At 47.2% G+C, this 230,686-nt stretch carries 227 protein-coding genes, 2 riboswitches and 2 other annotated features (1 of these 231 running past the window's edge); of the genes, 79 read left to right on the top strand and 148 right to left on the bottom strand.

The genetic code is table 11. From position 1 onward, the window contains the following. The 3 genes from AC3WTJ_RS26790 to pheS form a co-directional block, all read right to left on the bottom strand. A partial coding sequence (locus tag AC3WTJ_RS26790; protein WP_492524416.1) for a cell division protein ZapA occupies nucleotides 1-488 on the bottom strand: 488 nt, incomplete at its 3' end. A gap of 91 nt (nucleotides 489-579) precedes the next feature. Next, complete coding sequence (pheT, locus tag AC3WTJ_RS26795) at nucleotides 580-3,033, bottom strand: phenylalanine--tRNA ligase subunit beta (RefSeq protein ID WP_492524417.1); 2,454 nt, start codon at nucleotides 3,031-3,033, stop codon at nucleotides 580-582. Nucleotides 3,034-3,058: 25 nt separating this feature from the next. Further along, nucleotides 3,059-4,093: a phenylalanine--tRNA ligase subunit alpha gene (gene pheS / locus AC3WTJ_RS26800; RefSeq protein ID WP_127457323.1), complete on the bottom strand. Its 1,035-nt coding sequence runs from the start codon at nucleotides 4,091-4,093 to the stop codon at nucleotides 3,059-3,061. 70 nt (nucleotides 4,094-4,163) lie between these two features. Continuing rightward, nucleotides 4,164-4,428: a binding site (T-box leader), on the bottom strand. Between the two features lie 192 nt (nucleotides 4,429-4,620). Here pheS and AC3WTJ_RS26805 point away from each other — a divergent pair. From AC3WTJ_RS26805 to glsA, 4 genes are all read left to right on the top strand, one after another. Beyond that, entirely contained in the window at nucleotides 4,621-5,049 is a 429-nt protein-coding gene (locus AC3WTJ_RS26805; RefSeq protein WP_492524418.1) for a MarR family winged helix-turn-helix transcriptional regulator, read from the top strand. Nucleotides 5,050-5,138: 89 nt separating this feature from the next. Further along, nucleotides 5,139-6,734 (top strand): MDR family MFS transporter, encoded by a 1,596-nt coding sequence (locus AC3WTJ_RS26810; RefSeq protein WP_492524578.1) that lies wholly within the window; start codon nucleotides 5,139-5,141, stop codon nucleotides 6,732-6,734. A 113-nt stretch (nucleotides 6,735-6,847) separates the two neighbouring features. After that, the gene (locus AC3WTJ_RS26815) at nucleotides 6,848-7,768 is read left to right on the top strand and encodes an aldo/keto reductase (RefSeq protein WP_492524419.1); all 921 of its coding nucleotides are present in this window, start codon (nucleotides 6,848-6,850) and stop codon (nucleotides 7,766-7,768) included. A gap of 24 nt (nucleotides 7,769-7,792) precedes the next feature. Further along, nucleotides 7,793-8,746 carry a glutaminase A gene (gene glsA, locus AC3WTJ_RS26820; RefSeq protein ID WP_492524420.1) on the top strand — a complete coding sequence of 318 codons (954 nt, stop codon included), beginning with the start codon at nucleotides 7,793-7,795 and terminating at the stop codon, nucleotides 8,744-8,746. 57 nt (nucleotides 8,747-8,803) lie between these two features. Here the strand turns inward: glsA and AC3WTJ_RS26825 are convergent, their stop codons facing one another. From AC3WTJ_RS26825 to AC3WTJ_RS26885, 13 genes are all read right to left on the bottom strand, one after another. After that, nucleotides 8,804-8,989: a hypothetical protein gene (locus tag AC3WTJ_RS26825; protein WP_127457327.1), complete on the bottom strand. Its 186-nt coding sequence runs from the start codon at nucleotides 8,987-8,989 to the stop codon at nucleotides 8,804-8,806. 26 nt (nucleotides 8,990-9,015) lie between these two features. Further along, a complete protein-coding gene (locus AC3WTJ_RS26830; protein WP_492524421.1) occupies nucleotides 9,016-10,668 on the bottom strand; it encodes a copper resistance CopC/CopD family protein in 1,653 nt (550 codons plus the stop codon). A gap of 12 nt (nucleotides 10,669-10,680) precedes the next feature. Further along, nucleotides 10,681-11,085, bottom strand: coding sequence for a DUF2203 domain-containing protein (locus tag AC3WTJ_RS26835; protein WP_492524422.1), 405 nt, complete (start codon nucleotides 11,083-11,085; stop codon nucleotides 10,681-10,683). Between the two features lie 50 nt (nucleotides 11,086-11,135). After that, entirely contained in the window at nucleotides 11,136-11,591 is a 456-nt protein-coding gene (gene nikR / locus AC3WTJ_RS26840) for a nickel-responsive transcriptional regulator NikR (protein WP_492524423.1), read from the bottom strand. A 136-nt stretch (nucleotides 11,592-11,727) separates the two neighbouring features. After that, nucleotides 11,728-13,479 (bottom strand): response regulator, encoded by a 1,752-nt coding sequence (locus tag AC3WTJ_RS26845; protein WP_492524424.1) that lies wholly within the window; start codon nucleotides 13,477-13,479, stop codon nucleotides 11,728-11,730. Nucleotides 13,480-13,529: 50 nt separating this feature from the next. Beyond that, nucleotides 13,530-13,904, bottom strand: a complete 375-nt coding sequence (locus tag AC3WTJ_RS26850) for a response regulator (RefSeq protein WP_492524425.1) — start codon at nucleotides 13,902-13,904, stop codon at nucleotides 13,530-13,532. An 87-nt stretch (nucleotides 13,905-13,991) separates the two neighbouring features. Next, the gene (locus AC3WTJ_RS26855; RefSeq protein ID WP_492524426.1) at nucleotides 13,992-14,381 is read right to left on the bottom strand and encodes a gamma-glutamylcyclotransferase family protein; all 390 of its coding nucleotides are present in this window, start codon (nucleotides 14,379-14,381) and stop codon (nucleotides 13,992-13,994) included. Between the two features lie 151 nt (nucleotides 14,382-14,532). Next, complete coding sequence (locus tag AC3WTJ_RS26860) at nucleotides 14,533-14,820, bottom strand: CD3324 family protein (RefSeq protein WP_127457334.1); 288 nt, start codon at nucleotides 14,818-14,820, stop codon at nucleotides 14,533-14,535. A gap of 1,032 nt (nucleotides 14,821-15,852) precedes the next feature. After that, entirely contained in the window at nucleotides 15,853-16,620 is a 768-nt protein-coding gene (locus tag AC3WTJ_RS26865; protein ID WP_492524427.1) for a LamB/YcsF family protein, read from the bottom strand. Between the two features lie 70 nt (nucleotides 16,621-16,690). Continuing rightward, nucleotides 16,691-17,677 (bottom strand): 5-oxoprolinase subunit C family protein, encoded by a 987-nt coding sequence (locus AC3WTJ_RS26870; protein ID WP_492524428.1) that lies wholly within the window; start codon nucleotides 17,675-17,677, stop codon nucleotides 16,691-16,693. Then, the gene (gene pxpB, locus AC3WTJ_RS26875) at nucleotides 17,667-18,455 is read right to left on the bottom strand and encodes a 5-oxoprolinase subunit PxpB (protein WP_492524429.1); all 789 of its coding nucleotides are present in this window, start codon (nucleotides 18,453-18,455) and stop codon (nucleotides 17,667-17,669) included. The genes AC3WTJ_RS26870 and pxpB overlap by 11 nt, the downstream gene beginning before the upstream one ends. Continuing rightward, nucleotides 18,452-19,255, bottom strand: coding sequence for an alpha/beta hydrolase (locus tag AC3WTJ_RS26880; RefSeq protein ID WP_492524430.1), 804 nt, complete (start codon nucleotides 19,253-19,255; stop codon nucleotides 18,452-18,454). Before AC3WTJ_RS26880 ends, pxpB begins: the two co-directional genes overlap by 4 nt. Nucleotides 19,256-19,608: 353 nt before the next feature. Beyond that, complete coding sequence (locus AC3WTJ_RS26885; protein WP_492524579.1) at nucleotides 19,609-21,192, bottom strand: bifunctional metallophosphatase/5'-nucleotidase; 1,584 nt, start codon at nucleotides 21,190-21,192, stop codon at nucleotides 19,609-19,611. A 171-nt stretch (nucleotides 21,193-21,363) separates the two neighbouring features. On the opposite strand from AC3WTJ_RS26885, the gene AC3WTJ_RS26890 reads away from it, so the two are divergent. Then, on the top strand, nucleotides 21,364-22,356 hold the full coding sequence (locus AC3WTJ_RS26890; RefSeq protein ID WP_407871014.1) for a phosphate/phosphite/phosphonate ABC transporter substrate-binding protein: 993 nt from the start codon (nucleotides 21,364-21,366) through the stop codon (nucleotides 22,354-22,356). 186 nt (nucleotides 22,357-22,542) lie between these two features. Further along, nucleotides 22,543-22,791, top strand: coding sequence for a hypothetical protein (locus AC3WTJ_RS26895; protein WP_492524431.1), 249 nt, complete (start codon nucleotides 22,543-22,545; stop codon nucleotides 22,789-22,791). A 62-nt stretch (nucleotides 22,792-22,853) separates the two neighbouring features. On the opposite strand, the gene phnE is transcribed toward AC3WTJ_RS26895, so the two are convergent. The 3 genes from phnE to AC3WTJ_RS26910 form a co-directional block, all read right to left on the bottom strand. Continuing rightward, a complete protein-coding gene (phnE, locus tag AC3WTJ_RS26900; protein WP_407871012.1) occupies nucleotides 22,854-24,428 on the bottom strand; it encodes a phosphonate ABC transporter, permease protein PhnE in 1,575 nt (524 codons plus the stop codon). Continuing rightward, the gene (gene phnC / locus AC3WTJ_RS26905) at nucleotides 24,425-25,198 is read right to left on the bottom strand and encodes a phosphonate ABC transporter ATP-binding protein (protein WP_492524432.1); all 774 of its coding nucleotides are present in this window, start codon (nucleotides 25,196-25,198) and stop codon (nucleotides 24,425-24,427) included. The genes phnE and phnC overlap by 4 nt, the downstream gene beginning before the upstream one ends. Nucleotides 25,199-25,385: 187 nt before the next feature. Continuing rightward, nucleotides 25,386-26,411, bottom strand: a complete 1,026-nt coding sequence (locus AC3WTJ_RS26910; RefSeq protein ID WP_407871010.1) for a HoxN/HupN/NixA family nickel/cobalt transporter — start codon at nucleotides 26,409-26,411, stop codon at nucleotides 25,386-25,388. 171 nt (nucleotides 26,412-26,582) lie between these two features. On the opposite strand from AC3WTJ_RS26910, the gene AC3WTJ_RS26915 reads away from it, so the two are divergent. The 3 genes from AC3WTJ_RS26915 (at nucleotide 26,583) to AC3WTJ_RS26925 (ending at nucleotide 28,819) form a co-directional block, all read left to right on the top strand. Next, nucleotides 26,583-27,419, top strand: coding sequence for a sensor histidine kinase (locus AC3WTJ_RS26915; protein WP_492524433.1), 837 nt, complete (start codon nucleotides 26,583-26,585; stop codon nucleotides 27,417-27,419). A 2-nt stretch (nucleotides 27,420-27,421) separates the two neighbouring features. Next, nucleotides 27,422-28,093: a response regulator gene (locus AC3WTJ_RS26920; RefSeq protein WP_492524434.1), complete on the top strand. Its 672-nt coding sequence runs from the start codon at nucleotides 27,422-27,424 to the stop codon at nucleotides 28,091-28,093. A 96-nt stretch (nucleotides 28,094-28,189) separates the two neighbouring features. Then, nucleotides 28,190-28,819 carry a YcnI family copper-binding membrane protein gene (locus AC3WTJ_RS26925; protein ID WP_492524435.1) on the top strand — a complete coding sequence of 210 codons (630 nt, stop codon included), beginning with the start codon at nucleotides 28,190-28,192 and terminating at the stop codon, nucleotides 28,817-28,819. 62 nt (nucleotides 28,820-28,881) lie between these two features. Here the strand turns inward: AC3WTJ_RS26925 and AC3WTJ_RS26930 are convergent, their stop codons facing one another. Next, a complete protein-coding gene (locus AC3WTJ_RS26930) occupies nucleotides 28,882-29,364 on the bottom strand; it encodes a dihydrofolate reductase (RefSeq protein ID WP_492524436.1) in 483 nt (160 codons plus the stop codon). Nucleotides 29,365-29,394: 30 nt separating this feature from the next. After that, complete coding sequence (locus tag AC3WTJ_RS26935) at nucleotides 29,395-30,339, bottom strand: thymidylate synthase (RefSeq protein WP_492524437.1); 945 nt, start codon at nucleotides 30,337-30,339, stop codon at nucleotides 29,395-29,397. Between the two features lie 325 nt (nucleotides 30,340-30,664). Here AC3WTJ_RS26935 and queF point away from each other — a divergent pair, with 325 nt between their 5' ends. Beyond that, nucleotides 30,665-31,165 (top strand): preQ(1) synthase, encoded by a 501-nt coding sequence (gene queF, locus AC3WTJ_RS26940; RefSeq protein ID WP_492524438.1) that lies wholly within the window; start codon nucleotides 30,665-30,667, stop codon nucleotides 31,163-31,165. Here queF and AC3WTJ_RS26945 read toward each other — a convergent pair. From AC3WTJ_RS26945 to AC3WTJ_RS26985, 9 genes are all read right to left on the bottom strand, one after another. Next, entirely contained in the window at nucleotides 31,162-32,409 is a 1,248-nt protein-coding gene (locus AC3WTJ_RS26945) for an ATP-binding protein (protein ID WP_492524439.1), read from the bottom strand. The two genes, queF and AC3WTJ_RS26945, sit on opposite strands and share 4 nt — an antisense overlap. A 173-nt stretch (nucleotides 32,410-32,582) precedes the next feature. Continuing rightward, nucleotides 32,583-36,605: an S-layer homology domain-containing protein gene (locus tag AC3WTJ_RS26950; RefSeq protein ID WP_492524440.1), complete on the bottom strand. Its 4,023-nt coding sequence runs from the start codon at nucleotides 36,603-36,605 to the stop codon at nucleotides 32,583-32,585. Between the two features lie 176 nt (nucleotides 36,606-36,781). Beyond that, nucleotides 36,782-37,024 (bottom strand): hypothetical protein, encoded by a 243-nt coding sequence (locus AC3WTJ_RS26955; protein WP_157319590.1) that lies wholly within the window; start codon nucleotides 37,022-37,024, stop codon nucleotides 36,782-36,784. A 56-nt stretch (nucleotides 37,025-37,080) separates the two neighbouring features. Continuing rightward, on the bottom strand, nucleotides 37,081-39,135 hold the full coding sequence (locus AC3WTJ_RS26960; protein ID WP_492524441.1) for a molybdopterin oxidoreductase family protein: 2,055 nt from the start codon (nucleotides 39,133-39,135) through the stop codon (nucleotides 37,081-37,083). 114 nt (nucleotides 39,136-39,249) lie between these two features. Further along, nucleotides 39,250-40,026 (bottom strand): C40 family peptidase, encoded by a 777-nt coding sequence (locus AC3WTJ_RS26965; protein ID WP_492524442.1) that lies wholly within the window; start codon nucleotides 40,024-40,026, stop codon nucleotides 39,250-39,252. A gap of 363 nt (nucleotides 40,027-40,389) precedes the next feature. Continuing rightward, nucleotides 40,390-41,274, bottom strand: a complete 885-nt coding sequence (gene sdaAA / locus AC3WTJ_RS26970; protein WP_492524443.1) for an L-serine ammonia-lyase, iron-sulfur-dependent, subunit alpha — start codon at nucleotides 41,272-41,274, stop codon at nucleotides 40,390-40,392. A gap of 1 nt (nucleotide 41,275) precedes the next feature. After that, entirely contained in the window at nucleotides 41,276-41,953 is a 678-nt protein-coding gene (gene sdaAB, locus AC3WTJ_RS26975) for an L-serine ammonia-lyase, iron-sulfur-dependent subunit beta (RefSeq protein WP_407872982.1), read from the bottom strand. A gap of 213 nt (nucleotides 41,954-42,166) precedes the next feature. Next, nucleotides 42,167-43,009 carry an ABC transporter ATP-binding protein gene (locus AC3WTJ_RS26980; RefSeq protein WP_157319593.1) on the bottom strand — a complete coding sequence of 281 codons (843 nt, stop codon included), beginning with the start codon at nucleotides 43,007-43,009 and terminating at the stop codon, nucleotides 42,167-42,169. 360 nt (nucleotides 43,010-43,369) lie between these two features. Continuing rightward, a complete protein-coding gene (locus AC3WTJ_RS26985) occupies nucleotides 43,370-45,385 on the bottom strand; it encodes a helix-turn-helix domain-containing protein (protein WP_492524444.1) in 2,016 nt (671 codons plus the stop codon). Nucleotides 45,386-45,527: 142 nt separating this feature from the next. Here AC3WTJ_RS26985 and AC3WTJ_RS26990 point away from each other — a divergent pair, with 142 nt between their 5' ends. Together AC3WTJ_RS26990 and AC3WTJ_RS26995 are read left to right on the top strand one after the other, a co-directional pair. Continuing rightward, a complete protein-coding gene (locus AC3WTJ_RS26990) occupies nucleotides 45,528-45,941 on the top strand; it encodes a hypothetical protein (protein ID WP_492524445.1) in 414 nt (137 codons plus the stop codon). A gap of 24 nt (nucleotides 45,942-45,965) precedes the next feature. Further along, on the top strand, nucleotides 45,966-47,423 hold the full coding sequence (locus tag AC3WTJ_RS26995) for an S-layer homology domain-containing protein (RefSeq protein ID WP_492524446.1): 1,458 nt from the start codon (nucleotides 45,966-45,968) through the stop codon (nucleotides 47,421-47,423). A gap of 243 nt (nucleotides 47,424-47,666) precedes the next feature. On the opposite strand, the gene AC3WTJ_RS27000 is transcribed toward AC3WTJ_RS26995, so the two are convergent. From AC3WTJ_RS27000 to AC3WTJ_RS27030, 7 genes are all read right to left on the bottom strand, one after another. Next, entirely contained in the window at nucleotides 47,667-48,290 is a 624-nt protein-coding gene (locus AC3WTJ_RS27000) for an SGNH/GDSL hydrolase family protein (RefSeq protein WP_492524447.1), read from the bottom strand. A 77-nt stretch (nucleotides 48,291-48,367) separates the two neighbouring features. Continuing rightward, nucleotides 48,368-49,921 (bottom strand): extracellular solute-binding protein, encoded by a 1,554-nt coding sequence (locus tag AC3WTJ_RS27005; RefSeq protein ID WP_492524448.1) that lies wholly within the window; start codon nucleotides 49,919-49,921, stop codon nucleotides 48,368-48,370. Between the two features lie 76 nt (nucleotides 49,922-49,997). Then, complete coding sequence (locus AC3WTJ_RS27010) at nucleotides 49,998-50,873, bottom strand: carbohydrate ABC transporter permease (protein WP_157319598.1); 876 nt, start codon at nucleotides 50,871-50,873, stop codon at nucleotides 49,998-50,000. A 15-nt stretch (nucleotides 50,874-50,888) separates the two neighbouring features. After that, on the bottom strand, nucleotides 50,889-51,803 hold the full coding sequence (locus AC3WTJ_RS27015) for an ABC transporter permease (RefSeq protein WP_492524580.1): 915 nt from the start codon (nucleotides 51,801-51,803) through the stop codon (nucleotides 50,889-50,891). A 169-nt stretch (nucleotides 51,804-51,972) separates the two neighbouring features. Continuing rightward, on the bottom strand, nucleotides 51,973-53,799 hold the full coding sequence (locus AC3WTJ_RS27020) for a cache domain-containing sensor histidine kinase (RefSeq protein WP_492524449.1): 1,827 nt from the start codon (nucleotides 53,797-53,799) through the stop codon (nucleotides 51,973-51,975). 14 nt (nucleotides 53,800-53,813) lie between these two features. Next, nucleotides 53,814-55,430 carry a response regulator gene (locus AC3WTJ_RS27025; RefSeq protein ID WP_492524450.1) on the bottom strand — a complete coding sequence of 539 codons (1,617 nt, stop codon included), beginning with the start codon at nucleotides 55,428-55,430 and terminating at the stop codon, nucleotides 53,814-53,816. A gap of 126 nt (nucleotides 55,431-55,556) precedes the next feature. Continuing rightward, the gene (locus AC3WTJ_RS27030; protein ID WP_492524451.1) at nucleotides 55,557-56,960 is read right to left on the bottom strand and encodes an FAD-dependent oxidoreductase; all 1,404 of its coding nucleotides are present in this window, start codon (nucleotides 56,958-56,960) and stop codon (nucleotides 55,557-55,559) included. Nucleotides 56,961-57,077: 117 nt separating this feature from the next. On the opposite strand from AC3WTJ_RS27030, the gene AC3WTJ_RS27035 reads away from it, so the two are divergent. Beyond that, nucleotides 57,078-58,154, top strand: a complete 1,077-nt coding sequence (locus AC3WTJ_RS27035) for a LacI family DNA-binding transcriptional regulator (RefSeq protein ID WP_492524452.1) — start codon at nucleotides 57,078-57,080, stop codon at nucleotides 58,152-58,154. Between the two features lie 57 nt (nucleotides 58,155-58,211). Here the strand turns inward: AC3WTJ_RS27035 and AC3WTJ_RS27040 are convergent, their stop codons facing one another. From AC3WTJ_RS27040 to AC3WTJ_RS27055, 4 genes are all read right to left on the bottom strand, one after another. After that, nucleotides 58,212-63,911, bottom strand: a complete 5,700-nt coding sequence (locus AC3WTJ_RS27040; protein WP_492524453.1) for a cadherin-like beta sandwich domain-containing protein — start codon at nucleotides 63,909-63,911, stop codon at nucleotides 58,212-58,214. A gap of 190 nt (nucleotides 63,912-64,101) precedes the next feature. Next, on the bottom strand, nucleotides 64,102-64,578 hold the full coding sequence (locus AC3WTJ_RS27045; RefSeq protein WP_492524454.1) for an NUDIX domain-containing protein: 477 nt from the start codon (nucleotides 64,576-64,578) through the stop codon (nucleotides 64,102-64,104). Between the two features lie 35 nt (nucleotides 64,579-64,613). After that, nucleotides 64,614-65,030, bottom strand: coding sequence for a hypothetical protein (locus AC3WTJ_RS27050; protein WP_492524455.1), 417 nt, complete (start codon nucleotides 65,028-65,030; stop codon nucleotides 64,614-64,616). A gap of 170 nt (nucleotides 65,031-65,200) precedes the next feature. Continuing rightward, on the bottom strand, nucleotides 65,201-65,578 hold the full coding sequence (locus tag AC3WTJ_RS27055) for a hypothetical protein (RefSeq protein WP_492524456.1): 378 nt from the start codon (nucleotides 65,576-65,578) through the stop codon (nucleotides 65,201-65,203). Between the two features lie 364 nt (nucleotides 65,579-65,942). Here AC3WTJ_RS27055 and AC3WTJ_RS27060 point away from each other — a divergent pair, with 364 nt between their 5' ends. The 3 genes from AC3WTJ_RS27060 (at nucleotide 65,943) to AC3WTJ_RS27070 (ending at nucleotide 68,651) form a co-directional block, all read left to right on the top strand. Next, nucleotides 65,943-66,452, top strand: a complete 510-nt coding sequence (locus AC3WTJ_RS27060; protein ID WP_492524457.1) for a hypothetical protein — start codon at nucleotides 65,943-65,945, stop codon at nucleotides 66,450-66,452. Nucleotides 66,453-66,465: 13 nt separating this feature from the next. Then, nucleotides 66,466-67,119 carry a hypothetical protein gene (locus AC3WTJ_RS27065; RefSeq protein ID WP_492524458.1) on the top strand — a complete coding sequence of 218 codons (654 nt, stop codon included), beginning with the start codon at nucleotides 66,466-66,468 and terminating at the stop codon, nucleotides 67,117-67,119. A 554-nt stretch (nucleotides 67,120-67,673) separates the two neighbouring features. Then, complete coding sequence (locus AC3WTJ_RS27070) at nucleotides 67,674-68,651, top strand: cation diffusion facilitator family transporter (protein ID WP_492524459.1); 978 nt, start codon at nucleotides 67,674-67,676, stop codon at nucleotides 68,649-68,651. A 53-nt stretch (nucleotides 68,652-68,704) separates the two neighbouring features. Here AC3WTJ_RS27070 and AC3WTJ_RS27075 read toward each other — a convergent pair whose 3' ends face one another. The 7 genes from AC3WTJ_RS27075 to AC3WTJ_RS27105 form a co-directional block, all read right to left on the bottom strand. Further along, on the bottom strand, nucleotides 68,705-69,763 hold the full coding sequence (locus tag AC3WTJ_RS27075; protein ID WP_492524460.1) for a LacI family DNA-binding transcriptional regulator: 1,059 nt from the start codon (nucleotides 69,761-69,763) through the stop codon (nucleotides 68,705-68,707). A gap of 151 nt (nucleotides 69,764-69,914) precedes the next feature. Next, on the bottom strand, nucleotides 69,915-70,730 hold the full coding sequence (locus AC3WTJ_RS27080; protein WP_492524461.1) for an ABC transporter ATP-binding protein: 816 nt from the start codon (nucleotides 70,728-70,730) through the stop codon (nucleotides 69,915-69,917). Between the two features lie 3 nt (nucleotides 70,731-70,733). Next, a complete protein-coding gene (locus AC3WTJ_RS27085) occupies nucleotides 70,734-71,552 on the bottom strand; it encodes an ABC transporter permease (protein ID WP_492524462.1) in 819 nt (272 codons plus the stop codon). A 21-nt stretch (nucleotides 71,553-71,573) separates the two neighbouring features. Further along, nucleotides 71,574-72,596 (bottom strand): ABC transporter substrate-binding protein, encoded by a 1,023-nt coding sequence (locus tag AC3WTJ_RS27090; protein WP_492524463.1) that lies wholly within the window; start codon nucleotides 72,594-72,596, stop codon nucleotides 71,574-71,576. A gap of 65 nt (nucleotides 72,597-72,661) precedes the next feature. After that, nucleotides 72,662-72,769: riboswitch (guanidine-I (ykkC/yxkD leader) on the bottom strand. Between the two features lie 401 nt (nucleotides 72,770-73,170). Next, the gene (gene sdhB / locus AC3WTJ_RS27095) at nucleotides 73,171-73,935 is read right to left on the bottom strand and encodes a succinate dehydrogenase iron-sulfur subunit (RefSeq protein WP_127452857.1); all 765 of its coding nucleotides are present in this window, start codon (nucleotides 73,933-73,935) and stop codon (nucleotides 73,171-73,173) included. A gap of 2 nt (nucleotides 73,936-73,937) precedes the next feature. After that, a complete protein-coding gene (gene sdhA / locus AC3WTJ_RS27100) occupies nucleotides 73,938-75,701 on the bottom strand; it encodes a succinate dehydrogenase flavoprotein subunit (protein ID WP_127452859.1) in 1,764 nt (587 codons plus the stop codon). Nucleotides 75,702-75,717: 16 nt separating this feature from the next. Then, a complete protein-coding gene (locus tag AC3WTJ_RS27105; protein ID WP_315953269.1) occupies nucleotides 75,718-76,371 on the bottom strand; it encodes a succinate dehydrogenase cytochrome b558 subunit in 654 nt (217 codons plus the stop codon). Between the two features lie 288 nt (nucleotides 76,372-76,659). On the opposite strand from AC3WTJ_RS27105, the gene AC3WTJ_RS27110 reads away from it, so the two are divergent. After that, nucleotides 76,660-77,556, top strand: coding sequence for a LysR family transcriptional regulator (locus AC3WTJ_RS27110; RefSeq protein WP_492524464.1), 897 nt, complete (start codon nucleotides 76,660-76,662; stop codon nucleotides 77,554-77,556). Nucleotides 77,557-77,600: 44 nt separating this feature from the next. Here AC3WTJ_RS27110 and AC3WTJ_RS27115 read toward each other — a convergent pair whose 3' ends face one another. The 4 genes from AC3WTJ_RS27115 to AC3WTJ_RS27130 are packed head-to-tail and all read right to left on the bottom strand — an operon-like array spanning nucleotide 77,601 to nucleotide 81,668. Beyond that, nucleotides 77,601-78,338, bottom strand: a complete 738-nt coding sequence (locus tag AC3WTJ_RS27115) for a response regulator transcription factor (RefSeq protein WP_157319610.1) — start codon at nucleotides 78,336-78,338, stop codon at nucleotides 77,601-77,603. Between the two features lie 39 nt (nucleotides 78,339-78,377). Continuing rightward, nucleotides 78,378-79,637, bottom strand: coding sequence for a cation:proton antiporter (locus tag AC3WTJ_RS27120; protein ID WP_492524465.1), 1,260 nt, complete (start codon nucleotides 79,635-79,637; stop codon nucleotides 78,378-78,380). A 1-nt stretch (nucleotide 79,638) separates the two neighbouring features. After that, nucleotides 79,639-80,301, bottom strand: a complete 663-nt coding sequence (locus AC3WTJ_RS27125) for a potassium channel family protein (protein ID WP_315953265.1) — start codon at nucleotides 80,299-80,301, stop codon at nucleotides 79,639-79,641. 14 nt (nucleotides 80,302-80,315) lie between these two features. Further along, nucleotides 80,316-81,668 (bottom strand): TrkH family potassium uptake protein, encoded by a 1,353-nt coding sequence (locus AC3WTJ_RS27130; protein WP_407870981.1) that lies wholly within the window; start codon nucleotides 81,666-81,668, stop codon nucleotides 80,316-80,318. 163 nt (nucleotides 81,669-81,831) lie between these two features. On the opposite strand from AC3WTJ_RS27130, the gene AC3WTJ_RS27135 reads away from it, so the two are divergent. Further along, a complete protein-coding gene (locus AC3WTJ_RS27135) occupies nucleotides 81,832-83,475 on the top strand; it encodes a CPBP family intramembrane glutamic endopeptidase (RefSeq protein ID WP_492524466.1) in 1,644 nt (547 codons plus the stop codon). On the opposite strand, the gene uvrC is transcribed toward AC3WTJ_RS27135, so the two are convergent. The 3 genes from uvrC to AC3WTJ_RS27150 form a co-directional block, all read right to left on the bottom strand. Beyond that, complete coding sequence (uvrC, locus tag AC3WTJ_RS27140) at nucleotides 83,435-85,366, bottom strand: excinuclease ABC subunit UvrC (protein ID WP_492524467.1); 1,932 nt, start codon at nucleotides 85,364-85,366, stop codon at nucleotides 83,435-83,437. The two genes, AC3WTJ_RS27135 and uvrC, sit on opposite strands and share 41 nt — an antisense overlap. Nucleotides 85,367-85,469: 103 nt before the next feature. Then, the gene (gene trxA, locus AC3WTJ_RS27145; RefSeq protein WP_127452876.1) at nucleotides 85,470-85,784 is read right to left on the bottom strand and encodes a thioredoxin; all 315 of its coding nucleotides are present in this window, start codon (nucleotides 85,782-85,784) and stop codon (nucleotides 85,470-85,472) included. Between the two features lie 138 nt (nucleotides 85,785-85,922). Continuing rightward, nucleotides 85,923-86,306, bottom strand: a complete 384-nt coding sequence (locus tag AC3WTJ_RS27150) for a MerR family transcriptional regulator (RefSeq protein WP_127453203.1) — start codon at nucleotides 86,304-86,306, stop codon at nucleotides 85,923-85,925. A 210-nt stretch (nucleotides 86,307-86,516) separates the two neighbouring features. On the opposite strand from AC3WTJ_RS27150, the gene AC3WTJ_RS27155 reads away from it, so the two are divergent. Further along, entirely contained in the window at nucleotides 86,517-86,660 is a 144-nt protein-coding gene (locus AC3WTJ_RS27155; protein WP_157319615.1) for a YqzM family protein, read from the top strand. Nucleotides 86,661-86,753: 93 nt separating this feature from the next. Beyond that, nucleotides 86,754-87,758: a protoglobin domain-containing protein gene (locus tag AC3WTJ_RS27160; protein WP_492524468.1), complete on the top strand. Its 1,005-nt coding sequence runs from the start codon at nucleotides 86,754-86,756 to the stop codon at nucleotides 87,756-87,758. Between the two features lie 73 nt (nucleotides 87,759-87,831). Here the strand turns inward: AC3WTJ_RS27160 and dnaI are convergent, their stop codons facing one another. The 3 genes from dnaI to AC3WTJ_RS27175 form a co-directional block, all read right to left on the bottom strand. Next, nucleotides 87,832-88,782 (bottom strand): primosomal protein DnaI, encoded by a 951-nt coding sequence (dnaI, locus tag AC3WTJ_RS27165; protein WP_407870977.1) that lies wholly within the window; start codon nucleotides 88,780-88,782, stop codon nucleotides 87,832-87,834. Nucleotides 88,783-88,833: 51 nt separating this feature from the next. Next, nucleotides 88,834-90,342 carry a replication initiation and membrane attachment family protein gene (locus AC3WTJ_RS27170; protein WP_492524469.1) on the bottom strand — a complete coding sequence of 503 codons (1,509 nt, stop codon included), beginning with the start codon at nucleotides 90,340-90,342 and terminating at the stop codon, nucleotides 88,834-88,836. A 184-nt stretch (nucleotides 90,343-90,526) separates the two neighbouring features. Continuing rightward, nucleotides 90,527-90,889, bottom strand: a complete 363-nt coding sequence (locus AC3WTJ_RS27175; protein ID WP_157319619.1) for a winged helix-turn-helix transcriptional regulator — start codon at nucleotides 90,887-90,889, stop codon at nucleotides 90,527-90,529. A 116-nt stretch (nucleotides 90,890-91,005) separates the two neighbouring features. Between AC3WTJ_RS27175 and AC3WTJ_RS27180 the strand changes: the two genes are divergently transcribed. After that, nucleotides 91,006-92,052, top strand: coding sequence for a zinc-binding alcohol dehydrogenase family protein (locus AC3WTJ_RS27180; RefSeq protein WP_492524470.1), 1,047 nt, complete (start codon nucleotides 91,006-91,008; stop codon nucleotides 92,050-92,052). Nucleotides 92,053-92,131: 79 nt separating this feature from the next. On the opposite strand, the gene AC3WTJ_RS27185 is transcribed toward AC3WTJ_RS27180, so the two are convergent. After that, nucleotides 92,132-93,016 (bottom strand): alpha/beta fold hydrolase, encoded by an 885-nt coding sequence (locus AC3WTJ_RS27185; protein WP_492524471.1) that lies wholly within the window; start codon nucleotides 93,014-93,016, stop codon nucleotides 92,132-92,134. A 72-nt stretch (nucleotides 93,017-93,088) separates the two neighbouring features. Continuing rightward, entirely contained in the window at nucleotides 93,089-93,373 is a 285-nt protein-coding gene (locus AC3WTJ_RS27190) for a YuiB family protein (RefSeq protein ID WP_315953257.1), read from the bottom strand. A gap of 179 nt (nucleotides 93,374-93,552) precedes the next feature. Between AC3WTJ_RS27190 and hemQ the strand changes: the two genes are divergently transcribed. After that, nucleotides 93,553-94,299, top strand: a complete 747-nt coding sequence (gene hemQ / locus AC3WTJ_RS27195) for a hydrogen peroxide-dependent heme synthase (RefSeq protein ID WP_127452892.1) — start codon at nucleotides 93,553-93,555, stop codon at nucleotides 94,297-94,299. Nucleotides 94,300-94,390: 91 nt separating this feature from the next. Here the strand turns inward: hemQ and AC3WTJ_RS27200 are convergent, their stop codons facing one another. Continuing rightward, nucleotides 94,391-94,672 carry a hypothetical protein gene (locus tag AC3WTJ_RS27200; RefSeq protein ID WP_127452894.1) on the bottom strand — a complete coding sequence of 94 codons (282 nt, stop codon included), beginning with the start codon at nucleotides 94,670-94,672 and terminating at the stop codon, nucleotides 94,391-94,393. A 27-nt stretch (nucleotides 94,673-94,699) separates the two neighbouring features. Then, nucleotides 94,700-95,890: an NAD(P)/FAD-dependent oxidoreductase gene (locus AC3WTJ_RS27205; protein WP_157319622.1), complete on the bottom strand. Its 1,191-nt coding sequence runs from the start codon at nucleotides 95,888-95,890 to the stop codon at nucleotides 94,700-94,702. A 434-nt stretch (nucleotides 95,891-96,324) separates the two neighbouring features. On the opposite strand from AC3WTJ_RS27205, the gene AC3WTJ_RS27210 reads away from it, so the two are divergent. Beyond that, nucleotides 96,325-97,326 carry an NAD(P)/FAD-dependent oxidoreductase gene (locus AC3WTJ_RS27210; protein ID WP_127452898.1) on the top strand — a complete coding sequence of 334 codons (1,002 nt, stop codon included), beginning with the start codon at nucleotides 96,325-96,327 and terminating at the stop codon, nucleotides 97,324-97,326. A gap of 66 nt (nucleotides 97,327-97,392) precedes the next feature. After that, on the top strand, nucleotides 97,393-97,644 hold the full coding sequence (locus AC3WTJ_RS27215) for a hypothetical protein (protein ID WP_407870973.1): 252 nt from the start codon (nucleotides 97,393-97,395) through the stop codon (nucleotides 97,642-97,644). 35 nt (nucleotides 97,645-97,679) lie between these two features. Here AC3WTJ_RS27215 and AC3WTJ_RS27220 read toward each other — a convergent pair whose 3' ends face one another. Beyond that, the gene (locus AC3WTJ_RS27220) at nucleotides 97,680-97,835 is read right to left on the bottom strand and encodes a sporulation histidine kinase inhibitor Sda (RefSeq protein WP_127452902.1); all 156 of its coding nucleotides are present in this window, start codon (nucleotides 97,833-97,835) and stop codon (nucleotides 97,680-97,682) included. Nucleotides 97,836-98,174: 339 nt separating this feature from the next. Here AC3WTJ_RS27220 and AC3WTJ_RS27225 point away from each other — a divergent pair, with 339 nt between their 5' ends. Continuing rightward, nucleotides 98,175-98,336 carry a mechanosensitive ion channel protein MscL gene (locus AC3WTJ_RS27225; protein WP_145666792.1) on the top strand — a complete coding sequence of 54 codons (162 nt, stop codon included), beginning with the start codon at nucleotides 98,175-98,177 and terminating at the stop codon, nucleotides 98,334-98,336. Between the two features lie 41 nt (nucleotides 98,337-98,377). Here AC3WTJ_RS27225 and AC3WTJ_RS27230 read toward each other — a convergent pair whose 3' ends face one another. After that, nucleotides 98,378-99,058: a glycoside hydrolase family 73 protein gene (locus AC3WTJ_RS27230; protein ID WP_492524472.1), complete on the bottom strand. Its 681-nt coding sequence runs from the start codon at nucleotides 99,056-99,058 to the stop codon at nucleotides 98,378-98,380. A 154-nt stretch (nucleotides 99,059-99,212) separates the two neighbouring features. Between AC3WTJ_RS27230 and AC3WTJ_RS27235 the strand changes: the two genes are divergently transcribed. Further along, the gene (locus AC3WTJ_RS27235) at nucleotides 99,213-100,259 is read left to right on the top strand and encodes a MerR family transcriptional regulator (protein WP_492524473.1); all 1,047 of its coding nucleotides are present in this window, start codon (nucleotides 99,213-99,215) and stop codon (nucleotides 100,257-100,259) included. Nucleotides 100,260-100,333: 74 nt separating this feature from the next. After that, entirely contained in the window at nucleotides 100,334-101,017 is a 684-nt protein-coding gene (locus AC3WTJ_RS27240) for a class I SAM-dependent methyltransferase (RefSeq protein ID WP_492524474.1), read from the top strand. A gap of 387 nt (nucleotides 101,018-101,404) precedes the next feature. Here AC3WTJ_RS27240 and AC3WTJ_RS27245 read toward each other — a convergent pair whose 3' ends face one another. Together AC3WTJ_RS27245 and AC3WTJ_RS27250 are read right to left on the bottom strand one after the other, a co-directional pair. Continuing rightward, complete coding sequence (locus AC3WTJ_RS27245; protein WP_127452912.1) at nucleotides 101,405-101,776, bottom strand: HesB/IscA family protein; 372 nt, start codon at nucleotides 101,774-101,776, stop codon at nucleotides 101,405-101,407. Nucleotides 101,777-101,920: 144 nt separating this feature from the next. Beyond that, nucleotides 101,921-102,100, bottom strand: a complete 180-nt coding sequence (locus AC3WTJ_RS27250) for a Spo0E family sporulation regulatory protein-aspartic acid phosphatase (RefSeq protein ID WP_492524475.1) — start codon at nucleotides 102,098-102,100, stop codon at nucleotides 101,921-101,923. Between the two features lie 370 nt (nucleotides 102,101-102,470). Between AC3WTJ_RS27250 and mqnE the strand changes: the two genes are divergently transcribed. Then, nucleotides 102,471-103,571, top strand: coding sequence for an aminofutalosine synthase MqnE (gene mqnE / locus AC3WTJ_RS27255; protein WP_492524476.1), 1,101 nt, complete (start codon nucleotides 102,471-102,473; stop codon nucleotides 103,569-103,571). 45 nt (nucleotides 103,572-103,616) lie between these two features. Continuing rightward, entirely contained in the window at nucleotides 103,617-104,681 is a 1,065-nt protein-coding gene (locus tag AC3WTJ_RS27260) for an NAD(P)/FAD-dependent oxidoreductase (protein WP_492524477.1), read from the top strand. Nucleotides 104,682-104,689: 8 nt separating this feature from the next. Here AC3WTJ_RS27260 and AC3WTJ_RS27265 read toward each other — a convergent pair whose 3' ends face one another. Then, nucleotides 104,690-104,944: a YuzB family protein gene (locus AC3WTJ_RS27265; RefSeq protein ID WP_127452918.1), complete on the bottom strand. Its 255-nt coding sequence runs from the start codon at nucleotides 104,942-104,944 to the stop codon at nucleotides 104,690-104,692. A gap of 97 nt (nucleotides 104,945-105,041) precedes the next feature. On the opposite strand from AC3WTJ_RS27265, the gene AC3WTJ_RS27270 reads away from it, so the two are divergent. Then, nucleotides 105,042-105,287, top strand: a complete 246-nt coding sequence (locus AC3WTJ_RS27270; protein ID WP_127452920.1) for a NifU family protein — start codon at nucleotides 105,042-105,044, stop codon at nucleotides 105,285-105,287. Between the two features lie 55 nt (nucleotides 105,288-105,342). Here AC3WTJ_RS27270 and AC3WTJ_RS27275 read toward each other — a convergent pair whose 3' ends face one another. The 4 genes from AC3WTJ_RS27275 to AC3WTJ_RS27290 all read right to left on the bottom strand — a co-directional run bounded on the left by AC3WTJ_RS27275 (nucleotide 105,343) and on the right by AC3WTJ_RS27290 (nucleotide 108,464). After that, nucleotides 105,343-106,131 (bottom strand): SDR family oxidoreductase, encoded by a 789-nt coding sequence (locus tag AC3WTJ_RS27275; protein ID WP_492524478.1) that lies wholly within the window; start codon nucleotides 106,129-106,131, stop codon nucleotides 105,343-105,345. A gap of 7 nt (nucleotides 106,132-106,138) precedes the next feature. Further along, nucleotides 106,139-106,849 carry a Cthe_2314 family HEPN domain-containing protein gene (locus AC3WTJ_RS27280; RefSeq protein WP_127452925.1) on the bottom strand — a complete coding sequence of 237 codons (711 nt, stop codon included), beginning with the start codon at nucleotides 106,847-106,849 and terminating at the stop codon, nucleotides 106,139-106,141. A 155-nt stretch (nucleotides 106,850-107,004) separates the two neighbouring features. Continuing rightward, nucleotides 107,005-107,904, bottom strand: coding sequence for a COX15/CtaA family protein (locus AC3WTJ_RS27285; RefSeq protein WP_157319632.1), 900 nt, complete (start codon nucleotides 107,902-107,904; stop codon nucleotides 107,005-107,007). Between the two features lie 215 nt (nucleotides 107,905-108,119). Continuing rightward, nucleotides 108,120-108,464 (bottom strand): thioredoxin family protein, encoded by a 345-nt coding sequence (locus AC3WTJ_RS27290; protein WP_127452929.1) that lies wholly within the window; start codon nucleotides 108,462-108,464, stop codon nucleotides 108,120-108,122. Between the two features lie 187 nt (nucleotides 108,465-108,651). On the opposite strand from AC3WTJ_RS27290, the gene AC3WTJ_RS27295 reads away from it, so the two are divergent. After that, nucleotides 108,652-109,491 (top strand): SPFH domain-containing protein, encoded by an 840-nt coding sequence (locus tag AC3WTJ_RS27295; RefSeq protein ID WP_157319633.1) that lies wholly within the window; start codon nucleotides 108,652-108,654, stop codon nucleotides 109,489-109,491. Nucleotides 109,492-109,503: 12 nt separating this feature from the next. Next, nucleotides 109,504-109,704, top strand: a complete 201-nt coding sequence (locus tag AC3WTJ_RS27300; protein WP_492524479.1) for a type II toxin-antitoxin system antitoxin — start codon at nucleotides 109,504-109,506, stop codon at nucleotides 109,702-109,704. A gap of 67 nt (nucleotides 109,705-109,771) precedes the next feature. Here AC3WTJ_RS27300 and AC3WTJ_RS27305 read toward each other — a convergent pair whose 3' ends face one another. The 6 genes from AC3WTJ_RS27305 to AC3WTJ_RS27330 all read right to left on the bottom strand — a co-directional run bounded on the left by AC3WTJ_RS27305 (nucleotide 109,772) and on the right by AC3WTJ_RS27330 (nucleotide 113,837). Then, nucleotides 109,772-110,968, bottom strand: coding sequence for a hypothetical protein (locus AC3WTJ_RS27305; RefSeq protein ID WP_492524480.1), 1,197 nt, complete (start codon nucleotides 110,966-110,968; stop codon nucleotides 109,772-109,774). 16 nt (nucleotides 110,969-110,984) lie between these two features. Next, nucleotides 110,985-111,815 carry a hypothetical protein gene (locus AC3WTJ_RS27310; protein ID WP_492524481.1) on the bottom strand — a complete coding sequence of 277 codons (831 nt, stop codon included), beginning with the start codon at nucleotides 111,813-111,815 and terminating at the stop codon, nucleotides 110,985-110,987. Next, nucleotides 111,812-112,501 carry an ATP-binding cassette domain-containing protein gene (locus AC3WTJ_RS27315; protein ID WP_492524482.1) on the bottom strand — a complete coding sequence of 230 codons (690 nt, stop codon included), beginning with the start codon at nucleotides 112,499-112,501 and terminating at the stop codon, nucleotides 111,812-111,814. The genes AC3WTJ_RS27310 and AC3WTJ_RS27315 overlap by 4 nt, the downstream gene beginning before the upstream one ends. After that, a complete protein-coding gene (locus tag AC3WTJ_RS27320; RefSeq protein WP_127452941.1) occupies nucleotides 112,498-112,884 on the bottom strand; it encodes a GntR family transcriptional regulator in 387 nt (128 codons plus the stop codon). Before AC3WTJ_RS27320 ends, AC3WTJ_RS27315 begins: the two co-directional genes overlap by 4 nt. A gap of 248 nt (nucleotides 112,885-113,132) precedes the next feature. Then, a complete protein-coding gene (locus AC3WTJ_RS27325) occupies nucleotides 113,133-113,549 on the bottom strand; it encodes a DUF4183 domain-containing protein (protein ID WP_492524483.1) in 417 nt (138 codons plus the stop codon). Nucleotides 113,550-113,579: 30 nt separating this feature from the next. Next, the gene (locus AC3WTJ_RS27330; RefSeq protein WP_407870961.1) at nucleotides 113,580-113,837 is read right to left on the bottom strand and encodes a DUF4183 domain-containing protein; all 258 of its coding nucleotides are present in this window, start codon (nucleotides 113,835-113,837) and stop codon (nucleotides 113,580-113,582) included. A 302-nt stretch (nucleotides 113,838-114,139) separates the two neighbouring features. Here AC3WTJ_RS27330 and AC3WTJ_RS27335 point away from each other — a divergent pair, with 302 nt between their 5' ends. Continuing rightward, nucleotides 114,140-115,312: a DUF2515 family protein gene (locus AC3WTJ_RS27335; RefSeq protein WP_492524484.1), complete on the top strand. Its 1,173-nt coding sequence runs from the start codon at nucleotides 114,140-114,142 to the stop codon at nucleotides 115,310-115,312. On the opposite strand, the gene AC3WTJ_RS27340 is transcribed toward AC3WTJ_RS27335, so the two are convergent. From AC3WTJ_RS27340 to AC3WTJ_RS27360, 5 genes are all read right to left on the bottom strand, one after another. Further along, nucleotides 115,293-116,984: a putative polysaccharide biosynthesis protein gene (locus AC3WTJ_RS27340; protein WP_492524485.1), complete on the bottom strand. Its 1,692-nt coding sequence runs from the start codon at nucleotides 116,982-116,984 to the stop codon at nucleotides 115,293-115,295. The two genes, AC3WTJ_RS27335 and AC3WTJ_RS27340, sit on opposite strands and share 20 nt — an antisense overlap. 47 nt (nucleotides 116,985-117,031) lie before the next feature. Continuing rightward, nucleotides 117,032-117,511 carry a DUF456 domain-containing protein gene (locus AC3WTJ_RS27345; RefSeq protein ID WP_127452951.1) on the bottom strand — a complete coding sequence of 160 codons (480 nt, stop codon included), beginning with the start codon at nucleotides 117,509-117,511 and terminating at the stop codon, nucleotides 117,032-117,034. A gap of 42 nt (nucleotides 117,512-117,553) precedes the next feature. After that, a complete protein-coding gene (locus AC3WTJ_RS27350; RefSeq protein WP_492524486.1) occupies nucleotides 117,554-118,288 on the bottom strand; it encodes a Cof-type HAD-IIB family hydrolase in 735 nt (244 codons plus the stop codon). A gap of 42 nt (nucleotides 118,289-118,330) precedes the next feature. Next, nucleotides 118,331-120,205: an asparagine synthase (glutamine-hydrolyzing) gene (asnB, locus tag AC3WTJ_RS27355; RefSeq protein ID WP_492524487.1), complete on the bottom strand. Its 1,875-nt coding sequence runs from the start codon at nucleotides 120,203-120,205 to the stop codon at nucleotides 118,331-118,333. A gap of 276 nt (nucleotides 120,206-120,481) precedes the next feature. After that, the gene (locus tag AC3WTJ_RS27360; RefSeq protein ID WP_492524488.1) at nucleotides 120,482-121,348 is read right to left on the bottom strand and encodes an AraC family transcriptional regulator; all 867 of its coding nucleotides are present in this window, start codon (nucleotides 121,346-121,348) and stop codon (nucleotides 120,482-120,484) included. A 134-nt stretch (nucleotides 121,349-121,482) separates the two neighbouring features. Between AC3WTJ_RS27360 and AC3WTJ_RS27365 the strand changes: the two genes are divergently transcribed. Beyond that, nucleotides 121,483-123,465 carry a glycoside hydrolase family 127 protein gene (locus tag AC3WTJ_RS27365; protein WP_492524489.1) on the top strand — a complete coding sequence of 661 codons (1,983 nt, stop codon included), beginning with the start codon at nucleotides 121,483-121,485 and terminating at the stop codon, nucleotides 123,463-123,465. Nucleotides 123,466-124,051: 586 nt separating this feature from the next. Here AC3WTJ_RS27365 and AC3WTJ_RS27370 read toward each other — a convergent pair. From AC3WTJ_RS27370 to AC3WTJ_RS27395, 6 genes are all read right to left on the bottom strand, one after another. Further along, nucleotides 124,052-126,118, bottom strand: coding sequence for a peptidoglycan D,D-transpeptidase FtsI family protein (locus AC3WTJ_RS27370; RefSeq protein WP_492524581.1), 2,067 nt, complete (start codon nucleotides 126,116-126,118; stop codon nucleotides 124,052-124,054). A 170-nt stretch (nucleotides 126,119-126,288) separates the two neighbouring features. Continuing rightward, complete coding sequence (locus AC3WTJ_RS27375; RefSeq protein WP_492524490.1) at nucleotides 126,289-128,367, bottom strand: peptidoglycan D,D-transpeptidase FtsI family protein; 2,079 nt, start codon at nucleotides 128,365-128,367, stop codon at nucleotides 126,289-126,291. Between the two features lie 17 nt (nucleotides 128,368-128,384). Beyond that, nucleotides 128,385-129,110 (bottom strand): HAD-IA family hydrolase, encoded by a 726-nt coding sequence (locus AC3WTJ_RS27380; protein WP_492524491.1) that lies wholly within the window; start codon nucleotides 129,108-129,110, stop codon nucleotides 128,385-128,387. A gap of 140 nt (nucleotides 129,111-129,250) precedes the next feature. Beyond that, nucleotides 129,251-130,399, bottom strand: coding sequence for a transglutaminase domain-containing protein (locus tag AC3WTJ_RS27385; RefSeq protein WP_492524492.1), 1,149 nt, complete (start codon nucleotides 130,397-130,399; stop codon nucleotides 129,251-129,253). Between the two features lie 30 nt (nucleotides 130,400-130,429). Continuing rightward, nucleotides 130,430-130,861 carry a hypothetical protein gene (locus AC3WTJ_RS27390; protein WP_492524493.1) on the bottom strand — a complete coding sequence of 144 codons (432 nt, stop codon included), beginning with the start codon at nucleotides 130,859-130,861 and terminating at the stop codon, nucleotides 130,430-130,432. A gap of 54 nt (nucleotides 130,862-130,915) precedes the next feature. Next, nucleotides 130,916-131,071, bottom strand: a complete 156-nt coding sequence (locus AC3WTJ_RS27395; protein ID WP_181646396.1) for a hypothetical protein — start codon at nucleotides 131,069-131,071, stop codon at nucleotides 130,916-130,918. A 104-nt stretch (nucleotides 131,072-131,175) separates the two neighbouring features. On the opposite strand from AC3WTJ_RS27395, the gene AC3WTJ_RS27400 reads away from it, so the two are divergent. Both AC3WTJ_RS27400 and AC3WTJ_RS27405 read left to right on the top strand, forming a co-directional pair. After that, nucleotides 131,176-132,342, top strand: coding sequence for an MFS transporter (locus AC3WTJ_RS27400; protein ID WP_492524494.1), 1,167 nt, complete (start codon nucleotides 131,176-131,178; stop codon nucleotides 132,340-132,342). Nucleotides 132,343-132,510: 168 nt separating this feature from the next. Beyond that, nucleotides 132,511-132,864, top strand: coding sequence for a toprim domain-containing protein (locus tag AC3WTJ_RS27405; RefSeq protein WP_127452971.1), 354 nt, complete (start codon nucleotides 132,511-132,513; stop codon nucleotides 132,862-132,864). Nucleotides 132,865-132,878: 14 nt separating this feature from the next. Here AC3WTJ_RS27405 and AC3WTJ_RS27410 read toward each other — a convergent pair whose 3' ends face one another. The 8 genes from AC3WTJ_RS27410 to AC3WTJ_RS27445 all read right to left on the bottom strand — a co-directional run bounded on the left by AC3WTJ_RS27410 (nucleotide 132,879) and on the right by AC3WTJ_RS27445 (nucleotide 139,864). Further along, nucleotides 132,879-133,511: an SCO family protein gene (locus AC3WTJ_RS27410; RefSeq protein WP_127452973.1), complete on the bottom strand. Its 633-nt coding sequence runs from the start codon at nucleotides 133,509-133,511 to the stop codon at nucleotides 132,879-132,881. A 19-nt stretch (nucleotides 133,512-133,530) separates the two neighbouring features. Next, on the bottom strand, nucleotides 133,531-134,508 hold the full coding sequence (gene cyoE, locus AC3WTJ_RS27415; protein WP_492524495.1) for a heme o synthase: 978 nt from the start codon (nucleotides 134,506-134,508) through the stop codon (nucleotides 133,531-133,533). A 652-nt stretch (nucleotides 134,509-135,160) separates the two neighbouring features. Then, nucleotides 135,161-136,015, bottom strand: coding sequence for an urease accessory protein UreD (locus AC3WTJ_RS27420; RefSeq protein ID WP_492524496.1), 855 nt, complete (start codon nucleotides 136,013-136,015; stop codon nucleotides 135,161-135,163). Further along, a complete protein-coding gene (ureG, locus tag AC3WTJ_RS27425) occupies nucleotides 136,008-136,670 on the bottom strand; it encodes an urease accessory protein UreG (RefSeq protein WP_492524497.1) in 663 nt (220 codons plus the stop codon). The genes AC3WTJ_RS27420 and ureG overlap by 8 nt, the downstream gene beginning before the upstream one ends. A 23-nt stretch (nucleotides 136,671-136,693) precedes the next feature. Then, nucleotides 136,694-137,428, bottom strand: coding sequence for an urease accessory protein UreF (locus tag AC3WTJ_RS27430; RefSeq protein ID WP_492524498.1), 735 nt, complete (start codon nucleotides 137,426-137,428; stop codon nucleotides 136,694-136,696). Nucleotides 137,429-137,446: 18 nt separating this feature from the next. Beyond that, entirely contained in the window at nucleotides 137,447-139,162 is a 1,716-nt protein-coding gene (ureC, locus tag AC3WTJ_RS27435; protein WP_492524499.1) for an urease subunit alpha, read from the bottom strand. Then, complete coding sequence (ureB, locus tag AC3WTJ_RS27440) at nucleotides 139,159-139,527, bottom strand: urease subunit beta (RefSeq protein WP_492524500.1); 369 nt, start codon at nucleotides 139,525-139,527, stop codon at nucleotides 139,159-139,161. The genes ureC and ureB overlap by 4 nt, the downstream gene beginning before the upstream one ends. A gap of 34 nt (nucleotides 139,528-139,561) precedes the next feature. After that, a complete protein-coding gene (locus tag AC3WTJ_RS27445) occupies nucleotides 139,562-139,864 on the bottom strand; it encodes an urease subunit gamma (protein ID WP_326060405.1) in 303 nt (100 codons plus the stop codon). Nucleotides 139,865-140,148: 284 nt separating this feature from the next. Between AC3WTJ_RS27445 and urtA the strand changes: the two genes are divergently transcribed. The 7 genes from urtA to gerQ all read left to right on the top strand — a co-directional run bounded on the left by urtA (nucleotide 140,149) and on the right by gerQ (nucleotide 146,545). Beyond that, on the top strand, nucleotides 140,149-141,411 hold the full coding sequence (gene urtA / locus AC3WTJ_RS27450; RefSeq protein ID WP_492524501.1) for an urea ABC transporter substrate-binding protein: 1,263 nt from the start codon (nucleotides 140,149-140,151) through the stop codon (nucleotides 141,409-141,411). Nucleotides 141,412-141,508: 97 nt separating this feature from the next. Then, nucleotides 141,509-142,414 carry an urea ABC transporter permease subunit UrtB gene (urtB, locus tag AC3WTJ_RS27455; protein ID WP_157319655.1) on the top strand — a complete coding sequence of 302 codons (906 nt, stop codon included), beginning with the start codon at nucleotides 141,509-141,511 and terminating at the stop codon, nucleotides 142,412-142,414. A gap of 21 nt (nucleotides 142,415-142,435) precedes the next feature. After that, the gene (gene urtC, locus AC3WTJ_RS27460; protein ID WP_492524502.1) at nucleotides 142,436-143,512 is read left to right on the top strand and encodes an urea ABC transporter permease subunit UrtC; all 1,077 of its coding nucleotides are present in this window, start codon (nucleotides 142,436-142,438) and stop codon (nucleotides 143,510-143,512) included. A 46-nt stretch (nucleotides 143,513-143,558) separates the two neighbouring features. Then, nucleotides 143,559-144,356, top strand: coding sequence for an urea ABC transporter ATP-binding protein UrtD (gene urtD, locus AC3WTJ_RS27465; RefSeq protein WP_492524503.1), 798 nt, complete (start codon nucleotides 143,559-143,561; stop codon nucleotides 144,354-144,356). Then, nucleotides 144,349-145,044, top strand: a complete 696-nt coding sequence (urtE, locus tag AC3WTJ_RS27470; RefSeq protein WP_492524504.1) for an urea ABC transporter ATP-binding subunit UrtE — start codon at nucleotides 144,349-144,351, stop codon at nucleotides 145,042-145,044. The genes urtD and urtE overlap by 8 nt, the downstream gene beginning before the upstream one ends. Before the next feature lie 229 nt (nucleotides 145,045-145,273). Next, a complete protein-coding gene (locus AC3WTJ_RS27475) occupies nucleotides 145,274-145,966 on the top strand; it encodes a response regulator transcription factor (RefSeq protein ID WP_492524505.1) in 693 nt (230 codons plus the stop codon). Nucleotides 145,967-146,104: 138 nt separating this feature from the next. After that, nucleotides 146,105-146,545 carry a spore coat protein GerQ gene (gene gerQ / locus AC3WTJ_RS27480; RefSeq protein WP_246239099.1) on the top strand — a complete coding sequence of 147 codons (441 nt, stop codon included), beginning with the start codon at nucleotides 146,105-146,107 and terminating at the stop codon, nucleotides 146,543-146,545. A 58-nt stretch (nucleotides 146,546-146,603) separates the two neighbouring features. Here gerQ and AC3WTJ_RS27485 read toward each other — a convergent pair whose 3' ends face one another. After that, entirely contained in the window at nucleotides 146,604-146,894 is a 291-nt protein-coding gene (locus AC3WTJ_RS27485; protein WP_492524506.1) for a hypothetical protein, read from the bottom strand. 86 nt (nucleotides 146,895-146,980) lie between these two features. On the opposite strand from AC3WTJ_RS27485, the gene AC3WTJ_RS27490 reads away from it, so the two are divergent. Then, complete coding sequence (locus tag AC3WTJ_RS27490; RefSeq protein ID WP_157319661.1) at nucleotides 146,981-147,964, top strand: metal-dependent hydrolase; 984 nt, start codon at nucleotides 146,981-146,983, stop codon at nucleotides 147,962-147,964. 122 nt (nucleotides 147,965-148,086) lie between these two features. On the opposite strand, the gene AC3WTJ_RS27495 is transcribed toward AC3WTJ_RS27490, so the two are convergent. Further along, on the bottom strand, nucleotides 148,087-148,314 hold the full coding sequence (locus tag AC3WTJ_RS27495) for an alpha/beta-type small acid-soluble spore protein (RefSeq protein ID WP_127453002.1): 228 nt from the start codon (nucleotides 148,312-148,314) through the stop codon (nucleotides 148,087-148,089). Between the two features lie 153 nt (nucleotides 148,315-148,467). Here AC3WTJ_RS27495 and AC3WTJ_RS27500 point away from each other — a divergent pair, with 153 nt between their 5' ends. Next, nucleotides 148,468-148,650, top strand: coding sequence for a DUF5325 family protein (locus tag AC3WTJ_RS27500; RefSeq protein ID WP_127453004.1), 183 nt, complete (start codon nucleotides 148,468-148,470; stop codon nucleotides 148,648-148,650). Between the two features lie 67 nt (nucleotides 148,651-148,717). Here the strand turns inward: AC3WTJ_RS27500 and trpS are convergent, their stop codons facing one another. After that, nucleotides 148,718-149,701, bottom strand: coding sequence for a tryptophan--tRNA ligase (gene trpS, locus AC3WTJ_RS27505; protein WP_127453005.1), 984 nt, complete (start codon nucleotides 149,699-149,701; stop codon nucleotides 148,718-148,720). A gap of 83 nt (nucleotides 149,702-149,784) precedes the next feature. Beyond that, nucleotides 149,785-150,055, bottom strand: a binding site (T-box leader). Between the two features lie 126 nt (nucleotides 150,056-150,181). Between trpS and AC3WTJ_RS27510 the strand changes: the two genes are divergently transcribed. Continuing rightward, on the top strand, nucleotides 150,182-151,279 hold the full coding sequence (locus tag AC3WTJ_RS27510; RefSeq protein ID WP_492524507.1) for a permease: 1,098 nt from the start codon (nucleotides 150,182-150,184) through the stop codon (nucleotides 151,277-151,279). A gap of 49 nt (nucleotides 151,280-151,328) precedes the next feature. Here AC3WTJ_RS27510 and ilvD read toward each other — a convergent pair whose 3' ends face one another. The 3 genes from ilvD to AC3WTJ_RS27525 form a co-directional block, all read right to left on the bottom strand. Continuing rightward, complete coding sequence (gene ilvD, locus AC3WTJ_RS27515; protein ID WP_127453007.1) at nucleotides 151,329-153,014, bottom strand: dihydroxy-acid dehydratase; 1,686 nt, start codon at nucleotides 153,012-153,014, stop codon at nucleotides 151,329-151,331. A gap of 114 nt (nucleotides 153,015-153,128) precedes the next feature. After that, nucleotides 153,129-153,770 (bottom strand): ribonuclease H, encoded by a 642-nt coding sequence (gene rnhA / locus AC3WTJ_RS27520; protein WP_492524508.1) that lies wholly within the window; start codon nucleotides 153,768-153,770, stop codon nucleotides 153,129-153,131. A gap of 1 nt (nucleotide 153,771) precedes the next feature. After that, nucleotides 153,772-154,269, bottom strand: coding sequence for a hypothetical protein (locus AC3WTJ_RS27525; RefSeq protein ID WP_492524509.1), 498 nt, complete (start codon nucleotides 154,267-154,269; stop codon nucleotides 153,772-153,774). Between the two features lie 157 nt (nucleotides 154,270-154,426). Here AC3WTJ_RS27525 and AC3WTJ_RS27530 point away from each other — a divergent pair, with 157 nt between their 5' ends. Next, entirely contained in the window at nucleotides 154,427-154,663 is a 237-nt protein-coding gene (locus AC3WTJ_RS27530; protein ID WP_127453012.1) for an alpha/beta-type small acid-soluble spore protein, read from the top strand. 124 nt (nucleotides 154,664-154,787) lie between these two features. Here the strand turns inward: AC3WTJ_RS27530 and AC3WTJ_RS27535 are convergent, their stop codons facing one another. After that, nucleotides 154,788-155,795, bottom strand: a complete 1,008-nt coding sequence (locus tag AC3WTJ_RS27535) for an ABC transporter substrate-binding protein (RefSeq protein WP_492524510.1) — start codon at nucleotides 155,793-155,795, stop codon at nucleotides 154,788-154,790. A 187-nt stretch (nucleotides 155,796-155,982) separates the two neighbouring features. On the opposite strand from AC3WTJ_RS27535, the gene AC3WTJ_RS27540 reads away from it, so the two are divergent. Both AC3WTJ_RS27540 and AC3WTJ_RS27545 read left to right on the top strand, forming a co-directional pair. Further along, nucleotides 155,983-157,005 carry a FecCD family ABC transporter permease gene (locus AC3WTJ_RS27540; RefSeq protein WP_492524511.1) on the top strand — a complete coding sequence of 341 codons (1,023 nt, stop codon included), beginning with the start codon at nucleotides 155,983-155,985 and terminating at the stop codon, nucleotides 157,003-157,005. Then, complete coding sequence (locus AC3WTJ_RS27545) at nucleotides 157,002-158,051, top strand: FecCD family ABC transporter permease (protein WP_492524512.1); 1,050 nt, start codon at nucleotides 157,002-157,004, stop codon at nucleotides 158,049-158,051. Before AC3WTJ_RS27540 ends, AC3WTJ_RS27545 begins: the two co-directional genes overlap by 4 nt. 67 nt (nucleotides 158,052-158,118) lie before the next feature. On the opposite strand, the gene AC3WTJ_RS27550 is transcribed toward AC3WTJ_RS27545, so the two are convergent. Next, nucleotides 158,119-158,487 carry an O-methyltransferase gene (locus AC3WTJ_RS27550; protein WP_492524513.1) on the bottom strand — a complete coding sequence of 123 codons (369 nt, stop codon included), beginning with the start codon at nucleotides 158,485-158,487 and terminating at the stop codon, nucleotides 158,119-158,121. 286 nt (nucleotides 158,488-158,773) lie between these two features. Here AC3WTJ_RS27550 and AC3WTJ_RS27555 point away from each other — a divergent pair, with 286 nt between their 5' ends. Beyond that, nucleotides 158,774-160,024, top strand: coding sequence for a methyl-accepting chemotaxis protein (locus tag AC3WTJ_RS27555; RefSeq protein WP_492524582.1), 1,251 nt, complete (start codon nucleotides 158,774-158,776; stop codon nucleotides 160,022-160,024). Nucleotides 160,025-160,098: 74 nt separating this feature from the next. Here the strand turns inward: AC3WTJ_RS27555 and AC3WTJ_RS27560 are convergent, their stop codons facing one another. Further along, a complete protein-coding gene (locus AC3WTJ_RS27560; RefSeq protein WP_492524583.1) occupies nucleotides 160,099-161,913 on the bottom strand; it encodes a M3 family oligoendopeptidase in 1,815 nt (604 codons plus the stop codon). A 148-nt stretch (nucleotides 161,914-162,061) separates the two neighbouring features. Here AC3WTJ_RS27560 and AC3WTJ_RS27565 point away from each other — a divergent pair, with 148 nt between their 5' ends. From AC3WTJ_RS27565 to AC3WTJ_RS27575, 3 genes are read left to right on the top strand one after another with little or no spacing between them, the layout of a single operon-like run. Further along, a complete protein-coding gene (locus AC3WTJ_RS27565) occupies nucleotides 162,062-162,226 on the top strand; it encodes a YycC family protein (protein ID WP_407870931.1) in 165 nt (54 codons plus the stop codon). 6 nt (nucleotides 162,227-162,232) lie between these two features. Continuing rightward, on the top strand, nucleotides 162,233-162,475 hold the full coding sequence (locus AC3WTJ_RS27570; protein ID WP_127453219.1) for a hypothetical protein: 243 nt from the start codon (nucleotides 162,233-162,235) through the stop codon (nucleotides 162,473-162,475). 31 nt (nucleotides 162,476-162,506) lie between these two features. Further along, nucleotides 162,507-163,613: a GGDEF domain-containing protein gene (locus AC3WTJ_RS27575; protein WP_492524514.1), complete on the top strand. Its 1,107-nt coding sequence runs from the start codon at nucleotides 162,507-162,509 to the stop codon at nucleotides 163,611-163,613. A 74-nt stretch (nucleotides 163,614-163,687) separates the two neighbouring features. On the opposite strand, the gene AC3WTJ_RS27580 is transcribed toward AC3WTJ_RS27575, so the two are convergent. Continuing rightward, the gene (locus AC3WTJ_RS27580; RefSeq protein WP_492524515.1) at nucleotides 163,688-164,389 is read right to left on the bottom strand and encodes a DUF2225 domain-containing protein; all 702 of its coding nucleotides are present in this window, start codon (nucleotides 164,387-164,389) and stop codon (nucleotides 163,688-163,690) included. A gap of 43 nt (nucleotides 164,390-164,432) precedes the next feature. After that, nucleotides 164,433-164,825: a globin domain-containing protein gene (locus AC3WTJ_RS27585; protein WP_492524516.1), complete on the bottom strand. Its 393-nt coding sequence runs from the start codon at nucleotides 164,823-164,825 to the stop codon at nucleotides 164,433-164,435. Between the two features lie 277 nt (nucleotides 164,826-165,102). Here AC3WTJ_RS27585 and ylbJ point away from each other — a divergent pair, with 277 nt between their 5' ends. From ylbJ to AC3WTJ_RS27605, 4 genes are all read left to right on the top strand, one after another. After that, nucleotides 165,103-166,341, top strand: coding sequence for a sporulation integral membrane protein YlbJ (ylbJ, locus tag AC3WTJ_RS27590; RefSeq protein ID WP_492524517.1), 1,239 nt, complete (start codon nucleotides 165,103-165,105; stop codon nucleotides 166,339-166,341). 64 nt (nucleotides 166,342-166,405) lie between these two features. After that, nucleotides 166,406-168,961, top strand: coding sequence for an alpha-glucan family phosphorylase (glgP, locus tag AC3WTJ_RS27595; protein WP_492524518.1), 2,556 nt, complete (start codon nucleotides 166,406-166,408; stop codon nucleotides 168,959-168,961). A 127-nt stretch (nucleotides 168,962-169,088) separates the two neighbouring features. Further along, nucleotides 169,089-169,760 (top strand): PilZ domain-containing protein, encoded by a 672-nt coding sequence (locus AC3WTJ_RS27600; protein WP_407870926.1) that lies wholly within the window; start codon nucleotides 169,089-169,091, stop codon nucleotides 169,758-169,760. An 11-nt stretch (nucleotides 169,761-169,771) separates the two neighbouring features. Next, nucleotides 169,772-170,584 (top strand): NAD kinase, encoded by an 813-nt coding sequence (locus tag AC3WTJ_RS27605; protein ID WP_492524519.1) that lies wholly within the window; start codon nucleotides 169,772-169,774, stop codon nucleotides 170,582-170,584. A gap of 73 nt (nucleotides 170,585-170,657) precedes the next feature. Here the strand turns inward: AC3WTJ_RS27605 and AC3WTJ_RS27610 are convergent, their stop codons facing one another. Next, nucleotides 170,658-170,981, bottom strand: coding sequence for a YutD family protein (locus AC3WTJ_RS27610; RefSeq protein ID WP_127453036.1), 324 nt, complete (start codon nucleotides 170,979-170,981; stop codon nucleotides 170,658-170,660). Between the two features lie 39 nt (nucleotides 170,982-171,020). Beyond that, nucleotides 171,021-171,896 (bottom strand): lipoyl synthase, encoded by an 876-nt coding sequence (lipA, locus tag AC3WTJ_RS27615; RefSeq protein ID WP_492524520.1) that lies wholly within the window; start codon nucleotides 171,894-171,896, stop codon nucleotides 171,021-171,023. 156 nt (nucleotides 171,897-172,052) lie between these two features. Here lipA and larE point away from each other — a divergent pair, with 156 nt between their 5' ends. The 3 genes from larE to larC are packed head-to-tail and all read left to right on the top strand — an operon-like array spanning nucleotide 172,053 to nucleotide 174,551. Further along, nucleotides 172,053-172,901 (top strand): ATP-dependent sacrificial sulfur transferase LarE, encoded by an 849-nt coding sequence (gene larE, locus AC3WTJ_RS27620; RefSeq protein ID WP_127453040.1) that lies wholly within the window; start codon nucleotides 172,053-172,055, stop codon nucleotides 172,899-172,901. Next, nucleotides 172,898-173,674 carry a nickel pincer cofactor biosynthesis protein LarB gene (gene larB / locus AC3WTJ_RS27625; protein ID WP_127453042.1) on the top strand — a complete coding sequence of 259 codons (777 nt, stop codon included), beginning with the start codon at nucleotides 172,898-172,900 and terminating at the stop codon, nucleotides 173,672-173,674. The genes larE and larB overlap by 4 nt, the downstream gene beginning before the upstream one ends. Before the next feature lie 10 nt (nucleotides 173,675-173,684). Beyond that, the gene (gene larC / locus AC3WTJ_RS27630; protein WP_492524521.1) at nucleotides 173,685-174,551 is read left to right on the top strand and encodes a nickel pincer cofactor biosynthesis protein LarC; all 867 of its coding nucleotides are present in this window, start codon (nucleotides 173,685-173,687) and stop codon (nucleotides 174,549-174,551) included. 24 nt (nucleotides 174,552-174,575) lie between these two features. On the opposite strand, the gene larC2 is transcribed toward larC, so the two are convergent. Then, a complete protein-coding gene (larC2, locus tag AC3WTJ_RS27635) occupies nucleotides 174,576-175,061 on the bottom strand; it encodes a nickel pincer cofactor biosynthesis protein LarC2 (protein ID WP_127453044.1) in 486 nt (161 codons plus the stop codon). A 197-nt stretch (nucleotides 175,062-175,258) separates the two neighbouring features. Between larC2 and AC3WTJ_RS27640 the strand changes: the two genes are divergently transcribed. Beyond that, a complete protein-coding gene (locus tag AC3WTJ_RS27640; protein ID WP_492524522.1) occupies nucleotides 175,259-176,227 on the top strand; it encodes a M23 family metallopeptidase in 969 nt (322 codons plus the stop codon). A gap of 9 nt (nucleotides 176,228-176,236) precedes the next feature. Here the strand turns inward: AC3WTJ_RS27640 and yunB are convergent, their stop codons facing one another. Then, complete coding sequence (gene yunB, locus AC3WTJ_RS27645) at nucleotides 176,237-177,028, bottom strand: sporulation protein YunB (RefSeq protein WP_492524523.1); 792 nt, start codon at nucleotides 177,026-177,028, stop codon at nucleotides 176,237-176,239. A gap of 273 nt (nucleotides 177,029-177,301) precedes the next feature. Here yunB and AC3WTJ_RS27650 point away from each other — a divergent pair, with 273 nt between their 5' ends. Then, entirely contained in the window at nucleotides 177,302-178,159 is an 858-nt protein-coding gene (locus tag AC3WTJ_RS27650; protein ID WP_492524524.1) for a transposase, read from the top strand. A 99-nt stretch (nucleotides 178,160-178,258) separates the two neighbouring features. Here the strand turns inward: AC3WTJ_RS27650 and AC3WTJ_RS27655 are convergent, their stop codons facing one another. Further along, nucleotides 178,259-179,122 (bottom strand): hypothetical protein, encoded by an 864-nt coding sequence (locus AC3WTJ_RS27655; RefSeq protein ID WP_407870919.1) that lies wholly within the window; start codon nucleotides 179,120-179,122, stop codon nucleotides 178,259-178,261. A 106-nt stretch (nucleotides 179,123-179,228) separates the two neighbouring features. Next, on the bottom strand, nucleotides 179,229-180,128 hold the full coding sequence (locus tag AC3WTJ_RS27660; RefSeq protein ID WP_492524525.1) for a LysR substrate-binding domain-containing protein: 900 nt from the start codon (nucleotides 180,126-180,128) through the stop codon (nucleotides 179,229-179,231). Nucleotides 180,129-180,297: 169 nt separating this feature from the next. Here AC3WTJ_RS27660 and AC3WTJ_RS27665 point away from each other — a divergent pair, with 169 nt between their 5' ends. Genes AC3WTJ_RS27665 through AC3WTJ_RS27680 form a run of 4 tightly spaced genes read left to right on the top strand, consistent with a single transcriptional unit; the run spans nucleotide 180,298 to nucleotide 185,378 of the window. Continuing rightward, nucleotides 180,298-181,260, top strand: coding sequence for an ABC transporter ATP-binding protein (locus tag AC3WTJ_RS27665; RefSeq protein ID WP_492524526.1), 963 nt, complete (start codon nucleotides 180,298-180,300; stop codon nucleotides 181,258-181,260). 39 nt (nucleotides 181,261-181,299) lie between these two features. Then, entirely contained in the window at nucleotides 181,300-182,397 is a 1,098-nt protein-coding gene (locus AC3WTJ_RS27670; protein ID WP_492524527.1) for an ABC transporter substrate-binding protein, read from the top strand. Between the two features lie 24 nt (nucleotides 182,398-182,421). Then, nucleotides 182,422-184,080 (top strand): ABC transporter permease, encoded by a 1,659-nt coding sequence (locus AC3WTJ_RS27675; protein ID WP_492524528.1) that lies wholly within the window; start codon nucleotides 182,422-182,424, stop codon nucleotides 184,078-184,080. Then, on the top strand, nucleotides 184,077-185,378 hold the full coding sequence (locus AC3WTJ_RS27680) for an MBL fold metallo-hydrolase (RefSeq protein WP_492524529.1): 1,302 nt from the start codon (nucleotides 184,077-184,079) through the stop codon (nucleotides 185,376-185,378). Before AC3WTJ_RS27675 ends, AC3WTJ_RS27680 begins: the two co-directional genes overlap by 4 nt. A gap of 12 nt (nucleotides 185,379-185,390) precedes the next feature. Here AC3WTJ_RS27680 and AC3WTJ_RS27685 read toward each other — a convergent pair whose 3' ends face one another. The 8 genes from AC3WTJ_RS27685 to AC3WTJ_RS27720 all read right to left on the bottom strand — a co-directional run bounded on the left by AC3WTJ_RS27685 (nucleotide 185,391) and on the right by AC3WTJ_RS27720 (nucleotide 190,381). Further along, nucleotides 185,391-185,954: a 5' nucleotidase, NT5C type gene (locus AC3WTJ_RS27685; protein ID WP_492524530.1), complete on the bottom strand. Its 564-nt coding sequence runs from the start codon at nucleotides 185,952-185,954 to the stop codon at nucleotides 185,391-185,393. A 26-nt stretch (nucleotides 185,955-185,980) separates the two neighbouring features. Next, nucleotides 185,981-186,625 carry a pentapeptide repeat-containing protein gene (locus AC3WTJ_RS27690; protein WP_492524531.1) on the bottom strand — a complete coding sequence of 215 codons (645 nt, stop codon included), beginning with the start codon at nucleotides 186,623-186,625 and terminating at the stop codon, nucleotides 185,981-185,983. A 34-nt stretch (nucleotides 186,626-186,659) separates the two neighbouring features. Next, nucleotides 186,660-187,268 (bottom strand): sigma-70 family RNA polymerase sigma factor, encoded by a 609-nt coding sequence (locus AC3WTJ_RS27695; protein ID WP_492524532.1) that lies wholly within the window; start codon nucleotides 187,266-187,268, stop codon nucleotides 186,660-186,662. 277 nt (nucleotides 187,269-187,545) lie between these two features. Beyond that, nucleotides 187,546-188,289 (bottom strand): TerC family protein, encoded by a 744-nt coding sequence (locus AC3WTJ_RS27700; RefSeq protein WP_492524533.1) that lies wholly within the window; start codon nucleotides 188,287-188,289, stop codon nucleotides 187,546-187,548. Nucleotides 188,290-188,322: 33 nt separating this feature from the next. Beyond that, on the bottom strand, nucleotides 188,323-188,499 hold the full coding sequence (locus tag AC3WTJ_RS27705) for a TerD family protein (protein WP_492524584.1): 177 nt from the start codon (nucleotides 188,497-188,499) through the stop codon (nucleotides 188,323-188,325). A gap of 52 nt (nucleotides 188,500-188,551) precedes the next feature. After that, on the bottom strand, nucleotides 188,552-189,139 hold the full coding sequence (locus tag AC3WTJ_RS27710; RefSeq protein ID WP_492524534.1) for a TerD family protein: 588 nt from the start codon (nucleotides 189,137-189,139) through the stop codon (nucleotides 188,552-188,554). 32 nt (nucleotides 189,140-189,171) lie between these two features. Then, nucleotides 189,172-189,753 carry a TerD family protein gene (locus AC3WTJ_RS27715; RefSeq protein WP_127453072.1) on the bottom strand — a complete coding sequence of 194 codons (582 nt, stop codon included), beginning with the start codon at nucleotides 189,751-189,753 and terminating at the stop codon, nucleotides 189,172-189,174. A gap of 28 nt (nucleotides 189,754-189,781) precedes the next feature. Then, nucleotides 189,782-190,381: a TerD family protein gene (locus tag AC3WTJ_RS27720; protein WP_492524535.1), complete on the bottom strand. Its 600-nt coding sequence runs from the start codon at nucleotides 190,379-190,381 to the stop codon at nucleotides 189,782-189,784. Nucleotides 190,382-190,618: 237 nt separating this feature from the next. Here AC3WTJ_RS27720 and AC3WTJ_RS27725 point away from each other — a divergent pair, with 237 nt between their 5' ends. The 5 genes from AC3WTJ_RS27725 to AC3WTJ_RS27745 are packed head-to-tail and all read left to right on the top strand — an operon-like array spanning nucleotide 190,619 to nucleotide 195,748. Beyond that, entirely contained in the window at nucleotides 190,619-192,139 is a 1,521-nt protein-coding gene (locus tag AC3WTJ_RS27725) for a spore germination protein (RefSeq protein ID WP_492524536.1), read from the top strand. Next, nucleotides 192,132-193,220 carry a GerAB/ArcD/ProY family transporter gene (locus AC3WTJ_RS27730; RefSeq protein WP_492524537.1) on the top strand — a complete coding sequence of 363 codons (1,089 nt, stop codon included), beginning with the start codon at nucleotides 192,132-192,134 and terminating at the stop codon, nucleotides 193,218-193,220. The genes AC3WTJ_RS27725 and AC3WTJ_RS27730 overlap by 8 nt, the downstream gene beginning before the upstream one ends. Continuing rightward, a complete protein-coding gene (locus tag AC3WTJ_RS27735) occupies nucleotides 193,217-194,431 on the top strand; it encodes a Ger(x)C family spore germination protein (RefSeq protein ID WP_492524538.1) in 1,215 nt (404 codons plus the stop codon). The genes AC3WTJ_RS27730 and AC3WTJ_RS27735 overlap by 4 nt, the downstream gene beginning before the upstream one ends. Next, nucleotides 194,428-194,655, top strand: coding sequence for a hypothetical protein (locus tag AC3WTJ_RS27740; RefSeq protein ID WP_492524539.1), 228 nt, complete (start codon nucleotides 194,428-194,430; stop codon nucleotides 194,653-194,655). The genes AC3WTJ_RS27735 and AC3WTJ_RS27740 overlap by 4 nt, the downstream gene beginning before the upstream one ends. 16 nt (nucleotides 194,656-194,671) lie before the next feature. Then, complete coding sequence (locus AC3WTJ_RS27745) at nucleotides 194,672-195,748, top strand: GerAB/ArcD/ProY family transporter (RefSeq protein WP_492524540.1); 1,077 nt, start codon at nucleotides 194,672-194,674, stop codon at nucleotides 195,746-195,748. A 63-nt stretch (nucleotides 195,749-195,811) separates the two neighbouring features. On the opposite strand, the gene AC3WTJ_RS27750 is transcribed toward AC3WTJ_RS27745, so the two are convergent. After that, nucleotides 195,812-196,516, bottom strand: a complete 705-nt coding sequence (locus AC3WTJ_RS27750; RefSeq protein ID WP_492524541.1) for a CAP domain-containing protein — start codon at nucleotides 196,514-196,516, stop codon at nucleotides 195,812-195,814. Between the two features lie 4 nt (nucleotides 196,517-196,520). Further along, nucleotides 196,521-196,656, bottom strand: a riboswitch (cyclic di-AMP (ydaO/yuaA leader). A 179-nt stretch (nucleotides 196,657-196,835) separates the two neighbouring features. Here AC3WTJ_RS27750 and AC3WTJ_RS27755 point away from each other — a divergent pair. Then, nucleotides 196,836-197,069 carry an alpha/beta-type small acid-soluble spore protein gene (locus AC3WTJ_RS27755; RefSeq protein ID WP_127453088.1) on the top strand — a complete coding sequence of 78 codons (234 nt, stop codon included), beginning with the start codon at nucleotides 196,836-196,838 and terminating at the stop codon, nucleotides 197,067-197,069. A 53-nt stretch (nucleotides 197,070-197,122) separates the two neighbouring features. Here AC3WTJ_RS27755 and AC3WTJ_RS27760 read toward each other — a convergent pair whose 3' ends face one another. Beyond that, nucleotides 197,123-197,968: an ATP-dependent DNA ligase gene (locus AC3WTJ_RS27760; protein WP_492524542.1), complete on the bottom strand. Its 846-nt coding sequence runs from the start codon at nucleotides 197,966-197,968 to the stop codon at nucleotides 197,123-197,125. Nucleotides 197,969-198,150: 182 nt separating this feature from the next. Here AC3WTJ_RS27760 and AC3WTJ_RS27765 point away from each other — a divergent pair, with 182 nt between their 5' ends. Next, complete coding sequence (locus tag AC3WTJ_RS27765) at nucleotides 198,151-198,327, top strand: hypothetical protein (RefSeq protein WP_164819526.1); 177 nt, start codon at nucleotides 198,151-198,153, stop codon at nucleotides 198,325-198,327. Between the two features lie 76 nt (nucleotides 198,328-198,403). Here the strand turns inward: AC3WTJ_RS27765 and AC3WTJ_RS27770 are convergent, their stop codons facing one another. The 9 genes from AC3WTJ_RS27770 to AC3WTJ_RS27810 form a co-directional block, all read right to left on the bottom strand. Continuing rightward, nucleotides 198,404-199,933 carry an extracellular solute-binding protein gene (locus tag AC3WTJ_RS27770; RefSeq protein ID WP_492524543.1) on the bottom strand — a complete coding sequence of 510 codons (1,530 nt, stop codon included), beginning with the start codon at nucleotides 199,931-199,933 and terminating at the stop codon, nucleotides 198,404-198,406. A 71-nt stretch (nucleotides 199,934-200,004) separates the two neighbouring features. Then, nucleotides 200,005-200,883 carry a carbohydrate ABC transporter permease gene (locus AC3WTJ_RS27775; protein WP_127453092.1) on the bottom strand — a complete coding sequence of 293 codons (879 nt, stop codon included), beginning with the start codon at nucleotides 200,881-200,883 and terminating at the stop codon, nucleotides 200,005-200,007. Between the two features lie 17 nt (nucleotides 200,884-200,900). Then, on the bottom strand, nucleotides 200,901-201,758 hold the full coding sequence (locus AC3WTJ_RS27780; RefSeq protein ID WP_492524585.1) for an ABC transporter permease: 858 nt from the start codon (nucleotides 201,756-201,758) through the stop codon (nucleotides 200,901-200,903). Between the two features lie 353 nt (nucleotides 201,759-202,111). After that, a complete protein-coding gene (locus AC3WTJ_RS27785; protein WP_492524544.1) occupies nucleotides 202,112-204,376 on the bottom strand; it encodes a helix-turn-helix domain-containing protein in 2,265 nt (754 codons plus the stop codon). 96 nt (nucleotides 204,377-204,472) lie between these two features. Further along, entirely contained in the window at nucleotides 204,473-204,649 is a 177-nt protein-coding gene (gene rpmF / locus AC3WTJ_RS27790) for a 50S ribosomal protein L32 (protein WP_028553571.1), read from the bottom strand. 189 nt (nucleotides 204,650-204,838) lie between these two features. Then, on the bottom strand, nucleotides 204,839-205,498 hold the full coding sequence (locus tag AC3WTJ_RS27795; RefSeq protein ID WP_492524545.1) for a TVP38/TMEM64 family protein: 660 nt from the start codon (nucleotides 205,496-205,498) through the stop codon (nucleotides 204,839-204,841). Beyond that, nucleotides 205,479-206,834 carry a polysaccharide deacetylase family protein gene (locus AC3WTJ_RS27800; RefSeq protein WP_492524546.1) on the bottom strand — a complete coding sequence of 452 codons (1,356 nt, stop codon included), beginning with the start codon at nucleotides 206,832-206,834 and terminating at the stop codon, nucleotides 205,479-205,481. The genes AC3WTJ_RS27795 and AC3WTJ_RS27800 overlap by 20 nt, the downstream gene beginning before the upstream one ends. Before the next feature lie 30 nt (nucleotides 206,835-206,864). Further along, nucleotides 206,865-208,004: an MGDG synthase family glycosyltransferase gene (locus tag AC3WTJ_RS27805; RefSeq protein WP_492524547.1), complete on the bottom strand. Its 1,140-nt coding sequence runs from the start codon at nucleotides 208,002-208,004 to the stop codon at nucleotides 206,865-206,867. Nucleotides 208,005-208,353: 349 nt separating this feature from the next. Continuing rightward, a complete protein-coding gene (locus AC3WTJ_RS27810) occupies nucleotides 208,354-209,208 on the bottom strand; it encodes a helix-turn-helix domain-containing protein (RefSeq protein ID WP_492524548.1) in 855 nt (284 codons plus the stop codon). Between the two features lie 110 nt (nucleotides 209,209-209,318). On the opposite strand from AC3WTJ_RS27810, the gene AC3WTJ_RS27815 reads away from it, so the two are divergent. Next, the gene (locus tag AC3WTJ_RS27815; protein WP_492524549.1) at nucleotides 209,319-210,479 is read left to right on the top strand and encodes an epoxide hydrolase family protein; all 1,161 of its coding nucleotides are present in this window, start codon (nucleotides 209,319-209,321) and stop codon (nucleotides 210,477-210,479) included. A 47-nt stretch (nucleotides 210,480-210,526) separates the two neighbouring features. On the opposite strand, the gene AC3WTJ_RS27820 is transcribed toward AC3WTJ_RS27815, so the two are convergent. Then, nucleotides 210,527-211,564: a YeiH family protein gene (locus AC3WTJ_RS27820; protein WP_492524550.1), complete on the bottom strand. Its 1,038-nt coding sequence runs from the start codon at nucleotides 211,562-211,564 to the stop codon at nucleotides 210,527-210,529. Nucleotides 211,565-211,739: 175 nt separating this feature from the next. Between AC3WTJ_RS27820 and AC3WTJ_RS27825 the strand changes: the two genes are divergently transcribed. Continuing rightward, nucleotides 211,740-212,636, top strand: coding sequence for a LysR family transcriptional regulator (locus AC3WTJ_RS27825; RefSeq protein ID WP_492524551.1), 897 nt, complete (start codon nucleotides 211,740-211,742; stop codon nucleotides 212,634-212,636). A gap of 234 nt (nucleotides 212,637-212,870) precedes the next feature. On the opposite strand, the gene AC3WTJ_RS27830 is transcribed toward AC3WTJ_RS27825, so the two are convergent. Both AC3WTJ_RS27830 and AC3WTJ_RS27835 read right to left on the bottom strand, forming a co-directional pair. Next, the gene (locus AC3WTJ_RS27830) at nucleotides 212,871-213,665 is read right to left on the bottom strand and encodes a TrmH family RNA methyltransferase (RefSeq protein ID WP_492524552.1); all 795 of its coding nucleotides are present in this window, start codon (nucleotides 213,663-213,665) and stop codon (nucleotides 212,871-212,873) included. Nucleotides 213,666-213,674: 9 nt separating this feature from the next. Beyond that, nucleotides 213,675-214,334: a potassium channel family protein gene (locus AC3WTJ_RS27835; protein ID WP_407870890.1), complete on the bottom strand. Its 660-nt coding sequence runs from the start codon at nucleotides 214,332-214,334 to the stop codon at nucleotides 213,675-213,677. Nucleotides 214,335-214,496: 162 nt separating this feature from the next. Here AC3WTJ_RS27835 and sspI point away from each other — a divergent pair, with 162 nt between their 5' ends. Continuing rightward, complete coding sequence (sspI, locus tag AC3WTJ_RS27840) at nucleotides 214,497-214,700, top strand: small acid-soluble spore protein SspI (RefSeq protein WP_127453137.1); 204 nt, start codon at nucleotides 214,497-214,499, stop codon at nucleotides 214,698-214,700. A gap of 274 nt (nucleotides 214,701-214,974) precedes the next feature. Here the strand turns inward: sspI and AC3WTJ_RS27845 are convergent, their stop codons facing one another. From AC3WTJ_RS27845 to AC3WTJ_RS27860, 4 genes are read right to left on the bottom strand one after another with little or no spacing between them, the layout of a single operon-like run. Continuing rightward, nucleotides 214,975-216,069: a Gfo/Idh/MocA family protein gene (locus tag AC3WTJ_RS27845; RefSeq protein ID WP_492524553.1), complete on the bottom strand. Its 1,095-nt coding sequence runs from the start codon at nucleotides 216,067-216,069 to the stop codon at nucleotides 214,975-214,977. Nucleotides 216,070-216,090: 21 nt separating this feature from the next. After that, nucleotides 216,091-216,720 carry a ThuA domain-containing protein gene (locus AC3WTJ_RS27850; protein WP_492524554.1) on the bottom strand — a complete coding sequence of 210 codons (630 nt, stop codon included), beginning with the start codon at nucleotides 216,718-216,720 and terminating at the stop codon, nucleotides 216,091-216,093. 37 nt (nucleotides 216,721-216,757) lie between these two features. Further along, complete coding sequence (locus AC3WTJ_RS27855; RefSeq protein WP_407870887.1) at nucleotides 216,758-217,918, bottom strand: Gfo/Idh/MocA family protein; 1,161 nt, start codon at nucleotides 217,916-217,918, stop codon at nucleotides 216,758-216,760. Between the two features lie 39 nt (nucleotides 217,919-217,957). Further along, nucleotides 217,958-218,989: a LacI family DNA-binding transcriptional regulator gene (locus AC3WTJ_RS27860; RefSeq protein WP_407870886.1), complete on the bottom strand. Its 1,032-nt coding sequence runs from the start codon at nucleotides 218,987-218,989 to the stop codon at nucleotides 217,958-217,960. A 322-nt stretch (nucleotides 218,990-219,311) separates the two neighbouring features. Between AC3WTJ_RS27860 and AC3WTJ_RS27865 the strand changes: the two genes are divergently transcribed. Beyond that, nucleotides 219,312-220,592, top strand: coding sequence for a putative bifunctional diguanylate cyclase/phosphodiesterase (locus tag AC3WTJ_RS27865; RefSeq protein ID WP_492524555.1), 1,281 nt, complete (start codon nucleotides 219,312-219,314; stop codon nucleotides 220,590-220,592). Here AC3WTJ_RS27865 and AC3WTJ_RS27870 read toward each other — a convergent pair. The 4 genes from AC3WTJ_RS27870 to zwf form a co-directional block, all read right to left on the bottom strand. Beyond that, entirely contained in the window at nucleotides 220,587-221,378 is a 792-nt protein-coding gene (locus AC3WTJ_RS27870; RefSeq protein ID WP_492524556.1) for a YheC/YheD family protein, read from the bottom strand. The two genes, AC3WTJ_RS27865 and AC3WTJ_RS27870, sit on opposite strands and share 6 nt — an antisense overlap. Before the next feature lie 207 nt (nucleotides 221,379-221,585). Next, nucleotides 221,586-223,169: a peptide chain release factor 3 gene (locus AC3WTJ_RS27875; protein WP_157319721.1), complete on the bottom strand. Its 1,584-nt coding sequence runs from the start codon at nucleotides 223,167-223,169 to the stop codon at nucleotides 221,586-221,588. A 67-nt stretch (nucleotides 223,170-223,236) separates the two neighbouring features. After that, complete coding sequence (locus AC3WTJ_RS27880) at nucleotides 223,237-224,307, bottom strand: metallophosphoesterase family protein (protein WP_492524557.1); 1,071 nt, start codon at nucleotides 224,305-224,307, stop codon at nucleotides 223,237-223,239. Between the two features lie 104 nt (nucleotides 224,308-224,411). Next, complete coding sequence (gene zwf, locus AC3WTJ_RS27885) at nucleotides 224,412-225,947, bottom strand: glucose-6-phosphate dehydrogenase (protein WP_492524558.1); 1,536 nt, start codon at nucleotides 225,945-225,947, stop codon at nucleotides 224,412-224,414. Between the two features lie 190 nt (nucleotides 225,948-226,137). Here zwf and AC3WTJ_RS27890 point away from each other — a divergent pair, with 190 nt between their 5' ends. After that, a complete protein-coding gene (locus tag AC3WTJ_RS27890; RefSeq protein ID WP_492524559.1) occupies nucleotides 226,138-226,509 on the top strand; it encodes a hypothetical protein in 372 nt (123 codons plus the stop codon). A gap of 41 nt (nucleotides 226,510-226,550) precedes the next feature. On the opposite strand, the gene AC3WTJ_RS27895 is transcribed toward AC3WTJ_RS27890, so the two are convergent. Further along, nucleotides 226,551-226,997: a GNAT family N-acetyltransferase gene (locus tag AC3WTJ_RS27895; RefSeq protein ID WP_492524560.1), complete on the bottom strand. Its 447-nt coding sequence runs from the start codon at nucleotides 226,995-226,997 to the stop codon at nucleotides 226,551-226,553. Between the two features lie 153 nt (nucleotides 226,998-227,150). On the opposite strand from AC3WTJ_RS27895, the gene AC3WTJ_RS27900 reads away from it, so the two are divergent. Then, nucleotides 227,151-227,837 (top strand): hypothetical protein, encoded by a 687-nt coding sequence (locus AC3WTJ_RS27900; protein ID WP_492524561.1) that lies wholly within the window; start codon nucleotides 227,151-227,153, stop codon nucleotides 227,835-227,837. Nucleotides 227,838-227,904: 67 nt separating this feature from the next. Here AC3WTJ_RS27900 and lepB read toward each other — a convergent pair whose 3' ends face one another. The 4 genes in view from lepB to liaF are tightly spaced (at most 60 nt apart) and all read right to left on the bottom strand, a layout consistent with a single transcriptional unit that may run on beyond the window. Continuing rightward, complete coding sequence (gene lepB / locus AC3WTJ_RS27905; protein ID WP_127453163.1) at nucleotides 227,905-228,453, bottom strand: signal peptidase I; 549 nt, start codon at nucleotides 228,451-228,453, stop codon at nucleotides 227,905-227,907. A 26-nt stretch (nucleotides 228,454-228,479) separates the two neighbouring features. Further along, nucleotides 228,480-229,127: a response regulator gene (locus tag AC3WTJ_RS27910; RefSeq protein ID WP_127453164.1), complete on the bottom strand. Its 648-nt coding sequence runs from the start codon at nucleotides 229,125-229,127 to the stop codon at nucleotides 228,480-228,482. 60 nt (nucleotides 229,128-229,187) lie between these two features. Next, complete coding sequence (locus tag AC3WTJ_RS27915; RefSeq protein ID WP_127453165.1) at nucleotides 229,188-230,249, bottom strand: sensor histidine kinase; 1,062 nt, start codon at nucleotides 230,247-230,249, stop codon at nucleotides 229,188-229,190. Nucleotides 230,250-230,273: 24 nt separating this feature from the next. Then, nucleotides 230,274-230,686 carry the 3' portion of a cell wall-active antibiotics response protein LiaF gene (gene liaF / locus AC3WTJ_RS27920; RefSeq protein ID WP_315953140.1) on the bottom strand. It continues 250 nt past the right edge of the window, so only the last 413 of its 663 coding nucleotides appear in the window; its start codon lies beyond the right edge, outside the window; the stop codon is at nucleotides 230,274-230,276.

The raw sequence follows: 230,686 nt of genomic DNA on the forward strand, positions 1-230,686 counted from the left end.
TGTTCAAGCTGTTGTTTGATTTGCTCATGAACCTGCTTAGCCTGATCTTGCTGCTGTTTGACTAGCTCCTGCTCTTGTTTGCCCTTCTGCACTTCCTGCTGGAGCTGCTCCTTTTGTGCTTGAGCTTGGTCTAACTTCCCTTTTTGTTCATTCAAAAAAGTTTGTTGTTTATCATAATCATGCTTCAATTGATTGTATGTAACGTTCACTTTCTCATAGGCAGCTTTGGTCGCCTCTTGTTCTTTCTGCGCCGCGCTCAGCTCTTCCATAATTTCATTCATTCGGAAGCATTCATCGGCCATGTTCACAGCGGCGAGCACGGCAATTCTTTGTGAATCTAACCGCGGATAACCCTTGGCGATGCGAAACATTTGGTCATTTACATACTCCGCCACACGCTTCATGTAATTCGTGCTTGTATCTGCTTTTAACTTGTATTGATTTCCATATATGTCAACGGTTATTTTCGTTTTATCTTCAGCAGTCATATTATTTCCCCCTTAGATGAAAAGGCTGGCCTTATCGACGTTAATTTCGATAAGACCAGCCTGTTTTCCTGCAACTTATGAGAAACTTGCTCTATTTTCTTAACTCTGCCTCATATTGCTGTTCAAGAGTTTGAACCACTTTGGCATGGAGCTCCGTTACCTCTTCATCCAACAGGGTTCTTTCCGCATGACGGTACACCAGAGCGATCGCTACGCTCTTACGATTTGCCCCAAGGCGCTCTCCTGTGTAGATATCAAAAACCTGGATAGACTCAAGCAAATCGCCGGCAACTTCAGCAATCGACAGCTCCATGAGACCGACCGGTACGCTAGCATTCACAACGACTGCAATATCACGTCCAACGGACGGATAACGCGGCAATAGTTTATACACAATCGCATCGCCAGCAGCTTCCAGAATAGGAGCCAGTTCAACCTCAAGCACATATGTGTCATCCAGATCACGCTGCTGTTGAACGGTTGGGTGCAGTTGCCCCATTCGGCCAATTACTTTCGAACCTTCGGAAGTAGCAAGCAAAAGCTCTGCCGTACGCCCTGGATGGAAACCTTCCGGGGAAGCCGATGTGTAAGTAAGACCTTTGACACCGAGGTAACTGATCAGGCGGTCAAAGATTCCTTTGATATCATAGAAATCAACGGCCTCGGATTTCTGCGCCCAATGCGCCCCGCGGCGTTTGCCCGTCATGGCAATAGAAAGAAGAAGTTTCTCTTGCGGCAGCGCAGTGAGTGCCGACTCATCCGTAATGAATGCTTTGCCGACTTCGAAAATAGCTACGTCATCCATCGTCCGGTTACGGTTGTAACTCACGACTTCCAGTAAATGCGGCAGCAAGCTGGTACGCAGTTGGCTGCGATCCTCGCTCATTGGCATTGCGAGGGAGATCGGCTTAGCCGCTGGGTATAGACCCGGCAGCGAAGCCGTTTGGTCAGGGTGCGTGAAGGAATACGTAATGACTTCATGCAGCCCGCTTTGTGTCAGCAGATTCCGCGCGATGCGGCGAATCGACTGCTCTTTGGACAAAGATCCTGGCGTCGTCACGCCGGTCATCAAGGTCGTCGGGATGTTATCGTAGCCGAAGAGGCGTGCTACTTCTTCGATCAAATCAACATCCCGTGTGATGTCTCCGCGGCGGCTCGGCACGTGCACGAGCAGCTTGCCTTCTCCCGCCGGCTCGAACGTGAAGTGCAGGCGCTCGATGATTTGGCCCATCTCGTCCAGCGAAAGCGCCGTGCCGAGATAGTTGTTCACGCGGTCAGCAGCAAGCTCGATGCTGACGGGCTTGTGTGAGCCGGCGACAGCTTCGACGATGCCGTCTGCGACTTTGCCACCTGCATACTCAGCAATCAAGGCAGCCGCGCGGTTCAATGCCGGAAGCACCGCTTCCGGGTTCACTTCTTTCTCGAAGCGAAGGCTCGCTTCAGAGCGAAGGCCTAGTTGGCGCGATGTGCGGCGCACAGAGGAGCCTGCAAATTTTGCGGATTCCAGCAAAATGCGAGTCGTATCATTCGTCACTTCGGAATTCGCGCCGCCCATAACACCAGCGATCGCTACAGGCTTCGTGCCGTCTGTGACAAGCAGCATGTGCGGCTCCAGGGTACGCTCTACATCGTCGAGCGTAACGAGCTTCTCGCCAGCCTCAGCAAGGCGTACGTCGATGTGGCCGTTATTCAGCTGTTCAGCATCAAAAGCATGCAGCGGCTGACCATACTCCAACATCACGAAGTTCGTGATGTCAACGATGTTATTGATAGGACGGATACCGGCCGCCATCAAACGGTTTTGCATCCACAGCGGAGAAGTGCCTACGCGCACGCCTTCGATCAGGCGCGCTGCGTAGTGAGAGCACTGCTCTGTCGCTGTGATTTTCACGCTGATGCGGTCAGCGGCTTTCACACCGGCTGATCCAGCTTGCTGCAGCGCCGCTTCCGCATCCGGCAGCTTAACGCTGCGCCCAAGGATTGCTGCGATCTCATAAGCGGCTCCGAGCATGCTCAAGCAGTCGGATCGGTTTGGTGTCAGGTCAAGCTCCAGTACTTTATCATTGATCGCCAGAACATCAAGAACAGAGCTTCCGACTTCCGTTTCCTGCGGAAGCACTAGAATACCTTCCTGAATTTCTTTCGGCAGCAATTTATCATTCAGGCCAAGCTCTTTGGCTGAGCAAATCATCCCTTGGGATTCAACACCGCGCAATTTGGCGCGTTTGATTTGCAGGCCTCCCGGTAGAACAGCTCCAATCATAGCGACAGGCACTTTTTGGCCTGCATCGATATTTTTGGCTCCGCAGACGATTTGCAAATCTTCGCCTTGACCGGCATCAATGACACACACGCTTAATTTATCCGCATCCGGATGCTTCTCACGGGATTTCACATACCCGACAACTACGTTCGTTACCCCTTTATTTCGATCCTCCACGATATCCACTTCGATACCGCTTCGGGTTAATTTTTCCGCTAATTCCTCAGCTGTGAAACCTGATACATCTACATATTCCGATAACCATTGGTATGAAACATTCATGCTTAACCCCTCCTTTTCCTGGTGCTTACAGATGTAAGAATTGTTTTAAGAAACGCAAATCATTCGTATAGAAATGACGGATATCTTCGATTCCGTATTTCAACATGGCAATACGCTCAACGCCCATACCGAAGGCGAACCCTGTATACTCCTTAGGATCGTAACCGCCCATCTCAAGAACGCGCGGATGCACCATTCCCGCTCCGAGAATTTCCAACCAACCTGTTTGTTTACAAGTCCGGCAGCCAACGCCTCCGCACATTGCACAGCTCACATCAACCTCGACACTCGGCTCTGTGAAAGGGAAGAAGCTGGGACGCAAACGAATTCTCGTTTCTTTGCCGTACATTTCTTGCACGAATTGCAGCAAGGTCCCTTTCAAATCGCTCATCCGAACGTTGCGGTCGATAACCAGACCTTCGATTTGCGTAAACATATGCGAATGTGTCGCATCGTCGTCGTCGCGGCGGTATACTTTACCCGGGCAAATGATTTTGATCGGAACTTCGCCTTTACGTTTCTCCATCGTTCTCACTTGAACCGGGGAAGTTTGGGTACGCATCAAGATTTCTTCTGTAATGTAGAAGGAGTCCTGCATGTCGCGGGCCGGGTGGTCTTTGGGCAGATTCAGCGCTTCGAAATTGTAATAGTCCTGCTCAACCTCCGGTCCTTCCGCAACCGTATAGCCCATTCCGATGAAAATATCTTCAATTTCTTGAATTACTTTGCTTAATGGGTGTACGGCGCCTTGCTCTGATGGACGACCCGGCAGCGTAACGTCGATCATTTCAGCACGTAGCCTGTTTTCCGTTTCCTGCTGCTGATATGCCGCTTGCTTCTCTTCGATCACCGATTCAATCGCAGCGCGAACATCGTTCGCCACTTGCCCAATGATCGGTCTCTCTTCTGCGCTTAGCGCTCCCATTCCGCGAAGAACCTCGGTTAATGGACCTTTTTTACCTAAATATTTAATACGTAAATCGTTCAACTCCTGCTGGCTTTGTACGCCGCTTAGCTCTTGCAGTGCTTCCTGCTTCAAAGCTTCTAACCGCTCTTTCATTGCAATCCCTCCTGAATTAGGCCCCTGAATCAACCAAAATGAAAACACAAAAAAGACTTTCCGCTCCCTCGCAAGGGACGAAAAGCCGTGGTACCACCCTAATTTAGATCCATTTCCCGGCCAATAGGCCAAAAAATGATCTCACTTCATTCCAGATAACGGACGATGCGTCCGGTTCCCTCTACTTTAGAAGAAAGCCCATTTAAGCTTAATTCGGTTCAAAGGACTGCTCGGGAGCGAACTTCTGCAGCCTGATTCTCGGGGCCAGCTCTCAATCAACGGCTTACCCTCCCTGTCAAGAAGCACTGCATACTCTTCTCCGTCAAAGCATTTTACGTATATGTACCAGTTATTATATGCAAGATAGTGCTTATATGCAAGTATACAGCCTTTACATCTCGCATTTTCCCAGTTGACTTGGAAAGAATATAAGCGTATATTTTATTTAAACAGTTTAAACATTAATTTATATAAATATTTCATTGTTTAATTATTTGATCATGCAATGAACCGGAAGGAGCGTTTCTATGGAAGATGACTTGATGGCTTATACCAATCGTTTCCGGACAACGTTTGAAACAGCCCATCGAAAAATTAGCAGTGCCGTACTCACCGAATTGAAATCAGAGTTAACGGGGCCGCAGTTATTTATGCTCTTCATGATCGCCAAGGAAGGAACTCCCAAGCAAACCGTCCTTGCTGAGAAAATGGGGGTCAAACCAAGTGCGATTACCGTCATGATCGATCGTCTTGTCCAAAGCGGGCATGTCATACGCAAGCATCATGAATCGGATCGGCGCATTGTTCTCGTAGAAAACACAGAGCTTGGCCAAGAGGTTCTTGCCACTGCTCAAAACGTTCAAAAAGAAGTGATCGCCCGAGGCTTATCCAAGCTCCCGCCTGAAGAGCTCAAGGTCCTTGTAAGTGCTTTTGAAAAGCTAACCACCTATTATTAAAATCCAATATAATTTATAAGGAGTGGACTGTAGTGGAAACTATACAAAAAACAATTTCTGACGACAACCTTTCCGAAACAGCGGCTCCTGTGCTAAAAAATCGCGGCCTCCTGCTGACAGGACTTATTATTGCCATGCTGTTCGGTGCTCTCGACGGCACGATTGTCGGAACCGCCATGCCTCGTATCGTTGGTGAATTAGGCGGTCTTGGTTTAATGGCTTGGCTGACAACAGCTTATATGCTGACTTCAACCGTTGTTGTTCCTATCGCCGGTAAATTGGCTGACTTAATGGGCCGCCGCGTGATTTATGTGACAGGTCTTATCATTTTTATCGGAGCTTCCGCGTTATGCGGGATGTCCCAGAACATCACGGAGCTCATCCTGTTCCGCGGTTTGCAAGGTATAGGCGGCGGTATCATGATGCCGATGGCGATGATTATTATCGGGGATCTGTTTACCGGTAAACAACGTGCCAAATGGCAAGGTGTTTTCGGTGCGATTTTCGGTCTTTCTTCCGTTGTTGGTCCGCAAATCGGCGGTTGGATCGTTGATGCTTTAGATTGGCGCTGGGTATTCTACATCAATCTTCCCGTTGGCATCCTGGCTGTTATCTTGATCGCAATTGCACTGCCTAAGCATAAAGCAATCGGCAAAGTGAAATTCGACATTCCGGGTATTGCCACCATGATTATCGGTGTGGTTTCCATGCTGCTAGCATTAACATTCGGCGGTAAAGATTATGCTTGGTTATCTTGGCAAATCATTGGTCTTTTCGCCTTAGCGATTGTATCATTAGTGTCCTTCGTCATTATTGAAAGCAAAGCGGCAGAGCCAATTCTTCCTGTTCGTTTATTTAAAAACAGAACTTTCACAACCATTAACGGTGTAGGTTTCCTTATGGCTATTGGTATGTTCGGTGCTATTATGTTCGTACCTCTCTTCATGCAAGGCATTGTCGGGATCAGCGCCTCCGCGTCCGGTACGGTGATGATGCCTCTGATGCTTACGATGATTGCGGCCAGCGTAGTTTCCGGTCAATTTATTCATAAAATCGGTGTACGCAAACAACTGTTAGGCGGGATGATCATCATGGCCGTTGGCTTCTATTTCCTAAGCACGATGGGGATAGACACGACAAAACTGATAGCATCTGCCTATATGCTGATCTTAGGCCTTGGCATGGGGCTTGTGATGCCGATTCTGACCCTTGCTTTGCAAGAAAGTTTCCCGAAATCTGAGCTTGGTGTGGTGACGTCCTCCAGCCAATTCTTCCGTCAAATCGGCGGTACGTTCGGTATGACTATTCTGGGTGCCATCATGAACCACAAATCATCGGTTTTGCTTGATCAGGACTTAACTCCTGTTGTTAAACAGCTGCCTGCAGAAGCGAGCCAGTTATCCAATCAAATGACAGATATGATTCACTCCAATCCGCAGGGACTGTATTCTTCTCTCTTAAGTCCTGAAACTTTGGCGAAAATGCCGAAAGAATTTGTGGAGCACATGCTTCCTATTTTAAAAAATGCTCTTGTCTCCTCCCTTCATCAAGTATTCATAATCGGGCTAGTCTTCGTATTGCTTGGGGCGGTTCTTACCCTGTTTGTCGGCAACATTAAAGTTGGCCCTAAATCGAAAAAGACAAGTCCAAAGGCTGAAAAAGACCTTTCCGCCGAACTTGCTTAATGTATCCGTCAGCCTCCCTCCTTCTTCGGAAGGTCGGGGGCTTTTTATCTTTTGACAACCTTCCAGCAATAGCGTTTAATGAGGTTGGATACTATAAAAGGAGAGTGATTACCATGAAATATCGCAGACTTGGGAAAACAGACTTAAAAGTTTCTATCGTTGGTGTTGGAACCTGGCAATTCGGAGGAGAATGGGGACTTACGTACACACAAGATGAAGCAGATGCTATCTTGGATCAAGCCGCTGATCTTGGCATTAACCTTATCGATACCGCGGAATGCTATGGGGATCATCTTTCCGAATCATTTATCGGCAATTATTTATCCAGACGCAATCGTGAGAATTGGGTTGTAGCTACGAAATTCGGTCACCATTTCCATGATCTATTTACGCGAACTGACGAATTCAACTCGGAAAGTGTCATCAAACAATTGGATGCTTCGCTCAAAGCTTTGCAAACGGATTACATAGATTTATACCAATTTCACTCAGGACCAGACAGTGTATTCGACAACGATGACTTATGGACAACTTTAGATAAACAAGTACAAGCAGGGAAGATCAGACATTTGGGAACGTCCATCGGCAGCAATGCCAACATCCATCAGACGGAAGCCTCTACGAAGGTAAATTCCAAAGCGATTCAAGTGGTCTATAACCGTTTGGATCGAGCGCCTGAAGAGCTTGTTTTCCCTTCCTGTGTGAATCAGGATCTTGGCGTACTGGCACGCGTGCCTTTGGCAAGCGGTTATCTAAGCGGCAAGTACAAGCCTGGTGCGGTGTTTGGCAACAACGATGTCCGTCATCGCCATGATGCGGAGAACGTCAGACAAAAGCTGGAGGAAGTGCAGCGCATTCAAAAAGAAGAAGTTCCGGAAGGCATGGATATGGCCAAATGGGCGCTCGCATGGTGCTTAAAGCACGATGCCGTCACAAGCGTTATTCCAGGCTGCAAGAACCCAGAGCAAGTCATTGCTAACGCAAGCGCAACGGATCTTATCAGCGACAACCACCCACAAGCATGGAAAGCATAAGCAATAGGAAGGACTAACTTCTAGATGAACTTGGACGAGCATACAACAACTTGGAAGCAGCTTAATGACCATTTGACGTCATGGGTAACAGCTAGCAAAGTCCATACCGAAGATGGCCATGTTGCTTCCTACATTCCTGAACTGGCGAATGCTCCAGCTGATATCTTGGGGATCTGCATCATGGATGCCGAAGGGAATACCGTTGCAGCCGGTGATACCGACTATCATTTTACGCTGCAAAGCATCTCCAAAGTATTCACCCTTATTCTGGCTCTCATGGATAACGGCGAAGAGTATGTGTTCTCCAAGGTCGGCATGGAGCCGACGGGAGACGACTTCAACTCGATGCTGAAGCTTGAGCTGGTAGAGCCCGGTATACCTTTTAACCCGCTTATTAATGCCGGAGCTATCGCTATCTCGTCCTTAATTGCAGGGGACACGCCCTCTGAACAAACGCAGCGAATTCTGCAGTTTTTCCGGGAGCTTGCGGACAATCCGGCGCTGGACATGAATCAGGACGTGCTCAAATCGGAATCAGACACCGCTCACCGAAATCGTTCGCTTGCTTACTTCCTGAAAGATAACGGCGTTCTGGATCGCGAGGTTGACGACGTTCTGAGGGTCTATTTCAGCCACTGTTCCATCCAAGTGAACTGCACGGATCTGGCTAGAATGGCCTTAGTTCTCGCCCATAACGGCGTAGATCCGATTCGCAACCAGCGCCTGATTCCGCGGCGGTTCGTACAAATCGCCAAGACGTTCATGTTTACCTGCGGGATGTATAATGCCTCAGGCGAGTTCGCCATGAACGTAGGGCTTCCCGCTAAAAGCGGCGTGTCCGGCAGTATTCTAACGATGGTGCCCGGACGCTACGGCATCGGTCTTGTCAGCCCTGCACTCAACCGCAAAGGCAACAGCACCGCTGGCGTTCACCTCCTGGGGAAACTTTCGCAGGAGTTTGACTGGAGCTTGTTTTAACAACAAACAGCGGTATCCGTCATCACACGAATACCGCTGTTTCGTATATCAAGCAAGCTATTGAATGGCTCGTTTAATTCGCTGCAGCACTTCAATCAGTTCATCAATCTCGGTTTCGCTTAGGCGAACCGTCACATAGTTAGGTGATATACCCCCGTCGTTGATCTCCAGCAAGGCCACCTCATCCTTGTCATCCAATTTAACAGACAATTGTTCTCTTTCGAGCATGTTAATCCAAGCCATGACGGCACCTACTTTCGGCCAATGTGTTAGTAGACGATGAATTCTTTTTTGTAAACCGTTTCATTATCTTCTGTATCCATCACACGCATTTCCAATTCCCAGTTCCCTCTGAATGGCAGATAGGCTCCCTCCGCTCGATAACTGAACTTGGCAAAACCGTATGACTCCTCTTGTTCCTTATCCTCATAGGCCGCTATCGGCACCGCTATCGGAGCTATCTCTTTGTCGTCCAAATAATGAAGAATCATCAGCACCTGCTTCGGTTTCCCTGAATTTTCAGGAAGGAATACTTTGGCTGTAAAAGAGTTGGTTCCTTGAATTTTGGGTGTGATATCCGCAGATACGTGGACCTTCTCTCCCATCTGATGCCACTGCAGCGGCTCATTGGCCGGAATTGGCGCCACATAGGTGATAATTCCCACCAACAGCACAATGAGTACCATTAGGGTCAAATCCACTCTTACCCATAGGAAGGACTGAGCAGCCTTCTTCTTGCGCATCATGAGACGAATCACAAATGCCGTAAGCACGACTAGAATAACTGCGCCAACTTTCACTAGCAGCAAAATCCCCCACCCGGCGTATAACAGATAATGCAAATTCGGCAGGAATAACAGCACAGATAAAATACCGGATATCGTGAGCACGATGATGGAAATCAGCGCCATATTTGAAAATTGTCGCATGTACGTGGCAATGTCACTGCTCTTCTGACGCCACTTCGCGTAGAGAAGTACCAACCCTCCCACCCACATGGCTGCGCCCACCAGATGAATCCAATCGAGCCCGATCGTTGCCCATACAGGTGAAAAAGAAGCCGCATGGCCGCTAAAGCTTTTAGCCGCAAGCAAGCCTAATGGCCATACCCAGTCTAACCACGCCCATCTGCCGATAAGGACGAACCCGAGGAAAGATAAGACTAGTAGAATCAGCCAGGATATTCCGATATTGGTCGCACTAAAAAGCTTCGCGACTTCTTCCACACCGCCGCCGCCTAGTAAATCCTCGATATGAGTAAAAATAAGCAGCAGGAGGGCGACAAGTTGAGCACGCTGCAAATTCAGCGTCCATGAAGATAATGTTTTTCTTGTTTCATTCCCGCCATTCGTACCTAGCATCCTTAACCAGATGACCCATCCTGTCAAAGCGAGCACCATAAGATACCACAGCCCGCGAGACGCATACTGCAAGAGTACCTTCGTCGTAAGCGGACCTGAACCGTGCTCGTGATTGGCATGGGCGGAAGGAAGATCTAGCGTATCTTCTTGCGGCGGATTGCCGATTGTCAGAGGATAGCTTCCGCCAACAGGGTGGCCGTCAGCCGAAATGACATGATAGCTAATTAAATAAACGCCCTCGGCCAGCTTAGGCAGATCAAGGAGCACACCTGTTTGCTCTTTGTTCAAATAAGCTTTATTACTGGTCATTTCGTCGCCGTCATGATTAAAAACCTTGATATAAAAGAGCCCTGCATCTAAAGGTTCATTGAAGGTAATTGCGATTTGGGGCGGAGAGCTTTCCAGCTTAGCGCCCGATTCCGGAATTGCCTGTACCAGCGATGCGTGAGCAGAAGCAGTTTGCGGGGCGACGAAAGAACTTAAGAGCATCATTGATAATATACACAATAATACAGCGGGCAAGAACCAAAACCGACGAACATGTTGTTTCTGTTTATACATAGATGAATTCCTCTAATCCATTATTGGTCTACGTCCGGCAAAACCATCTTCTTTGCCGTGGTAGTAACGGATCTTGTCCTCTCCTTGTTTCCAACACAACAAAACTTCCTGGCCCCCGATCATAGAGGGAAAATCCACAAGACCCGTCTCTATATCCTTAAGTTCGATACCCGATTGCTGAAAATGTTGGATCAGCCCGCGCGCTTCAATTTGCATAAATTCAAGTTCGGCTTCCTGCATAAAAAATGGATCCTTTTCCGTGCCGGGTTTCTCAGCCAACTCATTTTTCTTCCTGCGAAGCTCTGTGTATTTCTCCTCAAAAGCCCGCTTCAGCAGTTGCATTTTCTTTAACTCCTGATCAACAAACGGAAGCATTTCATTCGCTTCTTCCAAGCTAAAATATTTTTTATCAGACATCTGGCACCTCCATGCCTAATTTTAACAAAAAAAGAGGGCAACTTCGAATTCTACGCATGCGTATGCGGGTGCTCGTGTGAGGAACCATGCTCATCCACATGAGTCACAGACAACTCGGCATATCCGACACCTTTAAGCACTTGAATTCGCTGCTGCAATTCTCTTAGCTTCTCCACTATGCCCCTAACAACTAATATTTCCAAGCATTGCTGATGATTTAAATGAATATGCATCGTGGAAATAATGGCATGGTGATATTCATGCTGCAATTCCATCAACGTAATGGGCAGATCGCTAATATGATGGTCATATACCATTACAATGGTTCCGGCTACCGTTTCGTCCAACTGCATGCTGCTGGAGGCCAACAACGCTTTGCGTGTGAGATCTCGGATCGCTTCAGAGCGGTTGCTATAGCCCTGGATGGCAATGAGCCGATCATATTGCTCAATTAATGATTGCGGCATAGAGATGCCAAAACGTACAAGCGTTTCTTTCTCCGACATGGGATCACGCTCCTTTCTAACTAACCTCGTCCTCTACCTTCACTCTACCAGAAAGTCGTGTTCTCGCAAAATGGGCCACGCTATTTTATGTAAAAATGATAAAAGAGAGCGGACATACGCCCGGCTCTCCTGCTTGTTAGATAAAGTTCATCAGTTTTTTCACACGGACTTCCAGTTCTACGAGTGAGAAAGGTTTCGTCATATAGTCATCAGCACCCATCTGATAGCCTTTGAGCATATCGTCTTCCTTTTTCTTGCCGGAAAGCATAAGCACCTTCATGTTCGCATTCGCGGAGCGCTCATCCTTCTTAATCTGATCTAACAAGGAAAAGCCGTCTAGCCTAGGCATCATTCCATCCAAAATACACGCATGATAAGTCTTTTCCTGCAGCAAGCCGAGCGCTTCTTCACCATCGGATGCATGTGTGATGGCAATCGGTAAATGCTCCAGATGAGAAGTCAATATTGCTCTTAAGATTGGATCATCGTCAACGATTAGCAAATTTTTCTTCTCGGGAAGAGGCGGCGACGCCGACTTGCTCGGATCGCTCTCTTTCTCTGCTGCGGCGCATAGAACGCGGTTCCGGCCCTGCTGTTTGGCTTGATACATCGCTTCGTCCGCCTTCGAAACCCAATCCGCCACAGGCATTCCCTCCTGCCACTGGGCAATCCCTGCGGAGAAGGTGATGGAGAAAGGTTTCCCCTCATAGTGGGCAACCGGGTTCGAGCTGATGATAAGCAGAATGTTCTGCATCGTGGAATGCGCCTGTTCCAAGGATGTATTCGGAAGGGCAATCACGAACTCTTCACCGCCAAACCGCGCCAGTAGATCCGTTGAGCGCAAATTGGTTTGCAAGAGATGGGCCAAGCCTTGCAGCACCAAGTCTCCCACGTGGTGTCCATGCGTATCATTAATTCTTTTAAAAAAATCGATATCGATAAATACAAGCGAAATCGGAGCGGGATACCGCTCAATCCGCTGCAGTTCCATGCCAATCTGAAGGTCGAAATATCGCCGGTTGAACACGCCGGTAAGCGGATCGCGGAAGGCCAACTGCTCGAAGTTTTTGGTCCTTTTGAGCAAACCATAGATTCTGGCGGCTAGTTCTTCATACTGAAAGGGCTTGGTCACATAATCGTCAGCCCCCAGATGGAAGCAGCGAACTTTATCGTTCAAATCATTGCGCCCTGATAGCACAATAAGGGGCAGCCACTTCAACGTCGGATCTTCTTTGAGAAACTCAAACAGCTCATATCCTGATTGCGGATGCATCATAAGATCAAGTGTCACGAGATCATAGGTGTGTGTACGCAATAGTTTCATAGCGGACTCCACATCAGCGGCCTCATCAACAATACAATCATCAAGCTGAAGACGCCGGGTCAAATACGAACGCAGTACTTCGTCATCATCGACAAGCAGCAAACGGCTTTTCAACGTTCGAAGCATAGAGCCTCCTGTGGGATCCTTCTGCTCGTCCATGTGGATCTCCGTCAGGCAGATATCGTATTCCATATTCATATCACGAAGGAGCCCGAAACTGCGCTCTGCGTTTTCTTGAACCGGGTTCGTCGATGTCAACGACAATACCTGATCCGTATCAATGGTTTGCGTCCATTCCCATAGGCGCACCAATTCCTCCGCCAGCCGGCCAATCCTGTCATAACCAAAAATCGGCGCACTGCCCTTCAGCGTATGGATAATGCGATAGAACCGATTCAAGTCTTCGATTTCCGGCTTAAGACGAACGGCATCCAGCAGGGTCTCAAGCTCTTTCAACTGCTTTTCAAACTCGCGAATGAACAGTTTTCTGCCTTGTCTTAGAATTCTTGCATCTTTATCCGATTCTGACCTGGAGCCCTTTGGCTCTAGATTCGTATGATTCATGACGGACAATCACCCTTTTTACAAATAAAATTATCTTTATATATTTCGAATCAACTCTCCAATAAGTGTCCGACCGTATCTAGAAGTTGAAGCGGGCTGAACGGTTTCACAATATAAGTGGTGACGCCGGCCGCTTTGGCCTTCTCTTTATCTTTCTCCAAGGCTTTCGCTGTTAAAAGAATAACAGGCAGGTCCCGGTTCGCGTTATCGCTCTGACGAAGCCACTCGCATACTTCAACACCCGTACGCTCCGGCATCATATAATCAAGGATAACCAGATCAAACGATGCCTTCTGAAGCTGTTCAATGGCTTGCTGGCCGTCCTCCACCTCCGTGATTTCATATCCTTCATCGGATAACGTTTCAGTAAGCAGAAAGCGGAGTGCAAGCTCGTCGTCAGCCAACAATATTTTATATACAGACATAAAGGTCACCTCTATTAAAATATGACTTTAATTATAGCATCATGCTCAAAGGCAAGATAGGAATTTGTCGAATAAAGTCAAAAAATATTATTTCATTCGCGAAGCATCGTATTCTTTCCACGATGAGCCATTAATTTCTTTAAGTCCTTCCACGGAGGGATAGATATAAACCAAACCTTCACGCTCCCCGTTCACATCTTGGATCCAGACGCGGTCATATTCATTATTGGAGGCGCCTAGGCCATAATAACCTTCCAGAACATCCATCGCTTGCAGGCCTTCTTCCGTCACTTCCAACCATTCTCCAACAACGTGCTGCTCCCCATTGTCTTCCGTTAGCAAAAGCGCAGGATAAGGCCCAACATCAAATAAACGGCCAAAAATCGCGCCCGATTGCACGGACTGTACAAAAGGAGCTGCTACGAAGTGGTTACTCTCTCCAACAAGCAGTGTGCCGTAGACAAATACAGATATCATGAAAACTCCTCCTGTCGAATTATGTAATTTATAAGGTTCATTTTAAATTCGCTAGCCATCTCCCCGATCCCTTTTCAAAACATCCAACCTTTTACAATTTCATGTAGAGCCGAGCAAAGAAAAAAAGCAACATCCACAATGGATGCTGCTTCTATGCTTGATTAGCTGTTAACTCGCGCGTTTTCACAATAATTTTGCGGATGCTGTCTTCCGATAAATGAAAGACCTTGATTAACTCCATCACCGTGGAGCCTGTTTGGTACAACCGGAAAATTTCTTGATTTCTACGCTCGATAATAATGCGTGTTCCGTTATTTTCTCCCCATCCAGCGCGTTTCTGCTCTTTCTTAGGGATATATACGATTTCACCTTGGATATATTCTTGTAATTGTTTTAATAGGTTAGGGGGAAGAACGTCCTTCCCGTTCTTGTAACTCATGGATGAAAACCTCCTCAAATTGTCGCAAAGATTAAACTTTGTTCGGATTTGCAGAGAGTAATCTCATCGCCCCTAAACCTCATACCATTCTTATCAAAATGGAATAAAAAAAACACGACCATAATCGTGCCTGTCGGTTGTATATGCAATTATACAAATTCAGGTGAACGGTTATTCCACGAATGATATTCAGTTAGGAGACGATTACCTCTGCGGCGGCCGCAACACTCATCGCTACTGTCATTGTCATTGTGTTCATTAAAAAACACTCCTTTCACCTAATATTGGGATTGTATTACATGGGTTGGAGAGCAAACTCTCTCCTATATTGCCTGTGTGTTCACTTCGTGTTCACAATTCTCATTATATGTAAAAAGCTTCTCGCTGTCTACTCGTAAGTTAAGAATATGCGGGAGCCCAGAGGGCCCCCGGTTGTAACGATGACCTCTGCTTACGCAGAGATCACCTCCGCTTTTGTTGTAATCACCTTGATCACTCCTTTCCGAAGTTATTAGCTGGCCGGCTACTTCTCTATTTACTCATAATCCTACCCCATTCTCAAGTGAAAGAATCGTTATAAGGATTCTTTCCTAGGCGGGTGTGTGGGATGGAACTGAAGGGTGGTGGTTGGATGAGTGCAGGGGCTGGAAGGAAAGAGCACAGTGCTGAATATAAGGAGTATGGCGGGTGCAAGGACCGGAAGGAAGGAGCACAGTGCTGAATATAAGAAGTATGGCGGGTGCAAGGACCTGAAGGAAGGAGCATAGTGCTGAATATAAGAAGTATGGCGGGTACAAGGACCGGGTTTTTGTTTGGCAGCGGGTGCTTCCCTAGAGGCTAACGGACCTGGTTGCCGCTATTATAGTGTTTTTGCTGTATTAGCGAGGGGTAACGGACCGTACAGCCGCTATCTGCTGATTTTAGGGTGGATATCGATAACTTTCAGGTAAATAACAGCACCTGAGTCCGTTAGATCCAATTTTCATCCTAAAAGTGGCAGATAGCAGCATCTCAGTCCGTTAGAGTCACGGATCAATGCCCCAGCGCCGTCACCGCGATGCCGCTGCGGTTCAGCAGCGCGCGGATATCGCGCGCAAACTCCACGGCGTGAGCACCGTCGCCGTGGATACAGATCGTGTCCGCGCGCATGCTCAGATCCTCTCCCTCCTGGGAGAGGACCTTCCCCTCGCGGACGAGGCGCACCACCTGCGCCGCTGCATCCGCGGCGCTCTCCAGCAGCGCCCCGGGCTGATCCCGGGGCGTCAGCGTGCCGTCCCGCCGGTAGGTGCGGTCCGCGAAAGCTTCGCTCGCGGTTCGCAGCCCCGCGGCGGCACCCGCCCGCAGCAGCTCGCTGCCGGGCGGTCCAAGCAGCGTCAGCTCCGCGCTGACGCTGAGCGTCGCAGCCGCAATGGCCGCGGCGAGATCATGGCGCTTCGCCGCCATGTGATAGAGCGCGCCATGCGGCTTGACGTGCTGCAGGCGCCCGCCTTCGGCGTGGACGAACGCCTGCAGCGCCCCGAGCTGATACAACGTCAGCTCGTAAGCCTCAGCCGGCGTGATGGCGATCTCGCGCCGGCCGAAGCCCTGCAGATCGGGGAGGCCCGGATGGGCCCCGATCGCCACGCCTTTGCGCAAGCACAGCTGTACGGTGCTGCGCATGGTGGCAGGATCGCCTGCGTGAAACCCGCAGGCGATGTTGGCGGAGCTGACGAAGTCCAGCAGCTCCTCGTCGCGCCCGAGGCGATAAGCGCCGAAGGCTTCGCCCATATCACAATTTAAATCTATACGCAGCCCACTCACTCTTCCATCACCTTTCATAACTCCTATACTTTACTTAGTTACTCGTGTGCTCTTATCTGCACTTGTCAAATCATCCACGATCCCTAAACCAAGCCTGCATGCCGGCTTCCAGCAACCTCATATCCATAGCCTGCAGCAAAAGCTGTTCCTGGGCTTCCCTCAAGCTAAGCTCGCGGAAACGCAGTTTGCCCCCTGGCTTCACTTGAGCGATTAGCGGCAGATGGGCCGTAATTACATGGGCAATGCGCGGATAGCCGCCTGTTGTCTGGCAGTCAGAAAGCAAAAGAATGGGCTGACCGCTCGGTGGCACCTGAATCGTGCCTGGGACAACGGCTTCCGAAATCATCTCATGGGAGATACCGCGTTTCAACGAAAGAGGGGTTCCTTCCAGCCGATATCCCATCCGGTCCGATTGTGGGGTAACAGTGAAGCTTCGAGCCAGAAACTTCGCTTTGAGCGATTTCGCAAAATGTTCCGCTTCTTTGCCCCATACAATACCCACAACCGGGTTGTCTTCGTAATTCGGCCGAATAAAGGGAGTGACCGCACCGGAAACAGACCGGTTGTTGATGTTCACGGCTGCTTTCCCCGCATTGCTTAGCTTCAGTTCATCTCCCGCTTGAAGAGCCCTGCCTTCATGACCGCCGATCCCTGCCCGCAGATAAGTGCTTGTGCTGCCCATACTGACATCCGCTGCAAAGCCCCCATGAACGGCTAAATAAGCTCTACAACCCTTCACCGCATAGCGAAAGACCAGTTGTTCCCCTTTTTGGATGATAAAAGATCGCCATAACGGCACTCTTCTGCCTTCCACATCCGCCTCAAGATCAGCTCCACACAAGGCTATCAGCATATCCGATTGCGCGACCATGCTCGGTCCGTTCAAGGTCATTTCTAATACGGCGGCATCAGCGGTATTCCCTACAAGAATGTTAGCCGCTTGGTGGGCAAAAAAGTCCATAGGACCCGATGCAATGACGCCAAATTTGCGGTATCCATAACGCCCTTGATCCTGCAGGATCGATAACATTCCCGGCTTGATGATTTTAAAGCCCATGTCCCAGGTTCCTTTCAGCGGTAAAATGGAACTGCTCCGGCGTGATGGCGACGAATTTCACCCGATCTCCTACCTGCAATAAGGAAGGAGGCGTGGATTGCGGCTGAAATAAAGCAAGCGGCGTCCGACCGATCAGGTTCCACCCGCCTGGCGTTTCAAATGGATAAATGCCGGTTTGCGCGCCGCCAATTCCTACCGATCCGGCTGGTATACGGGGTCGGGGCACCGATTTTCTAGGTGTAACCAACCGCTCATCCATCCCGCCCAAATACGGGAAACCCGGCGCAAAACCAATCATATAGACCGGATAGATTTGTGCAGTATGCAGCGCGACGATTTCTTCCTCTGTCAGCCTGTGATAAGCCGCTACCTCCGCAAGATCAGGACCGTATTCCCCACCGTAACAAACGGGAATTTCGATAAGTTTCTCGGTCTGGGGTGACTGCTGCTCGTTTGTGAACTCAAAGCCGCCCAAGCACCGCGCAATATGTTGGAGGACCTTGTCGCAAGGAAGCATATAGTTTTCTCCAGCAGGGTGCGCATGTTTGCGGTGAACCTCCGCTTCAGAAAAATGCTGATAGACCACGACCGGATCATAATAAATCGTAATCGTCGTATATGCGGGCACCATTTCTATAAAACCTGCGAAAGGGTGCTTCTCCAGATAGGCCGTCACTTGCCGCACCAGATCTAGCGTTGACAGCTCAATGCTCGTGCCAAGCGTAAGTACGATGGCCGAATCCCCAAGGTGATGCCATTCGTAATGGAGCTTCGTCATGCAAATTTCTGCTTTTTCAACCAGTTTGCGCAAAGTTCAGGCCACAAATAGGCTTCGTCATGATCAGTCGCCATGCCAATACCATGCCGTCCGCTCTCAAAAACATGCAGATCGTACGGCACTTTATGACGGCTAAGCGCCATGGCAAAAAGCAAGCTATTCTCGACGGGAACGGCGGCATCGTCGGCGGTGTGCCAGAGGAAAGTCGGCGGTGTATCCGACGATACTTGTTTCTCTGTGGATAACAAAGTCACCAGCTTCTCATCCGGTGCCTCGCCTAACAAATTCTTTTTGGAGCCCACATGTCCAAATTCATAGAAGGATATAACAGGATAACAAAGAATTAAAGCGTCCGGACGGCTGCTTTGTCTCTCGATAGGATCTTCTGTTTCTTGGTTCCCGGCATCAAATAGCGTACCTGCGGTGGAAGCCAGGTGACCACCTGCGGAGAATCCAAGGATCCCTAGCCGATTCGGATCAATCCCCCATTGCTCTGCATGGTGTCTTACTGTTCGAATCGCTCTTTGGGCATCTTGGAGCGGAATTGGATGTTCATATGGAGCTACCCGGTAGTTTAAAACAAAGGCCGAAATCCCAAGTCCATTGAGCCACTTTGCGACAGGTTCGCCTTCATGGGGAGCACGCCTACCGTAGCCGCCTCCGGGACATACTATAACGGCAGAGCTCAAGCCTTCGCTTGCTACAGGATACAAAGTCAAGCTCGGGCATCCTTGGTTTTCCTCACCGATGCTATCCTTGGATGCTCCGGGCCATAATTCGATAGTGGTTGCGGTGTTCACTCAAGAAACCTCCTTTATTTATGTGCTAAGCTAATCATATCGAATCCCCCCAAGTTCGCATAGGTAGGATTTTACAAAAAGTTAGGACGTTGCCTTGTTTCTCACGTGAAAAGAACTACAGGCCGCTATTTTGGCAGAATCACCCAATTTCTAGGGTCTTGCGGAACTGGAGGGCCTTATTTACCATCAGCTTGGTTCAATTCACGCAAATTCGGCTGAATAGAGGATCATAGTTCCCTCATCTTGCTATCGTATCGATTTCCTGCAAAATAAGGGATCAGAGTTCCCTCTTGGCGAGATTCCCCAAAAAAATAAGACGGCGCAGGATTAACCCTGCACCGCCTTTTCCATTTCTACTCTGTATCCCAAATGACTTCCCAATTCCCATTCACGCTGGCTTCAATCGTACCCCGCTCCATAATATACCCGGCAAGAAGCTCCGCAACATCCGTTGGAATATCCTTAATGACCGGCTTATCCTGGAACATGGCGTAGTTGCCTCCGCCCGCAGCCCTGTAATTGTTCATCACTACATCGTAGGATGCGTCAAGGTTCAGTGGCTGCCCGTTATAATCAAGCTGTACGACACGCTCTCCAATCGGACGGGAGATGTTCAATTTATACGAAATGCCTTCCCACATATCATAATTGTAATGCTGTGGCTTCGGCTCTCTAAACTTGCTGCTGACCTGAACTTCGCCTTCGGGTGCCAGTTCGAAATATTCCGCGGACTGTTCCAAGGCGTCCTTGATGTCTTGTCCGGAAATCCGAATCACTTTCAATGTGTTCGGGTAAATGTAGTTGGATACGATGTCCCTCATCGTAATATCCGAAGGAAAACCCGGCGATACGTTATCAAACAGCGCCGTATTCGAAATGGGCGCTCCGGACAGCTCCATCTGTACCCGATTGATGAATTCGATCAGTGCGCTGTCTTTCAAGCGGGTCTGCATGGGATCTTTCACCAGCATATCACCCGTGAGCTTGCCGATCGGTTGATCCAGCCACTCTTGCGTTTTTGCTTCATGGGTATCTACAAGTTCCAAGAGCTTCTTGTCTGCTTCAACACCCGTTACGGAGAGCAATTCTGATGTCTTGGTGTCGATTCGCCATTTGCCTTCCAGCAACGAAAGCTCCAGCTTCACTTTCCCAAGCGTAACGCCAGCCGTTCCCGGTTGCACAACAAGGACGCCATTGATGCTTTGCCCTGCAATGCTCCGGTGCTGGTGCCCGGTCAGAAGCACATCCACCCCTTCAACTTCCATACAAAGCTGATAGCCCTGATTTTCACCTGTCAAAGGTTCCGTTGGTTCCCCTGTCTCCAGATGTCGTTCAAAGCCTCCATGATAAGAGACGACTACAACATCCGCTCGCTCTTCTTCCTTAAGCACCTTCACCCACTTGTGAGCTGCTTCTACAGCATCTACAAACTGCAAACCGGAGATGTGTGCGGGATTTTCCCAATTTGGAATATAAGGTGTCGTTAATCCCAAAATACCGATGCGAACACCTTCAGGAAGTTCCTTGACGATGTAAGGCTTCCCTAAGAATGGTGCCCCGCTTGCTGCGTCTACGATGCTTGCACACAGCCACGGGAACTCGGATTCCTTGACCGCTTTGCCAAGTACATCAAGCCCATAATTAAACTCATGATTCCCGATTACAGCAGCATCATAGCCGATATAGTTAAGTCCGATCACCATCGGATCCATCGGCTCGTTATCCAATCTAGCATGATGGTAGGCCAGCGGAGTGCCTTGAATGAGATCCCCGTTGTCGATAACGATCACATTGGCTTCCTTCTTCCGTTCACCTGCTACCAATGCGGCTATTTTGGCTAAACCCACATCGTTGGGCAAATTATTCGCGTAATGCAAAGGCAGCATATTGCCATGTAAATCGCTTGTTTCCAGTATGGTTACTGTACTTTTCTGCACCTTACCAGGTTGAGTCAAGTTCCCCACTCCACAACTTTTTATTTTGTAAATACGTACATAACAATTGGCAGTTTAACAAATACTTCACACTATCTTCCATATCCCTTATGTTAATGTTATATTACATCTTAGATAAATAGCAAATAAATTTAAACGGAGGTCAAAAAAGTAATGAAAAAATTAACAGTGATTACCCTTTCCATGATGGTTGTTGCCACAGGCCTGCTTGCTGGCTGCGCAAAGAAAGAAACACCGGCTCCATCGGCTTCAGCAGGTGCAGCAGCGAGTGCTTCTCCGGCAGCAGCAGCTTCCGCTAGCCCAGCAGCAGCTACAGGTTTTGTTCCAAAAGAACTTAAAGTTCAATTCGTACCTTCCCAAAATGCAGAGACACTTGAAGCAAAAGCCAAACCACTTGAAAAACTTCTCGGGGACAAGCTGGGTATCCCGGTTAAAGTTTCCGTTTCAACTGACTATAACGTTGTAATCGAAGCTATGGCTTCCAAACAAGTTGACGTTGGCTTCCTGCCTCCGAGCAACTACGTTGTTGCCCATGATAACCGCAAAGCGGCTGATCTGCTTGCCCAAGCGACACGTTTCGGCGTTGACGATGCAACTGGCCAACCAACGACTGAACTCGTGAATTTCTACAAATCCGAGATCCTTGTGAAAGCAGATTCCCCGATCAAATCGGTTGCTGATTTGAAAGGCAAGAAAATGGGCTGGCAAGGTGTTACTTCCGCAGCTGGTTACGTTTACCCAGGTCTGTTGTTGAAAAAAGCTGGCGTAGATCCAGTGAAAGATGTAACAGGCGTACAATTCCAAGGACATGACAAAGCGGTTATCGCGCTTCTTAACGGTCAAGTTGATGCTGTCGGCGTATTCCAAGACATTCGTACGAACATGATCAAAGATTACCCAGACATTTTCAAACAAACGAAAGTTCTAGCTTTCTCCGATAAAATCCCTAACGATACCATCGCTGTTCGCTCCGATATGGATGCAGCATGGAAAAAGAAAATCCAAGACGCTTTCCTAGCACTTGGTACGGATCCAGAAGGCCAAAAAATCATTTTTGATGTTTACACACATAAAGGTTATGTTGTAGCGAAAGATGAAGATTTCAACATCGTTCGTGATGCGAACAAAGAAATGGGCTTGAAATAAGCCTATCTAAATCAAGAGGCTGTCCCAAAGTCATTCATTGACGGAGGGAGAGCCTCTTTTTTTTCAATTCTACGCATTTCCACGCTTGCATACTATGGATGTGGCACGTCCGGTAAATTTTTTTTTACTTTTGCATGACAAACGTTTACCTGAACTTGTCATATATCATAGTGGGGTGAAAATGGAATGTTCGAAAAGCTTATTAGCAGTAAAAATGAAGTCTCCATCCGGTGCGGCAACGACGAAATTAGAGGAGTTATTACGCATTACTATTCAGCCTTCCAACTGTTGAAAATAAGAAACATCATGATTCCCCTGGAGCTAATCGAACAGATTGAAGTCCTGGAACAGACAAACAGCTCAGCCGGATTATCAAAACTTAGCCGCGGTTCCCTTCGTTTAGTTACCCGCGAGAGACTTTCAAGTCAAGTATAATAGGCATACATAATACAACGTGCATAACAAAACAGACGCCGCAGCTAGCGGCGTCTGTTGCTTTATACGATGCGTTTACGAAGCGATCCTGAAATGTAGTCAATAATTGAGACGGTAATGATTATCCCGATCAGGATGATCCCTACACGCGGCCACTGCCTCGCATTCAGCGCGAAAATAAGCGGCGTACCGATCCCTCCAGCACCAATGACTCCAAGCAGGGTTGCGGAACGAACGTTGATCTCGAAACGATATAGCGTATAAGAGATGAAATCAGGAATGACTTGAGGAATGACGGCAAAGGCCATCCGCTGCCAAATATTAGCGCCAACGGCGTTCATCGCCTCTGTAGGCCCCATATCCATATTTTCAATGGCTTCGGCATAGAGCTTCCCTAGCATCCCTACGGAGTGCAATCCTAAAGCCATTACCCCGGCATACGCATTAGGTCCTACAGCTTTGATAAAGATTAAAGCCATAATAATTTCAGGAATCGTACGAACAATACTCAAGAACAATTTCCCTGTTCCCGAGACGGCACGGAAACGGCTCATATTCGCTGCAGCCCAGAAGGCAAACGGCAAACAGACAATCGCCGAAACGAAGTTCCCCAAGTAGGAAATCGACAACGTTTCAAGTAAAGAACGAAGTAAATCTTCGCCTTCCGGAATATAGACATACGCCCAATCCGGATGAAACAAGCCGGTAATCATGGCTTTCGTCAAAATCCAAGTCGTTGGTTGAAAGCCTGTTAACTCCAGACCTGTCAACGACCAGATGAACAAAGCGATAACCGCGACCCATCCTACAATTTTGTAAGTACGCGCACGAGATTCTGACATTGGCTTCGCGCTGCCCTTCAGCAGGTAGGAACGGAACCGGGTACTTACCAAATCAATAATGACAACAACAATCAACGTGTAAATGACAATCGCACAGGACTGATCGTAACGGAACAGATCCAGCGTGTTTTTGAGCAGCAAACCGATACCACCGGCTCCAACCAAACCTAGGATCGCGGAGGCGCGGATGCTGACTTCAAATGTATACAGGAAATGAGCAAGATACGTAGGTGCGACCTGTGGAAGAACACCGAAACGAATAAGCTTCAGTTTATTGGCACCAACGGCTGTCATCGCTTCCAGAGGGCCCGGATCAATCGCTTCCGTCGATTCATATGCAAGCTTGGACAAAATACCGAACGTGAAGAAAATCAGCGCGAGCGTACCTGCTGTCGGGCCAAAGCCTACCAATACCGCAAACAAAGCAGCGTACAGCAAATCCGGAATCGTGCGAAGCAAGTTCATGATCAGTCTGGCCGGATAAAAAAGCCACGGCGATGTGGTTACGTTACGTGCTGCAAGAAGCGCCATGGGATAAGCGAAAAGAGCTCCCACGGTTGTACCGATAATGGACATTTGGATAGTTTGTGCCATCGGCTTCCAAATATCAGCGAAAAACGCCCAATCCGGCGGAAACATTTCCCCAATGAACTTGAGGATTTCCGGTGTTCCGGTAACCAGCTTCGAGAGTGTCGCGTCCGTCTGATAGATGCTTCCGATCAGGAACAAGATCATGATGATGGCTGTGAGATAAATCTTCGTTCGAGGAGGTCTTTTGACAGACGTCACACTCATCCCTCCTGCACCCCCAACAGCTCATCTTTCTTAATGGCACGGCCATAAATTTCGGAGAATACCTCGTCTGTCGCTTCAGCAACGGGTCCGTCATATACGACTTTACCTGCACGAAGCCCAATAATCCGCGTTGCGTATTCACGTGCAAGATCAATAAAGTGCAGGTTAACAACCGTTGTGATACCCAGCTCCGTGTTAATGCGTTTCAGGTCATCCATAACCTGTCTTGTCGTTAAAGGATCCAAGGAAGCAACAGGCTCATCCGCCAAAATGATTTTAGCTTCTTGGGCAAGTGCTCTCGCAATGGAAACACGCTGTTGCTGACCACCGGACAATTCATCAGCGCGTGAATAGGCCTTCTCCCGAATATTCACTCTTTCCAGTGCTTTCAGGGAAAGCTCGATATCATGTTTAGGGAATAAACCAAGGATAGTACGTAATGTGGAGTGGTAGCCTACGCGACCAGATAAAACGTTGCGAAGAACCGTGGAACGCTTAACGAGATTGAAGGTTTGGAAGATCATCCCGATATCTCTGCGCATCCGGCGTAATTCCGAACCATTTGCTTTTGTGATCGATTTGCCATCTATCAAAATTTCCCCGTCTGTCGTCTCATGCAAGCGATTGATTGAACGCAATAAAGTTGATTTTCCTGCGCCTGAGAGGCCAACGATGACAATAAACTCTCCCGGGTGAATCGTCAAATTAATGTCGTTCAGACCCACAGTTCCGTTAGGATACACCTTGGAAATATGTTTAAACTCAATCATATAAGTCCTACTTTCTCTAAATGGTTTCAAAGATCAGACCAAATTAATTCTACGAATTTCGCCAAAATCCTTCTTTCTATGATAACCTTTAGAAAATATTCATATTCCATTGTTCACCATCACAACAAAAAAGCCCCGGAATTTGATCCGAGGCTAGTCTAAATGACTTACTACTCAAACTTTAGAACTAAACTTTTGCACGCCAGCGCTCCTCGATTTTCATCCCTTTCCACACCGCAATGGAGACAATCCATGCAATGACGAACAGGGCGACGAGGATGAAGCCCAAGGTGCCGAAATCAATATCCTGCAGCCAAGTCCAGAAGGAGCCTTCCATGCCGAACTCTTCCGAGAGCACCTGACCCAACTCAATGACACCAATAATTAAAGCGGCAATGACCGCCAAAGCGGTTACAGTCAAATTGTAATAAAGCTTGCGCACGGGCGTATGGAAAGCCCATTTGTAGGCCTTAGTCATGAACATCCCGTCAGCTGTATCAAATAGACTCATGCCTGCTGCAAATAACAGCGGGAGTGAAATGACGCCGATGAACGGAATGGCGTCTTTGGCCGCATGGGCGGAAATGGCTAACAGCGCAATTTCACTTGCTGTATCGAAGCCCAAACCAAAGAGAAAACCTAGCGGATACACATGCCAGCTTTTGCTGATGAAAGAGAACAACGGTTTGATCATGCGGGCAATAAAGCCGCGGGATTCCAACAGTTCTTCAAACTCATTGTCATCCTGCTTGCCGCCGCGAAATTTGACGAATAGCTTATATAAGCTTATTAGAATAATCAAGTTAATGACACCAATGATAACTAGAAAAAGCCCGGATACCGAAGCGCCGATAACGCCTCCGAAACGCTGCATCCATGGAAGCTCACGCTCCGCCCATGTCACCGAAAAAGCGGTCACAATCGACATCAGGAAGACGACCGAAGAATGGCCTAACGAGAAATAAAAACCGACGCCTAAGGGGTTGCGTTTCTGTTGAACAAGCTTACGCACGGTATTGTCAATGGCCGCGATATGATCGACGTCAAAGGCATGCCGCATGCCCAGCGTATAGGCAAGCAGTCCGATCCCCCAAAAAGCAGGAGACGTTTTGGCCACCGAATAAAGTCCAATAAGGCCTAATATATGGAGAAGCAAGATAAAGCCTATGTATCCGCCCCAGCTTTTCCGCTGCTCCAGCAATGATTTCCACATGTGGTATACACACAACCTTTCCATTCGTGCCACGATTTATTTACAATGTAGCACACGTGTGCGTGACTTGAGAAGCATTTTGCCTAATTTATTGTGAAGATCTCTAACATTTATTTGTTATAATAGTATCCGTTCCAAATAATGAGCTATGTAAGGAGTGGAAATGAACTGATGTCTCTTCGTCTTTTTAAACTTTTCACCATTTTCGTACCTGTGGTCATCATCGGCGGCTTTGAATATATACGCCATGAATTCCTGTTAAATTACTTAACGATGGAAGCCGGCAACTTCTCCATTACCGTGATTACGCTGCTGCTCTCGTACCTCTTCGCTTCGTGGATGTTTCAAAGCATTGAACGCAGCAATGAGCAGCTTACCATGGGCGAAGCCCGCAGAGCCGTCTACGAAGAGCGGGAGCGCCTTGCCAGAGAGCTGCATGACGACTTGGCTCAGACGCTTTTTTTCCTCAACGTCAAATTAAAGCAAGGTGATTTGGAGGAAGCCAAAGCCGCCGTATCGGAAATCGACAACTCGCTCAGGCAGGCGATTTTCAATCTCCGCACGCCGCCTGAAGAAGGGACTGGCCTTGAGCAGCGTATCCATAAATTTCTGCACGACTGGCGGATGGTGACAGGCATTGAGCTGCAGGAGAAGCTGGAAATTGAGGAGAACAGCTTCACTCCCACAGAGGAGGTACAGCTTTTCGGCATCATCCAGGAGGCCTTTACGAACATTCGCAAGCACTCGATGGCAACGGAAGCAACAATCTTGCTGGAAGCTCAGCCAGATGCCTGGAAGCTGCAGATTACGGATAATGGCCGTGGACTTCAGCATGCTGAAGCAGCAGGCAAAAAGTATGGCATTGAGTTGATGCAGAAACGAGCGTCTGAACTAGGCGCTACCTTCGAATTTAAGGCAAGAGATACCGACAAAGGACGAGCAGGAACAGGAAGCGGAGACACAACCGGAACCGAACTGACTGTGCAAGCCGCAGATAGGAGGAACTGATTTTGACATCCGCGCAACCCTTCCGTGTACTTATTGTAGATGATCATCCCTTGGCGCGAAAAGCGATCCGCAGCATGCTGGAGCCAGTGGCCGACTTTGAAATTGTGGGGGAAGCCAGCAGCGGTGAAGCTGCGATTGTGCTGTGTGGTGAAGTCGCGCCCGATGTGGTCTTGATGGATATTCACATGTCTCCTATGGATGGACTTGAAGCTACACGGCGCATCAAACAAGCCTATGGGACGATCCGAATCGTCATGCTGACGGTTTCCGACGATGTGGCCGACCTCTTCACGGCCCTGCAGTTTGGAGCCCAGGGCTATTTACTCAAAAATATGGACCCTGATGAATGGCTTACCTATCTTCGTGCCCTGCTCGACGACAATTCCGATGCCGCCCGGGGGATGGCGGACAAGCTTTTCCAGCGGTTTCGGGCACCGGTTGGGAATTTGGCGGAAGGTCCAACACCGAGCATGCTAACCTCTCGGGAGCAGGAAATCACCGCCTATGTCGCCCAGGGAGACAACAATCGGCAGATTGCTGAGAAACTGCTCATTTCGGAGCATACCGTCAAAAATCATATGAAAAATATATTGGTTAAGCTCGGGCTTGAGAACCGGGTTCAGCTAACCGGATTCGCCATTAAGCACGGCTTGACACGAAAAGGACAAAACTAGTCGAAAAAATAGCCCACTCGAGCCATACTCAGATGCTTACCAAACAAGTAACATGGACAACATGAGAAGAGTTGATTCGAAAGGGGAAAATGTTCCATGTTTAAAAAATTGATGTTAAACGCAAGTATCCTGCTGATCGGTTCCATGCTGCTAATCGCTGGCGTCGCCAGCGCTCACGTAACGGTTTATCCCAAAGAAGCCACACAAGGCAGCTACGAGATGTTTACGGTTCGTGTGCCATCCGAGAAAGATATTCCTACAGTAAAAGTGGAAGTGAAGTTCCCGATGGACTCCGTCGCCGTTTCCCGTTTTGAGCCAAAAGCCGGCTGGACATACGAAGTCGCCAAAGATTCCGCTGGTAAAATTACCGGCGTTACCTGGAAAGCAAGCGGAGACGGACTCGCGAGCACGGAGTTCGGTGATTTCAATATGCAGGGTAAAGTAGCAGACACGGCTACTCAAATCGTTTGGAAAGCTTACCAAACCTACAAAGACGGCAGCGTCGTGGAATGGGTCGGCGCAGACGGCTCAGACAAGCCTGCTTCCGTTACGACAGTGAAAGCCAAAGCGGGCGCTATCACAGACAGCCACGGAAACGTCGTTGCTGGCCAAGCTGCTGCTGAAAGCGGCAGTTCCAGCTCCAAAACACCGCTGTACCTTTCCATTGTAGCTGTTGTGCTTGGGGCATTATCCTTGATCGTTTCGTTCACAAGAAAACGCCGCTAATCCGGCTATAAAAAAAGGCCTTGAGTTCTCCGTCAGGATTGACGCTGAACTCAGGGCCTTTTTTATGCTCTTTGATAAATCCGGAAGTAATACTCGTACGGGTTTTTCTCGTTCCGTTCCCCTTGTTCGCTGGAGACCAAGGTCCAGTCGGACAAGTCCAGCTCCGACATGTACGTGTCCGCTTCAAACTCGTGCTCGATGAATGTTATGTACATCCGGTCAACCTTCTCCGCGAACAGGCGAAATATTTCCGCGCCGCCGATGACAAAAAGCTCTTGATCTTTGAACTCTTGAACGGCTTCATCGACGGAGTGAATGATCTCGCAGCCCTCCGCCCGAAACTCCGTATTTTGCGTAAGAATCACATTGCGTCTGCCTGGCAGCGGCCTTCCGATGGATTCGTACGTTTTGCGCCCCATTAGAATCGGGTGACCCATCGTCACAGCTTTAAAAAATTTCAGATCACCTGGCAAGTGCCAAGGCAATGTATTGTTCACACCAATGGCACGGTTGCGGTCCATGGCAAAAATAAATGAAATACTCATAGCCGGTGCAAACCTCCTTTCGTAACACGTCTATACCGCTACTGGCGCCTTGATCGTTGGATGCGGATTGTATCCGATCAACTCGATGTCGCTGACATCGAAATCGAACAGCGATGCCACATTTTGATTCAGCTTCAGCGTTGGCAATTCCTTCGGTTCACGGCTCAGAAGCGTATGAATTTGATCGATATGATTCGTGTAAATATGAGCATCGCCAATGGTATGGACAAACTCCCCTACGCCTAGTCCGCACTCTTGTGCGATTAGGTGCGTAAGCAGCGCGTAGCCTGCAATGTTAAAAGGAACGCCCAGGAACGTGTCGGCGCTGCGCTGATATAACTGGCAGCTCAGCTTGCCGCCCGCCACATAGAACTGGAACATCGTGTGACACGGCGGCAGCGCCATGCTCGGCACATCCTCAGGATTCCAAGCGGAGACGATGAGCCTGCGCGAATCCGGGTTCGTTTTGATCATATGGATGACCTCTTTGAGCTGATCAATCGTTCCGCCCTGCGTTGTCGTCCAATCTCTCCACTGCTTGCCGTACACATCTCCGAGCTCGCCGTATTGCTTCGCAAACGACTCGTCATTCAGCACCTTTTCCACGAAACTCGCCATTTGCTCGTCATACTGAACCTTGAAAGCTTCATCCTGCTGAGAACGCAGCCCAAAATTCGTCATATCGGGTCCTGTATAATCTGCGCTCTCAATCCACTTTTTAAAAGCCCATTCATTCCAAATATGGTTGTTATGCTGCAGCAGATATCGAATATTCGTATCTCCTTTAATAAACCAGAGCATTTCACTGGCGATTAACCGAAATGGCACTCTTTTCGTCGTCACAAGCGGGAATCCCTCAGAGAGGTCAAAACGCATCTGCCTCCCAAATACGGACAATGTCCCCGTCCCTGTTCGGTCTTCCTTTTTAGTGCCGTTTGCCAATATATCTTGTAGCAATTCCTGATAGGCTTTCAAAGCTAACGAACCTCCATCCCATAATAAAAGGCATATCCATCTATTTTACCATTCCTGTCCCCTCAGTGGTATCTGTAAGTGCGGACAATTTCTCCACGAAATCCCAATCTCTCAGAGATGCATTTTTGCGGCAGTTATGGTACTATTTGCTCCTAGAAGAGGTTCGCAAACTCCCTCTATGATAAAAACTTCCATCGAAGTCATTCGAAGCTGAGCGACCTCGTTCAGAGGTTGTTTTTATCGCCAATAAGAATTTGTTCTATCTGAGATTGCCGGAACTTTTTTAATTCTTATGTGGAAAAAAACTATGAAATGAGGACTCATCATGTCTGCTGGTAGAAGCAATGAAGATTTAAAAGAGATCACCCTCCTCGGAAATCAAGGAACGAAGTATGTGTTCAACTATGATCCGACGGTGCTGGAAGCATTCGATAACAAACATCCGAACCGGGATTATTTCGTCAAATTTAATTTCCCTGAGTTCACGAGCCTGTGTCCCGTCACTGGACAGCCGGATTTCGCAACCCTCTACATCTCCTATATTCCGAATATCAAAATGGTAGAGAGCAAGTCTCTCAAGCTGTACCTGTTCAGCTTCCGCAACCACGGCGATTTCCACGAGGACTGTGTCAACATTATCATGGATGATTTGATCAAGCTCATGGAGCCTCGATATATTGAGGTTTGGGGGAAATTCACTCCGCGCGGCGGCATTTCGATCGATCCGTATTGCAACTGGGGTCAGCCCGGTACGAAGTTTGAAGCGATGGCCGAGCACCGGTTAATGCACCACGATATGTATCCGGAAAAAATCGATAATCGTTAATTTTGCTGCAGGGGTAAGGTAATGGTTACTGTCGTTCCTACGCCTTCTTCACTCTCATAAACAATTTTGCCGTTCATTGTCTCGATGATTCGGATAGTAACAGCTGTCCCAAGTCCCGTCCCGACTTCCTTCGTGGAATAAAACAGATGGCCGATGCGGGATAGCTGCTCTTTGCTCATTCCTCTGCCGTTATCGCAAATGCTGATCTGCACTTCACCAACCATCCCCGTCAAACGTACCTGTACTTCACCATTCGCCTGCGTAGCTTCAATCGCGTTTTTAATCACATTCACCAGCGCTTGCTGCAATTGCCCTCTATCGGAATGAATATAGATGTGTTCATCGACATGACAAGTAAGCTCTACCCCATTTTTCATCGCCATCGGTGTTAGCAAGATCAGGATATTCGTTAGCACATCCGAAAAAGAAAAGGATTCCAACTTCGTTAGCTTAGGTTTGGAGAAATTCAAATAATCGCTAATAATGGTCTCGGCCCGCTCCAGCTCCTCCATGGCAATGGTTAGGTACTGTTGATTTTTGCCAAGTTCGCTCGGGCGCATGAGCTGGAGAAACCCTTTTACAACCGTTAGTGGATTACGAACCTCATGAGCGATAGAAGCAGCAAGTTCACCTAAGGTTTTCATTTTTTCGGCTTTTTGAATTTCCACCTTCATTTTGGCATGCTCTTCATTCAATTCCAGCAGCATGGTGGAGAACCAAGCTCCCAAAATTGTGAGGATACCGAAAGCAATAATGGCGGGAATCATGCGATAATCCAGAGGTTCGCCAGAAAACAATGAGTACGAAATTAATATCATGAGCATGACAAACAGCGGCCCCAGGGCAACCACAATAGTGGCTTTAATCCGCGAATTCCCTGTCAAAGCGTTGGTTTTGAACGAAGCAAGCAAGGGAATTAAGAACGCAATCGTCATACTGATATATCCGAACAAAAGCGCATCGCCACCAAGGTACGTACGCGTCATAATGATCATCACATAGTTAATCAAGCCTGCTTTCCGTCCCATATACACAGTTGCTATGACCATAGGAACGTAGCGCAAATCCCAAAATAAGTTAAGATCTTCATAAGAAAAAAGCAGACAAAGCGAGGATGCCATTCCATACAACAGCCCCATCACAATGGGAGATTTTGCGTAACTCCAACGTTCGCCAAAGACGCTCTGCAATAAAACAGGAGCAAGGACAATCAGGATGTTCAGAAATAATTTCTCTAGTAACATAGCTCCTCCTACACCTACAACCACTCAAATTCTTACCCCTTGTAACTTCTGCAAAAACCAGGATATTCCCTTTTTTAACCATTGGATTTTTCTGGATAACTGCCATCAAATAAAAAAACTATGACGGAAGCACTTCAGTCGAAGCCTTCCGTCATAGCTTATTTAACTTTGCGTTAATTTGTAAAAGTCAGTACTTGCAGTAACCGAAGCAGCATGACAGCGCTTTGCGCCCGTGTAGCTTCCCTATCGGGATCAAATGAAGATGAGCTTGTGCCTTCCATTAGCTTTAACTTTCCAAGGTGATCGATCGCCTCTTGCGCCCATGGCTGAATTTGCTTTTGATCTTCATAGGAAGGCGCCTCCCCTTGGGCTTTTTGCTCGTTGTACCCCGCTGCCAGTAAAGCGCGACTCATCATAACCGCCATTTCCTGGCGGGAGATCGTTTGTTCCGGACGGAACGTCCCGTCCTCGTAGCCAGTAATAATGCCTGCTTTCACAGCGGCGTTTACAGCATTGTTGTACCATTCTTTAGCGTTCATGTCTTTAAAAGAAGTGTCATCCCCTGATGACTTGATGCCCAGTGTCCGTACAATCATTGCTGCTAATTCTGCGCGGGTAACGGGTTGATCCGGACGGAACTCCTCTTTGGAAATGCCTTGGACGAGCCATTTGTTGGCCATTTGCTCAATTTCGTTCTTCGCCCAGTGTGTGGCTGTATCCCCGAAGGAGACCTGATCTTCGATCAGTATAAACGTGCCGTTTGCACGACCGTAAATGGTAACTTCCCCTGCTTGAACGGTAAATGGAACCGGCTCATAGCTGACATTGCCATTAGCATCTAATACAACCCTGACGGCAGCCAAGTTACGCTCAGCAAGTGTTCCATTCTCTACTTTCAGCGTATATGGCACATACTGATTGAAGTCATGGATGTCTACCGATTGACCATCGCTCAGAACTGCTTTCATGGCGAAATCCATCGAAGTCACAACTTGAAGTCCGGCAGCTTGGGCTTGGGCCGAAGCGGAATCGTTGGTGGTGATAGCAACCTGAAGCGTCGAGAATTGTTCTGAAAGCAGCTGCCTTACAGGGAGCTTGAGGCCTCCTATTGACGAATCGATCCTCACCGATGGCACTTCAAGCAGCTTATTAAGCGCGGATTGCGTCAAGTTGACCTGCACCTGCTCCGTGCTGCCGGGTGTCTCTACCGCAAGTGTGACTGGTCCGCCCCCTTGTGCTTTGGTGATCGCCTCAAGCGCCTGTGTATCTACCGAAGCTGTAACTATCGTTTTGCCGTTTACTTCCGACACTTCAGTCCCTAACTTAGCGGAAGGTGTTGAAATCGGGCCTCCAGGCGCGGAGCTGTAAGGAGATGCGCCTTTGTCTTCCCTGCCGTTTGTGTTTTGCGTTGTCGTAGAAGGCCAAACTTCCGTCGCCGTCACGCCGCTCGCTTTCAAATAATTCGTACCTGGATTATCTAAAATATTTTTGATAACAGAAATGTTCGTACCCTTCTGGAGCTGAATTCCATTCGTGTTTCCAGTGATGGTATTGCCTATGATTTGTACGTCTTGAGGGTCACCAGCGCCGACACCCCCGGCATTTTGATCCCCGTTGTCGTGTTCAAGCAAAATCCCCCAGAAACCGGAAGCCGTGTTGTTGCGAATGATGTTATTTTCGATGCGTGTTCCTGGCCCGTTTAAAATGTTGATCCCTACACCATTGTTGACAGTCGTTGTATTTTCAATGATGTTATGTTCAATCCGTGTATCCGGAGTGCCCATGGTGACGACAATTCCTTCACGCGCATTGCGGATCACATTGTCATGAATGTAGTTTTGAGGTCCTGTTCTACTATGATTGCTTGGAGCCGTCCCGCCAGTATTCCCAAGCCCTACGCCGCCGCCGGTAAAAATATCCTCAACGGTATTGCCATAAACTTCGTTCAAATATTCCAACTCACCATGGAGATCAATCGCGTCCAGCTTTGTGTTCTTATAGTGATTGTTTCGCAGTACGTTGTTATGCGCTACGTTTTGAATGAGGGATCCATGACGTAGATACGGCCCTTCAAACGTGGAATCTTCCACTACGTTCCAATACGTATCGTTATCAAAACCGAGCCTATCGACCTTCGGCATCCCTTGAATGGACGTACCATATCCGGCACCGCCGCCGCCTAAGTCCGTTGCATTGCGGAAAGTCGCATGACGCACCACGACATCGTGACTGTTTTCAATGCGAATGGCCATACGCCGAAAACGCTCCACAGTGACATGATCAACGGTGACATGATAGGAGGGATCCTCGCCATAATTGGCGATAGCAATCATGCTGTCAGGCCCTCCGGCAGCCGGATTATTGATCACATGATCCAATGAAAAGGCACGATTCCACGTGGAAGTAACAGTCAGATTTGAAATCAAAATATCATGTTGACTCGATGATTTCAGCACAGAACTATTTTTAACATCATCAATGCTTGATTTCAAAATCGTTTGCGACTCGCTTTCCCCCCGCAGGTTGACGCCTGACTTCAGTTTTAAATTGATAAATCCATCCGGGGATGTCATTAAGTTATAAACACCATTCGGAATGAACACCTCGTCGCCGGCTGTAGCGGCATCTATCGCGTTTTGGATGGCAATGCGGTCATCTTGGGCATTATCCGCCGGGTCTGCGCCAAAGCTCAGCACGTTAAGTGCAGCGCCGGTTACCTGATGAGGCGAGTGCACGGCATGTGCAGACCCATCTGGATTCGTTAATCCCGGCTTTGTAAAAGGGAGCGTCCCTGACGGCGCTGTTGGCGTAATATTGGGGACAATCGCTACCGGTGTATCACCTGAAGGGAACGGTGGATAGATCATAACTTCCGTTAAGCTTGTGAACGTACTGCCATCGGAGTTCCCGTGTCCAATGATGCGAACGAAGCGAGCTTGTGTATCCGGGATATCAAAAGCTTGCATATCTACCGTATTCGGACGGCTGTTTCCAGTGAATACATTCGTCCAGGTTTGCGCATCGTTTGATGTTTGAATATCTATGAGCGTGGTCCGCAGATCGCCTTTGTAAAAAGCAATGCCCACGTAGCCAATGTTCTTCGGCTGCCCTAAATCAAACATCACATATTGCCCGTCACCTGATGCTGACCAGCGGCTGAACAAGTTGTTATCGAGCGTGTTGCTCTCAACGTTTCCATCGCTGCTGCTTGCATTGACTTCTACGACTTGCAGAGGTGTAACTGGAGCAGACAATGTCGTTACGTTGTAGGTAAGAGGTGTCAGCGAGTAATTGCCTACCGCATCTCCTGCGTAAACGCTATATGTAACGCTTGTATTCGGAGTTAACCCTTGAACGGTGTATGTATTCCCTGTCACATTGCTTAGCAGCACATCATTCTGATAAAGCTTATAGTTCGATACCGCACTATCATCGATGGCTGCCGGCCAGGTTAATTGAACAAAGTCCATGCCCAAATTAATTGATTTTAAGGCTGCATTTTGACCCCATATTGGCGGGGTAGTATCGCTTTGAACAACACGCCGTACCAAGAGCTGTGGCTCAGGGTTGGAGGCTGAAGTGTTCTCTTTCGAATATACGTTAACGGAATTGGTTGAATTTGAAGCAATAATGAAAGAAACATTCTGGCCGGAGAGATGCTGCCTTACATAATCCGTCACGTCTACGGTGTATAAAATCGGTTTAGCTGAATTAGCCTGATTCACAATAAATTGCCCTAATGGATTCATGGCTGATAAATCTGTCTGAGGAGCATTATTCCAGGTTATCGTTGATTCTTGCCATGAATTATTCAATAGACCATACACTTGAAGGGCGGTGTCGGTGTCGCTGCTGCCTTTTTTCGCAGACACTTGCAAATAATATTTGTATGTACTATCAGATACGGTAGACACATCAAACTTGAAGTAAACCTCTGTCTTTTTCGAGGAGCTGGTTGAAAGGCTGTATAATCCTAACGTCGAACTCCCCAAATTCGTTCTGTTGTCGTAGTTCGTATCCGCTACCTCAGGCTTAGTGCTATCTATAACGATAGCAGCATCTGCACTGGTTGGGAGAGAAGTAACATCTACCTCAACATCCGCTGCTCTGCCTGCCGCAGGAACGAGGAGTAAAGAAAAGACCATGGAGAACAGTACCAACAAAGCTAGTTTTTTTTGTAAAAAACGTATTTTCATGTAGATATGCTCCTTATTCAGTTTAGTCTCGCATTAATGTAAGCGTATACAATTAGCCGCGATTCCATCATATTACCCGCTTTTTGACAACTTTTATTGTCATTTATTTAGGTGCAGGAGGGATATTATTGGAAAATATTAAAAAACCGACCCCACAGGGTCGGTTTCTACATCCATTAATACATCGGCTTCGCTTGGTACAACAATTGCGGCTGCGGGCATTGCGGGAAAGGGTAAATATCCCGAATTTGGCTGAAGGCATAGTGCTTCGTAGCAAATTGCGTATGGTATAAGTATTCGATCAGGTAAATTGACCCGCCTTGCACACTGCACAGAATTCCTGAAGTACCGGTACCGTCCATTAGGGATACACCTACTGGACTGCCTATCCAAGCATATGCTTTTTGCTGTAATGACATAGGCCATCACCTCCTGCATTACTTTATGCGGGAATGTGCCCATACGTTCAGCCAGCTCACTTGCTGAGTTTTTCCACACGCACACGACCGGAGAAAAAGGTTGCCCCTCCGCCCATATCCGCCACACGATCCGGCGTAAGCGCATTAACCAAGGCTTTGCTGCCATTCCCAGACGAATCCGCCCAGAGGCCTTGGCTCACTACGACACCTGGCAGCACATCCGAGCCCGCCGCTACCGTTAACTCACATTCACCGCGAGCATTCCATACGCGAACCATTTCGCCACTCGATACCCCCAAAGAGGCGGCATCCGCTTCATTCATGTGCAGCTTCGGCGTTTTTTCCATGCGGACATGCTTTTCATTATGAGCAAACGTCGAATTCAGAAAGTTATGATTCGGCGCAGGGATAAACAGGAACGGCAAATCCCCTTCATCGGGAAGCGGAATGTACGTCGGCAAAGCCGGATAGCCCCTCTCCGCCATCTCACGGGAGAAAAGTTCGATTTTACCGCTCGGCGTCCGTAACTGTCCAGGAAACAGCGGCTTCACTTCCGCTTTCATGAACAGGTTCTCCAGCAGGCTCTCATAGGTAATATTCGCTAACGCCGGATTTCCGGGGTGGTCCAAAGCTTGGCGTACCAAATCCGCATCGCTATCCTGCAAAGCCTCATCCTCATAGCCCATCTCCGCTGCAAGCAGACGAAACACATCGACATTCGCTTTGCTCTCGCCATAAGGCCGAGCGACAGGGAGTTGAAGATGCACGTAATGATGCCAATAGGAACGATAAAAGTCCGTATTCTCAAAAGATGAAGTTGCCGGTAGCACGATATCAGCGTATTTAGCCGTCTCGGTCAGAAACAGATCATGCACAACCGTAAACAAATCGTCTCGCTGAAGCCCCTCTCTCACTTTATTCGCATGGGGGGCAACTAACGCCGGATTGGAATTGTAAACGTACAGAGAACGAATTGGCGGATCTAGCTCCAACAACGCGCTGCCAAGCAAATTCATATTAATTTGCCGCGCCTCTTTTACCCTCAGATCAGGCCGCTGTAAGGCGGGAATATTGTGCTCCAAATAGGCGCCGTTTCCTTTTATAGCGCCGCCTCCACGCTGCAGCCACTGTCCCGTTAATGCCGGTAAGCAGGCAATGGTCCTCACACACATTCCGCCGTTATCGTGATGCTGAATCCCGTTGCCAATACGAATAAAAGAAGGCGAAGTTTGACCATATAGTCTAGCCAAGCGATAGAGGTCTTGGACAGGGACTCCTGTTATGGCAGATACCACTGAAGGTTCATACTGGCGAACATGCTCCCTCAACTCCTCATGGCCAACGGTATATTGCCGCAAAAAAGCTTCATCCACGCTATCTTCGGCGAACAATATATGCATAATTCCCAGTGCCAACGCGGCATCCGTTCCCGGCATAATCGGGATAAACCAATCCGCCCAACGGCCTGTTTGGTTCTTGTGAGCGTCGATGACGACGATTTGCGCACCGTTTTTACGGGCTTTCTCAGCCAACATCACCTGATGCATATTCGTGCTGACAGCATTGATCCCCCACATAATGATGAGTTTGGCATGCACCGTATCCTCTGGATCGGTTCCAAAGCTGCCGCCCATCGTATATTTATAGCCTTCAGTTCCTGCGGCTTCACAAATCGAGTACAGCAAACGGCTTGCACCCATCCGGTTAAAAAACCGGCGATCCATCCCCTCGGTCCCAATCCGCCCCATATTGCCGTAAAAGCTGTATGGCAGAATGGACTCAGCGCCTTCCTCTGCGATCAGCTTTTTCCAGCGGGTTGTGATGGTTGCGATCGCTTCCTCCCAGGATATGCGTTCAAATCGGCTCCCCTCCCCTTTTGGACCGACGCGCTTCATAGGGTACTGCAGCCTTTTATCATCATAAAGTCTTGCCGTCATATTGCGAACTTTATTGCAAATTGCCCCTTGTGTCACCGGGTGGTTGGGGTCTCCTTCTATTTTAACGATCTTGCCGGCTTCCTTATGAAGCAGCAATCCGCATTGATCTGGACAATCCAGTGAGCATACGGCTGGAAAAATGCCATTCTCCTGCTCAATCATCGACGAGTGCATGTGCTATTAGCTCCTTTCCGTCACTTCAACTTCTTTACTATATAACGAATTAAAAGGAAGGGAAACAATGGCGCATGAAAATGCCCCACTACACGGCTTAGTGGGGCACTACGCTTAGTCCAGGACTGAGCCTCCTAAAACAAAACGATATTGCAGATGCTTAAAAAACATATGGTCAATCCGCACGCCGCCTGTTTTTTTGGAAGCGGAATGAATGATTTTCCCATCCCCTAAATAAATGCCCATATGGCTGATCGGCTTCTGTGAAGGGTCGAGATTGGCATAATCGGAAGGGTGATTGCCCATGAAATTCGTAAAAAACAGCAAATCCCCGCGTTTTGCCTGCTTGAGATCGGTGTATTTCCGTTTGGATAGAGCTTCGACATAAGCAGCCTGGTTCTTCGCATCCCAGGGCAAATCCATCCCGAGCGCAGTCAGATAGACCCAACGCGTGAAATCCGAGCAGTCAAAAGATTGCGGGTCCAACCGGTCCGACCCATATACATAGGGGGTTCCGAGGTAGCTTTTGGCCGTCTCGATTACGTTCTCGACGTAACCTCCTTTTTTCGGGACGATGCCCGGACTGGGAAAAGCCTGGATCAAAGGAAAGCCGTTTGGCAGAAGCGCTTGCTTCTTATTCTCTGCTGCAAGGCTCTTTACTTGATTCGAAGATGAGGCAGAGGCATAGAGCTGCTCTACGCCTAAATCGCCGATGTACAGCTCCGCATCGCTGCTGGTCAGATTCCAATCCGACATCCGGTTATCCGTCTCCCGTTCGGACGTCAGTTGCACCTGGTCCCCCGTGCCCAGCTGCTTAATCCTTGATGGGTGAGAGCACCCGGTAAGTGTGAGCGCGGAGGCTAACACGATGCTTATTGCAAATATGCGCATGTTCAAACTCCTTGGCATGTGATCCTGTTAGGATGCCAAATTTTCGGGAGAATAAACTTGGGGCGGGTGAAGGCTGCCGTATGTTGTATTTAGTGCAACATTATAGACAGTTTGTAGGGGAACCGAGCCACTCCACTGTACAAAATGCAATGAAAATGCTTGATTTGTGCTGAAACGGCAGCTTTCGCGGACAAATGGTTGCATAAAGTACAATGGGGCTGACTTCAGGCTTGAGATTCGGTACAAATGGTTGTATAAAATACAACCTGAACGGACTTGCTGGAGCGGGGTCCAGATGCGATGGAGCCTAACAGGCCCCATAATAAAAAAGCCGCAGGAATCATCCCCCTGCGGACCTTATTTCTATCGCTTTTTGCCCAAATTAAGCTCTTTCATAATTTGTTTGCCTGTCGGCGTCTGAGCCAGGCCGCCTTTGGCCGTCTCGCGATGCTTCTCGGGCATCGCGGTGCCCACCTCGTACATCACCTGCACGACTTCGTCGGAGGGGATGACGGAACGGACGCCCGCCAGCGCCATATCAGCCGCGGCCATGGCATTCACGGCACCGAAGCCGTTGCGGACGATGCACGGAATCTCGACCAGTCCGCCGACTGGGTCGCAGATGAGCCCTAGCGTGTTCTTCAGCGCTAGTCCCACCGCATGCATCGCCTGCTCAGGCGTACCGCCGCGAAGCTCAACAAGCGCTCCCGCGGCCATGCCGATCGCGGAGCCTACCTCAGCCTGGCAGCCGCCTTCCGCGCCAGAAACAAAAGAGTTGTTCGCGATTACATAACCAATCGCGCCTGCACTCAGCAATCCCCGGACCATGTGATCATCATCCCAGCCGAACCGCTGCTGGCTGCTGATGAAAACGCCGGGGATAATGCCGCAAGAGCCAGCCGTTGGCGTAGCAATAATGCGTCCCATGGAAGCATTCACTTCGGACACGGCTAACGCGTATGCCATTGCCTTGCAAGCTTCCTCACCGAGGGAGGCTTCTGTCGTCATCATATAGCTGGCAACACGCTGAGCGTCCTTGCCTGTCAATCCGCTGCGGGAGGTTGTATCTTCCGTCAGTCCTTTGGCCACGGCTTCTTTCATGATTTGATAGTAAGCCCTCATTTTTTCAAACACGTATTCCGGCGTCTTGCCCGATTCTTGGCTTTGATCGGCCAGCATGACTTCCGCAATCGTCATTCCTTCTACAGCGCATACTTCAGTGAGTTGTTTTAATGTTCGGAATCTCAAGTTATTCGCCTCTTTCTGCGAGATCCACTCTTTTGATATCAAATATCATGCTTAAGGAGCCGAGCTCCTCGATCAGGGCATCCGGAACGGAGACGTCAGTTTCAATGACGGTCATCGCCTCTCGGTCCCTGCCTTTCCGATCCAAATCCATGAATCCGATATTGATCTGGTTACGTCCCAGCAAGGTGGTAATGTCTGCGATCATCCCCGGCCGGTCGTGATGAGAAATAATTAACGTAGGGTATACCGCGGTAAATTTCACATCGAATTGATTCACATTTACAATTTCAACGTTCCCGCCACCGATGGATGCCCCAATCATACTCACTTCTTTGCTCCCGGAGGAAATCGTAAATTTGACCGTATTCGGATGATCGGCCTTATCTTTACTTGTGAGGAAGGCAATCTCCACGCCCCGGGCTTCCGCCTCTTCGGCCGCCTCCGGAATCCGCGGATCATCTGTTTCAAAATCGAGCAAGCCGCCAATCAGCGCCAAGTCGGTACCATGCCCCCGGTATGTATCCGCAAAAGACCCGTATAAGGTAATTTCAGCTTTCGTTGGCTGCTCACCGAGCAGCTGCCTGACAACACGCCCTAGACGGACGGCTCCCGCTGTATGGGAGCTGGAAGGACCTATCATGGAAGGTCCGATGATGGAAAACACATCTTTAAAGCGCATCATGCAGTTCCCCAATCCTAAGAAGTTAAAGCTTTATACTACTATTGTATGAAGTGCTTCTGCGAATGACAAGGTCTAATATCTTGTCCTTATTTTCCCAAAATGCTCCGGTCTCATTCTTCGGTGACGGCAACTGTGAGTGTGAGTGCAACAAGAAAAGCCTCTACCCACGCAAAAGCGTTCAATAGAGACTTTGATTACTTATGTAGAGGCTTAAACAACCAACGCAGCTTCTGCCAGGTTGCTGGAGACTTGCTCCTGCTCATTAACTTTCCTGCCCTTGCCAAATGGGATGCAAAGCGGCGTACCAAACAGCGGATCCTCAATAATTTGGCAATCCATATTAAATACGGTACGAATCGTATCCTCGGTAATAATATCTTCCGGCTTCCCTTGGATGGCAATCTTCTTGTTATGAATAGCCACGATGTGATGCGCATAGCGACAAGCCAGATTAATGTCATGCAGAACCATGACGATGCTGCGCTGCTGCTCGACATTCAATTCAAATAACAAGTCAAGCACTTCAACTTGGTGTGACATATCCAAATAAGTAGTCGGCTCGTCGAGTAAAATCGTATCCGTTCCCTGTGCCAACGTCATCGCAATCCAAGCTCGTTGTCGCTGTCCACCTGATAAAGAATCCACCGTACGATCCGCATATTGCTGCATATTCGTAGCTTTCAGGGCTTTCGTCACCATCTCTTCATCTTCTGCGGACCACTGCTGCAACCACGTCTGGTAGGGATATCTCCCTTGCTTGACGAGTTGGAGCACCGTTAAACCTTCCGGAGCAACCGGCCCTTGTGGCAGAATGGACAAACGCTTCGCAATTTCCTTCGTAGGAAGCTTGGCGATGGCTTGCCCGTCTAACAAAATGCTGCCATTGGTAGGCTTCAGCAACCTGGCCAACGAACGAAGTAACGTTGATTTACCGCAACCATTGCTGCCGATAAACACGGTGATCTTCCCCTTAGGAATCGCAATATCCAAATCTTCATAGATACTGTTATCTCCATAAGTTAACGTTAAATGTTGGGCCTCGATGGCGTGCATCGGTCATCAATCCTTCCTTGGCTATATGATCAAACGAAATTGTATATATTCATCTAGGTATGTGAGGTCAGTAGAATTCAAACTTTATTTATTTAGTGTATAGTTGATGAAAACCATTGTCAATGATTTTGAGAATCATTTTCAACAAAATTCAATATGCAAGCGCCAATTTCATCCATTCCGTGAATAGACGTCTCCTCCACTACTTGATGAATCCCATTTTTCGGCACAAAAAAAGAGACTTCCCCAGGTCATTTATGACCATTTGAGAAAGCCTTGTAGTTCCTATGCATAAAGCAGCATACGCACCGCAGCACGAAGGGTATCTAACAAACCCGCTTAGCTAAAGGAGGCTTAATTTTACACCGCGCCTTTGCCGCTGCTGATCAGCTTCTGTACAGCCTGAGTGCGGTTTCTTACCTCCAGCTTCTGAAAAATCGCCGTAAGGTGTTTCTTGATTGTAATCTCGCTTAAAAAAAGCTGCTTGGCAATTTCGGCGTTCGTCATGCCTTGCATTAACAAATCGGAGATTTTGCGCTGTATGTCCGTTAACGGTACGAACGGAGACTCTACAGGCGGTTCATTCTCAATGAACTCAGTCATCCCGAGTTTCAGCATCATTTTCCGCAAATAGGCATGCAGCTTGTGCCCTCTCGTATCCGTTGTGAAGGTATGCGTTGGCGTCACCTGATCGTAATCGTAATGGACTACGGGCGACATTTCGCAACCCAGCCGGTGATGAATTTCTGTAGAAAACGGAATCGGAGGCGGAGATCCGGCAACAAACCCGCCGGTAAGCAGCAGTGTGATGAAGAAATGTCCCGTGTCCGCTAACAAGCTCATATCGTCATAGTTCAATACGTCAATTGTTTGTATGTAGTATCCCGCAGGTGTTTCGGATGGCCGTGCAAATTCATCCAACTGTTCCTGAGGCACGCTGCGAAAATATGCCGACGAAAGCGGCTTGTTCAATAGATAATTAATGGTTGAGCTATTGATCGGAATGACCGCTGTTAAACCGACAACTTCCCCTCGCGGCTTACGCAGCAGACGGACGGTGCCTGGTCCCAAACCAGCAAGCTCCCGCAAATGCACGTGTTGGAGATTAAACAGATTTTGCTCACGCGTGATAACGAACTCTCCCGTTTGATTCGTGGCGCTGTCGACATAAGGAATTCGGTACCCTTGGGCCTCCTCGTAACGGCGTTGGATATAACGTTCCGCATCCGCAAAATTCGCTTCGTCCATAACCTCAAAATAGTTGCTAGCTGCATCTTGATTGAAAAACTGCAGAATCAGCTCATCCCCGAAATAGTGGAAGAAATCACTGGCTTCGAGCGAAATATCGTCGTTCTTCCCAATACTCCGAATCGTTCGATGATAATAATACATCATGCATTTGCGCCTTAGAGTCGCATAATAGTCAGGCGACCTTGCGCTAAGTTCTTGGCTGAAAGCCGTGCGAACCAAATCATGCAGCAGCCATCCCCGCTTCACTCTTCTGACGAACGATAACTCGGTAAGCAGCTGGAATTGTTCCGCGGTGACCGGCTCTTCTAACACATGAGCAAGTATCTCCTGATTAAAATGCTTTAATACGGAAGCCGCTTCCACCATTCTACGCAGGGCGGGCTGAGAAACCTCTTTTAACCACTGCTTCGTAATTAAGGGCAGCACTTCAACTTCCTGCAGGTGAATGAGTTCTCGTAGGGAGGACGTTTGCGCCGTTAGGGAGAGCGTCAGCGGATGCCCTTTCGTTTGGTTCCAAATCCAGTGAATTGTATTTTCATCCAGGATAGATAAGTTATGTAAGTAGGTTTTCACATCCGAAAACGATAGATCCGAGAGCGGCATCTGCATCGTACACTGTCTCCATGTAGAGGACAATTTCCATGCGCCCTGCAGCGCATAACGGCCTGAAATCACCATACAAATAGAGGGATGCAGCTCTTTGATCAAATGCTCCCGAAGCCAGTGATCAAGCTCCGCCATTTCTTCGTACGTATCGAAGGTTAAGAGTAACCTATGCTCTGCCGCTGCTCGATTCAGAATTCCAATGCATTCCATTGTGGAGATGGGTTGATCCGGTGTCGAGACGGAGACGTGCTTGCCGACAAGTCGCTCTAACAACTGAACCATATGATGGCATAAAGAGGAGGGGGTATGTACGATATCACGGCTGTCCAGCGAAATCACGTGAACATTGCGTTCAGCTGCAAGCTGCCGAAACTCATCGAGCAGAAAGCTTTTGCCAATTCCGCCTGTGCCGTATAGGTTCAGCAATCTTTTCTCCGGGTAAGTCCTCTGCAAAAAAGCGTTAAACATCTGTAATTCCCGCTGTCTGCCCACGACCAATCTGCCGTTTATTTCCGCCATCGTTCCTCACCCATTTAATGTTCGGATTTTTATACGAAGGTATCATACCAAAATATACCATAGGATAGTAGTGCCAATATTCCTATTGAGCTATCGTTAGTACACATGCACCTGAGTGCGGAGTTTAGGAGGAATAAGTGCGATGAAACACATATGGAAAAACGTGATGGTCATGCTATGCGTCAGCCTGCTTACATTTGTAATTGCTTGCGGCAAGAAGGCGCCCGCTTCCACAGAAGCCTCCACCAAGGCATTCAGTGACATCCCGAAAAACATTCAGATCCTCATTCTGGATGGAGCGAGCAGCATTGAAGCTTCCCAGGCTGATGGCCGCGACACCATCGACTATGTGATGAAGCAAGATGTGAAGGAAACCGCCGAGCTGTCGCGCAAAAGGTTCAAAGAGCAAGGTTTTACCATGGATGAAGTACCTGCCGAGGGAGCATTTCTTTTTTCAGGGAGCAACGGTACGCTCGGTGTTGAATATACCGTCTCCAGACTAGTGGGAGGTAAGGGCGAAACATCCGTCCATATCTCGTATAAGGTGATTAAATAATTAACCATTGGTGGAGGAGAGTTCATGTTGATGCATCTTCAACGAAAGATGATTCCCTTATTGGCTGTCTTTATCTTCGCGATATGTTTCGTGCTGCCAACTCCGCGCGCTCATGCGCAGGTGCAAATGCAATATTTTTTTATCGGAGGCAGTGATCCTTATTTAATTGCCGGCGCAGACATTCCAGTCATCTATAGTGACGACAGAGCCATCGGGACCAAGATAGAGTCCTTCGAAATGTTATATTCCACCGACAATATTAATTGGCATAACGTTCTCGAGTTGAAAAGCCAGTCGATTAGCGCTCAATTCCGTCTCCCGATCGATCCGTCCATCACCTCGGTGAGGATTCGCGTTATGATTCATTATGTCCCGATTCTGGGCTCCGACACGTATTTGGAGCGGACCGAAGGGCCATTCAAAGTCATGCAGCCGGGGGAAACCAGCGATTTCCAAGCTTCCGCCAATGATGACGGTTCGGTAACACTCACCTGGAATGATAACTCCAACATGGAATCTTCCTATGTCATTAAACGCGACGGTCCGGATGGCACGAAATATTTTAATGTGCAAAATACGGCCGGTGATTTCGGGCCTGTGGCCACCGTCGATAAAGCGACGAATAAAAATAAGAATACGTTATATGCCTATACCGTAACACCGGTCATTGACCAATACGCTCTGCCCGACCATGTAATCCCAGGCGTGGAGACGGTCTTCATTTGGAATAAAGCCCCTCGTGACGGCCTGGTTATTGTGGATAAAGTTAATCCTGTCGTTCAAATCCCTGTTCTCGTTGGTAAAAATAAAGTGATTACCAAGGTTCCAGTCATCGACCTCAAGCCTGCCATAGATGTGAAGATCCCTGATGGGATGGGACCGATAAGCAAAGGCGGCACGCAAGGCGACGCCGGTCAGCCGAACATTGAGGCGCTGCTGGAAGAGGCCGTCAAGGGCTCCAGCGACTGGGCCAAAGCTGATCTCAAGCTGGCCATCGCCGCATCGCTCACGACACCATCGGTGCTTGGCAACTATCAGCAGCCTATCACCCGGGAGCAGTTCGCCGGCATCGCCGTGAAGCTCTACGAAGCGCTCAGCAGCAAGCCGGCAGCTGCGGCTGCGCCGAATCCGTTCGCGGATACGGTGAACGTCGACGTGCTGAAGGCGTTCCAGCTCGGCATTGTCACAGGCGTATCCGCGACCAGCTTCTCGCCGGACGCGAGCATTTCACGGCAAGAGCTGTGCGTCATGCTGATGCGCGCTGTGCAGGCGGCGAAGCCTGCCGCCACGCTGAACATCAGCAGCAGCTCCGGCCTTGCCGACAGTGACTTGATCGCGCCTTGGGCGCTGGATGCGGTTCGATTCGCCGTCAACCACGCCATCATGAACGGCGTGGGCGGAGGGCGCATTGACCCGCTGGGCAGCACGACGCGCGAGCAGGCGATCCTCCTCGTCAAACGGACGTTTGACGCTTATAAGTAGACGGGATTGGATTCTCACTCCCGTTAATGTTGCTGCGACGCTGCGACGCTTCAGCCGGAGCAGATGGAAAAACTACCGTTATTCTGCGCTGCATAGGGGCAGGTGGCCGAATAACGGTAGCAGCTCCAGCTAATTCGCCAGCAACAAGCCTTACCTGTTGGATCTGGCGAAATTAGCGATATATATTCCAGTTAAATGGTCAATAAAGGGCAAATTAGAATAAAATAGAATGAGGAATCGGCGCTAAATGCGCTCCAAAAAAGGAATCGCCATAGCAGCAATTCGCTTAAAGCCCTCCTGATTCGGATGCAGGCGATCACTGCTCAAAAAGCCCAGCGTAAAGCGATTAAAGCCGCTTTCCGCGTACAAGTTCAGCACAGGCAGCGCGTACTCGACGCCAATCGCCTGAATCACCTCGACATAGTCGGCTAGACGATGGCCCTCTGCATTCACGGAATCAATGTCGAATCCGTCTTTATCTCTTTGCAGCGGCGTCCACAGATTGAGACGACTCGCCGGATTTTTGCTCAGAATATCCTCCACTAAGGTGACATACGCTCCGTAAAATGTATGAATATCCCGCTCTTCCTTCCGTCCAATCGGTTTATCCAGCCGAAAATCATTCGTGCCCGCGAAGATGGTCACACAATCGTACACGGGCTCCAGCTGCCTGCCGACATGCACAGTCGCGCCGTAATCTCGGTCTCCTCCCGCTGTGAGCGGGCATCCGCTTTTGCCTTCATTCAGGACGGTGGAAAACCCAAGCGCTGAATTGACCAATGGTTGATAACCGCCTGCAGCTGAAATGCTGTCTCCTAACGTGCACCAGCTTTTCCCCTGCCATTTGGGCTGATCTTTTAATCTCACTGCTTTTCCTCCTTGTCTAATAAAAAAGAGAACATGCAGCAAGTAAATGCATGGCACGTTCTCTTCTCATTCCGTTTTTATTTTTTTGCAGTCGCGTACCAATCATTCACTTCTTTGTAGCTGGCATCTCCGCCGGACGATTTGAATTTAGCTTGGAAAGCTTCAATGCCACTGATCGGCTCCGCCCCGAAAATCAGCTTCGTCGTATAGTCTCCCACCATCGTGTTCAATTGTTGGAAGTTTTTCGAGAACTCAGGCAAGTACGGAGCAAGGCCTAATGGATCTTTGATTCTTGTGCTCTCTGGTTGAATCGTGTTCATGAAGTTCCATGCATCGAACAAACGCATATCTTTACGTACACGTGCCTGCCAGTAGGTTGGATAGTTTTTATCATCGGTACCCATCAAGAAATTGTTCGCTTGGTTGCGCTCATCCGTAAAAATCGGTTGAATTGGCGTATAAGCGCCGTCTTTGAATGTGTAGTGCTTACCTTCTTGGCCGATCGCCATTTCTTTAAACGTTGCCGGCTCCAGCTTCGCATTCATCCATTTGATGGCATCTTCCGCATGTTTAGACGCTTTAGGAATGAAGGTAATGCGGTCAAAACCTGTCGCTGCGCTCAAACCGACTTTACCGTCTTTGCCTTTCAGCGCAGGGATATAATTCGCTTTCGCGTTCGGATTATTTTTCACAAGAGCATCGTTAACCACAGGAACATCAGCCCAGTGAATCATGATCATTCCCGCTCTACCGCTTGTAAATTTCTCTTTGGCCGTAGCATCTTTGTTGGCAGCAAACTCCTTATCCAGCAGCCCTTGTTTGAAAAGATCGCTCGCAAACGTCACATATTCTTTGAAAGCAGGGTCCATAATGCGTGGCGTCAGTTTGCCGTTCACATCGTTCCAGAAAAGCGGCATACCGAAAGCGCCAACGATGTTATTAATGAACATGGCTTCACTTTTAATCGTTAATGGAATGTTTTTATCGCCGTTTCCTCCGGGATCTTTCTCTTTAAACGCTTTCAAAACAGCAACTAACTCATCCAATGTTGTCGGTGCTTTCATGCCTACTTTGTCGAGCCAATCCTGTCTCACATACAAACTCTCACCGGCGAAGGAAATCGTTTTGGTAGGAATTGCATATAGTTTACCGTCTACTTTAGCCGCTTCCAGTACGGCCGGATCAACGGATGCTTTAATGTTCGGTCCGAATTTATCAATGAGAGGTCCAAGATCTGTCAAAGCTCCTTTTTTCGCATAATCGGCAAATAGTGCTTTGAAGTCCGTCGTTCCTCCTGTTGTAACAGCATCATAAGGTTCGCCGGAAGCGATAAGAATGTTTAGCTTGTCTGCTGCTTTATCCTGAGGGAGCATATCGTATTGCACTTTGTAGCCTGTTTTCTCTTCCAGGAATTTCGCAACCGGGTACGTGTTGTAATCGTCCTTTTGCCAAATTTGAAGCGATTTTAATTCTGGCTTTGGTCCAGAAGTTGTTGCTGCTGGCGCTGCGCTTGCCGGGGCTGCATTATTGCCTGCCGGCGTATTGCTTTTGGACGAACAAGCAACAAGTGAAGTAACCGATAAGCTTGCTGCAAGTGTTAGAAGCATGACTTTATTGTGTCTTTTTAACATGTGCAAACCTCCCTAGTAATTGTATATACTATATCATTAAACCCTCGACGCTAACATCAAGGGCATTAATGCTCATTCACCCTTTGACAGAGCCGATCAGAACGCCTTTGACAAAATGTTTTTGCAGATACGGATACACTAACAACATCGGAATAATGGACGCGATAACCGTTGCCGCACGAATGCCTTCCGGTGAAACGTTCATCATGTCGTCTACGCTTTTGTTCATGGCACTGGAGCTGTCCGCATCCATCACAATATCGCGCAAGTACAGCTGTAAAGGCTTCAAACCTGCGTCATTGATGTAGAGCATCGGATGGAAATAATCATTCCAAAAGTACACCGCATAGAAAAGCGCGATTGTCGCAATAACAGGAACGCTTAACGGAATAATGATTCTGAACAGAATCGTAAAGTTGCGGGCGCCGTCCATTTTAGCCGATTCTTCCAAGGCTTCCGGCAAGGATTCGTAATAACTTTTGATGACCAGCATGTTAAAGACACTAATCAGGGCCGGCAGCATGATGGACCACAGGTTATTAATCAGATGAAGCTGCTTCATCAACAAGTAGTTCGGTATGATACCACCATTAAACATCATCGTGAAAATGAACAGCAGCATGATGAAGGAAATGCCGGGCAGATGCCTTTTGGACAAGGGGTAAGCAGTTAATGCGGTGATCAGAATCGCCAGAAACGTACCCACTATCGTAATTAGCAGCGAAATCCCGATTGAATGTAAAAATTGGCTGGAGGAAACGACGTATTTCATGGTATCCAGCTGAAAGCCGATCGGAATGATCCCCACTTTACCGGAAACTACGGCTGATTCATCACTAATGGCTTTGGATAAAATATTCGCTAACGGCAGCAAAGTCGCTAAACCGCAGATGATTAACACGAGATAAATGAAGAAGTCCAGCGATCTATCGCCAATCGTTTTTTTGTGCATGACTGTTTTCGCCTCCTACCAGATGCTGCGCTTGATTAACTTTTTGCTCAGTTCGTTGCCCGCTACGATCAGGATGAACCCAACAACGGAGTTGAACAACCCGACCGCTGTACTAAAGCTGTAATCCTGCTGGCCAAGACCTTGCCGGTACACGAACGTGCCGATGACATCGCCGGATGCATAAACGACGGAATTGTACATCGTCAAAATTTGCTCCGTACCCGCCTCAAGCAAGTATCCCAAGCGTAAAATCAAGATCAAAATGATCGTCGGCAAAATGCCGGGCAGCGTAATGTAAAGCATTTGTCGAATACGTCCCGCACCATCAATGGAAGCTGCTTCATACTGCTCTTGCTCGATTCCTGCGATGGCAGCGATAAAGATGATGGCGTTCCATCCGGATTCCTTCCAGCCTGCTGTAAATACAACGACACTACGGAAAAACTGGTTGTCCAGGAAAAACGAGATCGGTTCGCCCCCGAACCATTGGATGACATTGTTCACCAGACCGCCTGTCGGAGACAAAATGTTAATGAACAAGCCCGAGATGATGACCCACGATAAGAAATGCGGGAGGAAAATAATCGTTTGAATCGTCTTTTTGAAAAAGACTTTGCGCACCTCATTCAAGAAAAGCGCAATGATGATCGGGATTGGAAAAAGCAGCACAATCTTATACAAGCTGATCAGCAGCGTGTTGATGAACACCTGATAAAACTCTTCCGAATGAATCAGCTTCTCGAATTGATCCAGCCCTACCCATTTGCTCCCGCTAAATCCGTCGAAAATATTGAAGTCCTGAAAAGCAATCACAATGCCGTACATCGGCGCATATTTGAACAGCAGCAAAAATATCAATCCAGGCACAAGCAACAAGTACATATCAAAATTGCTCAGCATCAGCTTCAGACGGCCACTACCTTTGGCCATTGGCTTGGCGTGAGTTGTTTGCAGCTCGATTTCCGCTCGTGTTGTACGCATGAATGGCTCACCTCCGTGTTCTTATAGGACAATTATATCGGTGGGCACAAATGAAATGTAGATGGTAATATTTCTGTTTCTGGTGCAATCTTATGGTTTTAATACAAAAAAGCCGCCCCTAAGGAGCGACTTCTTTATATGCGATACGCGCCGTAATGGTCGTCCCCTCCCCCAGCGTGGAGTGAATGCACAGCCCGTAGTGATCACCGGCGAACAATTTGATCCTTTCATTGACGTTATACAGTCCGTACGAGCTCCCGGAACCGTCCGATTTCATCGAAGGACGGGGCTGAGTCAGCAGGCTCTGCACGAGCTCCTCGTCCATGCCGATGCCATCGTCCGAGACGGTAAGGAGCAGAACTCCGTCCTCTTTCCTAGCGCCAATGAGGATGGTGCCGGTCTTGCCCTTGGATCTACGAATCCCGTGCAGGAGCGCATTCTCGACAATCGGCTGCAGCGTTAGCTTCGGCATCTCCAAGTCGTCGAGCCCCTCTTCGATGTCGAAGTGCACCTCGAAGCTCTTCGGGAACCGGCTCTGCTGGATTTCCAAATACACTTTAGCCAGATTGAGCTCATCGGTCACACTGACCAGGTCTCTGCCTTTATTGAGACTAAGCCTGAAATATTTGGCCAAGCCATTAATCATATTTGAAATCTCCGGCGCATTATGACCAATGGCGATCCAATTAATAGTATCCAGCGTGTTGTACAAGAAGTGCGGATTAATTTGCGCTTGCAAGGCACGAAGCTGAGCCTCCCGCTCCTGCACTTTGGATTGATAGGTTTCCTCCATCAAACCATGAACTCGGTGGATGAGATGATCCACACTATTTTCAAGCAGCTTAAAGTCGCCACCCGCATTGAATGTACGGTCATCCAAACTTTCAATGCCGCCTCTTTTAATCGTCCGGATAACCGTTTGAATGCGCCGGTTCATGTTGCGAACAATCATTGCCAGAAGAATAAACACGAGCAGAAGAAACAAAATCGTCACGGTCGAAATCGTCGCCACGCCAGAAAATTGGTTCAATGCAACAGCTCGCGAACTGATCTCCGATTGCGGCACTTCGGCAACAAGCTTCCACCCTGTAGAGGCTACCTTTGTATAAATCGCAAATCGCGGATTTTTATCATCAAGCAGACGAACGACGCCTTCATCATGAAGGGCAATTGTGCTCAACGGCTCGCCTTCCAACATTTTTTTTCCAAGCAATGACTTATCCTGATTCGAGATCATCTGGCCATCATCCGCAATTAAATAAATATTGCCATCTTTGGTTAACTTAATTTTATTCAAAATGTCGGTTATCGTTTTTTCCGCCACATCGATCAGCAGCACACCGGAAATTTGGTCGTACTCGTGCAAATCCCGCAGCATGCGGGCAGCGGAGAAAATATAGGCCGGCCCTTGATCGATAAAGGATTCCAGATAAGCGCCCGACCACACGATTGCGCCTCCTGAATTCATGACCTTTTCATACCAAGGCCAGTTCTTCAAACTCTCCTGTGTAAAAAAGTTAACCCGCTCGCCCGTAAACATGCGATCCCCATTGACGAACAAACGAACCCGAAACACATTGGTATTCGTCTCTGCGCTATCGACCAAAATACGCAGCTCTTTCAAGGATTCCAGCTGCTGATCGATCGTGGCTTTACGATTCAAATATTCCGCCAGCTTCGGATTCATAAACAACGTATTGGACGTATCCCGGACCGAATCGAATTGAAAATCCAAGTTGATGCTCGCTTGCTTAAGCGTTTGCAGCATCGTATTCGTAACTTCCTCTTCTAGGATGTGCGAGGATCTCTGGGTATGCATGACAAGCAGAACAGCCGCAGGAATGAGGATAAACAGCACATAGCCTAGCAGCCAATACTTTGCCGCCATCACACCGTTAGTGAGCAGCAGCACATAATTCCAACCATTAATAAGCAGCCGTTTCATCGATGGCACCTTCTTTATATCATCTGGTCACGATATGCGCTCGGGGTAAGTCCGACATATTTTTTGAACAACTTACTGAAGTAGCTGGGGTCGGAGTAACCTACCATAAAACAAACCTCATAAAATTTATTACGGGGATCGCTTAGCAGCTCCTTCGCTTTCTCAATTCTTACCTTGGTCAAAAACTCATTAATTGTCTCGCCCGTCTCCTGCTTAAACAGCAAACACATATACGTAGATGACAAATAGACCTCTTTGGCAATATCCCCAATCTGCAAATTCTCCGCATAGCGCTGCTCGATTAAGGCGTGGATGCGTTCAATGACGTTTTTCGGCTTCCCTTTGCGCTTCTCCTCAATGCTTTCACAGACCTGCAGAAGGTGCTCCTCCACAATTTGACGTAAATCCGCCATGCGCTCCTGTTTAAAAATGCTTTCCCACAAGTCTCTTTCCTTCTTCTCCATGTCGGGTCCGAGCATATTCAGCTCTTGCAAAAGCCGGCTTGTCAGCAAAATTAATTGCAAGCTCACGTTTCGTGCATTTGAGAAGCCTAACCTGCGGTTCTGAGAAAGCGGGATAAATACATCGTCCAATTCGGCATGCAGCGCCGTTTTATCGGATGATTTGACCACCGATATGATACGCTCACCCTGCGCAGCATCAAAACGGTACACGCTTTCATTATCATGTTCCAAATGGTCGATGGAAATAATGCGACTTTTCCCCAAATACCAGCGATGATCCGCAGCTTCCTGCGCCCGATTATACGATTGCGGCAATGCAGCCAACTCGGAAATTCGCTCGCCTACGCCAATTGTGACGCTTATTTTCAGCCACTTCAGTAAGCTATCCCGAATGTCTTCCGCCATACCAAGAAGCATCTCCTCCTGGGTATCCTCCTCGCCCATCCTCAGAATGCCGACATATTCGCCATTGCGATTTTCGAACACATATCCCTGCATATATTTCCCGATAATTTCCTGAATAATATTTAAAATCGAATAAGCCAACAGCTGCTGATCCCTCTCGGAGCGTGTCGCGACAACTTGATCGCTATCATCGATTTTCACAACAATCGTCCAATAAACCGCATCGCTAGGCAGCACGAGCCCAAGAAAATCAAGCCGATCTTTGATCCTGCCCGAATGCGGGATACCGTCCCGAATTAATGACATCAGAAACTTTTCACGCAGCAAAGGCATGCTTTGGGTCAGTTTTGCCTGCATATCAACGATATAAGTACGTTCTTGCTCCGCTTCCTTGAGTTCATTGACGACCCGTTCGACAACTGCGGCCAGTTCCAGCCTATCGACAGGTTTAAAAATATAGTCCACCGCATTGACCTTAAGCGCCGATTTCAAATAATCCGCATCGTCATGCCCGCTTACGAACACAATTTTCATCAGCGGAAAACGCGCTTTAATCGCATGGGAAAGACGAATCCCATCCATCTGCGGCATACGAACATCCGTCAAAACAATATCCGGCTTGAGGCTCTCAATCACTTCCAGACCTACGTCTCCATCATCCGCTTCGCCAACAACTTCAATGCCATATTTCTCCCAATCAAAATAAGACATTAATCCGTGCCTCACCGTAGGTTCATCATCTACAATTACGAGTCGAAACATGTTGTATGCGCCTCCCTTACCCAGTGATTCTAGTATACTTGCTAGCTGCCGTCTTCGAAATAGACTGTGATCAAAAAAAATCGCCCCCGCTGCCAAAGGCAGGTCTGGGACGATCTTCTCTTCGATTTAATTACTTTCCTCGTCGTATTCAATGTGACCGGAGGCCACCGTAACAGCTTCTACTTTTCCAGGATTTTCGCCAAGCCAAGCCCCCTGCTCTACCAACCTGCGCTGAAGCTCCGGAATGTTCACCTCACGGAAACCGGCGCCTGTCACGCTCGCCATGGCCGCAGCCGTACCGGCGGCTTGCCCCATGGCAAAGCAGTTCGGCATTACGCGCAGCGAGCCTTGTACGGGACGGTCCGACGAAACAGAACGTCCTGCAACGATAAGGTTGGATTTGCCCTGTGGCAGCATGCATCGGTATGGAACACCGTGTGATTTACCTTTTGGCAAATGTTTGATAACCATGGTACTGCTGGCATTGGCAAGGTGAATATCGATAAAGTACGCATTACGCGCAATATCATCCTCAAACGTCCGCATAGAGATGAAATCATCCACGACAAGCGTGTAGTCCCCAGCTATGCGGCGTGTTTCCCTAATCCCGATTTGATCGCCGGAGTGCACGAGATGAATATTTTCGAACCCTGGCACATACTTGCGCAGGAATTTAATTTGTACATCGATCAGTTTGCGCCCTTCAATAGCCGCATGCGTCAAATCTTCCGCGCTCGTACCATCGATGCCGAAAATATGCCCAAAATTAAAGCCCGCAATCGAATCGGTAATCCATGCGATTCCGGATACGCGCTTGCGGCCTTCCGGGAGATCTCCGTTTTGCTGCGCTTCCACGATGGTTTTGTCGAGCTGCTTGGATTGCCCCGACTCCTGACAGAACTGATCGAAACGCGCTTTATCCGCTCCCGTTACGAGATAACACATCGTTCCCGGCTGCAGCTCGCCATTGTCCCCGCCCGTCTGGAACGGTACACCGGCTAACGCCGCCAAATCCGCGTCCCCGCTCGCATCAATGTACAGCTTAGCTTGAACGACCGAACGTCCCGATTTGTTGCTGATTACGAGTCCGCTGATACGGTCTCCTTCCAGCAGCACTTGGTCAGCAACGGTGTGGAACAAGATTTTGGCACCGCTTTCCAAAACCTGCTGATCATACACACGCTTCAGCGTTTCAACATCGATAGGCACCCAGTCCAACTGCTCCTTATAACGCTCGTGAAACGCATCCCCTGCTGCCTGCTTCATCTCGTTCAGAAGATCCAGACCAATTCCGCGTATGATCGGCTTTTCGCCATCCGAGTATGGGCAAAATGCAGGTACCAATGCTGCCGTACCCATGCCGCCCAAATATCCCCGCTGCTCGATCAGCAGTGTGTCTGCGCCGTTGCGTGCCGCTGCCATGGCTGCGGCAACACCCGATGCTCCGCCTCCGACAACGACGACGTCCGGTGTATAGGAAATTGGAAGTTCAGACGAAATTGTAATGGTTTGAGCCGTTTGTTTAGCCATTTGTTCTACCTCCATAGGATCTGATACCTTCATTATAGTCCGACCGGAAAGTGAAACTAGTTTAATTTTAGTTTAATCAAAAAAACGATCATGGTACGATAGAAATCAAGATACAGCATGCCAACTGTGAGGTGGAATCACGTGCCAATACGCAAAGACGTAACACAGAAAACAATCGCCAAAGAGCTCGGAGTCACCGTACAAACCGTCTCCAAAGCATTAAAAGGCAAACCCGGCATGTCCGAGACGACCCGCCAGCTAATCCTCGAAACGATGGAGCAGCGAGGGTATTTTACCAAGGATCAAATTCGCAGCCTGCGCGCCGAGCACATCTCACCTTACCCTGTGGAAAAAATGAGATTCCTGCTTGTGCAAACAGAGGCATCCTTGAACTATCATGCGCGTTTGATCGGCGGCTTGCAGGATCGGTTCGCCTCCTTCGGCCACCACATCGAAGTTTGTATGCTGCCGACTTCCATTCGAAGCAGCGAGATGTCCGACTGGCTGGAGGAGCATGGCATTGCCTACACCGATGGCATCTTCATTGCGCCCAGCCTGACGCCCAAATCTTGGGAGGATGAGCTTCTGAAGCTGCCGATCCCCAAAATTCTGCTGAGCTATCCACCGCTCGGCACCAAAGTAGACAGCGTCATCTGGGACATCTATGAAGCGACTTTCCAAGCCGTTGCCTACCTGCGGTCCATCGGGCATGTCCGGATCATGTATGTTGGCGATACGCATCAACAACGTGGGTTCATTCTGCGCTGGCAGGCCTTCCAGCATGCCATGAATGAATTTGAGGCGGCGATCGATCCCCGCCAGCATTCCATCGATGCGCGGAGTACGAATCCGCATTGGCTGGATGACCTGCGCGCCAAGCTGCTTCGCAGCGCGCCTACCGCCTTGATTTGCGGCGTCGACGGCGAGGTTCCGGCTGTGTATCAGCTCTGCACCGAGCTGGGGCTGCGCATCCCCGAGGACATCTCCCTCATCGGCATGCTCAATGAGCAGCCCGCTTCCTTGCCGGAGTTCACCCGGCCGCTGCTGTCCGTTCGCGAAACCGGCTACCGGGCAGCCGATCGCATGCTTTGGCGTATCGCGAATCCCACGCTGCCGTGTGAGCATATTCGCATTCAGGGGGAGCTGTGGATTGGGCGGACGACGGCTGAGAATCTGGGATCTACTACTGCATAACAAAAAGGCTGTCCCCAAAGTCGTGAATGACCAGGGACAGCCTCTTTTAAGTTCATGCTATTTGTTCTTTTTTTCCAACGCTTTTAACAAAACCACAACTGACTCGGCTCTTGTTGCGTTAGCTTGCGGAGCAAACGTATTTTTGTCTCTGCCTTGCACAATACCCGCTTGCTTCACGAAAGCAACGCTGCCTTTGGCCCATGCCGGGATCGTCTCGTCATCCGAGAAGCCCGTAGCTGCGCCTGCAGTCGTGGATGCCCCCATCGCATTTGCGATAATGACGGCCATTTCGGCACGTGTGATTAGGGCATCCGGGCGGAAGCTGCCATCTTCATAGCCGTGAATGATGCCTGCTTTGAGCGCTTTTCCGATAGCTTGCTCTGCCCATGCTCCGATTTTGGTATTGTCTGTGAAGGTTAGTTGCGCTCCCTCGCCTTGCAGTTTCAACGCATTCATGAGCATTACCGCGAATTCAGCACGAGTTACTGCCCCATTCGGTTTAAACGTGCCATCCGGATAACCGCTGACGATGCCTCCGTTAACCGCATTTTGAATGCTAACTTCTGCCCAATGTCCTGTAATATCCCGGAAAGCTGGGGTGCCCGCAGGCTCCTTGGTTGGTTCGGTTGGTCCGACAGCGAATACCGCAAATTTCGTAAAATGATTCACCGCTACAGTAATTCGATCCCCATTCACAGTGCCCCCAGCGACTTCCACCCACTGCTTCTGTACTTCGTCATAATAGAAGACAGTTGGTCTTTGATCTTTTTGAACAGCCGATGGGTTAAAAGCGAAGCTCAATGTGACCGGTTTACTGAAGTTCTCCGAGAAGTTTTTCAAAATCTCAAAAATAGGGCTCACAAGAATCTCTTTACCCGTAATTAGATTTTGAGTGTTTACTAATTTTTCAATCGATAATTTCAGTTCTTTCATAATCGCTCCGGCAGGAATAGAAATGGTAATGGAATCACCTAAACTAACTACTCCTGATTGGCCTACTTGAAGCGTTAATTGACCGTTTGTTGCAGTGACAGAAGTAGGGGTAGCTGGTGATGGACTTCCATCATCATCACTACTACTATCATTATCTTGGGAAGCGCGATTTACGTTAATTGTATAAATCTTCGATGTCCCGTCCTGCGCTGTTACGATAATCGTAATCGTGTTTGCCCCGACAGTTAAATTGATAATTCCACTAGCTTGACCATTTAAGACTTCTGTCCCGTTAATAGTCATCGTCGAATGGCTATCAGCCAAAGTGCCTGTTACCGTAAGACTGGATACCGCATTTGCTACATTGGACGTGTAACTCGTTTGCCCGGATGCAAATGCCGGCGTCAGCGCTCCGTTTGAAAGCGTTAAGCTGCTCAAATCCGCATTCTCACTTAAAATAGGCGCACGTTCAACAGTTAGGCTATACGTATTATTTGTCGTACCATCCTGCGCAGTTACTACAATGCTAATCGTGTTAGAACCAACGTTCAAATTGCTAGCGCTGTAAGTATAAACATTGCCTGTTACAGAGGAATAGGTTGCCCCCGTTACAGTCATCGTTTCACTAGGCTCAGCCTTTTCTAAAAACATGTTGAGACCTGAAACCGTATTAAGCACTTCCACTTGATAATGAAGCTGTGAGTTCGAGAAATCCGGTGTTAACTTCCCTTGATCGACCGACAAGTTTGCAAGTAATGCATTGTTGCTAATTCTCGTTACATCGATCGTGTAGGTTTTCGTTGTGTGATTCACAGCTGTTACAACAATTTCAATGTGATTCACGCCAACATGAAGCGCAATATCCGCACTTGCCTGACCGCTTACTACCGTTTGGCCTTTTACAGTTACACTCGCGCCAGCGTCCGCTGTTGTTGGGGTAACCGTCATGGTCTCAACGTTATTGGCTAAGCTTAACGTGTAATTCGTCGTGCCAGCTGCAAAAATCTCATTCAAGCTTCCACGGCTAACACCCAAAGCACTTAAATCAGCATTTGAACTTAGCTCACGGGTAACCTTAACCGTTAAGGATGCTGATGAATTGCCAATCGCGTCCGTTGCTACGATCTTAATATCATTGTCGCCCAGTGCCAGCTTCGACAAATCAATAGGCAGGATCGCTTTGCCGCCAACTGCTGTTACATACGTTCCAGACTGTAGGACATTCGTATTGCCGACCATCGCCGTGACATTTGCACCAGCTTCGGTATCAACGATGATGTTGAAGTTATCCGTTTGTGCTGTATTATTCTTGTCTGCTGACCCATCTTCGACGGGTACAGCCGGCGGTGACGTGTCCTTGGTTACAGGTACTGTCAATGTGCCGGAAGCAGCCCCCATACCATCTGTCACAACAATTTCAATGTTGTTTAGGCCTTCTGTAAGTTGCGAGAGATTAATGGGCAGTGTTGCTTTGCCGCTTACAGCTGTCACACTCATTCCCGATTCTAGAACATTAGTGCCGCCAACTTTCGCTGTCACCGCTGCCCCTGATTCTGCATTCAAGATGATGCTGAAGTTTGCATTCTGGGTCGTGCCTGCTTTCGGCGCTGTCCCATCTTCTGTTGGAGTACTTGGCGCAGTCGTATCTATCGCTACCGCAACGGTCAAAGCATTAGAAACATTACCTATCGCATCTGTTGCGACAACTTCAATCACGTTAGGCCCTTCAGCAAGCTTGGTAAAATCAATAGGCAGCGTCGCTTTCCCGCCAACAGCCGTTACACTTGTTCCCGACTGGAGGACGTTCGCGCCTCCTACTTTCGCTGTCACTGCTGAACCCGCTTCCGCATTTACAAAAATGCTGAAATTCGCGTTCTGCGTCGTTCCCGCTTTGTTGGCCGTTCCGTCTTCCGTTGGAACATTGGGTGGACTCGTATCCTTATTGACAGCAATCGTCAAGGCAGTTGAGGTATTACCAACAGTATCTTTCGCTTCAATTGTGATACTGTTCGGTCCTTCCGCCAGCTTCGTTACATCAATCGGCAGATCGGCTTTATTACTCGCCGCCGTTACTTCCGAACCAGACTGCAGCACATTCGTACTTCCCGCTTTCGCAGTCACCTTGGCCCCATTCTCTGCGGTTACGATGATATCGAAATTGGTATTCTGCGTCGTGTTGGCTTTGTCTGCTGACCCGTCTTCAAGCGGTTTGTTCGGCGCTATCGTATCTTTCGTGACGGGTACCGTCAACGTTCCGGATGCGTTTCCTGCTGCGTCCGTTACAACAACGGCGATCTGATTGGCGTTTTCAGTAAGCTTCGCCAGATTAATCGGCAGCGTTGCTTTACCGTTAGCCGCTTTAACATCAGTCCCAGCTTGAAGCACATTCGTAGCGCCAACTAGCGCCGTCACCTTAGCATCGGTTTCGGCATTGACGACAATATTGAAATTCGTATTCTGCGTCGTTCCTGCTTTATCCGCCGTTCCGTCTTCGGTAGGTGTAAGAGGTGCAATCATGTCTTTCGTGAGTGTAACCGTTAATTCTTCGGAGAAATTGTCCGTTCCAACGGTAAAAGCAATCACAATATTGTTAATGCCTTCTGTTAGCTTCTTGATGTCAATGGGCAGCGCTGCTTTACCGTTTGCAACCACGGTTACATTTGTTCCTGTCCGTAAAACGTCTGCACCTGCCACTTGCGCTGTCACAACCGCTCCATTTACAGCATTATTCACATTGATGTCGAAATTCGCATTTTGCGCAGTTCCCACCTTGTTGGCCGTTCCATCCTCAGTTGGAGCTTTATAGATCACTATAGGATTCGAAGCATCCGTCTGCTGCCCGTCTTTGTAGTTAACCGTATTTCCTTTTGCCTTTACTTTAAACGTATACTTGCCCGGGCCTGCTGAACGCATAGCACTCAGGAAATCTGCACTTAGCGTACTGGCACTCGTCAAAACTACGCTGCCCCACACCGAATCATTGCGGTATAGCTGCACTTCATAGCCTACTGCGCCTGCTACTGCATTCCAAGTGGCGATTCCGTCTTTTGACAGTTTCACGGTTGTCGCCTGACCTAAAGCAGCGGATGTGTTTGTTACTTTTACTGCAAACGTCTGCGATGCTCCATTACTCGAATGAAAAGTAAACGTCTGCCATCCTTCAGCCAGTTGAGTCAAAAACTCTTTTTTCAGCGTTACAACACTACCTGACACCGTAAAATCAGTACCTTGGTTCAGTGTCGTGCCTCTGTTGCTGACAGTGATGCTCTTGAGTGTATTCGTCAAAGTCACCGGAATGTCCGCTTGCTGCATCATATTGATGTTGAAGAAAGCAGCGGACGGAACCGCAGTAGAGGCAACTACATGCCAACTATCCCCACTATCTGTCGACTCTAGATAAGTGTCATAATCTCCAACGGCATAGAATTTCCCATTCGTATAGGAAACGAACTGCAGGGCGTTATAATTATCCGTATCTTCTCTAACGGGTGGTAACCAAGTCACTCCATTATTCGTTGACTTATAGATCGTACCAATCTCGTCAACTGCAATCAGCACACTATTCCCATAGGCAACCGAAGTAAGTTTGTAATCCGAAATCGCCGTGGGATTTACCGTCCAACTCGTGCCATCGCTTGATGTAACAACCGTTCCCGAATTGCCGACAGCAACATACTTGCCATTAAAATAAATAATGGAAGTCATCGCAGGAACCAAGTTCAAATTAACCTTGGACCAATTAATGCCGTCTGTTGACCCTTTAATGAAGCCATCATTTCCATTTCGCCCAACGGCAAGATAGCGAGTTCCATCATAGATCACATTGGCAAATGACCCGCCATAAGGATATTGCCAATTCGCGCCATCGGTGGAAACAACAATGCCATCATTGCCAAGCTGCATAAACACGCCATTCGCGTAGAAGGCATTTTGAGATGTCATCGTGGAGCCTTTAGGTTGTTGTTGAAAAGTAGTACCAGTTGCATCCGTCGACTTAAAAATACCGCCATAAGATGTCCCGTCATAGCCAAATAAGTAATATTTGGAATTTACATTGTCATATAAGCCTCCAAATATTTGGCTCGATGTGTTGCCTGCTGCTCTGAATGGACCAGACCAGGTAGTCCCATCAAGGGAGGTATAACTTGATCCCAAAGCGTCATTGGCATAGAAGCGATTGTTAAGACTCAGCACAGAATTAATAAAAAATGAACCCGAAAGCTTCGTATGCTTAGTCCAAGTACTTCCATCTGTAGACGTATGTACATAACCGCCAGAATCACCAATAACGATCGCTGTGTTGCTGACCGCTATGGAAGTCAAATTATTGCTCGTCCCGATCGTCATCGACGACCAAGTTTTGCCGTCAGATGAGGTAATCACCTTGCCACCCGTCGTAACCGCGAAAAACTTGTTGATCCCGTTTTGCACATAAGCAACTCTATCAATTCTGCTCGATATCGTAGAATCGCGTTGCGTCCATTCTGTTCCGTCCGGAGACGTCATGACCGTCCCTTGATCCCCGACAGCAACGAATTGATTACCGCCGTAAGCAACGCTGGTATAGGTCACATCCAGGAGTGATCTATCCGCGGCTATTTGCCAATCGAACCCATCGGTTGACTTCAAAATCTTGCCGTAGTAGCCCACCGCCACATACACATTACTTCCAAAAGCGGCGCCTGTTATAGGCTCGTTCGGAATTACGCTGTGCTGGTCGCCTGGCTGCTGAGTTGCTGCCATTGTCTTTTGCCCCAGCATCGTTCCAAAAACGAGCAAGAAACAAATGAGCATAATGCCTGCTCTTTGTAGATTTTTTAACAAATTATCCCTCCTCAACGATCTGTCAATTATAGAATGCATGACCAGTAAAGCTTATCATACGGATTTCTATTTTCACATGATAATAAGATTAAAATGATTGCATTATTTCCACTAGAAACATAGATTGTCAAATATTATTCGCAATTAAAAAAACCGAGCATGGGTATGCATCGGCGGCTTTTGATCAGTATCAATTTATCGCAAGTTTGTACTCTTCTATCAGTTCAATATTTCTCTTCCGATCCTTCGCGTAATCCTTAATCATCTGCTTAATATTCGGATAGAGCACTATGCTGTCCAGCTCAGAAAATGAAACCCATCTGACACCCGTTTGGTTCTCATCGGGATTCGCTGGTAGAGACGGCCTGGAACCTTCTCTGATCTGGCAATCAAACATCAAACTTAAGCAGTGCGGCGAATTGCTTTCATACGTTGTAATTAAATGCGGAACATGTTCGGAAACGAAAGCAAGCGGCCCTACTTCTACATCCACAGCAGCTTCTTCCAAAGCCTCTCGCTTCACTGCTTCTATGACGGACTCCCCAGCCTCCACGCCACCAGCCGGAAGATTGTAATGAATCCCGTTTTTATCCTCAAATTGTATAAGCAGAACCGCATCATTTTCGATAATAAGCGCACACGCTCTTACCCGGATTGGATAAGTCAATCTAATCATCGCCTTTCAATAGGTATCGTACACAGCTACTGCAGAACTTGATTTTCAGGTAAATGAAAGACGGAGATGACCCCCTGAATGTGATAAGCAACCTTCTCCTCTGTTACAAAACACAGAACCGCACTCGTCGGCCGATCGCGAACAGCAATCATGGTCATCCCCAAGACTTCAGCATTCAAACGCACAATATAGTGAAACTTCGTCGTTCCGTCGATGCTTAATGCTTCAATCGTATGTTGAGCAATTTTGATATCCTGCTCGCTTAACCCTTTTTCGAAAATGGACGAAATATCGTGCAATAAATCGGGGAACTCATCTATTTCAACCCTTGTCCCGGCGACTGCTTCATCCTCTAGCATATCAGGATTTCCAGATAATTGCAGTACGTTATTTTTGAATCCGGACATTGCCATGTAGATCTTCGTGAAAAATGAAGTTAGCATAATGGATTGCCCCTCCCGTTTGATGAGTGCAACTTTGTTAAGCGTACGTCTCGCGGCTAATTTGGAACAGTATTAGATATATTGTTTGGACATCAAAAAAAGCCCACCTACGGGCTTTTTTTGTTGAGCTTTTAGATTATCATAAGCTTATTCATTTAAACAAATGACTATCATTTTAAGTATTCTTCAATTCGATTTGAAACTTTATAATACTTATTGTTTTCACTTGCAAACAAATATCCCTCACCTATATAGAAAAATATTGCATTATCCTCAATAAAGTTAATCAAACTGGTGTTTTCAGCTACTTCTGCCTTTATCCCTTTTGCACGCTCTGGAGTTTCAGTTTCTACTGCTTCTTGTAATATTTTCTTTATTGCCTTTACTTGATTCTCATCTTCAATTTTAGTCTTAACTTCTTCACCATTTTTCATTGTTTTGATTTCTATCGCGCTGGATTTCTCAAGTTTACTAAAATGCTGGGTGCCATTGCATCCACTCATCACAAAAATTAACAAGAACAACAAGTAAAAAGTTTTTACCATCATCTCACACCTCCAGTTATATTTATTCAACGCTGAGCAATCATTATTCCCAAAAGTAAACTTATAGTTCTAGATACCTAAAATATAGTAATATATTACCAATTTTAATCAAAACCGAAACCTAATTATTTCCATTTCGTCTAACTATATGAAAAACAGATATTGATTACTTATTGGAGTGAGAAAATCAATATCCTTTTCAATTGGCGTAATCTTCTCTATTACAGGATAAGACTACAATTTTATTTTAGCAACAATTTCCTTAACTTGAAAAGATTAATTTAATCGCCCTGAAAGGATGTCTTATAGGCAAGATATAGTTTTATTTTTAGTGCGTAGATAACTATTTTTATTAGGAGGAAGAGAAATGAAAAAGAAAATATCAGCGATTTTATTCACTCTTACAATTCTTGGAGCTAGTTCAATAACTTCCAATACTATTTATGCATCGGAGGTTTCAAACTTTTCTGACACAGATACTATTAATTCTTATCGTATTTCCAGCTCAGGTTATATTTATACTCCAGTAGCGTTAACTGCCCAAGCGCTCTTTAATTGGGATTACAGTTCCACAAATGTCGTACAAATAAACCGTCAAGATTTAATCGCAAGTGCTTTATCGCAATACTGGTCTTCTTTTCCAAATGGGAACATGAGTGTTGGTACTTTGAAACTGAGGGGAACAACCCAAAGCTTACCTAATGTAGGGTCATATATTTATAACCCTAACTACAGCCAAACTGGTAGATACAATAATGGAAGTAGTGGCACATGGTATACTCCCGACTCATCCGCATCATTTGGAAATGTAGTATATAACACAGGTTCTGGTGGTTACCAATTAAATACTACCGCTCAAGTTGATTTTAACTGGTAAAGGAGAGACAAACATGAAAAAAATAATTTCTGTATTTGCTGTTGTTGTTGCAATTGGAACATTTGCCGTTTCTACATCCTTTGCAGGAGATAAAAATACGCCTACCTTCGCAACATTGAAAAGTGATTTAAAAAATGCAAACGAATTAAAAAATGTAAACCTTCTTCAAGTAGGTGACAAAATAATCACAAATAAAGACTTGGAAAAATTCAAGGCTTTCAAAAAATCGGAATTAGCTCTCAAAAACGAGAACCAAGAACTATCTGAAGCTGACCTATATAAAGAGTTAATTCTCGAGGAACTTTTAAAGCAAAAAATCAAGGAAGAAAATATTAATGTTACAATTGATGAAGCAATTAAACACACAATTCAAATGCGCGAACTCCTAAGCAAACAACCACAAGATGTACAAGACTTCCAAAAGAAAGTCATTGAAACCACTGGACTTGATGAACAAACATATTGGGGCCAGTTTGCTCCAAAACAGTATCAAGAAGAACTCGGAAAACAGAAGTTGGTGGATAAACTTGTAGAGAAGAAGATTATTAACAATCCAAAAGATTTCAATCAATTTGGTGTAGAATACAATAAATTTCTGGAAAAACTCTACGAAGAAGCAAAAAACAACAAAATCATTAAACTCGATACTTCAATTACATTAAAATAATTGTTCAGAGAGAATAGGTGTACAACCTATTCTCTTATTTTCCTCTGTTATCTTGATAGCAGCTAGAAATTCATTTCGAAAACTAAATCACTTCAAATGATACTGAATACCCGTTTTATTATACAACTAGCTTCGGAAGCCCTTTTTTTAACAAAGGTTACTTCCTTATAAAAAAGGAACCCAGCCAACGGGGCCGGGTTCAAAAAGTTTATATTAAAAAGGGGGTCTTGGTTATTATATTACCCTCCAAACATTATGGAACCATAACAGGAATATTTCATTTATGTTACAAAATAGAAAACGCTTTATTCTTTTCCTCTTCAAGCACTTCTATAACGTTTTTTTAGGTTTCTATACGATTTACACGCTTCTATACGTTTCCACACACTGTTACACGCCTCTAAACGCCGCTACACCCTCCACCTCCTCATTTTGTAGACTTCTCAGAATTTGTGTTTAATCTGTAAATCGCCCAAAAAGGGTTGCACCTTTCGCCTTCCTAGCATATAATAGTAATAATTAAATTAGAATTATTATAAATAAGGAGGGACCGTATGAATACCGAATACGACTACCACCATCTTCGTCACGTAAAAAAACAAACAAAATCCAGAAAAACATTGTGGGTAACCCTTCTGCTAACTGCCTTTTTCACCATTGTAGAAATCGTCGGCGGAGTGCTCTCCAATTCGCTCGCACTGCTCTCGGATTCAGCCCATATGATCTCGGACGTCATCGCTCTGGGCTTAAGCATGATTGCCATTCACCTCGCAACCCGACAGCCGAATGCCCGATTCACGTTCGGGTTCCTGCGGTTCGAGATCATCGCTTCATTCCTAAACGGCCTCGCCCTCTGCGTGATCGCCTTAGGAATCTTCATTGAGGGCATTCAGCGCATGATTCATCCTCAGCCGATCCAGCTTGGCCTCATGTTAGGGATTGCATCAATCGGTTTCATCGTCAACCTGGTGCTCACCTTGGTGCTCCACAACAGCGTGAAGGAAGAAGATAATCTGAATGTCAAAAGCGCCCTCTGGCACTTTTTTGGCGATTTGCTCAGCTCGGTTGGCGTCATCGTATCCTCCATTATTATTTATTACTCTGGCTTGCTCATCTTCGACCCACTCATCTCCATGGTGATTGGCGGCATTATTTTCATCGGCGGCAGCAAAATCATTCGTGAATCGTACCTGATTCTCATGGAGTCCGTGCCGGAGCGTTATAACCTGGACGAAATTTGCAAGCAGATTGCCTCTGTCGAAGGCGTAGAGGATGTGCATGAAATGCATCTTTGGGCCGTTTCGACGGACCATTATTCTTTAACAGCTCACGTGTTCATCAGTCCGAACATTCAACCGTTCTGCGTCATTCTGGCCATCAATGAAACGCTCAAAAGCAAATACGGCATCGAGCATGCCACGATTCAAATTGAGCATGCCGAAATCAATCCGCACGGGGAGTACGGTAAAGCTTTCTTGAAGCATCAAAACCGTTTGAACTCAGCTTCCAACAGCTCCCTACCACTCCTTTAATCCAAAAAAAGATAAGACCATCGATCTCTCACCCAAGTGATCCATGGTCTTTCTTATTTTCCTGAAGATTTCCGTACGATCATCTCTAGATCAATAAACAGTTCATGCCCTGTCACACGAGGCAAATATTCTTCAAGCAGCTGCATATTCTCCTCGTCCAACTCTTCCCCAATCTGCCGCATGAGGAAAGCCGCAACCAAGCTGGTTTGCAAATCAACCGGCATCTCGAAGCTGGTGATGGACGGGTAGCTCGACTTGGAGAAAAACTCATTATCCATCCCAATGAGCTGTATCTCTCCGGGCACGGATATCCCACGTTCATGGCAAAGGGCCAGAAGCTCAAGCGCCAACGCATCATTAAACGTATAGATTCCGATAGGCCGCAATTCCCCGCTTAAGCGCAGCGCTTCATCAAGTGTACCCTCAATTCCAAGCTCACCTGCATCCAAAAGCGCATGCATGGTCGATTCTCCACGATCGCTTAACCCAGCCATAAATCCTTGGATACGCTGTTCGTTAGCTCCCATTCCTTTGCTTCTGCCTGCATAAATCACGGAGCGGCAGCCATTCGCCAGAAAATGCTGAACCGCCCCCGAAGACGCTTTCGCAAAATCCAAGTTAACCGCCATTTTGACGATTTCGTTCGGCCATCCCCACCCATTGAAGATGACAAGGGGCGTGCCCTCTCCGACTAACTGCTGCGTAGAGTGCATGCTCATCGCCAAACCATGGCTGACCAAGCCGTCTACTCTGCGCTGTAATAAATGCTCCAGATGGCGCTGTTCAATCTCCGGATCCATACCGGCCGCCGAGAAGATGGACAAATGGTAGCCAAAATGATGCACCTTCTGCTCCAGGTTCTCTGCAAAACGGCCATAATAGCCGCCAAAATGCGGAATAATCAACCCGAGCTCATAAGATCTGCGGCGGCTCAAATTCGTCGCCATCACATTCCGGCGATAGCCTAACCGAACAACGGCTTCTTCCACCTTGCGGATCGTTTCGGGCGCCATCGGCACCTTTCTGCGATTGATAACATTCGATACGGTAGCAATGGAAACGCCGGCTTCCGAAGCTACATCGACAATGGTCGGCTGTTTACTTTTATTCACATGATTTCCCTCATTTATGAATCGCTTTAATTTATTCTATCGAACAGCCAATCCCTCGTCAATTAGAACAGTAAAAGTAAATTTTCCAGAGTTTGTCCAGATCCAGCTAAACAACAAAAAAACTTGACCGCAACAACGGCCAAGTTTCCATTCATTCCTCATGATGCCCTATCAAAGAAATGATCTGTTTTTTCAACTTCAGGAAAGACTCCGAATCCTTTACGTCTTCTACATCCCGCAAACCGTGTGGAATGACGATTTCCTTGCGAATTGTGCCCGGATGCGCCTGCATCACATACACACGCTGGGAGAGGAAGATCGCTTCCTCGATATCGTGCGTGATGAAGATTACGGTCGTCTTCTCTTTCTCCCAAATGCGCAACAGCAGCTCTTGCATTGAATTTTTGGTCTGCGGATCGAGCGCCCCGAAAGGCTCATCCATCAGCAGCACTTCCGGATTGTTGGCGAGTGCTCTTGCGATCGCCACCCGCTGCTTCATCCCGCCGGAGAGCTCCTTCGGCAGCGCTCTGGCGAACTTTTGCAAGCCGACAAGCTCCATGAAGTGATCGGCTATGGCTCTTTTTTCGAAAATAGGAATACCCTTCAGCGTCAGTCCGAACTCGATGTTTTCCCGCACGGAAAGCCAAGGGAACAGCGTGTAGGATTGGAACACCATCCCGCGATCAGCGCCAGGACCATCAATTTCATGCCCCGAAATGCTCAGAGATCCTGTTGTCATCGTCTCTAGACCGGCAACAATTCGCAAAAGTGAGGACTTCCCGCAGCCGGAGGGACCAACAAAACTTACAAACTCATGGGCATCCACATGAAAGGAAACTCTATCAAGCGCTACGAACTGCGACTTCTTTGAACTGTACACTTTCGTTATATCGCAAGCCGTAATTTTGCTCATTATTATTTCTTTTTCATGCGAAGATTCGATATGTAGGGCTTGTTGTGCTCGCATCAGTTAACGCCCTCCTTCCAACCATGGGAAAAATCTACGGTGACAATAAGCAAAGGTACGGTCCGTCATCAATCCGAGCAAGCCAATGGCGATAATACCCACGAAGATTTGATCCGTATTCAGGAACCTTTGCGCTTTCATGATGGAGAACCCCAGCCCGCTGCTTGCCGCAACCAGCTCCGCCACCACAAGATAGGTCCATGCCCAGCCAATAATTAAACGCAAGGTGTTCATCAAATCAGGCAGCAGCGCAGGGATCAGCACTTTCTCAATGGCTTGCCAGCGATTCGCGCCAAGGGTGTACGAGGTTTGCAGCAAATCGTTAGACACCGATCGCGTATTGTCTGCCACCATCAGCATGAGCTGGAAGAAGCAGCCGATGAAAATGACGATGACCTTCGCCCACTCCCCGATTCCTGCCCAAACCATAATCAGCGGAATGAACGCCGTAGCCGGCATATAGCGAATGAATTCGGTCGGTGGAACGAGCAGCGCTTCTGCAAAACGAAACGTACCCGCCAGAATCCCAAGCGGAATCCCAAGCAAACAAGCAAGTAAAAATCCTGCCCCTACGCGGAAAATACTAATGCCAACATGATGCCAAAAAGTGGAACTCTGCAGTTGAATGGCAAATTGGCGAAGCACTTGATCCGGTGTCGGCAAGAAGGTTCGATTCACCAAATTGCCATAACTGAGCACACTCCAAAAGACAAGTGCCAAACATATCATGAGAACAATGCCTGAAACATACGTTTTACGATTGATGTCGCCCCTTATGGCAAACAACGTGGATTTGCGTCTTTTTTTCATAGCCGTTTCCATAGAGCACCTCTCACTCACCTGTTATTTCTTTCGCTCTTTCATCACTTCTTCAATAAAGTGTCCGTCCAAGAAGCTCTCCGCTTTCGGGATGGTGCTCAGCATATCCAAGCTTTTCAAGAACTCGGCTGTTTTCTGAGATGTATAGTGCAGGGAGCTGTACGAATCGCCTTTTTGGAAAGCTTTCACATTATCGTCTAACTGAAATATTTTCACGCTGTCGACCCCAGCTTTGTATTCTTCCACTGGCGTCTCAGCCGCCTTCGCCATAATTTGCAGAGACTCTTCCGGATTAGCTTTCCAGTAGTCCAGCGCGTCGAACCAGGCATTCAAAATTTTCTTCACTTCTTCCGGCCGATTTTTGGTAATTTCTTCTTTAAACACGAGCAGATCAGGAATGAGTCCAGGCGTATCCTTGGAGGAAAATAACAGCTTGCCTTTGCCCTCTTGAATCGCTTTGCTCAGGAATGGTTCCCACAGTACGGCGCCGTCCAGGTTGCCTGAGATGAAAGCAGGTCCTGCATCGTTCACTGTCATATTGGTGTAAGAGACGTCCTTCTCAGCGAGGCCGGCCTTCTCAAGCGCCGTTAGCATGAGCAGGTGATCAACCGTTCCCAGCTCCGTTGCCACCTTTTTCCCTTTTAAATCCTGCAGCGAATTGATGTTAGGCTTGACTACGACGCCATCTCCACCATTGGAGTTATCGTTCACAAGCACTGCTTTGAGTGGAATCCCTTTGCTCGCAGGAGCAAGCGTATCACTTAAAGTTTGGCTATTCGCATCGACTTTGCCGGACGCAAGGGCAGATAAGGAATCACTGTACACGGGGAACCAAACAAGATCGACCTTTACCCCATTTTTCTCAAAGAACCCTTTTTCCTTCACCAAATACCAAACAAACCAGCCCGGCCATGGGCTTAGCGCCAATTTGATGGGTTGATCACTGCCACCTGCTGCCTTGCTTGCTGCCTCTTTGCTCGAGCATCCGCTCACGACTGTAAAAGCGAGTAACAACGCCATCATCAGAAATACCATTCTTTTTCTCATTCTGATTCTCCCTCTCCATTTAAACTGGTAAAAAGAAAAACCCGGAACGATATCATATTCTGATATCCTCCCGGGCTTTTATCCCTCCGTGTGCACGATGACCTTCACCGTGTGTCTTCTCTTGGACCAGACCGACAGCCTTCATCTGCCGCGGAACCCTAGAAAACAAGTTTGCTATGAGGTTGTAACTAACTCTTACATTTGTCTATATCATACTTACATCCTAGACTTATGTCAATATACATAACACAAATAATCATTTTGTTGTCAAAATGTTCATTTGTGTAATAATATATTACATAATAACAACGGATCTGGAGGTGTAGACGATGTATTCGATTCATTTCCACTTAAGTATGTTAGATATAACTATGGCATCATCACCAAGAAACGAAACAGCTCCCCCTACAGCAGCAAGCCAGGAAGAACTGGCCATCAAGCATCCTCTCCAGACCTCCCCTATAGATAACGCTGATTGGGCGGAGACGAACGCGCTTCCCCCGGCAAATTAACCCCAATATGCACAAAAGCCCGACACCCTGTCGCTCAGGGTATCGGGCTTTATTCTTAACCCTTACACACCTAACCATTTCTTGAATAGATGTTTCGTTGTGTCTGCATTCAATGCAGCGATGGAAGTCGTCAGCGGAATGCCTTTCGGACAAGAGCGTACGCAGTTCTGCGAGTTACCGCAGCCTTCGATACCGCCATCTGTCATCAGCGCATCCAAACGCTCGTCTTTGTTCATTTCACCTGTTGGATGAGCATTGAACAAACGAACTTGAGAAAGCGCGGATGGTCCGATGAAAGAGTTCTTGTCATTAACGTTCGGACAAGCTTCCAGACATACGCCGCAAGTCATGCATTTGGACAACTCGTATGCCCATTGACGCTTCGACTCCGCCATACGCGGTCCTGGTCCAAGATCATAAGTACCGTCGATCGGAACCCATGCTTTGACTTTCTTCAAAGCGTTGAACATGCGTCCACGGTCGATGACAAGGTCACGCATAACAGGGAACGTGCTCATCGGAGCTACGCGAACCGGCTGCTCCAGCTTATCGATCAGAGCCGAACAAGCTTGGCGCGGCTTACCGTTAATGACCATGGAGCAAGCTCCGCAAACTTCTTCCAGACAGTTGGATTCCCAACAAACTGGTGTAGTTTTATCGCCACGCGCGTTCTTTGGATTACGTTGCACTTCCATCAAACCGCTGATGACGTTCATATTGGGACGATAAGGAACTTCAAATTCCTCGGTATAAGGCTTAGAATCCGGACTCTCTTGACGAGTCACGATAAACTTCACGGTTTTCTGTGCGCTTAGTGTCTCAGCCATGATTAATGTCCTCCCTTTTTCTTCTCCGTGGAGTAATCACGTTTCCGCGGTGCAATCAAAGATACATCAATGTCTTCATAGCTGATTTTCGGACCTTCCGGCGTCCAATCGGCAATCGTTGTTTTCATGAAATTGTCATCATCACGTTCAGGGAAGTCAGGCTTGTAGTGCGCGCCACGGCTCTCGTTACGCATTAATGCACCCACCGTCATCGCTTCAGCAAGCTCGAACATGTTCCAGAGTTGGCGTGTGAACGCTACCCCTTGGTTGTTCCAACGAGCTGTATCTGTAATGTTGATGTTGTTGTATCTTTCTTTCATGTCTTTGATTTTATTGATTGTATCTTCAAGACGATCATTGTAACGAACAACCGTCATATTCGCATTCATCATGTCGCCAAGTTCTTTGTGCAGAACATAGGCATTTTCTGTCCCGCTGTTCATTTTGAGCAAGCTCTCATAACGGTCTTGGTGACGTTTCTTCTCACGATCGAACACGATGGAAGACGTATCATCCGCATGTTTCTCTAGGCCGCGAATATACTCAACCGCTTTAGGACCGGAGACCATACCGTCATAGATCGCCGAAACAAGGGAGTTCGCGCCCAAACGGTTTGCACCGTGATGCTGATACTCACACTCACCCGCAGCGAACAAGCCCGGGATATTCGTCATCATGTTGTAATCAACCCACATACCGCCCATGGAATAGTGAACCGCCGGGAAAATCTTCATCGGGATTTTACGCGGATCATCGCCCATGAATTTCTCGTAGATTTCCATGATACCGCCAAGCTTGATATCAAGCTCTTTTGGATCTTTGTGAGAAAGGTCAAGGTAAACCATGTTTTCGCCGTTAATACCAAGCTTCTGATCGATACATACGGAGAAAATTTCACGCGTTGCGATATCACGAGGCACTAAGTTTCCGTACGCCGGATATTTCTCTTCAAGGAAGTACCAAGGCTTCCCGTCTTTGTAAGTCCAAATACGACCGCCTTCCCCACGTGCGGACTCTGACATCAAGCGAAGCTTGTCATCGCCAGGAATCGCCGTCGGGTGAATTTGAATCATTTCACCGTTCGCATATTTAACGCCTTGTTGGTAAACAGCACTTGCTGCCGTACCTGTGTTAATGACGGAGTTCGTTGTTTTACCAAAGATAATACCAGGGCCGCCTGTTGCCAAAATAACAGCGTCAGCCGGGAATGTTTGGATCTCCATGCTGCGCAAATCTTGAGCCGCAATACCACGGCAAACATTCTCATCATCCAGAACGGAGCCAAGGAATTCCCAGTGCTCGAACTTCGTAACAAGACCAGCTGTTTCCCAGCGGCGTACTTGCTCATCAAGTGCATACAGAAGCTGTTGCCCTGTTGTTGCACCCGCAAATGCCGTACGGTGATATTTCGTTCCGCCGAAACGACGGAAATCAAGAAGACCTTCTGGTGTACGGTTGAACATAACACCCATACGATCCATCAAGTGAATGATGCCTGGTGCTGCATCACATAATGCTTTAACTGGCGGTTGGTTCGCCAAGAAATCTCCACCGTAAACGGTATCGTCAAAGTGCTCCCACGTGGAGTCCCCTTCACCTTTCGTATTCACCGCACCGTTAATGCCGCCTTGCGCACATACGGAGTGGGAACGTTTAACAGGAACCAAGGAGAACAATTGCACGTGAACTCCGGCCTCCGCTGCTTTAATAGTCGCCATGAGTCCCGCAAGGCCTCCGCCGACGACGATGATTTTCGAATTAGCCACTTCTGTTCACCCTCCCTTAATGCCCCGAATGCGCTTCTACCGGAACTTGAAATTGCGTATCTGTAAATGCAGTCAAAGACATAATAAACATCACGGACATCACCACGAACAATACCATCCAAATAATGGAGGAGTAACGTTGTGCGCGAGGTCCAACCGTAATTCCCCAGCTTACAAGGAATGACCATAAACCGTTGCAGAAATGGAATGTCGCTGAAACGATACCAATCACATAAACCGTAAACATAACTGGATTCGTCGCAATGTCATGCATTGTCATGCCGAGATTTTCGTGTGCAACATTGCCCAGTGCAACTTGCAGACGAGTCTCGAACAAATGCCACGCTACGAACAGGAACGTAATAACGCCGGTTACCCGTTGAAGCATAAACATTTGGTTACGGAAATAGCTGTAGTTCGAGACGTTATTACGTGCTTGATAAGCCACATAAAGTCCATAAACGGCATGGTAAAGAAGCGGAAGCCAGATGCCCACGATTTCTAACAGCAGGACCAACGGCAGACCGTTCAACCAGTTAATTTGATCCACGAATGCTTCAGGACCCTTCGTTGCTTCATAGTTAGTGAGCAAATGCTCAATAAGGAAGAAGCCCACTGGAATTACACCAAGCAAAGAGTGGATCTTTCGAAAGTAATACGAATTACCCATAATGTAACCAATTCCCCCCTCAACAAAATTTCATAAATACCATCCGACATGTTCTGACAAAACAAGCCACATACCATTCTACTCTCGCCGCAAACGAGCGTCAACCCATAATCATCCACGCCTATTTTACACCTAATTAGTAAGCGAATATACACGGTCGTCCAATAAATGTGAATAAAAAGTGACATGTACATCGTACCTCTTCTACGCTTATAATGGAAGTGCCGTTTTTTTATATATACTTATAACTAATTTGCATATACGAATGAATACGGAGATGAAAAAAACATGGAACTCTTGGATGTTTTCGCCGTTGTTGTCGAACAAGTGAGCCTGAATAAAGCGTCACAGCTGCTTAATATCTCACAACCGGCTCTTTCACGCAAAATCATGAAGCTGGAAGAAGAACTCGGCGTGGAGCTATTCATCCGCAAAGGAAAACGTCTTGAGCTGACCAAAGCAGGTCAGATCTGCTACGATCATGCGCTCGAGCTTCGCCACGTGGAACGGAAATTCAAGCAAACCCTTCAAATGTACAAAGCTGCAGGCACGCATTCTTCGATTACGGTTGGCGCCAGTTTAACAACTTTGCAGGCTACACTGCCGGATCTGATAACAGATTACTTGCAGGTTTATCCGCTCACAGAGATTAAACTGCTTACAGGCAAAACGCATGAAGTCGTGACCATGGTCAAAGAAAATAAAGTCGATATCGGTATCGTCGCTTCCCAAATCAATGCATCAAGCCTGCACTGCGAGCCGTTGTTCGATGATCATCTTTGTCTGGTGCTTCCGCTGGGGCATCCGTTCATTGATCGATCCCATATTACGATGAGCGATTTGAACGATCTGCCGATGATCCTTTTCTCCAAAGGCACCTGGTATCGCATCCTGATGGATGAGCTCTTCCATCGGTATACGATTTTCCCTAATGTCCAAATGGAAATCGATTCTTTCGAGGCGATCATCCGGCTCGTGTCTACCTGCAAAACCGCGACGCTGCTTCCTAAGTCGTATCTGCGAGAAGATTTGATTCAGAATAATGAGTTAATTCTGCGCTATTTAGTGGAACTAGAGCAAACGAAACGAACCACATCGCTGATCTACTCGGACCAGGCAACTGACAACCCGGAGTCCCTTAAATTCATCGAACAAACGATCAACTACTTTGCCAGGCACAAATAAACCTCCAATTCGCTCGGTATATCGAGCAAATTAGAGGTTCTATGCTAATAGACAAACTTATAACCCACGCCCCAGACCGTTCGGATCCGCCTAGGCTCTTTGGGATTGTCTTCGATTTTTTTGCGAAGATTGGCAATATGCACATCAATCGCACGATCGGTGACATAGGAATCGAAGCCCCGGACGGTTTGCAATAAATCCTCTCGCGTGTACACGCGACCAGGATGATTGACAAAACATTTCATAATTTCAAATTCCGAATACGTCGTCTCGACCAGCTGCCCCTGGACAATCATCGAACGGGTTTGAAGATCAAGGGTAATCTTGTTTTTATCCGCGAGCAGCGCCTCATCTGTTTCTGGCTTTGTATCGTGGCGTACCGCCTGGTTCATACGCGTGTTGTCACCCGCATTTTGATACAAATTGGAACGACGGATCAAAGCATGGACTCTAGCGCTCATTTCATGCATGCTGAACGGCTTACACATATAGTCATCGGCTCCAGCCCCCAGCGCAGCCACCCGTTCAACCACTTTATTTCTCATCGAGACAATCATGATCGGCACACTCAACGTAGTTCGCACCTGTCTGCACAGTTCAAGTCCGTCCATATCCGGCAGCATAAGATCCAGCAAAATGACGTCAGGAGCAAACGGTTTAACCGCTTCAATCCCCTTTTGCCCCGTCTCCATTCGAATGACTTCAAAGCCTTCTTCGCCCAAATACATGGAGATCATATCGCCGATCATAGGATCGTCTTCGATTATTAATACTTTGTACATTCGGAGTCCACCTTCGCCTCGAAATTCTCTCGTTGAGACTTACAAGACGGAACCATCAGCTTCCGGCCCGTCCGACTTCACTTCAAGTCCCAGCTTTTTCGCTACAAAAGCCGTTGTGCTTGCCTGGAACAGGATGGTGATCAGCACAGCCATAAAAGTCACACTCGCAATGAGATCACTGTGCGCAATCCCCATGCCAGCCACCATTCCGCATAAAGCCGCTGGAATGACACCTGTTTCACGAACCCAGAACATAAATAGGATCTCATTCCATTTCCACTTCGCTTTACGATCCGGCCACGTACAGACCAACACCGTCAGCGGACGTGCGATAAAAACAAATACGAAGATGACACCCAAACTCGTCCAAAAATGCTCGAGGATGACCGGGAAATTCACTTGGCTTCCCAGAAGAATAAAAATTAGCATTCGCATGATAATCGTAATATTTTCGGAAAAATGCTCCATTTCATGGCGCTTATCTTCCATATCGAGCTTGAACGTGCCGGCGTTCCCCCAGATCAGCCCCGCTGTAAAAGTCGCCATAAAGCCGCTTACACCTAGCATTTCTCCTGCCATATATGCGCCTAACGAAGTAACGACCATCGCAATCGTTGCATAATCCTTCAATATGCCAAGTTTCAAATGAGCGGTAAGAAAGGTCATCGCATAGCCGATAACAGCCCCAAGCAGAAGCCCTCCGAGTGCCGTTTCAACAAAATCAAGCGTGCTTGAAAGAAGCGAAACTTCCTGCGTGCCCAGGATGACAGCAATTAGCGAAAATGTCAGAATGGACGCCGTCGCATCATTAAAAGCCGATTCACTTTCAACGGTCTCTCTGACTTTGCGGCGGATTTTCACTTGTTTAAATACCGGAATGAGCGTTGCCGGATCTGTTGATGCAATAATTGCCCCAAGGAGCAAAGCATACAACCATGGCAGATCCAGAAGGAAATGCGAAGCTGCTGCAACGGCCGCGCAGGTGATGATCACACCGGGAATGCTAAGCATGCCGACTGTAACCCAGACTTGCCGCAAACCGGTGAGCTTGATATTGCGTCCCCCGTCAAAGAGAATTAGCGCGGAACCGATAACGAGAATGAATTGATTCGTAAACGAGGCACTTGGCTCATAAATCCAATGGAACGCTTGTCCAGCGATCATACCTGCTACAAGAAACATGGCAACATCGGGGAGTTTCAGCCAGTTGGCTGCCTTCCCGAACAACATCCCTAATCCGAAAATGAGCACGAGCAGCACGATGACATGTTCGATGAGTTGAGAGGTTGAATTCTCCATCTTATCGGATAACTTCGCTTTCAAATTCTTCGATTTGATCGTTCGTTCCGATGATCACCATGACATCATTTTCGTTCACCACATCAGTAGCGGTAGGCGCGATAATAACACCTGTTTGCTTGTTAACCGCCACCACGCTGCAGCCGTATTTGGCACGCGGATCCAATTGTTTGATCGTAAGCCCGCACAGCCTTTTCGGTACGGAAAGTTCTGCAATCGTATAATCTTTGGAAATTTCAATATAATCCAATAAATTCGGTGAATTGAGCTGATGAGCTACACGTATCCCCATATCGCGCTCCGGATAAATGACGCGGTCAACCCCTAGCTTTTGCAAAACTTTCCCATGCAATTCAGACAGGGCTTTGGCTACTACTTTTTTAACCCCTAAATCTTTCAAGACAATTGCTGTTAAAATACTGGACTGAATGTCGTCCCCGATCGCTACGACTGCGCAATCAAAATTACGCACTCCCAGAGACTTCAGCACATCTTCATCCGTGGCATCCGCCACAACGGTATGCGTAAGCTCATGGCTCATTTCGTCTACCGCTTCCTCATCCTTATCGATGCCAAGCACCTCATTGCCCAGCTTAATAAGCTCTTTGGAAATGCTGGCTCCGAATCGCCCAAGCCCGACTACCACATATTGCGTTTTCTTCATTTGTTAAGCTTCCCCTATCCAATCGTGATTTTACCCTCTGGGTATCTATATAATTCCTTCTCTTGTTTCGGCTGAAGCGCATAAGCGAGCGTGATCGGGCCAAGGCGCCCGGCAAACATCGTCAAGCTGATGAGAATTTTACCGAAGAGCGTTAAATCAGGCGTGAGTCCCATCGTCAGTCCTACCGTCGCGAACGCGGAAGTGACTTCAAACAAGATTTTGAGCAGCTGCGAATCTTCCGTGGTCGATAGCAGCATGGTAACCGTAATGACCAGAAATAAGGCAATCATCGTTAACGTAATCGCTTTAAGGATACGGTCCTTTGCCAAACGGTAGCGGAAAATGACAATATCCTCTTTCCCACGGATCATCGTGACAATGGCTGCGATCAAGATGGTAAAGGTCGTTGTTTTGATACCGCCGCCTGTGGAACCTGGAGATGCCCCGATAAACATGAGAATGACCATGAAAAATTGCGTAGCTTGGCGAAGCGCGCCAATATCCACCGTATTCGGCCCTGCGGTCCTCGGCGCGACGGATTGAAAGAAGGAAGCTAGTATTTTGCCGCCTAAATCAAGTGAACCTAAAGTTCTGTTATTTGTATATTCGAATATAAAAATGATAAGAGCTCCTGCAACGATAAGAAGGCCGGTCATGCTTAGTACAACCTTCGAGTGCAAAGAGAGCTTCCTTGTTTTGCGATAATCCATTGCATCCGACATCACAATAAAGCCTAATCCCCCTAAGACAATAAGAGCCATCGCGACAAAGTTAACAACAAAATCGTCTGCATATCCCGTAAAGGAAACGAAAGGAGCATCGACTGTGCCGAATAAATCAAACCCTGCATTGTTAAACATGGAGATCGCATGCCAAATGCCGAAATACAGTGCTTTAGAGAAACCGAGGTCAAAGCTCCAACGGATCGTGAAAATAACGGCCGCAATTGCTTCAATGGATAAGGAGTAAATAATCACTTTACGGATCAAACGGACAATGCCTTCCATGCTCCCTTGATTGAAAGCCTCTTGAAGCACCAACCGTTCCTTGAGGGTAATTTTCTTGCGGAAAACAAGGGCAAGCAGTGTAGCCATCGTCATAAACCCTAATCCGCCAATCTGAATTAAGGAGACAATGACGATCTGTCCGAACATGGTATACGTACTTCCCGTATCAACAACAACGAGTCCTGTCACGCAAGTCGCAGAAGTTGAAGTAAACAGCGCATCAATAAATGGAACGGATTGACCAGTCGCTGAAGCAATCGGCAGTGTGAGGAGCCCTGCTCCGATAAAGATGATGACGGCGAAGCCAAGAACCAGAATCTGTGGCGGTGTCATCTGCCAAACACTTATTTTTTTACGCATAGAACCTCGTTCCCCGCTCATCTATAGTCATTCGGCTTCACTTGCAAATATAGGTATTATATAACTGTTTGATTTGTATTTCCACCTAAAATTCGCATTCTTGTAAAACTCATGGTAACGTGGAAATGAAGGTTTCATACTCGTGAATTCAGAAGGGAAATGAATGATGCCAAGGCCGAAATTTAACCGGTTTCTCCTCCTCCTAGCCTGTGTAGGCATAGCCCTTTATGCGGGCATAACAGCTTTATATGGCTTACAAACGGAAGAAGCGCCGGCGGGCGAGAACCCTTCCATCACCAAAGCGCAGGCCGCAGAACATGCTTCTACCTTCATCAGCGAGCGTTATGCGATCAAGGGGAGCAACACTTTTGTAGCGTATCAGTCTAAAAAAGAACGCAGCGGCTATTTGCAGAAAGAACATTTATCCGAAAGCTATGACGCGGCGTTTGGCAAACGCTATCCGCTGGACTATTACCAAGTCAACGTGAGTGATGCCAAGAAGAACCGGCAATTTGAAGTTGAAGTCAACTACACGGACGGTTCCGTGATCGGATGGCGTGAGGTCTATAACACCGAGAGCGAGAGTGCTCTGATCAGCAAACAGAAGGCTGACATTATGGCCAAGCAGGAAATGCGGGCTCACGGGCTTGATCCCGATGACATGAAAGCCATCGATAAAGATGATGGCGCAGCGCAGAAAGACTCCGGCTTGGTTCTATACTATGAAAAACAATCTCAACCTATGGGAGAAGCGAAATTACAAGTTCGCGTGCAATTCGATGAGAAGAATTTAGTCGGCTACACCGTGCTTTTCAGCTTGCCGGCTTCGCATCTGGATTGGCTTGACGCACAGGATCATTCCGCTTCCGTGATGACCTGGATTTCAATGGGCTTCTCCATTCTTATGACCATTGCCGCCATTGTCCTTGTCATCATTTATCGGAAGCAAATGAGATTTCGAAGCGGACTGCTGCTGACGGCTATTTTCTTAGCCATTTACATCGCCAATAACTTTAATATGTACCCTGCTTTCCGCTTGATTAGCGGCGCAGGCCCGAGTGCTGAGTTTGCCACATGGGCAACGATTATTTTTATGAACGTACTAGCGGTTGGACTCGCCATTTCACTCTACTTCTCTCTTGTAGCCGGCAATGGCCTATGGAATTCGATGGGGCAGCCCAAATGGCCAACCTGGAAGGAACAGATGTATGGCACAGAGGTATTTTATGGCATGGGACGGGGCTATTTACTGGCGCTTTTCATCCTTGGCATTCAACAAGTCCTGTTCTACACAGGGGATGTCAAATTTGATGTATGGGCGGTCAATGATCCAACCGATTCCGTGCTCAACATGGTGGAACCCCGCCTTTTCCCTTTGATGGCTTGGGTTGCGGCGATTTCGGAGGAAGCCACTTACCGGCTGCTGGGCATTATCTTATTCAAAAAGCTGTTCCGCAATAATTTCATTGCGATTCTTATTCCTAGTGTGATTTGGGCGGCCAGCCACACCCAGTATCCGATCTATCCGGTCTATACGCGGTTAATCGAAGTAACCATTATCGGTATTATTCTTGGTTATGTGTTCCTCAAATATGGCTTCATTACCGCCGTTTTCGCTCATGCCTGCATGGACAGCATCCTGATGGGGATGTCGCTCTTCTCCTTAGGGCACGTAAGCGATGTGCTGTGCGGGATCTTGTACCTCCTGCTCCCAGCCATCGTCGGCTATTTCCTAACTTGGCTGCACGGAAAAAGGCGGGGTCCCCTTATTCCTGGGGAACCGCCGCCTCGCCTTGGAGCGCTTTGAGAATCTCGCCTGCTAATTTCTCACCTATACCCAGAGGCTTGAAGTCTTGGACTTCAGCCTCTTTTATTTTGCGCACGGAGCCGAAATGCTTCAAGAGGGCCTTCCTGCGCTTCTCCCCGATACCCGGGATGGCATCGAGCTGTGAGGCTACCATGGACTTCGCCCTCGTTTCCCGGTGGAACGTGATGGCGAAGCGGTGGACCTCATCTTGGATCCGTTGAAGCAGATAAAACTCCTGACTGTCCCGCGGCAGCGGAATGATCTCCGCTGGATCTCCCATCATCAACTGCGCCGTCTTATGCTTCGCATCCTTCACTAGGCCGCAAATCGGAATGTACAGCCCAAGCTCATTCTCCAAGACATCGACCGCAGCGGAAATCTGCCCTTTGCCTCCGTCGACGACGATAAGATCCGGCATCGTCAGATTGTCCTTCAGCACACGTTCATACCTGCGGCGAATGACCTCACGCATCGTCTCGTAATCATCCGGGCCAACAACGGTTTTCACTTTGTACTTGCGATACTCTTTGCGATCGGGCTTCCCGTCCACAAAAACGACCATCGCCGAGACCGGATTCGTCCCTTGAATGTTCGAGTTATCGAACGCTTCGATCCGGCGAATCTTGCCCATACCGAGCCATTCGCCGAGGTTTTCCACGGCTTTGGTCGTCCGGCTTTCGTCCCGCTCCACGAGACGAAACTTCTCATCCAGCGCGTTGCGGGCGTTATCTTTGGCCATATCGACCATCTGCTTCTTCAGCCCGCGCTGCGGGATGTGGACCTTGACCTTCAGCCACGATTCCAGCGCCTCGCGGACATCTTTCATTTCAGCCTCCGCTTGCGCGGAGGGTTGCACCGGCTGCTCAGCAGGGACAACGTCCACTGCTGGTGCTGCGCCTGCTTCCGCCTCAGGCATGCCTGGCAGGAAAATCTCCTTCGGCAGCGCAGGATTGTCAATGTACATCTGCGTGACGTAGGTGATGAAATCGCTGTACTCATCGCCATAATACGGAAACAGCGAGACGTGCCGCTCGATGAGCTTGCCCTGGCGCATGTACTGGATGTGTACCGCCATCCAGCCCTTATCCACCGCATAACCGAACACGTCACGGTCCTGCGCGTCAACCGCATTGATCTTCTGCTTCTCCATCAAGGCGTCGATGCTCATGATATGATCGCGCAGTTCCTTCGCGCGCTCGAAGTTCAGTTCTTCCGCTGCCGCCAGCATCTTGGTCGTCAGCTCTTCCTTAATGACATCGTGTCCCCCGTTCAGGAAACGGGTAATCTCCTGCACCATCCGCTCATTCTGCTCAGCGGATACCTCATACTCGCAAGGCGCCAGACATTGTCCGATATGAAAGTATAGGCATACTTTATCGGGCATTGTCTTGCACTTGCGCAGCGGGTACAACCGGTCCAGCAGCTTCTTGGTCTGCTGGGCCGCAAAAGCATTCGGATAAGGGCCGAAGTACTTGCCCTTATCCTTATACACCCGCCGCGTGACTTCCAGACGCGGCTGCGCCTCGTGGGTAATCTTGATGTAAGGGAACGTCTTGTCATCCTTGAGGAGTACGTTGTACCGCGGATGATGCTGCTTAATCAGATTACACTCGAGAATGAGCGCCTCCACATTGGAGGAGGTGATGATATATTCAAAGTCGCGGATTTCGCTGACTAGTCTTTGCGTCTTAGCACCATGGCTTCCTGTAAAGTAGGAGCGCACCCGGTTTTTCAGCACTTTGGCTTTTCCTACATAAATGATCGTACCTTCGCGGTTCTTCATAATATAGCAACCAGGTTTATCCGGTAATAAGGAAAGCTTATGTTTAATCATTTCCAGACGCTGTTCACGGACGGCCGCGTCCTCTTGCTCATGGTCAAACTCCGTCATGATTCCTATCTCCTTTCGTGCACAAAAAAAGCTCATTTTCAGCATAGCAGAAAATGAGCTTTTTCTCACGAACAATTGTTTCTAATTCGAATTCAGAAACAACTTATTGATGGCGAGTTACAACATTTTTCAAAGCTTCTTTGGATTGGAAACCAACCACTTTATCAACAGGCTGTCCGTCTTTGAAAACGATCAGTGTTGGAATACTCATTACGCCGAAACGCGCAGCGGACTCTGGATTGTCATCCACGTTCACTTTTGCGATTTTCAAAGCTTCTACTTCTTTATCAAGCTCTTCCAAAACAGGAGCGATCATTTTGCAAGGTCCGCACCAAGGTGCCCAGAAGTCTACAAGTACTGTACCTTCGCTTTCAACTTCAGCTTTAAAGCTGTTATCAGAAACATTCACGATTGCCATGATAGTTCCTCCTTCTAAGAATGGATTTATAACATCAAGTAGTTAATTGCTACCGATGAACGTCAACATGTAAAGTATACCACACCCATAGGCCATTTCAACCAAACCATAACTTAGCAATCCGGTTGGCTCTGGAACCTACTTGGATGGCACGCCTACCGGCAGCCCCTGAAGCCTTTGCTGCTCAATATAAGCAATACGATCCTTCAAATTCGCTTGCAGCATCTGCAGCATTTCCATTTGCCGCTCAATGTCCTGCAGCTTCTCCGTGTAGAGTGGCAGCAGATCATCGCATTGCGACTCCTGATTTTTCATGACGCAGTTTAGAAAGCTTTCAATTTGTTCGGTCGTAAAACCCAGGCTCAAATAAAACTGAATGGTTTTCACGCGTTCAACAGCCATTTGGTTAAAAACCCGATAACCGTTCTCTTCGCGCTGCGTTGCGATAAGCCCTTTGGCCTCGTAGTACCGCAAAGAACGAATGCTGGCACCTGTCAGCTTGGATAATTCACTAATCCGCATGGCTTTCACCTTTTTCCTTTTCCTTGATCAAGTAAGGATGACTTTATTGTAAACCATAACACTAATGTTAGAGTCAAGACTTATTTTATACTTTCCGCTCCTGTCTGTTATTGTTTGCATAATTGTCACTTCCATTATCTTTACAAGTTTCGAGGAATTTGGGTATACTAAGTTTAAACTTTAGAATGTCGGACGTTAGGGGGTAACCACATGAGCGATCCTAAACACCCTGAGCTTCACGTGTATGAAGAACCGCGTAACGATTTCATGGACGTTGGTATCGGATTTGGCGTGTTCTTCGCGATCTTGTTTGTCATTGCAGCCGTTGCAACTGCTATTCAAGTAATGAAGTAGAACTTGTACAAGCCAATAAATCAACCGCTTTGCACTGTTAGTGTAGGGCGGTTTTTTCATTAGACCACACTGCAAAGGGGACTTACGATTCAAATGATTAAAGTTCATCCAGATCGCCAAAAACTCATTTCTTTTATCGGTTTAACGAACGCAGACTTACGATTATTAAAAAGTAAAGAAGAAGCCTTCCAAAGTGTTGTAGCACAACTGGTCGACCAACTGTATGCCGAAATCACCCAGGTCCCTGAGCTTGTTGCGATTATTCAGCAGCACAGCACGATTGAGCGCCTCAAAGAGACGCAGCGTTGGTACTTTCTATCCATGGCCTCCGGACTTATTGACGATGAATACATAACGAAACGTTTATACATAGGAAAAGTACACTCCCGCATCGGCCTGACAACTTCTTGGTACTTGGGCACCTATTTAAAATATACGGACATTGCTACTCAGCATTTCAAAGAAATCATGCCTGACGAGTGGACGCAAGTGCTCCATGCGTTAAGTAAAATGTTTAACCTGGACAGCCAACTTGTTTTGGAAGCCTACGAGCAGGATGAGAAGCTGAAAATTCAAACCTTAGTGGACGAGCAGGATATTATGCTGACGACCATCTCCAGTGTTGTACAGGACCTGGCTTCCATGATGGTAGAGCTTGGCGGCAGCAGTCAAACCGTAGCCGATACCGCGATAAAAACGGCGGAATCGCAGGATTCATCCAACCATCGAATTGACGAACTCCAACATGAGATCAAAGATATCTCGAAAATGGGTTCCGTCATGAAAGAAATTTCCGACCAGACGCATCTGCTTGGTCTTAATGCAGCTATTGAAGCTGCACGCTCTGGCGAGCATGGCCGCGGCTTTGAAGTTGTCGCCAACGAGGTGCGCAAACTGGCTTCGCATTCACGCGAAGCGCTCGACACCATCCAGAAGAAGCTGAAGCTGATTACGCAGAAGCTCGAACTCGTGCAGAAGGGCTCCGAGGAAACGACTCACTTCGCGCGTACACAAGCAGCTAGTGCGCAGGAGCTTACTTCCTTCGTTCAAATGATTGAAAGTGTAACTACCCAGTTGGAACGTCTAAAGAAATCATAACATTCATTGATACGAGAAAGACCCTTCCATCCACATGATCTGTGGTAGAAGGGTCTTTTTGAACTCCTCAAATCTATCTTCCCCGTTTATTCGTACCGGTCACTTCAACGACCTCAACGAAAGGACGGATACGGTCCATAATCCGTTGTCCTTTGTACTCCTCGTCGCCATCCTTGTTCGTGAAGCTGAAATGCTTCTCAAGATCATGCAGCGCATAGTTGGATGTAAAGAACGTCGGCTTCCGGTTCATCCGGTGATTCACAATCGCCCCAATGACATGGTCGCGGAGCCACGGATTGAGATTCTCCGCCCCAATATCGTCGAAAACAAGCAGATCCGTTTCTTTCAGAAGATCGATCGTCTCTTTCAACTTAGCGGGCTCTTGGAACATGCCTTTCAAGTCCTCGGCAAAATCCGGCATATACACGATGGCGCCCGTCATCCCCACTTTGGCCAGCTGATGCAGCATATAGCCCATGAGGAACGTTTTCCCCGTACCGAACGATCCGCATAAATAAAGCCCGCGTGTTTGCAGCCCGGTTTCCATGGTTTGATTAACGTAATCATTGATTTGCATGACCGCTTTCGCCCGATCCAAATCCGTTTCCAGAATATCGCCAAACGAGAAGCTGCGCGAAATCATCCGTGGATCTACGTGGAACGTACGAATCCGAGATGAAATCGCATCTTGGAGCTGCTTGGAGGTAAACTTTTTGCACGCCACTTTTTCTTCATGTATATACACTCTATCGTTATCCGTATCGGCGGTTAGCATTGTATAATGGCCTGTCATATCATTCGGGCAGTTCTCCAAGCCTGGGCAATTGGAGCAGGTTTTGTACTCGGTCACATATTGGTACAGCTTATTCATGTTAATCTTGACGGCATAATCATCGACAAACGGGTACTTCTCGCGAAACTTATGAACTAAGGCGTCATCCATGACCGCCTTGATTTTGACCTCGGCCTTACGTCTCCATTCCGAGTTAGGCATGGATTTAAGAATGTGCGACAGCGATTCCATGATTGCTGCACCTCCTATATGTGTGATCTCTTGCTATTGTCATAACGCATGTCAGCTCTTCCGATTAAACCGCTCATCCAGCTTCTGCGCCATCCTTCTCGCAGCCTCCAGCTCTTCTTCAGTTAATCTGGAAGAAGCCGCAGCGCCTGCATCCTGCACCACCATCGGGATATGCGGCTTCTGCGTCTTGCCCTGCCGGCCTCTGGTTACGGATCCGCCGCCGGCTTTGGCCGCCTCCACTTTGGATGCAGCTTTCTGTTTGTAGCTGATTTTCTCGCGCACATACTCTACGGCCTGCTCGTAAGTAACAATTTGTTTGCCGAGCATATCCGAGGCGACCGCTTCAATCGAAGACTTCGCCCAAGAGCGGCGGTCGATGTGCAGGAAGTGGATCAATACATTGATGACTTCTTCGTTTAACTTATAATTCAAATCAATTTTCTCAAATATATTAAGTACGCCGTCGGGAATTGAGCCCTGCGTAAAAAACATTTTCAGGACTGCCGTATACGGCTCGTTACGCATAATGTAGTTGTATTGATGATCTGTGCATTCGCCGCGCAGCTGCTGCGGCACTTCCAAATAATACGCCATCTCCACGGATTTCTCTTCCGCCTGATCTGTCGAGTTTTCGGCTCCGGTCTCTTCCGTCCTGGACAAGCTTCGCTCTCTTTCCTCGTCACGCTTCTTGCTTTGCCTGTAAAAGAGATTCGCGTTGTACTGCATGAGATCCATCTGCAGCTCGCCATCTTGGCTAAAGACGCCGTCTTCATCGAGCAACCGGCATGTTTCCTGCAAGGAAAGATTATACTTCTTGGCCACAATATTAATGGCTGCCATCTGATCCGGCTTATGCTTGAGCGCCTCAACGAAAATCCGGTTGCTCGCTCCGCGTGGGAACCTCATGATAATGTCCGCATACTGGAAACCTTTGGTCGTGACATCCAACCGGGCCTCACCCTGTTTGCTCGCAGATGCTTCATATAGTGCCTGCTCCAACTCATAGTCAACCACCTGGGTATTCAGCCTGAACAGGTCATAAAAGGGAACGGATAAATTCTCTTCGCTTGCTTCGCGGCACTCTTCCGGCTCCGGCGCCAACAAGTCTTCCCGAAGAGAGAGCAGCATGAACTTACCGACCTTATCGCGTAGCAGCAGCGTCAAATGTTGATTCCTGAAAAATTCATTGGGCCCAAGCGGTGGGAACAATGTGTAGACAAAAATATAATCTTCTTCATCCGCCAAAAACTTGCGGGTTGTCTGCAAGAGGCCAATGGCCTCAAGCTTGGAGGATTGCTCGATCAAATACTTCCGGCCTCGTTCTCCCTGCTCCAGATCCAGCAGCAGAAATAACTTACGCTGCTGTTCCAAAGGCGAAAATCCGACCTTTTCCGCACTCATCTGCTGATAGAGAGCTTGATAGAGACTTATTGCCAAACCACCGATCATCGGCTGATACATCATCGCCAACATTTTAAAATCCAAACTGCTTAAAGAAAATTCACGGCCTACACAAAACCTGTGATTCTCCGTGAAATGCAGCATATTCGTCATTCTCATCCGTTTACAGCACCATCCTGCCTAGGCTCAACCGATTGCCTGCCACCTTGCCGGCATCTCGGTTTCTCTCTCTATTAGTCTACCACAAAAATCGACACGCTTGGTATCTAGTAGAGAAAGATAATATTACCTAAAATGAAAAAACCAACCTTTCGGCTGGCTGGGTTGGCCTTGTACATGCCGCTTAGCTTTCGATGGAACATTCCGAATTTTGTTGATACTTTTTGCCCCATTCTTTCATTAGCAAAATAATCGGCGTCAAGGTTTGGCCAAACTCCGTCAAAGAATATTCCACTTTCGGCGGCACTTGGTGGTACACCTCACGATGGACAATGCCGTCCTCCTCCAGCTCACGCAGCTGCAAAGTCAGCATTCTTTGTGAAATGGATGGACAAATTCGTTTGAATTCATTGAATCTTTTGGATCCATCGATCATGTGATAGAGCAGCACGCCCTTCCACTTGCCCCCGATCACGTCCAATGTATATTCAACTGGGCAGCCTTCCCGGTCTCCTGTGCTGCCATAGCCGCTTTCTCGATCACGCATAATGCCTTGGCACCTCCTTAGTATACAAATTGATACTATACCACACGAATGTGCGTACTTCCTATTTTAGAATGAATGGGCTACACTGACAACATCATAACTATCATTCATAGGAGATGAGCATATTGAGTTCCCAAGAAACGATGAAAGCCGTAGGACTATTCCGTTATCTTCCTATTGAGCATCCTGAAAGCCTTATTAACGTTGAGATCGAGAAACCGGTGCCTATCGGCAAGGACCTGCTGATCAAGGTCAAAGCCATTTCCGTAAATCCCGTAGATACGAAAGTGCGTGCTCCGAAAGAGAAAACCGAAGACACACCTCGCATTCTGGGATGGGACGTCGCAGGTATCGTAGAGCAAACCGGGCCGGACTGTACGTTGTTTGAGCCAGGGGATGAGGTCTATTACGCCGGAAGCATAACACGCCCTGGCGGCAACAGCGAGTATCATCTCGTTGACGAACGCATCGCCGGCCGGAAACCGAAATCGCTGAATTTCGCCGATGCAGCCGCGCTGCCGTTAACAGCCATCACCGCTTGGGAAGGCCTGTTTGAGCGGCTCGGCGTATCACGGAATAAAGAGGATAATGCCGGCAAAACCGTCCTGATCCTTGGCGCTGCCGGAGGAGTTGGCTCTATCGCCACGCAGCTAGCGAAACTTGCGGGACTTACCGTCATCGGAACAGCATCACGCCCTGAATCCGCGCAATGGGTGCAGCAACTGGGAGCCGATCATATAATCAACCATTATGATGCTTTTTTACCTCAATTAAATACATTTGGCTTAACTGATGTTGACTATATTTTCTGCTTAAACAGCACGGCTGAGCATTGGCAGAATATGGCGGACGCAATCGCCCCGCAAGGGAAAATCTGTTCCATTGTAGAAACTAGTCAAACACTAAATATGAATCTCCTGAAAAATAAGAGCGCCACGTTCGCTTGGGAGTTCATGTTCACACGCGCGATGTTTCAAACATCCGACATGATCGAACAGCACAATTTGCTTAATGAAGTAGCCAAACTAGTCGAAACCGGACTACTAAGCACCACAGTGACTCAGCGATTAGCGCCAATCGATGCAGCAAACCTTCGCAAGGCCCATGCCATGCTTGAGGAAGGCCATACGATAGGCAAAATTGTTCTGGAACATTTTGAATAAAAGGAAAATGGGGGTGTCTCCAGGTTTGAATAAGACCTGTGGACATCCCCTTATGAGACTTATTTCACACAGGCCGGATTCAGTCAGGGGAAGTTTCGGTTTCCTCGCTGGCCCGGGTGTCTTCTCCGTACATGGCAGGGTTCATTTTCCTCGCGATCGCCAAATCGAGCAGTGCCCGCTCTGTGTGCTGATCCTCCAGACTCTCCACCCACAAGCGAATCAGATCATTCATCTTGGTTGCGTTTTTGATCGGAATTTGATGCTTCGCATCTTTTAGGAAGTAGAGCGAGCTATGGGGCAGACCTTGTTGCAGCAAATTGGCATATCGATGAAATGCACGATCCTTCCTACCAAACATTAGCAAAATCGGATGCTTGATATTTCGAAGCCGATGCGTACAGGAGTAGGCAAGGGTTTGCTTAAAATACATGCAGACATCATCGGACGTGTCTTTCTTCGCGCTCTCGTACAACTGGCGATAAGTCTCATGATTGTCTGCGTTTCCGTTCGTGATGGCTTTTTTCAACAGATTCATCAGCATAACCGGGCCGGTCATATTACATGCCATCCATACCCTGATTTTGTTATATACATCGGTCAATTCCGACATGCCGCTCACCACGATTCCTCCAAGGAATCGCTCAGGATAAGCTAAAAGCGCTTCCAGAAGGACCATCCCGCCTGTGGAATACCCGCAGAGATAAGCCTTTTCAATCCCGATTTCATCGAGCAGCATGCGAACATCCCGTGCTATTAACTCCATACTGAGCGGGCGTTCCGATGCTTGGCTGGACCCGTGGCCGCGAATATCAAATGTAATCACCTGGAAATGGTGGGATAACTGTTTTTTTTGATAAAAGAAAGCCTCTGAAGTTAACAGAGGCGGATGGATAAACACAATCGGGGTGCCGGTTCCTGAAATCTCATAATTCAGAATCGTCCCTTTTAAATGGGCAAAAGGCAAAGTCGTCTCCTCCGTCAGGTCATGTTCAAGAACTTCACCTTATCGTAGCCCGCTTTGCCTTTTATTATTACACTAGAACATTTTGAAGCCTTTGACACGCAGTGTTTTAATTGCTGATCCACTAAGAATAGCGCCAACTAGTCCGCCGATAGCCGGAACGATATCAACAATCGTAAAGCTTTCCCCGCTGGATAAAAAAGAGGCCGACCCCATTGACCCGTAGATTACAACGCCAATCACCAGTGCGATGAACGCATAGAGTGGAAACCAAGTCGTCTTCATCAGCATGTTCAATATAAAACCGATTCCAAAAAATAACACCATCATTAAGACAGTGGCAATAATCATCTGCAGCAATGTCTGATCCCCCTAATTATGAAACTCATCTTCCGCTTTCTTCTCATTGTAATCCACGAGATCGCACAGGTAAAGTGTACACAAATTGAACATTTCCCACTTCACCCTTTGTTCATTTGCCCTTTCCCCATGAATTGGATACAATGTAGGGGATATTAGCCTTGAATGGAGGAACACCCATGAGTGAAGCCGTACAAACGCTGGAAGGCTGGTATGCGCTCCATGATTTCCGGATGATTGACTGGAACGCATGGCATGCCGCAACCCCGCAAGAGCGTAAACATGCAACGGAAGAGCTGAATACATTCTTGTCCGATTGGCAGCAAATTGAAAACGATAAATTAGGCAGCACTGCCGTATATAGCATCGTTGGACAGAAAGCTGACTTTGTATTCATGCAATTACGCGAAACGTTAGAAGAACTGAATGATTTGGAAAATGCTTTTAATAAATCCAGCTTCGCCGCTTTTACAATCCCGGTATATTCCTATGTTTCTATCGTTGAATTAAGCAGTTACTTAGCTAAACCTGGCGTCGATCCTGCGGATGATCCGGAGATTCAAGCGCGCTTGAAACCAACGCTGCCTAAAGCGAAGCATATCTGCTTCTATCCGATGAATAAACGCCGCGAAGGCAATGACAACTGGTACATGCTCCCTGCGGACGATCGCAAAACGATGATGCGCAGCCATGGCATGATTGGCCGTACATACGCTGGCAAAGTGAAACAAATCATCACGGGTTCTGTTGGTCTGGATGATTGGGAGTGGGGCGTAACGCTGTTCTCCGACGATCCTCTGCATTTCAAAAAACTCGTTTATGAAATGCGGTTTGACGAAGTGAGCGCACGTTTCGGTGAATTCGGTGATTTCTACGTGGGTAACCTGCTTACACCTGAGAAGTTTACTAAACTCATTACGGTTTAAAATAAATAGAAGGACGGACCTCATGTCTGTCCTTCTTTTTTGTCTAGTAAAAAAGAAAGCCTGCCCTCTAAGAGCAAGCTTTCTTCATGGATTAATCTTCATCATCGTCGTCGCGGAGCGCAGCGGCAAGTTCGGCTTCCATCTGCGCTTTGCGTGCGAGATACGCCTCGGTATCGCGATCACGCTGCCGACTCTTTTCTTTCAACCGTTCGATGGCTGGAAGAATGAGAATATCAATTTCCTTTTGTACAACTGCTACATGATCGTAACGTTTCTCCGTCTCCAGAAAATGACCGACTTCAATCAGTCCATTGTAACGATCCAGTTCATCCCGGGTAAGAAGTCCTCTTACTTGGACACTGCAGTGCCGCATAGCGATCCCCCCGTTTACGAATGATGACTAGAAACGCCCTTTACGAATAACGAGCGGAATTCCGCCGATAATGTAGAGGTATCTCATATCAACCACTTTTTTCATCATGGCTGCTACATTACCTTTGAGTTTACGGGAACCAACAATCCCGATGGCTTGTCCTTTACCCAAAGAAGCCACTGTCCCTTTGTTGGAGAATTTGAAAGTTTTCATTTGCGAACCGCGAATGGAAGCAATCAGGTTATGAGCCACAGCTTCCCCTTGCTGCATCGCGATTTGTGCTGTTGGAGGGTATGGTCGGCCTTCATCGTTCATGACGATGGAACAGTCACCAACAACATAGATATTGTCGAATTGAGGAGCACGCAGGTACTCATCAACTTTAATTCTGCCGCGCATCGTTTCAAATCCTGCCTCATCGAGCATATGGTTACCGCGGATACCGCCCGTCCATACAACAGTTGCAGCCTTGATAAACTCATCGCCCGCGATCAGAACGCCTTCCGGAGTGCATTCTTTAATCGCTGTGCCGATTTTGAACGTGATGCCTTTGTCCGTTAAAATTTTCATCGCATACTCAACCAGCTCAGGGTCAAAACCTGGCAATGCCGTTGGAGCAGCTTCAATATTATAAATCTTCACGAGGGAAGGATCGACGTCGAATTCTTTGCAAAGCTGCGGAATACGATCTGCCAATTCACCAATGAATTCAATACCAGTAAACCCTGCTCCACCGATAACGAATGTCAGGTAATCTTTGCGATCCGGCTCACGCTTGTATTTCGCGAATTGGTACTCAATGTGCTCGCGGATGAAGCGAACACTGTTGATGCTCCGAATATTCAGCGCGTATTCTTTAAGTCCAGGGATTCCGAACGTTTCAGCTTCGCCGCCAAGACCGATAACTAGGTAGTCGTAAGAAAGCGTACCGTCTTCGAGAATAACCTTTTTCTCATGCGGACGGATTTGAGTAACAGTCGATTTCACGAAATCCACTTTGAACTCGTCAATCAATTTCAGAATGTTCACGCGTGCATTTTCAGGATTATCTGTCCCTGCAGCAGGCATATGGAGATGCGTGGTAATGTAATGGTAATCATGCTTGTTTACGAGCGTTACATCAGCTTCATTGTAATTTAATTCTTTTTGCAATCGAATTGCAGAAAGAATCCCGCCGTAACCGGCTCCTAGAATAACGATTCTTGGTATTCTACTCATGTCTCTCTCACTTCCATATCCGATTTTATTGTCCCATGGTTTCTCTATCTTGTGAAAATTTACACAAACAGTTTCAAAAGTCGTATACTGCCTCTAGTTTGCTCTCTCACGCAATGATTTATGATGATCAAAAAATGCATCAAAAAGCACGAATTTCGTCACAACATGGTAAACCGATTCTCATGATATAATATAATTTAAATTAGTAAAGATCAAGTGCTATTTTGGCTTAAAATCAAGCTTACAGCCGCTTCAGCCCTGTCCAACCATTGTAAGCATTACTTATCATATTTATAAGCGATTTATATAAAGAATTCACACTTTTCTGTTTCCTTCATTAGAAGAGACGTTTATAATGGAGTAATGATTGTGGCAATTCTTGCAATTCTGAGAATAATGGCACATCAAAGGAAATGAATCGGAGGAGTTTAACAATGATCGAGAAAGAAACTAATCAAGACATCGTTGATATTATTGTCATCGGTGGTGGACCTGCCGGGATGTTCGCATCCTTCTACGCTGGAATGCGCCATGCGTCCGTGAAAATTATTGAAAGCATGCCGCAACTAGGTGGACAGCTTGCCGCGCTTTACCCTGAGAAGTACATTTATGACGTAGCCGGATTCCCGAAAGTAACGGCGCAAGATTTAGTCAATAACTTACTAGCTCAAATGAAACACTTTCCTATAGATGTTTGCCTAGAAGAGAAAGTACATCAAGTTGTTAAAAAAGAAGAGCGTCTTTTCGAAATCACAACGGACAAAGGTACGCACACTAGCCGCGCCGTTATTATCACAGGCGGAGTTGGCGCATTCGAACCGCGTCGCTTGGAACTTCCGGAAGCCGCACAATACGAGAAAAAGAACTTACACTATTTCGTAAGCGATTTGAACGCATTTGCCGGCCAAAAAGTGTTGATCAGCGGCGGCGGCGATTCCGCGGTAGACTGGGCGCTTATGTTGGAGCCGATTGCTGAGAAAGTGACGCTGATTCACCGTCGCGATAAATTCCGCGCACACGAGCACAGTGTTGAGAACCTGATGAACTCCAAAGTAAACATCGTAACGCCTACAGAAATTACGAAACTTCAAGGCAGCGACCGCATTGAGCAAGTTACGCTCAAAGATATCAAATCGGGCGAAGAAACTGTGCATGATGTGGATGCTGTTATCGTTAACTTCGGATTCGTATCTTCCCTCGGACCGATTGCTGAGTGGGGACTTAACATTGAGAACGGCTCGATCGTTGTTGACTCCAGAATGGAGACGAACATTCCAGGTATCTTTGCTGCAGGGGATATCACGACATATCCGGGCAAATTGAAATTGATTGCTGTTGGCTTCGGCGAAGCACCTACGGCGATTAATAATGCCAAAGTTTATATCGACCCGACTGCTAAGCTTTCACCAGGACACAGCTCCAATTTGAAATTTTAAATCATCATCTTTCTACATAAAAAGGGGTATTCTATACCTAATCTTCGGATTAGGAGGAATACCCCTTTGTCATCTATATGTCCGGTTTGCAATGGCCTGCAGGAATTAACCACCGACTGCCCCGTGTGCTCACATGCCATGTGTGATGGCGGCAGACTAAGCGACTACCTTGGTCCCTACTCCCCTTATCGGGAGATTGATGTGTACTCGATGTCCGATTCGGACGGCACGTTGTCGGGTCATGGTGGTGAATGCCTTCATTTGCTCAATTGCCCCGATTGTATGCACAGTTTAACCATTCAGATACCGAATCTATGAGCATCAACTCTCTTAGATATGTATCTGTTAAGCCATTAGTTGAGCGGAGCTTCATCCTTGATGTAAACTTGCAGCTTCAAGTTCCGTCTCTGGATTTCGGCGAGCAATAGATCAACAAAATCTGATTCTAATCTCAAATCCAGTGCTTTGTAATAAGAGTCGATCAATGTTTCGTCGCTAATTTGTCTCACTGAAATCACCTTTATTCTATAATTTGTAATTATATTATCATGGGGTTAAAAATAGAACAACTGTTCCATTATCCACAGAAAATTGTGTATATCCTGTGGGTAAATTGTTGATATCCCCCCTAAACGGTATGATTGCTTGGGGGATATTGTGTATAAAGTTATACACATGCTAGACTATGCGCATACCGATAAAAAAAATTGATCACTTATTTTGTGGAATTCCGTGTAATACTTAATATTTCCTTAACGAAGTTCACAAATTTGAAAAGAAATTTTAATCGCCCGTTAATATTCATTGTTTATAATACGATTAGAAAGTTAATCAAAGGAGTGATAGACATGATCGTCTACGATATTGTACTGAATGGTGAAATCAAGGAAACGATTAAGCCCAAAAAGAACCGCTTGAAAGAAATCTACACGTATATGCTAGATCAAACAAAGCTTATGAAAGCTAAATATGGCGAGAACGTAAAAATTAAAAGCCGCATCGTGTACTAGGAATGATTCCCCGTCACTTGCGGCTCTTTTTTTCGGCTATGTTAGATAATCCCTTTGCGATGAAGCACCGTCAACAAGCGGTAAAAGTCATAACTTCCGTTTTTCGGAGTATCAATAAGGCTCGCTTTAACCGCCGCATCAACCGCAGCTTTGGCCCATTCGGGCACTTCTTTTAGCTCCGCTTGTCCTTCTAATGCGCTTACTCTGGTCTGTAAGGCAGCAATTTGTGCCTGCAGCTGTTCTAACATTTTCACAACCTCCTCATCATATCTCGTTAATCCATTTGCTTGTATCAAATTATTCAGCTTACTTGCGTAAGCGAGATCTGTGGCGTAACCGCTGTTCTGCAAGGCTTGTGTTTGTTCTCCTGGACTTTTGGCGTTCCTTACATTCACATATCGGGGCAGCTGGAAGAGCAGATCTTGATCGCGAAAGCAGAATTCGATCGATGGATACGCGCGGAAATCACTAGGCACATTATCGTAACGCACACCGTTTACCATCTCCCAAGTCAAGGCCGATACTCTGTCTCCTGTCCAATAAGGTGTAAGCGCACCGCTGCCAACCTTATAACCTACCAAGTTGTTCCACGCATTCACATTTCCACCCGTCTCCAGAATCGCCTGTGCAATACGAACAGATGGGAAGATCGGTGAATGATCCAAACGAAGTTCTACAGCAATCGGAGCAATCAGCTCGATAAATGCTTGTCTAGTTACCATGCACTCACCCCCTTTTCCTAGTTCAAGCTAGTACTCTTTCAATCTATTCTATTCTTCCGTGAGCAAAAGGTTCCCCTTATGAGGACTCCGTCTCCGTCCCACTTTACTTTTCCCTTAGGTTAAGGTTTAGTAAGGAAAGGAGGGCTGATTGAATATGCAAATCAAAGAATTAGCAGAGAAGCTTAACATTTCTCCAAGAACCATTCGCTTTTATGAACAAAAAGGGCTGATTTCTCCCCACAAGCAAAAACACAATTTATATAGAAGATTTACGGAAAAGGAAGTATGGCGGTTACAAACGATCATTTCGCTGAGAGAAGCCGGGATGACGATTGAGGATATTAAAAAAGCGTTACCTCTGGCCGGCGACGATGATACCGAACAACTTCAGTATTATTTGGAAATGCAGCGGTCCATCATTTTTTCTCAGTGGCTGGAGCTCAAACAAATTATTGAAACGACGGATACAATGATCGATCTTTTAAAATATCAACAAACGCTTCCATTAGATGATATTTTCTTGTTGGCGGAAGGGTCCAAACGATTGAGAGAAACCAGAAAAAATTGGAATGACAAATGGAATTTCGACCATCAAGCCTTAACCCATGACAACAATGTAGTTAATAATGATAGAGAATATAAGGATTATGAGAAAGCTCTGCAAACTACAATCAATTGGGTTGCTCCCAAGGCGGGTGAACGGGGACTTGATATTGGAACAGGGACGGGAAATTTAGCAGGCAAGTTTCTGGATAAGGGAATTCCTATCGCCGGGATTGATCAATCCAAGGAAATGCTGAAGCTCTGTGGGCGCAAGCATCCTCAGATGGAACTTAAGCTGGGGAACTTTCTTGCTATTCCATATCTGGATGGACAATTTGATTTCATTGTAACCAGCTTTGCCCTGCACCATATTTCCGACGAACAAAAAATACTGGCTCTAGGCGAAATGCGCCGCGTATTGAAACCCCACGGTCGAATATGCATCACGGATTTAATGTTTGAAAACGATGATCAAAAAGCACAGTATATAGCTGATTTAGAGCGCCAAGGCAGAACGGATGACATCCAGCTGATTCTGAATGCATATTACGCCACGAGCTCTACGCTGCTCAGCTGGTTTGACGAAAACGGGTATATCACGAAGCATAAACAGCTGAATGAGCTGCTCACCATGGTTTATGCCGTTCCAATCCGCTAAATAAATAGTTGACCTTCTCCTTACGTCAATCCTTACGATGGACTTGTATCGTAATTTAAGGAGGATTTTGAACTATGCCTAACCATGATGAAATTTACAAACTAGAAGCAGAAACTTACGATCTGCTCATTTCTAAGCAGCCGAGTCTCTTAGAGGTAATCGAAAGCATCCACCCCGTTGAAGGACTAGACATCTTAGATCTAGGGGCTGGATCTGGCAGATTGACCCGTGTACTTGCCCCTAAAGCCAAATCCATTTTGGCCGTCGATGCATCTGAAGCCATGTTGCAAGTAACGGCCCATAGTCTTCAAGAAGCCGGCTTGCACAACTGGAGCATTCAGGCGGCTGACCATCGGACCCTCCCTGTCCCTGACAATAGCTACGATTTAATCGTATCAGGCTGGAGTATCTGTTATTTAGGGAGCTCTGACATTCCAAGTTGGCAAGAAAACATCCGCCAGGTGATGGCGGAAATAAAGCGAGTGCTGCGCCATGGTGGATGTGCCATTATTTTCGAGAATTTCGGAACGGGTTCGACTGTTCCTAGTCCCCCGAGTTTTCTGCGTGCTTACTATGATTTACTTAAAAACGAATTCGGGATGTCCCACACTTGGATTCGGACGGATTATCAATTTGACAGCTTGGAGGAGGCGGAGCGGCTGAGTCGTTTTTTCTTTGGTGATGAGCTGGCCCAGCAAGTTGTTAAAGAAGGGTGGATACAGCTTCCGGAGTGCGCGGGGGTTTGGTGGCTGCGCTAGAGAAGCTCAGAGTTCCCACTCCCTGTTCCTTATGGTGTGGCACCGTAAAATCAAAAAAAGAAGCAGCAAGATGATCCGCTGCTTCTTACCTATTATAAAAGAAGACTCAACGCTTCTATCCATTAGCCGGAAAATGATTCGAGGATAATTTTGACCAATAAGAACGGAAGAGCGCCAATGGAGATAAACGCATATAAAAATCCTTGCAAAAAGTTTCTAAACAGTTTCACCAAAATCACTCCCATCTAAATTCGTCAAGATTGTGAACTTTCTTCAATTATACTCCTTCTCTAACGAAGTTTTATGAAAATAAGATTAATTCTTTCATTGCTTGTCCAAAAATGGGCAAAAAAAAGAGCAGCTATAAGCCGCTCTCATCTTAATTAATTAAGCCTCAACCTTGTCATCGCAAGGCTCAGGTGTTCCTTCATAATCCGCCGGTTTGAAGGAAGATCCGCAACCGCAGGAAGCTACCGCATTCGGATTATTGATGGTGAAACCGCCGCCCATGCCCTTGTCTTCAAAGTCGATTTGGACGCCGTACAAATATTTGGCGCTTTCTTCATCCACAACCACTTTCACGCCGTGAATGGTAAATTCTTTATCGTCAGCCTTTTGATCATCGTCGAAGCCCATACCGTAAGAATACCCGCTGCAACCGCCGGCTTTGACGCCTAGTCGCAAGAACAGGTTCGGTGATTCTTCCGAAGCCAAAAGTTCTTTAATTTTATCACTCGCAGATTCGCTAATGTTAATCATAACGGAAATCCCTCCTTGATGTTTCCCATCGTGGGAAACTGGCATTATCCATAAGTTTCGTAATGCTTACTATCAAGTATACTCCTATTCCGTGCATTGCTCAAGGGCAGGTGCGCATACATGTCTAGCAAAGTTCCCAAAGCCTTACTGCTTGCGTTGTATCGCATAATATTGCAAGATCAACTGATCCAATTCTCGACTACACTGTTGCACTTCAGGATGCAAGAAACCATGCTCAGTGCCTAAAGCCACCATTTGGTCTCGAAGCTGTTCGATTGCTATATCTAATCGTTCCTGCAGTTCGGTCACGAAATATGTTGGCACGATATAATCACCTTTTAACCCTACGTAATCACATTGCAATAGTATACAGGAATTTGTTAATATTGGGAATAACCTTTTATGAATTTTGATAGCAAAATTTGTAGATTTCCTAGATTGTCAATTTATGTCCATGTTCATCATATTGCCCCCTCCCACAGGGAGGTTTATAATGATTAGGAAAGTTTGTACGTTTATTGAAAACTTAGAGAGACTTTGAGCTGACTCAAAGCTCCCTATATGTGTGAATTCCTGAACCGAACTGGCTGACAGGTAGGCGAGCCACTCACACCGCTAAGGCGCATGAAATCATCTGCAGATGGATGCGTCGATTCTTTATGTGCTTTATTTTGATTTCATAGGAGGAATGAAGATGAGTGTAATCACCACAGACCCGATCAAACGGATGGCGGAAATTGCCGACAAAGTTGAACACGGTCAACGTCTATCCTTGGAGGATGGATTATTTTTGTATGAATCGGACGATCTTCTGAGCATTGGCCAAATGGCAAACAAAGTAAACACACGATTGAACGGAAACAAGGTTTATTTTGTACAAAATATGAGTTTGTATTTCACGAATGTGTGTGAGGAGCATTGTGCTTTTTGCCATTTCCGCCGCGATGAGGGCGAAGAAGGTTCATACACGCTTACGCCAAGCCAAATGTTGGAGTACGTAGCAGAGCATTATAACCCGGAAATCAGAGAGTTCCATATTAGCCAAGGGCATAATCCTCATTTGCCTTTCGACTATTACGTTGATTGCATTCGCCAATTGAAAAATGCCTACCCTGATGTAACCATTAAGGCGCATACCGCGGCAGAAATTGAATTTTTCTCACGGATTAGCGGCTTAAGCTATCGCGATGTCTTGAAAACGTTGATGGATGCAGGCCTATCCACACTGCCAGGTGGCGGTGCCGAGATTCTAACGGAGCGCTACCGGTCCAAAATGAAGGTTGAAAAAGCTTCTTCCGAAGAATGGCTCGACGTTCATCGTAATGCCCACTTGCTTGGCATGAAAACTCACGCCACGATGCTATACGGATCGATTGAGACGAAAGAAGAACGCATTCGCCATATGATGCTTTTACGCGAACTACAAGACGAAACGAACGGTTTCTTGGTTTTCATTCCGAACTCCATCCAACCAGCCAGCAAAAACGCGGGCCTCAAAAGACGCGTACCTGCTTGGGACGAGCTGAAAACTATCGCGATCAGCCGTTTAATGCTGGATAATTTCCCTCATATCAAAGCTTACTTCATTAATATTGGTACGAAATTGACTCAGCTTTCCTTCACATTCGGTGCTTCTGATGCTCATGGCACGATCGTGAAAGAGAAGATTTCACACGCAGCTGGCGCGCTATCCCCTGAAGGACTTACACGGGACGAGCTTGTTTGGTTGATTCAAGGCGCTGGACGTACAGCCGTTGAACGCGATACCTTTTATAATGAAATCAAAGTGTATTAGTCATACTAGAGAAGAGAGAATAGTCAAGAAGGGATACGGAGTGTTATGAAAAAATTTGTGATTCTCGGAGGAGGTTATGGCGGTCTGACCATAGCCTTGAACATGCTGGAGAAAGACTTGCCGGAAGATACCATACTGGAAATGATCGATCGGAGTCCTTTCCAAGGGCTCAAAACGGAATATTACGCACTTGCTTCAGGGACAATTGCAGAAACACATATTCGAGTAGCTTATCCGGATGATCCTCGTCTATTGCTGACTTACGGAGAAGTGTCCTCGGTGGATTTGGAGAAAAAGGAAATTCTTTTCGAAGATAGAGAACCTGTTACGTATGATTGGCTTGTAATTGGTCTAGGCTGTGTAGATAGCTATCATGGCATCACGGGTGCCAAAGAGTTCTCCTCCAGCATTCAAACGCTGGCGCAAACACGCGCTACGTACCAACGCATCAATAACATCGCGCCTTATGGACAAGTTTCCATTATCGGCGGCGGTTTAAGCGGTGTGGAGATGGCTGCGGAGTTAAGAGAAAGCCGGTCGGATCTCAACATTCGACTCATCGACCGCGGTCCAAGTCTGCTGTCCGCTTTCCCGAGCAACCTGCAGCAATATGTGCGGGAATGGATGACGCAGCATCACATCGAGCTTCGCCCGAATGTTTCGTTATGCCGTCTGGATGGCGGAGAATTGTACAACGGGGATGAAATCATTCAAACAGATGCGACCATTTGGACAGCAGGCATTCAACCGAATCCAATTGTTGAAGCCCTGAACGTACCCAAAGACCGTCAAGGACGTATTATGTTAAATGAGTATCACCAAATTCCAGATCATAAAGACGTGTATGTTGTCGGCGACTGCGCTTCCCTGCCATTCTCGCCAAGCGCGCAAGCTGCGCAAGCGCAAGGGAAACAGATTGCTGAAGTGATGCAGGCCATTTGGAAAGGTGAAACGCCGCGGCTGGGTGAAATCAAACTCAGAGGTACATTAGGTTCACTCGGTAAAAAAGCCGGGTTCGGTATCATGGGTAAACGCACACTAATGACAGGCAAAATCGCCCGTATGCTAAAAAGTGGCGTTCTCTGGAAATCGAAACGCCACTTCGGGTAAGTTCAGGCTCAATCGCTTAGCAGATCGTACATCGCTTCAATCTCTTTGATCTTAGCAAGAATGAGTTCGTGAAGTTGATCTGCGTTCTCTGCGGCAATGATTTCGCCGTTCAATAGCGCATAGGGCTCCATGTAGCACTGTCCGCAATTACCAAGACAACCGTATTCGATGACATCATAGTCGGGATTTTGTTCTAGTGCTTTCATAACTTTCTCTGTTCCGTTGTGCATGTTGCTGGCGCAAAACTCTATGATTGGTCTCATAATAAAAATTCCACCTTATGTCGATATATTCAAGTTGAAAACCATTTTCATTTAATCATTATTGTAATATAATATTAAAAGAAAGGAGATGAATCAAATGTCTGAAAAAACAAAAGAAGCTATTTATGATGAAGTCCTTGAGGTTTTAGATAAACTTCGTCCTTTTCTACAACGCGATGGCGGCGACGTGGATCTCGTTGACGTAGAAGACGGTGTTGTGAAGCTGAAACTGATGGGTGCTTGTGGAAGCTGCCCGAGTTCAACCATTACGTTGAAAGCCGGTATCGAACGCGCACTTGTTGAAGAAGTTGAAGGTATAACTGAAGTCGTGCAAGTGTTCTAATAACGACTATATCATAAGAAAGAGCTTACCACTATGGTAAGCTCTTTTTGCTAGATTATTTGCGTTGATTAAGCACCGGCAGCGGCTGGATCGGGTCGAGTCCTCCAGATATATCCATGATGTTGCCTGTGATGAAATCAGAAGCCGGCAAACATAAGAATTCGATGACTCTGGCCACATCTTCGCCAGTCCCCGGTCTTCCTACCGGCGTTTCGCCGTCGACCTCCAGACGGGCCTCCTGCATCGTGCGCTCTTTATTTTTCCCGCGAATGTCGCCTGGGCAAATCATATTCACGGTAATCCCGTGGCTGGCTTCTTCTTCGGCCAATGTCTTCGTGAAGGAGACTAAACCAACCTTCGCTGCCGCGTAGACAGCGCGATGTGTCCAGCCTCTGGCTTCAGCGGCTCGTCCAAATCCAAAATGGATAATCCGCCCCCACCGCTTCTCCCTCATCATCGGCAAAACCAATTGATCAAGTTCCATGACGCCAAGCAAATTGCCGCGCATTAAATATTCAATTTCATCGACACCATAATCAGCAAAAAATCGCCGTTCCCGGAAAAAAGGCCCCGCATTATTCACGAGAATATCGATCGGGCCCAGCTGTGACGTTGTTTGTTCCACCATGCGTGTAATGTCTTCCCGCTTAGCGACATCGCCTTGGACGGCCATACTACGAACACCATAATCTTGCAAGTGATGGACAAGCTCAGCGGCTTCCCTTTCACTATTCACATAATTGACAGCCACCTGACACCCTTGTCTAGCCATGGTGATGGCGGTCATTTTGCCGAGTCCTTTCGCACTGCCTGTAATAAGAACCGTTCGGCCTCTTAATTCCATGGTCCTCTTACCCCTTTGCAATACTAGCCGTAATATAAGAGAATGCTATAGTTAAGGTTCGGCAAACCATATCAAATCCCTGCTGAAGATCCGCGACATTTGATTTTACATTTTCGACATGAATCCGATCCCCCGGATACGGCTCCTTTTGCATCAGATCATCCAGCATTTCGGCATTAATATAGTGAATCTCCATATTGCGTTGATTGCGCAGCCGATCGAGCGGAGATTTATAATCCATTTTGAGCGTATACAGCTGAACTTCTAGCGCCCCGTGAATTTTCTTCTCATGCATCCTGCGCAATACCGTAAAGTACGAATACCGCGCTTTCAGCACCTCCGTCTTGAGCTCGAATAAATCATTCATGAATGTACCCAATTTGTCCAAAATGGAAAACAGCCGAATGAAGGCATTTTTGAAAAAATAAACGAAAAGGCGATAGGCTTCCATCTCTTGCGCGTTCATATCCTCGAGAAACATTTTATTGATATGTTCAGCGTAACGCTCACAGCAGTATTTGCTCTGCTCAAGCTCGTCTAATGCATCAATGAACCCTTTACTCCAGATCGCTTGCCGATGGTATTTCGGGTAGTCTGAGGCCGTGTGGTGATGTTCCTTCGATTCCAGATGCTCAATAAACACTCTTACTGCATTGCCGGCCTCCAGCAGGAGCCCGCTGTCTACCCGCTCTGGTTCATGGAATAATGCTCGCAGCATGGGTACACCCCCTTTTTTAGTAAGCTTTATGGATGAACAACAATAGAAGTAAGTATGGGCATAAATAAAAAGAAATAGCCCTCTCTATAGTAAGAAGGCCTCTTCTCCCACAAAACCGTTCTGTCCTATTGCCAGAAGTCAGCCCTGTCAGGGCCTTATGCTTTGCGATCATATAGCGTAAGCACGCATAAATAACATAAAAATCCAAACATACCGGCAACGATTACCGCATGCACCATGCCAGTTAGCAAATAAGCGAGTTCATTCCCCATCGACCAAGTGACGACAGCTCCGCTGATAACTTGCAGGGATACTAGAATGAGTGCCCATTTGCTGCCAAAGCGCAATTTGTCTGAGCTCTGGTAGTAACGTTTTGCCTGAAAGTAAAGAAAGAGAATGCACAGGAACAGCAGTAAAGCCGCAATCCGGTGAGTAAAAACGATGCCCGTCGCACCACTAAGCTCAGGGATGACTTGCCCATTGCACAGTGGCCAGCCCGAACATCCGCCTGATGATACCGTATGACGAACGAAAGCACCCAAGTAAACAACAATATAGCTATAGATCGTCGTTATCCATACGATCGCCTTAAAGGAACTGCGAATGGCTGTATCTCTTTGAAATTGGCCCCATGGTGTGAATACAAGCGCAAGCAGCAGTGAAAACGCAAACGCCAGGAGGGATAAGCCAAAATGAAGCGCCAGTACGAGTGAAGATTGCGGCCAAACGACGGCGAGTGCGCCCATTACGGCTTGTACCAACGTCATTACAACGGTTCCAGTGATGAAGTATTTCGCATCTTTCCGTTTGACATAACGAAACACTAAGATGAATGTGGCAATCAGGATTAGCGTCACGATACCGACAACCAGTCGATGACTGTATTCGATAAACGATGATATCGTATGCGCCGGGACGAATTTCCCATGACATAGCGGCCACTCGTCTCCGCAGCCTCTGCCTGCGTCAGCCTTTGTAACCAAGGCCCCCATTGCAAGAATGAGAAACATGCCGATAGCGGACAAATTCGCTAGCCTTTGAATCAGTTTTTGCATGATTGCACCTACTTTTACGTCGTGACTTCTGTGGATCTTGTCGAATATTCGTTTGGTTCGTTTTCAATTATATCTTTAAAAAGTTGGCAAATCCATTCGCAATTGTTACAAAGCTCCGAAACCACCGCTATTCGGCCAAACTCATGGCGAAGTTGTGATTTTCACGCCATATCTAAAAAAACGACTCTGAAAAGAGCCGTTTCTCTTCCTTCTATTTATGGGGCAAGAGCACCTGATACCTCGAGAGCCCGATCAAGGAACTGCTCAATTTCTTCACGCGTTTTACGCAACTTGCTTACGAAACGAACAAGCTCTTTGCCATCGCGGAAAGCGATAAAGCTTGGAATACCGAGAATGTTCAGCTGCTCGCACAAATCCGGCACTTCGTCGCGATCCAGTTCAACGAAAGTAATCCGTCCCTTATAAGCTTCTTCTACAGCCGGCATGAATGGCTCAATAAAGTGGCAGTCTTTGCACCAAGTAGCTTTAAATACAGCGATCGTTAATACCGGTTGTGAAATTTGTTCTTGAAAAGCTTGTTCATTGGAAATTTTCAACATGATGAGCACCTCACTGCTTAGGAATTTATTAACTTATAGCATGCCCCAAAAAGCGTGTCAAGATTTACGAATGACAGCATCTTCCTCTTCGCGCGTATTTACATTATTAGTAAAAAGTGATATCATAATTATATCAAATAGATATTCAAATGAAATGGCTACTCCAACTTGAAAGGATGTTGATTACATGAAGGAAAAACAAGCTTGGTCCATTAATGGATTTCTTGGCATTTTGTTATTTATTATTGGCGGAGGATTAGGGGTTTTACTCCTGACACAGGAACGTATCTTGCCGGGTGTCATTTTAATCATACTTGGCGTTATCTTCGTTTCGACCATTACAGCCGTACAGCCGAACGAAGCTTCCGTCGTCACGTTCTTCGGGAGCTATCTAGGTACGATCCGGAAGAGCGGCTTGTGGCTCATTGTTCCATTTTCAAATCGCAAGAAAATTTCCTTGCGGGTTCGCAATTTTAACAGCGTCAAGTTGAAAGTCAATGATATCGAGGGCAATCCGATCGAAATCGCTGCCGTCGTCGTGTTCAAAGTCGTTGATACGTACAAAGCGCTATTTGATGTAGATAGCTATGAGAAGTTCGTCGAAATTCAAAGTGAAACGGCGCTTCGCCATGTAGCAAGTAAATATCCTTACGACCGATTCGACAGCGAAGGCTATTCGCTCCGGGGGAATGCCGATGAAGTAGCCGCTGAGCTTAGCCTTGAGCTTCAGCATCGTCTCTCGGTTGCAGGTGTCGAGGTCATGGAATCTCGTCTCACTCACCTTGCTTACTCAACCGAAATTGCAAGCGCCATGCTTCAGCGTCAGCAAGCTTCAGCTATTTTATCCGCCCGCCAAACGATCGTTGACGGAGCTGTCGGCATGGTTCAGATGGCCATCGCCCGCCTCGAAGCCGAAGGCTTGCAGCTCGATGAAGAGAGGAAGGCGGCCATGATCAACAATTTGCTTGTAGCCATTGTATCGGACCGCTCAGCGAATCCGGTCATTAATACCGGTTCGCTATACTAAACGGACACCGCTATGGCTCCTAAGAAAAACTTCGCGCTCCGACTCGATCCCAAGCTCTATGAAGCTTTGGAGCGCTGGGCGGAGGATGAGTTCCGGAGCGTTAACAGCCATATTGAGTATTTGCTTCGAGAATCAATGCAGCGGGTGGGACGATTGCCGAAGGTCCGCCCCTACGGATCTGACTCGGAAAAAGATGAGCAAGTTGATTCTTGAAGGTGTGCCGGGCAGGCACCCTCACCATTAAAAAACCCCCTGACCTTCGTAAGATCAAGGGGTTTTACTACTTTACAGTTATACTATTGATCATTAAATTGTTTAAATCCAACCCGTCTTTACGTGCAACCTCGCCTTGATAGACGATCCTGCCTGTATCTAAATCAACTACAGCCACACCGGGACTTTTCCTTCCGTAATAATTCATATAAAGCCGGTTATCGGCAAACCGTTTCATTTGAACGTGCAGCTCGTCTTGCATCCAATCCTTCAAATTGATTTTTACGTCGCTCTGCAGCTTCTTTTCCGCCAAATTATAATGAACAACCCGCGATTGATCATAGATGTTCATGGGAGTAAAATACAAATCGTCGCCAGAATAATCAATTCTAAGTTCTTCGGGTTTTCCATTCATGAGCAGATCACCGACGACCTCGTTTTGAACAGTTGTCATTTGGCCGTTCCAAATATCGTAGTACAGAAGCTCCCGATTCAAGATATCTTTCTTCGCATTCAATGCATAGGAGGTTCGATCGAAAAGCAAATAACGGTTCATCTTCATCATATCAAATGATATAAGTGCGGTCGTTGTCTGCGACGTATGATCCTGAGATACACCAGTCGCAATCAACTGCTTCCCTTCTATGCTTTTTTTATCAAGATCCACGGTATAAATAACGTATTTAGCGTCTTCAGGCTGCGAATATTTGCTAGTCTTTTGATATTGATTAACCAACAGCTTCATGCTCTGATCTTTCACATAGACATCCAAAACATTGATGTATTCATTCTTTTCTTTAGGCAGTTTCACCTGAAAGGATAGACTGCTCTTCTTTGCTTTCTCCATCACAGAGATGTCAATCATATCCGACTGGATCTCATTCTTTTTAAATCGAAAGTCATATTGCGCATATGCAATCAGCTTTTCATCCACATATAAAGCACTGAGGTTCTTTTTCCCTCTCATAAAAGAGCGATATTCCTTGAATAATTCCTGCAATTCATCTTGGTAAAAATAGGTTGAATCCAGCCTCTCCCAGAAAGAATTCTTATCGTTCGGATACTCGCTCCCCGCTGGACGTATGGCGATTGGCTCAGACGTATATTGTCCTCTAACCGTTAAATGAGAAACTTCCTCTTCGCGTCCTCCCAATGTTTTGAGATAATAATCGGGTTTATCGACTTCAGACGCAGTGGCATAATATATACTAATCGTTAAAACAACAAATGGAATAAGGACTACAAGTATCCAATAACGTTTCATTGTCCGGGGCGCCTCCTTAAACGGTTACTTTTTTACGCAACAAATAGGAACTGAACCATAATGAAAGGGCTGTGACAAGGATCCCCATCACCAGTTCCAGCTGAACAAGCTCGCTTGGGAAAAAGAAATCCGGGACCCATACTTCTGAGATCATTTCAGGCAATATGATGAGAAACACTGCCGCGCCGGTATAGAGGATACCCGCTGCAATCCCTTTGAAACGAAAACTGCGTTCGAGTAAAACGGCTGTGAACAATATGATTACACTCACCACACCTGCTCCGTAGTACAGAGCAAATTCCATGAAATACGAAGGAAGCAAGATTTTGAGTATAGGATGGTGCCGAATGATTTCCGAGACTGTCACGTCTTGTCTGAATTCACTTGGAAGGAACGCCTTGAAAGCCGTAATCCGAACGTACAACAGTAGGAATTGGTAAGCAACAAGCCCCCAAACAAACAAGACAATGGAGCACAACTTAGCCAAGTAGACATTCATTCTCGAAGTTGGCAGCATAAGCAGCCTGTAAGCAAACGTGCTTCTCCCAATCCATTCCTTATACCAAATCAGAAAAATATAGAGGAGAAGCGTCACACCGCATAGACTAATAGACCAATCAAATAGGATATTATCATATCCATTCAAGCTGGCCTTGCTATAATTCTGGACATATTGGACGGCAGTCATTGATTGGCTTTCCATCGCTCTTTCGGCATTTTTCATATAATCATGCGTATATAACCAAACGTCCAATAATTGCAAAAGCAAGGTAATAACGAACAATGCGCCATAAAATTTGCTAAAACGGGCAATCTCCCAGTTCAGCAATTTTCCAAAGTTGCTCATGCCAAATACACCTCCCTCATAACATCTACGACGGATTTCCCTTCCTTGGACCGCATTTCCTCCGCATAAAATTGTTTCAACACCCGGCCTTGTTCAAGCAGCACAACTTTGTCAATCAGATGTTCAATATCGTGGATTTCATGCGTCGTTATCAGAACTCCTCGGTCTTCAATCAGATGGCTGGTGAACACAGCCGCGATCTGCTCACGGCTGAACATATCAATCCCCGAGAAAGGTTCGTCCATGAGCAGGTAATCAGCGTCCAAGGAGAGTCCGAGCAATAAGTTTGCTTTCGCCGAATTCCCCTTGGACAATCTGCCCAGCCGGTCTTCCTTTTTCAATTTAAAAAAAGCTAGCAGATCCTGTGCCCGCTTCTCATTCCAGTTCTCATAGAAGTCCTGCATAAACTGCATGGCATCTCCTATTTTCATAGAGGAAGGCATCGTCAACGTATCAGGAATAAACACAACTTTCTCATACGCCATCTTGTTAACGGGCTGGCCGTCAATTCGAATTCGGCCACGTCCTACGGGAGTCAGACCCATAATAGCCTTCATGATTGTCGATTTGCCGACGCCGTTAATGCCAATAAGACAAGTGATTTCTCCCTTTTCCGCTGTGAAAGAGACCTCATCCAGCACATTTTTTCTCCCATATTTCTTAACAATTTGATCGACTTCTATCATTCTTTAACCTCCCTTGCTCGCTCTGCTTCGTACTTCTCTTTGACAAATCGAAGCAGGTCATCCGTGGGGAGTTCAATCTTTTTGATGGATTGTATAAAGACCTCCACAGCCTCCTGAATAAGCTCTTGACGAATCGAATTTAAAACCTGCTTGTCCGTCGTTATCCGACTAGGGGAATTACCCGCGGTTGTTATCAAATGTTGCTCCTCCATTTCTTTATACGCCCTCTGTACCGTATTGGGATTAATTTGGAGCAAACCTGCAAGTTCGCGTCTAGATGGAATTTCCTGGCCTGCAGCCAACTTGCCTGTTGCCATTTCTTCTTTAAAATGCCGGACAACCTGCAGATAAACCGGATCGCGATTGTTAAACGTAATGTTCATCTACCCATCTCCTATGTACTTCCTTAGTAAATATGGATAATTATAGTGTGTGTATTAATTGACTCATACACTAAGTGTACTATACCCTTCATACACTTCTTTTGTCAAGCAAATAACTTCTATATATTTACTTTTATGAATTGTAATCGCCAATTTCTAATTTCTTCTTCAATACGACTAATAGATCACATCAGGTACAACAAAAAAAAACATCCCTGCTAGCCTAAGCTAGAGGGATGTTTTCCGTATTACACGGTAACTGTAATAACAGGTGCAGTAATCGTCGGTTCAACCGTAACGTCAGATGTTGTATTGGAGAAATCGGAGACTTCGAGAATGACCGGCGTACCAGCTGTAGTTGCTGTTGTAGCTAAAACCAGGGATGCTGTTGTTAGAGTGGACAATCCCGCCATTTGCAGCACACCGTTGACATACACGTTGAAATAACCGTCTGTCGGAGGAGCTGGAAGGTCTGTTATCGCATTTCCGTTATCATCTAAAAAGCTTGCTGCTGGAATCGTTGTATCTGTCGTAATCATACCTGCTGTAAGAACTGCACTATATCTTGTAACAGCAGGATCCACCGTTGTTTCAACCTCAGTTCCACTAGCTGTTGGTGCGGAAGCTGTGGCGGTCACAAAAAGTTTAATCAGAGACGCTGCCATAATTTCACCCCCTTCCCTAATTCCCAATGGCTATCTATAAATACGGACGCTTTGGACAATGATGGGGACCCCTTTTTCTGGAACATCCTCTGAAGTTAAAGTTAAAGCTCCTTCCCGTATATGGTATAACGTTCGAGGCTGCAGAACACCGTTCACGAAGACTTGCCGATACGAGATCATCTTCGGACTTGGAATAGATTGAATCCCGTATCCGGGAGTCTGATCTTCGTTGGTATACTCCCTTTTCTCCCCATCGGAGATGGCATAGAAGAAATAGGTCTGCGCCAAGAACTTGACGCCTAGACGTTTGGTTCTATGCCTGGACTTTTTTTTTCGCCGTTTCGACGCCTTCTTCGGGCATGGACGACAACTTGCCACATACAAGTTCATGCTGATGTAAATCACCCCGCCAACGCTGACTTCTGTTAGTTCATTTTATGCATAAAATAATGCCAGTAATTGGATTAAATTATCAGGTACTTCCCCCATTTATGGAAAAAAGCAGCCTTACATGCGCGGCATCCTCACATACCTGCGAGTAAACGGGCTAACAATAAGGAGATGATGCAGGTGAGGTCGAGGAGGTTATTATGAGATCAACACAGTTGGAGATCATCCCTTTATCCAAAAACATCGCAGAACGATTTGAAAAGGGGCTCACCCAACAATTAGAGCTTCTTCGAGGCGGTGTTCAGCCATTTCCTCTTACAGCGGAGGAGACACGGATCGTGGAAGACATACGGGCGCGAACCCGGAAGGAGAACCGGAATAACGTAACACGCACAATGGCCTATTGGGCCTGTTACCAGAAGCACCCCGAGCTGCACTGGGCTCTGTTAGCCCATATGGTCTCCCGCAACGGTGGTTGGAACATGACCGATCTGCATGGCGATCTCCTGCCGCACCTTATTGACGGTGATCAAGTTGAGCATCTGTTTGCTTTTCTGGAACGCGCAAACGGGCTTATTTTTCAAGATGCTTATCCACAATTGCTGCTTTATGACGAAAGTAAGAAGCGCGAGAAGAACCTATTTCACTTGCTTCCCCATTTGAATATTTCCATCTGGATGGTCCCTGTCTGGCATGAGTTTTGGACGAACCCGGACTCCGCCGCGCTGACGATTGCTCTTATTGTGAATGAACAAAATTATATCGAGCAGCGAATTGTCCAGAAGGGCAAGTTCCGAGAAACCGTTCTAGATAAGACACTTTTTAAAGCTCAGGGCTGGATGCAATTGAATCAAATTGCTTTCCCCTTTTGGTCCCAGTCCGCCAAAGCGGGCTCCCCCCAGCCTCGTCTGGCTGGACTCATTCTCGAGAATTTTGCCGACATAGCTGAACGCATAGCCCTTGGGAAAGGCCTTTACGCGGTTCTAATCGGAGTGCCAGAAGTGCTGCAAGGTGTACTCCGCTTCGCCGCATCGACGCCCCACACGGGTTCACGCGCCGACTATTGGCCTTACTTATTTACCCCCATACAAAAAGCCCCCCCTGATCATCTCTATCAGGAGAGGCTTGATGGCTGCTTCCTCAAGAAGGGAAGCTCGCCTTTGTATAGTCCTACACTTGAGACTGTATGGCCGGATCGGCCGTTAATGCCTGTAGAGCCTGGCGACTGGTTTCAAAATGTTGAGACGCCAATTGGTTATTTGCAACCTATCGAAGTGCCGCAGACCTTTGATTTAACCCGAGCCATGAGCGAAGGGCTTAATAGCATTGAGCTCGCCATACTGGCAGCGCAGGCTATGAACGTCGTCCGATAAGGCGGCTTGCTTTGCCGATCAGCTTTTGAACGGGCGCTGGGAAATTCTTGACATCGTCCTTCGTAACCACACGCGTCGCCATGAGCATCAGCGGGTATAAAGCAGCCGTGAAGCCACAAACAAGTATGGCGTTGATCCCTTCGTTGATCCTGTACAAGCTGGTTGGATGTACATAGGTGTGGGTCAACCACTCAGCCGCGATGCCTAAGCCGGCAATGACCACAATTGAAATCGTTAAACCGATGAAGCGCCGGCCAAGAATGGTGAAGCTCACTTCTTTGCGCAGCGTGCGCAAATTGAGCCATGACATAGTGATGAAGCAAAGCCCTGTGGAACCAATAATCCCATAGATGCCGAACCATGGAGCGAGCAAGAAGCTGCCGGCAAGCTTGACCGCAATACCAACGGCAACATGGAGCATCAGCGGTTTCATGCGGCCCATGCCCATTAATACGGCACCTGAGGTCTGCATGACAATTTGGAACATAGCGCCCAAAGTCAGCAAGGAGATCATGTAAGGTCCATGACTCATCCCATAGGCTGTATCTTCATGTCCGAACATGAAGAAATCAAGCGGACGGGCAGCAATAGCGATAACGAGCACCGCAGGCAATCCCGATAAAATAGACAGCTGCAGCACTCTGGTTGTTTGATGCCCTACCTGTTTCAGATCTTTGCGGGAGTACGCTGCTGAAATGATCGGTACAACGGATTGACTGAGCGCAATCGCCAAAATAATCGGGATGCCCGCCAGAGATTGCGCCCGGCCCCCGATAATCCCGACCAAACCAAGCGCCTCGCTGCTGCCGATCTTCCCTTCCAAGAGGGGAATGATGATTGACGTATCGATCGCATAGACCAAGGTAACCGTCACTGAGAAGATGACGATGGGGATCGAAAGCTTCAGCAGGCTGCGGTAGATGTCCCTATACCTTGCAGGTGCTGTTGCAGCTGCCGAGGAATGTCCAGCGGCGGTTTCATTAGCCGCAGCGTGAGATACATTTTCTCTCAGCCTTTGAGCATCCCTGCGTTTGAGCTTCATCGCATAGTAAAGCATAACGGCAAGTGCGGCAATTCCGCCCATCACCCCGCCGAATGATGCGCCTGCTACCCCCCAAGCCAAGCTAATGTTTAATAGAATAAAGGCAAGACCAATCGAGGTGACCAGTCTGAAAACTTGTTCCACCACTTGCGAGACCCCGTTAGGCATCATGTTTTGTCGGCCTTGGAAATAACCGCGCATAATTGCAATCAGCGGGAAGAACAACATGGCCGGTGCGATGGCGCGGGTAGCCAGTGTAGCATCTGGACCGCCACGTGAAATTTGTTCCGCGTAAATCGGCGCAAACACATATAACAACACAGTCATTAGCGCGCCGGCAACGATAGCAAATAAAATGGCTGCGCGATAAATTCGCTCTGCCTCGGCAGGTCGTCCAATCGCGTATTTTTCCGATACCATTTTACTTAAAGCGCTGGGAATCCCTGCTGTCGCTACAACAAGAAGAATAGAGTACAAATTAAAAGCTATCGAATAACTGCCCATTCCCCCCTCGTGCAGCAGGTGCACCAGCGGAATACGCTGAAAAACGCCGAGAAACCGCGCTACAAGCGCGGCTACGGTGAGAATGAGCGTCCCTTTTACAAGAGAATCTTTGGTTTCCTTCGTCAAATGTGTTCCTACTCTCTAATCCCGTATTCAAACAACATCATGTTCAATTAAAAAACCCAAATCAAGAAGAGAACAATCATCGCCAGTTGCAGCACAATTTTGACAGCGCTGCTGGCAAAGAAACCGATCACGGAGCCTATCCCGGCGCTGATCGCATTTTGCCATTTCGTGCCGATAATGATTTCACCAATCACAGCGCCTAAGAAAGGCCCTATGATTAACCCGAAAGCCGGAATGACGAAAGGCCCCACAATAAGGCCAATCGTACTCCCGATCACAGCCGCCTTCGAACCCCCGAATTTCTTGACTCCCATTGCGCTCACAGCATAATCGGCCACCATAATAATAAGGACAATCAGGGTCTGCGTGGTCCAGAACACCCAGCCAAACGGCTCAAAGCTGATCAGCCAGCCATACAGAAAGAACGCCGCATAGATAGCCAAAACACCAGGCAGCACTGGATAAACCGCACCTATCATACCTACAACAAACAAAAGAATGACCAAGCTCCAGGCTAACGTGATCATGGGCTCATCTCCGTCCGATATTGTACTGGCTAAACTGGCTCATTACAGCATATAAGCGTGAATGATTTTGGCAACCGCACTTTCTTCGTTCGTCACCGTCGTGATATCCGCAATCTGTTTGACTTCATCCTGGGCATTGCCCATGGCAACGCCAAGACCTGCTTCACGAATCATCGTGATATCATTCTGGCTGTCCCCCATCGCAATCACTTCCGACATCTGAATCCCGAGAAGCTGACAAACAGCCTCAACACCGCTTGCTTTGCTAATCCCAAGCGGGTTTAATTCAATATTCGATGGATGAGAGTTGGTGATTTCAAGCGTTCCCCAGCTCTCTGCAATTTCGCGAATACGCTGCAGCTTCTCCGCATTTTCCGTGAAGAAGCCGAACTTCAGCCATTCGCCGTTCGGGATGTCCAGACCTTCGCGCTCGCGGTTGAAGACACCTTCGACAGAATAAGCCCACCACCAGCAGTCATGCTCCTCAGCCAGCGCATGTAATCGGCTCACGGTTTCAACCGGAAGCAGCGTCCGCCGAAGCAATTTGTTCGGCGACTCCCATACTTCACTGCCATTTACCATAACCATAGGCGTAGACAGCCCCAGCTCCTGAATGTAAGGCAAGGCGCTGATGGCTCCGCGGCCAGTCGACATGATGACGATTTTTCCGGCCTCCGTCGCTTGACGAATGGCGGATTGATTTTCCGGCGATATTTTTTTCTCCTCATCCAGTAAGGTACCGTCCATATCGAGGGCAATTAACTTATAAAGTCCCACGTTCCCCATCTCCTGTCTATACGGTTGTCGTCCTTGATAGACCTAGTAAGCAGCGAGCACTTTCTTAGGCAGCTCTTCCATAAAAGTCATATGCCAGAGGGCAAAAATATAGATCGTCCAAATCCGGCGCGCATAATCGCCCTGGCCGTTACGGTGCTTCTGAAGCATCCGTTCTACCGTGTTCATGTTAATATAATCTTCAATTCCGCTGGCTTTGATCTGCTCAAGCAGCACATCCCCCATCGAGCCTTGCACCCATTGACGCAAAGGTACGGGAAAGCCCAGTTTCGGACGATTCAGAATCGGGTCCGGGATAATGCCTTCCATCGCTTTGCGGAAAATATATTTGGTCGTTCCATTGGCAATGCGATATTTCGCCGGGATGCGGCGTGCCACATCGAACAGCTCCTTATCCAGGAAAGGAACACGCAGTTCAAGCGAATGCGCCATCGTCATTTTATCGGCTTTCATCAGGATATCGCCGGGCATCCACAGATTCATGTCGATATACTGCATCCGGCTGACCGGATCAAGATGTTTGGTCTTATTGTAAAAGTCTCCAGCGATCTGCACAGGATTCTTATAAGCCCGCAGCATCTCCGTATCGAGACGCAGCACTTCCGCTTTCATATCCTCTGAGAAAATCTTCGCGTTACCGAGGAAGCGCTCCTCCAGCGGCGTCGTGCCGCGCAACACATAGTTGCGCCCCTTCACGCTGCTTGGCAGCATCCGCGCGAAACGGTTCAGCATGCGCTTGATCGAATGCGGCAGCTGATCGATCGGCCGCAGTGACTGCGGCTCGCGATAGATGCGATAGCCGCCGAACAGCTCGTCCGCGCCTTCGCCGGACAGCACCACCGTCACGTGCTCGCGCGCAAGCTGCGCCACGTGGTAGAGGGCAATGGCCGAAGGATCGGCAACAGGCTCGTCCTGGTGCCAGATCGCCTTCGGCATCGTGCTGAAGAAGTCATCCTTCGTGATGACTTTGTCGTAGTGCTCTGTGCCAAGCGCCGCAGCCGTTTGGGCGGCGATCGGCGTCTCGTTGTTGGCGCCTTCGAAGCCAACGGAGAACGTGCGGATCGGTTCAATGTTCCGCATGTGGGTGGCGATGGCCGTGGAGTCAATCCCACTGGACAAGAAGCATCCGCGCTCCACATCACTGACCATGTGGTGTTTAACGGAGTCCTTCAACGTTTCGCGGATTTGCTCCACGTAATAGTCAAAAGGACGTTCCTCCGGCTCGAACATCGGATCCCAATACTTATGTATGGACATTTCGCCATCGAAAGTTACCTTGACATAGTGGGCCGGCGGCAGCTTGTGGATGCCGTGGAACATCGTGTTCGGCTCTGGAACATACTGAAAGGTCAGATAGTTCAGCAAGCTGTCCGTATGGATCAACCGGTTCATGCCATCCGCAGCGAGCAAGCTCTTAATTTCCGAGCCAAACAAAAACTGGCGGTCGTTGACATGATAATAAAACGGCTTAATGCCGAAATGGTCTCTCGCTCCGAACAGCTGCTTCTTTTTCTTGTCCCAGATCACGAATCCGAACATGCCGCGCAAGTGCTTGACGCATTCCTCTCCGAACTCCTCATAAAGGTGAACAATAACCTCCGTATCGCTATGCGTGCGGAATTGGTGCCCGCGTTCCTGCAGCATTCCGCGTAACTCTTTGTAATTATAAATTTCTCCGTTAAAAATGATCCAGACGGAATCATCCTCGTTGGCTAGCGGCTGATGCCCTTCTTGAATATCAATAATGGACAACCGGCGAAAGCCAAGACCAATCCGATTATCCGTCCAAAAACCGGAATCGTTCGGTCCCCGATGCACAATCACATCCGTCATTTGCTGCAGCATCGCAACTGTTGGTTCTCTATCTTCAAAATACATCACACCCGTAATACCACACATGGTGAAACTCACTCCTCCGTACCATTCATCAAACTATCTCTCGCGACTACCGATACATTAGTATACCATATCCGTCCGCCATACTGGAAATAGGATGAAAGTACGCATTCAGCTGTCTATCATAGGAAAATGAAGGTAATGATCAGTCTTTTTAATGAAGCTGTGAATCGCGTCGTTTTCATGCTGTCCCCCACCTTTCTTTTCTCTACGCACAAAAGTTTACCTTATGCAACTTTTGGCGTATAAGAGGGTTCTCCTCCTTACCTCAACATATGCTCAGGAATGAAGAACGGTTCCACCTCTTATATATTGCTTCCTGTAGGCGAGCGGTGAGAGACCTATTTTGGCACGAAAACAGTTGGAGAAATAAGCGGCATGATGGAAGCCCACCTCCTCAGAGATGCGCTCAATGGACCACTGCGTTTTCAGCAGCAGCAGCTTGGACTGTTCAATTCGATAGGCAAGCAAATACTCGAGCGGCGTGCAGCCATACACACTTTTCATACAGCGGCTCAAATAATTCGGATGAAAATGGAACTCGTCAGCCAACCGCTCATTGGTCAAATCAGCCGAGTAATGCTGCTTGAGATAAGCTTCGATTCGCTCAGCCAATCTATGTACTTTGGATTGCTCATCAGGTTTACTTCCAATATCTAACGCACGCAAAATTTCCGTAAAAATGCGCTGCTCTTCCCAGAACGCTACCGACCTCTCCGAGACGGACATTTGTAGGAGTTGGTGCCAAAGCTCTTGGATCCGCTCGGGGTCCGACGCTGCCCCTTGTTGAGCAAGGGTAATTTCATTTTTTTGAGGTAAAACGAATTCGCTGCGCGGAAAGGGCTTGCTTTCTCTGATCGTGTAAGGGCTGCTGGTTTGAAAATGAAGCCAATAAAAATGACATTCCGCCTCGCACGGACGCACGGCATAATGATATTTATCCGGAAGCAGCAGCACGTATTGGCCTTCGGTCAAGCTCCACGTCAACTCCTCTTCCCCCAAATGTAGCGTACCCTTCGTAATGAGAAGAAGATCATACATCCCTAACCCTGCGCGATCCGGATGCGTGTCCCCTGCCTGGTACGCCCTGAACCCGCTCTCCAAATAATAAGGAAGAGGCGGTGCAGTTAACGATATCTCTTTCATTAGGCGGCGACTCCTTTATAAAGTTGTGTGAAATTTTATAAATAACTGGTTGTATTTCTACCTGTTTCTTCCCCAGTATCCCTCATATAATTGGAGGAAGTAAAGCCTATTTCGCAAATTCGGGAGGTTGCTTCATGTCAAATGCACTGCTGCAGGCCAAGCACAAATTGTCCTTGAATCAAATCCAAATCAACGATGACTTCTGGAATCATTACGTCAGTCTTGTTCGCAATACGGTCATTCCCTATCAGTGGGAAGCGCTGAATGATCGTGTTCCCGATGCCGAACCTAGCCATGCCATCCATAATTTCCGAATTGCTGCAGGCTTGGAAACAGGCGAATACCACGGTTGGGTGTTTCAGGATTCCGATCTCGCCAAGTGGCTCGAGGCTGTCGCCTATTCCCTTCAACAGCAGCCTGATGCAGCATTGGAACAGACCGCAGACGAGACTATTGACCTGATCGTACAAGCGCAGCAAAGCGATGGTTATTTAAATACATACTTTACGATTAAAGAGCCTGGCAAGCGTTGGACGAACTTGTACGAGTGCCATGAGCTGTATTGCGCAGGCCATATGATTGAAGCTGCCGTTGCGTACTTTGAGGCTACAGGGAAAAGGAAGTTGCTGGATGCGATGTGCCGTTTTGCGGATCATATTCAGGATGTATTCGGACTCGAAGAAGGAAAAATTCGAGGCTATGACGGGCATCAGGAGATTGAATTGGCCCTGGTCAAATTGTATACGGTAACGAAACAGGAGAAATATCTCCAGCTTGCCTGCTATTTCATCGATGAGCGAGGACAACGGCCGGATTTCTTCGATGGGGAGTGGGAGCGTAGGGGAAAAACCTCCATCTATCGCGCCGGTGAAACCCCTTTGCCGAGTCTGAGCAGCATTTATAATCAGAGCCATCTGCCTGTTCGTGAGCAAGATACGGCTATCGGGCACTCGGTTAGAGCGGTATACATGTACACGGCCATGGCTGATTTGGCGAGGCTGACCGGAGACGAGAAGCTGCTTGCCGCATGCAAGAAGCTTTGGGCGAATATGACGCAGAAGCAAATGTACATCACGGGAGGCATCGGTTCGACGCACCATGGGGAGGCGTTCTCGTTCGACTATGATTTGCCGAATGATACGGTGTATGCCGAGACTTGCGCTTCCATCGGTTTAGTGTATTTTGCTCAGCGTATGCTGCGTCTCGAAACGCGGAGCGAGTATGCCGACGTGATCGAGCGGGCGCTATATAACATCATCATCGGCAGCATGAGCCAGGATGGCAAACGATTCTTTTATGTGAATCCGCTGGAGGTTTGGCCAGACGCTTCGGCGAACAACCCAGGCAAGCGTCATGTGAAAGCTGAGCGTCAGAAATGGTTTGGATGCGCTTGCTGCCCTCCCAACTTGGCGCGAATTCTCTCTTCACTTGGGGAGTATATTTATACGACTGAACCAGGACGAATCAACTGCCATTTGTTTATCGGCAGCGAAAGTACGATCACGTTGGACGATGCAACGCAAGTTGGGTTGAAACAAGTCAGTTCGTTGCCTTGGAGTGGGGATACCTCGCTTGAACTGAGTTTGGCTCAGCCACGCTCGTTCACATTGGCTTTGCGCGTGCCTTACTGGTGCGACAGCCAACCTCAATTGGTCATCAACGGTGAAAAAGAAGATGCGTACGCGGTTGAAAATGGCTACGCAATTATCGAACGTATTTGGACGAATGGCGACACCGTCACTTGGCTGCTTCCGATGGAGGCACACCTCATCCAAGCGAATCCGCTTATCCGCAGCAATGCCGGGAAAGCCGCGATTCAAAGAGGGCCGCTTGTGTACTGCGTCGAGCAGGTCGATAATGGCGCTCCTTTAGCTACGCTTAGCCTTCAAAGTGGAACGGGGCTGAAAGTGGAAGCCGACACAAGTGCGCTTGGTGGCACAGTGAGAATTGAGGCAGAAGGCTATAGGGATGCGACGCCTGAGGCTTGGGCTTCGGCGGAGCCGTACCGTCGCTGGGCGCCGTCGGCGGAGCCAGTCGCCTTGCAGGCAGTTCCCTATTTCCAATGGGGGAATCGTGGGGTTGGCGAGATGGCGGTGTGGATTCGGGTACACCAGTGAAGTTAGGAAAGAGGCTGCTTTTTGAGGCGGCCTCTTTTTTTGTTTGCGCTTGTTCTTGGAGGCTTGGGGGCTTGGGGGCTTGGGGGCTTGGGGGCTTGGGGGCTTGGGGGCTTGGGGGCTTGGGGGCTTGGGGGCTTGAATGCTCGTTTAGAGGGAACTCTGGTACGCTATTTTGCCAAGTTCCCACTATTTGAAGTCTTAGTGGGAACTACAGTCCCCTATTTCAATGTATTCCTCTGAAAAAGCGAAGTTTGCGAACAAATAAGACCCCACAGTTCCTCCTAATCGCGAAAAGAGCTCTTTTCGCTCAAATAGGGGACTGTAGTTCCCTCATGAGCAGTGAGGCCAAGAAGCTAGGGAGTGCCGGGGTTCGGGGGTGCGGCCTAAGGGCTGCAGGTCTCCGTTCCCCAGCCCTCTGGCTCTCCAGCCCTCCATCTCTCCAGCTCTCCATCTCTCCAGCTCTCCATCTCTCCATCTCTCCAGCTCTTCAGCTCTTCAGCTCTCCAGCTCTCCATCTCTCCAACTCTCCAGCTCCCCAGCTCCCCCAAGGTTCACCGCGCCCCCCGTTCCCTTCGTCCGCTCGCACCTACCAAGGCCGCTTCCCGCCGCCAAGCTTCGTCAAAACGCCGTCGTTGGCAGCGTCATAAGCTTGAAAGATTTTCGCCGCAATCGGAGAGGCGCCATAACGCCCGAAGCCGCCTTCGGGCACGACAACCGCGACGGCCAGCTTCGGGTTCTCGACCGGTGCAAAGGCGATGAACACGGCATTTTCAACCGAGCCTCCCGACACGCTTTGAGTGGATGTGCCTGTTTTGCGCGCCACATTAAAAGGCAGCTCCTCGATCCCTTCAGCTCCGCTTTTCATCCCGTGGATAATGGTGTTCCAATGCTCTTTGGCAAATTCGGCGGAGAAGTCTTCCAATACTTCCGGCTCTATTTTTCTAACCAACTGGCCTTGATAGTCGCGAATTTCATCTACGAATAGCGGCTTCATCCGCTTTCCCCGACTAGCCAACGTAGCGGTGTACTGAGCGAGCTGCAAGGTTGTCGTTTTCTCGTTTTGTCCCCAGGATGCATAAACCATCGCGGATTGATAACTGTCTTTCACAGCATTTTTGATAAAATCGTTCGATCCTGCAAGCTCGCCCGGTAAGCCGCTGCCTGTTTTGACGCCCATTCCGAATTTCGCCATGTATTCCGCCCATTTGGCCGTCACTTCCGGATTCTCCCTGCCGTATTTGGCCCAGAATGGAATCCCGACTTTTTCAGACATGAACGTGTTCGAGGAATGTTCAATCGCGCCGGCAGCATCCATCGCCCCGTAAGCCGCTTTTCCCGAATTGGTGATGGTGCTGTTGCCTCCTTTGCCAAAACTAAAAGACCCTGTATCGTTATAAACATAACCGTTCCCGCTGAAAAAGTTCTCCTTAAGCCCTATCAACACGGACATAGGCTTAATCGTGGAACCCATGAACACAATCGACGATGGATGTTTTGCATTTTCTTTTTCGTCAGGATACTTGGCTTTCGCCGTTCGAATGCTGCCATTAGGAATAAAGCTCTCGATTTCTTTGTAGACGCTTGCCGACATGCCGCCGGTCCACGCATTTGCATCGTAATCCGGATAGTTCGCCATCGTAACCACGCGGCCCGTATCCACTTCCATAGCCACTGCAAACCCGGAAGCTGCCTGCATGCCAACACTCATGTATAAATCATTGGCGTGCGACGGGCTTCGCAAGTAGCGAATATGCTCCTCCAGCATGCGTTCTGTCGCTTTTTGGATATCTTTATGTATGGTCAAATATAAATTATTTCCTTTAACAGGAGCTGTGACTTCGGCTCTCCCAATGATTTTGTTAACGGCGTCCACGGGGTATGTCTTTCTGCCATTTCTGCCGCGCAGCTCATCCTGATACATGCGTTCAATGCCATCGAATCCCACATTTTCCGAGCTCAAATATTCCTGCACCATAGGGCTGTCTTTGTAGATTTCCTTGGCTGTCGGAGACGTAAAAGAGTTCGTATATCCCACTAAATGCGTGGCAATTGTCGTGTTGCCGTCATCATCCAGTTCATAGGTGCGGATGCTTTCCTCCGTTACATCCAACCATTTAAATTCATCGCGATGCTCTAAAAGGTAGGCGATCTCTTCGCTGGACAAATCCGCCTTAATTCTTCGTGGAACCCAATAATAGCTTGGTTTCTTAATTTCAGCCTTGTGGTAGTCGTAGCCAATGTCCATGGCCAGAATGATTTCTTCGGGCGTCGGACTTTTCGAATTTGGTTTGGCATACTTGTCGAAAACATCCGCTTTCAGCCGATCCGCGATAGCAATTAATTCATCTAACTTTTGCGCGCTGGGATCAATTCGAAAAAATAGGGATTGCATGGGAATCGTATACGCAAGCGGAGATTTCGAGGAGTCATAAATATTGCCGCGAATGGGAGCAATTTGTATCGTTTGTGTGCCATTTCTATTCTCTGCGGCTTTATGTATTTTCGCTTCAACAAACTGCAGCATAGCCAATCGCACGATCAGGATGGAAAATAAGACAAAGGTTACAAAGAAAAAAAGATTGATCCGCAGCGAAAAATGTCTCTTTTGAGCAAGCTCTTTTTTCCTCGGATCATCCGCGATCGGCGATTTCATCACTGTAAGGCCCCCTTCTGTGTCAGGATGTATCCTGAAACAGACGCAGCGGCCCGGAAATAAGTTCACTAAAATTTGGAAAACTTGGTTCATTCCCAAGACAAGCTCACAAAAAAACCTTCCGACCCACTAATGAAGTGGATTTGAAGGTTTTTTACTCGCTTCTGCTTCTACCAAGGCCTCTTCCCGCCGCCAAGCTTGGTCAATATGCCTTCGTTGGCTGCATCGTAAGCTTGAAAGATTTTTGCCGCAATCGGAGATGCGCCATAGCGCCCGTAGCCGCCTTCCGGCACGACAACCGCCACAGCAAGCTTCGGATTCTCGACCGGCGCAAAGGCGATGAACACGGCGTTATCGATCGTTCCGCCTGAGACGGCTTGTGTCGAAGTCCCTGTCTTCCGAGCCACGTTATAGGGCAGCTCATCAATGCCTTCGGCGCCACTCTTCATTCCGTGGATGATGGTGTTCCAATCCCCTTTGGCGAACAAAGCGGTGTTATCTTCCAGCACTTCTGGTTCTACCTTTTTGACTAGTTCACCTTCAAAGCTTCGAATTTCATCTACGTACAACGGCTTCATCCGTTTACCGCGGCTGCCTAGAGTTGCGGCGAATTGCGCGAGCTGCAGCGTTGTTGTTTTCTCATTCTGCCCCCACGAGGCATAAACCATGGCAGATTGATAACTGTCTTTTTTAGCGTTTTTGGCAAAGTCGTTCGAACCGGCAATTTCGCCAGGCAAACCGCTTCCCGTCTTGACGCCTAAGCCGAACTTCGCCAAATATTCCGCCCATTTGTCAGTTACAGCAGGATTTTCCCCGCCGTATTTCTGATAAAATGGAATGCCGACTTTGGCCGACATGTACGTATTGGACGAGTGTTCGATGGAGCTGGAGGCATCCAAGTTCCCATATGCCGTTCTCCCTGAGTTGGAAATCGAACTTGTCGAATTCGCCTTACCAAACGTAAAGGTACCTGAATCGTAATAGTACTGATTAGAAGGGGTAATCAACTTCTCTGTTAAACCAATCAGGACGGACAATGGTTTGATCGTGGAACCCATAAAAACGATGGAAGACGGATGTTTCGGACGCTCTTTATCTGTATATTTCGGGTACGCGGTTGTAATCGACCCATTCGCAATATAGGAGCCAACTTCGTCTAAGGTTGCTTGCGAAATTCCGCCCGTCCACTCATTCGTATTGTAGTCCGGGTAGTTAGCCATCGTAACGACGCGCCCCGTGTCTACTTCCATAGCTACAGCATAACCGGCCTGCGCATTCGCCCCATATTTGATAAAGGCATCATTCCGCGCGTACGGTGTATGTAAAAATGCAATCTGATCGGCGATCGCCTTCTCCGCCGTTTTCTGAATATCTTTGTTGATCGACAGATACAAATTGTTCCCTTTGGTCGGCTTCGTTACTGTCGCGCGCCCGATAATTTTCATGGCCGCATTAACGGGGTAAATTTTATAACCATTTTTCCCGCGAAGCTCATCTTGGTACATCCTCTCGATGCCATCAAAGCCGACATTTTCGGTATCGAGATATTCCTTGCTGTTTTCATTATCTTGGTACATTTCTTTGGCTTTTTCCGTCGAATAGCTTTTGAGATAGCCAATCAATTGCGGAGCGATGGTCGACGGCGATCCGTCCGTATCCATATCGTCCAATTCGTAAGTACGGATGCTTTCTTCTGTCACTTCCAGCCACTTGAATTCATCCCGGTGCTCTAATAAATAGGCGATTTCTTCTTTGGACAAATCTGTTTTAATTTTACGCGGAACCCAGTAATAACTCGGATCCTTCACTTTGTTTTTATTGATGTCATACCCCAAATCCATGGCAAGCACGATATCCGCAGGCTCCAGCTTCTTGGAATCCGGTTTGCCGTATTTATCAAAAACGTCAGTCTTCAGCTTGTTCGCCATGCGAATGACTTCATCTTTATCCTGCTGAGAGGGCTCGATTCGGAAAAACAAGGACTGCACTGGAATGGTGTAGGCAAGAGGTGATTTCGTAGAATCATAAATGTTGCCGCGGATGGGTGCAATTTTATTCGTCTGATTCGTATTTGTATTCTCTGCTGCCTTCAAATCTTTGGCTTGCACGAATTGTAAAATGGCCAAACGCACGATAAGTACGGAGAACAATAAGAACGTTATAAAGAAAAAGATATTGATCCGAAACGAAAAATGCCGTTTCTTCGTGATTTCTTTTTTCTTTGGATCATCCATTATGGATGGTTTCATCACACTCAGATCCTTTCTTACACAATAGCTTGCTGATCATCAAAAAGCTCTAGCAGGGATCGGATACCCTCCCCGGTATGATAGTCGTAACGGATAATGCGAACCGCATCGATGCCGACTTGATTCGGCGCCCACACATCGTTCGTTTCGTGATCACCAATATAAAGGACATCCTTGGCCGGTACACCCGCACGCTCCAGGGCAAGTTGGAAAATAGCCGGATCCGGCTTCTCAAGACCAACCTCTGTCGACACGAGGACAGGATCAAAATAGTGCAGAATCCCTTTATCATCTAAAATGGCTTTCAATGTCGGTGCAAAATTGCTAATAATTCCTATTCTAAAGCCTTGGGCTTGAAGCCGCTCGAGAAAAGGCTTAACATCATCAAACAATTCGTAGTACTCAGGTGCGGTATAAATGTCGTACAGCTCGTGGCAGCAGTTGAAAATCTCTTCCTCTGTCCATTCCTCATGGATACCCAGCTTATGCAGCACATATTTATATAGGTTGACCCAGAATTCACGATCTGACTCCGGAGAACACACAATAAAGTTATCTTGCTTGTTCACATAATAAAATAGACGGAAAGCCTCCGTAAACAGTTCACTGATATGATCCTCATCCCGCTCTACGGCGCGCAATTGCAGGTACTGTTTCAAAATGGTCTGGGCGGCAGGAATCGTTAATAATGTGTCCCCGGCATCTAAGTAAATCATTGGATATTCCTGAATGGATTTAGACATACAAACTCCTTCATGTTTTCAAAAATAGCACTTTTAATAGTTTACCACATTTACGAATGGATGAGAAAAACCACAAAAAAGCCTCCTCCCGGATGTCCGTGAGAAGGCGGTTTACTTCCTTTTATTAATCTTAAATAGGATTAAACATCTCGAATATGCGTTTGGTCAAAATTCGGCGGATTGAACCAGTTGCCTCCACTGGCTACCCAAGTGGAATCCAGAGGCACCCAAATTTTGGACTCCTTCAGGTACACTTCGTTCCAAGCGTGTGGTCCATAGCTGCCCTGTCCGTCATATCCAAGACCTGTTACGACCTTCACATCCAGTCCTACTGCTCTTGCCATTTGGGCGTATAGCCTTGAATAATCGATACACACGCCTTCAAGCGTATTGAACGTATCTTCCGGTGTCTGTTCCTTCCAAATACGCTGTTCTTCATACAGCTTCACTTTGTCCCAATCATAATGGACTCGGCTGCCCACCCAATTGTACAGGAGCTTCGCCTTCTCTTCGTCCGTTGTTCCGCTGGCGGTTACTTCTTTGGCCGCATCTACGATATTGCCAGGGACTTTCGCATCCAGAACTTCATATTTCCGCTGTAAAATATTCGTAAATTCCTGCTCCACCGCCCGGGTAAATACCGGCACCTTTTCGGCGATGAAATCCCCGGTGAAGGGAGAAATGACTTCCTTCGCCCCTTTTTGATACATCTGAGAAGACTCGATATATGGGGTTACCATCGAATGCGGGAATAGAGTTACATAAATGAACAAAACAGCAATAAGAATGAGCGCACGCGCAAAACCGGCCACAGAGCCGATGGCGCCCCCGGAAATCGAGGAAATAAACGAATGGCTGCGTTCCCGATAAGGGTCCCGATGAACCAACCAGGGTCCGATGAGCGGATCAATTAGCAGGTTCAGGAGCTGCTTCACAATCATATAACCGAGCAAGAACAATACGCCGAAACGCAATAACGCGAAATCTCGAATGCTTGTCAGAGCCGTATAATACGCTTGTTTGAGAGCGCTAATCTCTACGGATGGCACTTGCAGATTCTGGCCCTTCAGCCAGGTTTGAAGCAATGGTGATACGAGCTGCACACCTTTCCACGCAACGAACATGGATAAGATGACGACCACCGCTTCCACAAGCATGGAGAGCAGATGTTTGGCGGACCCAGACCCGCCTCGGAAAAAGCCCTGAAGGACAGAGCCTGCGAAAGTGAGCACAATCACAATGGATATGAAGTTTATGGAATTGGCTTTGAACCAGGTAATATCCGTCATGATCGCTCACCATCCTTACTTATTTTTCTACTAACCTGCGTTTTTCTTCGCTTGCTCTATAAAAGCATTCACTGCTGCATTCGCATTCATTTTAAAAGTTTTGCCTAAGAAAGTAACCTGCACTTCGTCGCTTCCTGCTTTACCTTCAACTTTCAGACTCTTCGTCGAAACGATAAAAGAACCGTCCGGATTTGCTTTGAATTGCGCTTCTTTGGCTTCCGAAGTTAACGCATTGATCGCTTTATCTTTGACCTCATCGCCAACCTGGGATACGACGCTTGTCCCAATATCCTTTATTTTATCCTTATAACTTGCTCCATAAACGACGAGAGCACCAACTACGACAAGGACAACAATCCATTTAACAACTGTTTTTACAATCCCGATAACAATAAATAAAACAATAATAGCAGCAATTAGTAAATACCAACGATCCTGTGCAAATGAAATCCACTGATCCAAAAGAACCCCTCCTGTTTATCCAAAAGTCCATCCCTATCATACTACAGGGAATCCTTAGTCTTCATCCCTTTTTTTCTTTAACTGCGCTAGTTTTCGTTGAATTTCATCCGTTTGATCCACTCTGCCTCTCGTTTTGCGAAAGGACTGCCGGAGCCGGAATACCAGAAATACAGCGACGCAAGCAAGCAAAAGAATCACATAAGCATCCATAACTTCCTCCATCCCAATTGTGTCAATTATACGGAAAGGTCATATCCATCGGACGAGCGGCGTACATCTTAAGAAGAGACAAGTCTAAACAAGGTGGTGAGCACATGCGAACAGCCCTTTGGCTGTACTTATTTATGTTTGTGGCTTTTTTTGATTTGCACGCACAGTACCCGATTCTGTCACCTTTCGCCTTATCCTTAGGGGCCGCTCCTTCCTTTATAGGGCTAATCATGGGCGTATACTCGATCACGCACTTGCCTGGCAATCTCATCGCTGGCTATGGCGTGGACAAATACGGCAGCAAATTTTTCATTGTCTTTAGCCTGATTGTAGCAGGGATCATCTTACTTTTTCAATCGAATGTAAAAGATCCATGGCACCTGCTCTACATTCGTTCCATAAGCGGATTTGTGCTTGCCTTCTTATCTCCGGCCTGCTTGTCACTGCTGGCACGCATCGCCAAAGACCGCATCCAACAAAGTAAGCTGATGGCGGGGAACGGCCTGATCCACACGTTAGCTTCCGTGGTTTCTCCTGCTGCTGGAGCCATCCTGGTTGCCAAAATCGGTTTTACAACCGCTTTTTCCGTGTTGGGCTGGATTCTGATCATAACGGGATTCTTGGCTATCTTTGGTGTCAAAGAGAAGCAGCTGCTTAGCCAATCTGCCGGCAAGCTTCCCGTTTTGGATCATCACGGCCATGGGATACCAGATGAAGATGCCAACTTTCCTGTCGGCGCGTCCGTTCCTTGGCTATTTTTTCTTATTCCAATGGCGCTTTCCTGCTCGCAAGGCATTCTATTCTTTGAGCTGCCGCTGATGGAATCCGCTAGAGAATCCATTCTCACCTCTGGCGTCTTTTTTACCTTGATCAGCTTGGGCGCTCTGCTAAGTATTTCATTCTGGTTCCTTAACAAAGTATCGCCATTTATCCGGACTGTCTGTGGAAGCTTGTCATTAGCTGTAGTTTTCTTCGGCTTAGCTATTCAGTGGCCTATCCCTTTACCTGTTTCCCTCTTCCTGATCGGAATGGCCAAAGGTGTTATTTATCCCGCATTAGCTGCCTTGCTTGCCAGCATTACCAGCAGCAGCCGTTATGGCCGCGTCTTTTCTTTACTCTCGATCTCTTATTCCGTAGGCGCCTTCATCGGACCTATGATGGCTGGGCAGCTTCGCGACCATATATCCTCTTATTTCATCGCCTTCTTCATCCTCATGCTGGCACTTTCGCTTTTACCCTTGCGATCGTTTAAAGCGCCAGTTACGACATAACACTTCCTGTTCATGGCGGCTTGACCTGTGCAAGCCGTCTTTGTGCTGTCAATCTCTGTCATTTCCCGGGAAATGGCAGCGTATTATTTAGGCAAACGTCGAATGGAATCCTTGGATCACTGCCAAAAACGGGTTATACTACAAAAAAAACCTGATGGAGGATAGCCCATGTCGATCACAATCATTGTAGAAGGCAAAAACGACAAAAGCCGCCTAAAGCGCGTCGTTGACGATAGCGTCCAGATCCTTTGCACCTTCGGAACTCCTAGCTCGCAAACCTTGGAAGAACTACGAAAAAAAGCCGGAGACAAGCAAGTTTATTTGTTTACGGATAATGACTCTTCGGGTAAAAAAATACGCTTTCTGCTGCGGGATACGTTCCCGGATGCCGAGCAAATCTATACGCGTAAAGGGTATGCGGGTGTAGAAGGAACACCTGAGGAATACCTGATTCAGCAATTAGAAAAAGCAGGCCTGGAGGAGTATATTATCTACCCTTCACCAGATCCTGCTTTTGAATAGTTGATGCCGTTAACTTATTTCTCTTTGGACAAGGTCACCACATCTTTGACAATATGGTCCGCATCGAGTTCCGGATTGCTTGCATCATAATAATTGCGCAATTTCCCTTTTTTATCAACAAGTAAAATAGCATTGGAGTGAGAGAAGTTTCCGTCCTTCTCCTTAATGACCATGATGCCGAAGTCCTCAGCCAGCTTGTGGGTCTTCGCTTCTTCCCCACGGAGGAACATCCATCCGCTTGGATCAGGCTTGGACTCAAACTTGCTTCCGAACTCCTTCAGAACAGCCGGTGTATCCCGGTTCGGATCGACGGTGATCGAGATAATTTCGGATTTTGTGCCGAACAGCTCTTTTTTCTTCAAAGCATCCTGGACTTGCGTCAGCAGGAAAGTTGTCGGCATACAAACATCCGGGCAAAACGAATAGAAGAAATAAACGAGCCTTACTTTGCCATCCGTATCAGCGGAAGCAACGGTCTTCCCATCCAAATCTTGCAGTTGAAAAGATGGAGATTGCTTCATCGCCGTCAAGCGTTGATCCGGTTCGCTGCTGTTCACCCAAAGCTTATAAGCAAAAGAAGCAATCATTGCAATCAAGATAGCGCCCAGCGCCAGCTTGAACCAATTTTTTTCAAAAAATGTACTCATTCTTGTCATCCGTCCTTCACTAGCTAATCTTTACCGTATCAATGACCATAAGGATCGATAAAAGTGTTAGATACATAATCGAGAAAAGAAACATGCGTTTCGCCCATACAACTTCAGCTTCACCTGTAGCTTTGAAACCCTTCACGCTCATGAACATCCAGATTAATCCGAGAATCGTGGAGCCAATTAAGAAGAGGTATCCTTCATAGCCGTAAGCGGTCAACATAACGGTAACCGGAACGAGCAGGACCACATAACGGACCATGGAAATCTTAGTCACGTAAGATCCTTTGACGACCGGTAAAAGCGGGAATCCAGCAGCCCGATATTCTTCCATGCGGCGAATGCCCAGCGCCCAGAAATGCGGCGGCTGCCATAGAAATAAGAAGAGGAACACCAGGATAGCACCTAAATCAACCGTACCGCTAACTGCGCAGTAGCCGATGACCGGTGGCGTCGCACCAGAGAATGCGCCTACAAACGTACTCCAGACGGAGGTTCTTTTGAACCATGCGGTGTAGAGCCAGACATACAGAAACAAGCCGATTAACCCGATCAACGTTGCCAGTGGGGATGCTGCTCCAAAGTAGAGGACAGCCAGTCCGATCGTTCCCAGAATTATGCCGTACCATAACACGACATTGGGTCCGAGTCTTCCACTAGGCAGCGCTCTGTTCTGCGTCCGCTCCATTTTGGCGTCCATTTCACGGTCCAAGTAATTGTTAAGCACCGTACCGCCAGCCATGACTAGAGCCGTTCCGAGCATGGTAAAAAATAAATGGGCCCAACTTACGTCCCAGCGAGCGGCCATCCAATATCCGGCGAAAGCCGTCATCAGGTTGGAATAAATAATCCCCGGCTTCACCAGGCGATAAAAATCCTTTAACGTCACAGGCTCTGCAGATGTTGACTTATTAACCGCATCTATGGCTTCGTTCCGAGCGGAACCTGGTGTCGAATCGTTAGAAACGCTTTCGTAACTAGCTTGATTTTCCACGTCTTGCCCTCCTCTATATCGAACTTCCGAGCTCATTCAATTATAATCTTATTTATCATACCAACCCCTACACGGTTTGACAATGAAGTGGGGGCAGTTGTCATGATATTGTCGATTCTCCTTCCAGTATGCGTGTAAATTAAACTTGCCATTCTCTCCCAATGGAAAAAAGACCGCACTCTCGGTCATACCAAGCCATTTCGTTGTGTAAAATCCCAGTTCCCCGCCAACAACGCAGGTGTCCCCACATCGCGCGGTAGCGAAAAGTGACTTCGTCGTCCTTGTAGGACGAGCGCTTGTTAAGAGCCCGGTTGAAGCGCCACTAAAAATTCAGCGTTACTGAGACACTTGGCAGGGGTAACCCCATACCATAAACCTTGGGGAACTATAGGCTACTATTCTAGCAAATTCAGCCCGTTTCCGCTTTCGAGCGGAACTACAAGGCCTTATTTGACCGCCTAATCCCGTTTTCTTTAAGAAAACGGACAAATAGCGGCCCACAGTTCCCCTCCGCACGAAAAAGAGCCTATTTCGCTGAAATAGTGCCCTGTAATTCCTCTGTCAGGGAGATGCCGCCCATTGGATAGCTGCAAACCCGACATAAATACAAATCCCAGCACGTCAAAAAAGGAGCCCTGAGGGCTCCTCCAACTTATTTATTAACCATTAATGGGGTTAAAGCAAGCAAGCTGAGGCGTAATTCCTGCCAGGCTTGGGCAAGGACATGCTGCAATTGCCAAGCATGCCGCCCCATGACCGTGACAATGATCCCATGTTTATATGTGAGGCTGGCACCGACACGTACTTGTTTAATGTCATTTATCTTCTCCAGGCAAGTCAACAGGCCATCCAGGTGCTTCTGCCCAAGCTGATCCGAGAAGATATACAAATTGCCCAGATGTGTATCCTGCTCCCAACTCCCTGGGGCTGTGAGCTGCATATGTCCGGGCTCGATTCTCTGGTTCTGATAATAAATCAGTTCCGTGCCGTACCAAACCTTCATTCGATTGGTATAACACGAGTACTGAAAAATCTCTCCCCTCTGCGTTCGTCCCGGGCAGAGCACATCAGAGAATATGCACACAGCTCCCGGAGCAAGATGCACCTCCGTTTCGGAGAAGAACTGTGCATCTTTGTAGAGCATGAGCGGCTCGGGGATGTACTCCAGCAGCGCTCCTGCCTCCACATGCAGCGACTGGTGCTGCGTGCTGCCTTGCTCACCTATAGAAGGATGAACCTTCGTGAACGACTGGTTCGTTAGAAAAACACGTGCGCCCTCTTCAAGGCGCACGTTGATTTCGTAATGATCCCCTGACATCAGTCCTGGGGAGCAGTCCATCATATAAACGCCCAGTTGCTCCATGGGCTGGTCCCCGGTGAACGTATCGTTCTCATAGCGAAACGTTTTGGCAATTTTGAGCGGGGAGGCGTGATATTTGTGAACCAGCTGCGTGAAGCCGCTGCGTACCGCAAATGCTGCCTGGATCTCCCCGGTCACCTTAGGCATGGCTGAACTCCTGCTCCACCCATGTCACAATATCATCAAGACCTGTGCCGCCCATCAGGTTGGAGAAAATATACGGACGGTCGCCGCGCATTTTTTTCGTATCCGAGTCCATGACTTCCAAGCTGGCGCCGACATACGGAGCCAAATCGATTTTGTTAATGATGAGCATATCGGATCTCATAATGCCAGGCCCGCCTTTGCGCGGAATTTTCTCCCCTTGAGCAACATCGATAATATAGATGAAGCGATCCACTAATTCCGGGCTAAAAGCTGCAGCCAAATTATCGCCGCCACTCTCGATGAAAATGATATCGAGATGCTCAAAGCGCTGCTCCAACTCTTCAATCGCTTCGAAATTCATGGAAGCATCTTCACGAATCGCCGTATGCGGGCATCCGCCTGTCTCCACTCCGATAATGCGATCTTCGGGCAACGCCTCCGAACTGATCAGTATCCGCGCATCTTCCTTCGTATAGATATCATTCGTAATTACCGCGATACTGAAACGATCGCCTAGTTTGCGTGCCAGACGCTCAACCAAAGCTGTCTTGCCGGAACCGACTGGCCCGCCGATACCAATACGCATTGGACGGCTTCGGTCGATAGACGGTTTCTCCCATTGATGGTGATGATGATGACCTTGTCCTTGACACATAGTCATTCCTCCTTGAATTTGATTTAAGACATGAACAATCGCGAATAGAGGGTCTCGTGCTGCATCATCGCCAGATCAGCCGAGGGTGAATTTGTATATGCATCCATAGGATCTAAATGAGCTACACGCTGCCACTGGCTTCCAATCAACGGGATGACCTTGGTGAGCAGCATTTGGCCTTGCGTTTGCCCCATGGACATGAGCCTGAGAGCACTGTTGATACAAGTCATTACGCAGCTGTACAGGTATCCCTCCACCGCTTGATCCAGCGGAACGCCGAGGTGATAGCTCACCCATCCATGTACCATCGGATGATTGGCACTGCAGCGCCCGTCCTTCACGGCTTCGTCTAATGACTCCCAATCTAGCTCGGGATACATAGCCCGGGATAATTGCAGCAGCCTTCGTCCCATCTTTTGAACGCCGCTTCTCGCCTCACTTGATACCCGCTGCACGTGCAGCATGTGATCGATTGCCCAAAGCTGATCCCACCCCCCTTGGGGAATATGCATGTAGGCTGCTTTGATCACCATCGCATCAGACGATGACCAGTTGTGGAGGAGCATAGTGCTGATGTAAGCCTCAAGCTCATCGACGGTTTCCAAACGTCCTTGCTGAACGAGCGTTTCCAAGCCGAAGGAATGTGAAAATCCCCCAATCGGCAATGCTGAATCTAGAAGCTGTTGGTAAGCAAGCCAGTGAAACGTTGGGGCTGCTACTTCTTGCTGCGTGGCCACTGTCCGCTGAACCTCAACCATGAGCATCACCTACATTTTTTAAAATAGGAAATATAATTGCGCCATCGGAAGTTTCGTCGCCGGCTCGCAGGTGATGGCTTCGCCGTCCACTTTGACTTCATAAGTCTCCGGGTTCACTTCTATGGAAGGCGTCTCGTTGTTATGAATCATGTCTTTTTTCGAAATTTCGCGACAGCCCTTCACAGGCTCAACACGCTTCTGTAGACCGAGCCTCTGCGCAATGCCATTGTCATAAGCCGTTTGAGAGACGAACGTGATTGAGCTTTGGGTCAAAGCTTTGCCGAAAGCCGCAAACATCGGCCTTCCGAACACAGGCTGCGGTGTTGGAATTGACGCATTGGGATCTCCCATTTGCGCGTAGGCAATGCTGCCGCCCTTGAGTACCAAATCGGGTTTAACCCCGAAAAACATCGGGCTCCAAACCACCAGATCCGCGAATTTGCCCGGCTCGATGGAACCAACCAGATGCGAAACGCCATGTGTAATCGCAGGGTTAATCGTATACTTGGCAATGTACCGCTTGATGCGGAAATTGTCGCCTTCCTCCGTATCCGGAGCCAGCGGTCCCCGCTGTTTCTTCATCTTATCCGCCGTTTGCCAGGTGCGGATGATGACCTCGCCAACACGGCCCATCGCTTGCGAATCCGAGCTCAGCAAGCTGAACACACCAAGATCATGCAGGATATCCTCCGCAGCAATCGTTTCCGGGCGTATCCGTGAATCGGCAAATGCCACATCCTCAGGAATCCGGCTGTCCAAATGATGACAAACCATCAGCATATCCAAATGCTCTTCAATTGTATTAATCGTGTAAGGGCGTGTCGGATTGGTCGAAGACGGCAGTATATTCAGCTCAGCAGCAGCCCGGATGATATCCGGCGCATGCCCTCCGCCTGCACCTTCCGTATGATACGTATGGATGGTACGGCCTTTGATAGCCGCCAGCGTATCCTCCAAAAATCCCGCTTCATTTAATGTATCCGTATGAATAGCGACCTGAACGTCATATTGATCGGCTGCCTTCAGGCACGTGTCGATGGCCGCCGGTGTAGTTCCCCAATCTTCATGCAGCTTCAAACCGATGGCACCCGCTTCAATTTGTTCAATTAATGGCGCCAAGAAGGAGGAATTCCCCTTCCCTGTGAATCCCAAATTCATCGGGAACGCTTCAGCAGCTTCCAGCATCCGCTGCATATGCCAGGCGCCAGGCGTGCAGGTTGTCGCATTCGTGCCGGTCGCCGGTCCTGTACCGCCGCCGATCATCGTCGTCACGCCGGAGGACAGCGCCGCTTCGATCTGCTGAGGGCATATATAATGAATGTGAGCATCAATGCCTCCTGCCGTCACGATTTTACCTTCACCAGCAATGACCTCCGTGCTTGCTCCGACAATCAAGTTCGGGTGCACACCATCCATAATATCGGGATTGCCGGCTTTGCCAATTCCGACGATATGTCCATCTTTGATGCCGATATCGCCTTTCACAATGCCCCAATGATCGATAACGACAGCGTTCGTGATCAGCGTGTCGAGCACGCCTTGATCCCGGGTGGCGCCACTGGACTGTCCCATGCCGTCCCGGATGACCTTCCCTCCGCCAAATTTACATTCGTCCCCATAGACAGTGTAATCATGCTCTATTTGCGCCCATAATTCCGTATCCGCCAACCGAATAGCATCGCCTGCCGTAGGCCCGAACATCAGCGCGTAGCTCTTACGATCTATTTGACTCACACGCTTTTCCCCTCCCATGCCTGCCATCTAGCTCTCGTCTCATTCGACATCTGGTCCTTAACCGCCGGCCCTTCGCTCAAGTTATTGAGCCCATAGGACAATTTGGCTCCGCCAAGCTCGACAAGCTGAATCGGCTTTTGCTCGCCGGGTTCGAACCGAACGGCCGTCCCCGCCGGAATATCCAGATGCATGCCGAAGGCCAGTTCTCTTGGAAAAGCCAACGCTCGATTCACTTCAAAAAAGTGATAGTGGGAGCCCACCTGAATCGGTCGATCCCCTGTGTTCGTGACGATGACTTCGACGGTTTGTCTGCCTTTATTCATTTCTATAACGCCTTTGTTTATTCGGTATTCTCCCGGAACCATTGTCTCGCCCCTTTCGATCGATTCATCCATTTCGTTAGGTAATGGGTTGGTGAACCGTCACCAGCTTCGTGCCATCGGGAAATGTAGCTTCTACCTGTACGTCATGAATCATCTGAGGAACACCTTCCATAACCTGCTCGGCTTTCAAAATGGTCGTACCGAACGTCATCAACTCGGCAACCGTCATGCCATCTCTGGCGCCTTCCATAATTTCAGATGTAATTAGTGCAATACTTTCGGGATAATTCAGCTTTACGCCTCTGGCCAGTCGCCGCCTTGCTAAGTCTGCAGCTACTGTAATGAGGAGCTTTTCTTTCTCACGTTCGGTTAAATGCACATCATCACCTCTTCAAAAACCGAATAATAGGATTCTTTTACACTTATTATATTCGGATATTTCATGCTTGTAAATCTTTAATGTCATATTAATTAACATAAACAACTTGATTTTTCTAATAAATTTCCACATTTTATATATCAAGCACAAAGATTCTGCATTTTCCTGTGCATGGATCACAAAATGAAAACCGATATATGTCATGAATATTGACATTAACCTTTTACCCATTTTATCATAAGCCTTGTAATCCAAATCTTGTAAGTAAGGGAGTGGGACGAAGAATGAGAGAGATAAGAAACAAAGGGAAACTCACCGTCGCTTTAAGCATGGCATTGATGTTGGTCGTGGCAGGCTGTGCAAAGTCGGAGCCTACTGCATCCACCGCAACAACGAAAGCGGCAGAAGTCAAAGCGGAAACGAAAGACGAGACTGTACCTGTTGGTATTCTTCACTCTCTGACGGGCACGATGTCCATTAGTGAAGTATCTGTACGAGATGCGGAGTTAATGGCGATTGATGAAATTAATGCAGCTGGGGGACTCTTAGGCAAAAAACTAAAGCCCGTCATTGAAGACGGCGCATCCGATTGGCCTACTTTTGCAGAGAAAACTAAGAAGTTACTGCAGAAAGACAGTGTTGTGACGATTTTCGGTTGCTGGACGTCAGCCAGCCGTAAAGCGGTCCTTCCGGTCGTCGAGCAAAATAAAGGATTATTGTGGTATCCGGTTCAGTATGAAGGCGTCGAATCCTCACCAAACATTTTCTATGTAGGCGCAACAACGAATCAACAAATCATCCCCGCTGTAACCTGGCTCCTCCAAAACAAAGGCAAGAAGTTCTACCTCCTCGGTTCTGACTATGTTTTCCCAAGAACAGCCAACAAAATTATTAAAGAGCAGCTGAAAGCCGAAGGCGGGACCCTTGTCGCTGAAGAGTATACGCCGCTTGGCCACACCGATTACAACACAATTATTAGCAAAATTAAAAAAGAGAAGCCGGATGTTGTTTTCAATACGCTCAATGGCGATAGCAACGTAGCTTTCTTCAAACAATTGAAAGACGCTGGCATTACGGCCAAAGACTTAACAACCATGTCGGTTAGTATCGCTGAGGAAGAAGTTCGCGGTATTGGAGCTTCCGTTCTGGATGGACACTACACAGCTTGGAATTACTATCAAACAACGGATACACCGGAGAACAAAAAATTCGTTGAAGCCTACAAAGCGAAATACGGCAAAGACCGCGTAACGGATGATCCGATCGAAGCCGGTTACACCGCCGTGTACCTGTGGGCGGAAGCAGTCAAAAAAGCAGGTTCCTTTGATGTAGAAAAGGTAAAAGCGGCGGCCAAAGGCATCGAATGGAATTCACCGGAAGGTAAAGTCACCATTGATGGCGAGAATCAACATATTTCCAAAACAGCGCGTATCGGCCAAATTGGCGCTGACGGGCTCATTAAAGAAGTATGGAATTCCGGTCAACCGCTCAAGCCGGATCCTTTCCTCAAAACGTATCCATGGGGCGGCGAAGTAACGAAGAAATAAGGCTTACCGATAGGATTGCTCTTGAAACCAGGTCTGCCTGACGGCAGCCCTGGATTTCATTATTTTATTCGGGGTTCACTAAGGGGGAAGCATCGTCATGAGTTTGCTGCTGCTTCAATTATTCAACGGCCTAAGTCTCAGCTCCATCCTGCTCCTGATCGCTATTGGGCTCGCCATTACATTCGGGCTTATGAATGTCATGAATATGGCTCACGGTGAGTTTATTATGATCGGAGCTTATATGGCCTATCTGGTCCAGCACGGGTTCCAGAAATTTCTGCCCGCCTCAGCTTTCGGCTGGTATTTCGTTGTTTCGCTCGGGGTCGCCTTCGCTGTAGCCTTCCTCGTCGGGTGGCTGCTGGAGGTTTGCCTCATACGATTCATGTACGGCAGGCCTCTAGACAGCCTGCTTGCCACATGGGGCGTCAGCTTAGCCCTGCAGCAGCTGGCCAGATCCATATTCGGCGCGCCCAACGTCGCAGTGAAAGCTCCCGAGTGGTTGGAAGGCGGACTCCGCCTTACAGCGGACCTCACGCTGCCTTACAAGCGCCTCTTCATTATTGCGTTGGTCGCGCTGTGTATCTTCGTAATCTATATGTACCTATATCACTCAGCAGGCGGCAGACGGATGAGAGCCGTGATGCAGAACCGCCAAATGGCTGCCTGCCTTGGTATTTCTACACGCCGAGTAGATGCGCAATCTTTCGCTTTTGGCTCTGCAATGGCCGGCATTGCCGGATGTGCGCTAACCTTGGTCGGACCTATTGGACCAACGATCGGCACGTATTACATCGTTGACGCCTTCATGGTTGTTGTGCTTGGCGGCATCGGGAAGCTGATTGGTACAGTCGCCGGAGCTTTGGGCATTGGCGTGTTCAATACCGCATTGGAGTACACAACCAGCGCGACAATTGGCAAAGTACTTGTCTTCACACTGATCATCGCCTTCTTGCAATGGAAACCGATGGGACTTGTGACGATCCGTTCAAGATCCTTAGATTGAAGAAAGGATGTGGCATCTTCCATGCTTTTCGCCGGACAATCCAAGTTGAAACTGATGGTTTACACCGTTTTTTTAATCGTGTTGGCTTTTGCGCCACTGTATTTGTCTGACTTCCGCCTTTCGCTTCTCGGCAAGTTTCTCGCCTATGCCATTATTGCCATGGGAATTGATCTGATTTGGGGTTACACCGGAATCTTGAGTCTCGGTCATGGCGTATACTTCGGGCTCGGCGCCTACTGTATGGCGATGCATCTGAAATTAGCCGCGAGTCCGGGAGAACTGCCTGATTTCATGTCCTGGAGCGGTGTAGAAAGTTTGCCTTGGTTCTGGATTCCCTTCCATTCGGCAGGCGCAGCTTTTCTGCTAGCCCTCATCATTCCTATGATGGTCGCCTTCATTTTAGGTTATTTTACCTTTCGCAACCGGATTAAAGGCGCCTTTTTTTCCATCCTGTCGCAAGCTCTCGTCATTATTACAGTGACCTTATTTGTTGGCCAACAAGGCTACACAGGGGGAACGAACGGGCTTACGAACTTTGACTCCTTTTTAGGCTTAAACCTGCAAGCAGAGTCAACAAAGTTGCTCTTCTTCTATCTCACCTTAGCTGTTGTTGCCATCGTGCTAATCCTATGCAGCCTGCTCGTCACCAGCCGTATGGGCAATATTCTGACCGCCATCCGCGATGGAGAAAACCGGGTACGCTTCATCGGCTACAATCCGGTTACGTACAAAGTTTTCATATATTGTGCTTCTGCCGGATTGGCCGGACTCGCCGGCGTGCTCTTCGTGCTTCAAGAAGGGATCATTTCCCCCGCTCAGATGGGGATTGTTCCCTCTATCGAAATGGTGTTATGGGTCGCTATCGGGGGACGTTCCACCATCGGAGGCGCCGTTCTTGGGGCTCTCGTGACCAACGCCGCCAAAACAACGTTCAGCGAAGCCTATCCCGCTTGGTGGCCTATCATGCTCGGCGCGATGTTCATTATTGTCGTGCTTTTACTCCCCAAAGGAATTGTCGGCACCATTACCCATTACACTTCCAATTGGAAGAAACCTCTGCTGCCCAAGCCGATTTCTTCCTCGCAAGAAGCCAGATAACCTGGCCCGCCATTTGTTTCATGAATAAAAGAAGGAGGAACCTCCCATGCTCGGACAATTAGCAGAGCAACAACCTGTGCCTGTGCCTGGCGCAAAAATATTAAGCGTAAAAGGGCTCGAGGTCAGCTTCGACGGTTTTAAAGCCTTGCGCAATCTCGACTTTTCCTTGGAATACGGCGAGCTTCGCTTTCTCATCGGGCCCAACGGGGCCGGTAAAACAACGCTCCTGGATGTCATTTGCGGGAAAGTGAAACCTTCGTTAGGTGAAGTTTTTTTCAAAGACACCATTGATCTTGCCAAGCATCAAGAGCACCAAATCGCACAGCTCGGGATTGGACGCAAATTCCAAGCCCCCTCTGTCTTTTCAACTTTAACGGTATTTGAAAATCTAGCCTTATCCATGAAACAAAAGCGCGGACTTCTCAGCGCGCTCTGGGCCAAAACGACCAGCGAGCAGCGGGATCGCCTGCACCAAAGACTTGCTATGATCGGCCTGCAAAGCAAGGCCAAAGAACGCGCCGGCTCCCTTTCCCACGGGGAGAAGCAGTGGCTCGAAATCGGCATGCTGCTGATGCAGGAGCCTGATCTTCTGCTTCTCGATGAACCGGCTGCCGGCATGACGGATAGCGAAACCGAGAAGACGGGCGAGCTGCTCCATGAAATCGCCGCAGATCAAACGATTATTGTGGTCGAACATGACATGGCATTTGTTCGTCAATTTGCCAAAACAGTCACCGTGCTTCATGAAGGTACCGTCCTTCGCGAGGGCACGATGCTGGATATCCAGAATGACGATAGGGTTGCTGAAGTTTATCTGGGAAGGAGAGTGGAGCGCGGTGCTTAATCTTCAAAATATCGAAGCCGGTTATGGGGAAAGTATGGTCGTTCGCCAAGTAAACTTACTTGTGAAGCCTGGACAGATCGTTTGTCTAATGGGACGTAACGGCGTAGGCAAGTCAACGCTCATGAAGAGCATTATGGGTCTGGTTAAACTGGGGTCTGGTTCCATTCACTATAACGAGCGGGACATCACGACCCTTCCTCCGGATCAACGCGCAAAATCGGGCATCGGTTATGTGCCGCAAGGCCGAGAAATCTTCCCTCAGTTATCGGTTGAGGAAAACTTGCTGCTCGGCCTCGAAGCCGCGACAGACGGGAGAAAGAAGCTGACCGAGTCCCTCTTTGACACCTTCCCCGTTCTGCGGCAAATGCTGCACCGCAAAGGGGGAGACCTCAGCGGCGGACAGCAGCAACAGCTGGCAATCGCCCGTGCTCTGGCTGCCGGTCCGAAACTTCTGCTGCTGGATGAACCTATGGAGGGCATTCAACCTTCCATCGTGATGGAGATTGAGGCCATTATCGAATCCATTAAACGGAGAAGGGAGATAGCCGTCTTATTGGTCGAGCAAAGCTTGGAGTTTGCCACGAGCATCGCGGATTATTATTATGTCATAGACCGGGGGACGGTTGCCGCCGAAGGTCATGCCGAGCAGTTGAGCGAAGATCAAGTTCGAAAGCACTTAACCGTATGAATTCGTTCCTGAATGCTCACCCTACCATAGGAAGCTGGATTACTTGACCTAACTTTAGGCATCAAGTACCATCCAGCTTCCTTTTTTCTTTTTTGAAAAGAAATCGAAATTATTGCCTAAAAACTGGACGGCACAAAATGGATAATGATAACATGTTACATATAGGATCGAATGTTGCGTCCGGCATATCGAGCACCGAGCCTTTTGAAGGAAAAGGAGGGGAACGTTTATGTCTAAAGTTTTAATTATTGAAGATGATCTAAGCATTGGTGAAATGATGTCCATTTATTTGTACGAAGAAGGTTATCAAGTCATGCGGGCGGAGAATGGCCGCCAAGGAGAAACCTTGTTCCGGGATTTCAATCCTGATGTCATTGTTCTTGATATCATGCTGCCAGATGTTGACGGAATCCAGCTATGCACTTCCTTCCGAACAGCTTCGACTATACCCATTCTCATGGTTTCGGCCAAAAGTGAAGTTTCCGACCGAATCAAGGGTCTGCAAACGGGAGCAGATGATTACTTATGCAAGCCTTTCTCCATGAGAGAATTAGCTGCACGGGTACAAGCCTTATTGCGCCGTTCGACCGCTTTTGCCCATGTCGCAGCTGCCGCAGCCGAGCCCTTAACCAATCAGATCGTCTACCTGGATCTCGAGAAACGGTGTCTTTTTGTACATAACAAATTAATTGAGACCACGTTCTCCGAATTCGAGATTATGAAACTATTATGGCAAAATCAAGGCCGTGTTTACAGCCGCGAAGAGCTGCTCAACCGGGTACGCGGTTTCGATTCCTATGTTACCGAGCGCGCCATAGATGTACATATCGCAAACCTTCGCAAAAAAATAGAAACCGACCCGAAAGAACCGAAATATATTAAAACCGTCTGGGGTGTCGGATATAAATTTTTACTGAGTTAAGCTCCCTTTTGGAGCTTTTTTATTTTGCAGATGAACGGGGAAATCAGTCACCAAATGGGCGAATGCACAATATGATGAGGTGTATGCTTCACAAGAAGAAAGCTTCCACAAGGAAAGCTCCAAGGAGGATTTACAGTTATGTTGAATAACCCTTACAAAATTGGCAATCAAGCGCAAATGCCAACATTCAGCGGAACTCCATACCCAGCCTACCCGGTTCCAACAGCAATCACGAACAAAATGGTTCCAATGCAGCCTAGCGGCTCCACGCTGCCACCTACAGGAACTGGCCTGCAAACCGGTGTAAACGTGCCTGGCTTACCGATGGAAGAATCTTATATCGAGAATATTCTGCGGCTTAATCTTGGCAAAATGGCTACGCTCTACATGACATACGAAAATAACTCGCAATGGAATGCCAAAATTTTCAAAGGCAAATTGGAAGCAGCAGGACGCGACCATATCATCATCAGCGATCCGGCTACAGGCATGCGCTACTTACTGCTTATGGTGAACCTGGACTACATTACATTTGACGAGGAATTAAATTACTACTATCCCTATGCCAACAGAAAATAATACGGATGCTACACCTTAATAAACCGCTAACCTTAACCAAGGCAGCGGTTTTCTTTTGTTATTTAATTGGTGTAAAATGCCACATATGCAGCTTGCTTAATCCGCCTTTGACCCACTTTTCCCACGCAGCCAGATTGTCCTGCCCTCCGCCTTGCTGCAATCGTTCTTCCTTCATAGCCATATATTCATCTCGGCTCACTTCGCTCCAAATTTCTACAAAAAGTCCTGCCTGGTCCGTTCCCTCCAATACCTCCAAACGCCCTTCCCGCTTTTGCCACTCCTGCATATAGATGAGAAAAGAGTCCCGATATTCGGGATTTATGGCATACTCTACAAAAACTTTAGACATTTTTAGATCTCCCTCTGATTTATTTTTTACTCCAAAATGGTAAACTAATAAGAAGACGGAAAATGACCTTAGGAGGAGAAACCCACTTGGACACAGGAACACATCTTGTTATTGGCTTAGGGTTAGCAGGACTGTCGCAGATTGATCCCAGCGTTTCCGCGGATTCAGCCGCTACAACTGCTGTCTTCATCGGAACCGTTATCGGTTCACAGATTCCGGATGTGGACGGGCTGCTTCGTTTCAAGAACAACGCCACGTACATCCGCAATCATCGCGGTCGTTCCCACTCTTTGCCGGCTTTACTGATTTGGACGCTACTCATCACTGGTGCACTCGCTTTATTTTTTCACGGAGTCCCTCTGCTGCATCTAGGAATGTGGGTAGGGATCGCAGTTTGTTTTCACGTTTTCAGTGATTGTTTCAACACATATGGTACACAAGCGATTCGGCCTTTTTCTGAAAAGTGGGTATCGTGGAACATTATCCATATCTTCGATCCCTTTATCTTTTCGAGCCACATAGCGGCTATCTTCATGTGGTCCTTCCACGTAGCTAGTCCAAAGCTTGTTTTCCCAACCTTATATGGCATCATCGCCCTTTACTACATTTGGCGCACGCTTGACCATTACATTGTAGAAAAAGGCCTTTACCGGAAGGATCCGACTTTCCAGCATGGCGATCAGTACACGCTTATTGTAACATTCAACCTCTACGTCTGGAATGTCGTAAAAAGAAGAGCGGACGGCACTTTCCAGCTGGGCGAGCTTAAAAATTCCAAGCTCAAATGGTTGGATACCGTGAGATGTGAGGATCATCCAGCCGTCGAAGCTTCCAAGAAGCATGAAGACATTCAGGCTTTGCTGTATTTCTCATCGTTCACCTGTGCGGAAGTGAAAGAACATCGCTGGGGTTACGAAGTCAGATGGGCCGATGTGCGTTATCGCCACCGTAAGCAATATCCGTTCGTTGGCGTCATCCATATGGACCACAATTTCAAAACGCTCGATTCTTACGTAGGCTGGGTCAACGACACCAGACTGGAAAAGAAACTTCGAGTTGATCTCTATTAAGCGAAGAGACGCGCGACATGGCGCGTCTTTTTCTTTTCCGCGAAAAAAAGCCCAGAGGTTTTTTAGGCCTCTGAGCTTTTATATTACAATAATCGGGAAAACTAATAACGGGTTATCGCTTCTTAGCTGCGGAAGCCGGATTGGCCAGCTAACGTTTGCTCAGCGATTTGCACTAGACGACGAGTGATGTTACCCCCGATTGAACCTGCATCGCGAGTAGCCATATAGCCCATGTAACCATCTTGAGGAATTTGGATGCCCAGTTCTTGAGCTACCTCATATTTCAATTGATTTAGAGCTGCTGTAGCTTGTGGAACGGCCAAAGTGTTGCTGTTACGAGATTGTGCCATAAGGATCAGACTCCTTTCAGTCAGCTATGATCTTTGATGTATTTGCAAGCTTGCAAACATAGTATGTGGAGGAAATGAATTTATATGCACAGCGCTCAAAAAAGTTTAGAATAAGAAGACACTGTTTAAACTTCTAGAAAGTAGGTCACGTTCATGAGTAAACCGCTCGCGCTTTTATTCGCTATAATCGGCACGCTTCTGCTTGCCTCCATCTCCCTATTTATCGCACTCCGGCAGCCATGGATGATTCTCGTTTGCACGATCATCGCGTTAGGCTTTATCGGTTATGGCTTTGCCGTTAAGGCAAAAATTCGCAAGAGAAATTCCCGGCCGTAACCACGACGGCTGCACAAAAAAAGAGCTCAACAGCCATTACCGCTGTTTGAGCTCTTTTCGTACTTTTTTAGATGACTACGAAGCCCATCCGCTTCTTCACTTCAAGCAAGGTTTCATTAGCGACTTCAGCTGCCTCTTCCGCACCTTTTTTCAAAATATCAAAGATCTCACCGGAACGGCGAATCTCCTGATAGCGCTGTTGAATCGGCTCGAGGACAGCCACGATTTGCTCTGCCAGATCCTTTTTGAACGGTCCGTAACCTTGGCCATCATAGCGGGCTTCAATCTCAGCTACACTCATCTCAGCAAAATGCGAGTAGATCGAGATCAGATTACTAACCTCCGGTTTATTCTGCGGATCATATTTCACTTCACGGCCAGAATCTGTCACGGCACGGCTAAGTTTCTTACGGATGACAGACGGGTCATCGAGCATGGCAATGTAGCTTCCAGCATTTGGACTGCTTTTGCTCATCTTCTTGGAAGCATCGTCCAGGGACATGATTCTTGCGCCAATCTCCGGCATATAAGGCTGCGGCATCACGAACATATCGCCAAAACGGTTGTTAAACCGGTTAGCCAGATCGCGAGTAAGCTCCAAATGCTGCTTCTGATCGTCCCCAACCGGGATCAAATCGGCATTGTACAAGAGAATGTCTGCCGCCATGAGCGATGGATACGTAAAGAGGCCTGCGCCAACGGATTCCTTGCCTTCCGATTTATCTTTGAACTGCGTCATGCGCTCAAGCTCGCCCATATGCGTCAGTGTCGTCATTATCCAGCCGAGCTCCGCATGTGCGTGAACATGGGATTGCAGGAAGATGGATGCCTTATTCGGATCTAGCCCCGCTGCAATATAAAGCGCAGCAATGGACTCCGTTTGTTCTTTCAGCGCTGCAGGATCCTGCGGCACCGTGATTGCGTGCATATCCACCACCATAAAATAACAACGGTGCAAATGCTGCAGCTTCACATAGTTGCGAAGAGCGCCGATATAATTTCCAATTGTCAGCTGGCCGCTGGATTGCATGCCTGATAATACTCGTTTCATTGTGAAATCCCTCCACATTCCTCATGAAATTTGCTTTCTTGTACGTTTAACAGTTAAAAAAGACAACAAAAAGGCCTCTCCCCGCAAGGGACGAGAGACCGTGGTACCACCCTAATTTGTCCATGTATGAGCATAAATTGCCGCATAGACCTTCAGGCTCTTGTAACGGAGAGCAGCCGTTCGGCATACTTGTCAGATTCGGATGTTCTTCCGGCCTAGGTTCCGGCAACCTTCATCTGTGTTCAGCCTCAAGCTCAAGGATCCATTCGGTTTGCTCGTTACACCGGTTCGCACCAACCACCGGCTCTCTGAGTAACGGGATACAAACGTACTTGTTCCTGTCATCGCTTATTGATTTTATATAATTATACACCTTGACTTTCCATTGTCAACCAAGGTCTTTGTCCTATCTTTGCCTGCATGGACATAGGATAGATAACATACAATCCTATCATCAACGGGCAAAGGGGTGTCACTGCATTGTCATCAACACTATACCGGTGGAGTCTTCCCATCTCCACGGTGATTTGCGCATGTCTTCTCATCCTCATTCTTACGACCAGAGAGCTTCCGCCAATGGCGCCGATCCTGAAAGATATCAAGCATGTATTCGCTGCTTTTATGGACATTTTCCTCGACGCCCTGCCTTTTATGTTCATGGGGGTCCTGCTCTCCACCGTCGTTGAAAACTTCATCCCGGAAGCGTTCATCCGGCGTATGACACCCAAGCATCCGCTTGGCGGCATTCTGTTTGCCTGTGTGTTGGGGATTATGTTCCCACTCTGCGAGTGCGGCATGATACCTTTCGTTCGCCGGCTTATGCGCAAAGGAATGCCTGTGTACATCGCCGTTATTTTCATACTCGTCGGACCGATTCTGAATCCGATCGTGTTCGCGTCTACCTTCATGGCTTTCCGCAGTGAGCCGGAAATGGCTTATTCACGCATGGGGCTCACCTTCGGTGTTGCGCTGGTTGTCGGTCTCCTCTTGACCCGCTTTCTGAAAAACAGTCCGCTGCGCCACGCCAATAGCGGGCATGCGGCAGAGCATATCCACGCGCATGAGCATCATGATCTTCATGATCATGAGCACCACCATCACCATCATGATCATAACCATGACCATAATCATGCTCACCACCACGATCACGGCCACAACCACTCTCACGGTGACAGCCGAATTGCCACCATGATCAGCCACGGCACATCCGAGCTGTATGAAATGAGCAAATACTTAATGCTCGGCGCTTTCCTAACCGCATTAATCCAAACCTTCGTCGCCCAAGACAGCTTATCCGCCATCGGCCAAGGGACATTCGTCTCACATGTCTTTATGATGGGTTTTGCCTACTTGCTTTCGTTATGCTCCACAACGGATGCCTTCGTAGCTGCCTCTTTCGCCAAGACGTTCTCTCCAGGCTCTCTGCTGGCTTTCCTCGTCTTCGGCCCGATGATCGATGTCAAAAGCACGCTGATGCTGTTATCGATCTTTAAAGCCCGTTTCGTGCTTACGCTCTCCATCGTTGTTGCGGTTACGGTTCTGACCGGTTCCTTGCTGTTTATGCATTTCTTTTTATAAAAAGCATATAAAAACGGCCAGAGCTCATAAGCCCTGGCCGTTTATTATTTTACCATTTCAGAATAGCTCCGGCACTCGCATTCGTTACCATTTTCGTGTAACGCGCCAAATATCCGGTTTTAATTTTCGGTTGGAACTCTTTCCAGCTTTCGCGGCGCTTCGCCAACTCTTCATCGCTGACTTGCAAGTTGATTTTGCGGCCATCCATATCGACATCGATAATGTCGCCGTCATGAACGAAAGCAAGTGGCCCGCCTTCAGCAGCCTCAGGAGACATGTGACCGATGGAGATACCGCGGGATGCCCCTGAGAAACGTCCGTCTGTAATCAAGGCAACTTTCGCGCCTAGACCCATACCAACGATTTGGGACGTTGGAGCTAGCATTTCCGGCATACCAGGTCCGCCTTTAGGCCCTTCATAGCGGATGACAACAACGTGGCCTTCTTTCACTTTGCCATTGGCAATGCCGTAAAGCGCCTCGTCTTGGGAATCAAAGCAGATCGCAGGACCTACGTGACGCCCGCCTACGGATTTGTCTACCGCTCCGACTTTAACGATACTCCCCTCAGGAGCAAGGTTACCGAACAGAACAGCCAGTCCGCCTCTTTCGCTGTGCGGGTTGCTTAGCGGACGAATGACGTCCGTATTCTGGATTTCACAACCAGCTACGTTTTCACGAATCGTTTGTGCTGTAACGGAAAGACGATCGCCATCGAAAGCGCCCGGCTTTTTCAAAAGCTCGTTAATAACCGCGCTAACGCCGCCGGCTAAATGCACATCTTCAATGTGATAATCGGATGCTGGAGCGATTTTGGCAAGGTGAGGAACACGCTCTGCCACTTCATTAATACGGGCAATCGGGTATTCGATGCCAGCTTCAGCAGCGATAGCCAATGTGTGAAGAACCGTATTCGTGGAACCGCCCATCGCCATATCAAGTGCAAACGCGTTGTCAATCGCTTCAATTGTTACGATATCACGCGGTTTAATGTCTTTTTCGATCAATGTCATCAATTGTTTCGCGCAGTCTTTCACGAATTGCTTACGCTCTTCAGCAACAGCCAAGATCGTACCGTTACCTGGCATAGCAAGGCCTAGACCTTCAGCCAAACAGTTCATGGAGTTCGCTGTGAACATACCGGAACAAGATCCGCAAGTCGGACAACCGTATTGCTCAAGCTCTTCCAAACCAGCTTCATCCAATTTACCTGCTTGGAAAGCACCTACGCCCTCGAAAACGGAGGACAAGGAAATGGATTTACCGTTTTTATCTTTACCGGCCTTCATTGGGCCACCGCTGACTAACATCGTAGGGATGTTAACGCGAAGGGCGCCCATGATCATACCCGGCGTAATTTTATCACAGTTAGGAATACAGATAAGACCATCGAACCAGTGCGCATTTACAACGGTTTCCAAGGAATCCGCAATAATTTCACGGCTTGGCAGGGAATAACGCATACCGATATGCCCCATTGCGATACCATCGTCAACACCAATCGTGTTGAACTCGAAAGGAACGCCGCCTGCTTCACGGATCGCTTCTTTCACCAGCTTACCGAATTCTTGCAAATGGACATGCCCTGGGATAATGTCTATATAAGAGTTACAAACCGCAATGAACGGCTTGCCGAAATCTTCCTCTTTAACGCCGGCTGCACGCAACAAACTGCGGTGTGGAGCGCGGTCGAATCCTTTTTTAATCATGTCGCTACGCTGTTTTGGATGAGCCATTCTCTATTCCTCCTAGATTACAATTCTTTTGTAAAAACAATGAATCTATCATATCACACTTTTCGTCAAAATTCTCCCTTTAGTGTACTGACGCGTCAATGTAAAAGCAAGGGTTTATTTTCTGCCAAAATCAGCCTTGATTTCTCCCCACTTTTTCGTGTCCCATTTCACGATCTTATTCGAGTAACTGTTCGTCCGAAGCCACTTCAACGCCCGGTCAACCAGCGACCAAATTTCTTCCGTCGAAGCGTCCCGCACCAAATTGGTCGAAACTTCCTTTTTGCGAATCCAGCTTAAAGCCGTGACCGAATCCGTATAGATGGTTTTGTTGCTGCCCTGTTTTTGCAAATAAGCCAATCCGTGCACGATCGCTAAGAACTCGCCTAAATTATTCGTACCTTTGGAAATGGGACCTTGGTAAAAAAGAATTTCTCCCGTCCGCGTGTCGACACCCTTGTACTCCACAATGCCCGGATTCCCGGAGCATCCCACATCCACGGACAGACTGTCATAGTCCACTTCCGGAGCTGTTTCAGGGGTAGCCGACTTATTGCCGGAAGCAGCGCCTTGCTTTCCTCCGAAATTCAGCGATTTCTGCCAGCCTTTCTCCAAAGCTTGACGCGCCTCCGCTTCGGACTCGTAGGATTTAAATCTCGCTTGCGGGAATCCTTTGGTCTGCGCCTGACAATCTGCCCACGATCGATAGATCCCTGGCTTATGCCCCACCCAAACGACATAATATTTTACTGCTGCCATCCTATTCACTCCGTCGTTGTTGATGTAATTGATGTACCAGCCCTTCAACTACTTTCACCGTATCTGCAAAATAGGGCCTATAGTCCAACCCTTTGATGAATGCCAAATAGGTTTCTCCGATCTCCAGAACCTCTTTCCTGTAGTGATCAGCCGGTATGTTGTGGGTCTCAAGCTCGCGGTATGTACCGTTTGTTCGCTCTTCAACCGAAATCAGCTGGATTTGTTCCTCTGGCAAATGATGCACGACAAATGAAAATCCCCTGCACTCCGGGTCTCCGCAGCCGCAAACAAAAAAAGGCATCTGCTCCCATTGATCCGGCGGCGCAAAGCGATTTGGCTCCGTATCTTTCAGTGCACTGTACAAAAGCGCAGGGAGCCCCACGTCGACGCATTGCGGTTCTTCAATAATCACGCTGTCGCCTACCGCCATGCGGACATCCGCCTGTATAATTTGTAAGTCTTTATCATGGGACCAGCCCTTTACAGATAGTTCAAACATAATTTCGCCTCCGCTCTCCCATTGCTTTTCTTATTATAACAAAGACTGTCCAATCCTGCTTTTTCGCTTTCCAAAATAATACCTAAAATTTCCAGTAAAAATGATGAGTATATTTTACAAAAGAGATTATACTACCTATTACTGGAGGTGATATCAGATGGCAGGACAATCTCGCAGCAGCAACTCTTTAGTTGTTCCACAAGCTACAGCAGCTTTGGATCAAATGAAATATGAAGTTGCTCAAGAACTAGGTATCCAGATTCCTCAAGACGGTTACTATGGCTACATGACGTCCCGTGATACAGGCTCCATTGGGGGCAGCATCACACGTCGCCTCGTTCAAATTGCTGAACAACAGCTGGCAGGCGGCAGCGCTAACAGATTTAGCAGATAACATCTCTCCCATACTTAACAAGTGAGGGCTTTCCTTGAAGCAGCTACGCTACTGCAAGGAGGCCCTCCTTTTTGCGTCCGGGAACCGAAAGAGGACTGCTCGCAAGAAGCAGTCCCCTCATTCATTAAGGTTTTACATCATAGATCTTGTACAGATCATCAAGCATAAGATTAGCTGCTTTCACACCGCCAGCTGTATTCCATGTTGCATCGTTCACTTTTACCAATTTATTTTCTTTCACAACTTTGAGGTTTTTCCAAAGCGGATCATTCATCCATTCCTGCTCTTGCTTCGTTCCTTTACCATCGCCAAGCTCATATGTAAAGTAGAACACGCGGTCCGCAGCATCCAATTCCGTCAAACGCTCTTTGGTAATATCCTCAAATGATTTCTCATCGCTTTTCGGATCCGAACGCGGGAATCCAATTTGTTGGAAAATTACACCTGTGAACATATTTCCATAGTAATAACGCGTTTTACCGCCCATGAAGCGGACAACAGCGACTTTCTCTTTCAGCTTATCGCCGGCTTTGCTTTTGAAATCGTTAATGCGTTTGTCGAAGTCCGCAATGATCTTGTCGCCTTCTGCTTTCTTGTTAAGCGCTTCAGCATACAGGGCGAAGTTACTTTTCCACTCACCGCGTAATGTCTCCGAATAAACCGTTGGAGCAATTGCTTTAAGTTGGTCGTACACTTTCTCATGACGCATTTTATTACCGATAATTAGATCCGGTTTCAAGGATGCAATCAACTCCAGGTTTGGCTGTGATTCTCCACCAACTGTCGTTACACCTTGCATATCGGCTTTGATATGATCAAACCATGGATTTCCATAGTAGGATTCAACGGCACCTACCGGTTTAACTCCAAGAGCGATAAGGGCTTCAGTTCCCTCATTCGTCAAAATAACAACTCGCTTCGGCTGCGCAGGTACAGCGGTTTCCCCCATCGCATGCTTAATCGTACGAGGAGCATCGGACTTAGCGGCTTCTTGCGGTGCTGCAGACGCAGGTGCGGATGCTGCCGGCTGAGCGCTAGGCTTTTCTCCACATGCTGCTAAAACAATAGATACAACAAACATAATGGCAACAAGAGCCCAAGCTCTTTTTAACTGTCTTTTTTTCCCAAACATCTTACTATGTTCCCTCCACACGTTTCAATTAATGATGTGATAACGATTATCATTATCTAACGTACATGGTACTCGCTTCCGCAGGTTCTGTCAATCGAAATTGATAATGATTCTCAAAATCGTTGACTTCCCCTGCCTTTCTCTTTAAAATAAACGAAGCATCTAATAAGGAAGCAGGCACTTATCTATGAATTCTTCAAATAACGAACGTCTATATCCTTTGTACAAAGGTATTGGACTGCTGGCAGCCCTTATCGTGCTTGCCGGGATGATGGTTTGCAGCGTCAGATTCGGTCTACATAGCTATACTTGGGCACAGGTCATGCAATCGTTTGACCATTTAACGAATCCTTCGAACGAATCCATCATTATTCAGACCGTTCGAATACCAAGAGCGTTAATCGCCGCACTCGTAGGCGGAAGCCTGGCTGTTGCGGGGGCGCTTATGCAAGCAATGACACGAAATCCACTTGCGTCGCCAAGTATTTTTGGCATTAACTCAGGCGCAGCCTTTGCCATCGTGTTGTCTGTTGGATTTTTCAATGTATCTAGTCTGACACAGTTCACATGGATCGCATTTCTGGGTGCTGCTGTGAGCTCAGCCCTCGTCTATGGGCTTGGCTCCTTAGGCAGAGATGGCTTAACGCCGATGAAGATTACGCTGGCGGGCTCAGCGATGACAGCCTTTTTTGCTTCGCTGACCCAAGGCATTTTGCTAGGAAATGGTAAAGCGTTTGACCAAGTCCTCTACTGGCTTGTTGGATCAGTTGAAGGAAGAACCATGGCCATGCTTCAATCGGTCTATCCTTATATTTTAATTGCATGGGTAGGAGCATTTTTACTTGCGCCGCACATCAACATCCTGTCCATGGGGGACGATGTCGCCAAAGGGCTGGGACAACGCACAATTTACATAAAATTCATTACCGCTGTCGTTATCGTCGTATTGGCAGGGGGCTCCGTCGCTGTCGCAGGCCCGATTGTTTTTGTCGGGATCATCATCCCGCATATCGTCCGATTCCTCGTAGGCATCGATTATCGCTGGGTCATTCCCTACAGTGCGATTCTAGGCGGCATCCTGCTCGTTGGCGCTGATGTCATCGCCCGCTTCATCGTTATGCCGAAGGAAGTTCATGTTGGCGTAACGACGGCCATTCTCGGAGTTCCCTTTTTCATCTACATCGCTCGCAAAGGGGGACTGCTGAAATGAGTCATTCCAATCGACATATGACGTTTCGAAACAAAGGTTTTTCCTATAGAGTCAGCAAGAAATCTCTCCTTGTATCACTGATCTTGCTTCTAGCAGTCATTATTGTCATGATCCTAAGCACAGGAATCGGCAGTATTTATATCAAGCCAGTTGAGGTCGTACGCGCCGTTTTCGGCTATGGGACGGATCCCAGCAACATGATTGTCCGATCCTTGCGTTTGCCTCGCGTGATTGTCGCTGTGTTAATCGGCGCATCCCTGGGTGTTGCCGGTTCCATCCTGCAAGGGATTGTGCGAAACCCGCTAACCTCGCCGGATACGATTGGTTCCACGGGTGGAGCTACACTCGGAGCGGTTTCGTTTTTCTTCTTTTTCTCGGATAAAATCAGTATTCACTGGCTGCCTGTTGCCTCCATTCTCGGCGCCTTCATCGCTACTTTGCTGGTCTACTCCCTCTCTTGGAAAAATGGGATTACCCCGCTTCGCCTTGTCCTGATCGGCACAGGATTCACAGCCGCGATGAGCGCGCTCTCTTATTTGATGATGATATCCGGACCTATCATTCTTGCGAATCAGTCGCTGACCTTTATGACTGGGAGCATCTACGGCGTCTCTTGGCAAAAGGCGGTCTACCCGCTTCTACCTTGGGTATCAGTGCTGATCCCGATCATCTTCTTATATGCGCGTCATATTACGGTGCAATCCTTAGGCGAAGACATCGCCCGCAATGTGGGCAGCAGCGTACAACGCCAGCGTTTTCTGCTCATCATTTTGAGCGTAGCCCTATCTGGCGCTGCCGTCGCATTCGGAGGAGCCATTAATTTCATCGGTCTCATGGCTCCGCATATCGCCCGCAAGTTGGTAGGACCCAGCTTCGGATCGCTGATTCCCGTTTCCGCGTTAACTGGTTCCTTACTCCTACTTCTTGCCGATCTAGCGGGACGGTTCGTATTCAAGCCGCTCGATATTCCAGCCGGCGTGTTCACAGCTGCCATTGGAGCTCCATTGTTTATCTATGTCTTGTATCGCAGCAGAAATCGCGGTTAACAATCAAAAACAGCAAACACCCCCGGTCATCCATGCGACCGGGGGTGTTTCTATTATAGGATAAGTGCTAAATCGTCTTGACCATGTTAGCCATATTATAATTGGTTTCAAACGTAATGCTTGCCGACAATATTCCTTGCCTAACCGTGAAATCAAAGTAAATTTCTCCGTGTGTCCAACTTTTCTTACGCTTCAACGATTCAAGCGCCATCTGACGAAAAGATTGATACTGAATCTCCGTGAGACCTTTGACCTTAATCTCCGGAAGTACACCGTCCTTGCTTTCGAACGGGAGATGCTTCACGCCAAACTTGCCAATTTCATTATTCCTGATGTGCACAAACACTGTACCTGAACTTACATGCGATAGCTCATCTTTAATCCTTCTAAACACCAAATCAATTTGTCTTGCAAGTGACATTTGATCTAAACTCATCATCTTCCCCCTTAAGTTTTTAAATTTTACTTATTATGTAAATTACGACTGTAGACCTATTATATCGACATAATTTACAAATTTCAACAATTTATTTTAATATTCTTAAAATTTCTACTATTCTTAATTCACCCTTTATATATACTACTTGTATTCATCGAATGCGAACGATATTTGTCGAATTTGTGTAGAATATTTCCAGATTCAATGTTATAATTTTCAAACATAGTCCATTATTCCTGCATACATAACAAATTTCGCAAGGGAGTCGGTCAATTTGGATAAAATGTCAACTTTATCTTTCAGAAAGAAATTACAGTTGGGCTGCTACGGGTTAATAGGTTTAAACTGTGTATTTCTGCTAGTCCTTACAATTTCTTCGGAATGGAACCGCTTACTAGGAATTATTTTCCTGGTTTTGCTCCTTGGGTTAAGCTACCCTTTCATTCGATGGTTTGAAAACCAATTGACAGAACCTGTGGCCGACCTGTCCCGCATTGCACTCAACATTTCCAAAGGCGACTTTTCTCAAAAGGTAACGGTAACGTCCGACGATACACTAGGTCAACTTGGCCAGTCCTTCAACAAAATGATCGACAAACTGCGTGATATTCTTCGCGATACAGGATCCATATCCAAGCAAGTTTTCCAAACCAGCCGTGATATTTACTCCAAGAACGAAAACTTCCGCACGGTCCTGGAACAAGTGAGCATTTCGGCCCATGAGCTGGCTGCCGGTGCCGGTCAAATTTCAGAAGAAGTATCCGGTGTATCGATTACGACCAAAGACATAGAAGTGAAGATTGTCAATTACGCAGGTTCCGCTAAGGAAATGAAAGATCGCTCCGATCAGATGATGACGCTGGTTGAGAAGGGGCGTACTTCCGTTGAAAGCCAAGGCGTCGGCATGAAGCGAAATGTAGAAGTCACGCAGCAGGTCTCCGAAACCATTGACATGTTGGCTCGTCAAGCGGCCGGTATTACCAACGTAACCCGCTCCATTTCGGAGATTGCTGAGCAAACGAACCTGCTATCGCTTAACGCCTCCATTGAAGCCGCCAGAGCCGGCGAGCACGGCCGGGGTTTTGCAGTCGTCGCACAAGAAGTGCGCAAGCTTGCTGAGGAGTCCACGTCCCTTACTCGTGAAGTGTTTGGCTTCGTCAAGAGCATTGAGCAAGGCATCCAGGAAGCCATTCGCAGCATTCAAGTCAACGAAGATGTCGTTAGAAAGCAAACCGTACTTATCGATCAAACCGAAACAGTCTTCGCTCAGATTGTCGATAGCGTTGGTTTTATCTCGGAAGAAATTAACCGCTTTGCCGAAGAAAGCGAACAAATGCTAGTCAGCTCCGAGCAAATTGCTGCTGCCATGGAGAACATCTCGGCAATCACGGAGGAATCTGCTGCAGGAACACAAGAGGTTTCGGCATCCATGAACGAACAGATCTCTACCGTCCAAGGCATTGTCTCTCAGGCTGAGGAAATGACGCGGGTTGTCACCCACCTGCAGCAAACCATTCAAGTCTTCAAGCTGTAAGATTAATCTTATACACACACAAAAGTGATGCCCTGGCGTAGATACAATCTACTCCAGGATATCCCTTTTTCTTTTTAAACTTGAATTTTCGCTTCTGTCAGCCGCATGAATTCCTTCACATCTTGAATCGCCATGTCCACAGCGCTTTGCCAGAAGTCCGGCTCAGTCAGATCAACACCAAGGTGCTTCTGCGCAAGCTCTTCCACGTTCATGCTGCCCGTATCTCTCAGCAGAGAGATGTACTTATCTTCGAAAGCCGCGCCTTCTTGCACTGCTCTCGCATAAATACCGGCGCTAAACATGTAGCCGAATGTGTAGGGGAAGTTGTAGAAAGGCACATCCGTTGCATAGAAATGCAATTTAGCCGCCCAGAAATGCGGATGATAGCTGCTCAGCGCATCTTGGTAGGCAACCTTCTGCGCGTCTACCATCAGCTCATTCAGACGCTCCACGCTTACGAGTCCTTGACGACGCTCGGCATAGAAGTTCGTTTCAAAAATGAATCTCGCATGAATATTCATGAAGAAAGCGATCGCCCGCTGGATTTTATCTTCAAGCAAAATAATACGCTCTTCATCGGTCGATGCGCTCTTCACAACAGCGTCCGCAACGATCATTTCCGCGAACGTAGACGCGGTTTCCGCCACGTTCATGGCGTACTCTTGCGCGAGGGCCGGCATATCCGTCATAACGTGCTGATGGTAGCCGTGGCCAAGCTCATGCGCAAGCGTTGAGACGTTGTTCAGCGTGCCGCCATACGTCATGAAGATCCTTGTCTCTCCCGCGACAGGGAACGATGTACAGAAGCCGCCTGGGCGTTTCCCAGCGCGGTCCTCAGCTTCAATCCAGCGATTCTCGAAGGCTTGCTCCGAGAAGGCGGCCAGCTTCGGACTAAAGCGCTCGAACTGCTCGATAATGAGGCTTGCGCCTTCATCGTATGAAATTTTCTTCGAGGAGTCACCCAGCGGTGCATCGACATCCACCCACGCCAATTTCTCAACGCCAAGCAGCTTCGCTTTGCGGTTCAAATATTCGACGAAGATCGCTTTGTTGCGGTCGATGACCTCCCACATGACATTCAGCGTTTTCTCTTCCATGCGATTAATCGCAAGCGGCTCTTTATGTATGCTGTTCCAACCTCTGTATTTGTACACTTGAAGGCGGAATCCGGCCAGATGATTCAGCGCTTCTGCGCAGTAATCTTCCTTGTCTGTCCAGGCCTTTTCCCAACTGTCAAACAATGCAAGCCGTTCTTCACGGTTCTCTGTGTGCAGCTTATTAAACGCTTGGCCGGCGGAAAGTTCAACCGTTTTTCCGTCAACCTCCACAGGCATACGGAATTGACCTACGGTAGAATTATACAAGTCGCCCCACCCATGATAGCCGTCTACGGCCAAATCATTGATTAATGCTTCTTGCTCCGGCGACAGTTTTTCTTGTGCCAACGCACGACGTTCATGAAGTGGAAATGCGATCGCTTGGAACGGTTCTTTCTTCAAAATCTCTGACCATACCGCGTCCGGAATACCAGTAAGCACTTGGTCAAAATGTGTAAGTGACGACAGATGCTCAGCGTATAAGCTTTTGACCTGTCCATTCAATACAGGCGCTTTCTTATCCTTCTGATTATCGGCAAGCAGACAGCCTACAAAAGAATCAGCCTCGTGAATATTTTTCAAATTACTCTGGAACAATTCAACCAGCTTCGCAAGACCATCCGTTTCTGCCGCTTGCTGCGGGGATGGTGTGTTCCGCACCTGCTCTTGGAAAGCCGCAATCGAAGCTTGAAGCTCCTTCAGATGTGCTGCGAATGCAGGAGACTCACTTCCACCAGGAAAAAAAGTTTCTAAATTCCACGTTTGATTAAGAGGTAAATGAAGCAAAGCCATCACCTTTCCTTTCCTACTTTCATTAAATCATAAACGGTCTATCAGGAGCAATCATCGTAATCTTCCTCATTGCTTATAGGTAAGAAGTATGATTCAATAAAATAAAGTTCCTGCAAAAAAATCGGAACGGGATGGTGTGATAACAATAATGAAACCGTTACAAATTTCTCCAGAAACAGCCGTTAAGTTGGCTGAGCAGCTTAAAGTACCTTTGGAACATCTCATGCATATGCCACAACATATTTTACTTCAAAAACTAGCAGAGCTCGCGAAATCTTCCACTTCGGAAACAAGCGAACCGGAATCGAAGTAAGCTGTGTTGTTTCCTTTTGCCAACACTTGGCCTTATGACATTGTAATGAAGGACGTTTATGTGGCCGAATGTCCGTTTTGCCATAGCTCCAATGTGCTGCTGCCGCTGAAAATCCACGAACTGAAATCCATTCACGAAGGTAAAAAAAAGCTGCTTGTGTTTCCTTGCTGTCACAACAAGCTGACGCTCATTGACACAGACCGCGACTATTTATTGGCGGACACCGCTATACGAACGAAACAATCGTAGCTTTCAAGCGCAAGGAGTAGAAAGAGTTCCTATGAATGAGTATCTCGTTCCTTTGACAAGTGCATGCACGCTAGTCACACTGAATTACGTGGCTATGAAAGTACGAAGCAAGATGCTGACCGATTCTTTCGAGCAGCTTCTTGCGCCTTTGCTCACCGGTCTTGCTTGTATCATCATGATGCTCGAACCTCTGCCTGAGCCGCTCGGTCTCATAGATTTACGCTCCTTGCCTATCTTCATGGCCGGCTTACGTTACGGAATGCCGATTGCCCTTCTTTCAACCGTCTTACCGACGGGCTTCAGCCTCATTTCACATGAAAATCATGCCTGGTTCAACATCGCACAAGATTTGCTCGCCCCTGCACTAATAAGCTCCCTGTTTCATAATAAAGAATACCGCAATGGCTTCTTGGACATTCCTATTCGACACGGTCTCCAAATATGCTCGTATGTCTTTCTCTTGCGCCTCCTGATTCATGGATTGCTCATAAGCCGCTTGTCCTGGCCTTATGTCGGTGATCAGCTTTTCATGTTGGCTATCATGTCCGCTACTTTCATCACGCTTATCATTATGGTTAATGATGAGAATAAAAGTTGGCGCTTACAACGCCAAATGGAGCTGCAAGCCAATCAAGACAGCTTAACCAAACTTCCTAATCTGCGCAGTTTTATGCCCATTGCCAACAATGCTCTCCATCGAAGGCAAATGTCTATCATGATGATCGATTTGGATAATTTCAAACAATATAATGATCTCTTCGGGCATCTGGAAGGTGATCAACTCCTGAGAGAAATCAGCCATGTCCTTCGGCACCATATCCGCGAAGAAGATTATCTGGCAAGATACGGCGGGGAAGAGTTCATTCTTCTCAGTTCAGAGACCGAACCGATTAAACTTAGCTTATACGCCCAACGCCTATGCTTTATGGCTGCCCAATCGTTCCTTCATAAGAACCAAAGCGTCGCAACACCTATTACGATTTCTATTGGCATTTCTACCGCTAAATCGCTCCAGGCTGCATTAACCCAATTGATCTATGAAGCCGATCAAGCCCTCTATGAATCCAAACGCCAAGGAAAAAATCGGTTCACCCACTACAAGGAACTCCAAGTGCTTGATCAAAAAATGAACGCTTAACTATGCAAGGGATCGCACTCAAGCAATCGCCACATCACATAGGCAAGCGTTCATCTCATTTTTTATTCGAGTTATTAAGTAGCTTGTTTCATTTCGTCCGGCAGTTCCATACGGATGGCGAGCATATCTTCGCGAGTTACAATCCATTGTTCGCGGCTTGCTCGAATCATCGCAGCGTCCATGATTTTACGGTCGTTAATGATGCGAGAAAACCATTTGACTGCATCATTGAAACGGCCCAATCTGCGGTTGAGTTCCCCCATCAGAAACATTAGCCTTGCATTGTTGAGCTCCATGCCTTCATTTTCATATACGTGCACATACGCTTCCAAGGCAAAAGCTAAGAACCGCTTCTCTTGCTCCCAATCGCCTTTGGTTCTGTATAGCCACGCCAAGTGGTGAAGAAGTCCTGCTACAACGCGGGATTTCTCCTCTTTAATTTGCGCGCTGACCAGCGCCAGCTTGTAACCCTGCAAGGTAGTCTCCCACGTTCGTTCGCCGCCAAAGCTGCGCATCGTCCAGTTTTTCGCAATCTTCTCGTGAAAGGCTTCACGTTGCGCTGACTTCCACTTATCTGAAAAGTTTTCCGTATGCGCATAACCGCAGTAAGGACAAATCCTCACGATATAGTAATCAGGGTTAATGCCCTTATAGTGAACGCAGAAATCCGCGTCTGTTTTGCTCGCTTTTTTGAAGCTTGGACGAACCTTCATGGATTTGAAGGAATTGTCGCAATACGTACATTTCACTGAAATCTCGTACAAAGGTTCAACCATCTTGAAACCCCGCCTCTTCTCTGGAAAGTATAGGAAAGAAGAACTATTCTCCTTCAGGTGTATTCACAAAATGATAAGCGGAACCTTTCAAACGTTGCAGTAAAAATTCCCGTAGATCCTGCGGCAAACCCACTTCCTCCATAGCTCCAGCCATACAGCCTAACCATGCGTCTGCACGTTCCACTGTGATAGGAAAAGGCATATGCCTCCCTCTCATCATAGGGTGTCCATGGACATCGGAATACAGCGTCGGACCTCCAAAAAATTGGCTTAAAAACATATATTGTTTATCCATAACCGGTTCAATATCCGAAGGGAACAGGGGCGCCAACAAAGGATTCTGCAGCACTCTAGGATAAAATGCTTCCACAATCCGGCGAACCGTCTCTGCTCCCCCCATCAATTCATACAGCGTATTGCGTTCTTGCTCTGACATGGTGAGAACCTCTCTGCTCGTAATGACTTAATAGTTTTCTACATCCTCATCCCCTGCATGCATGAGTGTTTCTCGAATGACAAAAACGAACATACAAACGACCAAACCGACGATGACACTTGTCATTTGAATCACTCCCGCGGCCTAGGATATAAGACTATTACTAGTCCTATTTTACCATAAATACACTTACATAACAGTACCAAAGTCTAAGTTTTTTAGGCCGGCATGTCTGTCCCATTTCCTTCATATAGTTGAGGAGGAGGTGTAGAGTTCCATGGAGAAAAGAAACTTTACCGCGGCGCTACTTATGGCCTTTGTTGTTATTGCCATTATTCTATGCTTATTTGCCTTCCCTCATGCCGGACTTCAAGCAGCCTTGCGCGGTGTTTCCATTTGGTGGGACGTGCTCTTTCCCGCACTCTTTCCCTTCTTCGTCATCTCCGAAATTATGCTTGGCTTCGGTATCGTTCACTTCTTCGGCACACTGCTGGATCCGATGATGCGCCCTGTCTTCCGTATCCCGGGCATCGGCGGCTTCGTCGTGGCTATGGGCTTCGCAGCCGGTTATCCTGTCGGCGCCAAACTGACGGGCCAGCTGTGGACCCAAAAGCTCGTAAACCGCGAAGAAGGCGAACGGCTCGTCGCATTTACAACAAGCTCTGATCCCATTTTTTTGATTGGAGCTGTTTCAATAGGCTTCTTCCATGACGCCTCACTCGCTATCATTCTGGCAGTAGCTCACTACGGAGGCTCTCTCATGATTGGATTGATGATGCGATTCCATGGCAAGAAGAGCCGCCCTACCAAGCAAAAGAGCGCCAACCAAGGCTGGATATGGAAGCGCGCTTTTGAATCCATGCATGATGCCCGCATGTCCGATGGAAGATCCATCGGTACGCTTCTCAGCCAATCCGTCCTTCAATCGGTAAATTTAATTTTCGTTGTAGGTGGACTTGTTGTCTTCTTCTCCGTTGCCTTGGAAGTCTTAACTCAAGCTAAGGTCATGAATGCTATATACATGCTCATCGATTCCCTTTTGCGCTTTACAGGACTTCCCCTTGAATTGTCACAAGCCGTCATGAACGGTCTATTCGAGGTGACGATCGGGGCCAAAGCTGCTGGGAATGCTCCTGCAGCACTGGCGCTTTCCAGCAAAGTTGCCATTGGAGCGTTCATTTTGTCATGGGGAGGATTGTCGGTGCATGCTCAGATCGTTAGTCTGTTAAGTCATACCAACCTGCGCTATATGCCTTTTTTAATCTCCCGTTTCATCCATGCCTTGCTTTCCGCAGCTATTGTGATTATTTTTTGGGAGCCTTTGCAGGTCTTCCGAGACGCCAAAACGGTTTTCATGCCCCAGTATGATCCAACATCTCCCGTACTCAGCTATCTCAGGCTCCTGCTCCCTATGAGTGGAACCGTTATCTTGGCTGCTTTTACTGTCATTGCGGGGCTCTTTGCTGCATATTCCTTACTTAGACTCGTGTATGAAAAAGTTGGTGGAACAAGATAATAGGGGTAATTACCATGACAATGATAATTACAATCATGATGATAAAAGGGAGTGAACATACCGTATGCAAAACTCCGTCCTCCGTGTAGCCAAAACATTGCCTACTGCGATTGAACGTTTATCCGAGCTGGCCATTAATCTATGGTTTAGCTGGAACTATGATGCTCTGCAGCTTTTTGCACAAATGGATCCTGTCAAATGGAATCAAACCGGCCATAATCCCGTTCGTCTCTTATATGAATTGGACGATGCTAAACTTGATGCTTTAAGTCATAATGCGGAATTCCTAACCCGGTATCGACAAGTGATCGACAGGTTCGACGCTTATTTAAACGGACCCACCTGGTTTCAAGAAAAACACGGAGATCGAGGCTACGTCAAAGTCGCCTATTTCTCCGCCGAATTCGGCTTTCATGAATCATTGCCGATCTATTCGGGAGGCCTTGGCATCTTGGCAGGCGATCACGCGAAATCAGCCAGCGACTTGGGCATTCCCTTAGTTGGTGTTGGCCTTCTTTATAAAAAAGGCTACTTCACGCAAAAAATCGATGCTTCAGGCGGACAACAAAGCCACTTATACGATTATGACTTTGCCAAACTTCCGATTGCGCCGGTTCTTCACCAAGGCGCACCGCTCACCGTTTCGATTGATATGCCGGGCCGGGCCATCACCTTGCAAATCTGGCAGGTGCAGGTCGGACGCAATCGGATTTATTTGCTCGACGCCGATCATGAAGCCAATCAGCACGCGGATAAAGAACTGACCGCACAGCTATACGGCGGGAATCAGGATACACGAATTGCGCAAGAAATCGTGCTCGGCATTGGCGGCGTCAAAGCGCTTCGTGCGCTGGGCATTTACCCCAATGTGTACCATATCAACGAGGGTCACGCTGCTTTCCTTACTTTGGAGCGATTGAAGGATCTGCTCCATCATGGCCTTCCTTTTCACGTGGCCGTCGAAACTGTCCGTTCGGCTACCGTCTTTACCACACATACACCAGTTCCTGCGGGCCATGACACGTTCTCGATCGGGATGTTGGAGCATTATCTCGGACCGCTGTTTGGTGAGCTGTCACGCCATAAGCAGGCGATTATAGCACTCGGACTTGACCATCATACAGGTCAATTTAATATGACGCATTTGGCCATGAATACGGCCGGACTCCGCAATGGCGTCAGTAAGCTGCATGGTCAAGTATCCCGTGAAATGTTCAAAGAATTTCATGGACACATTGACGCTAGCGAAGTCCCAATCGGTTCCATAACGAATGGTGTTCATTTGGAAACCTGGACAGCTTCAAGCTGGAAAGAACTGCTGGACCGCTTCCTGCCCGGCACGTGGCGAGAAGAGCAAGCCAACAAGCACCAATGGCAGCAAGTGGAGGTCATCCCCGATGAATCGATCTGGAAAGTGCACCAGCAGTTAAAAGATGATTTAGTGAGCTTCGCTCGCCAGAATTTGATGGAGCAGCGCAGGCGCAATGGAGAATCCGAGCAGCGGATTGAAGAAGTTAGACATTATTTGAATCCAAAAGCTTTAACCATCGGATTCGCAAGACGGTTTGCCACCTACAAGCGGGCTAATCTGATTTTTAACGATTTGTACCGGCTTAAGAAATTAATTAATGACCCTGAACGGCCGGTCCAGTTCATTTTTGCCGGCAAAGCTCACCCTGCCGATTATCCTGGCCAAGAGCTTATCCGTGAAATTTACCGTGTTTCGAAAATGAAAGAATTCGAAGGTAAAGTCGTGATGCTCGAAAACTATGACATCAACATGGCTCGCTATCTCGTACAGGGTGTAGACGTCTGGCTGAATAACCCTCGAAGGCCCCTTGAAGCCAGCGGAACTAGCGGACAAAAAGCGGCAATGAACGGTGTGCTTAATTTTAGCGTGCTGGATGGTTGGTGGGAGGAAGGCTATAACGGAACGAACGGCTGGGCGATTGGGTCCACTGGTACGGCCGATTGGGCTGTGCAGGAGAAAGAAAATACCCAGTCCATTTATCACATTCTGGAGAAAGAAATTATTCCCTTGTATTACAACCAAGGAAGTCTCCCTCATCAATGGATTAGCCGGATGAAGCGCTCTATCCAATCGCTCAGCCCTATATATAACACACACCGCATGGTACAGGATTATACGGAAGAAACCTATTTGCCGACAGCGGATCGAGCACGTTTATTTGTTGCTAATGATTATGAGGTTGCGACGAAGGTTGCCGATTATAAGCAGTTCATCCGTAATAACTGGTATCAAGTAAAAATCATTGGGATCGATGACCGCTCCGCCAAATTATCTACGGAAGTGCCCTTAAGTGAAATCAAACCAACAACCAAGGAAGTGAGCGCGCAGATTTATTTCGGATCTATTTGGCCGCAGGATACAGCGGTAGAGATCATTTATTACGAGGACAACGGTGAAAAATGGGAACAAAGAATCATCCCGATGGAGTCATCAGGCGAACTGATTGAACACGTGCAGAGCTATAAAGCAAGCATACCCGGGCATCTCGTCCATGGGCCGCACTTCTCTATTCGCGTTCGACCTATTTCGACAAATTTCGCCCATTCTTTTGAGCTTTCACTAGTAACGAGCACATTATCATGGCAATAAATGTATGAATCCCTCTATTAAGCCCCTTTTGGGGCTTTTCTTATTTTCTTTTATAAATTATTATGAAAAGAGAACTTACGGTATGTGTATGCGTTCATGAATGCAAATCTAACCACTTGGTGATGCTATGGATTGGAATAAGGCACTAGAATTGGCATATATCGCACCGAACTCCGATTGTCATTTGATTGTTGTCGGTGAGTCCAAAGATGGACAGCCTTTTTGCTATGAAGATAATTTCTACATTGATAAAATTGGAGAAGACTCCTTCACAGTTTGTTTAGAGCTCGTGGGCGTGTTTCCATTCGACAAACTTGAACATGTTTCTTTTATTGAATTTTCTTTTAAAGACCGTGGAATTTTATACTATACGCACGTGGAGTTACTTCAACTTGAGTTAAAAAAAGCGATTTGTTACCTCACGCTATCTATTCCCGAAGAGATTCAGCAGCATCAGAACCGACAGCACAACCGGGCCAAGATCTCCCTTCGAACACCCATTACCCTTCAAATTGTCGGCATTCGCGGCTTATCCGCACGCAAGGGCGTCGCTTTCTCCGGACAGCTGCTTGATATCAGTGCAGGGGGTCTTTCTTTTGTTACGACAAATCGGCTTTTTTATCCCTTATTTCTGGAATTCAGCTTCTTACTATCAGGGTTTCCCCACCCCATTACCGCTTATGGCGAGATCATAAGGGTGACAAATTTCAGCAACGATTCCTATCGCGTCGCTGCCAAATTTCGGCATACACCTGAATCTATCCTGCAAGAAATTGACAAATACTGCACGCTTCAATAGGAGGAAAACGATTGAAATACAACGTCATTGAACGAGGCGATGATATCTCCAAGGAGCTGACTGCACGGTTCCACGCTCTCGCCGCTGAACAAGGTATGCCAAGGGATGAAGAGAATCCCGACATTGTCCTTTCCATTGGTGGAGATGGAACGATGCTGCAAGCCTTTCACAATTATGTACATCGACTGGATCACATTGCTTTCGTCGGGCTTCATACCGGACATCTGGGCTTTTTCGCAGACTGGAAGCCGCACGAATTAGATCATCTAGCTTCACTCGTGTTCAATGTGAACACCCCTGAGGACCTTCATGTTGTCCAGTATCCCGTTGTCGAGATCGAAATCACGACTGAAAATGGCGTGGAGACGCATCTGGCTCTCAACGAATTTACGCTGCGTGGCATTGAAGTATCGCTCGTTGCACGTCTGCACATCAACGACGAAATGTTCGAGATGTTCCGCGGTGACGGCATCTGCATATCCTCGCCGGCAGGGAGTACGGCTTACAACAAAAGCTTAGGCGGTGCCATGGTGCATCCTTCTTTGGAAGCCATTCAGGTTGCAGAGATTGCTTCAATCAACAATAGAGTTTACCGAACTTTAGGCTCGTCCATGATTTTGCCAGCGCACCATCACTGTGACATTTATCCCAAAGCACATCAGAATATGCTGCTTTCCCTTGATCATAAGTACATGCAGCGCAACGATGTCGTTTCTATTCGCTGCCGCGTTGCTTCCCATGTCAAAGTAAAGTTTGCCAGATTCCGTCCTTTCCCTTTCTGGAACAGGGTTCGGGAAGCTTTTGTAGGATTAGAGTTAAAATAAGCCAGAAAAAAGACGCCTTCCTTCCTCTTGCGAGTGGGAATGGCGTCTTTTTAGTTAATTACTCATTTTACATCTATGACGTGGTCGTCGATGGCTCAGAAGGAACCTGCTGTTGCTGCTTGTTTCCATTTACTTTTTCAATAATGAAATACGCGCAACCAAAGTTGCAATATTCATTCAAGTAATCCTGAAGTGCGGCAATGGAGGTTTCCTTCGTTGCTTTGGGGTGGATTTCCTTGAAGAAACCTCTCAGCCTTAATTGGCTGTACCCCCAATCGCCAACAATATAATCATAACGCTCTAAAACTTCGCTGAAGCGTTCTTTGAATACTTCAAAGTTCCAGCCATTTTTATGGTCGGTAACGAGCTCGTATGTTTTATTGGCAATATGAATCATGATGGTAGGAAGCTCTCCTTTCTATGACTCGTTCGTGTTCTAAACGTTCGATGCGGATTTAACCTGCTCATGGGCATGGTAGGAGCTGCGCACCAATGGCCCAGACTCAACGTGTTTGAATCCACGCTTCATGCCTTCTTCTTTTAGAAGAGCAAATTGCTCAGGTGTGTAATATTTGGACACCGCCAGGTGAGTTGTCGACGGCTGCAAATACTGCCCAATCGTCATAATATCGCAATCGACGGCACGCAAATCGTCCATCGTCTGCAACAACTCGTCCCATTCCTCCCCTACGCCAATCATGACGCTGGATTTGGTCGGGATGCTTGGGGCAATGCGTTTGGAACGTTGAAGCAGCTCCAACGAACGGCGATATTTCGCCTTGGAACGGACTCGGTCTGACATGCGTTCCACGGTCTCCATATTGTGATTTAGAATATCCGGCTTCGCTTCAAGAACCGTAATCAAAGATTCTTCCCGGCCCAAGAAATCCGGAATCAGCACTTCTACCGTGCAAAGTGGCAGCTTGCGGCGAATCGCTTTGATGGTTTCCGCGAAGATCATCGCGCCGCCATCCTGCAAATCATCGCGTGCAACAGAAGTTACAACGCAATGGCGCAGCCCCATTTGTAAAGCAGCGTCAGCCACGCGTTCAGGCTCTTGCAAATCGAGCTCCGTAGGCAGCCCTGTTTTCACAGCGCAAAAACGGCACGCACGCGTACAGATGTCACCCAAAATCATGAACGTAGCCGTTCGATTCGCCCAGCATTCATGAATGTTTGGGCATTTAGCTTCTTCACAGACCGTATGCAGCGTCTTCGAACGCATCATTGATTTAATTTCTTTGAAATTTTCATCTGTTTTCAGATTAATTTTTAACCAGTCTGGTTTTCTCTCTAATGGTTTTGTAGGCATTATATTTCCCGCCTTTTATTTGGTTTCTCAATGTTGTTATTATATCATGAATGCCTGACAAAACAATCCACTTTGCCAGCCAGTTGTGATACACTTATCTAGATGGACCAAAACAGCTCAGCTATTTACATATAGGCTGTATGGGAGGAAAGAAACATGAGCATACAAGAAGTAACGCGAGAGAAGGATCGCAAGCTTGGCGAGATTTTAAGAGGCATGGGCCGAGTATTGATCGCCTTTTCCGGCGGAGTAGACAGCACATTTGTCCTTAAGCGTGCACAGCAAGAGCTCGGTGATCAAGTTCTGGCCGTCACAGCCGCATCCGAAACATTCCCTACTCGGGAATTCGATGCAGCCGTCGAGCTTGCTGAACAAATTGGTGTCCCCCTGTACAAAACAGAGGTCAAAGAATTGGAGAATGCCAATTTTGTCGCCAATAATCCGGACCGCTGCTACCATTGCAAAACGGGTCTTTATTCACATCTGCAGCAATTAGCCAAAGAATTAGGTTATCCCTATATTCTGGATGGTTCCAATATGGACGATCTCGGTGATTACAGACCGGGGCTGCAAGCCAAGAACGAACAGGGCGTCCGCAGTACGCTACAAGAGGCTGGGATGACCAAAGATGAAATCAGACAGCTTTCCAAAGAATTAGGTTTACGCACTTGGAACAAACCGTCTTTTGCTTGCCTGTCCTCCCGTATCCCCTACGGAACACAAATTGAGAAGTGGAAGATTGACCAGCTGGACGAAGGCGAGTACTTCCTTTCACAGCTTGGTTTATATCAAGTACGCGTACGTCACCATGAGAAAATTGCCCGGATCGAAGTTATGCCGGATGAAATACATAAAGTGGTGGAGCATCGCGACGCAATCTACGAAAAGTTCAGTAAGCTCGGCTTTACTTACGTAACGCTGGATCTGCAAGGCTACCGAACTGGCAGCATGAACGAAGTGTTGTCTAAGGAAACCAAAGAAAAGGTGAAAGAAGCATCCTTATGATGGACTTGGAAAAGATTTTGAAGCTCGTACAGACGGGCGATCTGGACGTCGAAGAAGCCAAAAGGCAAATCATCAAGGAAGGCGGCGGCGAAGGCCCCGGCAACCTTGATCTCGGATTTGCCCAGCTGGACATCGATCGCGAGAAGCGCACTGGCTTCCCCGAGGTTATTTTCGGGGAAGGCAAAACCGCCGAGCAGATCGAGGCCATCTTTAGGCGGCTGATGGAACACACCGACCGCGTGCTGGCTACGCGGGTCGACGCAGTCAAAGCCGCCCATGTTATCGCTGCCGTGGAAGGTGTCACCTACCACGAAACAGCAAGGGCGCTCACTTGGTTCAAGCGACCGATGTTGAAAGTCCACGACGGCTATATCGCCGTCGTGTGCGCAGGGACCTCCGACCTCCCCGTGGCGGAGGAGGCCGCTCTTACGGCAGAATGCCTAGGCAGCCACGTCGAACGAGTATTCGACGTCGGTGTAGCCGGCATTCACCGGCTCTTCCGCCGGCTAGAACTTATTCGCGGTGCTAACGCGATTGTGGTCGTTGCCGGCATGGAGGGCGCGCTCGCCAGCGTGCTTGGCGGGCTCGTATCCAAACCTGTCGTCGCTGTGCCGACGAGCATCGGGTATGGCGCACACCTTGCAGGCGTGGCTCCGCTCTTGTCCATGTTAAACAGTTGTTCACCTGGTATCTCTGTCGTAAACATTGACAACGGCTTTGGGGCCGGCTATTATGCAGGGCTCATTAACAAAAATATGTCGAAACGAGCGTGAGATTCGTACCATGCGTATTCTATATTTGGACTGCTTCTCCGGAATCAGCGGCGATATGACACTTGGCGCTTTGGTTGATGCAGGGGCAGACCGGGCTTATATTGAAAGCGAGCTAACCAAAATTAAGCTTGAACCGTATGTCCTGGAATGGAAGCGTGTAATTAAGCGTGGAATTTCCGCACTTAAATTGGACGTCATCCTAGATCCGGAGTTCCCGCCTAAGAAACATCGTCATTACTCAGAAATTGTCAAAGTCATTCAAGGAGCTGGATTTAATGATCGTGTCACATCGCTCAGCTTAGCCATCTTTGAGAAAATTGGCATCGCTGAAGCGAAAATCCACGGAATTCCAGTTGAAAAAGTGCATTTCCACGAAGTCGGAGCTATCGACTCCATTGTCGACATCGTGGGTGTAGCCTTGGCTATCGACTCTTTGCAAATCGAGCGCATCTTCGCATCCCCTGTACCGTTAGGCTCAGGAATCATTCATATTGATCATGGCACATACCCGGTTCCCGCTCCGGCAACCTTGGAAATGATGCGTGGTTTACCTATCGCTTCAACGAACCATAGCCTTGAGATGACTACGCCAACTGGCGCTGGTATTATTTCCGGAATAGTGGACGAGTTCTCCAAAAGCTTTCCGCCAATGATCGTAGACACCATCGGATACGGGGCAGGCACAAGGGATTTGCCTAATCAACCTAACGTGCTTCGTGTCGTGGTCGGTAAAGTGGATCCTTTCATTGGCAAATGGCAAGTCGGTCATGAGCACATCGCGCATGAACATAACCACTCTCATGGCCATTCTCATGACGATCACCATCACCACCATGATCATGATCATCATCACCCGCATACGCACGATCATCAATAGGAACAAAAAACCTCTTCCTGAACTTTAGGAGGAGGCTTTTTTGTGCTGCAGCATAAACTGCATTCTAACTTCTTCATAGACCAATTTCAACGGTACTTGATACTCTTTGGCTATCCGTTCACATTCTTTAAATTCAGGGGCATACTGCACCAATTTACCTTGGTGATAACCTACCTTTACCGTTAACAATCCCCATTTGGTATCCACTTGCTCGAATTCTCTGCCTAATCTATGGCAGGAAGCGTGCATATACCGAATGCCCAGGGTCGTTGTTTCGCTAAAGATTACGTCTTCTATGGAAGAAAGTCGTGCCGCTTCAACCAGCACATTCAACATAATGCCTGGCCGCCCTTTTTTCATGATAATCGGTACGACATAGACATCATTAGCTCCAACATCGAAGAGCTTGTCCATAATATAAGAAACCCACTCTGGATTCATATCATCCAAGTTCGCCTGAATTAACAACATCCCATCATCAACATGCTCTTCCCTGTGATTAAAGCTCACCCTTCTCACCTCATACAGGCATCATAGCAAAAAATGGTTGAATACGAAAGTTGTAAGGATAAACATCCACAGAAGAGTACATCCTAAGAACTAACATTTCAGGAAGGATGATAGTGATGAAAAGCAAACCTTTTTGGGCGCGGGTTCTAGCTTGTTGCCTCCTCCTATCAGTAGCCGAATCAGGGACTCACTCACGTATGGCCGCTTCCCAAGCTGCTGCATCTGAACAGTCTTATGCCCCAGCTCCGTCGAAGGTAAACCCCAACCTGAACGCTGAGCGGAAAGAACTATTTGAGAAAACGAGTATAATTTCTGATATCCCTTGGGCTTACTTAGCTGCTGTCGATCAATATGAAAGAACAATGAATATTGCTAAGAAAAGGCCTGTGCACAAAGGAATTACAAGCATCTACTTCCCTGAGTCGGATTGGGCCGGCATGCTGAATCCAGACCAACAGGATACGAATCCAAAAAGCATTTCCTTTTTTCACGGCTACGGACGAGATGGCTCGGGGGATGGGATCGCAGAACGAAACAACGATCTGGATTTATTAGCTTCAATGGCCTTTCTGATGAGTAGAAACGGAACGAAAGAGGAAAATTTACTCATTAACTTATGGAATTATTATCAAAACTCACGCAGCGTCGAGCGCATCAAACAATTCGCTACTATTTATAACACACTTGGCACACTCGACCTAGGAGAACATGCATTCCCACTTCCAGTGAGCGCGGACTACTCTTATCGTAGCACTTGGGGAGACAGCCGCGGCTGGGGAGGACACCGCTCTCATGAAGGAACGGATTTATTTGCTCGGCATGGAGTGCCTGTCAGAAGCACTTGCTACGGTATAGTAGAAGTCAAAGGTTGGAATCCATACGGCGGTTGGCGGATTGGGATTCGCGATGTGAACAATATATATCATTACTACGCCCATCTTTCCGGCTTTCAAAAAAGTCTCAAAGAAAATGATATTGTCAAACCTGGACAAACCATCGGTTGGGTTGGCAGCTCGGGGTACGGCAAGCCTGGAACATCAGGGAAATTTCCGCCTCATCTCCATTTTGGTCTTTATCGGGATAATGGGTTAACGGAATGGAGCTTCGACCCTTACCCTTCTCTCCGAAAATGGGAACGTGAAGATGGAAATAAAAGAAGAAAATAAGCCGCTCCCTTATGGAGTCGGCTCTTTTTGTATCGTTTCTTGCGATTGATTTGCGTCTGCCTTTGGTACCGTTGTTCCGACATTCGGAACCTGTGGAAGCGATAAACTGGGCAGTCCTGCGTCCTTACTCCCCCCTACAGGATTCCCTTTGTTATCGTAATAATAAGTAGGAACATCCCCTACTACAAGGGAGTATGAAATAGGAATCTCTGTTTCTACAATCTCTGTATCCGAGTCAAAGGGGATAATAACCGATACTTCAGCAATAATGCGGACATAAACTTCAAACATCACCATATTAATCCCTGCATTTTGGGAGCGGGTGTTTAAATCAACTTTCACATTGCCAACCGGCAGCAGCCTAATCGGAATATCAGGACCAAACGAAGCGAGAATCGCACTGTTCATCGCTTGCCCAACTGGAATGTGCTCAGAGATGGATTGTAAATGATCAAGCTCACCTTGCACGGTTTTTATCGTATCTGATGTGATGCGCATATGTTCATTATAATTTAACATGAAACCCGTTATTTTTCCGTTTTTATCCATCTTCCAATCAATAAGCTGCTCTGCTTTCGTATTCCCTGCCACATGATCCGCAATGGCGCTATTGATCGCCTGTGTGGCAATCTGCTTAATTCGAACTTTCGCCAAGTTCATCAGTGGTGGTCTAAGATTGTGTTCAACATAAATAAAAAACTGCACACAAAATAAGACAAAGATGAGAAGACTGATTAACAGCACCTTTTTGCGGTTTGATTTCCCTGTAGGTCTGCTTCTCCACCGTCGCCTTTGCAGCATCCCATTCCCCCCTTGCCCCGCTTGTCATTAGTACTACCTTATGCGGACATGGAGTGAAAAAGAAGCCTAGGAGCTGTCCTTCTTCCCGCTGGATCCCGCCCCCCCTCTACTGTTCCAATGTTCATATGCTATGGGCACTATCCCATTCACTCAGAAGTTTAAAAATGATTTTACATATAATTATTTCCAAAAATGTATTGCAATAAGAACATATGTTTGATATCCTATGATTAGGAACATAAGTTCTTAATTTTTCATTTCAGGGAGGGCTGGATGGATTTTTCTCATATGTCTTTCGAGCAGTTTAAGAGTCGTTTCTCCACTGAAGATCTTTGTGCGCAATATATCTTTCACATGAAATGGCCTGAAGGCTTTATCTGCCCAAAGTGCAGCCATCGGCATGCCTATATAACCAAAACTCGTAAACATCCTTTATACGAATGCAGCGATTGTCGTTATCAAGCCTCTCTAATCTCAGGAACCATTATGGAAGGTAGCCGAACCGAACTGCGCAAATGGCTGTTAGCCATATTCCTCGTCTCCCGTACCGATCAGGGAACTACAGCTATGAGTCTTTCCAATCTCATTCAGGTTACTTACAAAACCGCTTGGCTAATCTTACATAAGATTCGGTCCTTTATTCAAAACTCCGACACACAGAGTCCCCTCTCAGGCTCCGTTCGTATTCATTCAGCCATTTATGGCCGTCCATTCAATCCTTCTGTTCATAGGCATCCACAAGAGCACCTTCTTCTCGTAGGTTCATCAAGTAGTGAATCATGCGACTCAAGCTACATCAAAATAAAACATGTTCAGCTTTCTTCCCCAAAGGAAAGGCATATTTCTCGTAATGAAATTCATACATTTCGCAAACAGCATATTGAAACTGACACTCAGAATGTCGAAATTATTACTGGTTTCTACACTCCACAACGTCTTCGTCCATTGCTCGAAATTGCCAAACAAGCTAGCAGCTGGATCAACCAAACCTTCCATGGTCTTGGAGCCAAACATTTGCAAACATATCTTGATGAATTTTGCTATCGCAGGAACCTCACCGCAAGGAACATTTCTATTTTCACTCATTTAAGTGAACTTTGTTTCTCCAAATCGGCACACACATACACATGATCTGAGTCACGGGGATAGTGGTCATATGCAGAGCCAACATAAATAAAACCACCTTCAAAGAAGGTGGCTCAGGAGTTTACATGTATTAGTAATAAATGATTAGTAACGATCCATAATCAGCTGAGTTTTCAAAGAATCTTGAGCTAGAAACCATCCTTTACCTTGCAAATACGTAATGAGTTCATCATGCTTGGCTGAAGCTGTCGATTGACTAGTTGTTTTGAAAGATGCTTCTACAACATATTCTGTCCCTGTGCCTGCTGCATTCCGAATTGGCCATACTTCGATGTATAGTTGCTGACCGCTCCAAGTACCAATAGAACGTTTGGCAAGTACGGGACCATAAATACGAGAGGAAGACAGTTTACTAGTTCCCCATCCGCTTGAGACCCAGTTATTAAATTTATCAGGAGCATTGTTGATAAGAAGACTGCGTGAATCAGCTTGGTTAGGAAGATCCATACCGCTATAACCTGATTTGCTGCCACTTTTCGTACGAGTAATACTCAAGGTTTTCTTTTGGTAACCCCATTCAACTTGAGCTTCATACCCTGTATCCCCTGAATTGAAGCCCTCTTGGTTAGCTAAAGTTAGCGCGCCATTGATATCATTACCTGTGATGGCATAACGTTTTTTATAACTAAGTTCGAAATCGTTCTCGCCTTCTGTTTTGCGAATTCTCGGACTCCATCCATTGTTGTAAATATCTTCAGCATTCGTGTCGAGAAATTGAACATTCATTTTCGTTACGGTTTCCGGCATACCAAATGCTGATCTAACGGTGCTTGTTAGCTTGAAGTCCGACCCAAGAACGGCACTCGGATTTAGAAGAAGCTTGACCTCATAATCCGGAACCATGTTGCTTGCAGCCGATGCAGATTGAGGGGCACCCCCAAATCCAACTAATGCACTTGTTCCTACGAGTGCCGCCATGACCAGCTTTAATGCCTTTTTCTTAAACATTATTTCAACTCCTCTACGTTTTTGGAAAGGTTTCCCTCTCAGACAAGAGCATAAAGAAGTTTTGTCATTGGATTGTCAGCTGAACGTGTCTTTTTTGTAAAAGATTTTACTCACTCTGGAAAGAATCACGCAAGTACTGGAAAAAACTATCAAAGAATGAGGACCGAATCCGATCTTCGTTGTATGTGAAATAGATATAACGTTTAAAGGGATTTTGGGGGATTTCACGATACACCAGCTCGTCTCGCTGCATCTCTTTTGCAATTGCCATCTTTGAAATAATCGAGACGCTGTCGCCGGTTAAGACCGCTTGCTTGATGGCCTCCAAGGAGTCCATTTCCATGACGGGTTTCAGTTCAATGCCTAAGCTTTTGGCCCATTTTAATGTCATGGTACGCGTGCTAGACTCTTGTCCATGCAAAATAAAAGGAACGTCCTTTAATACCTCTGGATGAAGATTAGGTTGCCTCGCCAAGCGATGTTTCGGGTTAAAAAAGAAAACCAGTTCGTCCTCACATAACGTTTCCCCGATCAGGGGCGCCCACTGAAAGGGCTCCGCCGACATAATGCCAATATCGATTTCATGATTTAAAAGCATTTCTTGAATGACAGGAGAGGTCCTGATGGTAAGTGAAATTGAAATTTGCGGATAAAGTTTAGAGAAACCACTTAAAATGCTCGGAAGCACATACGTGCCAGGCACGTAACTTGCTCCAATCTTCAAATGTCCGCTGCCTCTCTCATCAAACTCCTTAACAACTCTCTCCGCTTCTTGAGCCAACGCATTAATCTTCTTTGCATAGTGGTTCAAGGATTGTCCCGCTTCTGTCAAATGCACTTTTCCTGCTTTTGAATAAAATAAACCTACGCCTAACTCTTGCTCCAAGCTTTTCATATGAAAGGAAACCGTCGGCTGCTTCAACCCTAATTGATCGGCAACTGTGGTAATTCGTTTGTGTTTATCCAGTAGCTCTACGATTTGCAGCTTAATTAAATTCCAGTTCATTGCGAAACTCTCCTTATCCATCATGGCCTGCAGAATCATTATAGAAAAAATCTATGGAGAATAATAGTTTCCCAACAAAAACTTAACAATAGATTTACCTTAAGTTGACACTCCGCTAATTTTGCTCGCCTAAACTAAGATTGTTCCTAAGAACGGAAGGAAGCTTGAGATGACTTTACAACTTCACGGTATCAACAAATCCTTCGGCGCCTCGCCGGCGCTCAAGGACATTCAACTAACTCTTGCCAAAGGGAAATTTACAACTTTGTTAGGACCATCTGGGTGCGGTAAGACAACATTGCTCCGAATCATTGCAGGTCTAGAATCTCCAGATCAAGGTGAGATTCATTTCGGAGATGTTTGTCTCTTCTCCAAGAGCCGCAGAATTAACCGCCCGGTCCATCAACGAGATTTTGGTATGGTGTTTCAGGATTTTGCCCTTTGGCCGCATTTGACGGTCTTGGAAAATGTTGCTTTTGGACTCAAGGCAAAAGGCGATACAACAAATTGGCGTCAACGTGCAATGGAAGCTATTGACTTGGTTCAACTTATGGGAATGGAGAAGCGATATCCCCATCAACTGTCCGGCGGACAACAACAGCGGGTCGCACTTGCCCGGGCCATTGTGGTTCGTCCACAGCTTGTCTTATTCGATGAGCCCATGAGTGCTTTAGACGCTCTATTGCGCGAAGAAATGCGTATCGAACTTATGAATCTGGTACGAAATATTGGCTTCACGGCCATTTATGTAACACACGACCAGATCGAAGCCATGTCCATGTCGGATGAAATTGTTGTCATGCAAAGCGGGGTCATTTTGCAAAAAGACACACCTGAGGCCATTTATCGTAAGCCTACCCACCCGTTTACAGCCCGTTTTATCGGTAAGACCAACTGGTTGGAAACGGACAAGCGGCTCATTCGCCCTGAACATATCCATTGGGAACGCTTGACGGAACATGACCTTGTGTATTCAGGGGTAGTTCAAGCTATCAGCTATATCGGCGAACGCTATGAAATCAGTGTAGATGTTGGTGAAAAAGAAGTTTGGATGGCCTATCATCCATCACGATTGGCGATAGGTGAAAATGTAAACCTTTATATTTCAAAAGAACAGATTCATGAATTGTAATGAGTTGAAATCAACCAAAATTGAGAGGGTGCATGTAAAATGAAAACGAAAATGAAGAAGAACTTTCAAATGAGTACCATTGCTTTGATGTCCGTTCTATTAGGTGTTAGCTTAACTGGCTGCGGCACAGCAAACAAAACCTCCAATTCAAGCCCATCTACAGCTACTCCAGCTGCTTCAACGGCTGCTGCAACAGTGGCACCAACGCCTGAGGCAAAAAAGCTTAGCGGAAAAATTGTTGTTTACAGTGCAGGCCCGGCTGATCTAGCCACCAATATCCAAAAAGGCTTTAAAGCCAAAACAGGTGTGGAAGTTGAAATGTTCCAAGGCACAACAGGTAAAATTTTAGCTCGTATGGAAGCTGAGAAAGCAAATCCTGTTGTTGACGTAGTTGTCTTAGCATCCCTTCCTTCAGCAATCGGTATGACAAAAAGTGGATTAACTCTACCTTTCAAAGAAGCTAAAAATGCCGACAAGTTGATTGCGGATTATTCCGATAAAGATGGAAATTATTTCAGCTACAGCCTGTCTGCACTAGGTATTGCTTATAACACTAAGACTGTTACTAACCCTCCAAAAGAGTGGAGCGATCTAACCAAACCAGAATGGAAAGATAAAGTGAATATTCCGGATCCTGCTCAGTCTGGTTCAGCACTTGATTTCATGACAGGCTACGCGAATAAAAACGGTGATTCTGCTTGGGACTTGTTTGGTAAAGTGAAAGCTAATGGCGCTATTATTGCAGGTGCAAACCAAGAAGCTATGGATCCTGTTATTTCCGGTGCTAAAAGCATCGTAATGGCAAGCGTTGACTACATGACATATGCCTCCAAAGCAAAAGGCGAGCCAATTGATTTAATTTATCCTGCAAGTGGGACAGTCATCTCACCACGCCCTGCCATGATTATGAAGTCCAGTAAAAATGTAGATGCATCTAAGGCATTTATTGAATACCTACTTTCTGACGAAGCGCAAAAAATGGTTACTGACTCCTACCTGCTTTCCGGACGCAGTGATATCCAAGTACAAGGAAGAGTAAGCGCGAAAGACATTCCTGCCATTAAGGTTGACTGGAATTGGATGAATGATAATCAAGCCGGCGTGACACAGAAATTTACGCAACTGTTCAAAAAGTAAGCTCCGGACGGGGATGACGATTAAATGGTATTCAAACGTACGGGGACGTTTCTGGCATTGCTGCTTCTAGCCATGCTGGTCGTCCTTCCTCTTTTATTTGTATCGTTCAAAAGTATTTGGGTGAATGGCTCACTCGATTTATTGGCACCCATTCGGGTCGTTTTGGAGAAGGATCTGACTGGTGTATTCAGTCACTCTTTGATGCTCGGTATATGGGTCGTGGTTGGTTGTACGCTGCTTGCGCTGCCCTTAGCTTGGACTATGGCCAAAACACCGCTTCGCAAGCATCGTTGGCTCGATATTGTGCTGCTCATACCTTTCATGACACCGCCGTATATTGGCTCCATGGGATGGATCTTATTTATGCAGCCTCGCGGTTATCTTGAGCAATTTTTTCCAGGGGCGCAATGGATTAGCAGCCAGTTCTTCAGCTTATTTGGAATGATTACGATCATGAGCCTTCATTTGTTTCCGTTTCTCTACTTAATTTTACGTAATGCAATTCTCCAAATTGGCAGCAACAAAGAAGAGGCTGCTGCTGTTCACGGGGCTAGCTTCTTTTATTCGCTACGCCGTGTCATGCTGCCGCTAGTGTTCTCCAGCTATATCATGGGCGCACTGCTAATCTTCGTCAAAACTTTGGCTGAATTCGGTACACCGGCAACATTCGGCCGGCGAATCGGGTATTTCGTGTTAACGACCGAAATCCAAGCCTCAATCTCTAGTTGGCCTGTCGACTTTGGGAAAGCAACATCGTTAGCTTCCCTATTATTATTGGCTTGTCTTGTACTTTGGTACATCCAATCGGTAGTAGTTCGCCGGAATTCTTATAATCTTGTCGGCGGCAAAGGCACCCGTGACAAAGTTTCCTTCTATCTCGGCTGGCAGCAAGCGATAGCCTGGCTTTATGTAGCTCTGTTACTCGCTGCATCCATTGGCATCCCGTATTTCTCCATCATTTCAGCTTCGCTGATGAAGCTCCGCGGAGGCGGGCTGGCGTGGAACAATCTAACGCTGCTTCATTACGGCGAGCTGCTGAAATGGGGCTCACCAAGCATGAAGGCGCTGTTGAACAGCCTAGGGCTCGCTCTGCTCGCCGCTTGCTTAGCAGCCGCGCTTGGCACCTGGTTCGCCTTAACGATCGGCCGTGCCAAGCGGCTGCCGCAGCGCATAACTGATATGTTCAGCCTGCTGCCGAACACAGTACCTGATATGATCCTCGTCGTTGGACTCATTATGTTATGGAATGCGCCATGGATGCCGCTGCATCTCTACAACACCTACGGCATGGTTGTCCTCACTTACGTGGTGTTCTTCCTGCCGTATACGGTCCAATACGTCAAGGCACGTAACGGCCAGCTGGACGAATCCTTGCGGCAAGCCGGGCAAGTCTTCGGCGGGCAACCCTTGTACGTGTTCCGACGTATTGTTCTGCCACTGCTGCTGCCGGGTATTGTCGCCGGCTGGATGATGACCTTCACCATCTCGCTTAGAGAGCTAGTCGCCTCGCTGATGGTGCTTCCGCCGTCGATGCAAACGTCGGCCACCTATATTTTTGCTCAATTTGAACAAGGCCAAATTTCGCTCGGCATGGCGATGGCCGTCGTTTCCGTCGGTCTCACAACGGTGCTGCTGCTTATTGTGAACAACATGAATACAAACAGAAAGTGGAATGTGGAATGATGCAATTGAACGTTTGGGGCGGCGCTGGCGAGCACGGCCGCTCCTGTTATTGGATAGGTAATGAACAGACATCCATTTTACTCGATTGTGGTGTAAAACGGGAGGGATTCGGAGAATATCCACTGATGGATCCGACCAAGGTTGCGGAATTGGACGCTGTATTTCTTTCTCACGCGCATGAGGATCACTCAATCGCTATCCCTTCCCTATACAAGCTAGGTTATTCCGGCAAGGTATATACGACCCGCCTAACCGCTCAACAGCTTCCTGGGTATTATGCCTCTTGGGAGAAACATGTCAAACTGCAAGGTGGAGCACTGCCTTACGATGAAGCGGATATCGCGCGTGTCCAATACGCTTTCATCGAAGACATGGCCCCGCCTCAGCAATGGATTGAGCTCTCTTCAACACTTCGCATATGTTGGGGGCGTAGCGGTCATATGTTGGGTTCGATATGGATGCTTCTAGAAATCGATGGTAAGCGATTGTTTTTTTCCGGAGATTACAGCGAAGATGCCCTGCTTCTGGGCACAGATGTACCAGAGGACATCATCAATGGAGGCATTCCTCTAGATGCAGCGATTATTGATGCCGCTTATAGCACCGATACCGAATACCAGAGCGAGAAGCTGGAGAAACTTTTCACTACGGCTGAGGAGATTTTAAATGAAGGTGGTCAACTGCTGCTGCCTGTTCCTGTTTGCGGTAGAGGGCAAGACTTGCTCCTGCTTATGCGTCAGCGTTTCCCCAAAACGCCGATACGGGCCGAATATGAGCTCATTCAGGCTATGGAACTAATGCTGCAACACGCCGATTGGTTGAAACCAGGCATGGAACGCATCCTTACAGAGGCTTTAAGCAATGGATCCTTTGAATTCATCCACAATGAGGATCAACGTGAACGATTATTCCATGAGGATATAGCCAATTCACGGGCAGCTATCTGGTTCACAAGTGATGGGATGATGCAATCTCCCAAATCTCAATGGTACTACGAGCAGTTTCGCACAAACATGACGAATGGCATTCTTTTAACCGGGCACGTCGCTATGGGAACAAGAGCACAGCGGCTTCTAGCGATGAGCGATGAAGACCGCGGCTGTCAATTGAGAATGGTTCGATACAAGATCCATCAAGGGTTGCCTGATGTGCGCAAAATGACGCAATCGTTAAGCAGCAAACATAAGCTTCTAGTCCATGCTCCAAAAAAAGAAACAGATGCCCTGCTTAAGCAGCTAGCATCTGAAGGCATTGAACATTTACTTTCCTTACAACCGGGTGATACAGTCAATTTGTAACTATACCGCTTATTATGATTTCAGCTCTTCCCACAACTGATCCCAAGAAGTTATCCGAGGCAAATTGAGATGCTGATTGTAGGATCGGTCTTTTACATAAGCTTTCACTGGCAATTGAGATAAAGTTTCAAGCACTTTCGGCTTATCGTCGAAATAATAATCCAATTGCAAGTCCTCGATAATATGTACTTTCTCGGAATCACTCATTCCGCAAAAGAAATGACCTTCCGCAACGGGAAAACCATTTTGAATAAGCCACTCTCGTGTCCGTTCCGTATGCTCTTTCGCTCTTGCCGTAATATAGTAAACCTCATGGCCCTGTTTAACTAACTCGTGTAAGATCTCACGTGCATGCGGGAATGGAGCACAGTCGGAGTAATAAATATCATCGCGGAGGCTCAGCCAGAGCTTCCCTCCCTCTTCTTTCGTCAACCCGAAAGCGTCATGAATCTCCATGGTAGTTAGAGCCTGAAACACATCCAACCCGATATTTTGATTCAGCTTGCGATTATAAATGTGAAAAGCATGTTCTCTTAAATTAATGAGTGTATCATCAATATCAAAACCAAATTTCACCGTTGCCCCTCATTTCACTAGTACCTTTATTCCTTTAGTATAAGCCCAAAAAGACTTGCAAATACAGAAGCTTGCCCTCTCGAAATGATGCAGCCGCGTAATTCTTCCACACCCACGCCTAGACTAGTGAAATCGCAGGAACTAAGATCGATTCCAGCCAATTTGGCTCCCGTGAACTGAGCACGATCCAGCTTACATGTCTCAAAGTACATCTTTTGCAGGGTTGTCTCATAGAAATCAGCACTTAAAAGCGAACACACTTCAAAAGCAACTTGTCTGAAATTAGCCATCCGGAAATTAACATAATCCCCTAAACAGGAATCAAACAGCACATTACGAATGGTCGCTCCTGTCAAATCCATCCCGATAATTTTGCAATTTCTAAATTCAGTTCTGTGAATTGTAGCTTCTCCGAAATCTACATTCGATAAATCACATTTCTCGAAAATGACGTCGGTCAGTTCAATGTCTTTCATAGCAATTCGTGTGAAGGTGACATTTCGAAAAATAATTTTATCAAAAGCAACTTTTGACGCTTTCTGATTATCCATTGTACAATCGCTTATAATTCCAGTGTGAAAGCTATCTTCCGAGTTCAGCCCCTCATCGGGCAGTGATATCGAAGGCAACTCTTTCGGCATCTTTGGTGCTTCAATTTTGAAAGTGCTCATTCGGATGCTCCTCTGTCTACTAGAATGATTATGTTTAAAAAATAATAACCGATGTCAGGCTCTGCAGCATAAAGAATAGCGAACCCCACTTACGTTTAATGAAGTTTCGGCCGCGAAATAGCCTTGTTTTGATTGTCGTAACAGGTAAGTTCACTTCTTTGCTAATGTCTTCCAGAGACATATCTAGAAAGTATTTATACACGATCAACGTTTTATATTTATCGGGCAGCTCGCGAATCATCAGTTCTACCTGTTCGGCTGTTTCTTGCTCAATTAATTGAAGTTCAGGCGTTTTCTCAAGGCTTGTCAACTTATCATAAAAAGGCAGCGCATCTTGAAACGGATTTGGATTCGTATCCATGGACAACTCCGACTTCTTTTTACGCAAAAAATCAATGGTCACATTTTTGCCTATGCTGAAAATCCAAGTAGAGAAACTTTTGCTTGCGTCAAAGCGATGGGAGTGCTGATACGCCCGTAGAAACGTCTCTTGTACGACATCCTCCGAATCCGATTTGTTACGCAACATCCGATAGGCTAACCGGTAAATTCTGTCCTTATACAGCTCAAGAAGTCGGCTGAACGCTTTGGAATCCCCTTGAGTCCACATTGTTGCAAGCTGACTATCGCTTAATTGCAGCATGTTACAGCTCCTTTTTCTTAACTGCCATCTTTTCGACTCTATCTTTATATTCTACCAAATCGAATCAAAAAAAAGAAACCTTTACAGGTTCCATAGGTGTCTATTTATCGATAAATTTGGACACAGATTCTGCTTTTTCAGAGGCTGCGACGACAATGAGCACGAGAATGATTCCACTGAGTATAAACCCGCCTATTATCATGCTGTGCACCTTCTTTGAATAGTTTGAGAATATCTTATTCAAAGATATGATGCACAGTGTCAATTAAGCACTCTTTTAATTATGAGATTCTGTCTTGTTCTTATTGCGAAGTAGACTGAGAACAATAGTACCGCCAAACAGAACAATAATGACTGAGAAGAAGAGAACATGGGAGATATGAACACCGAAAGCGCCTAAGATCATCTTAAGACCGATAACGATAATAAGAATGAACGCTGTTTTCTCCAATTCCGGAATTTTATCAATTAATTTCAGGAAGACTTGCGCCACGCCTCTCATCATGAGTACGCCCAAAATACCTCCGAGGAACAATACCCACACCTTTTCGCTGACACCAAAAGCAGCAAGCACGCTGTCCACACTAAATGCAATATCCATCACTTCTACCGCTAATACTGTACGCCAGAAGGAAAGACCTTTGTTCTTCACTTCGCCATTCTCATCCTCTTCATGTTTCTTGAAGAAGAGATTACTGATTGCGATCCAGAGGAGATAAAGACCACCAAGTACTTTAATCCATGTAATTTGAACTAAGAATGTACCCACACCGATAGCTACAAATCTAAAGATGTAAGCACCAATAAGTCCGTAAAATAACGCCTTTTTTTGCTGTTCCTTAGGTAAATGTCTAACCATAACTGCGAGTACCAACGCATTATCCGCCGAAAGCAAGCCCTCTAAGATAACAAGTGTACCGATTATCCCCCAGTTTACGGGATCTGTCACTGTTTCCGATAACACTTCCCAGCTAAAAAAGCTAAGAAAGTTATTGATGAAACTCTGAAAAAAATCTGTCATGCGCCTTGCCCCTCCTGTAATTATCCCTAGTATTTACTGCCTGCAACCCACTCTCATCCCCATCCGAGGAGTCATATCCAATTGCGCTAAATTCGTACTCTGCGCGTATCTATATAATTCTCCTGCAACTATAGCTGTCTCGATGGAGAAGTGATTTTCCAGTTCATATTCCAGCATATCATGCCTAGTGCTTGGATGAAGTATGCCTATTGGCTAGCAAAGGGGTGATGCCTAAACTGCACCACCCCACCTAGTTTAAGCTTTACTCCGCATCAAGTCCATAATTTTTGCATAATGCTTGAAGACCGCCTTGGAAGCCGCTTCCAACCGCTTGGAATTTCCATTCCTGACCTTGGCTGTCTCGGTATAACTCACAAATGACAACCGCAGTTTCAATTGAAAAATCTTCCCCTAGATCATAGCGTAAAATTTCTTGATTTGTTACTTCATCGAAAAGACGAACGAACGCATTGGACACTTGTCCGAAATTCTGATTGCGGCTTGCTGCATCATGGATAGTTACGGCAATACCGATACGGTGGATATGCGCAGGGATTTTCGAGAAATCAACCTTGATCTGCTCGTCATCTCCGTCTCCATCACCGGTCCGGTTGTCTCCCGTATGTTGAACCGAACCATTTCCACCAATCAAATTGTTATAAAAAATGAAATCCTCAATGCCTTTGGCTTTATTGTCTGCATGCAGCAGAAAAGCCGAAGCATCTAAATCGAAAGAATGACCGCCGGAATATTTGTTGGTATCCCAGCCTAAACCGATAATCGCCTTCGTTAAACCAGGGTTTGTTTTGGTTAAGTCAATTCTTTGACCTTTGGACAAGGAGATTGCCATATCCAACAGCTCCTTAGAATATTTTTGACTTATTAGGAAGTTTGCAAGCCGTAATCACGAGCTAGTCCACCAAGACCATCTTTGTAGCCGCTTCCGATTGCGCTGAATTTCCACTCGCCACTGTGACGGTACAACTCGCCAATTACTACGCCTGTTTCGATAGAGAAGTCTTCGCCAAGATCGTAACGAATCAATTCCGCACCAGATCCTTCGTTAAGGATACGCACATAGGCATTAGACACTTGTCCGAAATTTTGGCTCCTTACATCCGCCTCATGAATCGTAATACAGAATGCGATTTTTTCTATTTCAGCTGGCACATTAGCCAGATCCACGCTAACTTGCTCATCATCCCCGTCTCCAGCACCTGTACGGTTGTCACCGTTATGAATGATGGATCCATTCGCATTTTTGCGGTTGTTATAGAAAATAAAGTCAGCTTCAGAATTCACTTTGCCAGCTGCGTTCACACAGAAAAGGGAAGCGTCTAAATCGAAGTCTTTACCGCCATCATATTTATTCGTGTCCCAACCTAAGCCAACAACCACTTTCGTCAAACCTGGGTTTGATTTTGTCAAATCAACTTTTTGACCTTTAGATAATGAAATCGCCATAGATAATGACCTCGCTTTGTATAGTGGATTAAGTGTAGCGTTTAACTAATTGACCAATTGTCGTATCCGTGCTGGCTTCACCAATCGCATTGAATTTCCATTCGCCGCTATGACGGTATATTTCACCGACGATCAAAGAAGTTTTCCCAGCATAGTTATCCGTTAAATTAAATTTAACCAATTCTTGATTATTGGAATCATTCAGAATTCGAATATAAGCCGATTGAATCAGACCGAAATCCTGCTTTCTATTAACGCAATCGTAGATATTTACGACGAAAATGATTTTATGAACGTCAGCAGGCACTTGACTCAAGTTAACCGAAATTTGCTCGTCATCGCCATCGCCTTCACCTGTACGGTTATCTCCGGAGTGAACAACGGAGCCATCGGGACTTTGCAAATTCGCGAAGTACACGACATTTTTCTCTTTTGTCAGTTTACCATTCGCATCCAATAAAATCACTGAAGCGTCGCAATCGATCTCGACCGTTGTTTTTTTCGTTCCGAAAAAGCCTTTTTTCTCAAGCACAGCAGGATCCCAACCGAGACCTACAACCACTTTAGTAAGACCAGCATTTCCTTTTGTTAAATCGATCTTTTGACCTTTGACCAAACTGATAGTCAATCAGGCCACCTCCTTCACAACTTGTTTTGTAGTACGCTCAATACTTTGATACGGATGAACGCCCATCACGTTTCACAAGTTTCGATTAATTTTTCAGACTCCATACATATTTTTACTTTACAACACTATTTTATCCAAAATTCGCTAATTTTTTTGTTTGATCGATCCTGGAAGAATTGGTTTAGCAACCAGCTTAATTGGACAAACAGATAATTATCACATCTAAGGAGCGTTCTCATGGATGCAAGTTTGTCGAATTCATTGGAAGCTGTTTCCTACTCACTCGATGATAACCTTCGAACTCTTCAGGTTATATATACAAAATGCAAAGATGTCAATTTCCACGATTTCCTTATTGGAGGAACAACCAGAGCCCTCATCGTTTATATCGAAGGGATGGTTAATCTTGAATCATTGGATCGAAACGTCCTAAGTCCTTTACTTAGCGAGACTATAGAAGAATGGAATTACACGGAAAAGGAACTGTCATCCATGATTTCCATCTCGGACGTCAAGGAGGCTTTGACATTCTCGGACATCATTGCTCATCTTTCTGTGGGCAATGTCGAACTTTTCATCGATGGAATTCCTTTGGCATACTCGCTAGGTCTCGCTCAATGGGAAAAGAGAAACATCGAGGAACCGTCGGCAGAATCCGTTATTCGCGGCCCACGCGAGGGATTTACAGAAACAATGTCTGTTAATACAGCCATGCTTCGGAGGAAAATTAAAAGTCCCTCCCTCAAAATGGTTTCGTACAAAATAGGAAAACACACACGCACGGAAGTCGTCGTTATTTACATGGAGGGCATCGCCAACGAGGGGCTCATTCAGGAAGTTGAGCAACGGATTGCCGAAATTGAGATCGACGGCATTCTGGAAAGCGGATATATCGAGGGGTTAATTGAAGATCATCCGCTGTCCCCTTTTCCGCAAATTCAAGTAACGGAACGTCCGGATGTTGTCTCCGCGGCGCTTCTGGAGGGCCGTACAGCCATTCTGGTAGATGGAACGCCATTTTCGTTGATAGCGCCCGCCACTCTGTTTTCGCTTTTGCAATCGCCAGAGGACTATTATCAACGATTTATTATCGGAACCTTAATTCGATGGCTGCGCTATATGTTTTTTTTCATAACACTGCTGCTCCCGTCTTTGTATGTGGCTATTTTGACCTTTCATCAAGAGATGGTTCCCACATCCCTTTTGCTTAGCATTGCAAAGTCCAGAGAGGATATTCCGTTTCCCGCACTCGTTGAAGCTCTGCTCATGGAAGTTTCTTTCGAAGCACTCCGCGAAGCCGGTGTCCGTCTCCCTAAGCAGGTAGGTGCCGCTGTCAGTATCGTAGGCGCGCTCGTCATCGGACAAGCCGCAACCTCTGCGGGTTTGGTGTCGGCTCCAATGGTCATGGTGGTGGCTATCACGGGAATCGCCTCCTTCATGATGCCGCAGTATTCCACTGGCATTGCTTTGCGAATGCTCCGATTTCCCATCATGATTTTATCGGGAATTCTAGGGCTGCTAGGACTCATGCTTGGATTTATTGTCATCGTGATCCACCTCTGCTCCTTAAGGTCGCTTGGCGTTCCTTACCTGCAGCCACTTGCGCCGATTAAAGCAAAAGAGTTGAAAGATGTACTCATTCGTGCGCCAATCTGGTCCATGCGGACCCGCCCTAAATTTACCGGAAAGATGAATGCGATTCGGCAGCCCTCTGGACAAAAACCAGACTCGCCAAAAGGGGATGACATTCATGATTGAAAAGGGACGTATCTCCCCGCTTCAATTAGCCATCATTATGCATCCGACTGTCCTCGCTACCGCCACTTTATCTGTCCCGTCCATCACGATGAGAACCGCCGGCATTGATATGTGGATGACACCGCTGATTTCGGCAATGGTAGGGCTGTTGTCAGTGATTGTCATGTATCGTCTGTATATCAAATATCCGGAATTAACCTTCATCCAATATACGGAATCAATTCTCGGCGTGTACGCAGGTAAGGCACTCTCCGGCTTCTTTCTCGTGTCGTTTATCTTTACGAATGGGCTCGTTCTGCGCGAATACGGGGAATTTGTCATCGGTAACTTTTTACATGAGACACCGATAGCACTCGTCATTTTTTGTATGGTCGCTGTATGTGCGTATGTCTTATATGAGGGAATTGAGGTGCTCGCCAGAGTCTCGCAAATCCTTATTCCTTCGGCTGTGCTCATCATTTTCATCATGCTGATCTTGATGATTCCTGATCTTCATCCCAAAGAGATGTTTCCTATTCTGGGAGATGGCCCGCTTCCCCTACTAGTGGGGTCACTTGTCCCCTCATCTTGGTTTACCCAGTTTTTTATGCTGTCGTTTCTTTATCCATTTTTGAATAAAAAGCGGCATGTTTTGCAGTGGAGCTTCCTTAGCGTCGGCATTGTCATGATCACCTTGCTTACGATTAATCTGACCATCTTATTAATGTTCGGATCACTTACGGTTCAATTCAATTACGCTTTCCTCATTGCCGTACGTTATATTTCCATCTCTGACTTTCTGGAACATATAGAAGCACTAGTGATGACAATTTGGATCATTGGGATGTTCATTAAAGTATCGTTGATCTACTATGCCACCGTGCTTGGTACGGCGCAATGTTTGGGGCTCTCTGATTATCGGCCTCTTATCATTCCGGTTGGCTTTCTGATACTGCTGCTCAGCTTTTGGGTTTCTCCCAATTTTCAGGAGCTCATGCATGCTATAGGAACTACTATCCCTTTTTTAGCATTGATCACACAGCTTGGTGTTCCCTCCATGCTTCTACTTGCCGCTTCTTTCAGAAAGGGGCAGCAAGGATGAAAGCGTTGCTGAAGCTACTTTTACTGGCAAGTCTCTTCACTCCGCTGCTGACAAGCTGCTGGGATCGGACGGAAGTGAACGATTTGGCGCTCGTCACCGGAGCAGCGATTGATAAATATGACGACACTTCGATCGAATTAACGATACAGATTTTTATTCCACGAAGTCCCGGGGGCGGCGGCGGCGGGTTGGAAAGCAGCAACAAAGGGGGCAGCATTCAAACTTCCCTCGTCAAATCCGCGGTAGGCGTAGATATTGCGGATGCGGTTTCTAAGATTCAAGAGAAGATGCCGCGCAAAATTTTCTGGGGTCATACCGAAATCATTATTTTCGGTGAGTCTGTCGCGCGACAAGGGGTTCGAGACGAGGTCGATTATCTAATGAGAGCGCCTCAGCCGCGAGAGCGCGCCTTTATGTATATTTGCAAGGGAAGCGCACGCGAAATTCTCGAAATGAATACACGGCTGGAGCGGAACTCCTCAGAGATTATGAGGGAAATTGCCAAGAGCAAAATCATCCTTAGTGTAACGTTGGCGGATTTGGCACACATGTTGGCGAATCAGTCCGGCGCTGCCGCCCTGCCTTTTATTGAGCTCCTTGGGGCGAACACCTCCAGAAATCACGACGACACAGGGAGTTTCACCAATTATACGGCCGTATTCAAAGACGATAAGATGGTCGGCACCATTGACGATCCGACCACCCGCGGCCTGCTTTGGCTCAGGGATGAGATCAAAACAGCCGTCGTTACTGTTACGCCGGAAGGTGTCTCCGGCCATGTCTCCCTTCGACTATTGAAAAGCGAGACGAAGCTGCAGCCAATCATCGAAAACGGCAAGTGGCGCATGAACGTCTGGATTCATACGGAAGATGATGCCTTGCAAAATACAACTTCACTGGATCTCGCCTCCGATCACCAAGCTGTTAAACGCGTGGAAGCCGCTATGAACGACGACATTGAAGAGCGTGTCGCCGTTGCTTTGCGAAAGGTTCAGCAAGGTTTCAAAGCCGACATTTTTGATTTCGCTGGGGAATTCCACCGAGCGTACCCCAAGGAATGGCGGCAAAATCAAAAGCGTTGGAACGAGATCTTCCCGAACGTCGAAGTTACGGTACAATCGGATGCCAGAATGCTGCGTCCTGGGCTATCCAGCATCAAGTCTTCTGGGTCCCAAGAAGAAAAAGATAAGGACGAGGAGTATACCAAATGACATCCAAAGACATTCCCCTATGCATGGCCGCGTGCTTGATCATCACAGTCTTTCAGTGGTTTCGCTTGAAAAACAGACCGGCCAAAGAGAAAGCGGCTTATCTCTCTATTATAGCCTTATGCTGGATGCTAGCGATCGCTTTAGTCATGAATCCGAGTATGCCGGGTCCGACGCAGCTGGTAAATTACATTTTCTACCCTCTCGGTAAACTCTTAGATCATTAAAGGAGCAATTACGGACATGCAGATTGGCGGGAAACAATTATTCTGGATGATCTTGACCATGCAGCTGGGGATGACCATTTTACTGACCATAAATCCATCTATCCAAACTGCAAAGCAAGACGCTTGGCTTTCAACCGTTTGCGCAACCGGAATAGGTGCAGGGGTCGCTTATGTTTGCTCACGGCTCAGTGTATATCATCCAGGGCAAACCATCGTAGAATTCTCCAAGAAATTATTTGGTCGATACATTGGCTATATGGTTATGGTGGTGTATTTCATCTACTGGTATAGCGTGCTTGCGATCATCATAAGGCAATACGCAGAGTTCATTGTTGCGACTATTCTTCCCAAAACTCCGATCCTTGTTCCGATGTTAGCCATGCTCCTCGTAGCGATCTATGTAACCTTCTCGGGCTTAGAGGTTATCGCGAGATGCTGCGAAATTTTAGGGCCCTTAACTTTACTTGGGATTGCTATTCCTCTCTTGCTGAGCCTAAAAAATATCCATATTAACAATATCCTTCCCTTCTATGTGGATACCGGTGCGATGACAATCCTAAAAGGAGCGCTGCCCACTTCAACATTTCTTGGGGATTGCATCCTTCTGCTCGTCATCATGGGCTTTCTTTCAAAGCCTCAAGCTGGGGTGAAACCAGCCATACTCGGAGTGGCTGCGGCTGGTCTGTTAACAAGCATTTCGACTTTCTTAATCCTTTCGGTATTCGGACACATCGCCGCGTCGGGCCAAACGTATCCTTACTTTAATCTGATCCGTTATATCTCCTATTTCGACTTTTTTCAAAACCTCGATTCCTTTGTTATCGCCATCTGGATCATTAGTGTGTTCACCAAAGTGTCTCTCTACTTATTCGTTTGCACTTATGGAACAGCTCAAAGCTTCGGTTTTAAAAAATGGCGACGTATGATTTGGTTCGTAGCACCGGTTATCGCGCTGATTACCTTGATTCCTCGGGACTTTATCGATAGTTCCGTGGTATTTCCACAAAAAATCGCGATCCCTTATTTATTACCCATCCATGGGATCATACTGCCACTCTTGATGTGGGGGGTAGCCAAGTTGAAATATAAATAAAGCCCTTGCGAAATCCCACCTGGGAAATCACAAGGGCTGTTTTTTAAAACTCGCTATAGAGCCTTAGTTGCTGATGAATTCCTGCACCCATTCTCCGTTATAATAGGCAACGCCGATTTTCGTGTAATTAGGGTTCAAAATATTTTCACGGTGGCCCGTGCTGTTCATCCAGGCTTCCATGACCGCCTCTGGTGTAGGTTGTCCTTTGGCAATGTTCTCACCTGCATAGGAATAAGGAATGCCATAAGTGCTCATCATATCAAAAGGTGACCCATAAGTCGGCGATGTATGATCAAAATAGTCGTTGTTGTACATATCTTTGGCTTTATCCAGCGCCATAGCTGTAAGTGCACTGTCACTGGTTAGCGCTTGTAGTCCAGCATTTGCTCGCTCCTGGTTAACTAATGTAACAACTTGGCTGGCAAAAGCGGATTGCGCAGATGTAGCTGGCGTTGATGGTGTTTCTGGAGCAGCTGGTGAAGATGGAGCAGGCGCTGACGGGGCTGGTGTTTGAGAGCCTCCGCTTGTCCCTGTGCTGCCAGGAAGGTTCAACGTCATCCCAGGCCAGATCACGTCCGGGTTGGCAACCTGAGGGTTCGCCTGAATCAGTGAAGTGAGGCTCACGCCATACTTCTGGGAGATCAACCACATGGTATCGTTGCCTGACACCGTGTACGTGGCGGATGCCGCCATGGCTCCACTGGAACTCATAAGGACGCTCAGTCCGATAGCACCGGTTACGACTAGCTGTTTATAACGTTTCAACATAAAAATCTCTCCTTTTTGCGGCCTGCGAGGTTAGCTGTCGGATTCGGGTCAAAGAGTAATCACCCGGTCGCTTTCATTGCGACTTCACCCCAAAGAATGGGTCCCCCGTGCTTTCTAAGAAGCTTCGGCCTTCTAAGTTTTTTGACCATAATCGATCTTTCCGATTGTAACACGGGGTTTTTCCGAAAACATGCCGCAAAATTTTCCAACGCTTTGTGAAAGCGCAATCATCGTGCTGTAAAAAAAATTTCCAACACCATGAATAAAAAACCATAACTTCCACAAAATACTCATACACCAAATAAAGGAGCGAATCCAAATGGCTAGCAGTAGAAGCAATACATTACTTGTGCAACAAGCAAAATCAGCTCTTGAGCAAATGAAATACGAGGTCGCTCAGGAACTAGGTATTCAGATTCCTCAGGACGGGTATTATGGCTACATGGCTACTCGTGATACCGGCGCAATCGGCGGACACATTACGAGAAGATTGATTCAAATCGCCGAGCAACAGCTAAGCGGCAGCAGCACAGGTAATTTTAGACGCATGTAATGTACAAAAAAAAGACTGCACCACCACTTCCTCCTTGGTGATCCAGTCTTTTTTTACATCACAAATTCCATGAAAACCGGCGAACGAAGCCTTCCGTTTCTCGTCCAGTTTTTCGTCTTGATTTTGGCCATTAGCCGCGGTTCCATATAAGCAAAATGATTGTCCTCTTTGTAGACTAAGCGGTGCTTCACGCCATCAAGCGCCTTCTGATGCAGAGGCGTTACCCCGGTCTCAATCACCCCAACCGGAATTTTCAAACCATTCGCTGAATCAATGGACGCCAGCAAAGCAAAATTATTTTTCCTGTAACCAGAAATATAAACATCTGCATAAGTCCAGTTAATCACTTTTTGCCATTGCCTGGAGCGTTTGTTGCTCTCGTACTTGAAATTTTCTTTTTTCGACTTCAAAATGATGCCTTCAAGCCCATCCTGCCGGATTTTCTCAAAATAATCCACCGCTTTACCCTCATAAACCTTCACCCTTTTGTACCTGTCAGTCTCGATGAAAGCTTGCTCCAACAGCTCCTTGCGTTTAAGCAAGGGTAATTCAGTGACATCAATTCCCTTGTATTTTAAAATATCAAATGCAAAAAATACAACAGGCGATAAGTCTGTCGGGTTTAAAAATCTGGCTGACATCGCTTCAAAGTCCGGTTTACCTTGATTATCCAAAATAACCAATTCACCGTCAAGGATCGTTCCCTCGGGAAACGGACACTGGAACAACTCAGGAAATTTATGCGTTACCAATTGATTGTCTTTCGTATATACATAGAGTTTGTCTAAATTAGAAAGAATGCACCTGAAACCGTCTAACTTCAGTTCTGCCACATGATGTTTGCTGTTATAAGGTCTATTATCTTTGGCGTCTTGCAAAAGCATAGGAGAAATGAACATATGATATCACCCTACGTTAGATAATACTGCACAGTGATTCATCTGCCTATAGGGACTTGAAGGAAATCGAGGCCTACCCGCTCCATTTTCGACAAAACAAGTGCAAACCCTCTCTACAAAGCGACAATCAAATTCGCAGATCCCGTTTATAATGGAGGTAGATGAATGGGAGGGATGTTCGCATGGACAAGCTATTTATCAAAAGATTGCATACGTTAAACCGTCGCGACGAACTTAGATCAATGCTGCTGCTTGAAGGTATCAAAGCCACTCTCAAACGGAAAAAGGAACTCGGCTTATTTTATAGATTGTTCAAGAAAACGAAGAAGAAACCGATGGTTGCTAAAGGATGGAATTAAACTGCCATACGCATAAGAGGCGTCCGTGAAAGTAGAATTTATCTACCTTCATGGACGCCTTTGCTACTTTACAGCCTTACTTGCCGCTCTTCGCGTATTGCGCGCTGAACTCTTCAATGACTTTATCGCCGCCGGCTTTTCTCCACTGCTCGATCGCTTGCTTCCAGCCTGCCTCATCGATTTTGCCCAGGATATACTTCGTGCGGGCGTCGTCAATGATCGGCTTCAGTTCGCTGCCTTTGGTCGTTTGGGTCTCGGAAACGAGCGGATTCGTCGGGTTATTGACCGCGATGGCCTCATTCTCTTTAATCATTTTGCCATACTTCTCCATCAGAGGCGTTTCTTTCCCCGTCGTTTTCGCTGTATACTTCGCGACTTGAAGTTGCAGATAGCTGGAGCCTACTTCGGTGTCCTGCAGCTTTTGATCAATAAATACCGGTTTGCCGTCTTCGATTTTATAGTGTTTGCCCTCGATGCCCCAGCCCAGCAAATCCAGCATCTTCTGATCGGAGATTTTATCAAAGAAGCCTAGAATTTGTTTCAATTCCGCCTCGGTTTTCACACTTGATTTCGGGAACATGAACACACTGTTATAGCCTACGCCGCCCGGCAATCTCTCGCCTTTGGGCCCTGTGATCCGGGAGACGACGTCCACATCCGAGCCAGGGAACGTTTTGGATAGCGATGCCTGATAACCCGCTCCGTCAATCATATTCGAGATTACCGCTCCAGCTTTGCCCTGGTTGATATCGTCTTTCTTCTGTTGATTGTTCAGAACAGGGAAGTCCTGCTTAATGAGCTTCTCGTCGTAAAGCTTTTTATAAAATTTCATCGCTTCGAAATACTCTGGCGCTAGAAAATCAGGACTTAATTTGCCATCCTTCACTTCCCAGGAATTCGGAGCACCCATAATGGAGGCTATGACGCCAAAACCGTCCATCGTTTTCTCTTCCGTCAAACCAACCGTATCCGCTTTGCCGTTTTTGTCCGGATCATTCAGTGTAAACGCTTTAAAAACGTTATATAAATCATCAAGCGTTTTCGGTGCGCTTAAGCCTACGTTTTTCAACCAGTCGCTGCGGAAAATAACCCCATAGGTGGACAAATCGCGGGCACGAAATAAGCCGTAAATTTTCCCATCCACTTTGATATTGTCAAAAACGGCCGGGTTCATTTTAGACAGATTCGGATAATCCTTGAGGTAAGGACCCACTTCCCAGAACACGCCGGCACGCACAGCGCTCAAAATGTTCGAATCCTTGTTGTTCTGCACAAGCAGCGCCTTTGGAAGCTCACCGGAAGCAATCGTGACATTGACCTTTTCTTTGTAGGAAGAGTTGGGAACCCAGGAGATGTCCAATTTCGTGTTCGTATAAGCTTCAATCTGCTTTTGCACTTCACTGTCCGCTTTGGGCGGCTCTGCATACATGAGTGTCATGACACTTAACTTCAAGGGCTCTTTGCTTACGGGAGCACTGCTAGTACCCGCATTCCCTCCTGCAGCTGGACTCGCTTCGTTCCCACAACCGGCCAGCAGCGCAGCAGCGCCAATCATCATTCCCATTGCAGCCAAACCGTTTTTTCTCATTCCCGCGTATTTTCTCATTGTGGCAATGCCTCCCCATAGTCTTATTTTATATGAATGCTTCCCAATCACAATAGTTTTCGGGAGCCTGTTCAACCTTTTACAGAACCGATCATGACTCCTTTGGCAAAATGCTTCTGAAGGAACGGATAGACGAGCAGAATCGGTACCGTTGAAATGACGATGACGGCCATCTTAATGATTTGCGATGGAGGCGCAATATAATTCTGATCAAACTGCGTCGAATCCCCGATTCCGCCTTGGGATAAGATGACGATTTGCCTCAGCCAGACTTGGATCGGCCACATTTTCGAATCGTTAATGTACATGATCGCGTTGAAAAAGGTGTTCCAATGGCCTACCGCATAAAACAAGGCAAACGTAGCCAGCACTGGCGCCGATAACGGCAGCACAATTCGGAAAAGCAGGCCCACATCGCTGCAGCCGTCAATTTTGGCCGCTTCCTCAAGTCCCTCGGGCAGCTGACGGAAAAAGCTCACAACGACGATGAGGTTAAACGCACTGATCGCATTGGGAATCAGCAGAGACCAGTAGCTGTTCAGCATGCCAAGCGCCTTAACGACAAGGAACGTTGGCAGAATCCCGCCGTGAAACAGCATGGTGAAGACGATCAGCATCATAAACAGCTTTCTTCCTTCAAAATCCTGCCTCGAAAGCGGATAGGCGAGCAGCGAGGTGAACAAAAGATTGATAAACGTACCGACCACTGTAATGCCGATCGTCACGAACAAGCTGTTCACAATCGTTTGTGTCGAGAAAATGTAGCGATAACCTTCCAACGAGAAGGAAGTAGGGAACAAAATGAATCCCCGTCTGAGCACCTCTTCCGGCTCTGCAAATGAAACCGATATGATGTAGATAAACGGCAGCAGCGTGACGAGAGCAAACAATGCCAGAAACGTGTAATTGAAGCCGTCAAAGATGCGGCTGCCTATGCTTTTGTTAATCATTAAACATGACTCCCTTCTTAGTACAGGCCGCTTTCGCCGAATTTTTTGGCCAACCGATTAGCCCCAACCACCAGCACCAGCCCAATGATCGACTTAAACAATCCGACTGCCGTACTGTAGCTGAACTGGCCTTGCTGAATCCCGACATTGTAAACGTAGGTGTCAAATACTTCGCCTACCTCGCGGTTCATGGCGTTCAGCATTAAGAAGATCTGTTCAAAGCCCGTATCGAGGAACGACCCCAGCCGAAGAATAAATAAAATGACAATCACACTGCGGATCGCAGGAAGCGTAATATGCCACAATTGGCGAAAACGGTTCGCCCCATCGATTCTTGCCGCTTCATATAGCTGTGGGTCCACCCCAGCCAGCGCTGCCAGGAAAATAATCGTTCCCCAGCCTGTTTCTTTCCATACCACTTGCGAAACGATCATCGTTCGAAACCACTCGCTTGAGATAAGGAATTCCATTTTCGGCAGGCCCAACGAAACCAGCAGGTCGTTGACGATGCCTCCTTCTGTCGTGAAAAAGATGTAGGAGATCCCAACCACAACCACCCAGGAAACGAAGTGGGGGATGTAGACAATCGTTTGAATGCTGCGCTTGAAAACTTCCCTGCGCACTTCATTTAATAACAGGGCCAGGATGATCGGCAGCGGGAAGAAAAAAAACAGATTGTATACAGCGAGAATAATTGTATTTTTGAAAAGCATCCCGAATGAAGCGTCAAAAAAGAACCTCTCAAAATGTTTGAAACCCACCCATTTGCTGTGCAGCATCCCAAGTGCCGGCTGATAGTCCTGAAAGGAGATCAACAGCCCCCACATGGGGAAATAACGAAAAATAATAAAATAGAGCATGCCAGGAAGCGCCATCGCATACAGCCATTTGTTTTTCAGCAAACGGTTGATTCTCGTGCGGGCTTTGCTTCTCGCAGCCGTATCCGCTTTTACCGGTCTGGAAGTCAGTTCCACGTTGACTCGTCCTCCTCGTTTGTTTTGACATGGTTAGCGTATCGAGACTGGAAATTGCCTGCAATAATCAGCAGCGCTCCATCTGCGAATGAGCAGCCTATTTGCCTGTAAAGCAAGCATTTATAATCATTAGCGGCCCTACGGGTAATCATTTTGAACGCAAAAAAAGAGGCTGTCCCCGTTTGGGAACAACCTCTTTTGATTTTTATCTATCTGAAAGTAGCTAGAATCGGCGCTGCTTGCAAGCAAAATCGTCAACCAATGGCATCCTTGCGCTGTTCCCGGTACTGGCCCGGCGTCATCCCTTCCAGTTTGCGGAACTGGCGGATGAAGTTTTGCGCATTCGTGTACTGCAAACGTTCGGCTATGTCCGTAATCTTCATCTCCGTGCTGCTCAGCCAGCTTTTCGCCATATCATGGCGGTATCCCGCCAAGTACTCACTGAAGCTCATTCCCGCTTCCTTCCGGAACATCCGGCGGATATAATGTGTGCTGTAGTTTAACCGCAGCGCGCACTGCTCCAGCGTCAGCTCACTATCATAATGGGCATGAATGAGATCCATCACCGAGCGGGAAATGCTTTTGCCGGACGATTCGTGACGCTTGCGGGTCAGCTCCATCATCGGATGAATCATCTGCGCTTTAAACCATACTTCGATTTCCTGCGGTGTCTTCAGTCGGAACATGTGCTCATACGCATTCCGTTGATCCGGAAACAGGAGCTCTCCCGTATCGCCCATGTCGTACAAGACGCGGATGAGATCCGTCAGCAGCATGGCAAAAGACATTCGGTAAACGTTAGAATCCGTCTCTACACGCAGGACGTCCTGTATAAACTGATGCAGCAGTTCTTCGGCCTTGTCCTTATCGAGTAAAGCAATAGCCTGCGTTAGCTCCGACACCAGATGGTGCGGGTAATAGTGATGTGAGGCTTGTTTGGGCTTCAAGTCATCGAGATGCAGGATTGCTTTTTCGCCAAGACGAATCCGGTATTGCAGCGCTTCTTTGGCTTCTAGAAATGCCCCTGAAGTCGCAAACAATTGGTCATAAGGTCTGCTGATGCCGATACTTACCTTCAGTCCCAAATATTCGTCTACGGCACTTTGCACCGACATGGCTAGCGCGCTCCATTCACTGAGCAGCTCCATGTGGTTGTCCGTATCACTGCCGACCAAAATCACCTGATAATTGCCAATAGGCATCGCATGAATACGCTGCGGCATCCCAATCAATTCTGCGGCCATATTATTAATCGCAAAAAGCAGCAGATCCTGCTCGCTGGAACGATATCTCGTTTGATCCAACGTATCGATCTGTAAGACCAGTACCGCATAGTTCTTCCAAACAGGCAGCTGGAACCGCTCCGCCTTCTCCTCCATCTCGCCGCGGTACAACTCTCCTTGAAACAGCTTCAGCATGAAGTAGTCCACCAGTTGGCCGGCCTGAATCTTCATCTGCCCTTCCAGCTGCTCTTTCGATTGATGGAGCGAGGCCACCTGCGTGCCGATCCATTGCAGCTCGTCTTTGACGGCAGACCCGCCGCTTTGCGGCTTACTATGGCGCATCGTGAATTCCATGAGACTGCGTACAGGGAAATACATCCGCTTGGATGCCCAATAAGACAGCAGCGCGGCAAAAAGCAGCAGCACAATGCATGCGGTTAACGTCGCCCAGCCGATAGCAGCGGATTCTTTCCTCGCTTCCTCCAGCGGGATCACCGACACATAGGTCCAATTATTGTAACGGGATTGATTATAAATCACGCTATACGGCTGCCCTGATAAGGTACTATTCACATATCCTTGTGTATGGCCTGATTGCTGAATCTCCTTGGCCCATGGCTCGGCAAGAACACTTTGGCCAATCCTCGCGGGATCGCTGTGAATGATAATCTTCATCTTGTCATCCAAGACCATCGTTTCCCTGGTTGAAAAACCGCCCGTCAGCAGCTTGGAGAGTTCCGTGTTCGACATGCGGACGAATAAATACCCTTTCGGCTCGGCGGCCAGAGGTGGAATCGTTTTCACTAGTTTGATTCCTGCAAAAGAAGCATCCTGGTCAGGCAGCCACCGCGATGTATAGACATAAGTAAGCGCGTTGGACGCTTGTGCGGTATCCGTGCCAAAGTAAAAGCCGCCGTCTTTGATATACCAGCCGTTTTGAAGACTGTGCAGCTCCGCTGATTTCACGCCTAATTCATAAGTTTGAACGCCAAGAAGTCCTTTTACCAGCAGATCGATATCTTGAAAATCTTCAATCTCCATGCGTTTCGCCACGGAATTGATGACAAACGGCGTCTCCGCGAAACGTCCGGAAACCTGATCGATTACCTTCAGAATCTGCTCAACCCGGCTTTGCGATTGCTGTAAAATGAACACATTCGCTTCGTTCACCTTGGCCTGAACCGTGGAAGTCGATTGGAAGAAAGCGTATACACCCAAGCACAGCAAAGGCACCGCGCTAATCAGTGAGGTCGTAATCAGCAGTTTAATTAGAAATGATGAGTATCGCGAAGGCATAAGTCCCTCCATTTCGGAAGATTAAACGACAATGGAAAAATACAAAAATGACACCCTAATTGTTTAGAAGTGTCATTTCCGGAGCAATTCATATTATTATTGAGCTTTAACGATCTCTCTACCTTTATATGAACCGCAGTTTTTGCAAACATGATGTGCTTTCTTCAATTCTGCACATTGTTCACACTTCACCATTCCTGGTACTTCCAGTTTAAAGTGAGTACGGCGCTTATCGCGACGTGTTTTGGACGTTCTCCTTTGAGGAACAGCCATTGTCAAAACACCTCTTTTCAGTTACATAAATCAACAAAGAATATAATAACTTTCTTGAACTATATTGTCAATGCTGAGTTGGGATAAAGGTTATATGGAGAATGAAAATGCAAGAACGCTATCCGTTCTTGATGCGGTAATTAGCGGGAGAACGGTTCAAGAACGGGGGGCGTTCTTGGGGTTATTCTTTCATACCCGATCAGAAACGCGTCTCCGCCTACCTTTTATCAGCAAGCTTACTCCTAGCAGTCCTATAAATATGACGATGCCAACAGCTCCCCATAAGAGGGAACCGTTACGGACCCCCGCATAAAGACCACTCATTGCAATCGTAAAAGGAAGTATGCCCAAGCCAGTGGTCCAGATAAAAGACCATATGTTTACTCTCAAAAAACCAAACGCATAATTCACAAAATGATACGGGACCAAAGGAACGAATCTAATGAGTAAAAGACCAAACGTTTCATGCCTTTCTGTGAACTCTTCTACTTTTTGTAGAAATGGCTGCGCTAATTTACCGAAGAAAGGCTTTGCAATCCATTTGGTTACATACAGCGCACCCACCGCGCCCAGTACACCGCCTATCCACGAATAAACCCCGCCCCAAACGGCGCCATATATTTCCATGAGCGCAATAGAGATAAACTCTCCAGGTACTGGGAGAATATTTACAATAGACTGAACAAGGATGCCAATCATAATGCCTATCCACCCAAGATCACGAATACGATGAATGAGCCCATCTGCTTCTCCTGTATGAACAAGATACAGATAATAACCCGAGATACCAACAATGACAAGTATACTTATTACGCTAAAAAGCTTCGTATTAGGTCCTGTTTGCTTCATATAAAACTTCCTGACTGAGCGAAATCGCATGCTCTGAGATCGGCATAGGTTCCACAGTAGCCGCGTATTTTTTGTAGAGTTCCTCAGTAGAAATAGTTGCTATTCTTGGAGACAATAGGTCACTTTTCAGTTTTAATCGTTCTCTTCCGTTAGGATGAAGAACATACAATAATGTCTTTAAATAAATCTGTGTAAATCTGCTAAACAAACCTTTTGGCAATTCTGTCACGGTAAAACCTAATTGTCTGGAACCTCTGTGTATCATAGTGATTCCGTAGATCGCTTTGACTTTTTCGGGCATGCTGTGAATACGTTGGGCCAGTGTGGGCAGAAAGCTCTGTACATCATGTTTCATTTTGACAGCAAGTTGGAACATAGAGCTAGATTCCGTAATCAATTGATGAAGCTTCTCATTATTAAAATGAAGTTCAACAACCAGATCTCCGGAGTTCAACGCCTCCCCACTTCCCAAATCGATCGTTTTCCCGTGATATTTGCACACGCGGCTGTAGAAAATTTGATTATCCACATCAATTGGCCGAATATTGAATAACCAATTGAACATGCGTTCCCATTTCAACCAGATGAAAACGAGACATTTCTTTACAAGCCCGCTTGGCTTCCTCTTCTTAAATTGCAGTAGTTGTAAATAGGTATCTATGGGGAGAAAAGGAAAGTTTCGCTGTTTGCATATTTCAAGGAAATCCTCGAGGGCTTTCAACATATAGTGAGGAGCGTCTCGATTCGCCCCGAAAGTCTGCCCGCTATCATGAAGCACGATAACATGATTCATTTGTAGTTTGGATAGTAAGGTAGACCTTATGCGGTTCTTGCCTCCCCTGCTTCTCCAATCTTTTACCATTAACGACCAGAGAACCAAACGATATTGCTTCACTAAGAATAGGTCAAAGACATTAATAATCCCCCACGGAGGGCGATAATAAATCGGCTTTACCCCAATAATTTTCTCAATCGCTTCTACAGAATCATTTAATTGCTTTCGAACCCTTTTGGGGGTCATAAGGGCATTTGTCCAATGGACGTAATTGTGAATGCCGATCAGATGACCTTCATGATGAATACGTAGAATGATCTCTGGATACTTCTCTGCTTTGGACCCAAGTACAAAAAACGCGGCTTTGATCTGATATTTGGAGAGAAGATCCAACAATTGCGGCGTAAACTCCGGATCAGGACCATCGTCAAAGGTTAAAGCTATGCCGTCCTTGCTCACTTTCTTTTTGTACACCCACAGACAAAGTAAACGAACGATAATCGTAGGCAAAATTGTATATAGAAGCAGTACGATAAAGATGCACCATAACAATGTATGCAAGCCAATCACATTCTTTCTAGAGAGGATTGTTTAAATCATGGGTGAATTCAATATCGCTTGTTCTCTCCTGCGTCCAAAAATCGTACGAAGAACGTCCGTAACGATCCGTTCTGCTGATTTTCTATGATGTAAGAATTCCATTTTGTTTTTTACTAGAGAAACGCAAATATCATTATCTATAAATTGACGAATTTGGTTGACGAGATCACTCATAGAATAGCTGATAAATGCAATACCTTTTTCAGAAAAATAAGTGGCATTATCCTTTTCTTGACCAGCGAACGGCCGATAGATAAAAAGTGGCACTTTTAGAGCAAGAGATTCAGCTAATGTTAATCCTCCTGCTTTACTAATGATACATGTGGCTGAAGCCATGAGTTCATCCATCCGCTCGACGAAACCCAGAATTGTGACTCTGTTATTATTTTGAAATTGCTTTGTCAGGTGTTGATTCAACTTAGCATTGCGGCCACATACCACAGTAATCGGACAATCCCTTATACCATCAAGACTTTTTATCATTTTAGCGGTAAGGTCTAATTGACTATATGCACCAACTATAATAAGTATCATTTTATTGTTATTATTCTCATTCGGATAGTTATTATTTTCAAAAGCATCTCGGATAGGTATCCCCGTTACTTCTACGCCCTTTTCATTGATGCCATTCTCGATCATATTTGCTTTCAAATCTTCACTTGCCACATAGTATTTATCAATTGCAGGATGAAGCCATCTTGCGTGAATGACATAATCTGTCATGATCGTGAACGTTGGAATATCGAAGAGCTTGCTTACAATAGGAGAAGCCCCATACGGAAATGTATTGATAACACCATCTGGTTGTTCTCTTTGAATAATCTCAAACAATTGTTTGGTTCCTAACCGATTCAAACCAGCGAGAACAGGACTATAGGCATTGTTTTTTTGAGTCAAATAATAACTCCAACCATAATAATGGATACCAAATCTCGCAGCATGAAAACTGCTCATATAAACAGAGGTGGATATTTTATTCAGGACTGGATGAGCTTCTTTCATCAAATCAATGATTTGCACTTGGGCAAGGCCATATCGGCGACAATACTCTTTAATCGCGTATGCGGCTAGTTCGTGCCCCGCGCCATAACTCGCAGTAAGTACTAGAATCCGAGGTAATTTTGTCGTCAATTCGCATTTCCTCCAGTGAGTTAGTCTACACTGCCTGATATTGGTTTGTGAAATACATCTAAGATTAGTCCCATCATAATGAAGTTTATTAAAGTTATTGTGAACTAATTCTTAAGTTTTTCTTAACAGGATTTATTCCTAATAACCACCCGAGTGAATACTCAAACATCTAATTAAAAATTTACATGGGTCCTCATTTCTATCTTACCAACGTACTTAAACGAAGTCTAAATAAATCGATGAACGATGCCTTAATTTTTCACTCGGCCGTCTAGGTTCTGCTCATGCAAAAAAATCCATGTCTTTATAAAACAAAAAACCGCAGCTAGGCGGCTTCTATATATGAATTCTATTGGACTGTGGCGAACTTGCGAGTAGTGTTCCTATATTTTGTAGGTGAGATGCCTTTTTTAGCCGTGAATTGCTTGATAAAGTATGTGTCATACTCAAATCCTGTAGCGCGTGCGATTTCATCAAGCTTCATACCTGTATGAGTTAAAAGCTCACATGCAACTTTCAATCGATGTGACAGCAAGTAACCCATAGCTGTATTTCCACACCTTTCCTGAAACATCTTATTCAGGGTCACACGGTTTAAATGAGCGCAATTCGTCAGATCTTCCTGAGAAATCTTTCTGGAATAGTTCATTTCTATATATTCTAATACGGAATCAACAGGTGATTGTTCTCGATTTCGATTTAAATCCTCCAGCAAACCCAATATTTGAATGAGGTATCTTTTTACTCTGCACACCCAACGTGAATCACTTTGCGCTTGCACTTCCATACCCAGTATAAAAAACCATTCAAATAAAAGCGGATATGCCTTCTCGGTGACGCGGGGTATCGTTGTATATGGATCATCTCTTTGAAAAAGTGAATGACCTGTTTGTATTCGCGGCCCCGTCGGAACATAGCCCTCCGTATCGGAAAGAACTGTGGTGTTCAGAAATTCGGAATGAAAATGAAAGGATTGTGCAGCAATATTTTGTTTCTCCATGACTTTCATATCATCTGTTCCAGCTAAGCAAAGAATACCAGGAGCGACAATGGAAATCGGCCTTTCATTTAATGTCCCGCTCATACTTCCTGACGTAATAAGAATCAGCGTAAGACGTTCAGGATTAGGAAGTTTGCTGAAATCCTCCACTGCGGCAAATTCAATATTCACGGTTCGGTTTTTGTGTCGATCTATTTGCGGCATAGCAATCACCTATCAAATATTATAGTTAAATACTTCATTAATGGCAGTGTACCAGACAAGGGTCAGAGATATAATAGCGATTGTACCAACAAAAGGAGGGAAAAACCACAATGGCTATTGAACGTTTTCATATTCATGTCTCTGACGAAATCCTTGACGATCTAACATACAGACTGCATCACACGCGTTGGCCAGATCAAATAGAAAACGCGGGCTGGGAACGAGGCACAGAATTAAGTTATTTAAAGTCGCTCATTTCTTATTGGAAAGAACATTATAACTGGCGCGCGCAAGAATCCAATTTGAACCGCTTGACCCAGTTTTGCTGCAATATTGACGGCATAGACGTGCACTTCGTACATGAACGTGGTAAAGGACCGAATCCAATGCCCATTATTCTTACCCATGGATGGCCCGACAGTTACCTTCGTTATCAAAAGATCATTCCTCTTCTTACCGATCCTGCCAGCTACGGCGGTAACCCTGAGGATTCTTTTGACGTGATTGTCCCTTCACTACCTGGATTTGGATTCTCTAGTCACCCTAAACATTCTGGCATCAACAATTTTCGCGTCTCGGAGATGTGGGCTAAGCTAATGACAGAAGAATTAGGGTACCACAAATTTGCTGCCGCAGGTGGGGATATTGGGTCAGGAGTTACAAGATATCTGGCATCAAACCATCCTGAACTGTTATACGGCATCCACTTAACCGATATCGGCATTATAAGGAGCCTCATGACTTCATCTGATCAGACGAACTTTACAGAAGAAGAACTGCAATACAAGAAAAACGCCTCCGAATGGATCAATCAGGAAGGTGGCTATATGTCCGTTCAATCGACAAGACCACAGAGCCTTGCTTATGGACTAACCGATTCACCGGCAGGCTTGGCTGGCTGGATCATTGAAAAATATCGTGCTTGGAGCGATTGCAACGGTAACCTTCAGCAGAAATTCAATAAGGATGAACTAATCACTCATATTATGCTGTATTGGGTTACGAACACGATCGGTTCGTCAGCACAGATGTATTATGAAAATTCACATTCTTTACCACCATTGGGCTATATAGAGGTACCGACAGGCATCGCATTGTTCCCTGCAGATATTTTGCTGCCACCCAAGGAATGGGCAGTACGCAACCTAAATGTAATTCACTGGGCTTCGCTGCCCCGTGGCGGACATTTTACCGCTATGGAAGAACCCGAACTTCTGGCTCAGGACATTCGTAACTTTTATAGGACTTTTAGAGTGAAGATGAAATATTAATAACCTCCCAAAAAGAGAATGGAGAAAGGTATCACCAGTAATCCAAGTTACTTTAATCCAAACAGATCAATCAGAAGATAGCCTAGAATTGAAAGTAATACCGACCCTATAAAGCCAGCAGCAAACGACTTCATCCCCAAGCGTCGGAACGTGGCCAAATCAACATTAAGCCCAAGACCAGCCATAGCCATCGCAATCAGGAAATAGGCAAGAAGAATGATTTGATTGGTAAAACCAGTTGGCACGATGCCTAATGTATTTATTCCACTCATAACAAGGAACCCTAGAATAAACCATGGAATCGGAATGGATCTCCAGTTAGCTTTTTGGACGACCGTATTTTTCTTACGCTCAGTGCGGTTCGTCCAGACCCCAAGCACGATGGCCACTGGTACCAACAGAGCTACTCGTGTTAATTTCACAATGACAGCCAGATCAACGGCATCTTTACCTCCGGGAGCCGCCGCTGCGATGACATGCGCGATTTCGTGAAGGGTTGCCCCAGAGAAGATACCATACCCTTTTGCTGTTAAGCCTAGGATCGGATATAGAATCGTATAGAGTAGTGTGAAAATGGTGCCCAGAATAGCAACAGTCGCGGCTCCAATAGCTGTCTCATTATCATTCGCCTTAATTTGCGGAGATATCGCTACAACTGCAGCAGCCCCGCAAATAGCTGTGCCACAGGCTGTCAAAATGCCTAAGCGGTTTTCCACCTTAAACAACTTCGCTAAACCATAAACAACACAAATCGTAAAAACGATATTAATGACTGCAATAGCCAAAACTTTAGGACCAGCGTGAACGATATCGATCAAATTCAATCTCATCCCCAACAAGATGATGCCGTAGCGTAAAAGCGTTTTGCTTGAGAAAGAGATCCCTTTTATTGCTTGCTGCGGAACTCCAATAACACTTCTGTAAAGCATACCAAGCAGTATCGCTATCACAAGTTGGCCCATAATACTGAGAAACGGAAAGCCCCCTAGATACTTTGCAACGACTGCAAGAACGAAAGTTATGCTAATTCCTTGCACGAACTCTTGCCCCTTTTTCTTCATTGGTAAGGCATATAAGATTTCCATCGTCCTCACCCTTTCCTTTAAGTTAAAAACTTCGTTGTCCTTTACCTCTTTCACTATAAGGCCACTCGAATAATAAGTGAAATATCAATAACCAATCTTTATCATGAGAAAAACTTATGATTAAGTTGTAGCCCTTCCGAAGAATTTGTACAATATAGTTCTAGGGGGTATGGAAATGATTGTGGATGCACTTCGTGTGTTTGTTACGGTAGCAGAGCAAAATAATTTCTCTAGAGCCGGAGAATTGTTAAACTTGTCCCAGCCAGCCGTGTCCTTACAAATTCGCAACCTGGAAAACGAATTCAATGCCAAACTTATGCATCGATCACCAAAACATGTTGTTCTTACAGACGCAGGAGAGATACTCTATCGGCAAGCTAAACAAATACTTTCTCTTTACGAACAAGGAAAACAAGACATCCATTTACTCCATCAAAAAGTAACAGGATCTATTCAAATTGGAGCTAGTTTTACAATTGGTGAATATATTTTGCCGCGGCTGCTTGCTAATTTTGCCAATCAGTTTCCAGAGGTCGATTTGTCTTTGACAATTGCAAATACGGAAGAGATTGCCTTAGCGCTGAAAGCCAACAAACTTGATCTAGGTTTAGTTGAGGGAGAAGTATCACAGAATGGGATTCAAATTACAACTTATATGAAAGATGAAATGCTGCTCATAGCATCTCCGGATCATCCATTATGCGCCAAAAAGACCGTGAAACCGGATATGCTCCATGATTGCACCTGGGTTCTCAGGGAACATGGCTCCGGCACTCGGTCTTATAGCGATAAGTTCATTCATACGAACGACTTGCGCGTTAAACGGTCATATGTCTTTACCAGCAGCCAAGGAGTCAAAGAAGCTGTTGCTGCGGGCTTGGGAATGTCCATTCTGTCACGCTGGATTGTTCGCAAAGAGTTGGAAGCTGGAGAGATTACAGCTATCCCTCTCAATCCCAAGCTAACAGAACGTGATTTCTGGTTTATTCAAAATAAAGATAATTCTTCCTCAATGGCTGTTCAAATGTTCATACAAAAGCTGTTGGAGCTAACGCCTTTCGTGCGTTCTTGATTTGAGACAATTAGCGGATGGGTAATCTATGCTAGCGTTAAGTTGGTCAAGGAACGATACACCCTTGAGGAACTTAACGCCGCTATTATTATCAAATTCAGCCCATGCGAAATAGAGCCCAGTAGTTCCCGTCGTTGGCCAGGGAGGAACCGCTCAGAAAAAGGCACCCTCAAAATTCTGAGAGTGCCTTATCGTTTATTATTTGCGGTGGTGGCGGCTATGAATGCCCATGAGCTACATCAACCGCTGCCGCGAGGCCTCAAACAACAGCACCGTAGCCGCCATGGCCACATTCAGCGACTCCGCCTTCCCCTGCATCGGAATGATGACCTGCACATCCGACAGCGCAGCAACCTCCGGCGACACGCCCCGGCCCTCGTTGCCGAGAATCAGCCACGTCGGCTGCCGCAGGTCCGTGTCGTAACACGAGCTCTGCGCCTGCAGGCTCGTGGTCACGAGCCGCACGCCGCGCTCACGCGCACGCGGCAGCAGGAGCCCCAGATCTGCCTCCACAATCGGCAGATGATACATCGATCCCATCGTCGAGCGGATCGTCTTGGGATTATACAGATCGACCGTGCCGCGGCCGAGCACAACCGCTTTGGCACCGACCGCATCCGCGCTGCGGATGATGGTGCCGAGGTTGCCCGGGTCCTGGACGCCGTCCAAGACCACAACAAGATCATGCTCGCCAGCGAGCAGCTCGTCCATGCCCAGCTGCGGCCGAGCAACAATAGCCAGCACGCCCTGCGGCGTCTGTGTGTCCGTGCATTTCTCCAGAACGGCTTGGCTCACGCCGACCCATTCTACCGCACCTGGTGATGACAGAACAGCCAGACTGTCCGGTAAACCTTTTTCCAGGCTAAAAATAACGGTTTCGACAGAGGCCCCCGCACGCAGCGCTTCTTCCACAAGATGATGACCCTCGATGATGTATTTCCCTTGCTTGTCCCTACCCTTGCGCTCCAAAAGCTGTGCCCATTCTTTCACGCGGGCGTTTTGAACAGACATAATTTCCGTATGTGTCATTTCCTCTACCTACTCTGCAAAAGTCACTTCAAACGTTTGAAGATCCGAATTTTTTCCAACGACAACCAAAATATCATCAGATCGCAGCTTTTCCTCCGCGCTTGGCGGAATAATCAGCTTGTCATTCTGTTTAATCGCTATCACATTACAGCCGTATTTGGCCCTAATATCAAGTTCTTTTAGATTTTTGCCAATCATTTGACGAGAGGCTTGAATCTCCACAATGCTGTGGTCTGAGGACAATTCTATGTAATCAACAATATTAGATGAGATCAAGTGATGCGCCACACGCTGTCCCATATCCCTCTCTGGATAAACAACCTTGTCAGCGCCGATTTTCTTAAGCACCTTCCCATGCAAGTCATTCACTGCTTTCACAACCACCGTAGGTATTCCCATTTCTTTGAGAATTAATGTGGTCAAAATACTGGCTTGAATATCCTCCCCAATGGCGACTACGACAACGTCAAAATTGCGTATTCCCAGAGCCCGGAGCGCTTCTTCATCCGTTGAATCCGCTTGTACGGCGTGCGTGACGATCGATGAGATCTCTTGCACAGTCTCTTCACGAGAATCAATGGCCATGACTTCAAAACCTAATTGTGACAACGTTCTGGCAATGCTGGACCCGAATCTTCCCATTCCAATAATGGCAAATTGTTTTCTCATAGGTTGGCGTTTCCTCCAAATTCCCAATATGATTTTAAATTATAACATACTTGCGATCTGTAAACGCACTGTGCGCGGAAAGAGGCGAAGGTGGAGGATGAACCACCGTCAACTTGTGCATATTAGTATCGATAACGAAAGGGAAGCGAGGTCCACGAACGAATGAATATTACATTAAGACAGGCCATCGTCCAGAGAGTCCAAAATAAATCCAATGACGAACTTCAAGAAATTATTGAAGATTCGATTGGCGGGGAAGAAAGGGTATTGCCCGGGCTAGGTGTGCTTTTCGAAATCATATGGCAGCATAGTGAAGCCAATATCCAAAATGAACTCGTTGAAACCTTAAAAGGGCATCTCCCTTGACCTCAAATCCCTACCATCGGCTAGGGGGCTGCTTCATGCAATCCCTTAGCTGCTTATTCCCACAATATATCCATCTTCACCTAATTAACTGGATTTTCTACCTCTAATTCCTCCATATCCGCTATGTTTCATTCAAATTCAATCATTTAGCTTGAGTTTCTACCGCTATTCCTTTCCTTGCCACCGAACTTAACGGTAGTTTGCCTTCCCCCTGCATTAAACAGAAAAAATCCCCCTCTAATCCAAGAGGAGGATATTGTATAATTGATAATTGCTACAGCACAGTGTTCGGTGACAAAGGTGCCGGTCTTTCACAGCTGCTCTGCATCACATAATGTTTCCCTTCGCTCGCTGCGTCGTGGAAGCCATGCATAGCCTCCAGAACGTGGTACGCCAGCTCGCCATTCGCACGGTGCGCTTCACTCTCACCGCTGATGAGCGCTTGCGCCATTGCCGCAACACCCAATCCGCGGCTGTTTTCTTTGTAGCCATGGGATAATGGAATCGGCTCCCAGTCGGAACCATTTTTACGAATCATCACCTGACCGCCAAAAGTATTAGGATCCGGTACGCGCAAAGAGCCATGGCTGCCATAGATTTCAATGTTCGGCAGCTGCGTGCCGCCCATAATATCAAAGCTTGTAACCAGCGTAGCAATGGCGCCGCTATGGAAATCAAGCACACCCGCAATATGCGTTGGTGTTTCAACTGTGATCTTCTGTCCGCGTTTTTTCTCGCTCTTAATTGTACGCTCCGGGAAGCTGATGCCTGTCGAGCCTGTTACACGGCGAATAGGTCCTAGCAAAGCTACTAATGCTGTAAGATAATAAGGACCCATATCGAACATAGGGCCGCCGCCTTTAGCATAGTAAAACTCAGGGTCCGGATGCCAATGCTCGTGGCCTTTACCCATCATGAAGGCCGTTGCTGCAATCGGTGTGCCGATCCAACCGTCATTGATCAGCTTCACGCATGTCTGAATACCTCCGCCTAGGAATGTATCCGGCGCGCTGCCGACCAACAATCCTTGACGGCGAGCTACCTCCAGAATGCGCAATCCCTCTTCGCGCGTAACCGCTAGCGGCTTTTCCACATAAACGTGCTTGCCCGCTTCCAATACCTGAATACATACTTCAGCGTGTGCAGCCGGAATCGTCAGATTGATGACAATGTCAATATTCGAATCATTCAAAAGCTCCTGAACCGAATACGCGTTAGGAATATTAAATTCCTCCGCCCGCGCCTTCGCTCTCCCCAAATCGATATCCGCGCAAGCGAGCAGCTCCAAATGCTCAAAGTTAGGAATATTCTTCATATAAGCAGCACTAATATTTCCGCAACCAATAATACCAACTTTCATTTTACTCATCTTTTTCGCTCCTCCTCTTCGTTATCGTGTCGCCCACAGCAAGCCGCGGCGCATAAGTTCAAGTGTTTCCGGCATCCGCACAATATTCGCTTGATGGCCAAGCGAGTTATAGTACACTTTGCCTTCGCCATAGGTTTTGGTCCACACCACAGGCATCTCCACATCGCCGAAATCTGTCACAGCATGAACCTGAATAGCAGGGTCGACATGCATGTAATATTTTTCAGAGACGACGACGAAATCGTTCATTCCCTCTGTCAGAGAATGCTGGCGATCTTTGATCCGTACCGTGTAGGTAACACCGTCATTGCCCGGATGAGCGACCCATTGACCGCCGACCATGTATTGGTATTCGACTTCATTCCGGAAGGAATCCCCCATCCCGCCGTGGCAGCCGGCAATCCCGGTTCCGCCTTCTTTCACTGCGGCAAGTAAAGGCGCCAATTGCTCTTTCTCAATTTTCCCCATCGTCCATACGGGCACAACGAGATCAATGCTTTTCAAGCGTTCCTCATCCTTAAAGCTGTCCAGCGTATCGGATACCTCCACGCCATACCCTTCTTCGCGCAATACCCCCGCAAAAATCCCAGCCACTTCCTCAGGTTGATGACCATCCCAGCCACCCCAGACAATCAATGCTTGTTTACTCATTTTGCTCAAGCTCCTCTCCGCTTCTGATTACGAACGCTTAAACCTCGCTAATTTTCACCCAACGGCGCTGCTCAATGGATTGATCCACGGCTTCCAGCACCTCTTGACACTTCACGCCATCCACAAAATTCGGAACCGGCTGACGATCTTCCGTAAGCGCATTCATAAGCTCCACAACCTCGTGCACGAACGTGTGCTCATATCCGATGGTGTGTCCAGCCGGCCACCAAGCATCCATATAAGCGTGAGGCGCATCCGTTGCCAGAACACGGCGGAACCCCTGAACATCCTCATCATCACTTGTAAAATATACCTGCAGCTCATTCAAGCGCTCGAAATCAAACTTCACACTGCCTTTACTGCCGTTAATTTCAAAAGAATTCGTACACCGGTGACCGGCTGCAAACCGCGTTGCCTCGAAGCTGCCCAGCGCCCCATTCGCGAAACGAGCCATAAACAGCGTCGCGTCATCCACGGTGACCGGTCCATGCGGCGCATCCTTGCTGCCTTTGGCGCTAAGTCCCGTCATGGAGCTCGGCAGTGGACGCTCCTTCACGAACGTCTCGCTCATACCGATGACTTCTGTCATATCGCCAACCAGGAAATGCGCCAGATCGATCAGATGCGCGCCCAAGTCACCATGCGAGCCAGAGCCGGCAATTTCCTTCTGCAAGCGCCACACCAGCGGGAATGTCGGATCTACGATCCAGTCCTGCAGGAACCACGCGCGGAAGTGATAGATCTCGCCGAGTCGACCGCTCTCGACCAGCTTCTTCGCGAGCTGCACCGCAGGAGCAAACCGATAGTTGAAGCCGACCATGTGCTTCACCCCAGCGGTTTCAGCCGCCTCCAGCATCTCCCTTGCATCCGCAAGGGTCAGCGCCAGCGGCTTCTCACAGAACAGGTGCTTGCCGGCTTTGGCTGCTGCAAGCGCGATTTCCTTGTGCGCGTCGCTGGGAGCATTGATATCGACGATGTCGATCTCGGGATGCGTGACCAGCTCGCGCCAGTCGGTGACGTAACCATCCCAGCCGAACTGCTCGGCAGCGGTTTTGACACCGTTCTCATCGCGACCGCAGATGAGCTTCATGTTCGGCACCGCCGTCTGCGGGAAGAACATGTGCAAATCCTTATAAGCATGGCTGTGCGCCTTGCCCATAAACTTATAACCGACCATACCAATATTGAATGATTTCATAACATTGAAAACCTCCTTAAGTGGTTAATCGTTCTATCCTTATATAAGCGAACTGCTCTTAGATGACTGGCGGATGATGAGCTCAGTTGGCAGCTTAACATTGGGAGAATTCACACTTTCCCCCTGCATAACGCGAGCCAATACACCTCGTGCCGCTTCTTTTCCCATCTCATAAAAGGGCACATTAATACTGCTGAGCGGTGGGTCGCTCAGTTTGGCGGCATCAGAGTCGTCGCAGCCCACAACGGCAAAATCGCGACCTGCCACCCAACCTTTTTCCCGGAGTCCTTGCATCAGGCCGATAGCCATGCGATCATTGGCGGCAAATACCGCTTCCACCTGCTCCCGCTGTGCCCATAGCTTCTCCGCTGCTTCATAACCGCTTTTCCGGCTGTAATTGCCTTCAAGCAGCATCTCGTGTGGCGTCTCAAGCCCTGCATCGTACATGGCTTTCAGATAGCCTTGAAGTCTGTCCCCCGAATTGGAGTACTCCGGCGAGCCGTTCAAGAAGGCAATCTTCTTGTAGCCCTCCTCCTGCAAATGGCGAACAGCCTGATAACTGCCATCGACATGATCGGCATCCACTTCGTGAAAGGCTAAACCCTCAAAATGCTGATTCACCAAACAGAAGGGGTGCCCCTGCTCCTGCAGCTGTTGAAGCGATTCTCGCTGGTCCGGTGTATCTCTTGCGCCCAGAATGACACAAGCATCCACTTTCTGCGATCGGTAGAGCCTTGCGTAGTCCAAGCTTTCATCCGGCTTGAGCAACGATAGAAGCAAGTCGTAACCCTGCTCCCTTACTTGCTCGCCGATCCCGCTTAAGATTTCTGCAAAATAATACGCTGAGAACAGATGCACCTTAGGCATATAAGGAAGCACCACACCGAGATTTCCGCTGCGTCTTCGTGCAAAGCTTTGCGCAATCGCATTCGGATGATAATTCAGCTGGCTAGCCGCTTCCAGAACACGCGCCTTGGTAGCAGGCTTCATGGGCCCGAGCCCATTGAATACACGGGAAACAGTCGCTTCGGATACACCGGCTAATTCAGCAACCTCTTTTCTAGTCACCATGTAGAAGCCTCCATTATTCATTACTGAAATCGTTTATGTACACGCGTACATTTTCTCATTCAAGGGTACTTTTTGTCAATACATCACAGCCAAAAAATATTCTTCTCACATTTCGACACCAACGCCCATTTCCAACGAATAAAACTAACAAAAAACGACTAATTTCTGTAAAATGATCTAATTTATTATATTGCCTATTCCTTGTCTTTCGTTTTATGATTAAGGTTACATGGACAACTATGATGTGGGAAGAGTGATCACAATGAATGTAGCCCAGCGCCTTCTTCACTTGGCCTCATCAACTCGGCGGAGTACGAAAAAAGTGACTCGAAGTCACCTTTTAATTTTGATCAAAAAAGCGGTTAAACGCCATAGCAGAGCTATGCGCGATGCACAAATTCAAACTATTCTTACCTTGGATATTGACCGGTTTCGACATATCAATTTCTCACTCGGATATACATCCGGTGATCTTCTGTTAGCCGAAGTCGCTCATCGACTGCGTGCCCTTCCTAATTGCAGTCTTGCCATGCGATCCGGGGATGATGAATTTGCGCTCGTTATACACGCACACCATCAGGAACAGTTGTCCCAAAGTCTTTTGCAGGTACAACAGCTTTTTGAACAGTCGTTTATGATTCAGGAACATGAATGTTACATTAACGTCAGTATGGGCATGAGTGCCGTGGAGTTAACGCCAGCAACGGCAGAACAAGCGTTGAAGCAAGCTGACCAAGCACTTCTATCCGCCAAACAAACTGGCAAAAATAAGCTTGTCACCTACCATTCCATGCTTTCGCCTCAACAGACGAGCTCCATGGAAATGGAAACCGAGCTGCGCAAGGCTATTTTAGACAACCAGCTCATTTTATACTACCAGCCACGCCTTGAACTCTCTACCGGCAAAATTAGTTGTCTGGAAGCTTTGGTGCGATGGAACCATCCCAAGCTAGGCATGATTCCACCTAACGAATTCATTCCGCTGGCAGAAGAGAGCGGTTTGATTCTGCCTCTTGGTGAATGGGTGCTCCGTGAGGCTTGCCTCCAGAAAATGAGATGGCTAGACGCGGGTATTTTAGACTATCAGGTTGCTGTCAACATCTCGCCATGCCAGTTCCAGGACGAGAACTTTTCGGATAAAGCCATTCGTATCATTGAACAGACCGGCATTGATCCTGCTTATCTGGAGTTCGAAATTACAGAAAGCTCGATTATGCAAAACATGGAGAACACCATAGCGGTGTTAGAGAAGCTCTGCAACAAAGGAATCTCTATCTCAATCGATGATTTCGGAATCGGTTACTCCTCACTGAATTATCTGAAGCATTTTCCCATTCACTGTTTGAAAATAGACCGCTCCTTCGTTAAAAATATACATAGCAATAAAGATGATCTAGCGATAACCAACGCCATTATTCATCTTGGTCACGCCCTTAACGTGCAAGTGGTAGCTGAAGGTGTAGAAGAATTGAGCCAGCTTGAAATATTGCGAGAAACCACCTGCACGACCATCCAAGGTTATCTCTTAAGTCCGCCGGTTTCCGTTTACGAAATCGAGCAAAGCTTTCATCGATATGACAACAGACCGGTTATGATCTCATAACCGGCCGTATGCTTTGGCGTACCTCCGCATTTTCGCAAATATACGCTTATCCCTTAGTCTGCGGAAAATGTAAGGATCTGGACTCGTATTGACCTCTAGAATCCATGGATGCAGGTCTTTATCCAGAGCAACATCAACACCGATTTCCTTAACTCCCCGGTATTTTGTATTAATTGCTTTAGCAACGCGTTTCCCAAGCACATGCAGCTTCTTGACATAGTCATCCCGCTCACCGGCAGGCAAATAGCTGTGCAAAAGTGTTTCTACCGACTTCAGCGTTCCCCCATTGTGAAAATTCGTTACAATTTTACTCGGATGTGCCACTCTGCCAATGACGCCGGTTGTTTCCCAATCGCGCAGAGGTGTTTGCTGCACCATAATTCTGAGGTCGAAGCGGTTCCCTTTATATTTCAGCAGGTGAATCCCTTTCTGAACCAGATAAGGTGCTTTTCCCGTTTTCTTCTTGATGGAGGCATACATGTCTTCAAATGTTTTAAATCTTCTCAAATTAACCCCAAGCTGATACGAATACGGCATGATTTCTCCCTCGCCGTCTGACATTTCCACGCGAATCACGCCATTTCCGAACATACCTACATTGGGCTTAATATAGACCATTTTATGCTGAACCAGCATTTGTTTCAGTGTCTCTGCTGTCATCCATTTCGTCGTCGGCACATTTTCCCTTAGAGCTGCTGTGGCCTCTACCGCCCTGGTTTTGCCAATCTTGCTCATGACATATCTGGGGTATCTAACCTTGGTCCGTTTCTTTAACATTTTTCTCATGTCTTTCCTCCTGCTTCAGCCTATAGAAGTCGGCCTTAACTCTGCCGAGCACTTCGAAATCGAAATAGTTAAGGTGGTTTCCTGCGCGCCCTGTATTCGTAACCCGTACTTATTGTATGAAGCAAACCGTCCATCGGCAACCAAAAAAGAAGAGACCGCACACCAGATTTTACTCTGGCGCACAGCCTCTTCGGGTTATTTATAGTCTTATGGAGCACTCGTTAAAAACTTCGCATTCGGGTTCTTTTCCATGGAGGATCTTAATGCGTATTCGCTCTCGAATAGCCCGACGTAATTCCCTTTTTTATCCTTAACAAGTTGGGAGTTAATACGGAACTTGCCCGGATCGATTTTATCATCGATAATCCAGCGAGCGAACTGGTAGTTCTGACGCTGCAGCAGAATATCTACACCATATTCCGATCTCATCCGGTGCTCAAGCACCTCGAACTGTAGTTGGCCGACGACGCCAAGAATCATATCTTCGAAACCGATCGTCGTGAAGACTTGAATCATGCCTTCTTCCGTCAACTGATCGATGCCCTTGAGGAACTGCTTTTGCTTCAGTGCATTTTTGATCGAAACTTTGCTGAAAAGCTCTGGAGAGAACGTTGGAAGCTCGTCGAAAACAATGGCTTCCCCTTCGCTCAGGGAATCTCCAATTCGGAAAATACCTGGATCAAACAAGCCAATGATATCGCCGGGGAATGCCTGTTCCACGATATCGCGGTCTTGCGCTAGAAATTGCTGAGGTTGAGCCAGCTTGATATCTTTGCCCATACGGACATGCTTAACCGACATGCCGCGCTCGAATTTGCCGGACACAATGCGAAGGAAAGCAACGCGGTCGCGGTGAGCTGGGTTCATATTCGCTTGAATTTTGAAAACGTAGCCCGAGAACTTCTCTTTGGTAGGTTCGATTACACCTACCGTGCTGTTGCGCGGCTCTGGCTTTGGTGCCAGCTGCAGGAAGTTTTCCAGGAACGTCTGCACTCCGAAATTGTTCACGGCACTTCCGAAGAATACGGGGGTAAGCTCGCCCTTTAACACTTTTTCCATATCAAAAGGATCGCCCGCGACGTCCAGAAGTTCAATGTCATTGCGCAGCTGCTGATGCAGGAATTCACCGGCAATTTGGCGGACCAGCGGATCTTCCACGCCATCCACCTTGCGAACTTCAATATCTTTGTGATCCTCGCCATTGTATAGTTCCAGCTGCGACTTACCGCGATCGTAGACGCCGCAGAACTGTTTGCCTGACCCAATCGGCCAGTTCATCGGATAGGATCGAATGCCGAGCACTTCCTCCAGCTCTTCGAGAAGCTCGAATGGATCACGGCCTTCGCGGTCCAATTTGTTAATAAACGTAAAGATCGGAATACCGCGCATCCGGCAAACCTGGAATAATTTCTTGGTCTGTGTCTCGACCCCTTTGGCCACGTCAATCAACATCACGGCGCTATCCGCTGCTGTCAGCGTCCGGTACGTATCCTCACTGAAGTCTTGGTGACCAGGTGTATCCAGAATGTTAACCCGGTGCCCTTCATAGTCGAATTGCATTACGCTGGATGTAACGGAAATTCCACGTTGCTTTTCAATTTCCATCCAGTCCGATGTTGCATGCTTGCTGGCTTTGCGCCCTTTGACCGTTCCGGCTAAGCGAATCGCGCCTCCGAATAACAGCAGTTTCTCGGTCAGTGTTGTTTTCCCCGCATCCGGGTGAGAAATAATCGCGAACGTGCGCCGCTTAGCGACTTCCGTTTCGAGAAGCTTTGTGAGTTGCGTAGTCATTTGTTAGTTTAATTCCCTTCTTCTTTTACATGGATATTGCTAGATACTTCTAGGTGCTGCATATTGATTAAGCTTGGGCTTTCTGCAAATTGATACTCCAGTTCGCCTCATCCAGGAACGTACGATTGCTGAACTCTCTTCCGCGTACGACGACCTTATCGGCAAATACTTGGACATAAATACCCTGAGCTTTATTCTTAGCTTCCTGTTGATATGCACGGTTCAGCGTTCTGCCGACCGAGGCATTATGGAAATAATGGAATGTTTCCTGCACATAATGCGGGGTCCCATTCTGGAAATCTTGATGTCGGTGTCCACAGAAGACGAACACATTCTTATAGGGCTTCAGCGTTTCGCGGAATTGGATTGCGCGGATTAATTGGTGAGATCCCCCATCTGTCCCATTCGGCGGCAGCGGTTGATGTGTCATAACGAACAAAGGTCTGCCTGGTTGATACAGGGCTTTAACCCGCTCCTTGAACCAGGCCAACTGCTCATCGGAATACCATGCGCCTTCACCGACTTCCGGCTTCTCCTGGATATAGGCCTCTTGGGAAAGCAGCAGAATGGAGTGACCTTTCGTCGTAAAATCATTATAAAGCGTCTTGTAGCCAAAAAACTTTTTGAATTGCTCCCGGCTGACTTCATCGCTCTTACCGTTCGGAACGGCCGCTTGATCCCAGCTATTCGCTTTATTGATCCATATCGTGTAATAGTCGTGGTTCCCCATATTCGCATGAACGGGAGGAAGTTTATACTCACTTACAATGGTACGCAGCTCCTTATAATCTCGTTCCGTTCCTGTATCGGTTAAATCACCAGTTAACATAATGGCGTCAACGGGACCGTCGAAATGTGTAATGTCATCAAGCGCTTGCCTCAATTTCTTCACGGTTAGCGGATCACCTACGGTGACATGAAGATCGCTTAATATAAAATAGGACATTAGCGGACCTGTCGGCAACGGTTCGGCCGAAGGCTGCGCCACAGCTTGAGCGGGCTCGGGTGAAGCAGATGATACGACTGGCTGATCTTCCGCCATAAACCTCTTTTTTACCATTTGACTAAAAAAAGCACTTATTCCAACCAATGCAGCCCCGATTGCAAGCAGCCATCTTATAAAAGCTCTTCGTGACATAAATGCACCCCAAGTATAATAGTAAGGATTTACTCCGTAAGATCTATTATACCATAAAAAATCCAATAGGCGTCAGTCGCCTATTGGATGTTATGCATGCTTACTTAAGTTAAAACCGTTGTTTTTTGAACGGTTTCCCAATCGACTTCGCCTTCATTTTGACCGTTGATCGGCCACCACTTAAAGCCGTCATCCGTCAGCAGTTTAGTCGCCTCTTCAGGTCCCCAAGATCCAGCCGGATATTCCTTCAGATCATCCGTTTTCTCGTTCCATGCCGCAGCAATGCGGTCTACATAAGACCAAGCCAGCGCCACTTCATCCCAACGCGTGAAGTACGTAGAATCTCCACGGGCTGCATCATACAGCAGACGCTCATACGCTTCCGGCGTATTAATGCCGATTTGGCAGCTTTGGCAGAAATCCATAGCAACCGGAACGATGACGCCTTCCGATCCTGGCTGCTTGGCATTCATTTTCAAGTAAATGCCTTCCATCGGATTAACGCGGAAAACAAGCAGATTCGGTTCCATGTCATGCTTTTTAGCCAAATAGACGTTGTTCGGAATGTTTTTGAATTCAACAACAACCTCGGTTGTTTTGACCGGCAGCCTTTTCCCTGTCCGAATGTAGAACGGTACCCCAGCCCAACGGAAGTTATCGACATGAACACGCGCAGCGAAATACGTTTCCGTCGTCGACTGCGGGTTCACGGAATCTTCTTCACGGTAAGCCGGTAACGTTTTGCCTTTGCTGGAACCACTGGAATATTGGCCGCGAACAACGTTCGTACGAACATCATCGCCATCTTCGAACAGGCGCAAGGAACGCAGAACCTTAACCTTCTCATCGCGAATATCTTCCGGATGCAGGCGGCTAGGAGGTTCCATCGCCATCATCATCAACATTTGCAGCATATGGTTCTGGCCCATATCGCGCAAAGCGCCCGAGTGGTCGTAATATCCGCCACGCTCTTCAACACCAACTGTTTCGCTTAATGTAATTTGAATATTTGCTATGTATTTATTGTTCCATAGCGGCTCGAAGAAGGCGTTCGCGAAACGCACAAACTCAATGTTTTGAACCATTTCTTTACCCAGGTAGTGGTCAATGCGGTAAATGTCCTTCTCTTCAAAGACTTGACGGAGTTGACCGTTCAAACGCTCAGCCGAAGGCAGATCGTAACCGAATGGTTTCTCAATCACAAGACGGTGCCAACCTTTGGTTTTGAGCAAACCGCCTTCGCTTAGATTGTAGGACACGTTGCCGAAAAGCTCCGGCGCCAAAGCCAGGTAGAACAAGCGGTTCCCGCCCGTTTGATATTGCTCATCCAGTCTTGTGGACAACACGTTTAATTCGTGGAAGCCGGCCACGTTGTTAATGTCCAACGACATGTACTCGAAACGGCTTGCGAAGCGAGTCCATTCCTCATCATCCGTAATTTTGTAACGGGCAAATTCTTGGATGGAATGCTTCACGTCATCACGGAATTGTTCACTCGTCCGAGGTCTGCGAGCAAGACCGACAACGGCGAAATTTTCTCCTAATTTCCCTTCGCGATACAAGCTATAAAAAGCTGGAAATAGTTTTCTTTTCGCCAAATCGCCGGTTGCCCCGAAAATATAAAATACAGCTCCACTCATATATGCATCATTCTTTCTCTATTAGGATTAGTTAATATGCTTAGCATACCTAAAATTGTCAAGCTATTCAACTTTTCTGAGAACTTTCCCTATAACAATTTCTTATAGTGATCTAGACATTCGTCTATACCGAAATGGGGCCTTCCGAATAGGCTACAGTACATACAAATACGGAGGTGCCAAGAGTCTTATGCAGCCCATTCATCCGATCACCGAAAAAGCTTGCAAAAGCCTGTGCGGAAAACCAGTTCATCTTTATCTTAATGATGGTTCCCAAATCTTTGGAGTTTTAAGCCGCTTGGAGAAAAATACGCTCATTCTTAATGAAGAGGCTCGCCCGACGCTTAATTCAACCGCATCCAAGAAGAAACGTAAAACCACTGCCAAAGCGAAATCTGTCCAGCCAAAAAATGGAAAATTAGATCCAAACAGCCCAGAACCGCAACTTGAACGATTAAACTTTTTCGGAATGCCGCTTTTTGGCGGTCCAGCTCCCGGCCCGAACGGCCCAGAAGCCATCGATATTCCAATCGAGCGGGTTGCTGCTATGTTCAGCGAATAAAAAAAAGGCTGCCGATGACTTGCTCATCAGCAGCCCTAGTATTACCGAACAAGCTTCTTTTTCATTCGAAAGCAGCTTAGCTCAGGGAGATATTCATCAATCTCATACCCTTTGCTGGAGTAAAAGCCAATGGCATTGGGATTGCTGTCATCGACGAAAAGCTCTGCCGTGCGGCAACGCTCACTTTTCCCATACTCCTCAGCCATCTTCATGAGCTCTTTCCCTAGTCCCTTTCCCTGCTCTCGAGGATCGACAGCCAGCATATCGACGAACAGCACGTTCGATTTGCGAATAACCGAAATGAACCCATAAGGCTGTTTATATCCTTTAGCTGCCACAAACGTTTTGTTGTGGTTCAGCCGCTTGCGTATTTCCGAAAAAGTAACTGAAACGCCTGATTGATACTGTCTGGAAAAAGGCACTAACTGTTCAACAATCAAACGATGAATCGCCCGATCGTCGTTAGCAGCTAACCGTTTGCGAATCACGCTGCATCGCCTCCACAAGAAGCAATAATGCTATCTTATGTTGCTCCTGGCGGAAATGACTCAGCTACTTGCTCATCTTCCATCTGATAAGTACCAATTTACCCCAATACCTTCGAATGATATACTAGACTTATGTGAAAAGGGGTGATTGAAATGATCTATGCCTATCCTCCGATAACAGCAGTAAATAGCTATCAAACCCATAAGGATTACTATCGGGTTAGCGGTATCCGCGGCATCGCAGGCGGTAAATCTACCACGATTCGTGAGCAGCTTAATTTACCATATGAGGGCTCACCGTATCAAAAAATCGCAAAAGCTGCAGCCCAAAACGTAGCTGGATTCGTTCAAACTGCCCAGAATGCCAAGCTCACCGCACAATCCTTGGTCCAAGCAAGACCGGGCGACAACAATCGTGAAACCATCCTAGAGCCTATCCGTGAATTTGTAGATACATATAATGAACTTCAGACGTCTTTACGAGAGTCACCTGCGTACATGAATCGTTCCCTACTTGCCGGGCTAGAACAAGCCGCTAAGCCGTATTCGCTCAAAGAAATCGGGATCAACAAGCTTGATGATGGCAACCTTGAGTTTCAGGAGCAGGAGCTTCAAGGTCAAGTCAACAACCTGTCAGGCTCCTTTCGAAAAAGTCTCGACAGCCTGACCAGCTTCGCCTCTACCTTGGCGAACAATCTTGGACAGCTGCAGCAAGTTCCTACTGAAGCGTTGTTTCAAATGTCCCGTTCTGACCTAAAACCTTACGGGCAATACCGATCCAAACTCCAAGCCTACTTGCCGGTTCCGATGAGAGGACTGCTGCTAGATACACAGATGTGATTTAAAAAAAGCGACCCTCTGGAATGAGCTCATGCATCCGCATGCTCACCCAGAGGGTCGCTTTTTATTAGAAGAGCTTCTTGCCTAAGACATGATCGAGTGGAACGTATCCAATGACCCGGCTGTCCATACTGTTATTCCGGTTATCTCCCATTACGAATACGTGATCTTCCGGAACCGTCCACTCCTTGTTCCCGTTTGCTCTCATCGCCTCATTCAAATACGGCTCTTCGAGCAATTGCCCGTTCCGGTACAATTTATCGTCTTTCATCTCTAAATGGTCGCCAGGCTTCCCAATCACACGTTTGATCCACACGTGTTTGTCATCGCCTTTTGTAAATAAGCTAAGCAGAGGGCTGTCCAGCAGGTCGTTCTTGAACGTCCGCTTCAAATCAACTCTAGAATCAATAATGACGATGTCTTCATAATTAGGTTCGTAGTTGAACGTATGAGAAAGCTTTGATACATACACGCGTTGACTGTCATGCAGCGTAGGGTCCATAGAATGACCCATTACTTTGGTCGATTGGAACACAAAAACGCCAAGAAATACGACTAAAACAAAAGAAATGGCAATGGAACCAAACCAGCTCCACAATTGCTTGAGAAAATTCATCCTTATCGCTCCCTTGTCCCATGTTGCTACTCAGCCAAGCCATGCTTAAAAGCATAGATGGCAGCTTGTGTTCGATCCTCCACACCAAGCTTGGCGAGTACGTTCGTGACGTGAAATTTCACTGTTTTCACACCGATAAACAAATCATCCGCCAGTTCCTGGTTCGACTTCCCTTTGGCGATCAGCCGCAGGACTTCCATTTCCCGATCCGTCAGCTCTTCATGCGGTTCCGCTGCCGCCTTAGGCTGTCTGAAACGGTTCATAATCTTAGAGGCAACCTGAGATTCTAGAATGGATTGCCCTTTGGCCGCGGCTCGAATCGCTTGAGCAATCTCGGAAGCACGAGACGTCTTGAGCAAATAACTGAAGGCTCCAGCTTCAATCACTGGATACATTTTCTCATCATCCAAGAAGCTAGTCAACACAATGACTTTACACTCCGGATACAGCTGCAGCAGCTTCCGGGTTGTTTCGATCCCGTCCATGCCTTCCATGACCAAATCCATCAGCACGACATCCGGTCGATATTCCTGAGCCAATCGAATGCCATCTTGCCCGTTGCTGGCTTCTCCGACCACTTCAATGCCATCTTCTGTTCCCAGAACAGCGGCAAGTCCGATCCTCACCATTTCATGATCATCGACAAGCAAGACTTTAATCAATGTATCGTCCATTTGCTTCTCCTCTCGTCATCAGAACTGTTTTCCTGTTTTCCACTGCCATCAGTCCAATCGCTATACACTTTCCACTGCATCTGTAGCTAGAATCGGCACTCGAATTTCGATACGTGTACCCCGATCAGGAGCCGTAATAATGTCAACAGAGCCGCCAATTTCGTTAACCCGCTCCTTCATGGATACGATGCCGTAGGAGGTAAGTTTCTTCGCATCCAGTTCAAAACCGACACCATCATCGCGGATCGCCAGGCGAACGCCATCAGCGCGGTGCAGCAGCTTAACTTCGAGCTTATTCGCTTTGGAATGACGCAATGCATTCGAGAGAGCTTCCTGTACGATCCGGAACAGGTGATCCTCAATGCCTTTATTTAAACGAATCTCTTCGTCCATATCCCACGTAATCGCCATCGGCACCTTGGCCGCCAGCTCTTTGAGAAGCTCAACAAGCCCTTCGGACAATCGTTTTCCTTCCAAATGGATAGGCCGCAAATGAAGCAGCAGCGCCCTCATCTCCGATTGTGCAACGGAAGCCATCTCCTCAATCAGATGAATCTGCCGTTTGGCTTTCTCGAAATCCTTGTCCAAAGTTCGGCCAACAGCCGTTGCGGTCATCGAAATTGCGAACAATTGCTGGCTTACCGCATCGTGCAGCTCCCGTGCTAATCGCTGCCGTTCTTCAATAACAGCCGACAATTTCGCTTTCTCCGCAAGTTCGGCATTATTGTTAGATAGCCGCTGCAGGGAAGTAACCTGCTCTTCCCAACGTTTCATAATGCGACCGAGCTGCTCGCCGAGACGCCCGATCTCATCTTCGCCATTCTGGAAGCCTTCGCGGGCGAAGGTCCCTTTTTCAAGCAAAATCATCGTCTCCATCAGCGGCTCAAGCCGGCGTGTAATCCGTGAGCTGTTCCAGTAACCATACCCTGCGCCAATGCCTCCGATAATCACGATGGCCATGAAAACGAATTTCACACCTTCTTGCCAACTCGTAAATGGCGTGATTAGATTGTTTGAGTTCATAAAATAGATGATAGCGCCAAATACAAAAAAACTAAAAATAATCGATTCAGCCATACTGCGCCATATCATATTCGTTAATCTGCGTTTATAGCCGTCCAATATGCGCTGAACCTCCTCTAGACGTTACATCACTTTAATTTTAATATCTCCTACAATATACGAAAGCACAAGTTTCACGCGGTGGTCGCAGCTCTCATAATTGGACGATTGCCACTGTAATTTGTTCATTACACCTGATTCCCGCTCACTTGCAACTTGAATTTGGCCAAATGTAACGGATGCTCCTACTGAGACGCCAATATCATCTGGTACCTTTATATCTACATCGCCTATCACACCTTGCAGAATAAGCGTTGTTTCCTTTTGCTCTAGTATGGCAAGCGAGAGATCGATATACGTCTCCCCGATAATGTACCACGTTGAACTATTGCGCATGATCCAAGGCTCACGCCCCAAGCGAACGCTGTCCATCAGCTTCTGCTTCTGAATATAGGTGTCATCTTTATGCACTTGCTTGGACCGTATGAAAAAGAATC

It is taken from the genome of Paenibacillus sp. FW101-FHT12H11 (assembly GCF_058790355.1).

Coding starts and splice junctions, on each gene's coding strand:
- pheT (WP_492524417.1), bottom strand. CDS start 3,033: ATGAATGTTTCATACCAATGGTTATCGGAATATGTAGATGTATCAGGT.
- pheS (WP_127457323.1), bottom strand. CDS start 4,093: ATGAAAGAGCGGTTAGAAGCTTTGAAGCAGGAAGCACTGCAAGAGCTA.
- AC3WTJ_RS26805 (WP_492524418.1), top strand. CDS start 4,621: ATGGAAGATGACTTGATGGCTTATACCAATCGTTTCCGGACAACGTTT.
- AC3WTJ_RS26815 (WP_492524419.1), top strand. CDS start 6,848: ATGAAATATCGCAGACTTGGGAAAACAGACTTAAAAGTTTCTATCGTT.
- glsA (WP_492524420.1), top strand. CDS start 7,793: ATGAACTTGGACGAGCATACAACAACTTGGAAGCAGCTTAATGACCAT.
- AC3WTJ_RS26825 (WP_127457327.1), bottom strand. CDS start 8,989: ATGGCTTGGATTAACATGCTCGAAAGAGAACAATTGTCTGTTAAATTG.
- AC3WTJ_RS26830 (WP_492524421.1), bottom strand. CDS start 10,668: ATGTATAAACAGAAACAACATGTTCGTCGGTTTTGGTTCTTGCCCGCT.
- AC3WTJ_RS26835 (WP_492524422.1), bottom strand. CDS start 11,085: ATGTCTGATAAAAAATATTTTAGCTTGGAAGAAGCGAATGAAATGCTT.
- nikR (WP_492524423.1), bottom strand. CDS start 11,591: ATGTCGGAGAAAGAAACGCTTGTACGTTTTGGCATCTCTATGCCGCAA.
- AC3WTJ_RS26845 (WP_492524424.1), bottom strand. CDS start 13,479: ATGAATCATACGAATCTAGAGCCAAAGGGCTCCAGGTCAGAATCGGAT.
- AC3WTJ_RS26850 (WP_492524425.1), bottom strand. CDS start 13,904: ATGTCTGTATATAAAATATTGTTGGCTGACGACGAGCTTGCACTCCGC.
- AC3WTJ_RS26855 (WP_492524426.1), bottom strand. CDS start 14,381: ATGATATCTGTATTTGTCTACGGCACACTGCTTGTTGGAGAGAGTAAC.
- AC3WTJ_RS26860 (WP_127457334.1), bottom strand. CDS start 14,820: ATGAGTTACAAGAACGGGAAGGACGTTCTTCCCCCTAACCTATTAAAA.
- AC3WTJ_RS26870 (WP_492524428.1), bottom strand. CDS start 17,677: ATGGGCTTTAAAATCATCAAGCCGGGAATGTTATCGATCCTGCAGGAT.
- pxpB (WP_492524429.1), bottom strand. CDS start 18,455: ATGACGAAGCTCCATTACGAATGGCATCACCTTGGGGATTCGGCCATC.
- AC3WTJ_RS26890 (WP_407871014.1), top strand. CDS start 21,364: ATGAAAAAATTAACAGTGATTACCCTTTCCATGATGGTTGTTGCCACA.
- AC3WTJ_RS26895 (WP_492524431.1), top strand. CDS start 22,543: ATGTTCGAAAAGCTTATTAGCAGTAAAAATGAAGTCTCCATCCGGTGC.
- phnE (WP_407871012.1), bottom strand. CDS start 24,428: ATGAGTGTGACGTCTGTCAAAAGACCTCCTCGAACGAAGATTTATCTC.
- phnC (WP_492524432.1), bottom strand. CDS start 25,198: ATGATTGAGTTTAAACATATTTCCAAGGTGTATCCTAACGGAACTGTG.
- AC3WTJ_RS26910 (WP_407871010.1), bottom strand. CDS start 26,411: ATGTGGAAATCATTGCTGGAGCAGCGGAAAAGCTGGGGCGGATACATA.
- AC3WTJ_RS26915 (WP_492524433.1), top strand. CDS start 26,583: ATGTCTCTTCGTCTTTTTAAACTTTTCACCATTTTCGTACCTGTGGTC.
- AC3WTJ_RS26925 (WP_492524435.1), top strand. CDS start 28,190: ATGTTTAAAAAATTGATGTTAAACGCAAGTATCCTGCTGATCGGTTCC.
- AC3WTJ_RS26930 (WP_492524436.1), bottom strand. CDS start 29,364: ATGAGTATTTCATTTATTTTTGCCATGGACCGCAACCGTGCCATTGGT.
- queF (WP_492524438.1), top strand. CDS start 30,665: ATGTCTGCTGGTAGAAGCAATGAAGATTTAAAAGAGATCACCCTCCTC.
- AC3WTJ_RS26945 (WP_492524439.1), bottom strand. CDS start 32,409: ATGTTACTAGAGAAATTATTTCTGAACATCCTGATTGTCCTTGCTCCT.
- AC3WTJ_RS26950 (WP_492524440.1), bottom strand. CDS start 36,605: ATGAAAATACGTTTTTTACAAAAAAAACTAGCTTTGTTGGTACTGTTC.
- AC3WTJ_RS26955 (WP_157319590.1), bottom strand. CDS start 37,024: ATGTCATTACAGCAAAAAGCATATGCTTGGATAGGCAGTCCAGTAGGT.
- AC3WTJ_RS26960 (WP_492524441.1), bottom strand. CDS start 39,135: ATGCACTCGTCGATGATTGAGCAGGAGAATGGCATTTTTCCAGCCGTA.
- AC3WTJ_RS26965 (WP_492524442.1), bottom strand. CDS start 40,026: ATGCGCATATTTGCAATAAGCATCGTGTTAGCCTCCGCGCTCACACTT.
- sdaAB (WP_407872982.1), bottom strand. CDS start 41,953: ATGCGCTTTAAAGATGTGTTTTCCATCATCGGACCTTCCATGATAGGT.
- AC3WTJ_RS26980 (WP_157319593.1), bottom strand. CDS start 43,009: ATGCACGCCATCGAGGCCCAACATTTAACGTTAACTTATGGAGATAAC.
- AC3WTJ_RS26985 (WP_492524444.1), bottom strand. CDS start 45,385: ATGGCGGAAATAAACGGCAGATTGGTCGTGGGCAGACAGCGGGAATTA.
- AC3WTJ_RS26990 (WP_492524445.1), top strand. CDS start 45,528: ATGAAACACATATGGAAAAACGTGATGGTCATGCTATGCGTCAGCCTG.
- AC3WTJ_RS26995 (WP_492524446.1), top strand. CDS start 45,966: ATGTTGATGCATCTTCAACGAAAGATGATTCCCTTATTGGCTGTCTTT.
- AC3WTJ_RS27005 (WP_492524448.1), bottom strand. CDS start 49,921: ATGTTAAAAAGACACAATAAAGTCATGCTTCTAACACTTGCAGCAAGC.
- AC3WTJ_RS27010 (WP_157319598.1), bottom strand. CDS start 50,873: ATGCACAAAAAAACGATTGGCGATAGATCGCTGGACTTCTTCATTTAT.
- AC3WTJ_RS27015 (WP_492524580.1), bottom strand. CDS start 51,803: ATGGCCAAAGGTAGTGGCCGTCTGAAGCTGATGCTGAGCAATTTTGAT.
- AC3WTJ_RS27020 (WP_492524449.1), bottom strand. CDS start 53,799: ATGAAACGGCTGCTTATTAATGGTTGGAATTATGTGCTGCTGCTCACT.
- AC3WTJ_RS27025 (WP_492524450.1), bottom strand. CDS start 55,430: ATGTTTCGACTCGTAATTGTAGATGATGAACCTACGGTGAGGCACGGA.
- AC3WTJ_RS27030 (WP_492524451.1), bottom strand. CDS start 56,960: ATGGCTAAACAAACGGCTCAAACCATTACAATTTCGTCTGAACTTCCA.
- AC3WTJ_RS27035 (WP_492524452.1), top strand. CDS start 57,078: ATGCCAACTGTGAGGTGGAATCACGTGCCAATACGCAAAGACGTAACA.
- AC3WTJ_RS27050 (WP_492524455.1), bottom strand. CDS start 65,030: ATGCTAACTTCATTTTTCACGAAGATCTACATGGCAATGTCCGGATTC.
- AC3WTJ_RS27055 (WP_492524456.1), bottom strand. CDS start 65,578: ATGATGGTAAAAACTTTTTACTTGTTGTTCTTGTTAATTTTTGTGATG.
- AC3WTJ_RS27060 (WP_492524457.1), top strand. CDS start 65,943: ATGAAAAAGAAAATATCAGCGATTTTATTCACTCTTACAATTCTTGGA.
- AC3WTJ_RS27065 (WP_492524458.1), top strand. CDS start 66,466: ATGAAAAAAATAATTTCTGTATTTGCTGTTGTTGTTGCAATTGGAACA.
- AC3WTJ_RS27070 (WP_492524459.1), top strand. CDS start 67,674: ATGAATACCGAATACGACTACCACCATCTTCGTCACGTAAAAAAACAA.
- AC3WTJ_RS27080 (WP_492524461.1), bottom strand. CDS start 70,730: ATGCGAGCACAACAAGCCCTACATATCGAATCTTCGCATGAAAAAGAA.
- AC3WTJ_RS27085 (WP_492524462.1), bottom strand. CDS start 71,552: ATGGAAACGGCTATGAAAAAAAGACGCAAATCCACGTTGTTTGCCATA.
- AC3WTJ_RS27090 (WP_492524463.1), bottom strand. CDS start 72,596: ATGAGAAAAAGAATGGTATTTCTGATGATGGCGTTGTTACTCGCTTTT.
- sdhB (WP_127452857.1), bottom strand. CDS start 73,935: ATGGCTGAGACACTAAGCGCACAGAAAACCGTGAAGTTTATCGTGACT.
- AC3WTJ_RS27105 (WP_315953269.1), bottom strand. CDS start 76,371: ATGGGTAATTCGTATTACTTTCGAAAGATCCACTCTTTGCTTGGTGTA.
- AC3WTJ_RS27110 (WP_492524464.1), top strand. CDS start 76,660: ATGGAACTCTTGGATGTTTTCGCCGTTGTTGTCGAACAAGTGAGCCTG.
- AC3WTJ_RS27115 (WP_157319610.1), bottom strand. CDS start 78,338: ATGTACAAAGTATTAATAATCGAAGACGATCCTATGATCGGCGATATG.
- AC3WTJ_RS27120 (WP_492524465.1), bottom strand. CDS start 79,637: ATGGAGAATTCAACCTCTCAACTCATCGAACATGTCATCGTGCTGCTC.
- AC3WTJ_RS27125 (WP_315953265.1), bottom strand. CDS start 80,301: ATGAAGAAAACGCAATATGTGGTAGTCGGGCTTGGGCGATTCGGAGCC.
- AC3WTJ_RS27130 (WP_407870981.1), bottom strand. CDS start 81,668: ATGCGTAAAAAAATAAGTGTTTGGCAGATGACACCGCCACAGATTCTG.
- AC3WTJ_RS27135 (WP_492524466.1), top strand. CDS start 81,832: ATGATGCCAAGGCCGAAATTTAACCGGTTTCTCCTCCTCCTAGCCTGT.
- uvrC (WP_492524467.1), bottom strand. CDS start 85,366: ATGACGGAGTTTGACCATGAGCAAGAGGACGCGGCCGTCCGTGAACAG.
- trxA (WP_127452876.1), bottom strand. CDS start 85,784: ATGGCAATCGTGAATGTTTCTGATAACAGCTTTAAAGCTGAAGTTGAA.
- AC3WTJ_RS27150 (WP_127453203.1), bottom strand. CDS start 86,306: ATGCGGATTAGTGAATTATCCAAGCTGACAGGTGCCAGCATTCGTTCT.
- AC3WTJ_RS27155 (WP_157319615.1), top strand. CDS start 86,517: ATGAGCGATCCTAAACACCCTGAGCTTCACGTGTATGAAGAACCGCGT.
- AC3WTJ_RS27160 (WP_492524468.1), top strand. CDS start 86,754: ATGATTAAAGTTCATCCAGATCGCCAAAAACTCATTTCTTTTATCGGT.
- dnaI (WP_407870977.1), bottom strand. CDS start 88,782: ATGGAATCGCTGTCGCACATTCTTAAATCCATGCCTAACTCGGAATGG.
- AC3WTJ_RS27170 (WP_492524469.1), bottom strand. CDS start 90,342: ATGAGAATGACGAATATGCTGCATTTCACGGAGAATCACAGGTTTTGT.
- AC3WTJ_RS27175 (WP_157319619.1), bottom strand. CDS start 90,889: ATGCGTGATCGAGAAAGCGGCTATGGCAGCACAGGAGACCGGGAAGGC.
- AC3WTJ_RS27180 (WP_492524470.1), top strand. CDS start 91,006: ATGAGCATATTGAGTTCCCAAGAAACGATGAAAGCCGTAGGACTATTC.
- hemQ (WP_127452892.1), top strand. CDS start 93,553: ATGAGTGAAGCCGTACAAACGCTGGAAGGCTGGTATGCGCTCCATGAT.
- AC3WTJ_RS27200 (WP_127452894.1), bottom strand. CDS start 94,672: ATGCGGCACTGCAGTGTCCAAGTAAGAGGACTTCTTACCCGGGATGAA.
- AC3WTJ_RS27205 (WP_157319622.1), bottom strand. CDS start 95,890: ATGAGTAGAATACCAAGAATCGTTATTCTAGGAGCCGGTTACGGCGGG.
- AC3WTJ_RS27210 (WP_127452898.1), top strand. CDS start 96,325: ATGATCGAGAAAGAAACTAATCAAGACATCGTTGATATTATTGTCATC.
- AC3WTJ_RS27225 (WP_145666792.1), top strand. CDS start 98,175: ATGATCGTCTACGATATTGTACTGAATGGTGAAATCAAGGAAACGATT.
- AC3WTJ_RS27230 (WP_492524472.1), bottom strand. CDS start 99,058: ATGGTAACTAGACAAGCATTTATCGAGCTGATTGCTCCGATTGCTGTA.
- AC3WTJ_RS27235 (WP_492524473.1), top strand. CDS start 99,213: ATGCAAATCAAAGAATTAGCAGAGAAGCTTAACATTTCTCCAAGAACC.
- AC3WTJ_RS27240 (WP_492524474.1), top strand. CDS start 100,334: ATGCCTAACCATGATGAAATTTACAAACTAGAAGCAGAAACTTACGAT.
- AC3WTJ_RS27245 (WP_127452912.1), bottom strand. CDS start 101,776: ATGATTAACATTAGCGAATCTGCGAGTGATAAAATTAAAGAACTTTTG.
- mqnE (WP_492524476.1), top strand. CDS start 102,471: ATGAGTGTAATCACCACAGACCCGATCAAACGGATGGCGGAAATTGCC.
- AC3WTJ_RS27260 (WP_492524477.1), top strand. CDS start 103,617: ATGAAAAAATTTGTGATTCTCGGAGGAGGTTATGGCGGTCTGACCATA.
- AC3WTJ_RS27265 (WP_127452918.1), bottom strand. CDS start 104,944: ATGAGACCAATCATAGAGTTTTGCGCCAGCAACATGCACAACGGAACA.
- AC3WTJ_RS27270 (WP_127452920.1), top strand. CDS start 105,042: ATGTCTGAAAAAACAAAAGAAGCTATTTATGATGAAGTCCTTGAGGTT.
- AC3WTJ_RS27275 (WP_492524478.1), bottom strand. CDS start 106,131: ATGGAATTAAGAGGCCGAACGGTTCTTATTACAGGCAGTGCGAAAGGA.
- AC3WTJ_RS27280 (WP_127452925.1), bottom strand. CDS start 106,849: ATGCTGCGAGCATTATTCCATGAACCAGAGCGGGTAGACAGCGGGCTC.
- AC3WTJ_RS27285 (WP_157319632.1), bottom strand. CDS start 107,904: ATGCAAAAACTGATTCAAAGGCTAGCGAATTTGTCCGCTATCGGCATG.
- AC3WTJ_RS27290 (WP_127452929.1), bottom strand. CDS start 108,464: ATGTTGAAAATTTCCAATGAACAAGCTTTTCAAGAACAAATTTCACAA.
- AC3WTJ_RS27295 (WP_157319633.1), top strand. CDS start 108,652: ATGAAGGAAAAACAAGCTTGGTCCATTAATGGATTTCTTGGCATTTTG.
- AC3WTJ_RS27300 (WP_492524479.1), top strand. CDS start 109,504: ATGGCTCCTAAGAAAAACTTCGCGCTCCGACTCGATCCCAAGCTCTAT.
- AC3WTJ_RS27305 (WP_492524480.1), bottom strand. CDS start 110,968: ATGAAACGTTATTGGATACTTGTAGTCCTTATTCCATTTGTTGTTTTA.
- AC3WTJ_RS27310 (WP_492524481.1), bottom strand. CDS start 111,815: ATGAGCAACTTTGGAAAATTGCTGAACTGGGAGATTGCCCGTTTTAGC.
- AC3WTJ_RS27315 (WP_492524482.1), bottom strand. CDS start 112,501: ATGATAGAAGTCGATCAAATTGTTAAGAAATATGGGAGAAAAAATGTG.
- AC3WTJ_RS27320 (WP_127452941.1), bottom strand. CDS start 112,884: ATGAACATTACGTTTAACAATCGCGATCCGGTTTATCTGCAGGTTGTC.
- AC3WTJ_RS27325 (WP_492524483.1), bottom strand. CDS start 113,549: ATGGCAGCGTCTCTGATTAAACTTTTTGTGACCGCCACAGCTTCCGCA.
- AC3WTJ_RS27335 (WP_492524484.1), top strand. CDS start 114,140: ATGAGATCAACACAGTTGGAGATCATCCCTTTATCCAAAAACATCGCA.
- AC3WTJ_RS27345 (WP_127452951.1), bottom strand. CDS start 117,511: ATGATCACGTTAGCCTGGAGCTTGGTCATTCTTTTGTTTGTTGTAGGT.
- asnB (WP_492524487.1), bottom strand. CDS start 120,205: ATGTGTGGTATTACGGGTGTGATGTATTTTGAAGATAGAGAACCAACA.
- AC3WTJ_RS27360 (WP_492524488.1), bottom strand. CDS start 121,348: ATGAAAGAGATATCGTTAACTGCACCGCCTCTTCCTTATTATTTGGAG.
- AC3WTJ_RS27365 (WP_492524489.1), top strand. CDS start 121,483: ATGTCAAATGCACTGCTGCAGGCCAAGCACAAATTGTCCTTGAATCAA.
- AC3WTJ_RS27370 (WP_492524581.1), bottom strand. CDS start 126,118: ATGAAATCGCCGATCGCGGATGATCCGAGGAAAAAAGAGCTTGCTCAA.
- AC3WTJ_RS27375 (WP_492524490.1), bottom strand. CDS start 128,367: ATGAAACCATCCATAATGGATGATCCAAAGAAAAAAGAAATCACGAAG.
- AC3WTJ_RS27380 (WP_492524491.1), bottom strand. CDS start 129,110: ATGTCTAAATCCATTCAGGAATATCCAATGATTTACTTAGATGCCGGG.
- AC3WTJ_RS27385 (WP_492524492.1), bottom strand. CDS start 130,399: ATGACGGATATTACCTGGTTCAAAGCCAATTCCATAAACTTCATATCC.
- AC3WTJ_RS27395 (WP_181646396.1), bottom strand. CDS start 131,071: ATGGATGCTTATGTGATTCTTTTGCTTGCTTGCGTCGCTGTATTTCTG.
- AC3WTJ_RS27400 (WP_492524494.1), top strand. CDS start 131,176: ATGCGAACAGCCCTTTGGCTGTACTTATTTATGTTTGTGGCTTTTTTT.
- AC3WTJ_RS27405 (WP_127452971.1), top strand. CDS start 132,511: ATGTCGATCACAATCATTGTAGAAGGCAAAAACGACAAAAGCCGCCTA.
- AC3WTJ_RS27410 (WP_127452973.1), bottom strand. CDS start 133,511: ATGAGTACATTTTTTGAAAAAAATTGGTTCAAGCTGGCGCTGGGCGCT.
- AC3WTJ_RS27420 (WP_492524496.1), bottom strand. CDS start 136,015: ATGCCTAAGGTGACCGGGGAGATCCAGGCAGCATTTGCGGTACGCAGC.
- ureG (WP_492524497.1), bottom strand. CDS start 136,670: ATGTGTCAAGGACAAGGTCATCATCATCACCATCAATGGGAGAAACCG.
- AC3WTJ_RS27430 (WP_492524498.1), bottom strand. CDS start 137,428: ATGGTTGAGGTTCAGCGGACAGTGGCCACGCAGCAAGAAGTAGCAGCC.
- ureB (WP_492524500.1), bottom strand. CDS start 139,527: ATGGTTCCGGGAGAATACCGAATAAACAAAGGCGTTATAGAAATGAAT.
- urtA (WP_492524501.1), top strand. CDS start 140,149: ATGAGAGAGATAAGAAACAAAGGGAAACTCACCGTCGCTTTAAGCATG.
- urtB (WP_157319655.1), top strand. CDS start 141,509: ATGAGTTTGCTGCTGCTTCAATTATTCAACGGCCTAAGTCTCAGCTCC.
- urtC (WP_492524502.1), top strand. CDS start 142,436: ATGCTTTTCGCCGGACAATCCAAGTTGAAACTGATGGTTTACACCGTT.
- urtD (WP_492524503.1), top strand. CDS start 143,559: ATGCTCGGACAATTAGCAGAGCAACAACCTGTGCCTGTGCCTGGCGCA.
- AC3WTJ_RS27475 (WP_492524505.1), top strand. CDS start 145,274: ATGTCTAAAGTTTTAATTATTGAAGATGATCTAAGCATTGGTGAAATG.
- gerQ (WP_246239099.1), top strand. CDS start 146,105: ATGTTGAATAACCCTTACAAAATTGGCAATCAAGCGCAAATGCCAACA.
- AC3WTJ_RS27485 (WP_492524506.1), bottom strand. CDS start 146,894: ATGTCTAAAGTTTTTGTAGAGTATGCCATAAATCCCGAATATCGGGAC.
- AC3WTJ_RS27495 (WP_127453002.1), bottom strand. CDS start 148,314: ATGGCACAATCTCGTAACAGCAACACTTTGGCCGTTCCACAAGCTACA.
- AC3WTJ_RS27500 (WP_127453004.1), top strand. CDS start 148,468: ATGAGTAAACCGCTCGCGCTTTTATTCGCTATAATCGGCACGCTTCTG.
- trpS (WP_127453005.1), bottom strand. CDS start 149,701: ATGAAACGAGTATTATCAGGCATGCAATCCAGCGGCCAGCTGACAATT.
- ilvD (WP_127453007.1), bottom strand. CDS start 153,014: ATGGCTCATCCAAAACAGCGTAGCGACATGATTAAAAAAGGATTCGAC.
- rnhA (WP_492524508.1), bottom strand. CDS start 153,770: ATGGCAGCAGTAAAATATTATGTCGTTTGGGTGGGGCATAAGCCAGGG.
- AC3WTJ_RS27525 (WP_492524509.1), bottom strand. CDS start 154,269: ATGTTTGAACTATCTGTAAAGGGCTGGTCCCATGATAAAGACTTACAA.
- AC3WTJ_RS27530 (WP_127453012.1), top strand. CDS start 154,427: ATGGCAGGACAATCTCGCAGCAGCAACTCTTTAGTTGTTCCACAAGCT.
- AC3WTJ_RS27535 (WP_492524510.1), bottom strand. CDS start 155,795: ATGTTTGGGAAAAAAAGACAGTTAAAAAGAGCTTGGGCTCTTGTTGCC.
- AC3WTJ_RS27540 (WP_492524511.1), top strand. CDS start 155,983: ATGAATTCTTCAAATAACGAACGTCTATATCCTTTGTACAAAGGTATT.
- AC3WTJ_RS27545 (WP_492524512.1), top strand. CDS start 157,002: ATGAGTCATTCCAATCGACATATGACGTTTCGAAACAAAGGTTTTTCC.
- AC3WTJ_RS27550 (WP_492524513.1), bottom strand. CDS start 158,487: ATGAGTTTAGATCAAATGTCACTTGCAAGACAAATTGATTTGGTGTTT.
- AC3WTJ_RS27555 (WP_492524582.1), top strand. CDS start 158,774: ATGTCAACTTTATCTTTCAGAAAGAAATTACAGTTGGGCTGCTACGGG.
- AC3WTJ_RS27560 (WP_492524583.1), bottom strand. CDS start 161,913: ATGGCTTTGCTTCATTTACCTCTTAATCAAACGTGGAATTTAGAAACT.
- AC3WTJ_RS27565 (WP_407870931.1), top strand. CDS start 162,062: ATGAAACCGTTACAAATTTCTCCAGAAACAGCCGTTAAGTTGGCTGAG.
- AC3WTJ_RS27575 (WP_492524514.1), top strand. CDS start 162,507: ATGAATGAGTATCTCGTTCCTTTGACAAGTGCATGCACGCTAGTCACA.
- AC3WTJ_RS27580 (WP_492524515.1), bottom strand. CDS start 164,389: ATGGTTGAACCTTTGTACGAGATTTCAGTGAAATGTACGTATTGCGAC.
- AC3WTJ_RS27585 (WP_492524516.1), bottom strand. CDS start 164,825: ATGTCAGAGCAAGAACGCAATACGCTGTATGAATTGATGGGGGGAGCA.
- ylbJ (WP_492524517.1), top strand. CDS start 165,103: ATGGAGAAAAGAAACTTTACCGCGGCGCTACTTATGGCCTTTGTTGTT.
- glgP (WP_492524518.1), top strand. CDS start 166,406: ATGCAAAACTCCGTCCTCCGTGTAGCCAAAACATTGCCTACTGCGATT.
- AC3WTJ_RS27600 (WP_407870926.1), top strand. CDS start 169,089: ATGGATTGGAATAAGGCACTAGAATTGGCATATATCGCACCGAACTCC.
- AC3WTJ_RS27610 (WP_127453036.1), bottom strand. CDS start 170,981: ATGATTCATATTGCCAATAAAACATACGAGCTCGTTACCGACCATAAA.
- lipA (WP_492524520.1), bottom strand. CDS start 171,896: ATGCCTACAAAACCATTAGAGAGAAAACCAGACTGGTTAAAAATTAAT.
- larE (WP_127453040.1), top strand. CDS start 172,053: ATGAGCATACAAGAAGTAACGCGAGAGAAGGATCGCAAGCTTGGCGAG.
- larB (WP_127453042.1), top strand. CDS start 172,898: ATGATGGACTTGGAAAAGATTTTGAAGCTCGTACAGACGGGCGATCTG.
- larC (WP_492524521.1), top strand. CDS start 173,685: ATGCGTATTCTATATTTGGACTGCTTCTCCGGAATCAGCGGCGATATG.
- AC3WTJ_RS27640 (WP_492524522.1), top strand. CDS start 175,259: ATGGCCGCTTCCCAAGCTGCTGCATCTGAACAGTCTTATGCCCCAGCT.
- yunB (WP_492524523.1), bottom strand. CDS start 177,028: ATGCTGCAAAGGCGACGGTGGAGAAGCAGACCTACAGGGAAATCAAAC.
- AC3WTJ_RS27650 (WP_492524524.1), top strand. CDS start 177,302: ATGGATTTTTCTCATATGTCTTTCGAGCAGTTTAAGAGTCGTTTCTCC.
- AC3WTJ_RS27655 (WP_407870919.1), bottom strand. CDS start 179,122: ATGTTTAAGAAAAAGGCATTAAAGCTGGTCATGGCGGCACTCGTAGGA.
- AC3WTJ_RS27660 (WP_492524525.1), bottom strand. CDS start 180,128: ATGAACTGGAATTTAATTAAGCTGCAAATCGTAGAGCTACTGGATAAA.
- AC3WTJ_RS27665 (WP_492524526.1), top strand. CDS start 180,298: ATGACTTTACAACTTCACGGTATCAACAAATCCTTCGGCGCCTCGCCG.
- AC3WTJ_RS27670 (WP_492524527.1), top strand. CDS start 181,300: ATGAAAACGAAAATGAAGAAGAACTTTCAAATGAGTACCATTGCTTTG.
- AC3WTJ_RS27675 (WP_492524528.1), top strand. CDS start 182,422: ATGGTATTCAAACGTACGGGGACGTTTCTGGCATTGCTGCTTCTAGCC.
- AC3WTJ_RS27680 (WP_492524529.1), top strand. CDS start 184,077: ATGATGCAATTGAACGTTTGGGGCGGCGCTGGCGAGCACGGCCGCTCC.
- AC3WTJ_RS27690 (WP_492524531.1), bottom strand. CDS start 186,625: ATGAGCACTTTCAAAATTGAAGCACCAAAGATGCCGAAAGAGTTGCCT.
- AC3WTJ_RS27695 (WP_492524532.1), bottom strand. CDS start 187,268: ATGCTGCAATTAAGCGATAGTCAGCTTGCAACAATGTGGACTCAAGGG.
- AC3WTJ_RS27700 (WP_492524533.1), bottom strand. CDS start 188,289: ATGACAGATTTTTTTCAGAGTTTCATCAATAACTTTCTTAGCTTTTTT.
- AC3WTJ_RS27710 (WP_492524534.1), bottom strand. CDS start 189,139: ATGGCAATCTCCTTGTCCAAAGGTCAAAGAATTGACTTAACCAAAACA.
- AC3WTJ_RS27715 (WP_127453072.1), bottom strand. CDS start 189,753: ATGGCGATTTCATTATCTAAAGGTCAAAAAGTTGATTTGACAAAATCA.
- AC3WTJ_RS27725 (WP_492524536.1), top strand. CDS start 190,619: ATGGATGCAAGTTTGTCGAATTCATTGGAAGCTGTTTCCTACTCACTC.
- AC3WTJ_RS27730 (WP_492524537.1), top strand. CDS start 192,132: ATGATTGAAAAGGGACGTATCTCCCCGCTTCAATTAGCCATCATTATG.
- AC3WTJ_RS27735 (WP_492524538.1), top strand. CDS start 193,217: ATGAAAGCGTTGCTGAAGCTACTTTTACTGGCAAGTCTCTTCACTCCG.
- AC3WTJ_RS27740 (WP_492524539.1), top strand. CDS start 194,428: ATGACATCCAAAGACATTCCCCTATGCATGGCCGCGTGCTTGATCATC.
- AC3WTJ_RS27745 (WP_492524540.1), top strand. CDS start 194,672: ATGCAGATTGGCGGGAAACAATTATTCTGGATGATCTTGACCATGCAG.
- AC3WTJ_RS27750 (WP_492524541.1), bottom strand. CDS start 196,516: ATGTTGAAACGTTATAAACAGCTAGTCGTAACCGGTGCTATCGGACTG.
- AC3WTJ_RS27755 (WP_127453088.1), top strand. CDS start 196,836: ATGGCTAGCAGTAGAAGCAATACATTACTTGTGCAACAAGCAAAATCA.
- AC3WTJ_RS27760 (WP_492524542.1), bottom strand. CDS start 197,968: ATGTTCATTTCTCCTATGCTTTTGCAAGACGCCAAAGATAATAGACCT.
- AC3WTJ_RS27765 (WP_164819526.1), top strand. CDS start 198,151: ATGGACAAGCTATTTATCAAAAGATTGCATACGTTAAACCGTCGCGAC.
- AC3WTJ_RS27770 (WP_492524543.1), bottom strand. CDS start 199,933: ATGAGAAAATACGCGGGAATGAGAAAAAACGGTTTGGCTGCAATGGGA.
- AC3WTJ_RS27775 (WP_127453092.1), bottom strand. CDS start 200,883: ATGATTAACAAAAGCATAGGCAGCCGCATCTTTGACGGCTTCAATTAC.
- AC3WTJ_RS27780 (WP_492524585.1), bottom strand. CDS start 201,758: ATGGCGCTTCCTGGCATGCTCTATTTTATTATTTTTCGTTATTTCCCC.
- AC3WTJ_RS27785 (WP_492524544.1), bottom strand. CDS start 204,376: ATGCCTTCGCGATACTCATCATTTCTAATTAAACTGCTGATTACGACC.
- rpmF (WP_028553571.1), bottom strand. CDS start 204,649: ATGGCTGTTCCTCAAAGGAGAACGTCCAAAACACGTCGCGATAAGCGC.
- AC3WTJ_RS27795 (WP_492524545.1), bottom strand. CDS start 205,498: ATGAAGCAAACAGGACCTAATACGAAGCTTTTTAGCGTAATAAGTATA.
- AC3WTJ_RS27810 (WP_492524548.1), bottom strand. CDS start 209,208: ATGCCGCAAATAGATCGACACAAAAACCGAACCGTGAATATTGAATTT.
- AC3WTJ_RS27815 (WP_492524549.1), top strand. CDS start 209,319: ATGGCTATTGAACGTTTTCATATTCATGTCTCTGACGAAATCCTTGAC.
- AC3WTJ_RS27820 (WP_492524550.1), bottom strand. CDS start 211,564: ATGGAAATCTTATATGCCTTACCAATGAAGAAAAAGGGGCAAGAGTTC.
- AC3WTJ_RS27825 (WP_492524551.1), top strand. CDS start 211,740: ATGATTGTGGATGCACTTCGTGTGTTTGTTACGGTAGCAGAGCAAAAT.
- AC3WTJ_RS27830 (WP_492524552.1), bottom strand. CDS start 213,665: ATGACACATACGGAAATTATGTCTGTTCAAAACGCCCGCGTGAAAGAA.
- AC3WTJ_RS27835 (WP_407870890.1), bottom strand. CDS start 214,334: ATGAGAAAACAATTTGCCATTATTGGAATGGGAAGATTCGGGTCCAGC.
- sspI (WP_127453137.1), top strand. CDS start 214,497: ATGAATATTACATTAAGACAGGCCATCGTCCAGAGAGTCCAAAATAAA.
- AC3WTJ_RS27845 (WP_492524553.1), bottom strand. CDS start 216,069: ATGAGTAAAATGAAAGTTGGTATTATTGGTTGCGGAAATATTAGTGCT.
- AC3WTJ_RS27850 (WP_492524554.1), bottom strand. CDS start 216,720: ATGAGTAAACAAGCATTGATTGTCTGGGGTGGCTGGGATGGTCATCAA.
- AC3WTJ_RS27855 (WP_407870887.1), bottom strand. CDS start 217,918: ATGAAATCATTCAATATTGGTATGGTCGGTTATAAGTTTATGGGCAAG.
- AC3WTJ_RS27860 (WP_407870886.1), bottom strand. CDS start 218,989: ATGGTGACTAGAAAAGAGGTTGCTGAATTAGCCGGTGTATCCGAAGCG.
- AC3WTJ_RS27870 (WP_492524556.1), bottom strand. CDS start 221,378: ATGAGAAAAATGTTAAAGAAACGGACCAAGGTTAGATACCCCAGATAT.
- AC3WTJ_RS27875 (WP_157319721.1), bottom strand. CDS start 223,169: ATGACTACGCAACTCACAAAGCTTCTCGAAACGGAAGTCGCTAAGCGG.
- AC3WTJ_RS27880 (WP_492524557.1), bottom strand. CDS start 224,307: ATGTCACGAAGAGCTTTTATAAGATGGCTGCTTGCAATCGGGGCTGCA.
- zwf (WP_492524558.1), bottom strand. CDS start 225,947: ATGAGTGGAGCTGTATTTTATATTTTCGGGGCAACCGGCGATTTGGCG.
- AC3WTJ_RS27890 (WP_492524559.1), top strand. CDS start 226,138: ATGCAGCCCATTCATCCGATCACCGAAAAAGCTTGCAAAAGCCTGTGC.
- AC3WTJ_RS27900 (WP_492524561.1), top strand. CDS start 227,151: ATGATCTATGCCTATCCTCCGATAACAGCAGTAAATAGCTATCAAACC.
- lepB (WP_127453163.1), bottom strand. CDS start 228,453: ATGAATTTTCTCAAGCAATTGTGGAGCTGGTTTGGTTCCATTGCCATT.
- AC3WTJ_RS27910 (WP_127453164.1), bottom strand. CDS start 229,127: ATGGACGATACATTGATTAAAGTCTTGCTTGTCGATGATCATGAAATG.